The organism is Pseudomonas sp. AC255, assembly GCF_979258175.1.
Genome location: NZ_OZ409841.1, coordinates 2,507,140 through 2,737,825 on the forward strand (window position 1 = coordinate 2,507,140; position 230,686 = coordinate 2,737,825).

General features: G+C 60.1%; 183 protein-coding genes, 3 tRNA genes, 8 pseudogenes and 2 riboswitches (1 of these 196 cut by a window edge). Of the genes and pseudogenes, 99 read left to right on the forward strand and 95 right to left on the reverse strand.

The genetic code is table 11. The features are described from left to right. The 5 genes in view from ACZZ0K_RS11445 to ACZZ0K_RS11465 are tightly spaced (at most 11 nt apart) and all read left to right on the forward strand, a layout consistent with a single transcriptional unit that may run on beyond the window. A protein-coding gene (locus ACZZ0K_RS11445; protein WP_463559767.1) for a TenA family transcriptional regulator crosses the window boundary here: on the forward strand, window positions 1-147 show its final stretch. 510 nt of this gene lie to the left of the window's left edge; the window shows 147 of its 657 coding nt (coding positions 511-657); its start codon lies off the left edge, out of view; the stop codon is at window positions 145-147. After that, window positions 134-943 (forward strand): SDR family oxidoreductase, encoded by an 810-nt coding sequence (locus ACZZ0K_RS11450; protein ID WP_041478761.1) that lies wholly within the window; start codon window positions 134-136, stop codon window positions 941-943. Before ACZZ0K_RS11445 ends, ACZZ0K_RS11450 begins: the two co-directional genes overlap by 14 nt. Then, window positions 940-1,584 (forward strand): tetratricopeptide repeat protein, encoded by a 645-nt coding sequence (locus ACZZ0K_RS11455; protein WP_041478760.1) that lies wholly within the window; start codon window positions 940-942, stop codon window positions 1,582-1,584. Before ACZZ0K_RS11450 ends, ACZZ0K_RS11455 begins: the two co-directional genes overlap by 4 nt. A gap of 11 nt (window positions 1,585-1,595) precedes the next feature. Continuing rightward, entirely contained in the window at window positions 1,596-2,258 is a 663-nt protein-coding gene (locus ACZZ0K_RS11460) for a response regulator (protein WP_024012790.1), read from the forward strand. Beyond that, window positions 2,255-3,625, forward strand: a complete 1,371-nt coding sequence (locus ACZZ0K_RS11465) for an ATP-binding protein (RefSeq protein WP_258708084.1) — start codon at window positions 2,255-2,257, stop codon at window positions 3,623-3,625. The genes ACZZ0K_RS11460 and ACZZ0K_RS11465 overlap by 4 nt, the downstream gene beginning before the upstream one ends. Before the next feature lie 99 nt (window positions 3,626-3,724). Here the strand turns inward: ACZZ0K_RS11465 and ACZZ0K_RS11470 are convergent. Beyond that, window positions 3,725-3,811, reverse strand: a tRNA-Leu gene (locus ACZZ0K_RS11470). A gap of 491 nt (window positions 3,812-4,302) precedes the next feature. On the opposite strand from ACZZ0K_RS11470, the gene ACZZ0K_RS11475 reads away from it, so the two are divergent. Continuing rightward, window positions 4,303-4,836: a GAF domain-containing protein gene (locus ACZZ0K_RS11475; RefSeq protein WP_164488345.1), complete on the forward strand. Its 534-nt coding sequence runs from the start codon at window positions 4,303-4,305 to the stop codon at window positions 4,834-4,836. 86 nt (window positions 4,837-4,922) lie between these two features. On the opposite strand, the gene ACZZ0K_RS11480 is transcribed toward ACZZ0K_RS11475, so the two are convergent. The 6 genes and pseudogenes from ACZZ0K_RS11480 to ACZZ0K_RS11505 form a co-directional block, all read right to left on the reverse strand. After that, a tRNA-Cys gene (locus ACZZ0K_RS11480) sits at window positions 4,923-4,996 on the reverse strand. A 46-nt stretch (window positions 4,997-5,042) separates the two neighbouring features. Further along, window positions 5,043-5,118 (reverse strand) — tRNA-Gly (locus ACZZ0K_RS11485). A gap of 60 nt (window positions 5,119-5,178) precedes the next feature. Further along, on the reverse strand, window positions 5,179-5,739 hold the full coding sequence (gene pgsA, locus ACZZ0K_RS11490; protein WP_041478738.1) for a CDP-diacylglycerol--glycerol-3-phosphate 3-phosphatidyltransferase: 561 nt from the start codon (window positions 5,737-5,739) through the stop codon (window positions 5,179-5,181). A gap of 32 nt (window positions 5,740-5,771) precedes the next feature. After that, window positions 5,772-7,594 (reverse strand): annotated as a pseudogene (uvrC, locus tag ACZZ0K_RS11495) (excinuclease ABC subunit UvrC). 2 nt (window positions 7,595-7,596) lie between these two features. Then, window positions 7,597-8,238 (reverse strand): response regulator transcription factor GacA, encoded by a 642-nt coding sequence (gene gacA / locus ACZZ0K_RS11500; protein WP_024012761.1) that lies wholly within the window; start codon window positions 8,236-8,238, stop codon window positions 7,597-7,599. A gap of 127 nt (window positions 8,239-8,365) precedes the next feature. Continuing rightward, a complete protein-coding gene (locus ACZZ0K_RS11505; protein WP_252883719.1) occupies window positions 8,366-8,809 on the reverse strand; it encodes a GNAT family N-acetyltransferase in 444 nt (147 codons plus the stop codon). 605 nt (window positions 8,810-9,414) lie between these two features. Here ACZZ0K_RS11505 and ACZZ0K_RS11510 point away from each other — a divergent pair. Further along, window positions 9,415-10,488: a 3-deoxy-7-phosphoheptulonate synthase gene (locus ACZZ0K_RS11510; RefSeq protein WP_258708083.1), complete on the forward strand. Its 1,074-nt coding sequence runs from the start codon at window positions 9,415-9,417 to the stop codon at window positions 10,486-10,488. 54 nt (window positions 10,489-10,542) lie between these two features. On the opposite strand, the gene ACZZ0K_RS11515 is transcribed toward ACZZ0K_RS11510, so the two are convergent. Beyond that, a complete protein-coding gene (locus tag ACZZ0K_RS11515) occupies window positions 10,543-11,622 on the reverse strand; it encodes a hypothetical protein (protein WP_258708082.1) in 1,080 nt (359 codons plus the stop codon). A 334-nt stretch (window positions 11,623-11,956) separates the two neighbouring features. Between ACZZ0K_RS11515 and ACZZ0K_RS11520 the strand changes: the two genes are divergently transcribed. The 10 genes from ACZZ0K_RS11520 to ACZZ0K_RS11565 all read left to right on the forward strand — a co-directional run bounded on the left by ACZZ0K_RS11520 (window position 11,957) and on the right by ACZZ0K_RS11565 (window position 24,934). Beyond that, window positions 11,957-12,826, forward strand: coding sequence for an esterase/lipase family protein (locus tag ACZZ0K_RS11520; RefSeq protein ID WP_252883884.1), 870 nt, complete (start codon window positions 11,957-11,959; stop codon window positions 12,824-12,826). A gap of 95 nt (window positions 12,827-12,921) precedes the next feature. Continuing rightward, window positions 12,922-13,203 carry a peptidylprolyl isomerase gene (locus ACZZ0K_RS11525; protein ID WP_236168984.1) on the forward strand — a complete coding sequence of 94 codons (282 nt, stop codon included), beginning with the start codon at window positions 12,922-12,924 and terminating at the stop codon, window positions 13,201-13,203. 131 nt (window positions 13,204-13,334) lie between these two features. Next, on the forward strand, window positions 13,335-15,203 hold the full coding sequence (locus ACZZ0K_RS11530; protein ID WP_258708081.1) for an extracellular solute-binding protein: 1,869 nt from the start codon (window positions 13,335-13,337) through the stop codon (window positions 15,201-15,203). Then, entirely contained in the window at window positions 15,203-16,264 is a 1,062-nt protein-coding gene (locus ACZZ0K_RS11535; RefSeq protein ID WP_039758569.1) for a microcin C ABC transporter permease YejB, read from the forward strand. Before ACZZ0K_RS11530 ends, ACZZ0K_RS11535 begins: the two co-directional genes overlap by 1 nt. Then, a complete protein-coding gene (locus ACZZ0K_RS11540) occupies window positions 16,264-17,286 on the forward strand; it encodes an ABC transporter permease (protein WP_041478730.1) in 1,023 nt (340 codons plus the stop codon). Before ACZZ0K_RS11535 ends, ACZZ0K_RS11540 begins: the two co-directional genes overlap by 1 nt. A gap of 9 nt (window positions 17,287-17,295) precedes the next feature. Then, complete coding sequence (locus ACZZ0K_RS11545; RefSeq protein WP_258708080.1) at window positions 17,296-18,870, forward strand: ABC transporter ATP-binding protein; 1,575 nt, start codon at window positions 17,296-17,298, stop codon at window positions 18,868-18,870. Window positions 18,871-19,000: 130 nt separating this feature from the next. Next, complete coding sequence (locus tag ACZZ0K_RS11550; RefSeq protein ID WP_258708079.1) at window positions 19,001-20,416, forward strand: sigma-54 interaction domain-containing protein; 1,416 nt, start codon at window positions 19,001-19,003, stop codon at window positions 20,414-20,416. A 221-nt stretch (window positions 20,417-20,637) separates the two neighbouring features. After that, the gene (locus ACZZ0K_RS11555) at window positions 20,638-22,029 is read left to right on the forward strand and encodes a GntP family permease (RefSeq protein ID WP_016774505.1); all 1,392 of its coding nucleotides are present in this window, start codon (window positions 20,638-20,640) and stop codon (window positions 22,027-22,029) included. Between the two features lie 7 nt (window positions 22,030-22,036). After that, complete coding sequence (gene hbdH / locus ACZZ0K_RS11560; RefSeq protein WP_071172267.1) at window positions 22,037-22,810, forward strand: 3-hydroxybutyrate dehydrogenase; 774 nt, start codon at window positions 22,037-22,039, stop codon at window positions 22,808-22,810. Window positions 22,811-22,960: 150 nt separating this feature from the next. After that, on the forward strand, window positions 22,961-24,934 hold the full coding sequence (locus tag ACZZ0K_RS11565) for an acetoacetate--CoA ligase (protein ID WP_258708078.1): 1,974 nt from the start codon (window positions 22,961-22,963) through the stop codon (window positions 24,932-24,934). Window positions 24,935-24,952: 18 nt separating this feature from the next. On the opposite strand, the gene ACZZ0K_RS11570 is transcribed toward ACZZ0K_RS11565, so the two are convergent. Next, complete coding sequence (locus ACZZ0K_RS11570; protein ID WP_463559109.1) at window positions 24,953-28,642, reverse strand: hypothetical protein; 3,690 nt, start codon at window positions 28,640-28,642, stop codon at window positions 24,953-24,955. A gap of 142 nt (window positions 28,643-28,784) precedes the next feature. Then, window positions 28,785-29,894, reverse strand: coding sequence for a PilT/PilU family type 4a pilus ATPase (locus ACZZ0K_RS11575; protein ID WP_056785248.1), 1,110 nt, complete (start codon window positions 29,892-29,894; stop codon window positions 28,785-28,787). Between the two features lie 109 nt (window positions 29,895-30,003). Between ACZZ0K_RS11575 and ACZZ0K_RS11580 the strand changes: the two genes are divergently transcribed. Together ACZZ0K_RS11580 and ACZZ0K_RS11585 are read left to right on the forward strand one after the other, a co-directional pair. Beyond that, window positions 30,004-32,541: a PAS domain-containing hybrid sensor histidine kinase/response regulator gene (locus tag ACZZ0K_RS11580; protein ID WP_252885911.1), complete on the forward strand. Its 2,538-nt coding sequence runs from the start codon at window positions 30,004-30,006 to the stop codon at window positions 32,539-32,541. Window positions 32,542-32,593: 52 nt separating this feature from the next. Beyond that, complete coding sequence (locus tag ACZZ0K_RS11585; RefSeq protein ID WP_007912322.1) at window positions 32,594-32,869, forward strand: peptidylprolyl isomerase; 276 nt, start codon at window positions 32,594-32,596, stop codon at window positions 32,867-32,869. A gap of 115 nt (window positions 32,870-32,984) precedes the next feature. Here ACZZ0K_RS11585 and kdgK read toward each other — a convergent pair whose 3' ends face one another. The 8 genes from kdgK to ACZZ0K_RS11625 all read right to left on the reverse strand — a co-directional run bounded on the left by kdgK (window position 32,985) and on the right by ACZZ0K_RS11625 (window position 39,683). Continuing rightward, window positions 32,985-33,920 carry a 2-dehydro-3-deoxygluconokinase gene (gene kdgK, locus ACZZ0K_RS11590; RefSeq protein ID WP_252883712.1) on the reverse strand — a complete coding sequence of 312 codons (936 nt, stop codon included), beginning with the start codon at window positions 33,918-33,920 and terminating at the stop codon, window positions 32,985-32,987. Window positions 33,921-34,074: 154 nt separating this feature from the next. After that, complete coding sequence (locus ACZZ0K_RS11595) at window positions 34,075-35,289, reverse strand: amino acid deaminase (RefSeq protein WP_252887813.1); 1,215 nt, start codon at window positions 35,287-35,289, stop codon at window positions 34,075-34,077. A gap of 38 nt (window positions 35,290-35,327) precedes the next feature. Then, window positions 35,328-36,092 (reverse strand): IclR family transcriptional regulator, encoded by a 765-nt coding sequence (locus ACZZ0K_RS11600; protein ID WP_041478714.1) that lies wholly within the window; start codon window positions 36,090-36,092, stop codon window positions 35,328-35,330. Between the two features lie 147 nt (window positions 36,093-36,239). After that, window positions 36,240-36,629 (reverse strand): RidA family protein, encoded by a 390-nt coding sequence (locus ACZZ0K_RS11605; RefSeq protein ID WP_016774497.1) that lies wholly within the window; start codon window positions 36,627-36,629, stop codon window positions 36,240-36,242. A 31-nt stretch (window positions 36,630-36,660) separates the two neighbouring features. Further along, complete coding sequence (locus tag ACZZ0K_RS11610; RefSeq protein WP_130911292.1) at window positions 36,661-37,452, reverse strand: amino acid ABC transporter ATP-binding protein; 792 nt, start codon at window positions 37,450-37,452, stop codon at window positions 36,661-36,663. After that, complete coding sequence (locus tag ACZZ0K_RS11615) at window positions 37,449-38,111, reverse strand: amino acid ABC transporter permease (protein ID WP_041478712.1); 663 nt, start codon at window positions 38,109-38,111, stop codon at window positions 37,449-37,451. The genes ACZZ0K_RS11610 and ACZZ0K_RS11615 overlap by 4 nt, the downstream gene beginning before the upstream one ends. A gap of 9 nt (window positions 38,112-38,120) precedes the next feature. Then, window positions 38,121-38,783, reverse strand: a complete 663-nt coding sequence (locus tag ACZZ0K_RS11620) for an amino acid ABC transporter permease (RefSeq protein ID WP_258708075.1) — start codon at window positions 38,781-38,783, stop codon at window positions 38,121-38,123. Between the two features lie 51 nt (window positions 38,784-38,834). After that, window positions 38,835-39,683, reverse strand: a complete 849-nt coding sequence (locus ACZZ0K_RS11625) for a transporter substrate-binding domain-containing protein (RefSeq protein WP_258708074.1) — start codon at window positions 39,681-39,683, stop codon at window positions 38,835-38,837. 458 nt (window positions 39,684-40,141) lie between these two features. On the opposite strand from ACZZ0K_RS11625, the gene ACZZ0K_RS11630 reads away from it, so the two are divergent. Beyond that, entirely contained in the window at window positions 40,142-40,573 is a 432-nt protein-coding gene (locus ACZZ0K_RS11630) for a thioredoxin family protein (protein ID WP_236168992.1), read from the forward strand. A gap of 132 nt (window positions 40,574-40,705) precedes the next feature. Here the strand turns inward: ACZZ0K_RS11630 and ACZZ0K_RS11635 are convergent, their stop codons facing one another. The 5 genes from ACZZ0K_RS11635 to cobW all read right to left on the reverse strand — a co-directional run bounded on the left by ACZZ0K_RS11635 (window position 40,706) and on the right by cobW (window position 49,430). Continuing rightward, complete coding sequence (locus ACZZ0K_RS11635) at window positions 40,706-42,265, reverse strand: TerC family protein (RefSeq protein ID WP_041478708.1); 1,560 nt, start codon at window positions 42,263-42,265, stop codon at window positions 40,706-40,708. 356 nt (window positions 42,266-42,621) lie between these two features. After that, window positions 42,622-43,314 carry a vWA domain-containing protein gene (locus ACZZ0K_RS11640; RefSeq protein WP_236169036.1) on the reverse strand — a complete coding sequence of 231 codons (693 nt, stop codon included), beginning with the start codon at window positions 43,312-43,314 and terminating at the stop codon, window positions 42,622-42,624. Next, window positions 43,287-44,297, reverse strand: coding sequence for an ATP-binding protein (locus ACZZ0K_RS11645; RefSeq protein WP_258708073.1), 1,011 nt, complete (start codon window positions 44,295-44,297; stop codon window positions 43,287-43,289). The genes ACZZ0K_RS11640 and ACZZ0K_RS11645 overlap by 28 nt, the downstream gene beginning before the upstream one ends. A gap of 216 nt (window positions 44,298-44,513) precedes the next feature. Continuing rightward, window positions 44,514-48,362 carry a cobaltochelatase subunit CobN gene (gene cobN, locus ACZZ0K_RS11650; protein WP_258708072.1) on the reverse strand — a complete coding sequence of 1,283 codons (3,849 nt, stop codon included), beginning with the start codon at window positions 48,360-48,362 and terminating at the stop codon, window positions 44,514-44,516. Window positions 48,363-48,365: 3 nt separating this feature from the next. Further along, window positions 48,366-49,430 (reverse strand): cobalamin biosynthesis protein CobW, encoded by a 1,065-nt coding sequence (cobW, locus tag ACZZ0K_RS11655; RefSeq protein WP_258708071.1) that lies wholly within the window; start codon window positions 49,428-49,430, stop codon window positions 48,366-48,368. 99 nt (window positions 49,431-49,529) lie between these two features. Then, window positions 49,530-49,741, reverse strand: a riboswitch (cobalamin riboswitch). An 895-nt stretch (window positions 49,742-50,636) separates the two neighbouring features. After that, window positions 50,637-50,855: riboswitch (cobalamin riboswitch) on the forward strand. A gap of 123 nt (window positions 50,856-50,978) precedes the next feature. Here cobW and ACZZ0K_RS11660 point away from each other — a divergent pair. The 4 genes from ACZZ0K_RS11660 (at window position 50,979) to cobM (ending at window position 53,124) form a co-directional block, all read left to right on the forward strand. Beyond that, window positions 50,979-51,176 carry a CbtB domain-containing protein gene (locus tag ACZZ0K_RS11660; RefSeq protein WP_150742002.1) on the forward strand — a complete coding sequence of 66 codons (198 nt, stop codon included), beginning with the start codon at window positions 50,979-50,981 and terminating at the stop codon, window positions 51,174-51,176. Between the two features lie 11 nt (window positions 51,177-51,187). Further along, window positions 51,188-51,889 (forward strand): CbtA family protein, encoded by a 702-nt coding sequence (locus ACZZ0K_RS11665; protein WP_217850313.1) that lies wholly within the window; start codon window positions 51,188-51,190, stop codon window positions 51,887-51,889. Beyond that, window positions 51,886-52,299, forward strand: a complete 414-nt coding sequence (locus tag ACZZ0K_RS11670; RefSeq protein WP_122507089.1) for a cobalamin biosynthesis protein — start codon at window positions 51,886-51,888, stop codon at window positions 52,297-52,299. Before ACZZ0K_RS11665 ends, ACZZ0K_RS11670 begins: the two co-directional genes overlap by 4 nt. A gap of 78 nt (window positions 52,300-52,377) precedes the next feature. Next, complete coding sequence (cobM, locus tag ACZZ0K_RS11675) at window positions 52,378-53,124, forward strand: precorrin-4 C(11)-methyltransferase (protein ID WP_252869345.1); 747 nt, start codon at window positions 52,378-52,380, stop codon at window positions 53,122-53,124. 144 nt (window positions 53,125-53,268) lie between these two features. Here the strand turns inward: cobM and nfuA are convergent, their stop codons facing one another. Next, window positions 53,269-53,853 (reverse strand): Fe-S biogenesis protein NfuA, encoded by a 585-nt coding sequence (nfuA, locus tag ACZZ0K_RS11680; RefSeq protein WP_003225494.1) that lies wholly within the window; start codon window positions 53,851-53,853, stop codon window positions 53,269-53,271. A gap of 103 nt (window positions 53,854-53,956) precedes the next feature. Beyond that, window positions 53,957-56,251, reverse strand: a complete 2,295-nt coding sequence (locus ACZZ0K_RS11685; protein WP_258708070.1) for a fatty acid cis/trans isomerase — start codon at window positions 56,249-56,251, stop codon at window positions 53,957-53,959. A 155-nt stretch (window positions 56,252-56,406) separates the two neighbouring features. Between ACZZ0K_RS11685 and metH the strand changes: the two genes are divergently transcribed. After that, complete coding sequence (gene metH, locus ACZZ0K_RS11690; protein ID WP_150741997.1) at window positions 56,407-60,117, forward strand: methionine synthase; 3,711 nt, start codon at window positions 56,407-56,409, stop codon at window positions 60,115-60,117. Window positions 60,118-60,171: 54 nt separating this feature from the next. On the opposite strand, the gene ACZZ0K_RS11695 is transcribed toward metH, so the two are convergent. From ACZZ0K_RS11695 to ACZZ0K_RS11705, 3 genes are read right to left on the reverse strand one after another with little or no spacing between them, the layout of a single operon-like run. Then, window positions 60,172-62,595 (reverse strand): NEL-type E3 ubiquitin ligase domain-containing protein, encoded by a 2,424-nt coding sequence (locus ACZZ0K_RS11695; protein ID WP_463559110.1) that lies wholly within the window; start codon window positions 62,593-62,595, stop codon window positions 60,172-60,174. 2 nt (window positions 62,596-62,597) lie between these two features. Further along, complete coding sequence (locus ACZZ0K_RS11700) at window positions 62,598-66,635, reverse strand: hypothetical protein (protein ID WP_463559111.1); 4,038 nt, start codon at window positions 66,633-66,635, stop codon at window positions 62,598-62,600. Further along, window positions 66,578-67,462, reverse strand: coding sequence for a dermonecrotic toxin domain-containing protein (locus tag ACZZ0K_RS11705; protein WP_463559112.1), 885 nt, complete (start codon window positions 67,460-67,462; stop codon window positions 66,578-66,580). The genes ACZZ0K_RS11700 and ACZZ0K_RS11705 overlap by 58 nt, the downstream gene beginning before the upstream one ends. Before the next feature lie 181 nt (window positions 67,463-67,643). On the opposite strand from ACZZ0K_RS11705, the gene ACZZ0K_RS11710 reads away from it, so the two are divergent. The 3 genes from ACZZ0K_RS11710 to ACZZ0K_RS11720 all read left to right on the forward strand — a co-directional run bounded on the left by ACZZ0K_RS11710 (window position 67,644) and on the right by ACZZ0K_RS11720 (window position 70,471). Further along, entirely contained in the window at window positions 67,644-67,862 is a 219-nt protein-coding gene (locus ACZZ0K_RS11710) for a DUF2970 domain-containing protein (RefSeq protein WP_041478699.1), read from the forward strand. 472 nt (window positions 67,863-68,334) lie between these two features. Continuing rightward, window positions 68,335-69,993 (forward strand): nitrite/sulfite reductase, encoded by a 1,659-nt coding sequence (locus tag ACZZ0K_RS11715; protein WP_056785207.1) that lies wholly within the window; start codon window positions 68,335-68,337, stop codon window positions 69,991-69,993. Continuing rightward, window positions 69,977-70,471, forward strand: a complete 495-nt coding sequence (locus ACZZ0K_RS11720; RefSeq protein ID WP_041478697.1) for a DUF934 domain-containing protein — start codon at window positions 69,977-69,979, stop codon at window positions 70,469-70,471. Before ACZZ0K_RS11715 ends, ACZZ0K_RS11720 begins: the two co-directional genes overlap by 17 nt. A gap of 65 nt (window positions 70,472-70,536) precedes the next feature. Here the strand turns inward: ACZZ0K_RS11720 and sohB are convergent, their stop codons facing one another. Then, window positions 70,537-71,568: a protease SohB gene (gene sohB / locus ACZZ0K_RS11725; protein ID WP_016774479.1), complete on the reverse strand. Its 1,032-nt coding sequence runs from the start codon at window positions 71,566-71,568 to the stop codon at window positions 70,537-70,539. A 204-nt stretch (window positions 71,569-71,772) separates the two neighbouring features. Between sohB and ACZZ0K_RS11730 the strand changes: the two genes are divergently transcribed. Continuing rightward, window positions 71,773-72,483, forward strand: coding sequence for a histidine phosphatase family protein (locus ACZZ0K_RS11730; protein ID WP_016774478.1), 711 nt, complete (start codon window positions 71,773-71,775; stop codon window positions 72,481-72,483). A 63-nt stretch (window positions 72,484-72,546) separates the two neighbouring features. Further along, entirely contained in the window at window positions 72,547-72,864 is a 318-nt protein-coding gene (locus tag ACZZ0K_RS11735; protein WP_252877992.1) for an SCP2 sterol-binding domain-containing protein, read from the forward strand. Between the two features lie 105 nt (window positions 72,865-72,969). Here ACZZ0K_RS11735 and ACZZ0K_RS11740 read toward each other — a convergent pair whose 3' ends face one another. Together ACZZ0K_RS11740 and ACZZ0K_RS11745 are read right to left on the reverse strand one after the other, a co-directional pair. After that, window positions 72,970-73,464, reverse strand: a complete 495-nt coding sequence (locus ACZZ0K_RS11740) for an RES family NAD+ phosphorylase (RefSeq protein ID WP_039758650.1) — start codon at window positions 73,462-73,464, stop codon at window positions 72,970-72,972. After that, complete coding sequence (locus ACZZ0K_RS11745) at window positions 73,461-73,937, reverse strand: MbcA/ParS/Xre antitoxin family protein (RefSeq protein WP_256809887.1); 477 nt, start codon at window positions 73,935-73,937, stop codon at window positions 73,461-73,463. The genes ACZZ0K_RS11740 and ACZZ0K_RS11745 overlap by 4 nt, the downstream gene beginning before the upstream one ends. Before the next feature lie 350 nt (window positions 73,938-74,287). On the opposite strand from ACZZ0K_RS11745, the gene ACZZ0K_RS11750 reads away from it, so the two are divergent. From ACZZ0K_RS11750 to ACZZ0K_RS11760, 3 genes are all read left to right on the forward strand, one after another. After that, the gene (locus ACZZ0K_RS11750; RefSeq protein ID WP_056785192.1) at window positions 74,288-75,151 is read left to right on the forward strand and encodes a LysR family transcriptional regulator; all 864 of its coding nucleotides are present in this window, start codon (window positions 74,288-74,290) and stop codon (window positions 75,149-75,151) included. Window positions 75,152-75,262: 111 nt separating this feature from the next. Next, window positions 75,263-76,408, forward strand: coding sequence for a sterol desaturase/SRPBCC family protein (locus tag ACZZ0K_RS11755; protein WP_258708068.1), 1,146 nt, complete (start codon window positions 75,263-75,265; stop codon window positions 76,406-76,408). Beyond that, a complete protein-coding gene (locus ACZZ0K_RS11760; RefSeq protein WP_258708067.1) occupies window positions 76,405-77,481 on the forward strand; it encodes an SMP-30/gluconolactonase/LRE family protein in 1,077 nt (358 codons plus the stop codon). The genes ACZZ0K_RS11755 and ACZZ0K_RS11760 overlap by 4 nt, the downstream gene beginning before the upstream one ends. Window positions 77,482-77,612: 131 nt before the next feature. On the opposite strand, the gene ACZZ0K_RS11765 is transcribed toward ACZZ0K_RS11760, so the two are convergent. Both ACZZ0K_RS11765 and ACZZ0K_RS11770 read right to left on the reverse strand, forming a co-directional pair. Beyond that, window positions 77,613-77,777, reverse strand: coding sequence for a hypothetical protein (locus ACZZ0K_RS11765; protein WP_167351301.1), 165 nt, complete (start codon window positions 77,775-77,777; stop codon window positions 77,613-77,615). 99 nt (window positions 77,778-77,876) lie between these two features. Beyond that, a complete protein-coding gene (locus ACZZ0K_RS11770; RefSeq protein WP_041478686.1) occupies window positions 77,877-78,131 on the reverse strand; it encodes a DUF465 domain-containing protein in 255 nt (84 codons plus the stop codon). A gap of 204 nt (window positions 78,132-78,335) precedes the next feature. On the opposite strand from ACZZ0K_RS11770, the gene ACZZ0K_RS11775 reads away from it, so the two are divergent. Next, the gene (locus ACZZ0K_RS11775) at window positions 78,336-78,857 is read left to right on the forward strand and encodes a DUF4142 domain-containing protein (RefSeq protein ID WP_056785185.1); all 522 of its coding nucleotides are present in this window, start codon (window positions 78,336-78,338) and stop codon (window positions 78,855-78,857) included. 56 nt (window positions 78,858-78,913) lie between these two features. Here ACZZ0K_RS11775 and ACZZ0K_RS11780 read toward each other — a convergent pair whose 3' ends face one another. Beyond that, window positions 78,914-79,177, reverse strand: coding sequence for a hypothetical protein (locus ACZZ0K_RS11780; RefSeq protein ID WP_110647015.1), 264 nt, complete (start codon window positions 79,175-79,177; stop codon window positions 78,914-78,916). 260 nt (window positions 79,178-79,437) lie between these two features. On the opposite strand from ACZZ0K_RS11780, the gene ACZZ0K_RS11785 reads away from it, so the two are divergent. From ACZZ0K_RS11785 to ACZZ0K_RS11810, 6 genes are read left to right on the forward strand one after another with little or no spacing between them, the layout of a single operon-like run. Continuing rightward, complete coding sequence (locus ACZZ0K_RS11785) at window positions 79,438-80,289, forward strand: STAS domain-containing protein (protein WP_150741992.1); 852 nt, start codon at window positions 79,438-79,440, stop codon at window positions 80,287-80,289. Window positions 80,290-80,291: 2 nt separating this feature from the next. Then, window positions 80,292-80,654, forward strand: a complete 363-nt coding sequence (locus ACZZ0K_RS11790; RefSeq protein WP_056785183.1) for an STAS domain-containing protein — start codon at window positions 80,292-80,294, stop codon at window positions 80,652-80,654. After that, window positions 80,651-81,055 carry an anti-sigma regulatory factor gene (locus ACZZ0K_RS11795; RefSeq protein ID WP_016774465.1) on the forward strand — a complete coding sequence of 135 codons (405 nt, stop codon included), beginning with the start codon at window positions 80,651-80,653 and terminating at the stop codon, window positions 81,053-81,055. The genes ACZZ0K_RS11790 and ACZZ0K_RS11795 overlap by 4 nt, the downstream gene beginning before the upstream one ends. Next, the gene (locus ACZZ0K_RS11800; protein WP_258708066.1) at window positions 81,052-82,065 is read left to right on the forward strand and encodes an ATP-binding protein; all 1,014 of its coding nucleotides are present in this window, start codon (window positions 81,052-81,054) and stop codon (window positions 82,063-82,065) included. The genes ACZZ0K_RS11795 and ACZZ0K_RS11800 overlap by 4 nt, the downstream gene beginning before the upstream one ends. Then, window positions 82,058-82,933 carry a sensor histidine kinase gene (locus ACZZ0K_RS11805; RefSeq protein ID WP_252869336.1) on the forward strand — a complete coding sequence of 292 codons (876 nt, stop codon included), beginning with the start codon at window positions 82,058-82,060 and terminating at the stop codon, window positions 82,931-82,933. Before ACZZ0K_RS11800 ends, ACZZ0K_RS11805 begins: the two co-directional genes overlap by 8 nt. Further along, window positions 82,923-84,866, forward strand: a complete 1,944-nt coding sequence (locus ACZZ0K_RS11810) for a response regulator (protein WP_258708065.1) — start codon at window positions 82,923-82,925, stop codon at window positions 84,864-84,866. The genes ACZZ0K_RS11805 and ACZZ0K_RS11810 overlap by 11 nt, the downstream gene beginning before the upstream one ends. A 123-nt stretch (window positions 84,867-84,989) precedes the next feature. Here the strand turns inward: ACZZ0K_RS11810 and ACZZ0K_RS11815 are convergent, their stop codons facing one another. From ACZZ0K_RS11815 to ACZZ0K_RS11910, 20 genes and pseudogenes are all read right to left on the reverse strand, one after another. Next, window positions 84,990-87,623 carry an excinuclease ABC subunit UvrA gene (locus ACZZ0K_RS11815; RefSeq protein ID WP_258708204.1) on the reverse strand — a complete coding sequence of 878 codons (2,634 nt, stop codon included), beginning with the start codon at window positions 87,621-87,623 and terminating at the stop codon, window positions 84,990-84,992. Between the two features lie 38 nt (window positions 87,624-87,661). Further along, the gene (locus ACZZ0K_RS11820) at window positions 87,662-89,773 is read right to left on the reverse strand and encodes an ATP-binding protein (RefSeq protein WP_252879998.1); all 2,112 of its coding nucleotides are present in this window, start codon (window positions 89,771-89,773) and stop codon (window positions 87,662-87,664) included. A gap of 135 nt (window positions 89,774-89,908) precedes the next feature. After that, window positions 89,909-90,598, reverse strand: coding sequence for a GntR family transcriptional regulator (locus tag ACZZ0K_RS11825; RefSeq protein WP_016774461.1), 690 nt, complete (start codon window positions 90,596-90,598; stop codon window positions 89,909-89,911). Window positions 90,599-91,116: 518 nt separating this feature from the next. After that, window positions 91,117-94,194 (reverse strand): error-prone DNA polymerase, encoded by a 3,078-nt coding sequence (locus tag ACZZ0K_RS11830; protein ID WP_258708064.1) that lies wholly within the window; start codon window positions 94,192-94,194, stop codon window positions 91,117-91,119. Continuing rightward, window positions 94,191-95,606, reverse strand: coding sequence for a Y-family DNA polymerase (locus tag ACZZ0K_RS11835; RefSeq protein WP_095179720.1), 1,416 nt, complete (start codon window positions 95,604-95,606; stop codon window positions 94,191-94,193). Before ACZZ0K_RS11835 ends, ACZZ0K_RS11830 begins: the two co-directional genes overlap by 4 nt. 5 nt (window positions 95,607-95,611) lie before the next feature. Further along, on the reverse strand, window positions 95,612-96,229 hold the full coding sequence (imuA, locus tag ACZZ0K_RS11840) for a translesion DNA synthesis-associated protein ImuA (RefSeq protein ID WP_258708063.1): 618 nt from the start codon (window positions 96,227-96,229) through the stop codon (window positions 95,612-95,614). Next, the gene (gene lexA / locus ACZZ0K_RS11845) at window positions 96,229-96,846 is read right to left on the reverse strand and encodes a transcriptional repressor LexA (RefSeq protein WP_041478675.1); all 618 of its coding nucleotides are present in this window, start codon (window positions 96,844-96,846) and stop codon (window positions 96,229-96,231) included. Before lexA ends, imuA begins: the two co-directional genes overlap by 1 nt. Window positions 96,847-97,039: 193 nt before the next feature. After that, window positions 97,040-97,318, reverse strand: coding sequence for a DUF971 domain-containing protein (locus tag ACZZ0K_RS11850; RefSeq protein WP_095179719.1), 279 nt, complete (start codon window positions 97,316-97,318; stop codon window positions 97,040-97,042). Beyond that, on the reverse strand, window positions 97,315-98,277 hold the full coding sequence (locus ACZZ0K_RS11855; RefSeq protein WP_258708062.1) for a HEAT repeat domain-containing protein: 963 nt from the start codon (window positions 98,275-98,277) through the stop codon (window positions 97,315-97,317). Before ACZZ0K_RS11855 ends, ACZZ0K_RS11850 begins: the two co-directional genes overlap by 4 nt. Then, window positions 98,274-99,122 (reverse strand): ABC transporter ATP-binding protein, encoded by an 849-nt coding sequence (locus tag ACZZ0K_RS11860; RefSeq protein WP_258708061.1) that lies wholly within the window; start codon window positions 99,120-99,122, stop codon window positions 98,274-98,276. Before ACZZ0K_RS11860 ends, ACZZ0K_RS11855 begins: the two co-directional genes overlap by 4 nt. Beyond that, a complete protein-coding gene (locus ACZZ0K_RS11865) occupies window positions 99,122-99,901 on the reverse strand; it encodes an ABC transporter permease (protein WP_186569798.1) in 780 nt (259 codons plus the stop codon). The genes ACZZ0K_RS11860 and ACZZ0K_RS11865 overlap by 1 nt, the downstream gene beginning before the upstream one ends. A 240-nt stretch (window positions 99,902-100,141) precedes the next feature. Then, entirely contained in the window at window positions 100,142-101,284 is a 1,143-nt protein-coding gene (locus ACZZ0K_RS11870; protein ID WP_122740574.1) for an IS481 family transposase, read from the reverse strand. A gap of 122 nt (window positions 101,285-101,406) precedes the next feature. After that, the gene (locus ACZZ0K_RS11875; RefSeq protein WP_258708060.1) at window positions 101,407-102,831 is read right to left on the reverse strand and encodes an ABC transporter substrate-binding protein; all 1,425 of its coding nucleotides are present in this window, start codon (window positions 102,829-102,831) and stop codon (window positions 101,407-101,409) included. A 211-nt stretch (window positions 102,832-103,042) separates the two neighbouring features. Then, entirely contained in the window at window positions 103,043-103,288 is a 246-nt protein-coding gene (locus tag ACZZ0K_RS11880; RefSeq protein WP_003225615.1) for a 4Fe-4S dicluster domain-containing protein, read from the reverse strand. Between the two features lie 27 nt (window positions 103,289-103,315). Continuing rightward, window positions 103,316-105,046, reverse strand: a complete 1,731-nt coding sequence (locus ACZZ0K_RS11885) for a fumarate reductase/succinate dehydrogenase flavoprotein subunit (protein WP_258708059.1) — start codon at window positions 105,044-105,046, stop codon at window positions 103,316-103,318. Continuing rightward, entirely contained in the window at window positions 105,043-105,795 is a 753-nt protein-coding gene (locus ACZZ0K_RS11890; protein ID WP_252885886.1) for a GntR family transcriptional regulator, read from the reverse strand. The genes ACZZ0K_RS11885 and ACZZ0K_RS11890 overlap by 4 nt, the downstream gene beginning before the upstream one ends. 214 nt (window positions 105,796-106,009) lie before the next feature. Further along, a complete protein-coding gene (locus ACZZ0K_RS11895) occupies window positions 106,010-106,975 on the reverse strand; it encodes a Gfo/Idh/MocA family protein (RefSeq protein ID WP_258708058.1) in 966 nt (321 codons plus the stop codon). Window positions 106,976-106,984: 9 nt separating this feature from the next. Next, a pseudogene (locus tag ACZZ0K_RS11900) lies at window positions 106,985-107,871 on the reverse strand (Dyp-type peroxidase). Between the two features lie 74 nt (window positions 107,872-107,945). After that, window positions 107,946-108,683: a DUF72 domain-containing protein gene (locus ACZZ0K_RS11905; RefSeq protein WP_258708056.1), complete on the reverse strand. Its 738-nt coding sequence runs from the start codon at window positions 108,681-108,683 to the stop codon at window positions 107,946-107,948. 10 nt (window positions 108,684-108,693) lie between these two features. After that, window positions 108,694-110,481, reverse strand: coding sequence for a thiamine pyrophosphate-requiring protein (locus ACZZ0K_RS11910; protein ID WP_258708055.1), 1,788 nt, complete (start codon window positions 110,479-110,481; stop codon window positions 108,694-108,696). Between the two features lie 180 nt (window positions 110,482-110,661). Between ACZZ0K_RS11910 and ACZZ0K_RS11915 the strand changes: the two genes are divergently transcribed. The 4 genes from ACZZ0K_RS11915 to ACZZ0K_RS11930 all read left to right on the forward strand — a co-directional run bounded on the left by ACZZ0K_RS11915 (window position 110,662) and on the right by ACZZ0K_RS11930 (window position 115,992). Beyond that, on the forward strand, window positions 110,662-111,165 hold the full coding sequence (locus ACZZ0K_RS11915) for a cupin (protein ID WP_258708054.1): 504 nt from the start codon (window positions 110,662-110,664) through the stop codon (window positions 111,163-111,165). Between the two features lie 232 nt (window positions 111,166-111,397). Further along, window positions 111,398-112,237, forward strand: coding sequence for a glutathione-dependent disulfide-bond oxidoreductase (yghU, locus tag ACZZ0K_RS11920; RefSeq protein WP_258708053.1), 840 nt, complete (start codon window positions 111,398-111,400; stop codon window positions 112,235-112,237). 266 nt (window positions 112,238-112,503) lie between these two features. Beyond that, window positions 112,504-114,672, forward strand: coding sequence for a TonB-dependent siderophore receptor (locus ACZZ0K_RS11925; RefSeq protein WP_258708052.1), 2,169 nt, complete (start codon window positions 112,504-112,506; stop codon window positions 114,670-114,672). 126 nt (window positions 114,673-114,798) lie between these two features. Further along, entirely contained in the window at window positions 114,799-115,992 is a 1,194-nt protein-coding gene (locus ACZZ0K_RS11930; RefSeq protein WP_150742601.1) for a GAF domain-containing sensor histidine kinase, read from the forward strand. An 8-nt stretch (window positions 115,993-116,000) separates the two neighbouring features. Here the strand turns inward: ACZZ0K_RS11930 and ACZZ0K_RS11935 are convergent, their stop codons facing one another. Continuing rightward, window positions 116,001-116,933 (reverse strand): helix-turn-helix transcriptional regulator, encoded by a 933-nt coding sequence (locus ACZZ0K_RS11935; RefSeq protein ID WP_258708051.1) that lies wholly within the window; start codon window positions 116,931-116,933, stop codon window positions 116,001-116,003. Between the two features lie 541 nt (window positions 116,934-117,474). On the opposite strand from ACZZ0K_RS11935, the gene ACZZ0K_RS11940 reads away from it, so the two are divergent. The 4 genes from ACZZ0K_RS11940 to ACZZ0K_RS11955 all read left to right on the forward strand — a co-directional run bounded on the left by ACZZ0K_RS11940 (window position 117,475) and on the right by ACZZ0K_RS11955 (window position 121,395). Continuing rightward, on the forward strand, window positions 117,475-118,824 hold the full coding sequence (locus tag ACZZ0K_RS11940) for an MFS transporter (RefSeq protein WP_056785134.1): 1,350 nt from the start codon (window positions 117,475-117,477) through the stop codon (window positions 118,822-118,824). 99 nt (window positions 118,825-118,923) lie between these two features. Next, window positions 118,924-119,616, forward strand: a complete 693-nt coding sequence (locus ACZZ0K_RS11945) for a fumarylacetoacetate hydrolase family protein (RefSeq protein ID WP_236169023.1) — start codon at window positions 118,924-118,926, stop codon at window positions 119,614-119,616. Window positions 119,617-119,648: 32 nt separating this feature from the next. Beyond that, window positions 119,649-120,407 (forward strand): SDR family oxidoreductase, encoded by a 759-nt coding sequence (locus ACZZ0K_RS11950; RefSeq protein ID WP_258708050.1) that lies wholly within the window; start codon window positions 119,649-119,651, stop codon window positions 120,405-120,407. 31 nt (window positions 120,408-120,438) lie between these two features. After that, window positions 120,439-121,395 (forward strand): 2-hydroxyacid dehydrogenase, encoded by a 957-nt coding sequence (locus ACZZ0K_RS11955; RefSeq protein ID WP_258708049.1) that lies wholly within the window; start codon window positions 120,439-120,441, stop codon window positions 121,393-121,395. A gap of 862 nt (window positions 121,396-122,257) precedes the next feature. Here ACZZ0K_RS11955 and ACZZ0K_RS11960 read toward each other — a convergent pair. Together ACZZ0K_RS11960 and ACZZ0K_RS11965 are read right to left on the reverse strand one after the other, a co-directional pair. Next, window positions 122,258-122,599, reverse strand: a complete 342-nt coding sequence (locus ACZZ0K_RS11960; RefSeq protein ID WP_150742604.1) for a YajG family lipoprotein — start codon at window positions 122,597-122,599, stop codon at window positions 122,258-122,260. Between the two features lie 85 nt (window positions 122,600-122,684). Then, on the reverse strand, window positions 122,685-123,326 hold the full coding sequence (locus ACZZ0K_RS11965; protein ID WP_258708048.1) for a class II glutamine amidotransferase: 642 nt from the start codon (window positions 123,324-123,326) through the stop codon (window positions 122,685-122,687). A 167-nt stretch (window positions 123,327-123,493) separates the two neighbouring features. On the opposite strand from ACZZ0K_RS11965, the gene ACZZ0K_RS11970 reads away from it, so the two are divergent. The 3 genes from ACZZ0K_RS11970 (at window position 123,494) to ACZZ0K_RS11980 (ending at window position 125,529) form a co-directional block, all read left to right on the forward strand. Further along, window positions 123,494-123,742, forward strand: coding sequence for a hypothetical protein (locus tag ACZZ0K_RS11970; protein ID WP_041480432.1), 249 nt, complete (start codon window positions 123,494-123,496; stop codon window positions 123,740-123,742). A 105-nt stretch (window positions 123,743-123,847) separates the two neighbouring features. After that, complete coding sequence (locus ACZZ0K_RS11975) at window positions 123,848-125,005, forward strand: GGDEF domain-containing protein (RefSeq protein WP_130901283.1); 1,158 nt, start codon at window positions 123,848-123,850, stop codon at window positions 125,003-125,005. An 8-nt stretch (window positions 125,006-125,013) separates the two neighbouring features. Then, window positions 125,014-125,529, forward strand: coding sequence for a PaaI family thioesterase (locus ACZZ0K_RS11980; protein WP_258708046.1), 516 nt, complete (start codon window positions 125,014-125,016; stop codon window positions 125,527-125,529). 399 nt (window positions 125,530-125,928) lie between these two features. Here ACZZ0K_RS11980 and ACZZ0K_RS11985 read toward each other — a convergent pair whose 3' ends face one another. Beyond that, window positions 125,929-128,133 carry an OsmC domain/YcaO domain-containing protein gene (locus ACZZ0K_RS11985; protein WP_258708045.1) on the reverse strand — a complete coding sequence of 735 codons (2,205 nt, stop codon included), beginning with the start codon at window positions 128,131-128,133 and terminating at the stop codon, window positions 125,929-125,931. A gap of 220 nt (window positions 128,134-128,353) precedes the next feature. Between ACZZ0K_RS11985 and ACZZ0K_RS11990 the strand changes: the two genes are divergently transcribed. After that, complete coding sequence (locus ACZZ0K_RS11990) at window positions 128,354-130,963, forward strand: bifunctional diguanylate cyclase/phosphodiesterase (RefSeq protein ID WP_258708044.1); 2,610 nt, start codon at window positions 128,354-128,356, stop codon at window positions 130,961-130,963. Window positions 130,964-130,966: 3 nt separating this feature from the next. Here the strand turns inward: ACZZ0K_RS11990 and cydB are convergent, their stop codons facing one another. From cydB to ppk2, 5 genes are all read right to left on the reverse strand, one after another. After that, entirely contained in the window at window positions 130,967-131,968 is a 1,002-nt protein-coding gene (gene cydB / locus ACZZ0K_RS11995) for a cytochrome d ubiquinol oxidase subunit II (RefSeq protein WP_258708043.1), read from the reverse strand. A 12-nt stretch (window positions 131,969-131,980) separates the two neighbouring features. Then, window positions 131,981-133,330 carry a cytochrome ubiquinol oxidase subunit I gene (locus ACZZ0K_RS12000; RefSeq protein WP_258708042.1) on the reverse strand — a complete coding sequence of 450 codons (1,350 nt, stop codon included), beginning with the start codon at window positions 133,328-133,330 and terminating at the stop codon, window positions 131,981-131,983. Window positions 133,331-133,357: 27 nt separating this feature from the next. After that, entirely contained in the window at window positions 133,358-133,747 is a 390-nt protein-coding gene (locus tag ACZZ0K_RS12005; RefSeq protein WP_463559113.1) for a VOC family protein, read from the reverse strand. A 23-nt stretch (window positions 133,748-133,770) separates the two neighbouring features. Beyond that, the gene (locus tag ACZZ0K_RS12010; protein WP_016774424.1) at window positions 133,771-133,986 is read right to left on the reverse strand and encodes a hypothetical protein; all 216 of its coding nucleotides are present in this window, start codon (window positions 133,984-133,986) and stop codon (window positions 133,771-133,773) included. Window positions 133,987-134,696: 710 nt separating this feature from the next. Beyond that, window positions 134,697-135,512, reverse strand: a complete 816-nt coding sequence (gene ppk2 / locus ACZZ0K_RS12015) for a polyphosphate kinase 2 (protein ID WP_056785103.1) — start codon at window positions 135,510-135,512, stop codon at window positions 134,697-134,699. A gap of 189 nt (window positions 135,513-135,701) precedes the next feature. Here ppk2 and ACZZ0K_RS12020 point away from each other — a divergent pair, with 189 nt between their 5' ends. The 3 genes from ACZZ0K_RS12020 (at window position 135,702) to msrA (ending at window position 139,505) form a co-directional block, all read left to right on the forward strand. Continuing rightward, complete coding sequence (locus ACZZ0K_RS12020; protein WP_258708040.1) at window positions 135,702-137,828, forward strand: TonB-dependent receptor family protein; 2,127 nt, start codon at window positions 135,702-135,704, stop codon at window positions 137,826-137,828. A gap of 238 nt (window positions 137,829-138,066) precedes the next feature. Beyond that, window positions 138,067-138,852, forward strand: coding sequence for an enhanced serine sensitivity protein SseB (sseB, locus tag ACZZ0K_RS12025; protein WP_252885869.1), 786 nt, complete (start codon window positions 138,067-138,069; stop codon window positions 138,850-138,852). A 146-nt stretch (window positions 138,853-138,998) separates the two neighbouring features. After that, window positions 138,999-139,505: a peptide-methionine (S)-S-oxide reductase MsrA gene (msrA, locus tag ACZZ0K_RS12030; protein ID WP_016774420.1), complete on the forward strand. Its 507-nt coding sequence runs from the start codon at window positions 138,999-139,001 to the stop codon at window positions 139,503-139,505. Between the two features lie 18 nt (window positions 139,506-139,523). Here the strand turns inward: msrA and ACZZ0K_RS12035 are convergent. Next, window positions 139,524-140,740: pseudogene (locus ACZZ0K_RS12035) on the reverse strand (MFS transporter). Between the two features lie 130 nt (window positions 140,741-140,870). Here ACZZ0K_RS12035 and ACZZ0K_RS12040 point away from each other — a divergent pair. Further along, a complete protein-coding gene (locus tag ACZZ0K_RS12040; protein ID WP_217850231.1) occupies window positions 140,871-141,494 on the forward strand; it encodes a TetR/AcrR family transcriptional regulator in 624 nt (207 codons plus the stop codon). Window positions 141,495-141,499: 5 nt separating this feature from the next. On the opposite strand, the gene ACZZ0K_RS12045 is transcribed toward ACZZ0K_RS12040, so the two are convergent. Then, the gene (locus tag ACZZ0K_RS12045) at window positions 141,500-142,726 is read right to left on the reverse strand and encodes an MFS transporter (protein WP_258708038.1); all 1,227 of its coding nucleotides are present in this window, start codon (window positions 142,724-142,726) and stop codon (window positions 141,500-141,502) included. Window positions 142,727-142,785: 59 nt separating this feature from the next. On the opposite strand from ACZZ0K_RS12045, the gene ACZZ0K_RS12050 reads away from it, so the two are divergent. Next, entirely contained in the window at window positions 142,786-143,787 is a 1,002-nt protein-coding gene (locus ACZZ0K_RS12050) for an AraC family transcriptional regulator (protein WP_371857501.1), read from the forward strand. Between the two features lie 39 nt (window positions 143,788-143,826). Here ACZZ0K_RS12050 and ACZZ0K_RS12055 read toward each other — a convergent pair whose 3' ends face one another. From ACZZ0K_RS12055 to ACZZ0K_RS12065, 3 genes and pseudogenes are all read right to left on the reverse strand, one after another. After that, window positions 143,827-144,591, reverse strand: coding sequence for a carboxymuconolactone decarboxylase family protein (locus ACZZ0K_RS12055; protein ID WP_374046341.1), 765 nt, complete (start codon window positions 144,589-144,591; stop codon window positions 143,827-143,829). A gap of 9 nt (window positions 144,592-144,600) precedes the next feature. Beyond that, on the reverse strand, window positions 144,601-145,035 hold the full coding sequence (locus ACZZ0K_RS12060) for a cyclophilin-like fold protein (protein ID WP_258708036.1): 435 nt from the start codon (window positions 145,033-145,035) through the stop codon (window positions 144,601-144,603). Window positions 145,036-145,059: 24 nt separating this feature from the next. Next, window positions 145,060-146,087: pseudogene (locus ACZZ0K_RS12065) on the reverse strand (alpha/beta hydrolase). 134 nt (window positions 146,088-146,221) lie between these two features. Between ACZZ0K_RS12065 and ACZZ0K_RS12070 the strand changes: the two are divergent. Beyond that, a complete protein-coding gene (locus ACZZ0K_RS12070; RefSeq protein ID WP_463559114.1) occupies window positions 146,222-147,130 on the forward strand; it encodes a LysR family transcriptional regulator in 909 nt (302 codons plus the stop codon). 200 nt (window positions 147,131-147,330) lie between these two features. On the opposite strand, the gene ACZZ0K_RS12075 is transcribed toward ACZZ0K_RS12070, so the two are convergent. Both ACZZ0K_RS12075 and ACZZ0K_RS12080 read right to left on the reverse strand, forming a co-directional pair. Further along, a complete protein-coding gene (locus ACZZ0K_RS12075) occupies window positions 147,331-147,573 on the reverse strand; it encodes a hypothetical protein (protein WP_041480449.1) in 243 nt (80 codons plus the stop codon). A 223-nt stretch (window positions 147,574-147,796) separates the two neighbouring features. Beyond that, the gene (locus tag ACZZ0K_RS12080) at window positions 147,797-148,714 is read right to left on the reverse strand and encodes a LysR substrate-binding domain-containing protein (RefSeq protein WP_258708033.1); all 918 of its coding nucleotides are present in this window, start codon (window positions 148,712-148,714) and stop codon (window positions 147,797-147,799) included. A 193-nt stretch (window positions 148,715-148,907) separates the two neighbouring features. On the opposite strand from ACZZ0K_RS12080, the gene ACZZ0K_RS12085 reads away from it, so the two are divergent. The 9 genes from ACZZ0K_RS12085 to ACZZ0K_RS12125 all read left to right on the forward strand — a co-directional run bounded on the left by ACZZ0K_RS12085 (window position 148,908) and on the right by ACZZ0K_RS12125 (window position 170,935). Beyond that, on the forward strand, window positions 148,908-149,657 hold the full coding sequence (locus ACZZ0K_RS12085; RefSeq protein WP_252883659.1) for an SDR family NAD(P)-dependent oxidoreductase: 750 nt from the start codon (window positions 148,908-148,910) through the stop codon (window positions 149,655-149,657). Window positions 149,658-149,757: 100 nt separating this feature from the next. Next, a complete protein-coding gene (locus tag ACZZ0K_RS12090) occupies window positions 149,758-151,056 on the forward strand; it encodes an MFS transporter (protein WP_041480451.1) in 1,299 nt (432 codons plus the stop codon). Between the two features lie 17 nt (window positions 151,057-151,073). After that, window positions 151,074-151,922 carry a transketolase gene (locus ACZZ0K_RS12095; RefSeq protein ID WP_463559115.1) on the forward strand — a complete coding sequence of 283 codons (849 nt, stop codon included), beginning with the start codon at window positions 151,074-151,076 and terminating at the stop codon, window positions 151,920-151,922. Beyond that, window positions 151,919-152,947 carry a transketolase family protein gene (locus ACZZ0K_RS12100; RefSeq protein ID WP_258708031.1) on the forward strand — a complete coding sequence of 343 codons (1,029 nt, stop codon included), beginning with the start codon at window positions 151,919-151,921 and terminating at the stop codon, window positions 152,945-152,947. Before ACZZ0K_RS12095 ends, ACZZ0K_RS12100 begins: the two co-directional genes overlap by 4 nt. A gap of 61 nt (window positions 152,948-153,008) precedes the next feature. Further along, window positions 153,009-153,968, forward strand: coding sequence for an alpha/beta hydrolase (locus ACZZ0K_RS12105; RefSeq protein ID WP_258708030.1), 960 nt, complete (start codon window positions 153,009-153,011; stop codon window positions 153,966-153,968). 405 nt (window positions 153,969-154,373) lie between these two features. Next, window positions 154,374-166,103: a BapA/Bap/LapF family large adhesin gene (locus ACZZ0K_RS12110; RefSeq protein ID WP_258708029.1), complete on the forward strand. Its 11,730-nt coding sequence runs from the start codon at window positions 154,374-154,376 to the stop codon at window positions 166,101-166,103. Window positions 166,104-166,146: 43 nt separating this feature from the next. After that, window positions 166,147-167,583, forward strand: a complete 1,437-nt coding sequence (locus tag ACZZ0K_RS12115; protein ID WP_258708028.1) for a TolC family outer membrane protein — start codon at window positions 166,147-166,149, stop codon at window positions 167,581-167,583. Further along, window positions 167,580-169,742, forward strand: coding sequence for a type I secretion system permease/ATPase (locus ACZZ0K_RS12120; protein ID WP_122507026.1), 2,163 nt, complete (start codon window positions 167,580-167,582; stop codon window positions 169,740-169,742). Before ACZZ0K_RS12115 ends, ACZZ0K_RS12120 begins: the two co-directional genes overlap by 4 nt. A 5-nt stretch (window positions 169,743-169,747) precedes the next feature. Further along, on the forward strand, window positions 169,748-170,935 hold the full coding sequence (locus ACZZ0K_RS12125) for an HlyD family type I secretion periplasmic adaptor subunit (protein WP_374046352.1): 1,188 nt from the start codon (window positions 169,748-169,750) through the stop codon (window positions 170,933-170,935). Here the strand turns inward: ACZZ0K_RS12125 and ACZZ0K_RS12130 are convergent, their stop codons facing one another. Then, window positions 170,936-171,589, reverse strand: a complete 654-nt coding sequence (locus ACZZ0K_RS12130) for a trypsin-like peptidase domain-containing protein (protein WP_463559116.1) — start codon at window positions 171,587-171,589, stop codon at window positions 170,936-170,938. It lies immediately after the preceding gene. Window positions 171,590-171,770: 181 nt separating this feature from the next. Next, a pseudogene (locus tag ACZZ0K_RS12135) lies at window positions 171,771-173,659 on the reverse strand (sigma-54-dependent Fis family transcriptional regulator). Between the two features lie 246 nt (window positions 173,660-173,905). Here ACZZ0K_RS12135 and ACZZ0K_RS12140 point away from each other — a divergent pair. From ACZZ0K_RS12140 to ACZZ0K_RS12160, 5 genes and pseudogenes are all read left to right on the forward strand, one after another. Beyond that, window positions 173,906-175,729, forward strand: a complete 1,824-nt coding sequence (locus ACZZ0K_RS12140; protein ID WP_122601619.1) for an NAD(P)/FAD-dependent oxidoreductase — start codon at window positions 173,906-173,908, stop codon at window positions 175,727-175,729. A 114-nt stretch (window positions 175,730-175,843) separates the two neighbouring features. After that, entirely contained in the window at window positions 175,844-176,848 is a 1,005-nt protein-coding gene (locus ACZZ0K_RS12145) for an NAD(P)-dependent oxidoreductase (RefSeq protein ID WP_252879962.1), read from the forward strand. An 86-nt stretch (window positions 176,849-176,934) separates the two neighbouring features. Next, window positions 176,935-177,501, forward strand: a complete 567-nt coding sequence (locus tag ACZZ0K_RS12150) for a GNAT family N-acetyltransferase (RefSeq protein ID WP_258708025.1) — start codon at window positions 176,935-176,937, stop codon at window positions 177,499-177,501. Window positions 177,502-177,585: 84 nt separating this feature from the next. After that, window positions 177,586-178,490 (forward strand): annotated as a pseudogene (locus ACZZ0K_RS12155) (LysR family transcriptional regulator). 137 nt (window positions 178,491-178,627) lie between these two features. After that, the gene (locus tag ACZZ0K_RS12160; protein ID WP_463559117.1) at window positions 178,628-179,185 is read left to right on the forward strand and encodes a flavin reductase family protein; all 558 of its coding nucleotides are present in this window, start codon (window positions 178,628-178,630) and stop codon (window positions 179,183-179,185) included. Window positions 179,186-179,230: 45 nt separating this feature from the next. On the opposite strand, the gene ACZZ0K_RS12165 is transcribed toward ACZZ0K_RS12160, so the two are convergent. Further along, window positions 179,231-179,446, reverse strand: a complete 216-nt coding sequence (locus ACZZ0K_RS12165) for an Atu4866 domain-containing protein (RefSeq protein ID WP_056786820.1) — start codon at window positions 179,444-179,446, stop codon at window positions 179,231-179,233. Between the two features lie 235 nt (window positions 179,447-179,681). Beyond that, window positions 179,682-180,251, reverse strand: coding sequence for an NAD(P)H-dependent oxidoreductase (locus tag ACZZ0K_RS12170; RefSeq protein WP_016774391.1), 570 nt, complete (start codon window positions 180,249-180,251; stop codon window positions 179,682-179,684). 204 nt (window positions 180,252-180,455) lie between these two features. Between ACZZ0K_RS12170 and ACZZ0K_RS12175 the strand changes: the two genes are divergently transcribed. After that, window positions 180,456-181,364, forward strand: coding sequence for a LysR family transcriptional regulator (locus tag ACZZ0K_RS12175; RefSeq protein WP_258708024.1), 909 nt, complete (start codon window positions 180,456-180,458; stop codon window positions 181,362-181,364). Here the strand turns inward: ACZZ0K_RS12175 and ACZZ0K_RS12180 are convergent. After that, the gene (locus ACZZ0K_RS12180) at window positions 181,358-182,548 is read right to left on the reverse strand and encodes an MFS transporter (protein ID WP_056785053.1); all 1,191 of its coding nucleotides are present in this window, start codon (window positions 182,546-182,548) and stop codon (window positions 181,358-181,360) included. The two genes, ACZZ0K_RS12175 and ACZZ0K_RS12180, sit on opposite strands and share 7 nt — an antisense overlap. 150 nt (window positions 182,549-182,698) lie before the next feature. Then, window positions 182,699-183,532 carry an oxidoreductase gene (locus ACZZ0K_RS12185; protein WP_056785051.1) on the reverse strand — a complete coding sequence of 278 codons (834 nt, stop codon included), beginning with the start codon at window positions 183,530-183,532 and terminating at the stop codon, window positions 182,699-182,701. Window positions 183,533-183,827: 295 nt separating this feature from the next. Between ACZZ0K_RS12185 and ACZZ0K_RS12190 the strand changes: the two genes are divergently transcribed. Both ACZZ0K_RS12190 and ACZZ0K_RS12195 read left to right on the forward strand, forming a co-directional pair. Further along, window positions 183,828-184,259, forward strand: a complete 432-nt coding sequence (locus tag ACZZ0K_RS12190) for a DoxX family protein (RefSeq protein ID WP_082228565.1) — start codon at window positions 183,828-183,830, stop codon at window positions 184,257-184,259. A gap of 60 nt (window positions 184,260-184,319) precedes the next feature. After that, window positions 184,320-185,255, forward strand: a complete 936-nt coding sequence (locus tag ACZZ0K_RS12195; RefSeq protein WP_056785049.1) for an NADP-dependent oxidoreductase — start codon at window positions 184,320-184,322, stop codon at window positions 185,253-185,255. Here the strand turns inward: ACZZ0K_RS12195 and ACZZ0K_RS12200 are convergent. The 4 genes from ACZZ0K_RS12200 to ACZZ0K_RS12215 form a co-directional block, all read right to left on the reverse strand. Beyond that, on the reverse strand, window positions 185,233-188,292 hold the full coding sequence (locus ACZZ0K_RS12200) for an efflux RND transporter permease subunit (RefSeq protein WP_258708022.1): 3,060 nt from the start codon (window positions 188,290-188,292) through the stop codon (window positions 185,233-185,235). The two genes, ACZZ0K_RS12195 and ACZZ0K_RS12200, sit on opposite strands and share 23 nt — an antisense overlap. Beyond that, window positions 188,289-189,398, reverse strand: coding sequence for an efflux RND transporter periplasmic adaptor subunit (locus tag ACZZ0K_RS12205; protein ID WP_258708021.1), 1,110 nt, complete (start codon window positions 189,396-189,398; stop codon window positions 188,289-188,291). The genes ACZZ0K_RS12200 and ACZZ0K_RS12205 overlap by 4 nt, the downstream gene beginning before the upstream one ends. A gap of 324 nt (window positions 189,399-189,722) precedes the next feature. Beyond that, a complete protein-coding gene (locus ACZZ0K_RS12210; RefSeq protein ID WP_016774383.1) occupies window positions 189,723-190,349 on the reverse strand; it encodes a TetR/AcrR family transcriptional regulator in 627 nt (208 codons plus the stop codon). Window positions 190,350-190,484: 135 nt separating this feature from the next. Beyond that, entirely contained in the window at window positions 190,485-191,807 is a 1,323-nt protein-coding gene (locus ACZZ0K_RS12215; RefSeq protein ID WP_258708020.1) for an APC family permease, read from the reverse strand. A gap of 550 nt (window positions 191,808-192,357) precedes the next feature. Here ACZZ0K_RS12215 and ACZZ0K_RS12220 point away from each other — a divergent pair. Next, window positions 192,358-192,719: pseudogene (locus ACZZ0K_RS12220) on the forward strand (DUF6124 family protein). 168 nt (window positions 192,720-192,887) lie between these two features. Here the strand turns inward: ACZZ0K_RS12220 and ACZZ0K_RS12225 are convergent. The 3 genes from ACZZ0K_RS12225 to ACZZ0K_RS12235 all read right to left on the reverse strand — a co-directional run bounded on the left by ACZZ0K_RS12225 (window position 192,888) and on the right by ACZZ0K_RS12235 (window position 195,597). Then, entirely contained in the window at window positions 192,888-194,024 is a 1,137-nt protein-coding gene (locus ACZZ0K_RS12225) for a nickel/cobalt efflux protein RcnA (RefSeq protein ID WP_150742637.1), read from the reverse strand. Between the two features lie 7 nt (window positions 194,025-194,031). Next, window positions 194,032-194,331: a metal-sensing transcriptional repressor gene (locus ACZZ0K_RS12230; protein WP_016774379.1), complete on the reverse strand. Its 300-nt coding sequence runs from the start codon at window positions 194,329-194,331 to the stop codon at window positions 194,032-194,034. Between the two features lie 372 nt (window positions 194,332-194,703). Continuing rightward, window positions 194,704-195,597, reverse strand: coding sequence for an AraC family transcriptional regulator (locus ACZZ0K_RS12235; protein ID WP_258708018.1), 894 nt, complete (start codon window positions 195,595-195,597; stop codon window positions 194,704-194,706). 272 nt (window positions 195,598-195,869) lie between these two features. Between ACZZ0K_RS12235 and ACZZ0K_RS12240 the strand changes: the two genes are divergently transcribed. From ACZZ0K_RS12240 to ACZZ0K_RS12250, 3 genes are all read left to right on the forward strand, one after another. After that, window positions 195,870-196,382, forward strand: a complete 513-nt coding sequence (locus ACZZ0K_RS12240; RefSeq protein ID WP_463559118.1) for a nuclear transport factor 2 family protein — start codon at window positions 195,870-195,872, stop codon at window positions 196,380-196,382. A gap of 355 nt (window positions 196,383-196,737) precedes the next feature. Continuing rightward, entirely contained in the window at window positions 196,738-198,033 is a 1,296-nt protein-coding gene (locus ACZZ0K_RS12245; RefSeq protein ID WP_236169225.1) for a beta/alpha barrel domain-containing protein, read from the forward strand. Between the two features lie 252 nt (window positions 198,034-198,285). After that, entirely contained in the window at window positions 198,286-198,900 is a 615-nt protein-coding gene (locus ACZZ0K_RS12250) for a hypothetical protein (RefSeq protein ID WP_236169224.1), read from the forward strand. 128 nt (window positions 198,901-199,028) lie between these two features. Here ACZZ0K_RS12250 and ACZZ0K_RS12255 read toward each other — a convergent pair whose 3' ends face one another. Together ACZZ0K_RS12255 and ACZZ0K_RS12260 are read right to left on the reverse strand one after the other, a co-directional pair. Further along, the gene (locus ACZZ0K_RS12255; protein WP_258708016.1) at window positions 199,029-199,625 is read right to left on the reverse strand and encodes a hypothetical protein; all 597 of its coding nucleotides are present in this window, start codon (window positions 199,623-199,625) and stop codon (window positions 199,029-199,031) included. A 129-nt stretch (window positions 199,626-199,754) separates the two neighbouring features. Continuing rightward, window positions 199,755-200,671: pseudogene (locus tag ACZZ0K_RS12260) on the reverse strand (LysR family transcriptional regulator). 145 nt (window positions 200,672-200,816) lie between these two features. Here ACZZ0K_RS12260 and ACZZ0K_RS12265 point away from each other — a divergent pair. From ACZZ0K_RS12265 to ACZZ0K_RS12280, 4 genes are all read left to right on the forward strand, one after another. Further along, window positions 200,817-201,863 carry an SDR family oxidoreductase gene (locus ACZZ0K_RS12265; RefSeq protein ID WP_258708014.1) on the forward strand — a complete coding sequence of 349 codons (1,047 nt, stop codon included), beginning with the start codon at window positions 200,817-200,819 and terminating at the stop codon, window positions 201,861-201,863. Window positions 201,864-201,921: 58 nt separating this feature from the next. Further along, on the forward strand, window positions 201,922-203,232 hold the full coding sequence (locus tag ACZZ0K_RS12270; protein WP_258708013.1) for an NTP/NDP exchange transporter: 1,311 nt from the start codon (window positions 201,922-201,924) through the stop codon (window positions 203,230-203,232). 84 nt (window positions 203,233-203,316) lie between these two features. Continuing rightward, entirely contained in the window at window positions 203,317-203,859 is a 543-nt protein-coding gene (locus ACZZ0K_RS12275; protein WP_258708012.1) for an AAA family ATPase, read from the forward strand. Between the two features lie 88 nt (window positions 203,860-203,947). After that, window positions 203,948-204,850: a bestrophin family protein gene (locus ACZZ0K_RS12280; protein ID WP_056784990.1), complete on the forward strand. Its 903-nt coding sequence runs from the start codon at window positions 203,948-203,950 to the stop codon at window positions 204,848-204,850. Window positions 204,851-204,893: 43 nt separating this feature from the next. On the opposite strand, the gene ACZZ0K_RS12285 is transcribed toward ACZZ0K_RS12280, so the two are convergent. Then, on the reverse strand, window positions 204,894-205,193 hold the full coding sequence (locus ACZZ0K_RS12285; protein WP_258708011.1) for a hypothetical protein: 300 nt from the start codon (window positions 205,191-205,193) through the stop codon (window positions 204,894-204,896). A 104-nt stretch (window positions 205,194-205,297) separates the two neighbouring features. On the opposite strand from ACZZ0K_RS12285, the gene ACZZ0K_RS12290 reads away from it, so the two are divergent. From ACZZ0K_RS12290 to ACZZ0K_RS12300, 3 genes are all read left to right on the forward strand, one after another. Next, window positions 205,298-205,909: an LbetaH domain-containing protein gene (locus ACZZ0K_RS12290; protein ID WP_258708010.1), complete on the forward strand. Its 612-nt coding sequence runs from the start codon at window positions 205,298-205,300 to the stop codon at window positions 205,907-205,909. A 230-nt stretch (window positions 205,910-206,139) separates the two neighbouring features. After that, window positions 206,140-207,123 (forward strand): helix-turn-helix transcriptional regulator, encoded by a 984-nt coding sequence (locus tag ACZZ0K_RS12295; protein ID WP_258708009.1) that lies wholly within the window; start codon window positions 206,140-206,142, stop codon window positions 207,121-207,123. Window positions 207,124-207,288: 165 nt separating this feature from the next. Beyond that, window positions 207,289-208,416: a mechanosensitive ion channel family protein gene (locus ACZZ0K_RS12300; RefSeq protein WP_150742647.1), complete on the forward strand. Its 1,128-nt coding sequence runs from the start codon at window positions 207,289-207,291 to the stop codon at window positions 208,414-208,416. An 88-nt stretch (window positions 208,417-208,504) separates the two neighbouring features. Here ACZZ0K_RS12300 and ACZZ0K_RS12305 read toward each other — a convergent pair whose 3' ends face one another. The 3 genes from ACZZ0K_RS12305 to ACZZ0K_RS12315 all read right to left on the reverse strand — a co-directional run bounded on the left by ACZZ0K_RS12305 (window position 208,505) and on the right by ACZZ0K_RS12315 (window position 212,502). Then, window positions 208,505-208,894: a hypothetical protein gene (locus ACZZ0K_RS12305; RefSeq protein ID WP_224789930.1), complete on the reverse strand. Its 390-nt coding sequence runs from the start codon at window positions 208,892-208,894 to the stop codon at window positions 208,505-208,507. 191 nt (window positions 208,895-209,085) lie between these two features. Further along, window positions 209,086-210,369 carry an AAA family ATPase gene (locus ACZZ0K_RS12310; RefSeq protein WP_150742649.1) on the reverse strand — a complete coding sequence of 428 codons (1,284 nt, stop codon included), beginning with the start codon at window positions 210,367-210,369 and terminating at the stop codon, window positions 209,086-209,088. A gap of 213 nt (window positions 210,370-210,582) precedes the next feature. Next, window positions 210,583-212,502: a tyrosine-protein phosphatase gene (locus ACZZ0K_RS12315; protein ID WP_258708008.1), complete on the reverse strand. Its 1,920-nt coding sequence runs from the start codon at window positions 212,500-212,502 to the stop codon at window positions 210,583-210,585. A gap of 337 nt (window positions 212,503-212,839) precedes the next feature. Here ACZZ0K_RS12315 and ACZZ0K_RS12320 point away from each other — a divergent pair, with 337 nt between their 5' ends. The 3 genes from ACZZ0K_RS12320 to ACZZ0K_RS12330 all read left to right on the forward strand — a co-directional run bounded on the left by ACZZ0K_RS12320 (window position 212,840) and on the right by ACZZ0K_RS12330 (window position 215,804). Beyond that, complete coding sequence (locus ACZZ0K_RS12320; RefSeq protein ID WP_071171962.1) at window positions 212,840-214,378, forward strand: class I SAM-dependent methyltransferase; 1,539 nt, start codon at window positions 212,840-212,842, stop codon at window positions 214,376-214,378. Between the two features lie 280 nt (window positions 214,379-214,658). After that, window positions 214,659-215,540 (forward strand): manganese catalase family protein, encoded by an 882-nt coding sequence (locus tag ACZZ0K_RS12325; protein ID WP_041480494.1) that lies wholly within the window; start codon window positions 214,659-214,661, stop codon window positions 215,538-215,540. 51 nt (window positions 215,541-215,591) lie between these two features. Continuing rightward, window positions 215,592-215,804 carry a hypothetical protein gene (locus tag ACZZ0K_RS12330; RefSeq protein WP_095179668.1) on the forward strand — a complete coding sequence of 71 codons (213 nt, stop codon included), beginning with the start codon at window positions 215,592-215,594 and terminating at the stop codon, window positions 215,802-215,804. Between the two features lie 73 nt (window positions 215,805-215,877). On the opposite strand, the gene ACZZ0K_RS12335 is transcribed toward ACZZ0K_RS12330, so the two are convergent. Then, window positions 215,878-216,309, reverse strand: a complete 432-nt coding sequence (locus tag ACZZ0K_RS12335; protein ID WP_258708007.1) for an HhH-GDP family DNA glycosylase — start codon at window positions 216,307-216,309, stop codon at window positions 215,878-215,880. Between the two features lie 160 nt (window positions 216,310-216,469). Between ACZZ0K_RS12335 and ACZZ0K_RS12340 the strand changes: the two genes are divergently transcribed. After that, window positions 216,470-218,041, forward strand: coding sequence for a sensor domain-containing diguanylate cyclase (locus tag ACZZ0K_RS12340; RefSeq protein ID WP_258708006.1), 1,572 nt, complete (start codon window positions 216,470-216,472; stop codon window positions 218,039-218,041). Between the two features lie 9 nt (window positions 218,042-218,050). On the opposite strand, the gene ACZZ0K_RS12345 is transcribed toward ACZZ0K_RS12340, so the two are convergent. Continuing rightward, complete coding sequence (locus ACZZ0K_RS12345; RefSeq protein WP_252879931.1) at window positions 218,051-219,145, reverse strand: GNAT family N-acetyltransferase/peptidase C39 family protein; 1,095 nt, start codon at window positions 219,143-219,145, stop codon at window positions 218,051-218,053. A gap of 94 nt (window positions 219,146-219,239) precedes the next feature. Here ACZZ0K_RS12345 and ACZZ0K_RS12350 point away from each other — a divergent pair, with 94 nt between their 5' ends. Then, a complete protein-coding gene (locus tag ACZZ0K_RS12350; protein ID WP_056784954.1) occupies window positions 219,240-220,820 on the forward strand; it encodes a RimK family protein in 1,581 nt (526 codons plus the stop codon). Window positions 220,821-220,823: 3 nt separating this feature from the next. Then, window positions 220,824-221,735, forward strand: coding sequence for a magnesium transporter CorA family protein (locus ACZZ0K_RS12355; RefSeq protein ID WP_258708005.1), 912 nt, complete (start codon window positions 220,824-220,826; stop codon window positions 221,733-221,735). Window positions 221,736-221,777: 42 nt separating this feature from the next. Here ACZZ0K_RS12355 and ACZZ0K_RS12360 read toward each other — a convergent pair whose 3' ends face one another. Further along, window positions 221,778-222,044, reverse strand: coding sequence for a hypothetical protein (locus ACZZ0K_RS12360; RefSeq protein WP_041480507.1), 267 nt, complete (start codon window positions 222,042-222,044; stop codon window positions 221,778-221,780). 133 nt (window positions 222,045-222,177) lie between these two features. On the opposite strand from ACZZ0K_RS12360, the gene tspO reads away from it, so the two are divergent. The 3 genes from tspO (at window position 222,178) to ACZZ0K_RS12375 (ending at window position 224,074) form a co-directional block, all read left to right on the forward strand. Further along, on the forward strand, window positions 222,178-222,621 hold the full coding sequence (tspO, locus tag ACZZ0K_RS12365) for a tryptophan-rich sensory protein TspO (protein WP_039758892.1): 444 nt from the start codon (window positions 222,178-222,180) through the stop codon (window positions 222,619-222,621). Continuing rightward, entirely contained in the window at window positions 222,618-223,601 is a 984-nt protein-coding gene (locus ACZZ0K_RS12370; protein ID WP_258708004.1) for an alpha/beta hydrolase, read from the forward strand. Before tspO ends, ACZZ0K_RS12370 begins: the two co-directional genes overlap by 4 nt. Window positions 223,602-223,822: 221 nt before the next feature. Then, on the forward strand, window positions 223,823-224,074 hold the full coding sequence (locus ACZZ0K_RS12375; RefSeq protein WP_016774351.1) for a DUF2790 domain-containing protein: 252 nt from the start codon (window positions 223,823-223,825) through the stop codon (window positions 224,072-224,074). A gap of 70 nt (window positions 224,075-224,144) precedes the next feature. On the opposite strand, the gene ACZZ0K_RS12380 is transcribed toward ACZZ0K_RS12375, so the two are convergent. Beyond that, window positions 224,145-225,071, reverse strand: coding sequence for a LysR family transcriptional regulator (locus ACZZ0K_RS12380; protein ID WP_256821765.1), 927 nt, complete (start codon window positions 225,069-225,071; stop codon window positions 224,145-224,147). A gap of 211 nt (window positions 225,072-225,282) precedes the next feature. On the opposite strand from ACZZ0K_RS12380, the gene ACZZ0K_RS12385 reads away from it, so the two are divergent. From ACZZ0K_RS12385 to ACZZ0K_RS12395, 3 genes are read left to right on the forward strand one after another with little or no spacing between them, the layout of a single operon-like run. Beyond that, window positions 225,283-226,719 carry an NAD-dependent succinate-semialdehyde dehydrogenase gene (locus tag ACZZ0K_RS12385; protein WP_258708003.1) on the forward strand — a complete coding sequence of 479 codons (1,437 nt, stop codon included), beginning with the start codon at window positions 225,283-225,285 and terminating at the stop codon, window positions 226,717-226,719. Between the two features lie 10 nt (window positions 226,720-226,729). Beyond that, entirely contained in the window at window positions 226,730-227,062 is a 333-nt protein-coding gene (locus ACZZ0K_RS12390) for a carboxymuconolactone decarboxylase family protein (protein ID WP_110599182.1), read from the forward strand. Window position 227,063: 1 nt separating this feature from the next. Continuing rightward, entirely contained in the window at window positions 227,064-228,065 is a 1,002-nt protein-coding gene (locus ACZZ0K_RS12395) for an NAD(P)H-quinone oxidoreductase (RefSeq protein ID WP_258708002.1), read from the forward strand. Window positions 228,066-228,131: 66 nt separating this feature from the next. Here the strand turns inward: ACZZ0K_RS12395 and ACZZ0K_RS12400 are convergent, their stop codons facing one another. Next, window positions 228,132-229,142 carry a zinc-dependent alcohol dehydrogenase family protein gene (locus ACZZ0K_RS12400; protein ID WP_236169206.1) on the reverse strand — a complete coding sequence of 337 codons (1,011 nt, stop codon included), beginning with the start codon at window positions 229,140-229,142 and terminating at the stop codon, window positions 228,132-228,134. Between the two features lie 157 nt (window positions 229,143-229,299). On the opposite strand from ACZZ0K_RS12400, the gene ACZZ0K_RS12405 reads away from it, so the two are divergent. Then, the gene (locus ACZZ0K_RS12405) at window positions 229,300-230,214 is read left to right on the forward strand and encodes a LysR family transcriptional regulator (RefSeq protein ID WP_056784938.1); all 915 of its coding nucleotides are present in this window, start codon (window positions 229,300-229,302) and stop codon (window positions 230,212-230,214) included. Between the two features lie 37 nt (window positions 230,215-230,251). On the opposite strand, the gene ACZZ0K_RS12410 is transcribed toward ACZZ0K_RS12405, so the two are convergent. After that, window positions 230,252-230,644: a carboxymuconolactone decarboxylase family protein gene (locus ACZZ0K_RS12410; protein WP_370593534.1), complete on the reverse strand. Its 393-nt coding sequence runs from the start codon at window positions 230,642-230,644 to the stop codon at window positions 230,252-230,254. Window positions 230,645-230,686: the final 42 nt, after the last annotated feature.

Consider the following 230,686-nt stretch of genomic DNA (forward strand, 5'->3'; position numbering starts at 1 on the left):
CAGACCTATCGGCGGTTGATGAATCAGCTGGAAGACCCTGACGATCAAGCGGCGGTCATTCATGCTTCGAAAGTCGTCTATCGGCTCTACACCGACATGTTCCGTGATCTGCCGCGCGACGCTGAGGCCCAACATGCAGCTGCATGAAGCCCGCGTGGTCCTGACAGGTGCCAGTGGCGGCATCGGCCTGGCCATCGCCAGTGCCTTGTGCGCCGCCGGTGCCAGGGTATTGGCCGTGGCGCGGCATCAGGAGGCGCTGTTGCCGCTGCTTGAGCGGTATCCGCAGAACCTGTGCTGGGTCGCCGCCGACCTGACCTTCCTCAGCGATCGCCGCAAAGTGTTGGCCGCCGCCGACGCCATCGGCGGCATCAACCTGCTGATCAACGCCGCCGGGGTCAATCACTTCGCCATGCTCGAACAGCTCGATGACAGTGACATCAACGCGATGCTGGCGGTGAATATCAGCGCGCCAATCTGCCTGACCAAAATGCTGTTGCCGCAGCTCAAGCAGGCTGACAGCGCGATGGTGGTCAACGTCGGCTCGACCTATGGCTCGATCGGCTACCCAGGTTACGCCAGTTATTGCGCGAGCAAATTCGCCCTGCGCGGATTCTCCGAGGCGTTGCGCCGCGAGCTGGCCGACACGCGGGTCAGCGTGTTGTATGTAGCGCCCCGGGCCACCCGCACCTCGATGAACAGCGCCGCTGCACAAGCCTTGAACGATGCCCTCAAGGCCAGCGTTGACGATCCGCAGACCGTAGCGTCGGCAGTGATGCATGCGATTGCCGGCGACCGTCGTGATCTGTACCTAGGCTGGCCGGAGCGATTTTTCGTCCGTTTGAACAGCTTACTTCCGCATCTGGTGGATCGCGGTCTGCGCAAGCAATTGCCACTGATCCGCCGTCTCAGTGAAAAACCTGACAACGAGGCTTCAAAGCCATGAAAAAACTTTCCACTTGCCTGCTGTTTGCCGCCCTCAGTCAAAGTGTCTGGGCGCTTGAGCCGGCTGATCAGCAACGTCTCACCGGCATCCAGCAGAACTGGGCGCACATTCAATACGAGGTCGCGGAAAAGCAGCGCGCCGCGGCGTTCGAGCAATTGGCCAGCGAAGCCAACGCGTTCACCACGCAACGTCCGAATGTGGCCGAAGCCTGGATCTGGAAAGGCATCGTCACCAGCAGTTGGGCCGGTGCCGAGGGCGGGCTCGGTGCCCTGGGCAAAGCCAAGGACGCCAAAGCGGACCTGGAAAAATCCCTTACGCTTGACCCTAAAGCCCTGCAAGGCTCGGCATACACCAGCCTCGCTGCATTGTACGATCGGGTACCGGGCTGGCCGATCGGCTTCGGCGACAGCGACAAGGCCGAGCAATTGCTCAAACAAGCCCTGCAGCTCAACCCCGATGGCATCGACAGTCTGTACTTCTGGGGCGACCATCTCTACCGTCAGAAGCGCTACGCTGAAGCCAAGGCAGCGCTGATCAAGGCCAGACAAGCCGCACCCCGTGCGGGCCGCGAAAGTGCCGACGCCGGGCGTCGTAAAGAGATCGACGCCTTGCTGGTGGACGTGAACAAGAAACTCGACTGAAAGGAGTGCGCGTGCGTTTATTACTGATCGAGGATGACGTGGCGCTGGGTGAAGGCATCTATCAGGCGCTGGGCCGCGAGGGGTACACGGTCGACTGGCTCAAGGACGGCAGCAGCGCCTTGCATGCCCTGCTCAGCGAAACGTTTGATGTCGCCGTGCTGGACCTCGGCCTGCCACGCATGGATGGCCTCGAAGTGCTGCGCCGTCTGCGTGACAGCGGTTCGAACCTGCCGGTGTTGATTCTTACCGCGCGCGATGCCACTGAAGACCGCATTGCCGGACTCGACGCCGGTGCCGACGATTACCTGATCAAGCCGTTCGACCTCGCCGAACTCAAAGCCCGTCTGCGCGCCTTGTTGCGCCGCAGTGCCGGGCGCGCTCAGGCGCTGATCGAACACGCCGGCATCAGCCTCAACCCCGGCACCCAGCAGGTCAGTTATCAAGGCCAACCGGTCGCGCTCACCCCCAAGGAATATCAGTTGCTGCACGAACTGCTGTCGCCGCCGGGGCGGGTGATGACTCGCGATCAATTGATCCAGTTGCTCTACGGCTGGAACGAAGAAGCGGAAAGCAACACCCTGGAAGTGCACATTCATCACCTGCGCAAAAAGTTCTCCACCGACCTGATCCGCACCATCCGCGGCGTGGGTTATCTGGTGGAGGAGCGTCGATGACCTCGATCCGCCGGCGCACGCTGACCCTGATCATCGGCCTGTTACTGGCCGGTCTGGCGATACTCAGCACCTTCAATGTGCATGACAGCAACCACGAAATCGCCGAGGTTTACGACGCGCAATTGGCGCAGAACGCACGCCTGTTGCAGGGCGTAATGCGTATGCCGATGGCGAGTACCGAGCACGCGCAGTTGTATCAGGCGTTCAATCAGGCTCTCGGGGAAGCCAAGCCACGGGTTGACGGACATCCTTACGAAAGCAAAATCGCCTTCCAGGTGTGGAACCCGCAAGGCGAGGTGCTGGTACATACCGCCAGTGCGCCCTCCTTCACTGCGCCGCCGACGAGAACGGGGTTCAGCGACGTGGTCGACCTGAAAGGTCGGCAATGGCGAGCGTTCATGCTGGAAGACAAGCAGAACGGCCTGCGCATCTGGGTCGGCGAGCGCGACGATGTGCGCACCGACCTGGTCGACCGCATCGTACGCCACACGCTGTGGCCGAACATGCTTGGCAGCCTGATCCTCGCCGCGATGATCTGGCTGGCCATAGGCTGGGGGCTCAAGCCGCTGGCAGACATGGCGGCGACTCTGCGCGCCCGTCACAGTGGTTCACTTGAGCCGCTGCAACTGACGCCCCTGCCCAGTGAGCTGGAGCCCATGCAGGCAGCGCTAAATCGCATGCTCGCGCAGATTCAGGAAGTGCTCGGCCGGGAGCGTCGCTTTATCGCCGATGCCGCGCATGAAATGCGCACGCCGCTGGCGGTGCTGCGGGTGCATGCGCAAAATCTGCAGGAGGCCGGTACCGAAGACGAGCGTCGTGAGTCACTTGAGTTTCTGATCTCCGGAGTCGACCGCACGAGCCGACTGGTCAACCAGCTGCTGACCATGGCGCGTCTTGAACCCAAACCCAACCCGCCGCCACTGCAACGCATTGATCTCAGCGAAACCGTACGCAACAGCCTGGTGCAATTGACACCATGGTTGCTGAGCAAACACCTTGAATTGATCTTTGAGGTCAGCGACCAACCGTTTCATGTCCTCGCCGACCCCGCCGCCATCGACATCGCGCTGAATAACCTGATCACCAACGCGGCGAATTTCTCCCCCGAACACGGTGCGATCACCGTGCACCTGAGCAAGTCCGATGGCGTCTGTCATTTGACGGTCGACGATCAAGGGCCGGGAATTGATGAATCAGGCAGAGAGCGATTGTTCGAGCGTTTTTACAGCCGTGGCACGGCGCATGGCGCCGGATTGGGGTTGACCATTGTCAACACCATCGCGATGCAGCTGAACGGTCAGATAGAACTGGCGAACCGGGCAGAGGGCGGATTGAGGGCGACGTTATCGATTCCAGCCCGGGAATAGTCGCCACGACAGCGGCGCTCAATTCATCTAGCTTCAAAATGCGAACCGTAAACGCACAAGGGCCTGCGTAGCTTTCGCTCGCAGGCCCTTGTTGAAAGATGGTGCCCGAAGCCGGAATCGAACCGGCACGCCCTTACGAGCGGGGGATTTTAAGTCCCATGCGTCTACCAGTTTCGCCATTCGGGCGGTAGCGCGGTGTCGCTTTGTTCAGCCTTGCGGTTGCGATCCTGACAGGATGACCGCTTGAAAAGCCGAGCGGGGAATATATACATCACGTCCCGGTGAAGCAAGTTTGGAGTGCGCGATTTGAGAACTAAATATCGCTGACCGCGGAAAAACAAAAAGCTCAAGAAATCAGTGAGCTACGAAGCTTGCTTGAAGTAGAGGCCGAGGTTAGTGGTAAATCGCAGCAACCCGACTGGAAATTGGGACGATAAACTCAAAAGATTCAGAGACTCACTATCACCTTAGCTGTACGGATGACAGATGATTCATCGATTGAGATTATGAGCAGGCAACCCAAGTCTGGACGGGATGTCTACGCTAAAGGTTAACGCCGAAATCAATAATCAAAGGGTAATTAGCACGCCCCCTTCAACAACGATCACGCCTCACAGAACGTCACCAGAGCAGAGCTCAGGGATGTACAAGCAATCAGGAGATTTGATTCCATGCAAATGAGTGACACCGTTCTAAAAGCGTCTTTAAGCCAAGAGGAGCGCTCGGCGATCGCCGAGATCGAAGCGACCACCAATATCCTGCAGCTTGTCACCCGTCTGACCGGTACACGCTTTGCCGGAATCGCAAAATTCACGGAAACGGAATGGATCGTCTGTTCGGCATACGATCCGATTGAACTGGGAATAAACGTAGGCGATACGCTGGATCTGGAAACTACGCTCTGCAGTGAGTTTCGACGAAATCCTCAAGCCCTCTTCCTTCCCCAAATCAGCAAGGATGGACGACTTTCGTCACGTCCTGTGGTGAAGCAGTATTCAATTGAAAGCTACGCAGGCGCGCCTGTTTTCCTGCCGGACGGAAGACTCTGGGGTGCCCTCTGTGCTCTGGATTCAAGGGCCGTTCTGTTTGATAACCCGGATCTTGCGGACACACTGACGTTATTCGCACGCCTTATTGGCTGCATCTTTTTCTCGAATCTGACGGTGGAAGGTGCCAGCCATATCAAGACCGGGGCGTGTCTGACTGAGTGACCCTCCATAAACGATGCGGAACACTACACTTTTTCCACAAGCAACAAAAAACCCCGTAGATCATTGATCTACGGGGTTTTTGATAGTGGAGGCCGAGGTCGGAATCGAACCGGCGTAGGTGGATTTGCAATCCACTGCATAACCATTTTGCTACTCGGCCTCAAAGTATTTGCTGTCAGTAGCGCAACAACAAACACTGTACAAATTGGAGCGGGAAACGAGGCTCGAACTCGCGACCCCGACCTTGGCAAGGTCGTGCTCTACCAACTGAGCTATTCCCGCTTGGTGTGGCGCATTCTATAGAATTAAGAAGCCCCGTCAACCCCTTGATTCAAAAAACTTTTATTTCTTTTCTACATCAGTCTTCAGGTGCGGCCAGGCGGCGCGAAGGTATTGAACCATCGACCACAGGGTCAGCCCTGCCGATACAATCAGCAGCGTATAACCGAGCACGACCCAGAAGCTCAATGCCTTTGGATGAGCCAGCAGAATTACCAGCGCGAGCATCTGCGCAGCGGTTTTCCATTTGCCGAGATTGGAAACCGCTACCTGCGCTCGGGCGCCGAGTTCGGCCATCCATTCGCGCAGCGCCGAAATCACGATCTCGCGACCGATGATGACTGCTGCGGGCAGCGTGAGCCAGAGATTGCCGTGTTCCTGCACCAGCAAGACCAGGGCAACAGCGACCATCAGCTTGTCGGCGACCGGATCGAGAAACGCCCCGAACGGTGTGCTTTGCTCCAATCGGCGCGCCAGATAACCATCGAGCCAGTCGGTTGCAGCCGCAAAGGCAAAAACCGAAGCGGAGGCCATGTAACTCCATTGGTAAGGCAGATAGAACAGCAATATGAAGATCGGGATGAGCAGGACGCGTAGAACGGTAATCAGATTAGGGATATTCATCGGCACAACTGGCTACGAGGTGAAGGGGCATTCTACTCACTATGCAGGTTCGCATAAATCGACTCAGCGAGCTTTTTACTGATCCCCGGGGCTTTGGCGATCTCTTCGATGCTTGCACGAGACAGCTCCTGCAATCCACCAAAATGTTTCAACAGGTCACGGCGGCGCGTCGGCCCTACCCCTGCGACACCCTCAAGCGTCGAGGTTCGGCGGGTCTTGCCGCGACGGGCGCGATGGCCCGTGATTGCGAAGCGGTGCGCCTCATCGCGGATCTGCTGAATCAGGTGCAACGCGGGCGAATCGCCGCGCAAGGTGAACTCGTGCGCTGCATCATTCAGATACAACGTTTCGAAACCGGCCTTGCGCGTGGCCCCCTTGGCTACGCCCAACAGGATCAGATCCGGTACGGCCAGTTCGTTGAGCACATCGCGGGCCATCGACAATTGGCCCTTGCCACCGTCGACCAGCAGGATGTCCGGCAACTTGCCCTCGCCGTCCTTGAGTTTGCTGAACCGGCGGGTCAGCGCCTGGTGCATGGCCGCATAATCGTCGCCGGCGGTGACGCCTTCGATGTTGTAGCGGCGGTAATCCGACTTGATCGCACCTTCCGGCCCGAACACCACGCAGGAGGCAACCGTCGCTTCGCCGCTGGAATGACTGATGTCGTAGCATTCCAAACGTTGCGGCGGCTCATCCAGATTCAGCACTTCGGCCAGCGCGTCGAATCGCGCGGCGGTGTGCTGACGGTTGGCCAGACGCGCGCCCAACGCTTGCTCAGCGTTGGTCACGGCCAGTTGCTGCCAGCGCGCACGGGTACCGCGCACCCGATGGCTGATGGCCAATTCGCGGCCGCGCAAGGTATGAATCCCTTCGATCAGCGCTGGAAAATCTTCGTGAACCACATTCACGATCAACTCGCTCGGCAAATCCCGCTCGGGGCTGCTGATGTAGTACTGGCCGAGAAACGCCGCCATGACTTCGGAAACGTTTTCCTCGATGCCGACCTGCGGGAAAAATTCTTGCTGCCCAGCACTCGCCCGCCGCGCACGCTGATCAGGTGAACACAGGCGCCGCCGGGGTTGACGAATGCGGCAATAACGTCGATATCGCCGGTTCCGCCTTCCATGCTCTGCTGGTCCTGTACCCGGCGCAGCAACCCGATCTGGTCGCGCAATTCGGCCGCGCGCTCGAACTCGAGATTGATCGCTGCCTCTTCCATCGCCGTGGACAGCTCGTTGGTCAGCGCATGGCTGCGACCTTCGAGGAACATCACCGAGTGGCGCACGTCTTCGGCGTAGACGTCAGGCTCGACCAACCCCACGCACGGCGCCTTGCAGCGTTTGATCTGGTATTGCAGGCACGGACGGGTGCGGTTCCTGTAATAGCTGTCTTCGCACTGGCGAACGAAAAAGGTTTTTTGCAGGATGCTCAGGCTTTCGCGTATGGCACCGGCACTCGGATATGGGCCGAAATACTTGCCCTTGGCCTTTTTTGCCCCGCGATGAATGCTCAAACGCGGAAACTGCCCGTCGGAGAGAAACACGTACGGATAGGATTTATCGTCGCGCAGCAGGATGTTGTACGGCGGGCGCCACTCCTTGATCAGCGTTTGCTCAAGCAACAACGCTTCGGTTTCGTTGGCGGTGATGGTCGTCTCGACCTGAGCGATACGGCCGACCAGTGCGGCCGTCTTCGGCGCCAGCCCGGTCTTGCGAAAGTAGCTCGCCAGACGTTTCTTCAGGTTTTTCGCTTTGCCGACATAGAGCAGGCGCGCTTCGCTGTCGAACATGCGATAGACGCCGGGCCGACCGCTGACGGTCGACAGGAAAGCACTGGAATCAAATGTCTCGGTCATGGTCAGGCGCTGGCATCCACCATGCCGTGACGCACCGCGAGCAGTGTCAACTCGACGTCGCTGCTGATCGAAAGCTTCTCGAAAATGCGGTAGCGGTAGGTATTCACGGTTTTCGGCGACAGGCACAACTTGTCGGAAATGATCTGGACCTTCTGGCAACCGACAATCATCAACGCAATCTGGATTTCCCGCTCGGACAACGCATCGAACGGCGAATCATTGGTGGGCTGGAATGATTTGATTGCCAACTGCTGAGCGATCTGCGGACTGATGTAACGCTGCCCGGCGAAAACCAGCCGAATGGCCTGAACCATTTCCGGCAGACCCGCGCCCTTGGTCAGGTAACCAGCCGCCCCGGCCTGCAGCAAACGCGTCGGGAAAGGGTCTTCCTCGCACACCGTAACGGCAACCACCTTGATGTCCGGGTGGCTGCGCAGCAGCTTCCGCGTGGCTTCGAGGCCGCCAATGCCGGGCATCTTGACGTCCATGAGCACTACGTCAGGCTTCAATTCACGGGCTTTGATCAGGGACTCTTCACCTGACTCGGCCTGACCCACCACTTGCAGGCCGTCGATATCGGCCAGCATCCGTGTAATGCCTGTGCGAACGAGATCATGGTCGTCGACCACTAGCACCCTAATCAAGCAGACACCTCGCGATATGGTCTTATTGGGATGCCGGACACCTTAGCAAAAAGTGCCAGACAGACCTAGCGGAAAGCCGCATTTAAAAAGTTTCAATTCATCATTCAGGGCTTGCCGGCTGTGGGTTTCAGAGCACAGCTGTACTCAAATCAAGCTGCATCCTGAGGAAACACTCATCCCTGCCCACGATGCGCAGTCCTTTGCGTGCATACAGTTCTTGCGCCCGGTTATTGTCAAACACTGTCAGTCGCAGTGCCGGTCGTCTTGCCTGACGAGCCATTTCGGTAACTTGACCAATGGCCCAGGAACCGGCGCCCTGCCCTTGCCAGGGATGATCAATCTGCAATTCGCGTATGTACAGCGCTCGCGCATCCTCGCTCAGACTGAAAAAACCGATCGCCAGTTCATCCTGGAGGATCATCCAGTTGTCACGATACTGCCAGCCTGCGTCGAACGCCTCGTCCTGCCACAACAGGTCGTGGTCAATGTAATAGCGCAGCATGTTGCGACAGGTCAGATCCCGCGCAAAAGCAAGATCATCACGGGTGGCATGCCGGATTCGATAACTCATTCAGCTTTCTCCATGACTGCAAAGTTGCCCTTCACCCGCATGGTTTGCCAGTGATAGGCGTTTTGAGCGGCGGGCAATAGCATTTTCTGATTGCTGATGCGTATCAGCGTCGAGTAAGCTCGGCGCATTCAACGGAGACAGCACATGTTCAACACCCTTCCACAGTCTTGCACCAACAGCGCCCTGCGCTCGGTTGCGGCTGCCCGGGTGAATCACACTTGCGCTCCTGACAACTTTTATTTTGGGTATTGGTTTAGCCACTGGCGCGCCTGATACCCAAACGGCGCCCATGATAACGGGTCGCCTACCAGAGATTTCTCAACCCCCGGTCGGCCTCCCGACCGGGGGTTTTGTTTTTTCAGGCCCATCACTTTCAGCGACACACCACATTTCGAGGATTACACCATGAACTACGCCACTTATTACCGTTACGACAGCTTTAGCGCCTGGCGATTTACCAGCCTCCGCTCGGGACAGCCTGCCGCCTCCGATCGGTCACCCACAGGTGGCAAACACACATGCCTAGCCAGTACGGCCATTTGTCGAACACCCCAGTAGGGCCGATTGCGCGGGAAAGACCCGCCATCCGCCCAGGAAGACCGAACATGAACTCTTCAGTTTCCGCTTTGCCGCTGTCCACAATCGATTCTGCCAACGAAACGCTGACCCTGCGTCTGCCCAGCTCGTTGCAGCTCAAACAGCAATTGCCGCTCAGCCATTCCCTGCATCAACAGGTCAACACTCATCGCCAGGCGGTGCGCGCCATCCTTGACGGTGAAGACCCACGCCTGCTGGTCATCGTTGGCCCCTGCTCTATCCATGACCCGCAATCAGCGATTGAGTACGCCAGCAAACTCGCTCGTCTGGCCGAAGATGTCAGCAGTGAAATGCTGCTGGTCATACGCGCCTACGTCGAAAAGCCGCGTACGACGGTCGGCTGGAAAGGGCTAGCCTACGATCCGCATCTGGACGGCACTGACGATATGGCTGCCGGTCTGACGCTGTCGCGCGAACTGATGCTGGAAATGATCCGGCTCGGACTACCGGTCGCTACCGAACTCCTGCAACCCATGGCTGCCAGCTACTTTGATGACCTGCTGAGCTGGGTGGCCATTGGTGCCCGCACCACCGAATCGCAAATCCACCGCGAAATGGCCAGCGGCCTGAACATGCCGGTGGGCTTCAAGAACGGCACCGACGGCGGCGCCGCCGTTGCTGTCGACGCCATGCGCTCGGCAGGCCATCCGCATCGGCACTTCGGCGTGGACAGCCAAGGGCATCCAGCGATCGTGCAGACAGCCGGCAACGCTGACACCCACATTGTGCTGCGCGGTGGCCATCAAGGGCCGAACTACGATGCAACCAGCGTAGCCAACATCAGCGCCGAGCTCAGCCGACTGAAGATCCCCAGCCGGATCATGGTCGATTGCAGCCATGCCAACAGCGGCAAGGATCCCCTGCGCCAGCCAGCCGTCTTCAACGAGGTGCTTGAACAACGCCTGCGTGGCAACCACTCGCTGATCGGCATGATGCTCGAATCTCATCTGTTCGAAGGCTGCCAGCCGCTGAGCACCTCTCTACGCTACGGCGTATCGATCACTGATGGCTGCCTCGGCTTTGACGCAACGGAACATTTGCTGACCGACGCCGCACGGCGCCTCGCTAACGCCAGGGCCTGATCGCAGATCGCCCTCCCGTTCCATACGAAGCGCGGAGGGCCGACCTTCCCCAGGTTATGCCACTATGCTGATCCGCCTCACGGCAGATTGCTGACTGGTATCGTCCAGACGTTCGATGGTGTAGGCAATTTCCACCGTCGTGCCGTGGTGCTCGCGCCAGAACCGATGGGGAACAATGAAACTCACCGGTTGCCCGGCCGTCTCCCGAGTGATTTCAAGATCATCGCGATGACTGAAAAAATCACCATCGCACTTGAGATAGACCAACTCGTCTTCCTGCACCAGCGGGTCTTCAATCAGAATGGAAACCCCCTCTATCGAGTCCTTCACCGACAGCACATCATCGATCGTCCCAACAATATCCGGCGCGGCCAGTTCAGCACGCACTGCCGGCCCAATGAAAACCGTCGCAGGCTCCGAGGTTCGGATGGCTCCACAGCGTTGTTCAACACGGTAGGCGACCACCACCTCGCCACCACGATGCGCTTCGACGTAGCTGGCCGGCACCCAGAAGGACAGGCTTTGCGCGACGGCGCAGGCCTCGACCTTCAACGAGTCGGTGAATATTTCAGGCGAAGCATCTCCATGCCACGACAGCATGATCCGGTCGCCCGCTGACATCCGAGCGTAAGGCTGCAGGGTCACCAGGGTGCCTTCCACCACTCGCGACGGCTCCAGCGCTCCGTTTACCGAGCCTTCTATTTGCGGCGCCAACAGATGCGGTCCAACGTCCCCGACAGACAGTTGCAGGCGAGCAGATTCCACTGCCTTGGGCGCGGACGCACTTTGAAGTGCCCAGTAAACCTCAAGCGAGCCCCCGTCCAGCGCAGCGACATGCATCGCCTTGATGACGAAGATGACGTCTTTGCCAACCTGGACCTGGCTGATGAATCGAACACTCTCGTATTGATAGGCAAAGCCTTCGATATCCAGCCCCTCCCAAGACAGCACGATCTGATCGCCGCAGCTCATGTTGGCATAAGGGGAAATGCGAACGATGGCCTTGGCCAGCGAAGGATCCAACACGCTCCCTTGGAGCCCGTCAATCGTTGGCGCGACCAGAGGTTCGATAGACACTTCGGCAACCATCGGCTGGCGCATCCGCCAGCAAAACTCGATTTCATGGCTATTCATTTTCGCTTCCACTCCCTGGAAAACGTGCCGCCCCGAATGACGACACTGACATCTACATTGAGGACCTATTTGAACGTTCCGGATGTCAGCCGAATCCACCGCGACAACGGCGTAACCGCTACTCGCAAAGTAGGCAACAGCAGAGGTCACGCGGTTATGCCGACAAACGACCCACTGAACTTCCGATTCGGATTTCACAGCTCTCCGAAATTTCGTACGCCTCGTAGTCCATTTTCAAACGCAATGTGAAGCCTCTTCGTACTTCTTCAACGGGATGAGTGTTTTAGAGTGGCCCGGTGATTTCCCGATGAACTTCTACGAAAAAGGTAAGAACATGCAACGGAATGCTACAACTCGTTATCCCATCCTGTTGGTCCACGGTCTGTTCGGGTTCGAGCGTATCGGTCATTGCGAGCTGTTCCATGACGTCAAGTCCGTGCTGAAAACGGCCGGCTGTCGATTGTTTGTTCCACACCTTTCGGCCACCCAAGACAATGAAAAGCGGGGCGAGCAATTGCTGTCACAGATTGCTTGCGTGCTGCGAGGCACAGGCGCGAAGAAAGTCAACCTCATAGGACACAGTCAAGGCGCACTCGCTGCACGCTATGCGGCGGCGCTTGCACCAGACGTCGTCGCTTCGGTCACCTCCGTCAGTGGCCCGAACCATGGCTCGGAGCTCGCCGACTTCCTGCGCAGGGCACTGATTCCAGGCAAGCTTCCCGAAGCCGTCGCACAGAACGTGGCGACACAATTTGCCGACTTGCTGTCACTACTGAGCGGCAGCGTGACATTGCCGCAGAATGCGTTAGCCGCACTCAACGCATTGACCACGGTCGGCGTCGGTCAATTCAATGACAAATTTCCCCAGGGACTGCCGCAAACCTGGGGCGGGCATGGTCCTGAGCAAGTCAACGGCGTGCGCTACTACTCGTGGAGCGGGGTTGTTGCGCAATCCACGTTGCCAGTGCTGGATCCGGTTCAAGCAACCTGCCGGGTCCTGTCGCAATATTTCACCACCGAACCCCAGCAGAATGATGGTTTCGTCGGACGCTTCAGTAGCCATCTCGGCCAAGTGATCCGCTCCGATTACCCAATGGATCATTTGGCCAGCCTGCGGCGGAGCGCGGGCACAAAAGCGCCCTCGCCGGATCCGATCGACCTGTACGTCGAACATGCCCAGCGTCTGCAAGCGGCGGATCTATGAATCGGGCAAGGAACGCAGAATGGAACTTTGCCGAGAATTCGCCGACTGATTCCGGTACGCTCCACCTTTTATTGAAACAGTTCGGAGAATTCCCCATGGCCAAAGCCACTGCCCGCCACATCCTGGTTTCCAGCGAAGACAAGTGCAACGAACTCAAGGCTCAGATCGAAGCCGGCGCCGATTTCGCTGAAGTCGCCAAAGCCAACTCCACCTGCCCGTCCAGCCGTCAGGGCGGCGATCTGGGCTCGTTCGGTCCAGGCCAGATGGTCAAGGAATTCGACACCGTGGTATTCAGCGCGCCAATCAACGCCGTGCAAGGCCCGGTGAAGACCCAGTTCGGTTATCACCTGTTGGAAGTCACCAGCCGTCAGGACTGATTCGTCGTCCGATTGCTGACAACGGCCCGCCTTCTGGTGGGCCGTTGTGTTTCAGTTACATATACGGCTGGCGAGTGGCGCGCGGCTCGCGTACAACTTGCGCTTATCGATTTTGCGTTCCAAGGCTGACGATGCGACTGGTTTTTCCCACACTGATGCTCACCGCCCTCGCCTTTCTCATTGGCGCCGCTGGCGTGAACGCTGCCCCGCAACACGCACTGACCGTTTACGGCGAACCGGCCAAATACCCCGCCGGTTTCAGCCATTTCGACTACACCAATCCGCAAGCGCCGAAGGGCGGGACGATGCGGCGCTCGGCCATCGAGATCGGCCACTTCGACCATTTGCTGCCTTATATAGACAAAGGCATCGGCGTGACGCAGATCGACGGCCTGCTGTACTCGCCGCTGGCCCAACGCTCGCTGGACGAGCCTTACACCGTCTATGGTCTGGTTGCGCAGAAGATGGAACGTTCGGACGACGGTCTTTCGCTACGTTTCTTCATCAACCCGAAGGCGCGCTTTGCCGATGGCAAACCGATCACTGCCGAAGACGTTCGCTACACCTACAACCTGCTGATGACCCAAGGCAGCCTGCGTTATCGCACCCAGTTTGCCGACGTCAAAGGCGTCGAAATCGAGGCACCGCTGACCGTGCGCTTCGACTTCAAAAGTAACGAAAACCGCACCCTGCCCCTGGATATCGCGACCCTGCCTGTGTTCCCCGAACACTGGTGGAAGAGCCGCGATTTCGCCAGCGGCGGTGGTTATGAACCGCCGCTGGGCAGCGGGCCGTACCGGGTTGGCAAGGTCGACTCCGGGCGCAGTATCACGTTCGAACGCAATGGCGACTGGTGGGGCAAGGACCTGCCGGTCAGCCGCGGCCTGTACAACTTCGACCATTTCAGCATCGAGTACTTCGGCGACACCGATGTCGCCCGCCAGGTGCTGCGTGGTGGCGCCTATGACTACAACCGCGAGTTTTCCGCGACCGGCTATTCGATCGGCTACGACAGCCCTGCCCTCAGCGATGGCCGTTTGCAGAAGGCCCACCTCGCCACTGAAGCGCCGCAATCGGCCCAGGGTTTCGTGTTCAACCTGCAAAAGCCGATGTTCCAGGACCGCCGCGTGCGCCAGGCACTGGCGATGCTCTGGGATTTCGAATGGAGCAACCGGCAGATGATGCGTAACGTCTATATCCGCCAGCAGAGTTACTTCTCCAACACCGACCTCGCCGCCCGACAGTTGCCCGACGCACAGGAACTGAAAATCCTTGAACCACTGCGCGATCAGATTCCCGAAGAAGTGTTCACTGAAGTCTTCGAAGCGCCGAAGACCGATGGCAGCGGCATCATCCGTGACAAGCAGTTGCAAGCCCTGCAACTGCTCGAGCAGGCCGGCTGGAAACCGGATGGCGACCAGTTGGTCAATAGCGCCGGCGAACCGCTGAGCTTCACTTTTCTGGTCAGCCAGAATGGCATGGATCGCCTGCTGTTGCCTTACAAGCGCACGCTGAAACAGATCGGCATCGAGCTCAATATCCGCCGCATCGACGCCTCGCAATACGTCAATCGCCTGATGAGCCGCGACTACGACATGATCGTCACCGGCTATCCCGTTACCACTTCTCCGGGTGGGGAATTGCTCAACTACTTCGGCTCGGCAGCGGCCAACGATCCGGGCGCAAACAACTACATGGTGCTGAAAAATCCGGCAGTCGACACTTTGATCAACGGCCTGATTCGCGCCTCGACCCAATCGGACATGCTGCATTACGCCCATGCGCTGGACCGGGTGCTGCAATGGAACTACTACTGGATTCCCAACTATTACCCGCCGGGCACCTCGACCGTGTGGTGGAACCGCTTCGGCATTCCCACGGTGCAGGCGAGCAATGACGAAGCCATCGAGAGCTGGTGGGAAATCAGCCGCACGCCGCTGACCAATCAGCAAATGACCGCTGAGAAAATCAGTCGCAGCAGACCCGGAGGGCCGCACTGATGTGGGGTTACATACTGCGGCGCCTGCTGCTGATCATTCCGACGCTGGTGATCATCCTGCTGGTCAATTTCGTCATCATTCAGGCCGCGCCCGGCGGACCGGTCGAACAAGCCATCGCCCATCTGCAAGGCATCGGCGGCGCCAGTGTCGGCGGCGGTGCCAGCGAGACATCGAGCAACGCTTCGCGCGCCAGCCGCGGCCTCGACCCGCAACTGATCAAGGACATCGAAAAGCAGTACGGCTTCGACAAACCGGCCCACGAGCGTCTGTGGCTGATGCTGAAGAATTACGCGCAACTGGACTTCGGCAAGAGCTTCTTCCGTGGCGCGACAGTCACCGACCTGATTCTGGAAAAGATGCCGGTGACCATTTCGCTCGGGCTGTGGGCGACGCTGATCACCTATCTGGTGTCGATCCCGCTGGGCATCCGCAAGGCTGTGCACCACGGCAGCCATTTCGATATCTGGAGCAGCACGGCGATCATCATTGGTTACGCCATGCCGGCGTTTCTGTTCGCGATGTTCCTGATCGTCGTATTCGCCGGCGGCACTTCGCTCAACTGGTTTCCGGTGCGCGGGCTGGTGTCGGACAACTTCGAATCGCTGTCGACACTGGGCAAGATCGCCGATTACTTCTGGCATCTGGTGCTCCCGGTCACGGCGCTGGTGATCGGTGGATTCGCGACGCTGACGATCCTTACAAAAAACTCGTTCCTCAATGAAATCACCCGACAGTACGTAGTAACGGCCCGCGCCAAAGGCTTGAGCGAACGCCGCGTGCTGTACGGACACGTGTTTCGCAACGCCATGCTGTTGGTGGTCTCGGGGATACCTCAGGCGTTCATCAGTGTGTTCTTCGCCGGCTCACTGCTGATCGAAGTGATCTTCTCCCTCGATGGCCTTGGGCGCATGAGTTACGAAGCAGCGGTATCGCGGGATTATCCAGTGGTGTTCGGTTCACTGTTCATCTTCACCCTGTTCGGCCTGCTGATAAAACTGATCGGCGACCTGTGCTACACCCTGGTCGACCCGCGTATCGACTTCGCCGCGAGGAATGCCTGATGTTCAAGCTCTCGCCTTTGGGTCGTCGCCGTTTCGAACGTTTCAAGAAAAACCGTCGTGGCTGGTGGTCGCTGTGGCTGTTCATCGGCCTGTTCATCCTGACGCTGGGTGGCGAGTTGATCGCCAACGACAAACCGTTGATGGTCAGTTATCAGGGCCAGTGGTACTTCCCGGTGTTCAAGCGCCATACCGAACAGGAGTTCGGCGGGCAACTGCCGTTTCAGGCCGATTATCGCAGCGAGTACGTGCAGAATCTGATACGCAAGGACGGTGGCTGGTTGCTGTTCCCGCCGATCCCGTTCAGCGACGACACCCCCAACTATGATCTGAACAAACCGGCGCCAAGTCCGCCGACTTCAGTGAACTGGCTGGGCACCGACGATCAGGCGCGCGATGTGCTGGCGCGGGTCATCTTTGGCGCTCGGGTGTCGATTCTGTTTGCCTTGATGCTGACATTTGTCAGTGCGCTGATCGGTATCGCCGCCGGCGCATTGCAGGGGTATTACGGTGGCTGGGTCGACCTGCTCGGACAACGCGTGCTGGAGGTATGGTCGGGGCTGCCGGTGCTGTATCTGCTGATCATCCTCTCCGGTTTCGTCGAGCCGAATTTCTGGTGGCTGCTGGGGATCATGGCGCTGTTTTCCTGGTTGGCGCTGGTGGACGTGGTGCGCGCCGAGTTCCTGCGCGGGCGCAATCTGGAATACGTCAAAGCCGCACGTGCCCTGGGCCTGACTGACCGCAAGGTGATCTTCCGGCACATTCTGCCCAACGCAATGAACGCGACGCTGAGTTACCTGCCGTTCATTCTGACCGGAGCGATTTCGACGCTGACCGCGCTGGATTTCCTCGGCTTCGGCATGCCGGCCGGCAGCGCTTCGCTGGGTGAACTGATCGGTCAGGGCAAGCAGAACCTGCAAGCACCGTGGCTCGGGTTGACCGCGTTCTTTACCCTGGCGCTGATCCTCTCCTTGTTGGTATTCATCGGCGAAGCGTTACGTGACGCTTTTGACCCTCGATCCTGAAGCGTGACCATGACTGAAAACCTGATTGAAATCCGCAACCTCAATGTCGCCTTCCATGGTCAGACTGTGGTGCGTGACCTGTGCCTGGATATCCGCCCCGGTGAGTGCCTGGCTCTGGTCGGCGAATCGGGCTCGGGGAAATCGGTGACCGCGCATTCGATCCTGCAACTGCTGCCTGAGAGCGAGGCGCAAACCCGTGGCAGCATCCGCTATCGCGGGCAGGAGTTGCTCGGTGCTGATCCGAAGGTCTTGCGCGAGCTGCGCGGCAATCGCATCGCCATGATCTTTCAGGAGCCAATGACCTCGCTCAATCCATTGCACACCATTGAAAAGCAGATCGGCGAAACCCTGTTGCTGCACCGCGGCCTCGGCGGCAAGCAAGCGCAGCAGCGCATTCTCGAATTGCTCGGACTGGTCGGCATTCAAAAGCCCAAGGAACGGTTGAAAGCCTATCCGCATCAACTCTCTGGCGGGCAACGGCAACGGGTGATGATTGCCATGGCCCTGGCCTGCGAACCGGAGTTGTTGATTGCCGACGAGCCGACAACGGCACTGGATGTCACCGTGCAGCGCAAGATTCTCTTGCTGCTCAAGTCCCTGCAACAGCGGCTCGGCATGTCGCTGCTGCTGATCAGTCACGATCTCAATCTGGTGCGCAGCATCGCGCAGCGGGTGTGTGTGATGAAGGCTGGCGAGATCGTCGAGCAGGCACCCTGCGAAACCCTGTTCACCGAACCCAAACACCCTTACAGCTGCGTGCTGTTGAACGCTGAGCCGGAAGGTGAAGCCCTGCCCCGTGACGAACGTGAAAATGTACTGGAAGTCGCTGACCTGCGCGTCGATTTCCAGGTCGGCGGCGGGCTGTTCAGGCGCAAGCAGTATCTGCGCGCAGTCGATGGCATCAGTCTGAATATCCAGCGCGGCAAGACCTTGGGCATTGTTGGCGAGTCCGGTTCGGGCAAGTCGACGCTGGGTCAGGCGATCCTGCGCTTGCTGGATTCCGAGGGCAGCATTCGCTTTCAGGGAGAAGCGCTGGACGGCCTCAATCAAAAGCAGCTGCGGCCGTGGCGGCGGCAGATGCAGGTGGTGTTTCAGGACCCGTTTGGCAGCCTGAGCCCGCGCATGTCGGTGGCACAGATCATCAGCGAAGGCCTCGAAGTGCATTTCGAGTCGACGGCCAATGAGTGCGATGAGCAAGTGATTCGCGTGCTCAGGGAAGTTGGCCTCGACCCCGAGAGCCGCCATCGCTATCCGCATGAATTTTCCGGCGGCCAGCGCCAGCGCATCGCCATTGCCCGGGCGTTGGTGCTCAAACCCGCGCTGATTTTGCTTGACGAACCGACCTCTGCGCTCGACCGCACCGTGCAGAAACAAGTGGTCGCCCTGCTCCGTGATTTGCAGGAAAAATACGGTTTGACCTACCTGTTCATCAGCCATGATCTGGCGGTGGTACGCGCGTTGGCGCATGACATGATCGTGATCAAGGACGGTCAGGTGGTCGAGCGTGGTGCCAGTCACGACGTGTTTGACAACCCGCAGCATCCCTACACCAAAGAGCTGTTGGCGGCGGCGCATCCGGGGTAGGTTTTTTCTGCTAATTCGCGGCGCGGCATTCGCGAGCAGGCTCGCTCCCACATTGGAATGCAGTCCCCTGTGGGAGCGAGCCTGCTCGCGAAGGGCCGGTACCGGCAACAAACAATCAGGACCAGCCTCCATGAACACCACCGAAAGCCTCAAGGACTACCAACGAGTCCGCACCCTGGCGATCCGTTCGCTGTTCGAGATCATCGAGCAATCCAGCGAAGGCACGGTGATTGTTGACCGCGATGCGAATATCGTCTGGATGAACGAACGCTACGCCCGGCGCTTTGGTCTCGATTCAGCGGCAGGCGCTATCGGCAAACCCTGCGAAAGCGTGATCCCCGGCAGCCTGCTGCGCGAGGTGGTGCGCACCGGTCGGCCGATTCTGCTGGACATGCAGGACACGCCAAAGGAGCCGCTGGTGGTGATGCGCCTGCCGATCCACGACGATGCCGGCAGCGTGATCGGCGCCATCGGTTTTGCCCTGTTCGACGAGTTGCGCACGCTGTCGCCGATGCTCAAGCGCTACCTGAGCATGCAGGAGGAACTGGCCTCGACCCGCTCGCTACTGCGTGCGCGGCAGACCAAATACAACTTCGCCCACTTCATCGGTACCAGCGCTGCCAGCCTCGAAGTCAAACGACGTGCGCGACGAAGCGCCAGCGCTGATTCGCCCGTGTTGCTGCTGGGAGAAACCGGCACTGGCAAAGAGTTACTCGCACAAGCCATTCACAGCGCTTCGCCGCGCGCACACAAAGCCTTCGTCAGTATCAACAGCGCGGCAATTCCAGAGGCGCTGCTGGAAGCCGAATTTTTCGGCACGGCACCCGGCGCCTTCACCGGCGCTGACCGCAAGGGCCGCACCGGTAAATTACAAATCGCTCAGGGTGGCACACTGTTTCTCGACGAGATCGGCGATATGCCGCTGCCGCTGCAAAGCAAACTGCTGCGCGTGTTGCAGGAAAAGGAGTTCGAGCCGGTCGGATCCAATGAAGTGATTCAGAGCGATGTGCGCGTAATCGCCGCGACGTCGACGGATTTGCAGGCGGCGATCAAGCGCGGCGAATTTCGCGCCGATTTGTACTACCGCCTCAATGTGCTGCCGATCCAGGTGCCGCCGCTGCGTGAACGTCTCGACGATTTGCCGGCGCTGAGCGAGGCGATTCTCGAAGAGCTGCGCAGCCAGCATGAACTGCACCGCGATGCGCTGGCGTTGCTCGGCCAGCATGCCTGGCCAGGCAACATCCGTGAGTTGCGTAATGTGCTGGAGCGGGCGGCGTTGCTCAGTGATGATCTGATGCTGACCGAGCAGGATATTCGCGGCGCGATTGGCACGCTTACTCCGGTTGAGCGAACGTCCGAGCAAAGCACGCACGCGCCCGCTGGGGAGACATTTGCACAGGCGCGGACGCGGTTTGATCGGCAGTTGATCGAATCGACCCTGGCGCAATGCGCGGGGAAAGTACCGGAGGCTGCGGTTCGGCTGGGTCTGGGGCGGTCGACGCTCTACAAGAAAATGGCTGCGCTGGGGATTGCCGAGTCTACATAAAGAGATATCGAATCTCTGTATGAAGACAAAACAAAAGCTTCGCGAGCAGGCTCCGGCCCATTCAAAGAAAATCTCAACTAAGAGACAAAAACAGCTTCGAGAACTCGACCGAGATCTAATTTCCTTATATTTCAAACAGTTAGAAGATTGGCACAAATCTCGCTAACCCACTCTCCACACCCGTTTCACCCACAAAAATAACAATCCTGGAGAGACACACCATGAGTGTGATCATTGCCTTGGCAGCCCTGACGCTGCTGATGCTCGCCGCTTACCGTGGCTACAGCGTCATCCTCTTCGCCCCGATCGCCGCCCTCGGCGCGGTGCTGCTCACCGATCCGTCCGCCGTTGCCCCCGCGTTCACCGGGGTGTTCATGGACAAGATGGTCGGTTTCATCAAGCTCTATTTCCCGGTATTCCTGCTCGGCGCGGTGTTCGGCAAGCTCATCGAACTGTCGGGTTTCTCACGCTCGATCGTCGCCGCTGCGATTCGCCTGCTCGGCACGAAACAAGCAATGCTGGTGATCGTGCTGGTGTGCGCCCTGCTCACTTATGGCGGCGTGTCGTTGTTCGTCGTAGTCTTCGCCGTGTATCCGTTTGCAGCGGAGATGTTCCGCCAGAGCAATATCCCCAAACGTCTGATCCCGGCGACCATTGCCCTCGGTGCATTCTCGTTCACCATGGACGCCCTGCCCGGCACGCCGCAGATCCAGAACATCATTCCCAGCACCTTCTTCAACACCACCGCATGGGCGGCGCCGTGGCTGGGGGTGATCGGCACGATTTTCGTGTTCTGCGCCGGCATGCTGTTTCTGCAGCGCCAACGCAACAAGGCGCAACGTGCCGGCGAAGGCTACGGCACTGAACTGCGCAACGAACCGGAAACTGCCGAAGACCTGAAACTGCCCAACCCGTGGATTGCCCTGTCGCCATTGCTGGCCGTGGGCATCATGAACCTGCTGTTCACCCAATGGATTCCGCAGTGGTACGGCAAGACCCACAGCCTCGCACTGCCGGGCATGGCCGCGCCGGTCACTACCGAAATCGCCAAGCTCACGGCGATCTGGGCGGTGCAGGCGGCGTTGCTGGTCGGCATCCTCATGGTGCTGGCGTTCGGCTTTAAGGCGATTAAAAGCAAGCTCGCCGAAGGCAGCAAAAGTGCGGTCAGCGGTGCGTTGCTCGCGGCCATGAACACCGCGTCTGAATACGGCTTTGGTGCGGTAATCGCTTCGCTGCCGGGCTTTTTGGTGCTGGCCGACTGGCTCAAGCAGATTCCCAATCCGTTGGTCAACGAAGCGATCACCGTGACGCTGCTCGCCGGCATCACCGGTTCGGCCTCGGGCGGCATGAGCATTGCGCTGGCGGCGATGTCCGAGCAGTTCATCAGCGCGGCGCACGCGGCGAATATCCCGCTGGAAGTGCTGCACCGCGTGGCCGCGATGGCCAGTGGCGGCATGGATACCCTGCCGCACAACGGCGCGGTGATCACCCTGCTGGCGGTGACCGGATTGACCCACCGCGAAGCCTACAAAGACATTTTCTGTATTACGCTGATCAAGACCCTCGCGGTTTTCGTGGTGATCGGCACTTTCTACGCCACTGGTATTGTGTGAGGTATTCATGACCACTCTTTCCGGCAAGACAGCTTTGGTGACCGGCTCCACCAGCGGCATCGGCCTGGGCATCGCGCTGACCCTCGCAAAGGCTGGCGCCAACCTGATTCTCAATGGCTTCGGCGATGCTTCGAAGGTGATCGCCGAAGTCGCTCAGTTCGGCGGCAAGGTCGGCCATCATCCCGCCGATGTCAGCGACCCGGCGCAGATTGCCGACATGGTCGCCTACGCCGAGCGCGAGTTTGGCGGCGTCGACATTCTGGTCAACAACGCTGGCATTCAGCACGTTGCGGCGGTAGAAGAGTTTCCGGTTGAGCGCTGGGATTCGATCATTGCGATCAACCTGTCATCGGTGTTCCACAGCACCCGTTTGAGTCTGCCGGGCATGCGCCGCAAGAACTGGGGGCGCATTATCAATATCGCCTCGGTGCATGGCCAGGTCGGCTCCACCGGCAAAGCCGCGTACGTTGCCGCCAAGCATGGCGTGATCGGCCTGACCAAAGTGGTCGGGCTGGAAACCGCGACCAGCAATGTCACCTGCAATGCGATCTGTCCGGGCTGGGTGTTGACGCCGCTGGTGCAGAAGCAGATCGACGATCGCGCGGCCAAGGGGGTCGATCCGCAGCAGGCGCAGCATGATCTGCTGGCGGAAAAACAGCCGTCGCTGGAGTTCGTCACACCGCAGCATCTGGGTGAGTTGGTGCTGTTCTTGTGCAGCGAAGCCGGCAGCCAGGTGCGCGGCGCGGCGTGGAATATTGATGGTGGCTGGCTGGCGCAATAAACACCTGGCCATTGTGGGAGCGAGCCTGCTCGCGAATGCGGTTTATCAGACACAGTTCGGGATACTGAGACAACGCTTTCGCGAGCAGGCTCGCTCCCACAGGGAATGATCTCCCTGGCCTGTACGAATCCGATAAGAAGAGGCAAGCCCATGTCCGACATCCTCTGGCAACCCGACACCCAGCGTATCACCGGTTCGCGTATGGATGCCTTCCGGCGCGATATCAATCAGCGGCATTCGCTCAAGCTCGACGGCTACCCTGCCCTGCACCAATGGAGCATCGATCAGCGCCCGGCGTTCTGGCAGGCGATCGTCGATTTCTTCGACATCCGCTTCCACACTCAGCCCGACGCCGTCTTGCGTGAAGGTGCAGAAATGCCCAGCGCCGAGTGGTTCCCCGGCGCGACCCTGAACTTCGCTGAACACCTGTTGCGCCGACGCGACGATGCCGTGGCCGTGATCGCAGTTGCAGAGAATGGTCAGCGCGAACAACTGACCTGGGCCGAGCTGGCCGAACAGGTCGCCGGGTTTCAGGCGAGCCTGCGCGCGGCGGGCGTTGGCCGGGGTGATCGCGTGGCGGCGTGCATGCCCAACACCTGGCAAACCCTGGTGGCGATGCTGGCCACTACCAGCCTCGGCGCGATCTGGTCCTGCTCGTCGCCCGATTTCGGCACCCACGGCGTGATCGATCGCTTTGGCCAGATCGAACCGAAAGTGCTGCTCACCTGTGCCGGCTATCAATACGCCGGAAAAACCCTGGATCAGACCGCCAAGCTCAACGAAATCCTTGCACAACTGCCGTCACTGCAGCAGTTGATCATCGTCCCGTACGCTCGCCCGCAAGCTCGCATCGAGGATTACCGAACCCTAGCCGATGTCTGCTTCTGGGAAGATTTTTATCAACCCGGTGGTGAACCGGATTTCACCCCGGTGCCGTTCAATCATCCGCTCTACGTGCTGTACTCCAGCGGCACCACTGGCGTGCCGAAATGCATCGTCCACAGCACCGGCGGCGTGCTGCTGCAACACGTCAAGGAACATGGTTTGCACTGCGACCTCGGTCCCGGTGATCGCTTGTTCTACTACACGACCTGCGGCTGGATGATGTGGAACTGGCTGGTCTCGGCACTCGCAGTGGGCAGCGCCGTGGTGCTCTACGACGGCTCGCCGTTCCACCCGGATCACCAGCGCCTGCTCGACCTGATCGACGATGAACGCATCAGCGTGTTTGGCACCAGTCCGAAATTCCTCGCGACGCTGGAAAGCAGCGGCGCCAGGCCACGGGAAAGCCATGATTTGAGCAGTTTGAAAACCCTGCTGTGCACAGGCTCGGCTTTGTCACCGCAAAGCTACGATTTCGTTTATCGCGACTTCAAAACCGAGGTGTGTCTGGCCTCGATGTCCGGTGGCACCGACATCGTTTCGTGCTTCGTCAATGGCAACCCGCTGTCAGCGGTACGTCGCGGAGAAATCATGGGCAAGAGCCTGGGCATGGCCGTCGAGGTGTGGAACGACGCTGGCCAGCCGGTGATCGGTGAGAAAGGTGAACTGGTCTGCACGCGGCACTTCCCGGCGATGCCGATCGGCTTGTGGAATGACCCCGACGGCACAAAACTGCACCAGTCTTATTTCAGCCAGTTTCCCGGCGTCTGGGCACAGGGTGATTACGCCGAGCAAATGCGCGATGGAGCGATGATGATCCATGGCCGTTCGGATGCGGTGTTGAATCCGGGCGGCGTGCGCATCGGCACGGCGGAGATTTATCGGCAGGTCGAGAAAATCAGTGAAGTGCTGGACAGCGTCGCCATCGGTCAGCAATGGCAGGAGGATGTGCGCGTCGTGTTGTTCGTGCGTTTGCGCGACGGCGTCGAGCTGGATGAAGGGCTTGAACAGCGAATCCGCGAAGTGATCCGCGCCAATACCACACCCAGGCATGTTCCCGCACGCATCGTCGCAGTAACCGATATACCGCGCACCATCAGCGGCAAAATCGTAGAGCTGGCGGTGCGCGATGTCGTGCATGGGAGGCCAGTGAAAAATACCGATGCACTGGCCAATCCCGAAGCGCTGGAGCAGTTTCGGGATCGGCGCGAACTGGCCATGACCGAAGTTATTCAACACTGAATTTCGTCTGGCGCAGCCTCAATTCAGCTGTATTACAACTTCACCGGTGAGGGGCTGATCTCCACTGGCTTCGATCGCTGCGCGCATGATGCTGAGATTCAGCGAAAACAACGCTTCGTTTGTTTTCAACAAACTGAGCAAGGCAATGACGAGCATCAGCGAGTCTGCATTGAGGAGCGCTTGAGCACTTTCGTGAAAACTGCCAGTGATAGGCTCAGACCGGGGCAAGCGTCCCTTTGCCAAGTTTAGTAAAGGCGCCACATCCAAACCGACCTTACCATCTCGGGTCGCCCCCTCGGCAGTGATCAGACTGGTCTTGGCGGGGTTGACCCGAATCATTTCGTGGATGAGATCATCAGCGATTTCGCCGTAACCTGTCAGGCTGAATCGCTGGTTGAAGTTACGTGTATTGACCGTCATGTACTGAACACGCTTTTTATCTGTAGCTCCTGCGCTCTTCCATTTGCTGTAATCGAATGGATTTACCTCAATGACGCCATCATCTAGTTTCAGGCTATCCAACAGGAAATTACTGGCGGACGTTCCGCCGAAATCCAGCCTGATGGCGCTTAGCAGATTGGACAATTCGTCACGCGCCGCCGCGGTACTGCCAAAAAACAATCCAATCGTGGGGTCGGTTTTGAAATTCAGCGCCGGCGCGCCCAGCACTTCAATTGCGCTGTCTATTTTGAAACGGGCCAGTGGCAGACTGCGCTCGAGAATGTGAGCTGTAAAAACACCCGGAACCGGTTTCTGCAGTAATGGCAGACTAAACTTCTCTTGCAGGTCGAAATTGACGAGTCGTTTTCCCCACGGCTTACCTAGCCGATTGGCCGCGTACCACTCACTGCTTTTCTTGATGGCACAGACATTGAAAGAAGACGCGGTGCTTCCAAGCGGGCGCCACCTCCCGAAACCAACATCGGTAGCATTCGCCAGCTTGTGAAATTCCCGCGCCGTACCGGTCAGTCTGCTCATCTGGACAACGGCAGATTCCACGACTTTTGCGCCCGACGCGCCCAAATGCATGACGCTTTTGAACAATGCTTTCGACGCTTGGTATCCAGCAGTTGGCAATCCATCAATCGGATTGAAAGTCGAGACTGTCAGAGAAATGCCAAACCTGACGAGGCTGCCGATTTTTGCCGTCAACGAAACTGTTTTGGCTGCGATATGCAGAATTTTAGCCGGGGCACCCAGTACAGTGAAGAAAATACCGATAGCATCCATCGTGCACGCGTAAATTCCGTCAACCACCTGATTTCTATTTCCGGAAGCCAAGTCTTCGATACATTTCTTGAACGGGACACACAGGTCAATAATATACGTCAGCACCTCGTTATAAGTGTTCTCCACACGCTCTTTATCAGTGTATTCGGTGAAGACTTCCCTGAAATCCTGGAGGCTGCCCAATGGTCTGTTCTTCACAACAAATTGGGCAATATTTTCGATATGCTCATTTACGAAAAACTGATAATGATTACGAACGACCCGCGACGCAGAAGTCGGAGCGATAACAGTGCCAAGTTTCTCTATAACCATAATCCCAGAAGCATTCGGCGACGGCTTTTTTCCGACAATGTAGCTATCGAAATCAGTTGGAACGTTATGCGTGGGGGGCAAAGGGAAAAATGCATCATCGGGCTTCCCTGTATATTCAACCCTTCCAGGCATGTTCATTTTTTGGGTATAAATAATCAATTTGCCTAGCTCATCGTTTCTTCTGCACTCTCCCAGCAAGGTAAACATTTCATAGCATAAAGTCTGATTATTCCCGAAGGAAGCTATCATAATTACACCGAACCGCCCCACCGCCTGGTCTTTCTTGAGCTGAACTTCGATATTTTTGGGCGGCTGATTACCCGCGCCGACCAAGTTATAATTAGCCGATGACGGATAGTAAATCTCTGCAACCGAAGGACGTACAGTAAAAAACGTGATCTTGCTTGAGGCAAAGATATCTCGATCGGCTCGAGGCATTCCTGCTATCGCCAGCTTTATGTTTGAAGCCATCGCCTTATGAATATTGCAGTGATAGCTAACGAGCTCAGCTTCGAATGCTGGTTTGATGGCAGGCAAGGCCAAAAGCTGCGGATACTTATCGAAAATGCCGGGCTCTTTATTCCAATCCCATGTTCCGGACGCCAGCAACCCTTCGATATGAAGATCAAGCATCGACACTCTCATTGCAGAATAAGTCTCAGGACGCAAAAGAGGTTGTTCAATAACATCAAAATCAGCAACCGCCTGCTTCAATGCAGTCATCGCCAGTCGTTTCCGATTGGGCGGAGCCGCCCCAAATGCCTTGATTCCCAAAACAATATCATCCACGTGCGTTTTATACGCATTCAAAGCGTCTTGAGCTGCTGTAAGAGCAGACGTGCTCAGTTGCTCATGAGTGATGACTTCATTCATCAATGCCCAGTCAATGATAGGGTCGATCGCAGTAATACCTTGTAGCTCCCCCAGTACCGGGCTGACCGTTTCCATGCTTGCAAATTTCATGACTTGTTCATATGTCATGAAGCGAGAGACGCCTCGACAATTGATCTCGATAAAGCTCACCGCCTGGCAAAACGTCACCCAGCCGATCGAGCCAGCGTAAAGCTCTTGGGGCAGATTTTTAACCAGGAGACAAGGCGCTACATGAGCCAGGAGCAGGTGGGAAGCGAGAGGAATAATCGAGTGCGAATGGCCCTTTGCTACAAGGTAAGCCTCAAAATTTTCACGTATGGCATATAACGGCCTATCAGCCATGGTGCTCGAATCGTATATATCAAAGGTTCCGATGCAGTTGCGCTTACCAGTAACGCCTATGGATGAATCCAACTGCAAAATTATTGCGGTGAGCAATACCTGAGCTAGATCGTCACCACTGATTTCCTCGGAATCCTTCGCCCCCCACCAGTCCAGTGCAATGACGTATTCCTTGGCAATTTTCTGCGACGCTGGATGACGAACCAGCATTGCAACGACCTCGTTAGCGCTGTCCCAATTAACGGTAGTAACGTTATACGGTCTGACGCTTCTGAAGATTGTGTTAAGTAGATTCTCATTCGCAGGGAAAAGTTTACTCGTCACCGCGCGAATCTCTGCACACTGCTGTGGTGTCAAGGTGATCGACGTATCATTTAGCCCAGTTATCTGCCCCCAGTAATTACCAAAATCATCTCCTTCAGGCCACTTCCACTCCAAAAAGCCAATCAAGCTTTCCAGTTTTTCTCTGTCATCCGGCACGTTGAACCCGTGAAAACGCAACCACTGCGACAACAGCACTGCGTTATCAAGGTGAACGAATCCACCAAGACCTGCTGCAATAGCAACTAACTTCTCGAACTTCTCATTCGCGTCGGGATTACTCTTGACGTTATCCGATACATCCATCCACCCTTCATGAGTAACGTATATGTGAATTTCACCCGAAGACGTAACTCTACTGTAGGTGCCAGAACCGAGTAAGCTCATCAGATCCTGAAGCATCTCGCTGGCCGGTTTCTGTAAACGTCCAAAAGAGGATTCAGGCGAGAGCCAGATGATCTTTTGGTCGTCGTTTGAAATATCCCGCGCAACGTCTTCCGGAGCTTCAACAAGAAATCTTTTCAACTGACCTAGAAGTGCCATTCGTTCTAATTCATCTGCGGCAGAACAACGCACATTATCGGCAGCGCTCAATTTGGAAAGAGCACCTGCACCACATCGATTTTTCATTTTATTGACCTGTTTATTTACATGGACTTGCTATCGAGATCGCAAATCTAATAAAAACAGGCGAAACCACAACTAACCAAGTATTAGTCTAGATTTCAAACATCTATCACCTGACCGCTCAGCCGCCTACAGACACGACAACTTACTCCACCAACCCCCAATCCCCTGTCGATGCTTTTTCGTTGATTGGAGAATCAAGTTTAAGCTTGATGCCTAACCGTAAGTTGTTTGTCGAATCCGCGTTTTTCAAAGCTTCTTCTACTGTAATAACACGCGCAAGGACTAACTGTAACAGTGCAGCATCGAATGTCTGCATGCCTGAGTCTTCGGATTTCTCCATGATACTTTTCAACTCAGCCAACTCATTGCGACGGAGCGCATCAGCGACAGTCGGCGTACCTAATAACACTTCCACGGCCGCCCTGCGCTGGCCGTCGACAGTGCGTACCAAGCGCTGCGAGACAAATGCTTTCAGGTTGTTGCCCAATGTCTGCAACAGCTGCTCGCGCTTCTCCTCGGGAAACATATTGATGATGCGATCCAGCGCCTGATTGGCGTTGGTCGCATGTAATGTCGACAACACCAGATGCCCTGTATCGGCAAACGAGAGCGCGTGCTCCATGGTTTCGCGGTCACGGATCTCACCAATCAGGACGACGTCCGGTGCCTGGCGTAAAGTGTTCTTCAGTGCAGCATGAAAGCTGCGCGTATCGACGCCAACCTCACGCTGATTGATGATCGAGCGCTTGTGCCGATGGATATATTCGATCGGGTCTTCGATGGTAACAATGTGTCCGGCACTGTGACGGTTGCGATGATCGATGAGCGCCGCCAGGGAGGTCGACTTGCCCGAACTGGTAGCGCCGACAAAAAGAATCAGGCCACGTTTGAGCATCACCGTTTCCAGCAACACCGGCGGCAGTTTCAAGTCTTCGAACCGTGGGATGTCGAGCTTGACGTTGCGGATAACGATCGAAACGTCATTGCGCTGCTTGAAAATGTTCACCCGGAACCGGCCGACGCCCGTTCGGGAGATTGCCAGGTTCATTTCAAGATCCCGGTCGAACTCACGGCGCTGCTCGGCGTCCATCAGGGAGGTGGCGATGGCCGCGGTTTCGCCAGGTTTGAATGGCTGATCGCTGAGCGCCGTCAGCACACCATCAATGCGAGCGCTCGGTGGTGCGCCGGTGGAAAGGAAGAGATCCGAACCGTTTTTTTGCGACAATGTTGACAACAGTGCATCGATTTCCATGGCTGAAAGCACCCGCGAAGCATTGAATGAGCAGATTTGGCCTACGCTTGGCGCGGCTCCTGCAACAATGATAGACCCCGTCTCACCGAACCACGCTCAGGATTGAAACATGAATGCTGTACCCACCACCGATGACGCCCAGGCCCTGATCGCCCGCACCGACTGGAGCCGCAGTCCGCTGGGCGCCGCCGGCACCTGGCCGCAGAGCCTGCGCACGGCGGTGGACATCGTGATTCATTCGCCGATGCCGATGCTGCTGTTGTGGGGGCCGCAACTCACGCAGATCTACAACAATGGCTTTGCCCTGCTCGCCGGCAGCAAGCATCCCGAAGCCTTCGGCCAGCCAACGCATGAGATCTGGCCGGAAGTGCGGGATTTTGCCGAGCCGATCTACCAAGCGGTGCTGCAGGGCCAGGTGCGCAGCTTCAGCGAGCAGCGGTTCAGCGTGCAGCGGGACGGCAAAAAAACCGATTTCTGGCTGGATCTGACCTACAGCCCGATTCGCGATGAAACCGCACAGGTCGCCGGCATTCTGATCACTGCCATTGAGACCAACGAACGCCGCCGCATTGCCCTGGAATTGCAGCGCCGTTCCGAGGAAAGCCTCAAGGCTCAGCGCCAGTCCGAAGAGCGTCTGCAACTGGCCCTCGCCGCCGCCGACGCCGTCGGTACGTGGGACTGGGACATTGGCGAAGACCGATTCATTGCCGATGCGCATTTTGCCGAACTGCATGGCGTTGATCCGAGCAAGGCCGGGCAGTTGCCGATCAGCGAATATATGCACGGGGTGCACCCCGAAGACCGCGCAATGGTTGCGCGCGGCATCAAGCACTGCATCACCCACGGCACCGAGTACGCTGAGGAATATCGCTTGTTGCAGGCCGATGGCACGCTGCGCTGGGTGTTCGCGCGGGGGCGTTGCTACAAGGATCATCATGGTCGGCCGATGCGCTTTCTCGGCGCGGCGCTGGACCTGACCGAACGCAAACACACCGAACAAGCGCTGCGTCAGAGCCAGACCGAATTGCAGTTGATCATCAACGCCATGCCGATCCTGATCAGCTATGTCGACGCCGAAGAACGTTTTCGCTTGAACAACGCAGCGTATCTCGACTGGTACGGCCTCACACCGCAAGAGTTGTACGGGCGCAAGATTCGCGAAGTCATCGGCGAAGAGGCGTATTTCCTGCGTGCACCGTACATCGCCGAAGCGCTGGCCGGACGCGCCTGTTCCTTCAGTTTCTATACCCCCCACCGCGACGGCAGCACCCGTCACGCCCTCATGAATTATCTGCCGCGACATGGTGCGGACGGTGCAGTGAACGGCTTCTACATCTTTGTCATCGATGAGACCGAGCGCAAGAAAACCGAAGAAGCCCTGCGTAATCTCAACGAGACCCTCGAAGAGCGGGTCAGCGCGCGCACCGAGCAACTGGCTCAGGCCAACGAGCGTTTGCATAGCGAGATGTTCGAACGCGAGCGCGCCGAAGATGCCTTGCGCCATGCGCAGAAGATGGAAGCCGTCGGCCAGCTCACGGGGGGCATCGCCCACGACTTCAACAACATGCTCACCGGCATTATCGGCAGTCTGGACTTGATGCAGCGCTACATCGCCAATGGTCGTGCCGACGAGATCGGCCGTTTTACCGAAGCGGCCGTGTCATCGGCCAATCGCGCGGCGGCGCTCACGCATCGATTGCTGGCGTTCTCGCGGCGCCAGTCGCTGGACCGCAAGCAACTGAACGTCAATGAGCTGGTGCACTCGCTGGAAGATCTGATCCGCCGCACCAAAGGCGATCCGATCGACCTGCAACTGCGCCTGCCCGAAGACGTTTGGCCGGTGAGCACCGACGTCAGCCAGCTGGAAAATGCCTTGCTCAATCTGGTGATCAACGCCCGCGACGCGATGCCCGAAGGCGGCACGTTGCTGATCCAGACTGCCAACGTCTACCTCGACAGCAGCGACATCACCATTCTCGAACCGGTCAAGGCCGGGGAATATGTGATGCTCGCGGTCAGCGATAACGGCACCGGCATGACTCCGTCAATTCGCTCCAAAGCGTTCGATCCGTTCTTCACCACCAAGCCGATCGGCCAGGGCACCGGGCTCGGGCTGTCGATGATCTACGGTTTCGCCCAGCAATCCGGTGGTCACGTCAGCCTCGACAGCGTGCCGGGGCAAGGTACTTGCGTGCGCCTGTACTTGCCGCGCTTGCTTGAGCCGGCGCCGGAAACCTCATCTGTGAAGAAAGCCGAACCGATTGCTGCTTCATCTTCTGGCGAAACCGCAATCGTGGTCGAGGATGACGCGGCGGTGCGCATGCTGGTGCTCGATCTGCTGAGGGAGCTGGGCTACAAAACCTTCGAAGCGGCAAACGCCAAGATCGCCCTGCCCTTGTTCGAGTCCGCGCAACGTGTCGATCTGCTGGTCACCGATGTCGGGCTGCCCGGCATGAACGGTCGCCAGTTGGCGGAAATTGCGCGCCAGCATCGTCCCGGCCTTAAAGTGCTGTTCATGACCGGTTACGCGCAGATTGCTGCCGAGCGCCAGGGCTTTCTTGAAGAGGGCATGGACATGGTCGCCAAGCCTTTTGTCCTGGAAGTGTTGGCGAGCAAGATTCGCAAGTTGAGCAAACCGACCCCGTGACTTGAGGCATAATCGCGCGCCCCGCTGTCCCCCCGTTATCAGGTATTGCACGATGAAAGCCCAAGCCCGCCACATTCTGGTGAAAACCGCCGAAGAGGCCGAACAACTCAAACAGCGCATCGCCAAGGGCGAAGCATTCGATGTGCTGGCGAAGAAGTTTTCCACCTGCCCGTCCGGCAAACGCGGCGGTGATTTGGGCGAAGTACGCCCAGGACAGATGGTCGGCGCGATTGATGCGGTGATTTTCAAGAAACCACTGCGCACCGTGCATGGGCCGATCAAGAGCAAGTTTGGTTATCACCTGGTGCAGGTGTTTTATCGGGATTGATCGCTGCTCGCTGTAGGAGCTGACGAGTGCAACGAGGCTGCGATCTTTTGATCTTGCTTTTGCGGATCCAGATCAAAAGATCGCAGCCTTCGGCGGCTCCTACAGGTATTGCATTTCAAGTTCGGGGGATCAGCGCCCCTGGCACCTGTATCACCTGACTGGCCAATTCATGTCCCGCTTGGGCCGCCTCTGCCGGGCTGCCGCCGAGCAAGCGCCGGGCCAGATATGCCGCACTGAACGAATCCCCCGCCGCCGTGGTGTCGACAACCTTGTCGACCTTTTGCGCCGGCACCTCAAACGCCTCCCCCTGACAACGAATCAGGCACGCCTCGGCGCCACGCTTGAGCACCACTTCTGGCGTGCCAATCTGCGCATACGTCGCAAACACCTCAGCGCAATCGGCAAACCCGAACAACGCCTGTTCGTCATCCACGGTGAGCAACGCCAGATCGACATAGGGCAAGACGCTGCGATATGCCGCGCGGGCCTCTTCCACAGAAGCCCACAAGCGTGGGCGGTAGTTGTTGTCGAAAACGATGCGCGCATCGCGCTGCCGGGCTTCGCTCAACGTCTTGATCAGGCGGGCACGGCCTTGCATGCCAAGTACGGCGAGGGTGATCCCGCTGAAATACAGCACGTCGTAGTCCGGCAAGGCCGCGAGAATCGGCTCGGCCGCAGGGGTAGTGAAGCAATCGCGTACCGCCGCTTCGTTGCGCCAGTACAGAAAGCGCCGCTCGCCGTTGGCGTCGGTCTGTATGCAATACAAACCGGGAAGCCGACCGGGCAAGCGCTGCACCAGATCGAGGCCGATGCCTTCGCTGCGCCAGATCTGGCACATTGCGTCACTGAAACTGTCATCGCCCAGCGCGGTAACGTAATCGACTTGCGCCTTGTCGCCCAGGGCGCGGGACAGGTACACGGCCGTATTGAGGGTATCGCCACCGAAGCTTTGCTGCAGACTGCCGTCGGCACGTTGTTGCAGTTCGATCATGCATTCGCCGATCAGGGCGATGCGCGGGGTGTAGGGCCCCAGAGGGCTGAGCGTGGTCATCTGGTAAGGTCTCTGGTCGTTCGGTGGTGGCTGTTGGGGCGTCATCGCTGGCAAGCCAGCTCCCACAAAGTCAAGGTGAACATAAATTGGGTAATCACCTCCGGCCCTGTGGGAGCTGGCTTGCCAGCGATTGGCCGCGCCTCGGTCTCAAGCCTTAGAAACAAGTCTCCATGGTCTCGATGACCGCCAACTGCTCATCCACCAGCAACCCAACACGCCATTTGTCAAACGTCAGGCACGGATGCGAAGTACCAAAGGAAATGATGTCGCCAACCCGCAGTTCTACACCCGGCGCCACGGTCATGAACGCATGCTGATCCATCACCGCCGTGACCTTGCACGCACCGATATCATCACCTGTCGCCGGCACCACACCGGCCTTGTAGCGCAACAACGGCACCGGCAAACCGGCGTCGAATGCGACGTCGCGCTTGCCCAGGGCGATCACCGCGAAACCCGGTTCCGGCAGCGACTGCACATGAGCCCAGACTTCCAGCGCCGGGCGCAGGCCTTCGTGCAGATCGCTGCGACGGTCGAGCACGCAGCACTGCGCCTCTTTGTAGATACCATGGTCGTGGGCCACGTAACTGCCCGGGCGCAACACACTGAGGAAGCGGCCAGCGGCGTTCTGGGTTTCGAAGGATTCGGCGATCAGGTCATACCAGGCTGAACCCGATGCGGTGATGATCGGTTTGGCAATGGCGAAAGCGCCGCTGTCCTGCAGCTGCACCGCCAGGCGCACCAGCGACGCGGCGAACTGGCGAATGCCACTGACCGCATGATCGCCATGAATCACGCCTTCGTAACCTTCAATGCCGGTCAGCGCCAGCGCCGGTTGCGCATCGATGGCCTTGGCCAGCTCGATGACTTCCTGCTCGCTGCGGCACCCGCAGCGCCCGCCGACCACGCCATATTCGATCATCACGTTGAGCTTGACCCCACGGGAAGCGAAGTAAGCCCCGAGGTCGGCAACGTTGTCCGGGTGATCGACCATGCAATAGAAATCGAACGTCGGATCGGCGAGCAGATCGGCAATCAACGCCATGTTAGGCGTGCCGACCAATTGATTGGCCATCAGCACCCGCCGCACGCCGTGGGCATAAGCCGCGCGGGTCTGGGTAGCGCTGGCGAGGGTGATGCCCCAGGCGCCGGCGTCGAGCTGTCGCTTGAACAGTGCCGGGGTCATGCTGGTTTTGCCGTGGGGCGCGAGTTCGGCGCCGCTGTCGCTGACAAATTTCTGCATCCAGCGAATGTTGTGCTCGAGCGCCTCGCGGTGCAGCACCAGCGCCGGCAGGCTGACATCGCGGGTCAGTTGCGCGCCGAGGGTGGCGTCGCCTTTTTCTACGGCAGAGTTGATGGCAGTGGTCATGGTCCAGTCCTCACAGTCGCGGCCGCAGGCAGCCGCGGTTATTCGTTGATACGCCGGGCGAGGCTGTTGGCGCTCTCGATCAGCACCCGGCGATAGTCGTTGTAATTGTTTTTTGCATCGGCCCGTGGGGCGACGATGCACAACGTGCAAATGGCCACGCCTTGCGGGTCTTTCACCGGCGCGGCGAAGCAATGGGTGAAGGTGTCGGCGACGCTGTCGAAGGAGAAGAAGCCATCGATACCGGCCTGACGAATCTCCGCCAGAAAGCGTTCCAGTGGCAGACGTTCGCCGTCGGGCAGGATGTAGTCGTCCTCGTCGATCAGGTCGATGATCTGCTGATCGCTCAAATGCGCGAGCAGCAAGCGCCCGGAGGCGGTCCACGGGATCGGCGCGTTTTCGCCGATATCCGATGAGATGCGGAAATGCCGCTCGCCCTCCTTCATCAACGCCACCGTGTATTTGCGCCCATTGAGCAGGCACATCTGCGCAGTTTCGCGGGTCTGGCTGACGATCTCCTGCAAGGCGTGATCGGCCTCGCGGCTGAGGTCGAAATGGCGCAGATGCGCTTGGCCGAGGAAGTACAACTGGCGGCCGAGATAGACGTGGCCGTCCTTGCCCACCGGTTCCAGAATCCGCCGCTCCAGCAAGGATGCGACCAGCTCGTAGACCGTGGATTTCGGGCCGCCGATGCCGTTGGCGATGTCGTTGGGGCGCAAGGGCTGGCCGATTTCCTTGAGAAAATCGAGGATATCGAACGCCCGGTCCAGACCACGTGCCCGGCGCTTGATGGTGTCTTCGGTCATGTCAGTGGTTTCCATTCAAAGTCGCCGGGAGTTTACCGAGAGTCCAGTGTCGCCTGTTACATCGCTTTCGCGAGCAGGCTCGCTCCCACAGGAAAACGCATTCCAAATGTGGGAGCGAGCCTGCTCGCGAAGAGGGCTGCACTTGTTTCAGGCCTTCTTCTTGTAGGCAATGCAGTCGATCTCAACCTTGCAATCAACCATCATGCTCGCCTGCACACAGGCCCGCGCCGGGGCGTGTTCGGGTTTGAAATACTCGGCGAAGACTTTGTTGAAGCTGCTGAAATCCCGTGGATCGTCCAGCCAGACGCCGGCGCGAACCACGTCCTCAAGGCCATAACCAGCCTCTTCGAGAATGGCGATCAGGTTCTTCATGGTCTGGTGGGTCTGTTCGACAATGCCACCAACGATGATCTCGCCATCCACCGCCGGTACCTGGCCGGACACATGCAGCCAACCATCCGCTTCAACAGCGCGGGCGAATGGACGAGGCTGGCCGCCGGCGGCGGTGCTGCCGGTGCCGTAACGCGTAATGCTCATGGGTGTTTCTCCTGATTGCAAAAGTGCAGATTCAAAACCGCGTGCTTTTGAGAAATTCTGCCAGACGCGGCGATTGCGGGCGTTCGAACAGTTCCTTGGGAGGCCCCTGCTCTTCGATTCGCCCTTGATTCATGAAAACGATCTTGTCCGAGACCTCGAAAGCGAAACGCATTTCGTGGGTCACCAGCAACATGGTCATGCCGTCCTCGGCCAGCCCCTTGATCACGTTGAGCACCTCGCCAACCAGTTCCGGGTCGAGGGCCGAGGTGACTTCGTCAAAGAGCATCAGGCTCGGGTTCATCGCAATGGCCCGGGCGATGGCTACGCGCTGTTGTTGACCACCGGACAACTGACCGGGAAAGTGATTGCGCCGCTCCAGCAGGCCGACACGCTCCAACCATTTTTCGGCAAGCACCACGGCTTCGTCCTTGTGCATCTTCTTCACCTTGAGCAGGCCCAAGGTGACGTTCTGCAACGCGGTCAGGTGCGGGAAGAGGTTGAATTGCTGGAAGGCCATGCCGGTCATCGCACGATGACGGGCAATGACCTTTTCCGCATGGCGCACACGTTTACCGTTGACCTCGTCATAGCCAATGGATTCGCCGTCGAGCAGAATCTGCCCGCCCTGAAACTCTTCGAGCATGTTCACGCAACGCAGCAGCGTGGTCTTGCCCGAGCCACTGGAGCCGATCAGCGTAACGACGTTGCCGCGCTGCATGCTCAGGTCGACACCCTTGAGCACTTCCACCGCGCCGTACTGTTTGTGCAGGCCGCGAATGTCCAGCAGCGCCTGATTCTGTGAAGCAACTTGAGCTTGAGTCATGGCAAGGCCACCCGCTTTTCAATGTGCCGGCCGAGTAACTCGATGCCGTAGTTGATGACAAAGAACAGAAAACCGGCGAACAGGTAGAACTCCAGGGTCATGAAGTTTCGGGCGATGATCTGTTGCGTGCTGAGCAGCAATTCGGCGACGCCGATCACCGAGAGCAAGGTCGAAGCCTTGACGATTTCGGTGGACGAGTTGACCCAGGTCGGCAAAATCTGCCGCAGCGCCTGAGGCAACAGTACGTAGCCGAGGGATTGGTAGAACGTCAGGCCGATGGCTTTCCCCGCCTCCATCTGCCCGCGCGGCAAGGCTTGCAGCGCGCCACGAACGATTTCGGCGACGTGCGAGCCGCAGAACAGCGTCAGGCCCAGGGCTCCGGCCTGAAACGCGCTGATCTGCCAACCGAGCGCCGGCGCCATATAAAAGCAGGCCAGCACCAGCACAAACACTGGCGTGCCGCGAATCAGATCGACGTAAAGCCGAAACGGCGCGCGCATCCAGAATCTGCCGTAAGTCAGGACCAGGCCGGCAACCACGCCGAGCATGGTGCCCAAGACGATGGCCAGCGCCGAGACCTGCACACTGGTCAGAAAGCCCTGCCACAACGGCTCGCGGGCGAGCCACAATTCATGCAACCAACTGGGAGATTGGTACATCGCAGCCTCCTATCGGCGGATCGCCAGACGCTGCTCGAGGTAACGCAGCAGCATGGCAATGAGGTAACAGGCCGCGACATACAACGCCGTGGTCACCAGCCAGGTTTCGATCACCCGGTAGGTCTCGACGTTGATCTTGCGCGCGTAGTAGGTCAGCTCCGGCACCGCAATCGCAGCCGCCAGCGAAGTGTCCTTGAACAGCGAAATGAAGTTGTTCGACAGCGCCGGCAGCACATTGCGCAGCATCACCGGCACGGTGACGTAAGCCTTGACCTGCCATTCACCGAGACCGATTGCCAGCCCGGCTTCGCGCTGGCCTGTGGGAATGCTCAACAAGCCGCCACGGAAGACTTCGGTCAGGTACGCGCCGGCATACAGCGACAGCGTGATGATGAACGAAGGAATCTTGTCCAGACGAATGCCAAGGCTGGGCAGTGCGAAGTAGATCAACAGAATCAACACCAGGATTGGCGTGTTGCGCACCACCGTGACGTACACCGAGGCCAGCACCCGCAAGGCGCGATGTTTGGAGAGCAAGGCAAACGCCATCAGCAGGCCGATAACGCAGCCGATGGCGATCGACACCAGCGCCAGCTGCAAGCCCAGCCCGAGCCCTGCCAGCAAGGTGTCGAAATCGCGCCACACGGCGGCAAAGTTCAACTGATAATTCATGGTCAGCAGTACCTTGAGCGGGGCGACTGAAATCGCCCCACTCTCACGGGATCATTTGAATTCGACTGGGAAACCGATCGCGGGCGACGGCAGATCGACACCGAACCATTGCTTGAAGGAGGCGGCGTAGGTCGAGAACTCAACCCCGGTCATGGCCTCATGCAGCGCGGTGTTTACGAAGTTCAGCCAGTCCTGATCGCCACGTTTGACTGCGCAGGCGTAAGTCTGCGGGCTCCAGGCATAGCTCGGGCTGCGGTAGCGGCCAGGGTTCTGCACCATCAGGTATTTGACCGACGACTGATCGGTTGCGGCGGCATCGGCACGGCCAGAGTTCACTGCCTGATACATCAGGTCGACGCTGTCGTACTGATCGACCTTGGCCTTGGGCAATGCCTGATGCACCAATTCTTCGGCGTATACGTTTTGCAGCACCGCAACGGTAACGTCATCGCCCGCCGCCTGCAGGTCTTCGATTTCCTTGTACTTGCTGTTATTCGGCAACAGCAGGCCGACGCCTTCGCGGTAGTACGGCAGAGTGAATGCCACTTGCTGGGCACGGCTGGCGGTGACGGTGATGAACTGGCAGCTCATGTCGACCTTGTCGGTCAGCAGATTGGGAATCCGCGCATCGGACGACTGCACCACGAACTCGACTTTACTCGGGTCGTTGAACAGTCCCTTGGCCACCATCCTGGCGATGTCGATATCAAAACCCTGCAACTTGCCGTCCGCGCCCTGAAAGTGCCACGGCGCGTTGGTGCTGCCGGTGCCCACGATCAACTTGCCACGGGCGAGAACACTGTCGAGCTTGCTGTCGGCCGCCTGGGCCAGACCCATGACCGAGGAAGAAGCCGCAAGGACAAAAACACACGCTTTGAACAACGAAGGATGGCGACGCATGGCAAGCACTCCACAATAGTGTTTATTCCGCTATACCGGAACACGGTTTGTTACTACGGAATAGACAGCAGAAAGTGTGCCACAGGAATCTCGTGAAATCTGTAACTGCGTTGAACGCTTTTGGAATCAACAAGATATGGTTCCTGGACCAAAGGGTTTGGCCCAACCAGGAGCGAAGGAAACACCTGACAAAGCCAGGAAAGGGGTAATGCGTTCCCAACTTGGGTCAGATCGCGCCGTTGTGGTGCGAATCAGGGTGACAGTTGAGCAAAACCCGGTATCAGCGCTTTAGCGCCTGCCTGTAGACATCACCACCCTGCCGTTTCGCGACGGCTATCACCGTGACGACAGCACTTCTCGTGGTTACGCAGTCCACCTGTAATTTCTGACAGTAGACCCCGACATGCCTACTCCTTTAACGTCAAGCAACCTATCCGCTCGTTGAAAAGGACCCTTCGATGAACGTCACCAACACATCTTCCGCGCTGGCCCCGGTTTACCGCAAAGCCCTGAAAACCTGGCGTCCGGTCATTATTTATTTCGCCAATGAACATTGCCCCGCCTGCGAATGGGCCGGGCCGATCTTTCGGCAGATTGCCGAGCCTTACCGACTGCGCGCCAACATCTATATGCTCAACACCAGCCAATCGCCCAAGCACCCGAATGTCACGGGCACGCCAACAGTGCTGTTCTATAAAAACGGCAGGCTGCTGAAAAAGCTCAAAGGTATCGGCACTGAAGAAACCCTCGCACGGGATTTCGCCGTGCACATCGGCAAGACCAAAGCCCCCTTTGCCGCGCGTAAACGGAAGCATGATCTGCCTTGGCTGCGTCAGACACTTCGTACTTTGCGTACCGTTCCACGTGGACGCCTACGCCGGATGTTCTGAACGAGCCCAGAGCTGTGAAGTGCCTGCCAAATTGCCTTCGCGAGCAGGCTAGCTGCCACATTGAACCGCGTTGCAATGTGGCAGCTAGCCCGCTCGCAAAAAGGCCGGCACAGCTTTTAGAAAACGCAAGTATTACGCGGCAGCGCGCTCCAGCAACACCCGCGTCACCCGCCGCTCTTCCACCGCTTTGACAGTCAGTTGCCAGCCCTCGTATTCCAGTTGATCGCCGGTCATCGGCAAGCGATCCAGCAGACTCATCACCAACCCGGCCATGGTCTGATAGTCCTCCGTCGGCTCGGCATCGAAGCCGGTACGCTGGCGAACGCGAGCCAAGGGCAGCGCGCCGCTGACCAGAAACCCGCCGCGCTCCTCGACTACGTCCGGGCCTTCGATTTCGCTGGCATCGGGTAGTTCGCCAGCGATCGATTCGAGGATGTCGGTCATGGTCAATACGCCGACGAAATCGCCAAACTCGTTGACCACGAAAGCGATGTGGGTCGAGGCCGCGCGCATCTGCTCCAGGGCATTGAGGATTGAGTAACTGTCGAGCAGATTGACGGTCTTGCGAGCCAGATGCTCCAGGTTCGGCTCGTTGCCCGCCAGATATTCCTTGAGCAGTTCCTTCTTGTGTACGAAGCCCAGCGGCTCGTCCACCGCGCCATCGCGAATCAACGGCAAGCGCGAGTAGGACGAATGCATCAACTTCGTGCGAATGGTTTCGGCGTCATCCGCAAGATCAATCAGGTCAACGTCGGCGCGCACCGTCATCAGGTTGCGAATCGGCCGCTCCGCCAATTGCAGCACACCGCTGATCATCACCCGCTCACGACGGTCGAACAGCTCGGCCACCGGCGCTTCACCGTTGTCCAGCAGGTCGGAGATTTCCTCGCCAACCTCCTCCGCCGCCAGTTTGCGCCCGCCGAGCAGACGCATCACTGCATGTGCCGTGCGCTCACGCATCGGCCGCACGCCCTGCATCGAACGTTTGCGCCGAGCCCGGGCGATCTGGTTGAACACCTCAATCAGGATCGAGAAACCGATGGCCGCGTACAGGTAACCTTTCGGGATATGGAAGCCCAGACCTTCGGCGGTCAGGGCAAAACCGATCATCATCAGGAAGCCCAGGCACAGCATGATCACGGTCGGATGTGCGTTGACGAAGCGGGTCAGCGGCTTGCTGGCGACGATCATCAGGCCGATGGAAATGATCACGGCGATCATCATCACCGCCAGTTCATCGACCATGCCCACGGCGGTAATCACCGCGTCGAGCGAGAACACGGCGTCGAGCACCACGATCTGCGCCACGATCGGCCAGAACAGCGCGTAGGTCGTGTTGGTCGAGCGCTCGCCGACATGGCCTTCGAGGCGCTCATGCAACTCCATTGTCGCCTTGAACAGCAGGAACACGCCACCGAACAGCATGATCAGGTCGCGGCCGGAGAAGCTCTTGTCGAACACCTCGAACAACGGCTGCGTGAGCGTAACCAGCCAGGAAATGCTCGCCAACAGGCCCAGACGCATGATCAACGCCAGCGACAAGCCGATGATGCGCGCACGATCACGCTGATGCGGCGGCAGTTTGTCGGCAAGAATTGCGATGAACACCAGGTTGTCGATACCCAGCACCAGTTCCAGCACGATCAGAGTCAACAGGCCTAACCAGGCCGTGGGATCCGCTAACCATTCCATAAAACGTCTCGATCTCTCTTCAGTGAATTCAGGCAGCCGGACACGGCGAAGTGCAACGCGAAGGCTCAAGGGCCGCGTTATCAACCATAGTCGGGAGTCGGAAGACGGGATGCTGCGAATGGATCAAGACCGCGCAATATTGCGCTGGAGAATGCTGACTGGGAGGCTCCGAGAGGGTGTTCATGTAGATCCTGAATGAAAAATGGCCTTCGAGCGTACAGGTTTGACCGGCCTGCTCCACAGCGGGAAATCATTTCAAAATCTGTATGAATGACCTTGATCGGAGATTTTCAGCGTTGCCGAAAAAGCCTTCGCGAGCAGGCTCGCTCCCACAGGGTGCGAGCGGTGCGGCGGATTCAGCGTAGACCCAGCTCATCGATATGCTGATACTGCGCTTGCAGCGCGGTCGCCAGATCCTTCGCCCGGCCCAGTCGGATCGGCCCGCGTTCGATGTCGATCAGCAATCCCGGGCACGCCAGCACCGGCAACCCCGACAGCTCTTTCAAGCGACCATCGGTCACGATCAGACAGCGTTGCTGTTCGGCGGGAAAGCGCTTGCGTCTAACCGTCAGCCATTGCTGCGCCTGTTCCAGCGCCGCGAGCAACGGCGTGCCGCCACCAGCGCCCAGGCCGGCGAGCCAGGTGCTCAGGCCGCTTGAGGCCTTCAAGCCTTGCACCTGCCATTTCGGCGCAGAACCACTGGCGGTCAGCAACGCCAGCCGCGCCCGCTGGCGGTAAGCATCGTCGAACAACTGCGCGAGCAGGCCCTTGGCATCGCTCAAGGCCTGATGGCGACGGGTCGAAGCCGACGCGTCGACGATCACCAGCCAGACTTCATGGGGCGAACGGGTACGCTGTTGAAACAGCAAATCGGCGCGGCGCTGAGGGAGGCCATTGAGCAGCGTGCCCGGCCAGTTCACCGAACCGCTGCTGGCGCTCTGGCGTTGGCCCTGACGACCGTTATCGAGTTGTCCGGCACGGGGTCTGGCATTCGCCCCCGCGTCGGATCGGGGGCGAATGCCTAGGGCTTTTTTGCCTGTGGCGGCCAGCTCGGAACTTCGCGGCGGGCACCGGTGGCTTGCGCCGTTGCCGGCATCTCGCCCCACTGGCCCTGGCCTTCGCCGGATTTGCTGTCTGTGCCTGACGGAGATTGCGCTTGTGATTGGGCGCTGGATGAAGTTTGTTCGCGACGGCGATGGCGCAGGGCAAATTCGGCCACCGCGTCGATATCCTCTTCAGCAATCGCATCGGCCCCACGCCATGCCGCATGGGCGCGAGCCGCGCGCAACCAGACCAGATCAGCGCGCAAGCCATCGACGCCGGCGGCGAAACAACGCTCGGTAATCAACGCCAATGCCGCATCATCCAGAGGGATGGCCGCCAAGCGCTCGCGGGCGCTTTCACAGCGCGAACGCAGGATGTGTTGCTCGCTCGCCCACTGCGCGCAGAACCCTTGCGGATTGCTGTCGAAATCCAGCCGCCGGCGAATGATCTGCCCGCGTTCGGCGGGCGCAGTGTGGCCACTGAGGGCAACGTTCAAGCCGAAGCGGTCAAGCAGTTGCGGCCGCAGCTCGCCCTCTTCCGGGTTCATGGTGCCGATCAGAACGAATTTCGCCGAATGCCGATGGGAGATGCCGTCACGTTCGATCAGGTTGGTACCGCTGGCGGCGACATCGAGCAGCAGGTCGACCAGATGATCGGGCAGCAGATTGACTTCATCGACGTACAGCACGCCACCGTCAGCCTTGGCCAGGACACCGGGCGAAAACTGCGCGCGACCGTCGCTCAGGGCAGCGTCGAGATCGAGGGTGCCGACCAGGCGCTCTTCCGTGGCGCCCAGCGGCAAGGTGACGAACTGGCCGCTGGCGAGCAGGTCCGCCAGGCCCCGGGCCAGGGTCGACTTGGCCATGCCGCGCGGACCTTCGATGAGTACGCCGCCGATTTTCGGGTCGATGGCGGTCAGGCACAGGGCGAGCTTCAAGTCATCGGCGCCGACCACGGCGGAGAGCGGGAAATGCGGGGTGTCGGTCATGGGTTTCTCTTTCGTGGTCGTGGATGGTCGTGACGTTGTGGTGTGTCAGTTGTTGCCCTCGCCCTAGCCCTCTCCCAGAGGGAGAGGGAACAGACCGTGATGGCCTCTCGAGTTCTGTCGACGTGATGCATCGGGTCGACGCAAACTTCGACAGCGCTAAAGATCGGCCCCCTCTCCCTCCGGGAGAGGGCTGGGGTGAGGGTAGCTTTTTAGCGGCTACATATCTTCCTCGATATCCAACAGCAAATTCTCCAGCGCTTCTTTATAAGCCCCCGGCTCCTGCCACATCCCGCGCTGCTGCGCTTCGAGCATGCGTTCGGTCATGTCGCGCAGCGCATGGGGATTATGCTCACGAACAAAATCCCGGGTCGCCGGATCGAGCAAATATGCCTCCGCCAGCAACGCATATTGATGGTCGTCGATCAATTGCGTAGTCGCATCGAAGGCGAACAGATTATCAACCGTCGCCGCCAGTTCGAACGCGCCTTTGTAGCCGTGACGCTTGACCCCGTCGATCCACTTCGGATTCGCCGCGCGCGAGCGCAGCACGCGGTTCAATTCTTCCTTTAAGGTACGAATCTTCGGCAGATCCGGTTGGCTGTGATCGCCGTGATAGCTGGCCGCCGCTTCGCCGCGCAGCGTCTCCACCGCCGCGAGCATGCCGCCCTGGAACTGGTAGTAATCGTTGGAATCGAGCAAGTCATGCTCGCGGTTGTCCTGGTTTTGCAGCACCGCTTGCACCTGGCTCAGGCGCTGGCTGAATTGCGCGCGGGCGGCCGTGCCCTCGTCGGCACCGCCGTAAGCATAGGCGCCCCAGTTCAGGTAGACCTCGGCGAGGTCTTCGCGCGACTGCCACAGACGTCCGTCGATAGCGCCTTGCACCCCGGCGCCATACGCCCCCGGTTTCGCGCCGAAGATGCGCCAACCGGCCTGACGCCGCGCGGTATCCTCATCGACGCCCGATTGCAATAACGCCTCGCGTTCGGCACGCACCTTGGCGGCGAGTGGGTTCAAGTCATCCGGCTCATCCAGTGCGGCCACCGCTTGCACGGCGGCGTCGAACAGGCGGATGAGATTGGCAAACGCATCACGGAAAAACCCCGAAACCCGCAGCGTCACATCGACTCGCGGACGATCGAGCAGACTCAGCGGCAGAATCTCGAAATCATCCACGCGCTGACTGCCCGTGGCCCAGACCGGACGCACGCCCATCAAAGCCATGGCCTGAGCGATGTCGTCGCCGCCGGTGCGCATGGTTGCGGTGCCCCACACGGACAAGCCGAGGTGGCGCAAGTGATCGCCGTGATCCTGCAGGTGTCGTTCGAGAATCAGCGTGGCGGACTGGAAACCTATGCGCCACGCTGTAGTTGTTGGCAGATTGCGCACGTCGACTGAATAAAAATTACGCCCGGTGGGCAACACGTCGAGGCGGCCACGGCTGGGCGCACCGCTGGGGCCGGCCGGGACGAAACGACCGCTGAGGGCGTCGAGCAGACCGCGCATTTCGGCGGGACCGCAAGCGTCGAGGCGCGGGGCGACGACTTCGCGCAGATGGTCGAGTATCGAATCAACCTCAGCCCACCACGACCCTTGTAGGAGCGAGCCTGCTCGCGAACTCTGTGTGTCATTCAACAATGATTTACCTGACTCACCGCTTTCGCGAGCAGGCACGCTCCCACAGGGGACATTCAGTGCTTGGGAGATCAAGTCTGCGGCAAATAACTCGAGGCGTTCGCGGGTGTCGCCGGCGGTGCGCCAGACTTCTTCGCTGAGGGTCTGCAACTCGGTCGGACGCGGGCCGCTCCACGGCTCGGCCAACGCGCAATCCAGCGGATCAAAACCGAGATCAAACGCTTTGGCCAATGCTCGCAGCAGACTCGACTGCGCTCCCTTGCCGTCACCGCGCGGGATGCGCAGCAATGCCAGCAACGTGTCGATACGCAAACGCCCGCTCGGCGACTCGCCAAAGATGTGCAACCCATCACGAATCTGCGATTCCTTCAGATCGCACAGATAAGTGTCCAGACGCGGCAACCAGATCGCCGCATCGGCATCGCTGTCCAGCGCGGCATCCAGTTGCAATTCGCGGTCGATTTGCGTGTCCCGCACCAATTGCAGAATGTCGCGCTGCAACTCGCGGGCACGGCGCGGATCGAGCAGTTGCGCCTCGTAATATTCGTCGGCCAGCAACTCCAGATTGCGTAGCGGCCCATAGGTTTCGGCGCGGGTCAGCGGTGGCATCAGGTGGTCGATGATCACCGCCTGCGTGCGCCGCTTGGCCTGGGCGCCCTCGCCCGGATCGTTGACGATAAACGGATAGATATTTGGCAGCGGGCCGAGCAACGCATCCGGCCAGCAGTTTTCCGACAGCCCAACCCCTTTGCCCGGCAACCATTCGAGATTGCCGTGCTTGCCGACGTGGATCACGCCGTGGGCGCCGTAGGTGTTGCGCAACCAGAAATAGAACGCCAGATAGCCGTGCGGCGGGACCAGATCCGGGTCGTGATACACCGCGCTCGGATCGACCTGATAACCCCGGGCCGGCTGAATGCCGACAAAGGTCAGACCGAAACGCAGACCGGCGATCATCAAGCGACCGTCGCGGCACATCGGATCATTGTGTGGCGATCCCCAACGCTCGACTACCGCCGCGCGATTCGCCTGCGGCAGTGCATTGAACATTGCCAGGTAATCGTCCATCGCCAGGCTCTGCTGGCACGGGCGCAGGTCGAGACTGTCGAGGTCGTTGCTGACACCACCGAGCAATTGCTGGATCAGCTCGGTGCCACTATCGGGCAACTCGGCCGTGACCGGATAACCCTCTTCGCGCAAAGCGCGCAGGATGTTCAGCGCCGCCGCTGGCGTATCGAGGCCGACACCGTTGCCAATGCGGCCGTCGCGGGTCGGGTAGTTGGCAAGGATCAGCGCGATGCGTTTTTCGCCATTGGGCACCCGCCCCAGAGCAATCCAGCGCCGCGCCAGTTCGGCGACGAAATCCATGCGTTCAGGTTGGGCGCGATAACAGACCACATCGGACTGGCTGCGCTCGCTGCGCCAGGCCAGATCCTTGAAGCTGATCGGTCGGCTGATGATGCGCCCGTCGAGTTCCGGCAAAGCAATGTGCATCGCCAGATCGCGCGGCCCGAGGCCCTGTTCACTGTCGCGCCAGCCGGGCTCATTGTCCTGGGCGCAGATCGCTTGAATCACCGGGATGTTGCGGCGAAACGGGCGCAGATGCGGCGCCTCGGGACTCGATTGGGCAAAACCGGTGGTGTTGAGAACCACCCCCGCCTCGACTTCATCCAGCCAGTCCTCGACCACCGAAAGGCAGCCGGGCTCCTTCAGACTCGCCACCGCGATCGGCAGCGGATTGAGTCCGGCTGCCTGCAAACGCTGACAGAACACATCGATGAACGCCGTGTTCGCCGCCTGCAAATGCGAGCGATAAAACAACAGCGCCGCCACCGGTTGACCGGGCAGCCATTCGGCTTGCCAGTCACTCAGGGCAGCGCTGTTTTTCTGTGGGTGATAAATCGCCGTGCGCGGCAGGGTTTGCGGCTCGCCCCACGAATAATCCCGGGCAAACCACTGGTCGCCCAGGCAACGGAAGAAATCCAGCGCATTGCCCATGCCGCCCTGACGCAGGAATTGCCAGAGTCGATCGCGCACTTCGGCGCTGACCGTGCTCAAGTCACTGAGCTCGGGGTCCGGGCGGTCATCGCCAGGCACCAGAATCAGTTGCACGCCGCGTTCGGACAACTCGACCAGCCGCTCGACACCGTAGCGCCAATAGGCAATGCCGCCATGCAGGGAGATCAGAATGACCTTGGCGTGGCGCAGCACTTCGTCGACATACAGATCGACCGAGGCATGATTCTGCACCTGCATCGGGTTGGCCAGACGCAGGCTCGGATAATCATCGGGCAGTTGCTGCGCAGCCTCCGCGAGCAGCGCCAGGCTGGAATCGCCGCTGCACAGGATCACCAACTCGGCGGGGGTTTGTCCGAGATCGGCAATGTTGTCATCCGAGACGAATCCGCCGGGCTGGGTCCTGAGCAGGTGCATGACTTAAACGCTGAGCGCAGCGCGCAACTGCGCTTCGAGTTGTGCCGCATCAAGCTCCTGACCGATCAGCACCAGACGCGTGACGCGCGCTTCTTCGGCGCCCCACTGACGGTCGAAATGCTTATCGAAACGCGTGCCCACGCCCTGGATCAACAGGCGCATCGGCTTGTTCGGAATCGCCGCGAAGCCTTTGACCCGCAGGATGCCGTGCTGCACCACCAGTTGCGTCAGCGCGTCGAGCAGCAGGCTTTCGTCGGCTTGCGGCAATTCGATGGAGATCGAATCGAAGGCGTCATGATCGTGATCGTCGTCATCACCGTCGTGGTGATGATCGTGGTGGCTGTGGCGGCTGTCGATATGCTCTTCAGAGCCGGCACCGAGGCCGATCAACACGTCGAGCGGCAGGCGGCCGTTGCTGGCTTCGATGATTTTCACTGCTGGCGGCAGCTCTTCGGCGACTTCAGCGCGTACGCGAGCCAGGTCTTGCGGGCTGGTCTGGTCGGCTTTGTTGAGGATCACCAGGTCAGCGCTGGCCAGTTGATCGGCGAACAATTCGTGCAGCGGCGACTCGTGATCAAGGTTCGGATCGAGTTTGCGCTGGGCATCGACCTGATCCGGGAACGCAGCGAAGGTGCCAGCAGCGACGGCCGGGCTGTCGACCACGGTGATGACTGCATCGACGGTGCAGGCACTGCGAATTTCCGGCCACTGGAAGGCTTGCACCAACGGCTTGGGCAGGGCCAGGCCGGAGGTTTCGATGAGAATGTGATCAAGGTCACCGCGACGGGCGACCAGTTCGCGCATCACCGGGAAGAATTCTTCCTGCACCGTGCAGCACAGGCAGCCGTTGGCCAGCTCATAAACGCGGCCGCTGGCCTCTTCTTCGGTGCAGCCGATGGTGCATTGCTTGAGGATTTCACCGTCGATGCCCAACTCGCCAAACTCATTGACGATCACCGCAATGCGCCGGCCCTGAGCGTTGTCGAGCATGTGCCGCAGCAGCGTGGTTTTGCCCGAACCGAGGAAACCGGTGACGATGGTGACGGGGAGTTTGGCCAGTGTTTTCATCGGTATGCCCTTTGGCAAGCGGCGGGCATACGGGACGAGAACCGGCAGCGCGCGTGCACGCCGGAAGCATTCGCCACCGGATCACCCCGCCCGGTTGTAGTGAGAATCTGTGACGAGGCAGGTCTCCTGGCTGACGGCGTTCAGGCGTTGGGCCTGGCGTCCATTGCGCCTTCCCGCTGGCTCATCGGTTGAGCTGGCAGTGGCGTGGCAACGAACATCACCGTTCACAGTTGCGGGGGCAGCCGCGGCTTTGACCGCGTTCCCTTCTTAGCTTCGGCAAGTGCCGAAGAACCTCGAAAGCGCAAGGCTACGCATGGGTCCGTCGTGGGTCAATGGTCGGTGAGTCTGAAACTGGGGGTATATCCGTTGCTGCGGTAACGGCTTCTTATGGTTTCGCTCTTACAGCGAGTCCCTTTTTCAAACGCCGGAGTGCCGGCCCAGCAAAAAGGAACCAAAAGGCTTTGCCCCGGCGTACGGCCCGCTCGCTGGGGCTCGGGGTACCTTCGTTACGGGACCGATCCGGGCGCAGCGGCTACGGTTTGCTTCGCTGCACCTCCTTCCGCTGTGTACGACTGCGTCGTACGGTCGCTGCGCTCCCCCCGGATCGATCCCGTAACGAAGCCTGCCGAAGGGGCGAAAGATCAAAAGCCAGAGCAAAAGCAAAGGCAAAAGCAAAAGATCGCAGCCTTCGGCAGCTCCTACAGTTGGATCGCGCACCAGCTCAAGAACAGGTTGGCTGTCAGGCCGCCTTCGCGAGCAGGCTCGCTCCCACAAAAGCAAAAGCAAAGCAGCGCAGCTGCCCGCGGCGAAGCCGCACCACTCAACAATGAGCGCAAGCTCGAGTGCTTTTGATCTTGATCCACCGGCGACGTCGGAAGGGTGAGTGGAGGGATTGATCCGGGCGTGGGAGCGCAGCGACCGTACGACGCAGTCGTACACAGCGAGTGTAGGTGCAGCGAAGCAAACCGGAGCCGCTGCGCCCGGATCAGTCCCGGAGCGAAGGAACCCGAGCCTGCGAGGGCCGAACGTAGGAGCAAGTCTTTTGGGTGCTTTTTCGGCGTTTGGAAAAAGTGCCTCGCCGTAAGGGCGAAACCGTAATCAGCAACACCCGCAGCAACGGATATACACACAAAAACATCAGAAAAATGCCCACACCGCAGTACCGGAAACTCCCGGAAATTGACTAAAAACCCAAACCCATGTTCTCCTGCACACCTTGTTACGGGTGCCCTTCACAGGGTGAAACGGGAAACCGGTGAATCATGTGCTTTACTCAAAGCCATGTCAGTCCGGTGCTGCCCCCGCAACGGTAAGCGAGCGAAGCGTCAGATCCACTGTGCCCCGGCATGGGAAGGTGATGCTTGCAGGTCGGCGACCAGCCAACCCCTCGCGAGCCCGGAGACCGGCCCGCAACACCCAGCACGCGCAAGCGCCGCTGAACACAAACAAACCCGCGGTGGGCGGGCGCTGTTCGAAATCCCTGCGTGCCCGGCCCGCAGGGATTTTCATGCGCTCTGTTTACCCGCTGACATTTCAGAGGGAAGCGCTATGTCGATCATCAGTAACACCGTCAGCCACACTGACCACATTTCCAGCAGCACCACACTCGGCCAACGCGTCGTCGCCGCCCTCTTCGCCTCGATCCTCGGTGCCAGCCTGGTCTGGTTCGCCGGTTTCTCGCACATCGAAGCGGTGCACAACGCCGCCCACGATACCCGCCACAGCGCCGCGTTCCCGTGCCACTGAGGCTTGCCGAAATGATCAAGCGTATCGCGCAAACCGCAGGCTTCACCGGCTTGCTGGCCGCCCTGCTCCTGACCTTGCTACAGAGTTTCTGGGTATCGCCACTGATTCTGCAGGCCGAAACCTTCGAGAAGTCCGAACCGGTCGCGCAAGTCCACGAACACGCCGTCGGCACCGCCGCCCACAGCCATGATGGCGAAGCCTGGGAGCCGGAAGACGGCTGGCAGCGCGTGGTCTCGACCACTGGCGGTAATCTGGTGGTGGCGGTGGGTTTCGCCCTGATGCTCGCCGGCCTGTACACCTTGCGCGCGCCGACCAAGACCTCGCAAGGGCTGCTCTGGGGTCTGGCCGGTTACGCCACGTTCGTTCTCGCGCCGACCTTGGGCCTGCCACCTGAGTTGCCGGGCACAGCCGCCGCCGATCTGGCTTCGCGGCAGATCTGGTGGATCGGCACTGCCGCTTCGACCGCTGTCGGCCTGGCACTGATCGCTTTCAGCCGTCACTGGCTGATGAAGCTTCTTGGTGTAGCGATTCTCGCCGTGCCGCATGTGATCGGCGCGCCGCAACCGCAGGTGCATTCGATGCTCGCTCCAGAGGCACTGGAAACCCAGTTCAAAATCGCTTCGCAGCTGACCAACGTCGCGTTCTGGCTGGCCTTGGGCCTGATCAGTGCATGGTTGTTCCGCCGCAAAAGCGCAGGCCCATATCAGGCATGACCGATGACCGCGCAGCGCCGACCCTCGTGGTCGGTCTCGGCTGCCAGCGGGGCTGCCCGGCCAGTACGTTGCGTGCGTTACTCGACCAGGCTTTGCAGGCACACCGCATCGAACTGCGAGCGGTCAAGGCTCTGGCGAGTATCGATCTCAAGCGCGACGAACCGGGGTTGCTGGAACTGGCCACACAGTTGAACCTGCCGCTGCAGTATTTCAACAGTGCCGAACTGGCGCCCTATCAGCAGCGCCTCAGCCATCAATCGCAGATCGCCTTTGAGCGCACCGGCTGCTACGGCGTGGCGGAAAGCGCCGCGCTGGCGCTCGCCGAGCAACTGATTCAGGCGCCGGCGAAACTGCTGATCCACCGGCAGAAATATGCGCAGGCCACGCTGGCATTGGCCGGCGCTGCATAAAATCCCGATAATCCCCGCCATCGATCATGAGCACGCTTCATCTGCAGTGTGCCTGCGCCTCTTCACAAGGATTCAACGATGACCGTCTACTTCATCGGCGCCGGCCCCGGCGACCCGGAACTCATCACCGTCAAAGGCCAACGGCTGATTCGCAGCTGCCCGGTGATTATCTACGCCGGTTCGCTGGTACCCGCAGCGGTGCTGGAAGGTCATCAGGCCGAAATCGTGGCCAATAGCGCTGAACTGCATCTGGAACAGATCATCGATCTGATCAGGACTGCCCATGCCCAAGGCCAGGATGTGGCCCGTGTGCATTCCGGAGACCCAAGTCTGTACGGCGCGATTGGTGAGCAGATCCGCTACTTGCGTGAGCTGAACATTCCTTTCGAGATCATTCCGGGCGTAACCGCGACGGCGGCATGCGCAGCGCTGCTGGGCGCCGAGTTGACCCTGCCGGACATTTCGCAAAGCGTGATCCTGACCCGTTACGCCGACAAGACCGCGATGCCCGCCGGCGAAGAACTGGCGAGCCTGGCGCAGCACGGCGCGACCATGGCCATTCATCTGGGGGTCAATCATCTGGAAAAGATACTGGTTGAACTGCTGCCGCATTACGGCGCGGACTGCCCGATTGCCGTTATTCACCGCGCGACATGGCCGGATCAGGACTGGGTGGTAGGTACATTGGCGGACATTGCCGCAAAGGTCGAGGCCAAAGGCTTTCGGCGTACGGCGCTGATCTTGGTTGGCAGGGTGCTGGGCAGCGAGGTGTTCAGCGAGTCTTCGTTGTATCGGGCCGGGCATGCGCATCTTTATCGCCCTTGAAGACGCTTTCGCGAGCGGGCTCGCTCCCACAGGTGATTGCATTTCAATGTGGGAGCGAGCCTGCTCGCGAATGGGGGCGGCAAAAGTTACCCATAAAAAAACGGCGCTCACGGGGCGCCGTTTTTCATGATCGCAGCGAACACCTTAGTAGTAGGCGTTTTCTTTCTGCGTGTGGTCGGTCACGTCGCGAACGCCCTTGAGCTCCGGAATGCGCTCGAGCAAGGTGCGCTCAATGCCTTCTTTCAAGGTTACGTCAGCCTGGCCGCAGCCCTGGCAACCGCCGCCGAACTGCAACACGGCAATGCCGTCCTCGACAACATCGATCAGGCTGACCTGACCGCCGTGACTGGCCAGCCCCGGGTTGATCTCGGTTTGCAGGTAATAGTTGATGCGCTCGTTGACCGGGCTGTCGGCGTTGACCATCGGCACCTTGGCGTTTGGCGCCTTGATGGTCAGCTGGCCGCCCATGCGGTCGGTGGCGTAATCAACGACCGCGTCATCAAGAAACGCTTCGCTGAAGGAATCGATGTAGGCGGTGAAGCTTTTCAGCCCCAGCGCGGTGTCTTCAGGCTTCTCTTCGCCCGGCTTGCAGTAGGCAATGCAGGTTTCGGCGTACTGGGTACCAGGCTGGGTAATGAAAACGCGGATGCCGATGCCCGGGGTGTTCTGCTTGGAGAGCAGATCGGCCAGGTAATCATGGGCGGCGTCAGTAATGGTAATAGCGGTCATAAAAACTCCTCGCAGGCGTGGGCGCAGTTTACGCCAATCGGCGCGGCTGACAAAGTCCTAGTATTTTTGTCGGGAAAGAATCTCGTAACACGCCTGCGAATCATCAAAGGTTCTCGTACCGATTCATATCCAGCACGCCCTCTTCCACCGGGTCGGTTTCGTGGATGTATTGGCTCAGATCGTGGAAATACAGCCAGAACTGCGGGTGACTGCGCCGAATGCCCCAGCGTTCGACGATCTTTTCGAACCGATTGGCATCCTTGGCATTCTCCATCGCATCGACAAACGCCGGCACCTGCTCGGCCGGGACGTTGAACATGAAATTCGGGTAACTGGTGAGTACGCCCGGATAGACAGTCAACGTGTCGAGCCCCGGCTGATAGCGCAGCGACTCACCGAGCAAAAACGCCACGTTGCTGTGGGCGCGGTTGCGCAGCACGCTGTAGACCTCGCGCTTGCCACTGGCGGTTTCAACGCGCAGCAAGGTCGCTTCGGGCAACTGGTCGATGACTTTCAACCCTGCGGCCGGTCGCGAGGCCAGACGGCTCAGGGCCTGCTCGGCGTTCTGCAACGCCGGATCGATATTCGGTCGCGAGCAATAAGCGCCGTCGCAGCGATTGATCGGGTCCGGCCGTGCATTCAGATCGCCGTAGCGCGCCAGCAACTGCATGGCGAAATCGTGTTTCGGGTCTTTTTCGTCGAGTTTCAGCGCGGTCGGTTTGTCGTCATCGATCGCCTCGTAATCGAGCCACATCTTGAACTGACCGCCATCCTGATACCAATCGTTGAGGTAATCCTCGCGCGAGTCGGCGGGCATCAGGCGCAGGAAGTTCTGCTCGGCGCCGTTACGGATCAGGTCGAAATACAGGCGAGTCTGCGCTTGATGGGAGACGTTGCCGAACACGTCGAAGTTAACCGCGAGCTGATAATAGGTGCGCTCCAGCAGCGGATAGTCGAACAGCCACATGGTTTGCGGCACCTCACCGATAAGCCCCTTGGTCACCGAAGCACTGTCGAAGTGGCGGAAAATGCTCAGCAAGGCGTTGTCGTTGCCGGCCCACAGCGTCGACCAGCTCGGCGCCGGCAGATCGGCATAGCTGTCACGGCGCAGTGCCTCGTATTCGTTGCGCTTGTCGCGGTAGTTGCGCCACAGACTCAGCACGCTGCCGACATCGTCGTTCTGCCCCGGCATCGCCAGCAGCGGCGTGGCCTGGCCGCGGTAGTTCGGGTCGGTGATATAGAGATCATGTTCCGGCGCCTGGAACAGCGCCCAGAAGTTGTCGCGGATCACGTCGGTCGCGATCTGCCCACGGCACACCGGGCCGCGAATGAAGGTGCGGACGAAGTATTCAGCGTTATCGAGCATGAATTGATAGCGCGCCTGCGCCGGAATCGCCTCGAAGGTGGCAAACGGATTGGCGCGGCTTTGCGGCCCGTAACCCGGTAACGCGTTGACCTGCCAGTTGCCGCTGTAGAACAGGCTCTTGATCCGGGCCATTTTCGCCGCGCTCAGCGGATAAGTGATGTGCGTCTTGTGCACGATCACCCCTTGCACCGGCCACAAGCGGTAATACACCTGCGTGCCCGGGTCGTCGTTGGGGCGGCGAGTGGCGATCAGATCAATCGGCTGGCCGCTCGGCGTGCGCGAACGCACCCACTGGAAATAATGCCCCGGCTCGCCGTCCTTGAAATAGATGTGCGCCAGATACCAGTGCTCGAACAACCAGCGCCCGACCAGACTTTGCCGAGCACCGGGAGCATTGAGCAGGTTCTCCCACTGCAGGATCTGCATGGCCTCTTTGGCACTCGGCGCCAGGCTCTGTTCGTCGATCGGCGCGCCAGACGCCAGCCAGCGCTGCAAGGTCTGGTATTGCTGGTCGGTCAGGCCAGTGACCGCCAGCGGCATGCCCTCTTTCGGGTGCGCGCCGGCATATCCGTCGAACTCCGCAGGCATTGCGCATAGATTGTTGCGATTGAGCCCAAGAACAATCTCTTCTGGCAGTTTGGCGTTCGGCGTCAGCGGCGTCTTGTGGCCGAGTTCAAGCATCCGTGCCATCAGCGCGGCCTGACTGCCCTGGGCGTCGAGCACCGAATAGAAGTCTTTCTGTTGCCAGCCGCGCTTGCCGAAGGCGTCGTAAAACAAGCGCGTGGTCGGTGCCGCCTGGGTGCGTTCGCCGTCATATACCGGCATCTTGCTCGCGCCACGGGCGGCGCCTTCGCCACTGCCGAGATTGAGCTGACAGGCCGAGTCATAGCAGGCATGGCAGGCTACGCAATTCTCGGTAAAGATCGGTTGGATATCGCGGGTGTAGGAGATGGAAGAAGAGATGGCAGGATCTTGCGCCGCAACGCTCCCGCTCAGGACCAGCAACCATAAACTGATGAAGCGGTGCGGCATGCTGCTGATCTCGATGATAAAAAAAGGCTGCGATTCTACCGTTATGACGCTCGCACCAACATGAGCGATATTCATGCAAAAGCTGCACATGCTCCAAAAGCGCACAGGTTTGCTATGATCGCGCTCCTTCGTAATGGTCTTTCCGAGTAGTCCACATGTCCGATCGCAGCGTCCGCCTTCAAGCTCTCAAGCAAGCCCTCAAAGAGCGCATCCTGATTCTCGACGGCGGGATGGGCACGATGATCCAGAGCTACAAGCTCGAAGAACAGGATTATCGCGGCAAGCGCTTCGCGGACTGGCCGAGCGACGTCAAGGGCAACAACGACCTGCTGGTGATCACCCGTCCGGACGTGATCGGCGGTATCGAAAAAGCCTATCTGGACGCCGGCGCCGACATTCTCGAAACCAATACCTTCAACGCCACGCGCATTTCCATGGCCGATTACGGTATGGAAGAGCTGGCGTACGAGTTAAACGTAGAAGGCGCACGTCTGGCGCGCAAGATTGCCGACGCCAAGACCGCCGAAAACCCGGCCAAGCCGCGCTTCGTGGCCGGCGTGCTTGGCCCGACCAGCCGCACCTGCTCACTGTCGCCCGACGTCAACAACCCCGGCTACCGCAACGTCACCTTCGATGAGCTGGTGGAAAACTACACCGAAGCCACCAAAGGCCTGATCGAGGGCGGCGCCGACCTGATCCTGATCGAAACCATTTTCGACACCCTCAACGCCAAAGCGGCGATCTTTGCCGTGCAAGGTGTGTTCGAAGAGCTGCACGTCGAATTGCCGATCATGATTTCCGGGACCATCACCGACGCCTCCGGCCGTACGTTGTCGGGCCAGACCACCGAGGCGTTCTGGAACTCGGTAGCGCACGCCAAGCCGATTTCCGTAGGCCTGAACTGTGCCCTCGGCGCCAGCGAACTGCGCCCGTACCTGGAAGAGCTGTCGAACAAGGCCAGCACCCACGTATCCGCGCACCCGAACGCCGGCCTGCCGAATGAATTCGGCGAGTACGACGAACTGCCCTCGCAAACCGCGAAAGTCATCGAAGAGTTCGCCCAGAGCGGTTTCCTCAACATCGTCGGCGGCTGCTGCGGCACCACCCCGGGGCACATCGAAGCGATTGCCAAAGCTGTGGCCGGTTATGCGCCGCGGCAGATTCCGGACATCCCCAAGGCCTGCCGCCTTTCGGGTCTGGAGCCGTTCACCATTGATCGCAGCTCGCTGTTCGTCAACGTCGGCGAGCGCACCAACATCACCGGCTCGGCAAAATTCGCCCGCCTGATCCGTGAAGACAACTACACCGAAGCCCTCGAAGTCGCGCTGCAGCAGGTCGAGGCCGGCGCGCAGATCATCGACATCAACATGGACGAGGGCATGCTCGATTCGAAGAAGGCCATGGTCACCTTCCTCAATCTGATCGCCGGCGAACCGGATATCTCGCGCGTGCCGATCATGATCGACTCGTCGAAATGGGAAGTCATCGAAGCCGGCCTCAAGTGCATCCAGGGCAAGGGCATCGTCAACTCGATCAGCATGAAAGAAGGCGTCGAGCAGTTCATCCATCACGCCAAGCTGTGCAAGCGCTACGGCGCTGCGGTGGTGGTGATGGCCTTCGACGAAGCCGGCCAGGCCGACACCGAAGCGCGCAAGAAAGAGATCTGCAAACGCTCCTACGACATTCTGGTCAACGAAGTCGGCTTCCCGCCGGAAGACATCATCTTCGACCCGAACATCTTCGCCGTCGCCACCGGCATCGAAGAACACAACAACTACGCCGTCGACTTCATCAATGCCTGCGCCTACATCCGCGACGAACTGCCGTATGCGTTGAGCTCCGGCGGCGTGTCCAACGTGTCGTTCTCGTTCCGTGGCAACAACCCGGTGCGTGAGGCGATTCACTCGGTGTTCCTGCTCTACGCGATCCGCGCCGGGCTGACCATGGGCATCGTCAACGCCGGTCAACTGGAGATCTACGATCAGATCCCGGTGGAGCTGCGCGACGCGGTCGAAGACGTGATCCTCAATCGCACCCCGGACGGCACCGACGCCCTCCTCGCCATCGCTGACAAGTACAAGGGCGACGGCAGCGTCAAGGAAGCCGAGACCGAAGAATGGCGCAACTGGGACGTCAACAAACGTCTGGAGCACGCGCTGGTCAAGGGCATCACCACGCACATCGTTGAAGACACCGAAGAATCCCGCCAGTCGTTTGCGCGGCCGATCGAAGTGATCGAAGGCCCGTTGATGTCCGGCATGAACATCGTCGGCGACCTGTTCGGCGCCGGCAAAATGTTCCTCCCGCAAGTGGTGAAATCCGCGCGCGTGATGAAGCAGGCCGTGGCGCACTTGATCCCGTTCATCGAACTGGAGAAAGGCGACAAGCCGGAAGCCAAGGGCAAGATCCTCATGGCCACGGTCAAGGGCGACGTGCACGACATCGGCAAGAACATCGTTGGCGTGGTGCTTGGTTGCAACGGCTACGACATCGTCGACCTCGGCGTGATGGTCCCGGCCGAGAAGATCCTGCAGGTCGCCAAAGAAGAAAAATGCGACATCATCGGCCTTTCCGGCCTGATCACGCCGTCGCTGGACGAGATGGTCCACGTTGCCCGCGAAATGCAGCGTCAGGACTTCCATCTGCCACTGATGATCGGTGGCGCGACCACCTCCAAGGCGCACACTGCGGTGAAGATCGAGCCGAAGTACAGCAACGATGCCGTGGTCTACGTGACCGACGCCTCGCGCGCCGTCGGCGTGGCGACACAGTTGTTGTCCAAGGAGCTCAAGGCCGGTTTCGTCGAGAAGACCCGCCTGGAATACATCGACGTGCGCGAGCGCACTTCCAATCGCAGCGCACGCACCGAACGCCTGAGCTATGCCGCCGCCATCGCCAAGAAGCCGCAATTCGACTGGGCCAATTATCAGCCAGTGGTACCGACCTTCACCGGCAGCAAGGTGCTCGACAATATCGATTTGAACGTGCTGGCCGAGTACATCGACTGGACGCCTTTCTTCATTTCCTGGGACCTGGCCGGCAAGTTCCCGCGCATCCTCGAAGATGAAGTGGTCGGTGAAGCCGCCACTGCGCTGTACAAGGACGCCCGGGAAATGCTCACCAAGCTGATCGACGAAAAGCTGATCAGCGCCCGTGCGGTGTTCGGTTTCTGGCCGGCCAATCAGGTCAACGAAGACGACATCGAGCTGTACGACGATAACGGCAAGCCATTGGCCAAGCTGCATCACTTGCGCCAGCAGATCATCAAGACCGACGGCAAGCCGAACTTCTGCCTCGCCGACTTCGTTGCGCCCAAAGACAGCGAAGTCACCGACTACGTCGGCGGCTTCATTACCACCGCCGGCATCGGCGCCGAAGAAGTGGCCAAGGCTTATCAGGACGCTGGCGACGACTACAACTCGATCATGGTCAAGGCCCTCGCCGACCGCTTGGCCGAGGCCTGCGCTGAATGGCTGCACCAGCAAGTGCGTAAAGAACATTGGGGTTACGCCAAGGATGAAACCCTCGACAACGATGCACTGATCAAAGAGCAATACCGTGGCATCCGCCCCGCTCCCGGCTACCCGGCCTGCCCGGATCACACCGAGAAAGCGGCACTGTTCACCCTGCTCGATCCAGAGGCTGCGGAAATGCGCGCCGGGCGCAGTGGCGTGTTCCTCACCGAACACTACGCAATGTTCCCCGCCGCTGCGGTCAGCGGCTGGTACTTCGCCCATCCGCAAGCGCAATACTTTGCGGTGGGCAAGATCGACAAGGATCAGGTGCAAAGCTACACCGCACGCAAGGGACAGGATCTGAGCGTGACCGAGCGTTGGCTGGCGCCGAATCTGGGTTACGACAGCTGAGGCTTGTTGCAAAGCCGATCCGGGAGTTTGCGATTCCCGGATCGGGTCAGCTCCTCAGTCCCGACGCGAGGATGGCCCCGGTTGCGGTGACGCCGGGCGTGTCTGCGAATCCCCTGCAGCGACCCGCGCAAGGTTTTCCAGTTCCTGGCGAGACAGCTCCTTGAGTTTGTCGGTGCGTGCCTGCGCCAGCTCGATTTCCAACTGGCTCATCGCTTCCACGTACAGTCTTCGCGAGTCCTCGTCGTTCCACTTGTCTGGATGCGCATCCTCGACTTCTTCCTGACGATGTGTGGCGCTGCGTTCAAGCTCATCGAAGATGGCGGCGTGTCGGTCGCGCATGTAGCGAATCCAGTAATCGCGGGCAATCAGGTCCTCGAGGAACAGGCCTGACGCTTCGTCGGCCAGCACAGAAGCGCGTGCCTCGCTCAGCAGTTGTCCCTCGATCGGTGTCCTGTACAACATGTGATCCGGTTGCGCAGGCAGCTCTAACCCGTCGGGCCAGCCGCGCGTCATGCCGATTCGGTACTGCAGACGGATTTCGGCCCGGTCCTGGAACCTGCCAGCTGCTTCCGCCAGCCTGTCGACCCTTTCCAGTCGGAACAGGCGCCGCGTCAGCTCGACCAACGCCATGCCGCGCTGATCAGGCAGATGGCGTGGGATGTCGCGCAATGCGGTGTATTCATAGACCCGCGTTTCCAGCTCACTGAACGACAGTATTCGGCCATCGGGGCAGGTGCCGTGAGTCGCGGAGTTGAAGAAGAGCAACTCGCGCAACTCCGTGTTTTCGCTTGCCGCTTCTATCACCCGCCATACCCGTTGCGTCAGATCAGCGCCCGACACACTGAAATCGGCAGTGTCGTGCAACATCGACAGCAGGTGAAAGAACGCCTCATGGTTGGGTTCGCGCGCCAATTGCAGCCATAGCGCTTGCCGCGTTTCGCGCGTCTGGGTCCGGGTGTAATTGAGCCAGGTGTTCATTGCCTGCTCATCTACGTCTTGCTGCGGATTGGCGATGATTTCGTCTGCTTCTACGGCTTCATGCCTGTCCACGCGTCCGGCACCGCCGGCATTACTGTCATCGCTATCGCTACTGTCGGAATCAAAAGGCGTATCGGGCTCGCTTTCGGACGTCGCTTCATACTCGGTAATTGCGCGCTCGAGAGATGCAAACGAATACCCCATGACGCCACGGTTCGCGTTAGCCGCACTGTAGTCCCTGAGCTGTTCCAGACTGTCGAGAGGCAGTCGGTTTCCGCGCAGGTCGGTGCCTGCCACCAGTCGCTCATGGTTGCCATCCAGCAGCGTGTCGGGAAATAGGGAAATACGGTTGCCAAGAAGATTGAGAGTTTGCAAATGCTCCAGTGCCTGTACCCCATCAGGCCAGTGGCTTATCGAATTGAGAGACAGATTCAGGCGCTCGATCCGGGTGAGTGCGCTGGCGTTGAATTGGCTCAGTTGGTTATGACTCAGATCCAGCGAACGCAGGCGATTGGCCATTTGCTGCAAAACGCCAGGCGCTTCAGCAAAATGGTTAATGCGTAGCTCCAGATGCTCCAGCCTCTGCAATGTACCGACAGCCTCCGGTAGCCCCTCCAGATTGTTGGAGTTAAGCACCAGCGTGGTCAGTTCAGGGAAAGCGCTGCAAAAATCATTCAGGCTCTGCAAGGAAAACCCTACCGAAGTCAGGTCGAGCGTTCGTACTTGCGTAAACGCGTTCGACAGAGGCGGCAACTCAACAATGTGCAAGCCGCTGAGGTCGAGCTTGCGACCCGCTTCTTCGGTATGACGGGTCAGTCCATCGACCCAGCAATCACGGATTCTCATCGCCGTGAAGACTCTGTCTTGCGTCGAAACCCTCGCGGCCGCCGGCTTGAAGATCCAACCGTTCAACTGACGCGTCAGCGCCTCGTCACTCTCTCGCCAGTCCTTGATCCGGGCATCAATCTGCGCTTCATCCAACCCTGCGCCGCTCAACCGCGCCATACAGTGCTGGGCCTGTTCCTGGGAAAGGTCCGGACTCAATTCCCGCAACCGCCTGACCAGACCTGCGCTACCTTCAGCCGCAGATGACGCAGTACGCAGTGGTAACAGAAACTCGTGGATCCGGGAAAACGCGGTGCCTGGCACCGAGGTGTTCGCAGCGACCAGGTAGCCGGCCGGCTGACTTTCATAGCTTTTCAATGCACCTCGAGGCAAACCGTTGCTCGCCTCGATACGCCCGCGCGCCGTCGTCAGAGCTGCCTCTGCCTCAGCGCTGAACGGGTTCCCGGTCAGATGGCTCTTGAGCAATACGCTGTCGATGGCAAGAACGCGCTCGGGCAGCGAATCGAGGCTGTTGTCTCGCAGATCCAGCCACTTCAACCCGGACAGATTTTCCGCCCCCGCTGGCCACGTTTGAAGGCTATTGCCACTCAAATCCAGCACTTCGAGCTTCGGCATGGCCGTCACGTCCAGCGCCGTCAAACGGTTGCGCCGCAAGTTCAGAAACTCAAGCGCCTTGAGCTCGGCGAACTGGCTTTGAATTTCCCCGTAGAGGTGATCTGGTTGCTGGACAGGTCCAGCCGCGTCAGCTGCGCAAAATCCGCCGGTTTCACCGGCAACTCGGTCAATCCGCAGCCAGTGATTTGCAGTGTCCGCACGCCGCTGAACGCTTGCAGAAAAGCCTGAATCTGTCCAGCCGGCACGTTCAACCGATCCAGACGTAAGGTCTGCACATGGGAAAATGTACCGGCCGGCAATGGCACAAGCTCGCTGATGGCCGCGCCATGGTTCAAACCGTCTGTGTCAGACAGCTCGAATACCAGAGAATCGTCCCCCAGGTCGAGCAGGCGATAGCGTTTGCGTACGCTCGCGCGCCAGTTTTCCTCAAGCTCACGCACCACCGCGCTGTTCGGCGGCGACTGCCAGCGCGGCTCGCGTGCAGCGCCACGCAGGCCATCGGACGTCGTCGGTTGATAAAACCGACGGAAGATCCCGGCGTGTTCCAGGCGCAGCAGTTCGATCGCTTTCAACCGGGTTTCCGGGGTATTCCAGACAGTCATGATGTGCTCAGGCAACGGATCGAGAAAGCGGCCTTCACCCGTGAGGAATTTCAGTTCACCGAGGCAGTACTGGCGGACCATCAAGTTCAGGTCCATCAGATGCCCCATGGACCCCGAATAATTTTTGACGTACTCGAATGCAGGTTTGAATGCCTCATGGGAGAAGTTCGACCAATTCAGTGACAGGCCCGCCCACAGTTTTTCATGGCCGGTATAGAGCGCTGGAGGAATGGAAGCGATTGACGTCCGAAACAGATCCAGCCTCTGCAGCTCGGGAAGCGCTTGTACAGATGCTGGCCATTGCGTCATGCCGGGTGCTTCGATCTTGAGTCGTTTCAGGTGTTTGAGCGCGGCCAGTTCCAGTGCCGGCGGGTTCTCGTCAATGAATCCTTGAAAATCGAGTTCAAGGGCTTCGAGCGAGGTCAACATTTTCACCCGCTGAGGGAAATCTGTGGCCATTGCCGGGGCCGAGGTCCTCAGCTTGAGCGTTTTCAATGCAGGCATCCTGGCTAAGCTTGCGGGCAGAGAGGACAGCGACTGCTGGTGCATACCCAAATCAAAATAACTCTCGCGCTCACCCAGCGAGAGTTTTTCCAGGCCGGGAAACCGGGCAAGAAAAGCGTCGGCATTGCCATCAGTAATGCCATCTCCGCGAAGGGACAATTTACGCACGTGGGAAAAGTCTGCTGTCAGCGCGGGCAAAGCATCGTAAGTCACCAGGCGCAGTTGATCCGCATTGGGCACTTCATCGACCAAAAGGGCATTGCGCCAACTGGTTTTAAGCGCTTGCGCGACCAGCAGATTCTGAACAGTACCGGAAGGTTCCCAGGGAGCCATCGCGTTGGTCCCCGCCCACTCGTCCAGTGTTGCCTCAAGTTGTTGCCACTCTTCGCGTCGCGACTGCAACCACCGAAAAATCTCCCGGTTGTTTCTGCCCGCACGCACCTGCTCAAGGATCAATCCACTGGCCTGCTGATCGGTGAGGCCCGGGTAGAGGTCGCGCAGGTCGGCAACCAGATTGCGCTCCAGCCAACCCGCTCTTCCGCTGGCGAGATAGCCGATCAACGCTTCGTTTACCCGTACAGGCGGTCTCATCCACTGCGCTGGCTGTTCCAGCAATGCGGCCGCCATGCCGTGGTGCTGGTCAGCGTGGGCGATGATTTTCTTTTGCAGTTCGGCCGACTGACTGACCTCGGGCACCCCCAGGGCGTGCCGCGCGTGATCCGGCAGAGCGTGCATGAGAGAGGCATAAAAGTTGTCGCCGTGGCGTGGCAGGCTGTTGAGCGTTTCGCCTCGGTCGTTGAATGCCTGAAATTGCTGGCCGCTTTTGATCAGGTACTTTCTCTCGAAGGCCGTCTGGCTGCCAATGCTCTCAAGCAACGGACCGCTGTCGCTGCCCTCGCGTATTTCAAGGCGCAAGTTGTCCGGCCAGCCGGGCAACCGCTCAAGCGTGTGCAACGCCAGGCGTCGACTGTCCGCCGAGGCAATATTCTCGCTGCGCAGCCCCGCATATGCCCGCACCTGCCGGCTGCGGCGCGCATACCAGCGAGCTTCCTCCAGCATGCGCAGCGGTATGGGACGAGTTGAGCCGAGCCGTTGCAGTTCATCCGGCCGCGCCTGCGCCAGCACTTGCTGTGCAGCTGACTCACTGAGTCCCGGACAGGCGTTCTGCAATTGCCTGACCTGATCGGCGACAGGCTCGGTGCCCTGATAAATACTGTCGTAAATGGCCGATTGGCGGGTTTGGGCATAGGCCGCAATTTGCTTGGCGAGTTCTGCAGGTCTCGCTTCTCGAACCCGCGCACCTTCACCTCCGAGCAGGTGGACGATTTCCGATTCATCCAGTCCGCCCAGAACAAGCTGCGGCAGGTCGCCGCTGAGGACGTCCGCCCGGGAAATCCGGATCGGTGCCTTGCCCCCGACACCCCGCACCCGATATCCGCCGCCATACTTGACGGATCTGCCGGTCAGTTGCGTCCCCTCAAAGACTTCCAGTACGCGATTGGCCGGCCAGCGCGGCATGTCAGTGACCAGTGGCAGGGCATACAGATACTTGTCATCGACCGGCGCCCCACCCTCCAGTTGCTCAATGACTTGCGCGGCTTGTGCATCGGTTTTCAACAAGCGCATGGCCTGAATCAGCTCCGGTGGCGGCACCCCATGGTCGAGGTGCATCTTGCGCAACATATCGTCGCTGACGCCGCTGATATCCATCGCTTTGAGCAGCTCCGTATCGGATAGCGGCTCGCAGATGTGGCCCATGCGCCGCAACAGCGTCAGACGATCCCATTCCAGAGGACGTTCCAGGGTATGGCGCCACGCTCCATGGCCATTACTTTGCAGAACAGGTTGATAGGCTGCAGGATCGGTCGGGTGCTTGATGCGCCACTGGTTGATCGAGTCGTCGAAGACCTGCTCATACACCTTGTTGTCCTGACGGATCCAGGTTTTGCCATCCACCGCATACTGCCCGGAAGGATTCGGGGTCAGGTGTGCGTCAAGGACAACAGCGGCCTCGTAGCCGCTGAGATCAGGTTTCCACAGGCGGGTTTCGCCATTGGGTAACGTGACCGGACTCAACTGTTCGATGACCGGTACAGCCCTGGCGGCCGAGAACTTCCTTACACCTGCTCCAACACCCGCCATCACGGCAACCTGAGCGAGATTTTCGGCCACGTCGACCAGGTGATCCCTGGCGGCCCTGCGATCACCTTCACTCCACTCGATAGCGCCTTCAAGGGTTTCATACAGCAGTTGTCCCGCCATCACGATCATCATTGTTTCGCCCAGCACAGGCACGAACATCGACACCAGATTCAAGCCCAGCATGCCGATCTGCATCAGATGGGCCAGTTTGGCATCTCGTGCGTTCGCATCGACATCGGCAGTGGGTACCGCGTGGCTTCGCGCGTCGGCCAACACCTTGGCGCGATTCTGCGCATAAAGGTATTGCCACAAGTCCTCGTTGGGCGCCCAAAGCCCCCTGCCCTTGCGTTCGACTGTCGAAGGCGCGATGTACGGATCAACCGCCGGCTCCCACTTGACCGTGCGTTCGGGCGGAACCTGTTCGATGGTGGTGAATGTAGAACCACTGGTAAAACCCTGTACGAAGGCCAGCCAAGGGGAACGCAGAACGTCCCAGGCATCGCCAGGTGAGTCGGCTGCCTTTTGCCTGAACTGGCTGAAATAGTACGGGCGCTGATCATAGGGCAGGAACTGACTTAAAAAACGCTGGTATGCGGTGGGCTCTGCGCTGGTCTGTTGCGACGCATCACGTGCGGTGAGCAAGCGCTTGAGCTCTTCGCGCATTTGCTCGAACGTGTAGCGCTTGAGCGGATGTTCCGGGTCGTTGGGGATGTAAAGGATCAGTTCATCGGTGTAACGGTATTTTTCGCAGATGACGAAAGCCACGCACCCGGTCAGCCTTTTTTCATCAGGCCGAGGTCCTGGAACCAGACTTGCTTGCGCCCCATCCACGGGTGCATTTCGCCGTCGATGACCGAGAGGATCATCGCGTGATCTGCCGCCTCGATGTCATTGCGCAATAGCGCCTGTTCGGCTGCGGCGCGCATCGCTGCCTTCTGGCTGGCGATGAAGCGTTCGCTGAGCACCGCCTCTGCCACCGCGTCCCCCGGATGGAAAAATCCCTGCAGGTATGTCTGGTATTGCTGGCCTATATCCAGATTGCGGCAAAGGTGCAAAAACTGGCTGACCGTGAGGCCTGTGTCGACGTGCTTGAATGTGTCCGCAGCAGGCGTCGCCACAACAAAACCGGAGCTCGAATGATAAGTATCTTCACATTCGTCAGCTTCGAAGTTGTGCAGCGAGGCTTCCAGCAGCGTGATCTTGAGAACCTCGAACGAGGCCAATACGGTTCTCTGAATACCCATTTCGACCGGGCGCCGCAGACATAACAGGGTTTTGTCTACATCGATTTCCAGCGCGTATTGGTCCTTCAAGGCTTTGATCAATAACGGCCTGGCGAATGATTCGACATCGACGAATTTCGCCATGCTTTTGTCGAGACTGTTCTGGGCAATGACGCTGGCCTTGAAAGTCTCGTCGAGGGTTTTGCGCTGGGCCGGCGTCGCATGCTGATACCAGGACGGTAACGCGGTCGGAACCGCCTTGAGCGCCTCGCGCCGATGCGGCAAAGCGCTGGTCAACCATTGCGGGATCGATGTCTCGAGAAACTCGCCGTGCAGACTTTGCGTTGCAATGAGCTTTACTGACCGACCGGGGTCTGCCGGCTGAGCGGTCGACGCAGGCAGCGCCGACACTGGTTTGGGCGGGATAACGTTCATGGTCACTCCTTTTTCATGGAGCGGACAGCAAACCATGTCGCGTTAGTGCTTCTGCGTTATCCGGGTATCGCTCAGAGCAGACGGCCGGGTGTCGCTCAGAGTTGTCCGGGCCGCTTCGATGGCATCCCGGACCCAGCGGATTGGCTATGCTTCAGGAGGATGACTTTTCGCAGAGGGATTTATGGACGATCCAATCGACAACAAACCGCCGAGTTTCTGGCAGATGCTGCACAGCGTCATGGCGGCGGCGTTCGGGGTGCAGAGCGGCAAGAACCGGGAAAGGGATTTTACCCACGGCAAACCCAGTCACTTTGTGATTCTGGGAGTTTTGTTCACGGCGGTGTTCGGCCTGACGCTGTTTGCCATCGTCAAGCTGGTGCTGTATCTGGCCGGGGTGTGATGGCACTGAACAGGTATCTGCCACAGGTTATCCGGGCCTTGGGAGAACGGCCCGGAAGCGCGGATGTTACTGGTGACTCACCCAGAAGACCGCTGTTCCTACTACGAGAATGATCAGGAACAAAATGGCCCACGCGTCGACACTGCTGTCGCTTTTTCTGGCTTTGGTCGGGTTGCTCATTGCATCGCCTCTTGTCGGTTTTATCGGTGATTGCACAAAGACTCGATCACAGTTAAGACGATGATTGTCCGCACGACAAATGTGGATTAGATGACCGGCATTCGCGTTAGGCGATTTGGTTCTTTACATATACTCAAACATCACTTTTGCGCATAACTGCAAACGGGTATATTGCCCCGGCTCCGTGACGGAGTGCGCGGCCGTGCGCGCAGAATTGCAGAGGCAACATCGGACTCCAGCAAGCGAAAACGCAGCGTTTTCCGAGAAGCCCAAGCCTGAGAACAGGACTTATATGTACGTATACGACGAGTACGATCAGCGGATCATCGAGGACCGCGTCAAGCAGTTCCGTGATCAGACCCGACGCTATCTGGCAGGTGAGCTGAGCGAAGAAGAATTCCGCCCCCTGCGCCTGCAAAATGGCCTGTATATCCAGCGTTTCGCGCCGATGTTGCGCGTGGCCGTGCCTTACGGCCAGCTGACTTCGCGTCAGGTGCGCATGATGGCGAAGATCGCCCGCGACTACGACAAGGGCTATGCCCACATCAGTACGCGGCAGAACGTGCAGTTCAACTGGCCGGCGGTTGAAGACATCCCGGACATCCTCGCTGAACTCGCGACCGTGCAGATGCACGCCATTCAGACCAGCGGCAACTGCCTGCGCAACGTCACCACCGACCAGTTTGCCGGCGTCGCCGCCGATGAAGTGATCGACCCGCGTCCATGGTGCGAAATCGTCCGTCAGTGGACCACGTTCCACCCGGAGTTCGCCTACCTGCCGCGCAAATTCAAGATCGCCGTCAACGGTTCGACCAGTGACCGCGCTGCCATTGAAGTCCACGATATCGGTCTGGAACCTGTCTATAACGCTGCTGGCGAGCTGGGCTTCCGAGTGTTGGTCGGCGGTGGCCTCGGTCGTACGCCGGTGGTTGGCGCATTTATCAATGAATTCCTGCCGTGGCAAGACCTGCTGAGCTATCTCGACGCCATCCTGCGGGTGTACAACCGCTACGGCCGTCGCGACAACAAATACAAGGCGCGGATCAAGATCCTCGTCAAGGCGCTCACGCCTGAGGTGTTCGCGCAGAAAGTCGACGCGGAAATGGAGCACCTGCGCGGTGGCCAGACCACGCTGACCGAGGCTGAACTGCATCGCGTCGCCAAGCACTTCGTCGATCCGGACTACAAGACCCTCGACAACCAGACCGCGCAACTGGCCGATCTGGACAAAGAGCATCCGGGTTTCGCCCGCTGGCGTAGCCGCAACACCCTGGCGCACAAAAAACCGGGCTATGTCGCTGTGACGCTGTCGTTGAAGCCGACCGGCGTTGCCCCGGGCGACATTACCGACAAGCAGCTCGACGCCGTCGCCGATCTGGCCGAGCGCTACAGCTTCGGTCAACTGCGCACCTCCCACGAGCAGAACATCATTCTCGCCGATGTCGAGCAGAGCCAGTTGTTCACCCTGTGGGGTGAGTTGCGTGAAAGCGGTTTCGCCACGCCGAACATCGGCCTGCTGACTGACATCATCTGCTGCCCCGGTGGTGACTTCTGCTCGCTGGCCAACGCCAAATCGATTCCGATTGCCGAATCGATCCAGCGCCGTTTCGATGACCTGGATTACCTGTTCGACATTGGCGAACTGGACCTGAACATCTCCGGCTGCATGAACGCCTGCGGTCACCACCACGTTGGCCACATCGGCATCCTCGGTGTGGACAAGAAAGGCGAAGAGTTCTACCAGGTTTCCCTCGGCGGCAGCGCCAGCCGTGATGCGAGCCTGGGCAAGATCCTCGGCCCGTCCTTCGCACAGGAAGCCATGCCTGACGTGATCTCGAAGCTGATCGACGTGTACGTTGAACAACGTACCGAAGACGAGCGCTTCATCGACACTTATCAGCGTATTGGCATCGACCTCTTCAAGGAACGCGTCTATGCAGCGAATCATTAAGAACAACGAAGTCGTCGACGAAACCTGGCACCTGTTGCCGAAGGATTTCAACATCGATGAGATCAGCAACTGCGACGATCTGATCGTTCCTCTGCAGTTGTGGCGCGAGCACAGCCGCATGCTCAAGGCCCGCGACGGCGGTCTGGGCGTGTGGCTGGATGCTGACGAGGAAGCCGAAGAAATCGGTGAAGACGTCGGTGAGTTCCAGGTAATCGCGCTGAATTTCCCGGCGTTCACCGATGGCCGCAGTTACTCCAATGCCCGTCTGCTGCGTGACCGTTATGGTTTCAAAGGCGAGCTGCGCGCGATTGGCGACGTGCTGCGGGACCAGCTGTTCTACATGCACCGCTGTGGCTTCGACGCCTTTGCCATTCGCGCGGATAAAGACCCGTACGAAGCACTGGAAGGTCTCAAGGACTTCTCGGTGACCTACCAGGCCGCCAGTGACGAACCGCTGCCGCTGTTCCGTCGGCGCTAAGCCAGCGGGTTTATTGCGGACACAAAAACGCCGGTCATTGACCGGCGTTTTTTTATGCCTGGTGTTTACCAGAAACGTTGCTGAGTAAGACGACTCCACCAGCTCAACAGCACGCGGTCTACCGAACCGCTGGCGGCCATGCCGATGCGTTCCTGCAGGCTTTTACGCTCGGCGTAGTGCAGGTGATAAACCTCAGCCTGTTTGGCTTTCTGCGCCAGGTATTCATCGCTGGTCTTGAGCTCGTCCACCAGTTGGTTTTCCAGCGCAGCGATACCGAGCCACACTTCACCGGTCGCCACCTCATCGATCGCCAGTTGCGGGCGGTACCGCGCCACGAAGTTTTTGAACAACCGATGAGTGATGTCGAGGTCTTCCTGGAACTTCTCGCGGCCCTTTTCGGTGTTTTCGCCAAACACGGTCAGGGTGCGTTTGTATTCACCTGCGGTCAGCACTTCAAAGTCGATGTCATGCTTCTTCAAAAGGCGATTGACGTTAGGCAATTGCGCGACCACGCCGATCGAACCGAGGATGGCGAACGGTGCACTGATGATCTTGTCGCCGATGCAGGCCATCATGTAACCGCCACTGGCTGCGACCTTGTCGATACAAACGGTCAGTGGCACGCCCGCATCACGGATTCGCGCCAGTTGAGACGACGCCAGACCGTAGCTGTGCACCATGCCGCCGCCACTTTCCAGACGCAGGACTACTTCGTCCTTCGGCGTGGCCAGGGTCAGCAGTGCGGTGATCTCGTGGCGCAGGCTCTCGGTGGCGGAAGCCTTGATATCGCCGTCGAAGTCGAGCACGAACACCCGGGATTTGGTCTCAGGCTTGTTCTTCTGCTTTTTCGCGCTTTTTTCCGTTTTTGCCTCGCCCTTGCGCAATGCCTTGAGCTGATCCTTGTCGAGCAAGGTCTGCTCCAGGCGTTCACGCAGCCCCTTGTAGAAATCGTTGAGCTTGCTGACCTGCAACTGCCCTGCCGATTTGCGCCGGCCTTTGCTGCGCAACGCGGCGAAACTGGCGAGCACCACCAGAATGGCGATCACCAGTGTGACGGTCTTGGCCAGGAAGCTGGCGTATTCGGTGAAAAAATCCACAGAGACTCCTCAAAGCAATGCGTGACGGTGTATCACACGCGGAATGGCTCCAGCATACCCATGCGTCGGCTCGTCGGCCAGCCGTGAAACCTCTGGCAACGCGCCTGTAACGGGCATTTCAAACAAGCGTATGTTTTTTCATTGACAGCCTTACGCCATCCTCATAACCTCGCCTGACCTTCAACGTACCGGGACGACGCGGACGTGGGCAGCATCTACTTGATACGACATGGCCAGGCCTCCTTTGGTGCAGACGATTACGATGTCCTGTCGCCGACCGGTGTGCGTCAGGCAGAAATTCTCGGCCAGCACCTCGCCGACCTTGGTATCAGCTTCGATCGTTGCCTTGCCGGTGACCTGCGTCGCCAACAGCACACGGCCACCAGTGCACTGGAGCAATTCAGCGCCAGAGGCCTGCCGGTTCCAGTCCTCGAAACCGATTCCGCCTTCAACGAATTTGACGCCGACGCGGTGATCCGCGCCCTGCTCCCGGCCATGCTGCCGGAAGAGCCGGAAGCCCTCGACATCCTGCGCAACGCCGCGCAGAACCGCGGTGAATTCCAGCGCATCTTCGCCCTGATCGTCGAGCGCTGGCTTGCCGGCACCTACGACACACCCGGACTGGAAAGCTGGCTGGGTTTCGTCGAACGGGTTCAGGCCGGGCTGCACCGCATCCTCGATCTGGCAGAAAAGAACCAGAAAATCGCCGTGTTTACCTCCGGCGGCACCATCACTGCCCTGCTCCACCTGATTACGCAAATGCCTGCCAGACAGGCCTTTGAATTGAACTGGCAAATCGTCAACACCTCGCTCAACCAACTGAAGTTTCGTGGTCGCGAGGTGGCTCTGGCTTCCTTCAACAGTCACGCACACCTGCAACTGCTGAAGGCCCCGGAACTCATCACTTTTCGCTGAGTCCGGCTTACTGTGACCCTGGCTGTAACCACCCAGCTCCCATGACCAAGAAAGGATCGAACCATGACCTCCGTAGCTGATGCCGTAAAAGCAATGCAAGCCAAGTTCAACCCAGCCGCCGCTGCCGGTCTGGATCTGGTCTTCGGTTTCAAAATCACCGACGAAGACAAGCAATACGCACTGATCGTCAAAGACGGCACCTGCAACATTCAGGAAGGCGAAAACCCGGACGCCAACTGCACGCTGGTGCTGGATAGCGAAACCCTGAAAGGTATCGTCAGCGGCGAGACCGACGGCATGCAGGCCTTCATGAGCGGCAAGCTGCGCGTTGAAGGCGACATGATGCTGTCGATGAAACTGTCCGAGCTGTTCCCTGCGTAAGAAGCAGCCTGGTTCAAACAAATCCCGCCCTTTTGGCGGGATTTGTCGTTCATGCAAGGGGATCAGCGCAGGCCTCGGCTTCGCTCTCCGTTCGCGTAGCTACGATCAACCCTCCTGCAACAACCGCGTATCCAGCCCAAACCGCTCTTGCGAAACCATCCTGAACTGACCTTCCGCCAGATCGCAACTCACCAGCAAATTCCACGAGTGTCGGGTGGCCACCGAAGGCACCAGAATAAATGGATGTTCAGCCAGCAGTGCGTCGGCAAACTTTCGCTGGTTGGGCGAGGTTTTTATCGGGGTGAGCCAATGCGGATTGGGCACGTCTTCCGGTTGCACGATTCTGACGCTGGCGTCGTGGGTGATTTCAAAACAGGTCAATACATAGGGCTCCTGATCAAGTGCATCGAAGCTGCCATGGGCGGCCACCTCCAGTATCGCCGTGGAGGGGTCGACCGACGCATAAACGACTCTGCGGCCGGGCGTATTCCAGCGACCGCCGTCCCGTTTCGACCCCAGGCCGCTGTCCCAGGTCTCGCTGTACACCTCGCGATCCAGCCGCCACGCGTACCAGCGATCATCCCAGGGCAAGGGATTCATTGATAAACCCCGTATTTGATCTGGTTCAGATACTCCTCCACCATCCTGAAGCCCAACGCATTTCCAACCAGATCGAGCGGCACATAACCGTAGAAGTAAGTGGCGCGTTGCTCCAGCCATGATTCGGCCTTGGCCTGTCGCCCGAACACCTCGATGGCCAGCTCCAGCGCTGCCGCATATTGGTAGGCGATGATGCTCTGCGGCGTGTCGAGGCGCACCGACGCGCCTTCCTTGAGCAGACGTCGCACGGTTCTCACAGATTTGCCGGTGATACGTTTGACCATCTCTCCCTGTTGGTACAGTTCGGAGGTTGCGATCATGTTCACCACATCGTGCAGCTCAAATCCTTCGGCTGTGCAGCGCAGAATGAGCATCGGATCGTCGCCGGTGTCCTGCCCTCGCAACAGCAATTCCAGAGGTTTGCCCTCAAGCTTCTTCAAGCCCGTGAGCCGGGGCATTTTGGCGCTCGGCATGGCAACGTCCTCCGAGGGGCATCTCGCGCGGTCGTCGCGCCAGTAATGGCGAGGCGAGTAAGCAGGCGTATGGCTTTCAATCAGTGGGATTCGCATAGTCCATCCTTTGTCCAGGTCCAGAGCGATCTGTGCGCTCGATGACTTCAATGTCAGGACTGATCCTATAGATCCGGCGTCCGACGACCAACCTGAAAAAGTCGTCAGAAATATCCCCTCATCTGATCAAAACGCTCCTGTTTCCGTAGGACTGAAACGCAATTTTCAGCGGTTCAGTCCATTGCTGCTTTCAAGTTGGGGAGAGGGACTTTTGACTTACAATGCGCCCCACCTTCAGATATCGGCCCCGCCCCATGGACATCGACCTCGCCCGCACTTTCCTCGAAATCGTCCGCCACGGCAGTCTTGCCGCCGCCGCGCAGAAGCTGTTCGTCACACAAACGGCGATCACCGCACGGGTGCAGAAACTCGAGGGCCAGCTGGGCAGCACGCTGTTCGTGCGCAATCGCGCCGGGGCGAAGTTGACGGCCAATGGCGAAGCGTTCGTGGTCTACGCCAATCAACTGGTGCAGACCTGGGAAGCCGCGCGCCGCGACTTGCCGCTGCCCGAGGGTTATCACAACGTTCTGCACATCGGTGGCGAGGTCAGCCTGTGCAACCCGCTGATGCTCAGTTGGGCGGCGGAACTGCGCGAGAAAATCCCCGGCCACGCACTGCGCATGGAAATTCGCGACGGCGAAAATCTTTTGCGTCAGCTCGAACTCGGTGTGCTCGATGCGGCGCTGGTTTATCAACCGGAATACTGGCCGGGATTGCAGGTCGAGCAAGTGCTGGAGGAAAAACTGATTCTGGTGCGCGCGCCCGAGCGTCCGGAGCCTTACGTCTACATCGATTGGGGACCGGACTTTCGTCGTCAGCACGACGCCGCCCTGCCGGAAAAAGCCAAAGCCGCGCTGAGCTTCAACCTTGGCCCGCTGGCCCTGCAATACATCCTCGAACATGGCGGCAGCGGTTATTTCCGTACCCGGGTCGTGCGCACTTATCTGGAGACCGGCGCGCTGGAAGCCGTCACCAAAGCCCCGGAATTCGGTTATCCGACCTATTTGGTGTATTCCCGCGATCGCGACTCGGCAGTGTTGCAACAGGCCTTCGATCTGTTGCGCGAGGTGATCCGCACCGATGACGACTGGTCGCAGCGCTGGAACCCGTTGAGCTGACGGGCAGCTTCAGTCCAGAGCATGGCGCTTGTGGCCTCAAGGTTCGCCCTGCACAAGTCAGCGGATCGGCTAATCTGCCGGGTATAACAACAATACCCGCAGGTGAAAGCGTTGAGGCAGACCACCGAGGCATTCCGCAGCCGCTACCGTGCGGCCATTCATCCTTTATACAACCCGTGGTTGCATGGCGCGTTCGTGTTGCTGTTCGGCATTTTCGCCGTCGCTGCGTTCTGGCGCACGGTGCATTCAGTGAGCTGGCTGGAATGGCTGACCGTGCCGCTGAGCCTGTTGTTGTTCAACTTCGGCGTGTACATGGTCCATCGTCATCTGGGCCATCACAAAAAAGCTTTCGCAAAGATGTTCTACGCACGACATGCCGGCGACCATCACAGCTTTTTCACCCCCGGCCATATGACCTACGACAGCGCGCGGGACTGGCGAGTGATTCTGTTTCCAGCCTGGCTGATCGTCATTCATACGCTATTGATCACCCTGCCCCTCTGGTGGCTGCTCGCGCAGGTCAACGCCAATGTCGCCGGTCTGTTTGCCGGGTGCATGGTGCTCGGTTATCTGCTCTATGAGGTGTTCCATGCCTGTGAGCATCTGCCGCCGCAGAATCCGTTGACTCGTTTGCCGTGGATTCGCCAGATGCGCCGTCTGCACGAACTGCATCACCGCCGCGAGCGCATGCAGGAGCGCAATTTCAACATCGTTCTGCCCTTGATGGACTACCTGTTCGGCACGCTGTACCGCGAGCCGGAACCCGCCCCTTTGAGTTATTCGAAAATGCCCATGACGCGCATGCAGCACCAGATCGATATCGCCGGCGAACCGGTCGCCGTGCTGGCTTATGCCGCCAGCGTCAGTCACTGGCCGGACTGGCATCCCTCCTCATTGAAGATTGACGGTCCGCGAGGTCCACTGCATGCCGGTGCACGTTTCGAAGAGGACATCCATGCCGGCGGACGTGCCGGTCACTTGCGCTGGGAGGTAACTGAATATCTGCCGGGCCGGCGCTGGTGCGCACGCGCGCAAAGTGATCAGGGCTTGTCCCTGCGGTTGACTTACGAGTGCTCAGCGGAGGCTGGCGGCACACGTTTCGTGCGCACGCTGGAATATCGCTTTGACGGTTTGCTCATGCGTCTTGCCAATCGCCTGCTGCTCAAGCGGCGCATCGAGCGCGAATCTGCCGCATCCATGCTCGCCCTGCGCGACAAGGCTGCGCAGTTTATCGGCGCGGCGAGGGCCAGCGCGTGAAATTACGTTATGTGTTGTGCCTGCTGATCGCTCTCGTCATCGCCTTCTTGTTGTTGCTGCCGACCAAGGTCGAACCGGTCGCCTGGACGCCGCCACCGGCGCCGTCATTGGAAGACGGCATCTACGCGGACAACCAGCGCCTCAAAGCTGTGGCGAAGGTCGGGCCGAGCGACATCGAAGGGCCTGAGGCGTTGCTACTGGAAGACGAATTCCTCATCACCGGATTGCATGACGGCAGGCTCATCCGTAGCAGCCTCGACGGCACGCAGCGCAAGGTCCTGGCCGACACCGGTGGCCGTCCACTGGGCCTGGCCCGTCATCCGAACGGCATGCTGGTAGTTGCCGATGCGGTCAAAGGCTTGCTGTCGCTGGATGCGCAGGGCCGCGTGATTCCGTTGACCACCGAGGCCAACGGCGTGCCATTTGGATTTACCGATGATGTAGCGGTCGACAAGTCAGGCCACTACGCCTACTTCAGCGATGCCTCGAGCCGTTGGGGCTATGGTCATGACGGCGAGGCGATCATTGAGCACGGCGCCGACGGACGTCTGCTGCGCTACGACTTTCAAACCGGCAAGGCCAGCGTCTTGCTCGACAAGTTGCAGTTTGCCAATGGCGTCACTCTTGGTCCGGACGAGGCCTATGTGCTGGTCAACGAGACCGGTGCTTACCGCATCAGTCGCTACTGGCTGAGCGGGCCGAAGGCCGGTACCCATGATGTGTTCATCGACAACTTGCCGGGGCTTCCGGACAACCTCTCGTTCAATGGCAGCAATCGCTTTTGGGTAGCGCTGTATGCGCCGCGCAATGCCTTGCTCGATGGCACCGCTGAACACCCGTTCGTGCGCAAGATGATCGTGCGGGCTTTGACGGTTTTACCCAAGCCTGTCGAAAAGCGTGGGTTTGTGCTGGGACTGGATCTGGACGGCAAGGTGATTGCCAATCTGCAGGACGCGAGCGAAGGCAATTATTCGCCGATTACCACGGTGCGCGAGTATGGGCAGTGGTTGTATTTCGGCTCGTTGAAGGCCATGCATATGGGGCGAATGGGGTTGGATGCGGCGCTTAAGTAAAACAGAAAAATTTTCACCGTATGGACCGACGATATCGCTGGCAAGCCAGCTCCCACAGTGTCCGTGTGAACTCCAAATATGTGTTCACCAGATGAACCTGTGGGAGCTGGCTTGCCAGCGATAGCGGTCTGTCAGTTGCCGGACCGGTCGAACTTGTCCGGATCTTCATCCTCCGGCAGTTCCTTCACGGTTTTTTCCGGATGCGCTGTGGTATGCGCCGGGCTGTTCGGTTCAGGACGGGTAGGAATCGGGTCGAAACCACCCTGCTCTTCACTGGGGAATTTGGGGTCGTTCATAAGGCACCTCGCAACGAGTCGATGGTTTGCAGACTCTGCACATTGGAGGTGCCATTGGCCGTAGCCGTTCCCTTCAGAAAATGACCACGGGTCGGGGGACTACTGTCCCGTCAGCGGCTGCCCGGCGAGTTGAGCAACGATCTGTTCCTTGACGATCACGCGCTTCTCTTTGAGCTTTTTCAATTCGTCGTCAGTGGGGGCGTCTGACTGGGCGTTCTCGGCTTCGACCACGGCTTTATCGACGTCGAAGTACTTGTTGAGCAGCGAATCCAGCTTCGGATCCTCGGAGCGTTTTTGCTCGATCTCTTCCTTCTTGCAGCCCAGGTCCTGATACAGATCATGTGAAACCGGCATGAAACACCTCCATCAATTTGATCGACAACCAGCGCGACCGATGCGCTGACTCATTATCAGCATGGCCTTGCCCGATGACTTCTGTCGACTCCCTGTCAGACCAGCGGTTGCCGTTCGTCGCCCTGTCGTAAATGCGATAAAACCTTTGGCGTCTGCGCTCGCTCCATTGGATAACGCTCACAAAAACCTGCGTGGAGATACCCAATGGACGGATTCAACCTGCGTCATCTCGCTCTGGCTGTTGCACTGTCTGCCGGCATGGGCAGCGCCTTTGCCGCGACCGACAACGACTTTGTCGACAATGCCGCCGCTGGTGGCATCGCCGAAATCGAAACCAGCAAGCTGGCACTGGAAAAAAGCCAGTCAGCCGACATCAAAGCCTTCGCTAACCAAATGATCGCTGATCACACCAAGGCCAATGAAGAGCTGAAGAAGATCGCGACCACCAATGACATCGAAGTCCCTGACGACACCACCCTGGTCAAACAAGCCAAGGAAAAAATTCTCGACATGCGCGATGAATCCTTCGATGCGGCCTACGCCAACAACCAGGTCAAGGCTCACGAAGAGACCATCGAGCTGTTCAAGAAGCAGGCGAACACCGTGACCGATGACAAGGCCAAGGGCGCTACTGAGCTGAAAGCGTTCGCGCAGAAGATGCTGCCAGCGCTGGAAAAACACCTGGCCCACGCCAAAGAGCTGCAAGCCAAACATCCGAGCAAGTAACCGGCCGGCAATAAAAAGGCCGCATCCTTCGATGCGGCCTTTTTGCGTCTCAGCGATCAACCACCATCCGTGTCGATATCGGCGTCAGTGCTTTCGCCCGGTTCAGGACGGTCCGGGTCAGGCTTGAAGCCGGGGCTGAAGTCGTTGCTGTTGTCGTTGTGATGCTGCTTCTGATCGACCTCGGCAGCCGCGCTGTCCGCCTGCCCTTCTTCAACCGGCGCGGGAGTATTTTGCCCCGGCGTTTGCGGGTCGATGGCCGGGTCGTTGCGGTTAATTGACTCTGAGGACTGATTTTGCTGTTGCGGCGCTTGCTCGTTCATATCCACCTCATTCATAGTCCTGCCTCCTTCTTCCAGCACGACTGGAAAACGTCGGGCATGCAGATTCGAAGCCTGACGCCGTAGATTCGTTCAAAAGATCGTTGCCTGCCGCCACGCCGACTAGAGTTACCGGGGCGTTCGACGCGGCAGGCAGAAAAATTCATCGCTAGCTGAACAACTATTTCAAGCGGTAAATGTCAGTCAAATCGCGCCGGTCATTTCGCCGAGCCGGCCCATATACGTAACGGAGCGACACGCACATGGCAGCACTGCAGAACAGCACAGTTGAAGCAATCAAGAACAACCAGACTCAGCTGTTGAGCGAGTGGACCAAACGCCTCGAAGCCAGCGGCGCCACACGCAACCTCAAGGAACACGACCTCGCTCAGCAAACCCGCGACTTGCTGGGCCTGCTCCTGGCGGGTCTGGAAAACGGCAACGGCAGCAAGATTGCCGCTGCGGGTTGGGAGGATACCCGTCAGTTCCTTGAAAAGCTGTCGCAGAGCCGCGCCCTGCTCGGCCAGGATTCCCAGCAAACCGCCAATTTCATCTTTGCCCTGAAAGGCCCGTTGTTCGCCCTGCTGCAAAACCATTATCAGGACCAGCCAGCACTGCTTGCCGAGCAATTGCTGGAAATCTCCGAATTGCTCGACACCGTCGGTATGCACACCATCGGCACCTTCCAGAAATCCCGTGAAGCGGTGATCAAGCGTCAGCAGGAAGAGCTGCTGGAACTGTCGACTCCGGTGGTCAAGCTGTGGGATGGCGTCCTCGCCCTGCCAATGATCGGCACCCTCGATTCGCAGCGCACCCAAGTGGTAATGGAATCGCTGCTGCAACGTATCGTCGACACCGGTTCGGAAATCGCCATCATCGACATCACCGGCGTGCCGACCGTTGACACCCTGGTCGCCCAGCACCTGCTGAAAACCGTGACCGCAATCCGCCTGATGGGCGCTGACTGCATCATCAGCGGCGTGCGTCCGCAGATTGCGCAAACCATCGTGCACCTGGGTCTGGATCTGCAAGGCGTAGTGACCAAGGCCAATCTGGCCGACGCATTGAAACTGGCCCTGACCCGCTTGGGTGTCAGCCTCGTCAAGACGGCTTGACCATGGAACGTATTCCGATTCTTCAAATGGGCGATATCTTGCTGGTGACCATTCAGGTCGACATGCATGACCAACTCGCCCTGACCCTGCAGGACGATCTGTCCGAGCGCATCAGCCGGACATCCGCCCGGGGCGTGCTGATCGACATCACGGCGCTGGACATGGTCGATTCGTTCATCGGGCGCATGATCGGCGACATTTCCGGGCTGTCGAAAATCATGGACGCCAAAACCGTGCTGGTCGGCATGCAGCCGGCAGTGGCGATCACGCTCGTTGAGCTGGGCATGACTTTGCCAGACGTGAGCACCGCCCTGAACGTCGAACGCGGGATGAAACTGCTGCGGGAACGAGTACTTGCACAATGACCGTGCGCAGTAGCGGTACGCAACCCATTCTCATTGAACAGGACGTAGTGCTGGCCCGCCAGACCACGCGCAAGCTCGCCACCGAATGTGGCATGCGCCTGATCGACCTGACCAAACTGGTGACCGCTGTCAGTGAGCTGGCGCGTAACACCATGGTCTATGGCGGCGGCGGCGACATGGACTGGCAGATTCTCGAGGAAAACGGCCGGGTCGGTTTGCGTATCACCTTCCGCGACGAAGGCCCTGGCATCCCCGACATCAAACTGGCGATGACCGACGGCTGGACCTCCGGCAGCGGGTTGGGCCTTGGCCTGACTGGCGCCAAGCGCCTGGTCAATGAATTCGAACTCGACACTGAGCCCGGCAAAGGCACGCGCATTACGATCACACGATGGACATGAATATCACCGGGTCGTTGACCCAGGTTCTGCCGATCGAGGACAGCAGCCAGATCGGCCACGCGCGGCGCACCGCGCAGAAACTCGCCGAGCAGCATGGCTTCGACGAAAACGATGCCGGCCGCGTGGCACTGGTCGCGACCGAACTGGCCAGCAACGTACTCAAGCACGCCCAGCGTGGTGAATTTCACCTGCGTGTACTGGCTCGGCCGGATAACGGCTTCGGCATCGAAATGCAGACCGTGGATCGGGCGCAGGGTTTTGACCTGGATGCCTGTCTGGCCGATGGCTTTTCCACTGGCGGCACACAAGGCATCGGCCTCGGCGCCGTATCGCGGCAGACCAATGTCTTCGATGTCTACGCCGATCACCGTGGCGCGGTGTTGCTGGCGCGGATCTTTGCGCGCAGCGACCGTCAAGCTGATATCCGCTTCGGAGCCAGCCAGCATTCGCTGCATGCCGACCCAGCCTGCGGTGATGTCTGGCATCTGGCGTATGAAGGTTCACGGATCAGCGCGCTGGTGGTCGATGGCCTCGGCCATGGCGAAGACGCCGAACGTGCCGGCCTGGCCGGTGCCCGGGCATTCGCCCGGGCACCGTTTGCCGATCCTGTGGTATTGATGGAAGACCTGCATCAGGAAATGCTCGGCACGCGCGGTGGCGCCGTCGCTTTCGCGCAGTTTGACAGCCAGCGCGACGGCCTGACGTTCGCCGGTGTCGGTAACATCGGCGCCAGTCTGCTGGAGCCTGGCAAATCCCGCGGTCTGGCCTCACACCCCGGTATCGTTGGTGGCCAGTACCGTAAAGCCAAACCCTTTGACTATGCTCACGTGAACGGACATTTATTGATCATGTACAGCGACGGCCTACAGTCCCGTTGGAATCTTGCAGACTACCCCGGCCTGGTGCATCGCCATCCTGCCGTGATAGCCAGCGTCCTGCACCGCGACTTTTGTCGTGGCCGCGATGACGTGACGGTGCTGGTCGTGGCTCTGGAGGCCGCCCATGGCTGAATCGACAACCCTGAGCCCTGCTGAACAGGCGGCGCTCATCGCTCAGTTGCAGCGCGAAACCACTGCCCTGCGCGAAGAACTCGATGAAACCAACCAGGGTGTTCTGGCGCTGTACGCCGAGCTCGACAATCAGGCCGAAGAACTGCGTCAGGCATCGGATCTCAAGAGCCGTTTCCTGTCGTACATGAGCCATGAATTCCGCACGCCGCTGGGCTCGATACTGAGCATCAACAGTCTGCTCGCTGACGAACTCGACGGTCCGCTCAGCCCTGAACAGCACAAGCAGGTAGCCTTCGTCAGCACCGCTGCCCGCGAGCTCAGCGACATGGTTGATGACCTGCTCGATCTGGCGAAGATCGAAGCCGGGCGCATCAGCATTTCCCCGGCCTGGTTCGACATGTTCGACCTGTTCTCCGCCCTGCGCGGGATGTTCCGGCCAATCGTCGACGCCTCGGCGGTGGATCTGATCTTCGAAGAGCCACTGGGCCTGCCGCGCCTGTATACCGATGACAAGAAGCTCGGGCAGATCCTGCGCAACTTCATTTCCAACTCGTTGAAATTCACCACCCGTGGCGAAGTGCGGGTATCGGCGCGAATGGAAGGTGAAGACAAAGTGCGCTTTGCCGTCAGCGACACCGGCATCGGCATCGCGGCCGAACTGCATGACACGCTGTTCGAAGACTTCTCCCAAGTCGATTCGCCATTGCAGAAACGTCTGCGCGGCACAGGTCTGGGTCTGTCACTGTGCAAGCGTTTCGCCGCCCTGCTCGGCGGTGAAGTCGGGGTAGACAGTACGCCGGGCGTCGGCTCGACGTTCTTTGTCATCATCCCGCTGGCGATCGCTCTGGAGAACGTCGATGAATCGTGACATCCGCCTGTTGATCGTCGATGACAACGTCGCCACCCGTTACGCCCTGCGCCGGCGCTTGGAGCGCCATGGCTACACGGTGCTCGAAGCCGGGACCGGCAGCGACGGACTGGCCCTGATCGAGAGCGAAGCCCTCGATGCGTTGATCCTCGACGTCAACCTGCCGGACATGAGCGGTTTCGACATCGTCCGCCTGCTGCGCGCCGACCCGGGCACCGCGCTGCTGCCAGTGATTCATGTGTCAGCGGCGTCGATCCAGACCGGCGATATCATCACTGGTCTCAACGCGGGTGCTGATGCTTATCTGATTCACCCGGTCGACCCCGATGTGCTCTTGGCGACCCTGCGTACCCTGCTGCGGGTGCGCGACACGGAAAATGCCCTGCGCGAAAGCGAGGCGCGTTTCCGCGAGATTTTCGCCAACGTCTCGGCACCGATCGCCGTGCTCGATGCCAATCTCAAAGTGCATGAATGCAACCACGCCTTTGCCCAGTTGATCGTCGACAACCGCGACGCGCAGGCGCTGCGTGAATGCTTTGCCGAAGATCAATGCTCGATCCTCGATGAACTGCGTCTGCGTCTGGTCGACGGCGAGCGCTGGAAAGGCACGCTGAACATGCGCGTGCAGGGCGAGATTCGCGAGACGCAATGGCAGATTTCGCCATATCGCACGCCAGAGCTGAGCCTGGTGTTTGTTGAAGACGTCACCGAGCACCGCCATCGCGAGCGCTCGCATCTGGCGCGGCTGGATGACACCACCACGCAGCTGGCCAAGGAAGTCGCCGAGCGGGTGCACGCCGAAGCGCAATTGCTGCAAGTACAGAAAATGGATGCACTGGGCAAGCTCACCGGCGGTATCGCCCACGACTTCAACAACCTGCTGACCGGGATCATCACCAGTCTGGAACTGATCCAGAAACGCGTGGCCGATGAGCGTCTGGACAAGGTGCAGTTCTATACCGAAGCAGCGCTGAACTCAGCCATGAGCGCGGCCTCATTGACCCATCGTCTGCTGGCATTTGCCCGCCAGCAGCCGCTCGATACACGGCCGGTGGACATCAACGAGCATGTCCGCTCGCTGGAAGAATTGCTGGTGCGCACCATCGGCGAGCGCATCACCCTCAAGCTGGAACTGACCAACAAACCGGCGATTGCGCTGGTCGACCCGGTGCAGCTGGAAAGCGCGGTGCTCAACCTGGTGATCAACGCCCGCGATGCCCTGCCCTCGGGCGGCAATATCTGGGTCAATACTTACGCCGCTTATTCCCATGGCGATCCGAATCTGGCCGATGGCGCGTACGTGGCGCTGTCGGTACGCGACGACGGCACCGGCATTGAACACAACGTGATCGACAAGGTGTTCGAACCGTTTTTCACCACCAAGCCTTTAGGCCAGGGCACCGGGCTCGGGCTGTCGACGATTTACGGTTTTGCCCGTCAGTCGGGCGGTGACGCGCACATTCGCAGCGTCGCCCGACGTGGCACCGAAGTGACCATCATGCTGCCCGGCACCAACGACCCGACCGGGGCCGATGCGCCTGTGCCCGTGCCTGACGCGAAAGGCAGTGGCGAGCATGTGCTGATCGTCGAGGACATGGCCACGGTGCGCTTGTTCGTCACCGAAGTGCTGGAGGATGCCGGCTATCGCTGCACGCAAGCGGCGGATATCGAATCGGCGCTGGAGCGCTTGCAGAACGACCCGTCGATCGACCTGCTGCTGACCGACGTCGGCCTGCCGCGCATGAGCGGCCGTGAACTGGCGGATGTTGCCCGTGGCTGGCACGAAGGGCTGCCGATCCTGTTCATGACCGGCTACGCCGAAACCGCGCTCAACCGCCAGGTCTTCCTCGGCACCGGCATGGACATGCTGGTCAAACCGTTCCAGATCAGTGAACTGCTCGACAAGGTCCGCCGTACGCTGGATGGCGCCTGAACTGGCGCCATCGCTGGCAAGCCAGCTCCCACAGGGGGCATCAGTGTGCGCAGATTTTCGGCAACAACTTGAATTTCTGTGGGAGCTGGCTTGCCAGCGATGGCGGCCAGCAAGGCGCTGCAGTTATCGGCTTAAAGCACGGGCAAGAAACGGCGCGGTCTTGCTCTTCTTGCTGGCGGCGACTTTCTGCGGTGTGCCGGCGGCGACGATCCTGCCGCCCTGATCGCCGGCCCCGGGGCCGATGTCGATCACCCAGTCACTCTGCGCGACGACGCGCATTTCGTGTTCGACGACGATCACCGTGTGCCCCGCCGTTACCAGCGTATCGAGTTGTTCCAGCAACCGATCGACATCTCTCGGGTGCAATCCCGTGGTCGGTTCATCCAGTACATACAAGGTCGCACCACGCTGGCTGCGCTGCAACTCGGTCGCCAGTTTGATCCGCTGCGCTTCACCACCGGACAGTTCCGTGGCCGGTTGCCCCAGGCGCAGATAACCCAGGCCGATATCGCGCAGCACTTCCAGCGAACGACGAATCCCCGCCTGCTCGGCAAACACCGCCACCGCCTCATCGACGGTCAGTTGCAGCACCTGGGCGATGCTCAAGCCCTGCCAGAGAATCGCCAATGTCTGCGGGTTATACCGCGCTCCGTGGCAGGTCGGGCACGGCGCATACACGCTGGGCATGAACAGCAATTCCACACTGACAAAACCTTCGCCCTCACACGTGGCGCAACGGCCCTTGGCGACGTTGAAAGAAAACTGCCCGGCATCATAGCCCGCCGCTTGTGCCTCAGGTGTCGCGGCGAACAGCTTGCGCACGTTGTCGAACAAGCCGGTGTAAGTCGCCAGATTGGAGCGCGGCGTGCGTCCGATGGGTTTCTGATCAACCTGCACCAGCCGTTTGATCGACTCCAGGCCGGCGCTGATCTGCCCGGTGCTGGGCGGCGGCGTGTCATCTTCCAGGCTCGGTTCTTCTGACTCGGCTTCGGCCACCGGACGGCCCAACTGCGCGCCGACCAGTTCCAGCAAGGCCTGACTGACCAGACTCGATTTGCCAGATCCCGATACGCCGGTCACCGAGGTGAAACAGCCCAAAGGGAATTCGGCGCTAAGATTATTCAGGTTATTGCGCGTCACGCCGTCGAGCTTCAGCCAGCCGCTCGGCTTGCGCGCGGCGCGCTCAGGGCGTTGATTTTCGGCAAACAGATAAGCGCGGGTCTGCGAATCTGCAATATCAGCAAGTCCCGCAGGCGGACCGCTGTACAGCACGCGCCCGCCCTTCTCGCCCGCAGCCGGGCCGACGTCGATCAGCCAGTCGGCACGGCGCATGGTTTCGACATCGTGTTCGACCACAAACAGCGTGTTGCCGTCCGCCTTCAAGCGCTGCAATGCCTCGAACAACGCCTCGCCATCCGCCGGATGCAGACCGGCAGACGGTTCGTCCAGGACATAAATCACCCCGAACAGCTGCGAACCCAATTGCGTGGCCAGGCGCAAACGCTGCAACTCGCCAGACGACAAGGTCGGCGTACTGCGTTCCAGCGCCAGATAACCCAGGCCGAGATCGGTCAGGGTGCTGACCCGCTCCAGCAAATCCTCAGCGATGCGCTGCGCCGCCAAGCGTTTCTCCAGCGACAGATTCGGCGTGTGGCGCACGTCCGGTGCGCTGGCATGCCCGCTGGCGCCATGGGCGACCCGCTGCTGACGAGCCTCGCGGGTTTGCGCATGGCTGAGGGTGTCGCCGCTCTCCTCGGCCTGTTCCAGATAATTTGAAGCTGCTACAGGCCGCAGCACTTCGGCCACTTGCAGCAACGGCATCTGCGACAACTCGCCAATGTCGTAGCCGGCAAAGGTCACCGACAACGCCTCGCGCTTGAGCCGTTTGCCCTCGCACAATGGGCACGGGCTACCGCGCATGAACTGTGAAACACGCTTCTTCATCAGCGCACTTTGCGAGTGAGTGAAGGTGTGCAGGATGTAGCGCCGAGCGCCGGTGAAGGTGCCCTGATAACTCGGTTCCATCTTGCGCTTGAGGGCTACGCGGGTTTCCTCCGGGGTCAACCCGGCGTACACCGGCACCGTCGGCGTTTCTTCAGTGAAGAGAATCCAGTCGCGCTGCTTTTTCGGCAGTTTCTTCCAGGGAATATCGACATCAATGCCCATGGTCACGAGGATGTCGCGCAGGTTCTGCCCTTGCCAGGCCAAGGGCCAGGACGCCACTGCACGCTGACGGATGGTCAGGTTCGGGTCCGGCACCATCAGCGCTTCGGTGACTTCATAGACGCGACCAAGTCCATGACACTCCGGACAGGCGCCCTGCGGCGTGTTCGGTGAAAAATCCTCGGCATACAGCATAGGCTGCCCCGGCGGGTAACTCCCGGCGCGGGAATAGAGCATGCGGATCAGGCTCGACAGCGTCGTCACACTGCCCACCGAAGAACGCGCGCTTGGCGTGCCGCGCTGTTGTTGCAGAGCGACGGCAGGCGGCAGTCCTTCGATGGAATCGACATCCGGCACGCCGACCTGATCGATCAGCCGCCGCGCGTACGGCGCCACCGATTCGAAATACCGCCGCTGGGCCTCGGCGTAAAGCGTGGAAAACGCCAGCGACGACTTGCCCGAACCCGAGACGCCGGTGAACACCACCAGCGCATCACGCGGAATATCGACGTCAACATTCTTCAGGTTATGTTCGCGGGCGCCGCGCACACGAACCATACCGGCGGGTGCTTTGGAATTGCGCTTGGAAATCATCGGCCTGCCTTGATTGAAAAACTGGGCAGCGCTCGGCATCAGGTGCCGAGCACCTCGCAAATCATCTGCAGTAAAGCTTGCGGGCTGTAGGGTTTGCCGAGCAGATGCGTATCGGGGCTGAGCTGGTGGTCGCGGGAAATGATGTCGCGGGTATGCCCGGAAGTGAACAGCACCGGCACTGGCGGCGTCTGCACCTTGGCCCAGGCAGCTAGATCGGAACTCTTGATCAGGCCGGGCATGACCACGTCGGTGAAAATCAGATCGATCTCGATGCCTTCCAGCAACATCTGCATGGCCACGTCGCCATTGCCGGCGGTCATCACCCGATAGCCTTCTTCGCGCAGCAACTCGACCGCCGAAGCGCGCACCGCGTCATTGTCTTCCACCACCAGAATGGTTTCGTGGCCGCCGCTCTTGCGCTCGCCGACACTGGCGGTCTCTTCACGAACCGGACGCCGACTGCGCGGGAAATACAACTGCACCCGCGTGCCTTCGCCGAGCTTGCTGTCGATCTCGACGTGGCCGCCACTCTGTTTGACGAAGCCGAAGACCATGCTCAGACCGAGACCAGTGCCCTGCCCGTCGGCCTTGGTGGTGAAAAACGGTTCGAAAACCTGTTCCAGCATTTGTGGGGCAATGCCCACGCCGGTGTCGGTGACCGCCACGCGCACATACTCACCGGACGCGATGCCCTTGCCGACGCAGTATTCGCTGTCCAGACAGACATTGGCGGCGCTGAGGCCGATAACGCCCTCGCCTTTCATCGCGTCGCGGGCGTTGATGGCCAGATTGAGAATCGCGTTTTCCAGTTGGTTGCGGTCGACGTTGATGTGCCAGGGCTGCGGCGGCAGTTGCACGTCGATCTGAATGGTTTCGCCCAATGCACGTTGGAGCAATTCGCCCACGCCTTCGAAAATCTGCTCAGGGTTGCACACGGCCGGTGACAGCGGTTGCCGCCGGGCAAATGCGAGCAATTGCGAAGACAGTTTGGCACCGCGTTCGACCGCCGCCAGCGAAGCCACGACCCGGCGTTGTACGTTGGCATTGTTGGGCTCATGCCGGGCGAGCAGATGCAGGTTGCCGGCGATGACTTGCAGCAGATTGTTGAAGTCGTGGGCAACGCCACCGGTCAGGCCGCCGATGGCTTCGAGCTTCTGCGATTGGCGAAGTTGTTCCTCGGCTGCCAGCCGCGCATTCACTTCGGCGGCCACTCGCTGTTCGAGATTACGGGTGAATTTGAGCAGTGATTCTTCGGCGTTTTTGCGCTCATGGATGTCGATCAGCACACCGGGAAAGCGAAACGGTTTGCCTTGCTCATCGAACTCGCAGGCACCACTGGCCAACACCCACAGGTACTGGCCGTCGGCGCGCTGCACGCGGTATTCAGCGTTGTACGGCTCGCCAGTGCGCACGCTATGGGCAACTCGCTCCTGCACCCACCGATGATCTTCGGGATGAATGCGCGATTCAGCGATCTCTTGTTGCAGATCGCTCAAGTCCTGATCCGGCGGATAGGAAAAGGTGCGGGCGAAACGTTCGTCAGCAGAGAAGCGATTGTTCTTGATGTCCCAGACAAACGAGCCAAGCAGTGCGCCGGCATTCAGCGCCAGACGCACGCGCTCGTTGTCGGCGCGGTACGCATCTTCCGCCGCCTGGCGCAGACGCTCGGAATGCACCAGCTCGGTGGTCTCGACCACCATCGCCATGACGCCACCCGGCACGCCTTCATCGTTTGCCACCGGGCTGTAATACAAGTCCATCCAGACGTCTTCGGGCACGCCGTCGCGCAGCAATACCAGCTCTTTGTTGCGATAGGACAAGGTGCCGCCGGCCAGGCAAGTGTCAACGACGTGGCGGTTGAATTCGGCGACTTCCGGCCAGCCCAGCTCTACCGGCACGCCAAGCAGATAGGGATGGCGGCCACCGGCGAATTCGGAGTAGGCGTCGTTGTAGATCATGTAGCCGGCATGGCCCCAGAGCATCACCATCGGCAGCGGCGAAGCCAGCATCAGCTGCACGGTGTTACACAGGCTGGCCGGCCAGTCGGCGAGCGGACCCAGTTCGGTGAGGCTCCAGTCGAACGCACGGATGCGTCCGGCCATTTCGCCTTTCCAGCCCTCACAGCCGTGGCTTTCGGATAAAAACTGCATCGCCTGACTCAGTGTCCTTTTTTGCGGTTTTCCGATCTATCGCAACCCTACAACGACGCGACGCCCGTGTGTTTCGAGGCCCTGAAAACGCATTGGTTTCATTGGAGGTATAGCCGATTTGCGACACAGGGCCATTCAGACGCCAATCAAGTGTTTGAGTGGGTGATAGCCGGTTTTCATTTTTGCAGCAACGTCGAGAATCGCCTTCTCGATTCCGTTGAGGTGCGTGCAGGTCAGCTCGATCGCGGCGCTCTGATTACCGGCCTCGATGTACTCAAGCAAACGCAGGTGTTCATCGTCGCGGCAAGCTTGATGACTGTCATCATCGAGCGCGGCGGCATACAGCGAAGCGCGCGAGATCAGCTTCTGGAACCAGTCGAGCAGCACCGGATTGTTCAGGCTGCGCGCCAGTTTGAGGTGGAATTCGCCGAGCAGATGGATCAGCCGTTCATGGTCGCCGGCCGCATGGGCGGCATCCTCCAGCAACAAGTGCTCACGCAGATCCTGCATGGCAACGCTGTCTTTGCGCCGGCAAAGTTCGGTGACGATGCCGATTTCGATCAGCCGCCGGGTTTCGAACAGCGAACGCAGCTCTGCGTCACTGGGCAGCGACACCGATGCACCTTTGTTGGGCTCAGTGGTGACCAGACCATCGGCTTCCAATTGCTTGAGCGCAGCACGAACCGACGTGCGGCTGACATTGAACAGCTCGGCCAGCGACGCCTCACCCAGCTTCATGCCCGGGCGCAACGAACGCTTGCTGATCGCCGCGTAAACCCCTTGGTAGACGCGATCGACCGTGGTTTCCAGTTTCTTTTCGCTCATTCGAACACTCCTTTGGCGTCGGGCAATTCATCCTGGCAGTGGCTGGCCATGGAGATTGATCGGGCTCCCGTACCGGTGTGAAGCGCAGAATATCTGCCTTCGGCCCAAAGGTGCAGCCTTTTGATTTATCTCGATTTTGGATAAACAGCCAAAACCTGTGGGAGCGAGCCTGCTCGCGAAGGCGGCGGCACGTTCGACATCGTCATTGCCTGACACTGCGCTTTCGCGAGCAGGCTCGCTCCCACACTGATACGGGGTAAATCCACCATCTTCATCGCAACCAAATTCCCTGTGGGAGCGAGCCTGCTCGCGAAGGCGGCGGCACAGTCAACATCGTCATTGCCTCAGACTGCGCTTTCGCGAGCAGGCTCGTTCCCACACTCATACGGGGTAAATCCACCATCTTCATCGCAACCAAATTCCCTGTGGGAGCGAGCCTGCTCGCGAAGGCGGCGGCACAGTCAACATCGTCATTGCCTCAGACTGCGCTTTCGCGAGCAGGCTCGTTCCCACAAAGGTCAGTGGAAATCCCGGCTCTGCACGTGAATGCCGTTGAGCAGCGGGCTAAGGTCGCTCATGCGCCCGGCGATAAGGTGGCTCACATCGCCTTCGCGCTCCCAGCGGCCGTCGACCTTGAGCAATTGCGAACCCACCAGCACTTGGCGCTGACGCTCGGCCAGGTCACGCCAGACCACTACGTTGACGTTGCCGAACTCGTCTTCCAGGGTCACGAACGTTACCCCACTGGCCGTACCTGGGCGCTGTCGGCCGGTGACCAGACCGGCCACGCTGACCGGCCGGCCATGTTCAATATCCATCAATTCCCGCGAGCTGCGGCAGCGCCGGGCCTGCAACTCGCCACGCAGCAATGCCAACGGGTGCGGCCCCAGCGTCGTCCCCACCGTGGCGTAATCAGCATGCAGGTCTTCGCCAACGCTGGGTTTGGGCAGGACGATTTTGACTTCTTCTTCGTTGGGCAGGCCGGCGAACAGGCCGAGCTGTTTCTGCACCCCGGCCACTTCCCAACGCGCACGATGACGGTGCCCGGCCAGACCGCGCAAAGCGCCGGAGTCTGCCAGCAAGGCCTGCGCACGACTGTCGAGGGCGGCGCGCTCACCCAGGTCAGCGACATCGGCAAACGCCCCGTGTCGGCGCGCGGCTTCGATGCGCCGTGCGTCCTCTTCGCGAAAACCCTTGATCATGCGCAGGCCCATGCGAATCGCCGGTTGCCCGGCACTCAACGGTTCGAGGCTGCAATCCCAGTCGCTGGCGCGCACGTCCACCGGACGGATCTGCAATTGGTGCCGCCGCGCGTCCTGCAGAATCTGGTCCGGGCTGTAAAAGCCCATCGGCCAACTGTTGATCAATGCACAGGCGAACGCCGCCGGCTCGTGGCATTTCAGCCAGCAACTGGCGTAGGTCAGCAAGGCGAAACTGGCGGCGTGGGATTCGGGGAAGCCATAACTGCCGAAGCCTTTGATCTGCTCGAAGATCTGCGCGGCGAATTCCGGTGTGTAGCCGTTCTTTTTCATCCCGGCGGCGAGACGCTCCTTATGCGGCTCCAGTCCGCCATGGCGCTTCCACGCGGCCATGGAACGACGCAGTTGATCGGCCTCGCCGGGGCTGTAGTCGGCAGCGACGATGGCGATCTGCATGACCTGCTCCTGAAACAGCGGCACGCCCAGGGTTCTTTTGAGTACGACCTCGAGCGCTGGCGACGGATAGGTTTCCGCCTCTTCCTTGTTACGTCGGCGCAGATAGGGATGAACCATGCCGCCCTGAATCGGCCCCGGGCGGACGATCGCCACTTCAATCACCAGATCGTAGAACGTCTGCGGTTTCAGGCGCGGCAGCATCGACATCTGCGCCCGCGACTCGATCTGAAACACACCGACGGTATCGGCGCGGCTGATCATTGCGTAGGTCGGTTTGTCTTCGGCGGGGATCGTCGCGAGCGTCAGGTTCAGATCACGATGCCGGCGCAGCAGATCGAAGCAGCGGCGAATCGCACTGAGCATACCCAAGGCGAGAATATCCACCTTGAGCAGGCCGACCGCATCGAGGTCGTCCTTGTCCCATTGGATGATGGTGCGGTCGGCCATTGCCGCGTTTTCTACCGGCACCAAGGTGTCCAGCGGTTGCTCGGAAATCACGAAACCGCCGGGATGCTGCGACAGGTGCCGGGGGAAGCCGATCAGTTGCCCGGTCAGGCTCAGCACCCGGCGCAGCACCGGACTGTCCGGGTCGAAGCCGCCTTCACGCAAACGTTCCAGCGGCGGCGTTTCATCGCTCCAGCGCCCGCAGCAATCGGCCAGCGCGTTGATCTGATCCGGTGGCAGGCCGAGGGCCTTGGCCACATCACGCACGGCACCGGTGGCGTGATAGGTGCTGACCACCGCAGTCAGCGCCGCACGCCGCCGGCCATAACGGTTGAACACGTATTGCAGGACTTCCTCGCGGCGCTCGTGCTCGAAATCGACATCGATGTCCGGCGGCTCGTTGCGCTCTTTGGACATGAAGCGTTCGAACAGCAGCGTAGTACGATCCGGATCGATCTCGGTGATGCCCAGGGCAAAACACACCGCCGAGTTGGCGGCCGAACCACGGCCCTGACAGAGGATGTTCTGCGTGCGGGCAAAGCGCACCACGTCGTGCACGGTGAGGAAGTAGCTTTCGTAGCCGAGTTCAGCGATCAATTGCAGCTCGTCATCGATCTGCTTGAGCACCTTGGCCTGAGGCCCTTTAGGCCAGCGCCAGGCAATGCCCTCCTCGGTCAAATGACGCAACCAGGAACTGGCATTGTGGCCCTCGGGCACCAGCTCTTTCGGATATTGATAGCGCAGCTCGCTCAGATCGAAGGTGCAGCGTCTGGCCAGTTTTAGCGACGCTTCAAGCAAGTCCGGCGGATACAGTGCGCGCAGCTCATCGAGGCAACGCAAATGCCGCTCGCCATTGGGATGCAGGCGCAGACCCGCTTCGGCCACGGGGACGTGATGACGGATCGCGGTCATGGTGTCCTGCAAGGCACGGCGCCCCCGGGCATGCATGTGCACATCGCCGCTGGCCACGGCTGGAGTCTGCAGCTCAGCCGCCAGAGCCAACAATGCCGCGAGCCGCTGCTGATCGTTCTGCCCGCGATGCAGTTGCACCGTGAGCCACAGGCGGTCGCCGAAGGTTTGTTTCAGCCAGCGCCCTTCTTCGCGGTCATCCACTGAATCCGGCACCCACAACACCAGCAAACCCGGCAGTGCTTCGTCGAAGTCTTCGCGCAGCAGCTGATACTGGCCTTTCTGCGTACGCCGCCGGGCCTGGGTGATCAAGCCGCACAGGGCCTGATAACCAGCAAGGTTTTCCACCAGCAGTACCAGTTTCGGGCCGTTTTCGATGCGCACCTCGCTGCCGATGATCAGCGGCAACTCCACGGACTTCGCCGCTTGCCATGCACGAACGATCCCGGCGAGGGTGCACTCGTCGGTGATCGCCAGTGCCTGATAGCCGTGCTTTTTCGCCCGCTGAAACAGCTCCAGCGCGCTGGAGGCACCGCGCTGGAAACTGAAATTCGACAGGCAATGCAGTTCGGCGTAATCGGCACTCATGCGAACCAGCCTTGCAGCCACAGCGGGCCGCCCTCACCCACAGCGCGCCAGGCCCAGCCCTGCTGACCGGCGCGGTTCTGGATCAGGTAGTAATCACGCCGCACGTCGCCACCGTCCCACCAACCGGATTCGATGCGCTCCGGCCCCATGAGAATCCGCGCCGAACCTTCCGGCACGCTCTGCGGTTCGTTGAGCAGCCAGCCCGGGCGCTGGACGCTGGGCAAACCTGTGCAAGGCTGTTTGTCGACGCCATTCTGCCACGCGCACTCGGGACGATGATCGGCCTGAAAGCGCAAGCCCTGCACCGCGTCATCACCCAGCCGTGCGCGCAGACGTTCGCGCAATTGCTCCCAGGGCAAGGTCTGCTGCGGGCGGTCGTCGAACAGTTCCTGATACTGCGGAACGAAACTCGGCAGGTCTTCGGCGCGCAAGCGAAAACCACGCACCGGCGCCTCGACCTGGACTTGCTCCAGCCGGCCACGGGCCAGTTCAAACAGCATCGCCGCGTCACGCTCGGCACTGAGCAGGCCGACCTTGATCACCGTGTCCGGCAGCCCTGCGTGTTCCAGATGCAGGTCAAAACGCTGCACGCCACTGTCGCGCCCACAGAGGAACGCCGACAGGTCGCCGGTCAAGCGCCGTAACGGGAACAGCAAGGCTTGATGGGATTGCACGTCGAAATTCAGTTCGATGCGGATATCGAAACGGTCTGGCGGCAGATAGAACGCCAGCGCCAGCGGGCGTGCGCCGAACAGCGTGTCGAGGTGCTTGAGCATCTGCGCTTCGAAACGCCGGGCCAGTGCCTGGCGTGGCAGGCTTTGCACCTGACTGAGATTGCGCAGGCCCATGCGCGACAACGCCGTGGCGACATTCGGCTCCAGCCCCACACGATCAACCGGCAATTGCCCGAGATGATGCTGCAAGGCTTCGCTGTCCGGCACCACCAGGCCATCGTAGGCATTGGCCAGCACTCGTGCCGCCACCGGGTTCGGCGCGGCGACGATGCGATGGCGAAAGCCCAGATCTTTCAATTCCTGGCGCAGGCGAGCTTCAAATTGCGGCCAGGTACCGAACAGTCCGAGGCTGGATTCGATCTCGAACACCACGGTACGCGGGTAATGCACGCTGACCTGCGCGCTGAAGCGATAGGCCCACGCGGCGAGAAACTGCTGCCAGTGCTCGACCTCGGCCACCTCGTAATCGGCGGTGGCAAAGCCTTTGCTCATGGCTTGCGCGGCGGTCATCGACATGCCGGGGCGCAGGCCGAGTTTGCGCGCCGCCGGATTTACCGCTTGCAGCACTCGGCGTTGGGCCGGACCGCTGAGCAGCACCAACGGCTCTTCAGGGTCGGGCCGCTGACGCAGCACAGCGTCGAGGGCCAGTTGCGGAAAGAGAATACATACCCAGCGCATGACGATCAGTGCCCCACGGCAAAGGCAATCGGCGCCGCACGCGCCAGCCCGCCACGGCATTTGAGTACGCGGAGTTGCGCCGGTTTGGCATCGATGGCTATGCGCAACGCTGCCGGTGACGGGTTGACCGCCTCGCTCAACGGGCGCCAGGCAAAGGCCAGGGTCTGGCCGGTTTCCGCCGCTACCTGCAAACGCCGCAAGGCTCGGTCGTCGGCCTTGTTCGGCCAGCACAGCACCGCGCCGCAACTGCCCGAGCGCAGACACTGCTCCGCCGCCCACAAGGCATCGCGTTCGCTGGCCTGAATCACCGACAACTGGCGCAAATCGACCCCGGCATTGGCCCAGGCCTGCGGGTACGGCACGAACGGCGGCGCCACCAGCACGATGCGCTCACCGGCCGCGGACAATCGCGCCAGGGTTGGCCAGACCAGTTGCAGCTCGCCGACACCAGGGCCGGCGAGAAGGATTTCGCTCAGCGCCGCTTCCGGCCAGCCGCCGCTGGGCAGAGCTGCGTCCAGTCCCGCATGCCCGGTCGGCTGCGGACTCGCCGCCGGTGGCGCAGGCCTGCCGCGCCAGACCTGGCCGCCATTGAACAGCGCATCCAACGCAACGACGACGCCCATCAGCCTTGCCTCACCAGACCACAGAACACGCCTTCAATGGCCAGATCCTGATCATCACGCACGACAATCGGCTTGTACGCCGGGTTGCGCGGCAGCAGGCGCACTTCATCCCCGACCCGTTCGAAGCGTTTGATGGTGACTTCACCGTCCAGACGCGCAACGACGATCTGGCCGTTCAGCGCCTCGGGATTGCGCCGCACACCGACCAGATCGCCATCGAGAATGCCGTCTTCGATCATCGAGTCGCCCTGCACCCGCAGCATGTAATCCGGGGTGCGGGAGAACAGCGCCGGGTCGAGCAGCAAACGGTTATGGATATCGGCATCGGCGCCAATCGGCGCGCCGGCGGCCACACGACCGAGTACGGGGATCTCCAGCAGCTCCGGACGCGATGGCTGGCCGAGCAAACGAATGCCCCGGGCCTGATGCGGATTGACCTCGATGAAACCGGCTTCGGTGAGCGCCAGCACATGCTTGCGCGCCACGCTGCGCGAGGCAAAACCAAAAGCCTCGCTGATTTCAGCGAGGCTTGGGGGCTGACCGTGCTCAGCGATGCGATCGCGGATAAAGGTCAGAATGGCGGTACGGCGGGGAGTCAGATTGGTCATGGAGTACATTTGTACTCCTGTGGGAATTTCCTGACAAGAACCGCCAGTCGGCGCATGCCGACGCAGGGAGCTGCCGAAGGCTGCGATCTGATCGTTCCCACGCTCTGCGTGGGAATGCCTCAAGGGACGCTCCGCGTCCAGTGACGCGGAGCGTCACGGGCTGCATTCCCACGCGGAGCATGGGAACGATCATCGGATACGGTCAGGAAGCCAGTTGCGCCAGGTACTCCCACGGATAAATCCCGCGTTGATGCCCGTCGCTGAACACCAGTTGCACACCATAACCCTGCGGGTTGAGTTCGATCAGGCGCACGCGATCATCAACCAGCGGCGTGACACCGCGCAGGCGAAATGCGCGGCATTGCGAGCAAGGGCATTGCCGGCGCAGATCGGCATGCTTGAGCAGCGATTCGCGCCCGTCCGGCCAGCTCAGGTGTAACGTGCGCTCACTCTGCGAGTTGCCCACCGACAGCGGATTCATTGCAGCTGACTCAACGCGATGCGCACGGCTTTGCGCACTTCCGGGTCGCCGTCGTCCTGCGCTGCCTGCAACGCGGCCACGGCGCCGCGATCCTTCAATTCACCGAGGGCCAGCGCGGCTTCCTTGCGCAGATTGCTGATGCGGTGGCCAAGGGTGTCGACCAGCGCGTCCAGCGCCGGGACGAAACGCAGACGACCGAGGCTGCGAGCGGCGCGCAGGCGCACTTGCCAGTAATCATCGCTCAGCGCTTCGACCAAGGCCGGGCCGGCGTCGCTGTGGCCAACCTTGCCCAGCGTGGTCGCAGCTTCTTCGCGCACTTGCCAGGCGGGGTCGTGCAAGGCCTGGCTCAGCGCCGGCAACACTTCGGCGCCACTGGCCAGACCCAGCGCACCCGTCGCGGCGCGACGCACTTCGGTGTCCGGGTCGTCGCTGGCCAATCGCGCCAGGGCTGGCAGCGCGTCGAGCTGTTTGAGCCAGCCGAGCACGCCAACCGCTTCGCGCCGAACATGAGCATCGGCATCCTCCAATGCCGCGACGGCAGCCGGCGCGGCCTCGGCAAAGCGCAATTCTCGCAACGCCCGAAATGCGGCGATGCGCACACTGACATCGGCATGTTCGGTCCACGGCAGAATCACGCGCCCCGCCGCTGCAGTCTTGAGCAGGCTCAGGCTTTGCGCCGCTGCCGATTGCACAGCGGGCGACGGATCCGTCAGCGCTTCGCACAAGGCTTGCACGACCGCATCGTCCTCCCACGCTTCAAGCAATCGCGCAGCTTCAGCGCGAACATCCTCGGCAGGATCCTGACGAAGTCGATCAACCAGCCAGAGCAAGCCATCCGGTTCTTCGAGATCGGCCAGATCGATCAGGGCAATGCGCCGCACGCCGGCGTCTTCAGCCGTCAGGCGCGGATGCAGGGCGAGGATGTCTTCGTTGTCGGTCACAGCAAAAATAGAGGTCATAAGGCAAATCGCGGCAAAGGGTTTTCAGGAGGCAGGCCGAGCGGATTGAGGCGCGGCAGCGGTCGGTCGTTGTCGTGGCGCAGCAGGTCGAGGCAGTGGCGCTTGAGGCGAGCGAATTCCGGGCTGGTGACCAGTTCGCTGGTGCGCGGACGCGCAAAGTCCAGAGGCAAGTCTTCGATGATTCGCCCCGGTCGCGCGCTCATTACCAGCAAGCGGTCGGCGAGAAACAACGCCTCGTCGATGTCGTGAGTGACGAAAACCACCGTGGTGCGGATGCGCGTCCAGATGTCCAGCAGCAGTTCCTGCATGTTCAGACGGGACAGCGCATCCAGCGCGCCGAACGGTTCGTCCATCAGCAACAGTCGCGGGCGATTGACCAGCACCCGGGCGATTTCTACCCGTTGCTGCATGCCCCCGGATAGCTGATCGGGCCAGCGCTCGGCGAAGCCTTCGAGGCCGACCAGTTTGAGGATGTCGTCAGCGGCTCGATGCCGCTCAGCCTTGCCGACCCCGCGCATTTTCAAGCCGAAGGCGACGTTGTCGCGCACCGTGCGCCACGGGAACAGCGTGTGATGCTGGAACACCATGCCGCGCTGCGGCGACGGGCCGGTCACCGCGCTGCCGTCGACTTTCAAGCTGCCGGTACTGGCATTCAAGTGTCCGGCCAGGGCGCCGAGCAAGGTCGACTTGCCGCAACCGGAGGGGCCGAGAATGCACACGAACTGGCCGGGTTCAATCTGGCAATCGAGGCCCTGCACCGCTTCGAAGGCTTCGCGGCCCTGGCCGAGGACGATGGACAATTGGCGGATGTCGATCCGCCCTTCCGGGGTTTGCATCACGCTCATCAGGCTTTGCCTCGCGGTCGATGCCAAGGCGTGAACAAGCCGCCCAGGCGTTTGATCAGCCAACTGCTGCCCATGCCCAACACGCCGATCAGGAGCATGCCGACGACAATGTCGGCGTAGTTCTGAATGGTGTAGGACTCCCAGGTGTAGTAACCGATGCCGAACTGCCCGGAGATCATTTCCGCCGTCACCAGACAGAACCACGACGTGCCCATGCCGATCGCCAGGCCAGTGATGATGCTCGGCGCAGCGCCCGGCAGGATTACTTCCAGCAGAATCGCCCGACGCCCTGCCCCGAGGCTTTTTGCCGAGGCGATCAGGCGTGGATCAACGCCTTCGACGCCGTGCACGGTGTTGAGCAGGATCGGGAACAGCGCGCCAGTGAAGGTGATGAAAACCATCGACAACTCCGAGGACGGAAACATCAGGATCGCCAGCGGAATCCACGCCACGGCGGGGATCGGGCGCAGGACTTCCAGCGGTGGCAGCAAAATGTCTTCAGCCCATTTCGACCGGCCGATGGCCAGGCCCAGGGCGATGCCGATGATCAGCGCCGCCAGATAGCCGGCGAAGACGCGGCCGAGGCTGCTGCTCAAGTGCTGCCAGAGTTTGCCCGAGTCGCCCAGGCCCAGTGCGGCTTCGATCACCGCCAGTGGCGTCGGCACGTTGGCAAAGGTGACCAGGCCGAGGTTCCAGTGATGGCTGGCGGCTAGTTGCCAGAAGAGCAGGCAGAGCAGCAGTGAGGCGGCTCTTGATGTCCAGCGCAACGGTGTTTTCATAGTCCGGTTTCCAGTTCGGGTTCTGTGTGATGGCTGAGATTTACCCCCTCACCCCAGCCCTCTCCCCCAGGGGGGCGAGGGGGAAAGGGAGCCGATTTGCGTGCTTTTCACGACCTGAGTTCGACTCGGTACTTCACGTCGGCGTATCTCTCACCAACAACTCGGTCAGTCCCCTCTCCCTCCGGGAGTGTATGTACCGGGGACATGGTGGACACATGTTCGGAGACATGGTGGACGGTTTTAGATCTTCTTACCTGCCGTCACGATCTGCAAGTTCAAGTCGATTCGAGCGACACGATGTCTACTCCAGTAGACATCGTGGATGCCGTCCTCCGTCGTCTCCCTGATCGCTATGCACCTGCCATAAAAAGCCTTTCCGATCTTGTATTCCCGATTCCTCCAGAAGATTTCGCCTCCCACCTGTACCTTCCTGACCACATCTGCGTCGTTGTACTCCGGCTCCGCCGGTTGCTCCTGATATTCCCGTGGGCTGCCACTGTAACGAGTCGCCGGCACCGCCATGCCCAGCGCCTGATGAGGGCGTTTCTGGTTGTAGATGTCGCGCCAGGTATCAAACGCCCGTTGTGCGTCGTCGAGATCGGTGAAAAACCGGCCTTGCAGGACTTCATTTTTCAGGCTGCGGTGGAAGCGCTCCAGTTTTCCCTGAGTCTGCGGGTGATAAGGCCGGGAGTGGCCGACCTTGATGCCCTGGCTCATCAGCCAGACTTCCAGCGCGGTGTAAACGCCTGTCTGATCGCCCCATGGCGAGCCGTTGTCCATCGTCATGCGCAACGGCAGGCCGTAGCGTCGAAACGACCGGATTAGATGGTCCTGTACCGTTTGGCGCTGTTCATTGGCACATGCGGCAATGCACAGCGAAAAGCGTGAGTGATCATCCAGGGCTGTGAATGGATGACAACGTCCGTGGCTCAGACTGAAATGTCCCTTGAAGTCGATCTGCCATAGATCGTTAGGCGCTTCGTGCTCAAAGCGGATAAATGGTTTGATCTCGGCAGCCTTTGGATCAACACGCGAATGACGCTGCAAAACCGCATGCACCGTGCTGACGGAGGGCATCACAGCGCCTTCATCTTCCAGCACGCGCTTGAGCTTGCGGGCGCCCCAAGCCTCGTATTGCTGACTCATGGTCAAAATTTGCTGCTCAACCTCATCAGCACAACGTTTGGGTGATGTTTTTGGTCGCCGGGACTGATCGTGCAAACCCTCTGCACCCGAGGTTTCAAACCTGTTGAGCCATTTGTAGGCAGTACTTGGGCTGATATTGAATCGACGGCAAAGCTGCCGAATATTCACCCCTTCTTGCCGAGCCAAATGCACAAACTCTGTACGAAGTTGCATGGTGGATGCCTCTTGCCAGGACACAGGTCATTTCCTTGATGATGAGCAATGTGCCTATTAAAAAGTGTCCACCATGTCTCCGAACACCTGTCCACCATGTGTCCGGTACATACAGGGAGAGGGTTAGGGTGAGGGGCTTTTGATCTTCAGCGCCCAGCAACAACCTGCGCAGTGGCATCGCTAAAGTCGAACACCTTGCCACCCTGCGCCGCAGCGTATTGCTGGGCCTGGCCCTTGAGCAGAAATGCGCTGAGGCGACCCTTGGCGTCGCTGGCAAACCACGCTTGTTCGGCGAACAACTTGATCCCGCTGTCACTGGCCTGCGCATACACCGCACGAATGTTCTTGCCCTCCTGCTTCAACCCCGCCAGCGCGGTGAACGCCGTTTCAGCCGAGCCATAACGACGGACTTTTTCCTCGCCACGCACCCAGATTTCCGCGACATGGCTGACGTCGGTGATGGCTCTGCCCGTCGCCGCATCCACGCCCGGCAATGGCGTCTGCGCGTAGTTGGCCAGTTGCGCGGTGTAATCGAGGTTCGCAGCCTTGAAGGCGGCGCGGATGTACTGGTCGTCGATGAAGCTGTTCAGGTCGAGCCCGCGATCGGCTTTCTTCAGCAGCTTCAAGGTATCGATGGCGGTACCGACAGCCTGGCGGTATTCAGGTTTCCAGCTCAGGTCGCGGGTCTGTACGCCGAGCGGGCCGTGAAACAGGTAGTTGACCTCGGCATCGACGCCGGTGACTTTGGCGATCAGTTCGCTGTACTTCTCGGGTTCGGCGGCAAGCAGTTGGTTGGCTTCGATGCTCGCGCGCAAATAGGCGACGACGATTTCCGGGTACTTCCTGGCGTAGGCCTGATCCACCAGTGCGCCATGGAAAGTCGGCGCGTTGGCCTGGGCGCCGTCGTAGATCTTGCGGGCGAAACCACGGCTCGGGAACAGCTCGGCGAAGGGCACGAAATCGGCGTGGGCGTCGATCTTCCCGGCCTGCAATGCCGAGCCGGCGACTTCCGGTGGCTGGGCGATGATGTTGACATCCTTAAGCGGGTCCCAGCCCTGCTCTGCCACGGCGCGAAGCAACATGCCGTGAGCCGTCGAGGCGAACGGCACCGAAATGGTCTTGCCCTTGAGTTCGCTGAGGCTCTGCACCGAAGAAGCGCTGGGCACGACGATGCCATTGCCGCTGCCCTTGATACTGCCCGACAGCACGCTGATGAACAGGCTGTGCTTGCCCGCCGTTTCGAACGCCACACCATTGAACGCACCGGGGAAATCGGCCATGGCGCCAAAGTCGAGTTTGCCGGCGACCATCTCGTTGGTCAGCGGCGCGCCACTGGTGAAATTCTTCCACTGCACGTCGTACTTCGCGTCTTTGTAGGCGCCATCGTGGGGCAGGTATTTTTCCAGCAGACCGAGTTCACGGATCAACAGGCCACCGGCGGCGCAGTTGATGGTGGTGTCCTGAGTGCCGATGGCGATGCGGATGGTTTCGGCCGAGGCCGACAAGGTGAATGAAGCCAGTACCAGACCGGCAAGTGCTGCACGCAACATGAGTGTTTCCCCTCGAATCATCTTTTTGAAGTTCGTCTCCGCCGCGATCGGGGCGCGGTGGGAAACGAGGGGTGTTTTGCATTCAGCGTCCGGGGTTCACCGGATGGCTATTGGATAATCACAATTGCAATGTGGGAGCGAGCCTGCTCGCGAAGGCGGCGGGTCAGTCACCATCATTGTTGAACGAACGATTGCTTTCGCGAGCAGGCTCGCTCCCACAATGGATTTGGGGTCAACGCAACAAATAGGGGATGTCGACCTTCACCGCCCCAGTCGGGCAATCCTTCTCGCACGGCATGCAGTACCAGCATTCATCGAACGCCATGTAGGCCTTTTGCGTGGCCGGGTTGATCGCCAGCAGGTCCATCGGGCAGACGTCGACGCACACGGTGCAGCCCTTTTCGGCGATGCATTTGTCCTCGTCCACGGTGACCGGGGCGTTGGAGCGGAAGAAGATTTCCTGAGCTTGATAAGCCATGGTTCGGACTCTCTTTCTAGTGATGCATCAAGCGGCGAAGGCGCCGACCCGCAGGCGGTCATAGGCCTGCATTTCCTCGGCATCGAGCGGAATGATGTAAGGCTCGACGGCTTTCTTGAAACTGGTCATCTGGCCGTCCTCGCCCTTCTTCAGATGGCAATGGCAGAACCACTCGGCGTCGTTGCGTTGCGGGTGATCGACGCGATAGTGGTACAAGCCCCAGCGGCTTTCGGCGCGGAACAACGACGCGCGGGCGGCCATTTCGGCGCAGTCGCGGATCACGCTGGTTTCCATGGCGCGCATCAATTCGTGAGCATTGCTGGCCTTCATCTGCTCAAGATCGTGCTCGATGTCGCTGAAACGCTGCAGGCCGATCTGCATCTTCTTGGTCACTTTCGGCGGTTGCAGGTAGTCGTTGACGAAGCGGCGCAGCTTGTATTCCACCTGCGCCGGTGGCAGGCCGTGTTCGCGGTCGAGCGGCGCGTAGACCCGGGCTTTCTCCTTGGCGATCTGCTCGCTGTCCAGTGCGGAAAACTCGCGACCGGCGACAAACTCCGCCGCGTTGTGCCCGGCGAACCAGCCATAAGTGAACGCGCCAAGCATGTAGTTGTGCGGCACTGCAGCCATGTCGCCCGCCGAGTACAAGCCTTTGACTGAAGTCTCGGCACGCTCATTGACCCACACGCCGGACGCCGAGTGGCCGCTGCAAAAGCCGATTTCCGAAATGTGCATTTCAACCATCTGCGTGCGGTAGTCGGTGCCACGGTTGGCGTGGAACTGGCCACGGCTCGGGCGCTCGTTGCTGTGCAGGATTTCCTCGATGTTCTGGATGGTTTCCTCGGCCAGGTGATCGAGTTTGAGGAACACCGGACCGTTGCCGCTCTCCAGTTCCTGGTGAAATTCCCACATCATCTGTCCGCTCCAGTAGTCGCACTCGATGAAGCGTTCGCCCTTGTTGTTTGCGGTGTAGCCCCCCAGCGGGCCGGTGACGTAGGCGCAAGCCGGGCCGTTGTAATCCTTGATCAAAGGGTTGATCTGGAAGCACTCGAGATTGGCCAGTTCGGCGCCGGCGTGATAGGCCATCGCGTAGCCGTCGCCCGCATTGGTCGGGTTTTCGTAGGTGCCCATCAGGTAGCCCGACGACGGCAGGCCGAGGCGCCCGGCCGCGCCGCAGGCGAGAATCACTGCTTTGGCCTTGATCACATGGAAGTCGGCGGTGCGGCAATCGAAGCCCATCACTCCGTTGACCGCGCCCTCCTCGTCGGTCAGCAAACGCGTGCAGACCAGGCGATTGGTGATGCTCACCCGCGCACGTTTCAACTGCCGATACAGGACTTTCTTGATGTCGTGCCCTTCCGGCATCGGCAGCACATAGGCGCCCATGTGGTGGACCTTTTTTACCGCGTAGTCACCGGTCTCGTCTTTCTCGAACTTCACGCCCCAGCGGTCGAGTTGTTCGATGGTTTCAAAACTGTGCGTCGCATAGGCGTAGACCGCCGCCTGATTGACGATGCCGTCGTTGGCGATGGTGATTTCCTTGGTGTACTGCTCTGGCGTCGAGTGGCCGGGGATGATCGCGTTGTTCAGGCCGTCCATGCCCATGCTGATCGCGCCGCTGCGCTTGACGTTGGCCTTGTCGACCAGCAAAACGCGCAAATCGCGGTTCTTCTCTTTGGCCTTGATCGCCGCCATCGGCCCGGCCGTACCGCCGCCAATCACGACGATGTCGTATTCCTGTTCTAGAACGTTGCGGGTCATGCCTGCTCCCCTTTTTGCCGGTCGATCCGCAGGCGGTACTGGAACGCATCGCCACGGTAATAAAGGTGTTCGAAGTCCAGCGGCTGGCCGTGGGCATCGTGGGTCAGGCGCTCGATGCGCATGATCGGCGAGCCCGCTTCGACGCTGAGTGCCTGGGTCAGGTCGCTGTCGGCCAGCACCGCATCGATGGCCAGATCGGCGTGGCCGAGGGCGATGCCGCAGTCGTTTTCCAGAATCAGAAAGATGTCGCGAGTGACCAGATCAGCCTTCTCCAGCCGTTCGCCGACGGCTTTGGGCAGGTAGGTAATTTCCAGCGAGATCGGCTCGCGGTTGATCAGGCGCACGCGTTTGATCTGCGCGACGATTTCACCCTCGGCGAGCTGCAGACGCTCGGCCACACGCTTGTCGGCCGGAATGAATTTGAAACTGCGCAGGCGGTTGATCACTTCATAACCGCGCCCGGTCATCGACTCGGCGAGGCCTTGCAGGCTGCTGACGTTCTGAAAGGTTTTCGGCTTGGCGACAAAGGTGCCCTTGCCGTGGATTTTGAAGATCAACCCTTCCTTTTGCAGATCACCCAGCGCCTGGCGCACGGTGATACGGCTGACTTTGAACAGCGCACCCAGCTCGCTTTCGGAAGGCATTTGACTGTCTTGCGGGTATTCACCGTCGAGAATCCGCGCACGCAGGACGTCGCGCAGTTGGGTGTGCAGCGGAACGCTACTGAGGGAGAGAACGTTATCGGTCATCGTGGAATCACTTGTCATAACGAGTTATGACGTGATGTTAGAGACGTGATGACGAGGTTGAGAAATACTGTTTGGGCATAACCTTAGATGCGTGTTGCGCCGGGACACCTGTGGGAGCGAGCCTGCTCGCGAAGGCGGTGTGTCAGTCACCAAAATACTGACTGACAGGATGCTTTCGCGAGCAGGCTCGCTCCCACAGGGGATCGTGAGCTATTCAGCGTTTGAGGATCTCGTCCATGACCCAGTCGGTCTTGACGGCTTGCTCGGCCACGGCGGGATGCTGTGAATCACCACGAATATGCGCATTCATCCCCAGCACGTGATGCCACTGGATATGCTCATGGTGGGCGATTTCCAGGCTGATCTGCTCATCGGCAAACAGCTGCACCGGATGCTCGTCAAACACCGAAAAACCGATCCGCCCTTTGCTGCCGATAATCTCGACGCGATCCTCACGGCGATCCGCAACAAAGTTCCAGCAGCCCGTGCCCAACGCCCCGGAGGCGAATCGCCAAGTGGCGCTGACCGCATCTTCAGCCGCGTACAAACCTGCCTGACGCGCGGTGAAACCGGCGACTTCAACGATGTCGCCAAGCAGATACTGGAACAGGTCCAGGCCATGGCTGGCCAGGTCGGCAAAGTAGCCGCCGCCAGCCACCGCAGGGTCGGTGCGCCAATTATCCCGACCCTCAAGATCAGCCGGTGACGGCGCTTTGGTCAGTGTCCAGCTCAGATGGCGGACATCGCCGATGCGCCCCTCCTCCAGCCATTGCCGCACCTGGGCAAAGCGCGGTAGCGAGCGGCGGTAATACGAGACGAACAAGTGCAGACCGGCAGCGGCAAACGCTTGCTGCATCTCGCGGCTTTGCCCGGCGTTGAGCGCCATGGGCTTTTCCACGCAGCAATGCTTGCCGGCAGCGGCGACTTTCAGGCTGTAGGCGTGGTGGCTGTCGGGCGGCGTGGCGATGTACACCGCGTCGACTTCGGGATCGTTGATCAGCGCGTCGACGTCGGTATAAACGCGGCTGATGCTGTGGCGCGCGGCGTAGTCGGTCACCGCTTCGAGGCGTCGGCCCATCACCGCGACCAGTGCCGAACCGGGCGCCTTGTAAAAGGCCGGCCCGCTCTTGCGTTCAGCGACGCTACCGCAACCGATCATGCCCCAGCGCACCACGTTCATCTTCAGTCCTCAGCCGATGCGCAACGCGCGCAGATCAAGGCGTCCGTCCTTGAGCGGCGGGCACCAGTAGTAGCCGCCGGTGATTGGTCGGCTGATCTGATACAAGCCATCGGCAATACCGTCCTCCAGACCGCTCATACGGCGCAGCTGTGCTTCGAAGGCATCCAGCGAAAAGCCGAAGGCGAGGAACATCAAACCGGCACGATCGCCTTCGATCCACGGCATCGAGCGGCGCACGACGAACGCTTCCGGCGCAAAGCTTTCCTGCGCGGTGCGTTTAACGTGGGCGGAGATCGGCGCGTCGTCGATTTCTTCGTTATCGCTCAAGCGCCGCCCCATGATGTCGTCCTTGGCCCCGGCAGACAGGCGATGAAAACCCTTGAGGTCGTGCTGCCATTGCTGGATCGCGGCGAAGCTGCCACCGACCAGCCCGTCCGCGCCGGAGCTCAGCAGCGCGGCAGCCACAGCGGCGTCATCGTGGGGGTTTTCCGTGCCGTCTTCGTAACCGGTGAGGTCATGGCCCTCCATGTGGCGGAAGGCTTCCTGCATCTCGACCAGACGCAAGGCCGGGGCCAGCGCGGCTTCGATAGCGTTGCAGCGGTTGAGCAGCTCACCACGGTCGACACCGTGCAACCAGATCCACAGGGCATGCTGGGTCGACGGGTTATTCACGCCAACTCCGGTCAGCGCCGGGAAGCTGCGCAGGCCAGCGATTTCGACATTCAGCGCCTTGGCCAACGACTCACCAAAGCCAACCACCGCCGACTTGCCATCCACCAGCATCAGCAGGTTGTCGATCGCTTGCGGCAAGGCTTCAACCGACGCCAGGGCGAAAAACAGATGACGTGCTTGCGCAGGAACAGGGTAGCGAGAATGCCCGGCTGGTAGTAACTCATGTGAACTCCTTGAAAAAGTGCGCGGAGTTTACCTGTAGCCGGATCTTTTGTGTGGGTGGCGAGAGCGTCGTCGTTCAGCGTTCAACGCCTTCGATCAACGCCTTCAAAGCCAGCGCATCGGCGGTGGCGGCACCGCTGGCGGTGTTATCGAAGATGCACCAGATGTGTTTGCCCTCGGGAATGGCGCGCAGCAGGTTCCGGGCAAGCTGTTGCAGATAAGCCGCTTCATAAGCGCTGTGATAAATCCGAGGCGAGCCGTGCAGGCGCCAATACTGCAGGCCTTGCCAGCCAGCCGGCGCGGTGTCGCTGCTGATCCGCGATGGATCGACCACTGCCTGGGCAATCTGCAAATCCACCAGCATTGCCTCTGCCTCAGTCCACGATTCGTGTCGTGGCTCAAGCACCACACTGCCTTTGTACCGCTCGCGCAGGGCACGAAAAAACGCCTCGGCCACCGGAGCATCGAAAGCAAGTTTCGGTGGCAGTTGCACCAGCAGGCAACCGAGTCGATCTCCCAAGCCCTGGCACTGTCCGAGAAACTCATCGAGCGCGGCCGCGCTGTCCGCCAGCCGCTGTTCATGGGTGATGAGCTTCGGCACTTTCACGGCGAAGCGAAAGTCCGGCGCCACCGAATCGGCCCAGCGCTCGTAGGTCTGGCGCCGATGCGGGCGGTAGAACGAGCTGTTGATCTCCACACAGTTGAAGCGCGCGGCGTAGCGTTGCAGGTGCGTGCCCTCGGCGGGGAATGCCGGCCAGTGCTCGCGGCCGAGACTCCAGCCGGCGCAACCGATAAAGATCGCTGGCTCGTTCAAGCGCCCACCGTCATTTCTTCCCGGGCAACACGGCGCCGAGCACCTGCTTGGCAGTCTGCACAATCACCCCGGCTTCATCCGGATCACCCTTGAGCAGGGTCGTGGCGAATTTCTTCGCTTGCTCAAGCTTGATGTGCGGCGGCAGCGGCGGCACGTTCGGGTCGGTCTTGAACTCGATCAGCACGGGCACTTCCGAGGCGAGTGCCTGTTCCCACGCAGCGGCGACCTCTTCTTCACGATCAACGAAAATGCCCTTGAGGCCAATGGAGATCGCGAACAGGTGATACGGCACATCGGGAATGCTCTGCGACGCTTCGAACTTCGGATCGCCCTCCATCACCCGCTGCTCCCAGGTGACCTGGTTGAGATCCTCGTTGTTGAACACCGCGCAGATCCATTTCGGGCTCTGCCATTGGCGCCAGTATTTGGCGACAGTGATCAGCTCGGCCATGTTGTTCATCTGCATCGCGCCATCGCCGACCAGGGCAATGACCGGGCGTTCCGGGTAAGCAAATTTCGCCGCGATCGCATAGGGCACCGCCGCGCCCATCGAGGCCAGGCCACCGGACAACGAGCATTTCATGCCGCGACGGATTTTCAGGTCACGGGCGAACCAGTTGGCGCAGGAGCCGGAGTCGCTGGTGATAATTGCCTGCTCGGGCAAGCGCGGTGACAACTCGTAGACCACTCGTTGCGGGTTGACCGGATCGGCTTTGGCCATGGCGCGTTTTTCCAGGGTTTTCTCCCAGCTGCTGCGCCAGCCTTCGATCTTCTTGCGCCATTTGTTCGAGGTTTTCTGTTCCAGCAATGGCAGCAACGCGGCAAGAGTTTCCGCTGAATCACCGACCAGATTGACCTCCATCGGATAGCGGAGGCTGAGCATGTCCGGCTGCAGATCGATTTGAACCCCGCGCGCCTGGCCTTCCTTGGGCAGAAACTCGGAATACGGGAAGCCCGAACCGATCATCAGCAAGGTGTCACACTCGCTCATCAGCTTGTAGCTGGGCTCGGTACCGAGCAGGCCGATGCTGCCGGTGACCCACTGCAAATCGTCTGGCAACGCTGCTTTGCCCAACAGCGCCTTGGCGACGCCCGCGCCAAGCTTTTCCGCCACGGCGATGACCAGATCGGTCGCCTCCAGCGCACCGGCACCGACCAGAATCGCGACTTTCTCGCCGCTATTCAGTACCTCGGCGGCGCGTTGCAGATCGGCTGCATAAGGAACGACTTTCGGCTTGCTGAAGCCGACGCCGGAATGCGCGGTGCCATGGGCGCGCGCCGGTTGTTCGTAAGGCAGGTCCTGCAAGTCATTGGGCAGAATCAGCGCGGTGACGCGGCGCTCGCCGACCGCAGTGCGCACCGCACGATCAAGCAAATGGCGCACTTGCGAAGGCGCCGAAGCCTGCTGCACAAAAGCCCCGGCGACGTCTTTGAACATCGACACCAGATCCAGCTCCTGCTGGTAGTGACTGCCCAGCGCCGTACGCGCCTGCTGACCGACGATGGCCAGCACCGGCATATGGTCCATCCGGGCATCGTAGAGCCCGGTGATCAGGTGCGAAGCGCCGGGACCCGAGGTGGCGATGCACACGCCCAGCTCGCCGGTGAACTTGGCGTGGGCCGAGGCCATGAACGCAGCCATTTCCTCGTGCCGTGCCTGAACGAATTCGATCTTGCCTTTGGCCCGGCTCATGGCGCCGAACACGCCATTGATGCCATCCCCCGGATAACCAAAAATTCGTGTGACGCCCCATTCGCTGAGCCGCTCAACCAGAAAATCACCAACTGTCATCGTCATCTTGACCCTCGCCATTTACCGCTGCATGGACATGTAAGGGTCTGGACAGCCCGCTGCGCGATGAAGTTTCGCTGGATTTTCCGGGCATCAACTTCGGCGCCGTGTTTGCGCGGCAATGATTTTTTGAGGCGTGCGCCCTGCTCTGTGGTCGATTGAGAAATGATCGAAGGAGGATGGGCCATGACTGAAGTACAAACCCTGCTGCTGCAACGCAATGACTGGGTGCCGAACAATCCGCGTCTGCCAGTGCTGATCTACCGCAGCGCGATTGCCGTTGAAGGCGACGATCCGGCGGCGCGCTTCGAGCAGACCTTCGGCGCCAATGGCTGGCCGGCGCAATGGCGCTACGGCATTTATGACTATCACCACTATCACACTGAAGGCCACGAAGTGCTTGGCGTGGCGGCCGGTCAGGCGCGGTTGATGTTGGGCGGGCCTGACGGCCAAGTCGTCGACGTCAGCGCCGGGGATGTGCTGTTGCTGCCGGCCGGAACCGGGCACTGCAATCTGGGATCGAGTGAGGATTTTCTGGTGGTGGGTGCTTATCCGCCGGGGCAGCAGGCGGACATTTGCCGGGCCGCGCCGAGTGATGCGCAGTTGGCGCAGATCGCGGGGCTGCCGTTTCCTGAGACAGATCCGGTGCAGGGAGTCGGGGGTGCAGTTGGGCGGTATTGGAGCCATTAGGCGCGGCGACCCTGCCGACGCTTTCGCGAGCAGGCTCGCTCCCACGGGAGATTTGTGCCTGACTCCGAACCTGTGGGAGCTGGCTTGCCAGCGATTGCGGTGGGTCAGCCAATATTGATGCTGGATGTGCCGCCGTCATCGCTGGCAAGCCAGCTCCCACAAGGTAGTGTTCTCAATCCTTTCGAGATACGGTGTCTACCTGTTCTCTCCCAGCATCGACGAGGTCCGTTTCATGAGCAATGCGTCTTACGTTCCGCCCAAGGTCTGGAAACACGAAGCCCCTTCCGGCGGCCACTTCGCCAGCATCAACCGGCCGATCGCCGGGCCGACCCACGACAAGCAACTGCCGGTGGGCAAGCATCCGTTGCAGCTGTATTCGCTGGCCACGCCCAACGGCGTCAAGGTCACCATCATGCTCGAAGAGTTGCTCGCACTCGGGCACAGCGAGGCCGAATACGATGCGTGGCTGATCCGCATTGGCGAAGGCGATCAGTTCTCCAGCGGCTTTGTCGAGGTCAACCCGAATTCGAAAATCCCGGCGCTGCTGGACCGCAGCGTCGAGCCACCGATCCGGGTGTTCGAGTCCGGTTCGATCCTGCTGTATCTCGCGGAAAAGTTCGGCGCCTTGCTGCCCAAGGATCCGGCCGGTCGCACCGAAACCCTCAACTGGCTGTTCTGGCAAATGGGCTCGGCGCCGTATCTGGGCGGCGGCTTCGGGCACTTCTACGCGTATGCGCCAGAGAAGCTCGAATACCCGATCAACCGCTTCACCATGGAAGCCAAACGGCAGCTGGATGTGCTCAACCGCCGTCTCGCCGACAACACCTATCTGGCCGGCGACGATTACACCATCGCCGACATTGCCGTGTGGCCCTGGTACGGGCAACTGGTGCGCAACAACGTTTACTCGGCGGCGGAATTTCTCGCCGCGCACGAGTACACCCATGTACAGCGCTGGGCGGAAGAAGTCGCCAAGCGGCCAGCGGTCATCCGTGGGCAGCGAGTGAATCGCACCTGGGGTGATGAAGACAGTCAGGTGCCGGAGCGGCATGAGGCGAAGGATCTGGACTGATAGCAAAAACCGCATACCCTGTGGGAGCGAGCCTGCTCGCGAAAGCGTCGTATCAGACAACGCATCTGTTGAATGACACACCGCCTTCGCGAGCAGGCCCGCTCCCACATTTGTTTGCGGAAGCCATCAAACCCAATTGTGAAAAAATCATTAACTAACTGACTCGTACGGGTTTATTCCCCGGAAACTTCCTACATACTAATGCGAATAATTCTTACATTCACTCGCATTAGTTTCGTTTGGGTAAATCTTGGGGAAGCAGATAGATGTCGTTTCACACCATTCACCGCCGCTCGAACCTTTCACCTAACCTCCTCGCAATCGCCATCGGCATGGCCAGCATCGCTCCTGCGTTGGCTGAAGAAACCGCAGCCACTGCGCCCGCCAATGGCCCGCTGGAACTGCAAGCAACCGAAATCGGCGCTACGCAGATGAGCAGCACCACCGAAGACACGCAGTCCTACACCACCGGCCCGATGCAGACCGCCACCAAGCTGTCGCTGACCATGCGCGAAACACCGCAGGCGGTGACAGTGATCACTCGCCAGCGCATGGACGATCAGAACATGACCAGCGTCAACGACGTGGTGCGCGGTACGCCGGGGCTGTTCCTCAGCGAGGCCAGCGGCCCGGGCCGGCAGACTTACAAGGCGCGTGGTTTCGACATCGACAACATCATGTACGACGGCCTGCCCAGCTCGTATTCGCCGTACACCCTGGCGGTGCAACCGAACCTGGCGATGTTCGACCGGGTGGAAATCGTTCGTGGCGCGACCGGCCTGGTCACCGGTGCCGGCAACCCGTCGGCGGCGATCAACATGGTGCGCAAGCGTCCAACCGCTGATCAGCGCGTAACCCTCACCGGCGCCGCCGGCAGCTGGGATGACTACCGTGGCGAAGTCGATGCCTCCAGCCCGCTGAACGAAAGCGGCACCCTGCGTGGCCGGGTGGTGACTTCGTATCAGGGCGCCGACAGTTTCCGTGACAAGGAAGAAAACGATCACGGCCTGTTTTACGCCATCGGTGAAGCCGATCTGAGCGACAGCACCACGGCGACCCTCGGTTTCTCCCGGCAGAACGACCAGACCAACTATTTCTGGGGCGGCCTGCCGATCGGCGAAAACGGCCACCACCTCGACCTGCCCCGCTCCACCTACCCGGGCACCGACTGGGAAAACCGCAAGTTGCAGGTCGACACCGTATTCGGTGAAGTCGAACACCGTTTCGCCAATGACTGGAAACTGCACCTCGGCGGCTCGACTTCGACAACCGAAGGCGAATTCTCCGGCACGTACCTGTCGCGCTACGACGGCCCGCTGGAAACCACCGCCTACCAATCGCACCACACCGACAAGCAACGCGCCTTCGACGGTTTCGCCAGCGGCCCGTTCGAAGCGTTCGGCCGTACCCACGAACTGGTAGTCGGCGCCAGCAACCGCGTGTACGACGCCACGACCAAGGAATACTCGCCCTACGACACAGGTCTGCCGATCGCCGCGCCCAAGCCTGACTTCGTCCGCAGTGGCAAGTCGCGTAACGTCACCACCCAGGACGCGGTTTACCTGACCACGCGCTTGAGCCTGGCCGACCCGCTGACGTTGATCCTCGGCAGCCGCCTGGACTGGTATGACTACGACGATCGCAGTGCCGACGGTGACTTCAAGGTCACGCGCAACCTGACCCGTTACGCCGGCCTGATCTACAAACTCGATGACCATCATTCGGTCTACGCCAGCTACACCGACATCTTTACCCCGCAAACCCAGAAAGATCTCGGCGGCAAAGTGCTCGAGCCGATCGTCGGTGAAAACTACGAAGTCGGTATCAAAGGCGAATATTTCGACGGTGCGCTGAACGGCAGCGTGGCGGTGTTCCAGATGGACCAGACCAACCGCGCCACCCAGGCGGCGACCCAGCTCGGCTGCCCGGAACTGACCTGCTACGAAACCTCCGGCAAGGTTCGCGCCCAAGGCGTGGACATGGAACTGCAAGGTGCGCTGACCGAGCAATGGCAAGTCGGCGCCGGCTACACCTACACCCGCGCCCACTACATCAAGGACGAAAACCCGGCCAACAATAACCAGAAATTCGACACTGACATGCCGGAGCACCTGTTCAAGGTGTCCACCGTGTACCGCTTCAAAGGCCCGCTGGAAAAACTGCGCGTGGGCGGCAACGTCTACTGGCAGAGCCGCATGTACAACGACATCGCTCTGGCCAACGGCGGCAGCTATCGCCTCGAACAGGGCGGCTACGCGGTCACCGACCTGATGGCCGGTTACGAGGTCAACAAGCACCTCGACCTGCAGGTCAACGCCAACAACATCTTTGACCGCAAGTACTATTCCTCCATCGGCACCGACGTGACCTGGGGCTCGACCGACAACTACGGCACCCCGCGCAGCTACATGATGACGGCCAAGTACAAGTTCTGAGGCGATAGCGCTCAGCATGCAAAAAAGGCGCCGGGAGTTTTTCCCGGCGCCCTTTTTTTGCACGTTCATTAGGCATGGCCGGCAATTATCGATAGTCTCTTGCGACACTTTCGCGAAGCGCCGGCCATGCCCCAGACAGATTTCTCCTCCGACCTCCAGGCCATCGGCAGCATTGACGCTGTGCCGGTGATCCTGAGCATGGTCAAGCATACGACCGGCATGCGCTTCGCCGCTGTAGCGCGGGTCACCGAGAGCAAGTGGATCGCTTGCGCCGTGGATGACTCGATAGACTTCGGCCTGTTGCCCGGCGGCGAACTGGTGCTCGAATCGACGATTTGTCATGAGATCCGTCAGCACCATCAGCCGGTGATCTTCGGCCATGCCAGCCAGCACCCGGTTTTCTCCACGCACCACACGCCGAAAACCTATGGTCTGGAAAGCTACATTTCGATTCCGATCATCAAGGCCAATGGCGAGTTTTTTGGCACACTCTGCGCCATTGATTCAGTTCCGGCGAACCTCGACGACCCGGCCATCGAAAAGACCCTCACCCTCTTCGCCCAGCTGATTGCGATGAGCCTGGATACCCAAGGCCATTTGCACGCGACCAAAACCGCGCTGGCCGATGCCAACGAATTGGGCCGCCTGCGCGAGCAGTTCATCGCCGTGCTGGGCCATGACTTGCGCACGCCACTCAGCGCCATTCGCATGAGTGCCGACCTGCTGCAAAGCAAAGCCGAAGACAAGCGCTCGCGTACGCTGCTATCGGCGATCCGTACCAGCTCGGTGCGCATGGGCGTGCTGATCGAAAACATCCTCGACTTCGCCCGGGGTCGGCTCGGCAGTGGCATCCCGGTGCAGCGCAAACTTGTCGATGACTTGCAGCAGACGCTGCGCCAGACCCTGGAAGAAATCCAGGTGGCGTACCCGCAGGCGAATTTTATTGATTCGCTTGAGGTGCCGACCGGGGTCTATTGCGACCCGTTGCGCATCAGCCAGTTGTTGTCGAATCTGCTGGGCAACGCCGTGACCCACGGTTCTACGGCCGAACCGATCGTGCTCAAGGCGTTTGCCGAGGGCGATGAGATGGTGATTTCGCTGACCAACCAGGGCGCGCCGATTCCACCCGCGCTGATGCCGCTGCTGTTTGAACCGTTCTCACGTTCCGAAGCCGGTCAGCGCAATGAAGGGCTGGGGCTGGGCTTGTACATTGCCGGGCAAATTGCCAATGCGCACAACGGCACCTTGACCGTGACGTCCGACAGCGAGGCAGGCACCTGTTTCGTGGCGCGCTTCCCTGCCCGCTTCAAATGGGTCTGAGCGCCGTTCTAAGTATTCAGTGGTGTCTGCGGCGTATCCGGATTGAGCTGGCGGCGACGAAACTGCCCCGGTGGCTGGCCATGAATCTGGCGAAAACGTCGAGAGAAATAGGCCTCATCAGCAAATCCACACAGCCGCGCGACCTCGCCCACCGAGCGCGTGCTGTTGAGCAGGAAATTGCGCGCCGCGTGCATGCGCCGCTCCAGCACCAGCTCGGTGAACGTCTTGCCGATCTCCTTGCGCAGCCAGTGCGTCAGGTAAGTCGGTGACAGATAGGTCGCAGCGGCGACTTTGATCAGGTTGAGATCAGGATCGGCGATGTTCTTCCGCAAGTATTCGAACATGCGGCTCAAGGCGTCGCGACGGCTGTTTTCGGCGGCGTTCTCTTCTGCCAAGCGCTTGAGCGGCTCGGCGTAAAGAAAACATACGCTGCCAATCATCTGCAGCAACAAGCCCTTGAGCATTTCCCGCGTGCCGAACTGACGGTTCTCATCAAGGCTGCGCATCTGCTCGATCAGGCCGCAGACCTGAGCGAAATCCTCATCGCCCAAAATGAAATCCAGATGCTCCTGAAAGCGGAACGGCGACAGTTCAGGCGCGAGCAGGATTGACACCTCTTCCAGATCCATCGGGTCGCACTGTAGATGCGGCAAGAGAAACGTCTGGGAAAAATTGATGACGATGAAATTGCTGTCCTCGGGATGCGGAATCACATGCACCCGATGAGGCAGGATGAACGCCAGAGTGTTGCGCGGGAACGGCCGCTGCACGCTGCCGATGTGCTGCACGGTGTCGCCACCGAGGTTGATCTGGATTTGAAAATACTCATGCCGGTGAGGCGCGGTTTCGGCGCGCCGACCCTTTCTGTCGCGAATGTAGAAATCGGTCAATTCGCTGCGTTGCTGCATGACGTAGGTCGGGATACGGCTGGGTGAAGACATGGGCGGGAGGTCCTCCGGGCAGTGAGGTGGCGCCCGTCATCTTGCAGGGTTGTGCGGTGGGCGGCAACGAGTCATACGATGACGTTGTCTTTTTTGAAAGAAGCCTCGCGATGAGCCTGTCCAAAAACCGCATTATCGTAAAAGTAGAGATAGTCGTTATTTTTCAGTTATTTATGCTTTAAACCTGATCTTTATTCTCAAGACAAATCGTATTTATCTTTTTGGACACGTTCGCCAAATCCACTTTTTTCAAGAAAAAACGTTCTAACCCATCGGTTGATTTAGAACCGTTGTACGACCACTTTAATGACCAACGCAGCCCAACCTCTTTCAAAAACAATCAAAGGTGCGCACGTCATGATCCTGCTATTTCCCCTCGCCGCCCCGCCCGACCTCCCCTTGAAATCAGTCGCACAAAGACGTTCCTGAACGTCTGAAAGCCGCGCTGCAACCCGTCCGATTGCCTTGCCCCACACGTTGCGGGCAACGGCATCGGCTGCTCGAAAAATCTCGACTCTTCTAACAATAACGAGGTCTCCGCATGTCCAACTCCCATTCTTCCAGTGCCACGGTGCCACCGGTGATCGCCGGTGCACGCGATGCCGTTTCGGCGCAGCGTCTGCCTACGCGGCGGCGCTGGTTCATGCTGTCGCTGCTGCTGATCGCGACGATCATCAATTACATCGACCGGGTGAATATCTCGATCGCCGCGCCGTTCATGGCCAAGGACCTGGGCCTGGACAAGATCGAGATGGGCCTGATCTTTTCCGCGTTCGCCTGGACCTATGCCTTGGCACTGGTGCCGGCCGGCTTCATCGCTGATCGGTTTGGCTCGCGCTTCACCTACGGCGTATCGCTGATCAGTTGGTCGACCGTCACCGTTTGCCAGGGTTTCGCCACGGGATTTGCCTCGCTGTTCGGCCTGCGCCTGGCGGTCGGCGCCATGGAAGCCCCGGCTTTTCCGGCCAACAGCCGCGCCGTGACGGTGTGGTTCCCGGCGCGGGAACGCGGGATGGCCAGCAGCATTTACGTGTGCGGTCAGTACCTCGGCACGGCGCTGTTCACCGGCGCGCTGCTGTGGCTGGCGACCACTTTTGACTGGCGCCACGTGTTCTACAGCACCGGCGCACTCGGCATCGTCTTCGGTGTGCTGTGGCTGTACCTGTATCGCGATCCGCTGAACTGCAAAAAAGTCAGCCAGGAAGAATTGAAGTACATCGAAACCGGCGGCGGCCTGGTCAAGAGCAGCCAGGAGCGCACCCGTTTCAACTGGCGGCAGATCGCCGAGCTGTTCAGCTATCGGCAGATCTGGGCGATCTGCATCGGCAAATTCGCCAGCACCTCGGCGCTGTACTTCTTCCTCACCTGGTTCCCGACCTACCTGATCGAAGAACGCAAACTGACCATGATCAAGGCCGGGATCTTTGCCGTGCTGCCGTTCGTGGGGGCGACGGTGGGGATTCTGCTGGCCGGCATCGTTTCCGACCTGCTGATACGTCGCGGCTACTCGATGTCGTTTGCGCGCAAGTTGCCGCTGGTGGTCGGTTCAATGCTGGGCATGTCGATCGTGCTGGTGAATTTCACCGATTCCAACCTGATCTGCATCGCCGTGCTGACCATCGCCTTCTTCGCCCAAGGCATCGCGTCCTCATCGTGGGCGGCGGTGTCGGAAGTGGCGCCGAAAGAGCTGATCGGCCTCACCGGCGGCATTACCAGCCTGGCGGCGAATATCGGCGGCATTGTCACACCGATCGTCATCGGCGCCATCGTTCACGCCACCGGCACCTTCGCCTATGCCTTCTGGTTTATTGGCGGCGTGGCGCTGATCGGCACCCTCTCCTATTCGTTGTTGCTCGGACGTCTGTACCGCATCGAGCTGAAGGTGCGCTGAGGCGAAAAGCCCGGATTTGTCCAAACGCAGGCGGCTTTCGTCCAACTTCACCGACGCCAGCCGCCGTACGCTGCCCTTTCAAACAGGATGACCCGCAGGATGAACATGACCGAATACGTCTTTACCCCGGATCTGCCCGTGACCTTGCCGGTCCTCGGCACCGAGCAGCGCTTCCCCGTTGGCCGGGTGTTCTGTGTCGGCCGTAACTACCCGTGGCCGGACTCTCAAGGCCAGTCGCGCCAGCCGCCGGTGTTTTTCATGAAACCGGCAAGTTGCGTGGTCGATGCCGTCGGCGACGTCGCCTTCCCCTCAGTGTGCGAGGACTTCGTTCACGAAATCGAACTGGTCGTGGCCATCGGTGAAGGCGGCGCCAATATCCCCGAGGATCAAGCGCTCGCCTACGTGTGGGGCTACGCCGCCGGCCTCGACCTGACCCGCCGCGATGTTCAACGCGCAGCCAAGAGCAACGGTTTGCCGTGGGAAGGCGCCAAGGTGTTCGACGGCGCCGCGCCGATGACTGCCGTGGTCCCGGTGAGCCGCTCTGGCCATCCCGAAGGCGAGTTGTGGCTGAACGTCAACGGCGAAGAACGCCAGCGCGACAACCTCGACAGCCAGATCTGGTCGGTCAGTGAAGTAATCGCGCGCATCTCGCAATCCGTGGCCCTGCGCGCCGGCGACCTGATCATGACCGGCAGCCCCGCCGGGGTTGACAGTCTGCAACCCGGCGATGTGATCAGCGCTGGCATCGACGGCATCGGCCACCTGGAAATGCGCGTCGGCCCACGGCCCTGATCCTGCGGATTAAGAAAAAGGAGAACAACAATATGACAACCTCTTTGAAAGTCGCGCTGGTGACCGGCGCCGGCAGTGGCATCGGCCGCGCCGTGGCACTCGGCCTGATGGCCGACGGCTTTACCCTTGTGCTCGCCGGACGCCGGCCCGAGCCCTTGCAAGCGCTGGTCGAACTGGCGCAGAGCCAGGGTCATCAAGCCTTGGCGGTGCCCACCGACGTGCGTGACCCGGCCAGTGTCGACGTGCTGTTCGCGACCATTGCCGAGGTCTACGGGCGCCTCGATGTGGTCTTCAACAACGCCGGCGTCAACGCCCCCGCCGTGCCGCTGGACGAGCTGACCTTCGAGCAGTGGCGCAACGTGATCGACACCAACCTCAACGGTGTCTTTCTCTGCGCTCGCGGCGCGTTCGGGCTGATGCGCAAACAACAGCCGCAGGGCGGACGAATCATCAACAACGGTTCGATTTCCGCACACACACCGCGCCCGTTCAGCAGCGCCTACACCGCGAGCAAACACGCCGTGCTCGGCCTGACCAAATCCCTGGCGCTGGACGGCCGTGAATTCAACATCGCCTGCAGCCAGATCGACATCGGCAATGCCCTGACGGAAATGTCGGTGCGCATGACCAAAGGCGTACGCCAGGCCAACGGCAGCATCGCCGTCGAGCCGATGGTCGACGTCAAACACGTCGCCGATGCAGTGTGCTACATCGCCGGCCTGCCGCTGTCAGCCAACGTCCTGAACATGACCGTCATGGCCAGCGCCATGCCGTTTGCCGGCCGCGGTTGAGCCGGCCTTTTTATTGCGTAACGAGGTAGCCATGAAGCCAGAAATCCTGCAACTGAGCCCGATCCTGATCCCTGAAATCAACGCGCGTCTGGACGAACTGTTCACCGTACGCCGCTACTTCCAGCAAACGGACAAACCCGCCTACATAAAGGAACACGGCGCCAACATTCGCGGCGTCATCACCGGCGGCCACACCGGCATCAGCCAGGCGCTGATGGCGCAACTGCCGAACCTGGAAGTCGTCGCGGTCAACGGCGTCGGCACCGATGCCGTCGATCTGGCCTACGCCCGCGACCGCGGCATCCGCGTCACCGCCACCATCGGCGCCCTCACCGAAGACGTCGCCGACCTCGCCATCGGCCTGCTCATCTCGGTCTGTCGTGGCCTGTGCACCAGCGACCGCTACGTCCGCTCCGGCCAATGGCCGCAAAGCCCAACCCCACTCGCCCCACTGCCCCTGGCCCGACAAGTCTCCGGCATGCGCATCGGCATCGTCGGCATGGGCCGCGTCGGCCGCGCCATCGCCACCCGCGCCGCCGCCTTCGGCTGCCCGATCAGCTACACCGACCTGCAACCAATGAGCGACGTCCCCCACACCTTCGTCGCCGACCTCAAACAACTCGCCCGCGACAGCGACACCCTGATCCTCGCCGCCGCGGCGGACAAGGGCGAAGCGATCATCGACGCGCAAGTGCTGCAAGCGCTGGGCAAGGACGGTTATCTGATCAACGTCGCCCGGGGCAAACTGGTGAATGAGGCGGATCTGGTTGCCGCGCTTGCGGCGGGAGAGATTGCCGGGGCTGGGCTGGATGTGTTTGTCGATGAACCGAATGTGCCGGAAGCGTTGTTTGCTAATGAACAGGTGGTGCTGCAACCTCATCGGGCCAGCGCAACATTGCAGACTCGCACGCGGATGGGGGAAATGGTGGTGGCGAGTCTGGTTGATACGTTTGCGGGGAAAGTGCCGGTTGGGTGTGTGACGGGGTGAATGGTTGTTTGGGATAGGCTGCAGATTGCGTTGAGTCAGTGAAACCCAGCCCCCTCACCCCAGCCCTCTCCCCCAGGGGGCGAGGGGGAAAGGGAGCCGATCTTCGTTGAATTCAAGAACGAGCTCGACGCAGAGTCTCAGGTCGGCGCATCTTCAACAAACACCTCGACCAAGTCCCCTCTCCCTCTGGGAGAGGGTTAGGGTGAGGGCCGTCCCTGGAGAAACCGGATCGCAAGACAAAACAACACTCCCCAATCATCATCGTGTTGCCTGATACACAGCCATCGCGAGCAGGCTCACTCCTACAGTTTTGATCGGATGCATTCAGTGAGAAAACGGTCGGCTGTCAGGCCGCCTTCGCGAGCAGGCTAGCTCACACAGAAAAGCAAAAGCAGACCCCATCGCTTTTCACCACTCAATACAATGAGCGCAAGCTCGAGTGGCTCTTGATCCTGGAGCCCGTCGGCAGGCTGAGCGGAGGGATTGATCCGGGCGTGGGAGCGCAGCGACCGTACGACGCAGTCGTACACAGCGGAAGGAGGTGCAGCGAAGCAAACCGGAGCCGCTGCGCCAGGATCGATCCCGCAGCGAAGGAACCCCGAGCCTCAGCGAGCGGGCCGAACGTCAGGGCGCAGCCTTTTGGTTACTTTTTGGCGTTTGAAAAAGTGACCCGCTGTAAGAGCGGAACCGTAATCAGCCACACCCGCAGAAACGGATATACACCCAAAACCCGAAGAGCATGGTCGGCCCAAAGGCCGCCAAGTCCAAAAAAACCCCACAACCGAAAACCAGTGTGGGGCGAAAAAATTGGTTGGTTGCGGCCAACCAAAGGAGCTCTGTCAAAACCCGTCAAGCGCTCAGATCAAATGCACTCCTGAGCCGCCCGCTCAAAACTCGAAGGCAACAAATTCGACGCCAGCAAATGCCGCTCATAAATGAACACCTTGCCGCCCTTCCCCGCCTTGTACGCCTCCAGCACGTTGTCCGCCGCGACCTTGCTCGGCACCACAATCCGATAACTGCGCTGACTCTGCGAAACCGTCGGATTCAACGCACTGCCCTGCAACTTCGGCACCACGCAATCGGCGTACTGCGCCGGCGTCTTGCTGGTCTGCAAGGTCAGGGTCGGATCGTTCGGCGCCGAAGCACAACCGCCGAGCAAAAGGGAAACAAAAGCCATGGCTGGCACGAATAAAGGACGCATCGGGGTAATCCTGAAAATAAAGGTTCGGTTCAACCGGCAACGGTTCGACTTCACGGCGCCGCCGTTGCCATTTATGTTTTAAGAATCAGCTCGACGCCACGAGGGCCTTGAGCGACACATCGAATTGCTTCAGCGCATTGAGTTGCAAGTCACGCTGCTGATTGATCTGCGCGGCGACTTGTGGCGCCGCCTGGTTGTGCACCCAGACCGAAGGCAACTCTTGCTCGATCGCCCCCTCGGCCTTGCCGATGTACTGCAAATCGGCGTCATAGAACCGTGCAGAGAAGCGCGCCTCGACCAGACTGTTGCGTCGAGTCAGCAAGCGGTTGAAGGTATCGAGCTTGACCACCACGTCCGGGTGAGCCTGAACCAGGTCATCCAGATTGTCGTAAACGGTCACCGAGACGAACTGTTGCTGCAGCGAACTCATCAGCCAGTCGAGGGCCAGTTCCGGGTCGGAACTGCCGACAAAGGCGTCGCGGATTCGCGAATCCAGTGCGTCTTTCGCACCGTTGAGCGCCATGTCGTGGTAACGCTCCAGATACTGCAGGTTCTGTAAGGTGTTTTCGCTCAACAACACACCCACGGTCTGCGTGTGCTGCAAGGCCGATGCGCTGGCGGCGATGGGTTGCAGGTGACACGACCGGGAGTCGTCTGCGTAAGCCGGTGCGGTAACTACCCCGCCCATCAGCAGGGCGATCATTGCCAGTCGAGTCAGAGTGTTCATCGCGCAATTTCCTTGAGCTGCGTCTTCGATGGAGGTGATTTTCCGCCGATCGCCGGCAAAGCAGAACTTGCGTTTCTTGATGGTCACTATTACTTCCAGCAATAGTTGCGCGTCGCGCAGACTGATGCACACTGAGCACATTCAAGAAAAATGATGAGGGTCTCGCCTTGAGAACGTTTGATCTGATCCGTGACGCCGTGCTGCCCGAATATCGCGACCGCGTAGCCGAATACCTGGTGCAGTACGAAAGCGTCCTGCTGGACAAAACCACCCGCGATGCGCAATTGATCCGCGATACCGCCCAGCAACTGCGCGGTTACCTGCGCGGGCTCAACACCACGCGGGTGCTGGGCATGGCCTATTGGGAAGAGCTCGATCGGCGCGTGGTAGACACCTGGCTAAGCCCGCAAGAGTGACCGCTGAAGCGCCAGTGGTCTGCCCGGCAACACGCCCCCTGCGAAAAACCTGACCAAACGCTTACAATCGCAGGCCTATTGCCATACAGACAGGCCTGCCCGGAAATGCCGCTCGACCCGCCAACGATGCTGACCATCACGATCGCCCTCGCAGCCGCTGCCGCGCTGTACCTGGCGGTCGAGTGGCGCAGCATCCGTGAGCCTTCGCTACTGTTCTGGAGCGCCGGTTTCGCCACCATCACCATCGGTTCCACCCTCGCGCTGCTGCGCAGCAGCGGTTTTCTGCTGCTGGGCATCTGGTTCGCCAACGGCCTGCTGGTGACCGCGCATTTCTTTTTCCTGCTCGGTGTGGCGCGCTTCACCCAGACCCGACTATCGCCGGCGTGGTACCTGATTTTCGCAACCTGGCTGATCATGTTGACGTTGCCGGACGGGCCGCTGTGGTCCAAGGCCATGCTGGTGGCCAACTCGCTGCTGGTGGCGATCCCGACGCTCAAGGCCAGTTCGCTGCTGCGCCCGCACGGCAAGTCGTTGAGCGTTGGCGCGGTGCAATTGCGTTATGTGCTGCTCGGCCACGGCATCTTTTATGTGGCCAAGGCCCTGACCGTGGTGATCCCCGGCACGCTGATCGATCTGGCGGCATTTCGCGGCGAGATCATTCAGATCTCGCTGGTCGAAGGCGCGATGGCGATCATGTTGATCGCCCTGTCGATGACCGGCACCGAGCGTTATCGCCGGGAAAAGCAGATCGCCCGCCTCGCCGAGCGCGATCCGCTCACGGCCCTCTACAACCGCCGCGCCCTGGAAAAGCGTACGCCACGCCTGCTGGCCGGCGTTTCCGCGCAAAAACCAGGGGCGCTGCTGTTGATCGATATCGACAACTTCAAACTGGTCAACGATCAGTATGGGCATATCGCCGGCGACCGCTTGCTGATTGCCTTGAGCGAAATGATCCGTGCCCAGCTTCCGGCCAATGCGTTGACGGCGCGGCTGGGTGGCGATGAGTTTTTGATGCTGCTCAACAACGCGTCAGCGGAAGCTATCCTTGAACTGGGCAACGCCTTGCGCGAACAGTTTCTGGCCCTGGCGTCGCACACCTATCCCACGTCCGCTGCGGTGACCTTGAGCATCGGCGCCACCCTGTTCGACAAACCGCCGGCCAGTCTCGCGGCGCTGATCGAACTTGGCGACGCCGCGCTCTACGAGTCCAAACGCGGCGGACGCAACCGCTTGCGCCTGTCCGGCCTCGCCACTCCAGGATGAAACCCGCCATGTCCAGCCACGACACCCCGCTGCAAGACCTCGCCGCCCCCGAAGGCGTTTGTTACGGCTGCGGCGGCCGCAATCCGCAAGGCCTGCACGTGAAAAGTCGTTGGGATGAGGACGGCAAACACGTTATCGCCGAGCATCTGCCCGAAGCTCAATATTGCGGCTGGCCGGATCTGGTTTACGGCGGGCTGATTGCCATGCTTGTCGACTGTCATTCGAACTGGACCGCCATGGCCTGGCACTACCGCACGGAGAACCGCGAAGCCGGCAGCCTGCCGCGCATCGACTGCGTGACTGGCAACCTCGGGATCAAATTCATCAAACCCACACCGATGGGCGTGCCGCTGCTCTTGCGCGCGCGAGTCGAAGGTGAAGTCGGGCGCAAGACCCGGGTGATTTGCGAGGTGTATGCCGGGGAAGTGCTGACGGCGGTGGGTGATTCGGTGTTTGTGCGGGTGGATACGGGGCAGTTGGCGGATGCAGCGCATGGCCGCGAAAGCCAAAGCCCCTCACCCTAGCCCTCTCCCAAAGGGAGAGGGAACTGACCGAGGTGCTTGGTGCAGATACGCCGACCTGGGAAACCGAGCCGAACTCAAATCTTGAAAAAACCCTCACCCTAGCCCTCTCCCAGAGGGAGAGGGAACTGACCGAGGTGTCTGGTGGAAATACGCCGACCTGGGAAACCGAGTCGAACTCAAATCTTGAAAAACCCTCACCCTAGCCCTCTCCCAGAGGGAGAGGGGATTGACCGAGGTGTCTGGTGGAAATAGGCCGACCTGGGAAACCGAGTCGAACACAAATTCTGAAAAGCTTGAAAATCGGCTCCCTCTCCCTCGGGAGAGGGCTGGGGTGAGGGGCTGCGGTTCAAGCCACGCAGCCACACTCAAGCCGAAAGCGAAACGTTCTGAGCCAGCTCTTCAACGCGACAAAGCCGCCACACCAGCCCGCGCCGCATGCAGCTTTTTATAGCTTTCGATCAAGCGCAAATGCCGATCCAGCCCTTCCAGCTTCATGCTCGTTGGCGTCAAACCGTAAAAACGCACACTGCCATTCACCGAACCAATCGCAGCATCCATACGCTCGTCACCAAACATCCGACGGAAGTTGGCCTCGTAGTCTTCCAGCTCGAGATCCTCGTCCAGCTCCATCTCCAGCACCACATTCACTGCCTGATAGAACAAGCCGCGCTCTACGGTGTTGTCGTTGTATTGCAGGAACGCCTCAACCAGATCCTTGGCCTCGTCAAACTTCTGCAGTGCGAGGTAGATCAGCAGGCGCAGTTCCAGAATCGTCAGCTTGCCCCACGGCGTGTTGTCGTCAAACTCGATGCCGATCAGCGTGGTGATATCGGTGTAGTCATCCTGCTCGCTGCGTTCCAGGCCTTGGACCAGATTGCGCAGGCCGACTTTGCTGAGGTTGTGCAGATTGAGGATGTCGGAACGGAATTGCAGGGCTTTGTTGGTGTTGTCCCAGATCAGGTCTTCGATCGGGTAGATCTCCGAGTAATCCGGCACGAGGATGCGGCAGGCCTTGGCGCCGATGTGCTCGTAGACCGCCATGTAGACTTCCTTGCCCATGTCTTCGAGGATGCCGAACAGGGTCGCGGCTTCTTCGGCGTTGGAGTTTTCGCCTTGGCCTGAGAAGTCCCATTCGACGAATTCGAAATCTGGCTTGGCACTGAAGAAGCGCCACGACACCACACCGCTGGAATCGATGAAGTGCTCGACAAAGTTGTTCGGTTCGGTCACTGCCTGCCCCGAGAACGTCGGCTGCGGCAAGTCATTGAGGCCTTCGAAGCTGCGGCCTTGGAGCAGTTCGGTCAGGCTGCGTTCCAGCGCGACTTCCAGGCTCGGGTGCGCGCCGAACGAGGCGAAGACGCCGCCAGTGCGCGGATTCATCAGGGTCACGCACATCACCGGGAATTCACCGCCCAGCGAGGCGTCCTTGACCAGCACCGGGAAGCCCTGCTCTTCAAGGCCTTTGATGCCGGCGAGGATGCTCGGGTATTTTTCCAGTACCTCTTGCGGTACATCCGGCAGGGCCATTTCGCCTTCGAGGATTTCGCGTTTCACCGCGCGCTCGAAAATTTCCGACAGGCACTGCACCTGCGCTTCGGCCAAGGTATTGCCGGCGCTCATGCCGTTGCTGAGGTAGAGGTTTTCGATCAGGTTCGACGGGAAGTACACCACTTCACCGTCCGACTGGCGCACGAACGGCAGCGAGCAGATGCCGCGCTGAGTGTTGCCGGAGTTGGTGTCGTACAGGTGCGAGCCGCGCAGTTCGCCGTCGCGGTTGTAAATGTCAAGGGTGTAGTCGTCGAGAATCTCGCTTGGCAATTCGTCTTTCGGACCCGGCTTGAACCACTTCTCGTCCGGATAATGGACGAATTCGGCATTGGCGATGTCTTCGCCCCAGAACTGGTCGTTATAGAAGAAGTTGCAATTGAGGCGCTCGATGAACTCGCCCAGCGCCGACGCCAGTGCGCCTTCCTTGGTCGCGCCCTTGCCGTTGGTGAAGCACATCGGCGAATGCGCATCGCGGATATGCAGCGACCAGACGTTGGGCACGATGTTGCGCCACGAGGCGATTTCGATCTTCATGCCGAGGTCGGCAAGGATCTTCGACATGTTGGCGATGGTCTGTTCCAGCGGCAGGTCCTTGCCGGCGATGTAGGTGCCCGCCTGGGAATCGGACTGCGGCATCAACAAGGCCTGGGCATCGGCGTCGAGGTTGTCGACTTCTTCGATGATGAACTCGGGGCCGGTCTGCACCACTTTCTTCACGGTGCAACGGTCGATGGAACGGAGGATGCCCTGGCGATCCTTGTCCGAAATATCGGCGGGCAATTCGACCTGGATCTTGAATATCTGGTTGTAGCGGTTTTCCGGGTCGACGATGTTGTTCTGCGACAGGCGAATGTTCTCTGTCGGGATGTTGCGCGTGTCGCAGTACAGCTTGACGAAGTAAGCCGCGCACAAGGCCGACGACGCCAGGAAGTAGTCGAACGGCCCCGGTGCCGAGCCGTCGCCCTTGTAGCGGATGGGCTGATCGGCGATCACCGTGAAGTCGTCGAACTTGGCTTCAAGTCGAAGGTTGTCGAGAAAGTTGACCTTGATTTCCATGCGGGATTACCAGAATACGGCTAAACGAATGGCGGCCATTATCCGGTTTTTGTGCGGGAAGTCTCGCCCTTTCGGGATTCGCCGCTGGCCGGCGCTGCTGGAAATTCCAACGGATTCGCTACACTTTGAAAAAATCCAGGCGATACCAATAACAACAATCTGAACATTGTGCGCTCGCCATTGTTCTAGATTCAGAAGACACCGGATCAAGGACGAGCACATGGCCGTTATTCTCCCTGCGCAGCCAATCCCCACCCCGCAACGCGCCGTGACCCGGCGCCTGGCCATCGCCGTTGGCGCACTGTTTGTTGCGGGTGTCATCGCCGCGATCAGCACCTTGCTTGGCATCGCCAATACCCTTGACGCGAAGGATCTGGAACAGAACCAGTTCTATTCCGTGCGCGCCGTGGAAAACCGCATCACCGCGTCGAAAAACTACATCACCAGTTATGCCTACTGGACCCGCGCCTATGAGGCCTTGAGCGGGCCGATCGACGTCAACTGGGCCTACACCGAACAGAACATGGGCAAGACCCTGTTCACCAGCGACGGCTACGACGGCGTGTTCGTCCTTGATCGCAATCGCACCAAGTACGCGGTGATTCGCGGGCAGATGGTTGAAACCGACGTATCCAGCGTACTGCAAGCGCCCGCCTCGGCGCTGGTCGAGCAGGTGCTGAGTCAGCCTGATCTGACCAAGCCGATCAGCAGTTATTCATTGTTCGAAGGCTGGCCGGCGCTGATCACCGCTGCCGCGATCATTCCCAACGATGAGCGCCCGCTGGACGAGCTGCGTAACACCTCGGTGCTGGTGTTCGTCGACAAGCTGACCCCGACCAAACTGCGCAAGATCGGCAGCGGTTATGGCCTGACGAACCTGACCCTGGTCCCGGATGAAACCATTGAGAAAGGCCATCCAAGCGTGCCCCTCGACAGCACCGGCTACAGTCTGGTCGCCGACCTGCAGCGACCCGGTCAGCAATTGCTGTGGACGCTGGTGCCGCCGCTCGGCGCGACGTTTCTGGTGCTGATGCTGCTCACCGCCTATTTTTTCCGCCATGCATTGCGCTCATCGCAATACGTCGACAACAGCATTCATGCCATGCAGGCCTCGAATCAGGCACTCGAGAAAGCCAATCATGCCCTCGAAGCCAGTGAAGAACGCTTTCGCGCCGTGGCCGAAGCGGCGTCGGACTGGATCTGGGAAGTTGATGATCAGTTGGCGCTGACCTATCTGTCGGCGCGCTTCAGCGAAGTCACCGGTTACCCGCAAGCTCTGTGGCTGGGCCAGGACATCGGCGAATTACTGACTTGCGACACCACACCACTGGAGCTGTGGCTGCGCAAACTCAGCGAGGAAAACAGCGCCAGCGATTTGCGCTGCACTTATCGCGATCACTCCGGGCAGCCGCGCCACTGCCGGCTCTCGGCGCGGCCGATTTTCGACAAGAACAGCGTCGTCGGCTATCGCGGCACTGCCAGCGACATCACCGACGAAGTCGCCGCCCATGCGCAGATCCAGCACCTGTCGATGCATGACGCCCTGACCGGCCTGCCCAACCGCAACAAACTGGCGCGTTATCTCGACGACGTCCTGGTATTGAAGGAACACGCGCCGCCGCTGTCGCTGCTGATGATCGATCTGGACAACTTCAAGCCGATCAACGATTCCCTCGGCCATCCTGCCGGTGACGCGGTTCTCCAGGAAGTCGCCACGCGCCTGCGCGAATGCACCCGCGAGCACGACATCGTCGCCCGTCTCGGTGGTGATGAATTCGTCGTGGTGCTCAACGGTATGGACAGCCATAACGAGATCGACAAATTCTGCACACGGCTGATCGGCAGCCTGCATCAACCGATCAATTACGAACAACATCCGCTGCACATCGGCGCCAGCATCGGCATCGCCCTGAGTCGTCGACACGGTTTTGCCGCCAGCGATCTGATCCGCTACGCCGACATCGCGCTATATCAGGCCAAATCCGACGGCAAGAACACCTGGTGCTTCTTCGAAGCGCACATGAGCGACCAGATCCAGACGCGCCGGCAAATGGAAGATGACCTGCGCCATGCGCTCAAGCACAACGAATTCGTCCTGCACTATCAGCCGCGCTACAAGGTTGATGGCAAGCACATCGTTTCGGTGGAGGCGCTGGTGCGCTGGCAGCATCCGACCCAGGGCCTGCTCGGGCCGGACGTGTTCATTCCGCTGGCCGAGCAGACCGACCTGATCGTACCGCTGGGCCGCTGGGTGCTGCGCGAAGCCTGCGAAACCGCGCTGGAATGGCCCCATGACATTCTGCTGTCGGTCAACCTCTCGCCTGCGCAGTTCGCCCTCAGCGATGTCGTCGAGGATGTTCGTGAAGTGCTGGTGGATACGCGTTTCCCCGCCAGCCGTCTGGAACTGGAGATCACCGAGAACGTGATGCTCAATGACACCGACGGCGCGCTGACCACCATGAATCAGCTCAAGGAGCTCGGCGTACGCCTTAATATGGACGACTTCGGCACCGGTTATTCGTCGCTCGGTTACCTACGCGCCTATCCATTCGACGGGATCAAGATCGACAAACGCTTTATCGCCTCGATCAGCAGCGGCGCCAACGACCGTGCCGTGGTGCAGGCGATCATCGGTCTGGGCAAAGCCATGGGGCTGACGGTGACCGCCGAAGGCGTCGAGACCGAGGAGCAACTGGCGATTCTCGGCAAGGATCAATGCAACGAGGTGCAGGGTTATTTCATGAGTCGGCCAATCGACAAGGCGGCTTTTGCTGATCTGCTACGGGCTTCGCGACTGTCGCTGGTGAGCAAAAAAGGTCGGGTGACGTGAATATCAGCCATCGCTGGCAATGCGCACTTTGCCGCTGAACACGCGGAAACCGAAGGTGTTGTAGGCTAGGGTTATCGGTATGAGTACGGCGAATCCGACCAGCATGAAGATCTGGCTGTTCGGGCTTGAGGCTGCTTCGCCCAAAGTCAGATCCGGCGGAATGATGAAGGGAAATAGCGCGACCAGCATCACCGCGAAAGCCAGGACGAAGATGCCCAATGCGGCGAACAACGGCACGCAGTCAAAGCGCCCGTGAAAACCTTTGCTGAACCCCCATCCTAGAGTGCTGAGGATCAGCCCTGCCGCCAGCCACAGCCGAATATCGGCAAGCCGCTGGGCGTATTGCGGCTGCAACGTCGCCGTCCATGCAATCAGCACCAGCAATAACGCCACGACGACCAGCGCCAAGACGCGGGCCTGGCGGGCCGAGTGCTGCTGCAATTCATCCAGAGTCCGCCAGTACAACCAGCACGTCCCCAGCCAGACGTAACCGAGCACTAGCACCAAACCACAGAACACAGGGAACGGATTCAGCCAGTCGCGGCCATCGCCAATGTACTGACCGCCCTGATGGGCGATGCCTTGCACGAGGGTACCGAGCACCATGCCCTGGACCAACCCGGTCAGCAGCGAAGCCAGGGCCAGCACGCCGTCGACGATGCGCTTGCGTCGCTCGTTCGGTGCGTAATCGCGAAACTCCAGCGCCATGGCCCGCGCGATCAAGGCGAGGAACATCACGATAAAAGGCACGTACAAGGCCGGCAGCAAGATCGCGTACGCCAGCGGAAACAACGCCAGCAGCCCGCCGCCGCCGAGCACCAGCCAGGTTTCGTTGGCGTCCCACACCGGCAGAATCGACACCGCCATGGCTCGTCGCTGGTGTTTGCAATCCGTGAGGCCCATGAGCATGCCGACGCCCAGATCGGTGCCGTCGAGCAACACGTAGTTCATCACCGAGAACGCCAATGCGGCAGCGCACAATAGAGTCAGCCAATCGATATCCATGTCTGCGACTCCTCAGTGCCCGGTTTCGTCGGCAAGGGTGGGCTGCGGCCCGGGTTGGTCCTGCTGCGGCGGCTCGCGCAACAGGCGCAGCAACACCCACAGACCGATGCCGAAGATCAGCAGATAAAACAGCAGAATCAGCCACGTCGACCCGACGACTTGAGCCCTGGACACCGACGACAGACTGTCCGCCGTGCGCATCAATCCGTAAACGGTGAACGGCTGTCGCCCCACTTCGGTGACGACCCAGCCGCTGAGCATCGCCAGAAACCCGGCCGGTGCCAGCAGCACGCACGCGCCCAGCCAGAGCCGCGCCGTGTACAGGCGATTACGTCGGCGCAGGATCAGGCTGACCACACCCTGCCCAAGCATCAACAGCCCCAACCCGACCATCAGCCGAAATGCGAAAAACACCGGCGCCACGGGCGGGATGTCCTCAGCCGGGAACTCATCAAGCGCAGCGATTGTGCTGGTCAGGTCATGCTGCAGGTAGAGGGAACCAATGCGCGGAATCGCCACCTCCCAGTGGTTGCGGCGCTCTTGCATATCCGGCCATGCGAACAGCCGCAGTGGCTCCCCTGCCCCTTGGGCCGGGCGCGTCCATGAGCCTTCGATGGCCGCCACTTTCTGCGGCTGGGCGTGCAAACTGTGCCGGCCATGCAGGTCCCCGACGACAATCTGCACCGGCATCAGCAGCGCAATCACCCATAGCCCCATGGAGAATTGCAGGCGAGCACGCGGGTTTTTCGGGGCCTTGCGCAATTGCCAGGCACTGATCCCGGCAATCAGCGTCGCGCTGCCGATGAACACGGCAAGCAGCATGTGCGCCAGGCGATAGGGAAACGAAGGGTTGAAGATGATTGCCCACCAGTCCTCGGCAAGGAACCGCCCGTCCGCGCCAATCGAATAGCCGGCCGGGGTTTGCATCCAGGAGTTGGCAGACAGAATCCAGAACGCGCTGATCAGCGAGCCCACCACCACAGCGCAGGTGGCAAAAAAGTGCAGACGCGGGCCGACTTTCTTCAAGCCGAAGAGCATGATGCCAAGGAAACCCGCTTCGATGAAAAACGCCGCCATCACTTCATAGAACATCAGCGGACCGAGGACATCACCGGCCTGCACCGACAGCCGCGACCAGTTGAGGCCGAACTGATACTCCAGAATCAATCCCGACGCCGTGCCCACCGCAACGTTGAGGGCAAATACCTTGAGCCAGTAACGATAAACATCCAGATAAACCTGGCGCCCGGACCTCAACCACAACGCCTCCAGCACCACGAGGAAATTCGCCAGACCGATGCTGAACGCCGCCAGCACGATGTGAAAGCTGATCGTGATTGCGAACTGAGCGCGGGCGGCCATCAGGGCCGAATCAACAGGCTCCATCCATCAGCCGCTGTAGAACACAGCAAGCTTGTTGCCTTCGGGGTCGCGCAGATAGGCCACGTAAAAGTCCGGCGTATAGGCTTCGCGCGTGCCCGGCGGTCCTTCATTGCTGCCGCCACTGTCGAGCCCGGCCTTGTGCACCTGATCGACCTTGTGCCGCGAGTCGGCGCGAAACGCCGGCATCATGCCGTTGCCGGGTGTCGCCGGCTCACCATTGAACGCTTGCGAGATGTGCACACTCCCGGGCCCGTTGGACTTGTCGGCGCAATCGGGCAAGTAGAAACAGTAGTGTTCTTCGCGATCATGCCGGTAGCCAAGCGGCGTCAGGATCGCCTTGTAAAAAGCCGCCGAACGCTCGACATCGTTGGCGCCGATAAACAGATAACTGAGCATGGGATGTCCTCCGATGGCAGCTGTCAGCGCTGTGGCTGTTCCTCATTCAGGGTAAAAACATTGCCGGCGTCACGCACCAACTGGCGCCATTCGGCACTGGTGATCAGGCCTTGCTCCTCCATCTGATCCGCAGCCTTGAGCAGCTCGTCATATTGCTGTTCCGGATCCAGATCGCCCTCGGCCTGCTCCGCCATCCTGCGCCATGCCGCCAGTGATGCCTTCTTTTGCTGATCGAACATACGGGTATCTCCTGAGGGACTTACCCGGTAGAAAAAACAGCGCGCCAGAGGTTCAGGGCAGACGACGGATGGACGGTTGATGCGGAATTCTTTTGTAGGAGTGAGCCTGCTCGCGATAGCGGTATATCTGTCAAATTAAATTTGAATGTTCCTCCGTCATCGCGAGCAGGCTCACTCCCACAGAAAAGCAAAATCAAAAGATCGCAGCCTTCGGCAGCTCCTACAGTTGGATCGCGTACCACCTCAAGAACAGGTCGGCTGTCAGGCCGCCTTCGCGAGCAGGCTCGCCTACAAAGCAAACGCAAAGCAGCGCAGCTGCCCGCGGCGAAGCCGCACCACTCAACAATGAGCGCAAGCTCGAGTACCGCTTTTGATCTTGATCCACCAGCGACGTCGGAAGGCTGAGTGGAGGGATTGATCCGGGCGTGGGAGCGCAGCGACCGTTCGACGAAGTCGAACACAGCGGAAGGAGGTGCAGCGAAGCAAACAGTAGCCGCTGCGCCAGGATCGATCCCGCAGCGAAGGAACCCGAGCCTGCGAGGGCCGAACGCAGGAGCAAGCCTTTTGGGTTACCTTTTTGGCGTCTGAAAAAGGTGACTCGCCGTAAGGGCGAAACCGCCAGCCGCAACACCCGAAAAAACGGATATACACCCAAAACCCCAAGAGCCTGGTCGGCCCAAAGGCCGCCACGCCCAAAAAACCCGCAAATGTCAAAACCGCTCCGCCACCCGCTTGTACGCATAATCCGGCTCCCGATACTTGCCCGGCTTCTGCCGTTTCGGCAACTCGACCTTGTCGCGCTTCACCTCTTCATAGGGGATGCGACTGAGCAGATCAGTGATGATGTTCAGCCGCGCACGACGTTTGTCATTCGAGTCGGCAACCCTCCACGGCGCCCAATCGGTGTCGGTGTGCTTGAACATCTCGTCCCGCGCCCGTGAGTAGTCATACCAGCGGCTGTAGGACTTCAGATCCATGGGTGTCAGTTTCCAGATCTTGCGCCCGTCATTGATTCGCGCTTCGAGCCGGCGGGTCTGTTCCTCCGGACTGACCTCAAGCCAGTACTTGAGCAGGATCACCCCCGAATCAACGATGGCGTTCTCCACCCAAGGAATCGACTTGAGAAACTTGTCGGCCTGCTCCTCCGTACAAAAACCCATGACCCGTTCGACACCGGCGCGGTTGTACCAACTGCGGTCGAAAATCACCACCTCGCCGCCCGCCGGCAGATGCGGCAGATAGCGCTGTACATGCATCTGACTTTTTTCTCGATCGGTTGGCGCCGGTAATGCCATCACGCGGAACACCCGTGGGCTGACGCGCTCCGTGATCGCCTTGATCACCCCGCCCTTGCCCGCACCGTCGCGCCCTTCGAAAACAATACAAACCTTGACACCTTTGGCGATGACCCACTCCTGCAGCTTGACCAGCTCAACGTGGAGCTTGCGCAGCTGTTCGAGATAGTCCTTGTTTTTCAAGCGCGGACGTTCGATTGCCTTTGCAGGTTTCTTCTTGTCTTTCGCCATGAACCTGTCCTCGCGCTTCAACAGCCCGCTGAATTTGTTTATTGACCCGAAGGGCCTGATCCGTGAGGTTAGTTCACGCCCGGTTGTTTGCCATTGCCGGGCAAAAAAGCCCTGTCGCCATGTGTTTCCTGAGATTGTTCCGACGTCGCACTGTTCATTGCCCGATCCCCTGTTTGCTGGAGTTTTTCGATGCCGTCGTCCAAATCATTGCCCACTGCCCTGCTCGGTTTGGCCCTGGCCTGCCCGGCGATGGCCGAGACCCAAGGTCTGGAGCTGGGGCAAGTGCTGATTTCGGCAGATGAGCGCAGTGGCAGCGATGCAGCGGTCGAAGAAGCGCGGGAACGCCTTGAGCAGATTCCCGGCGGCACCAACGTGGTCGACATGCGCCAGCCGTTGCAGGGCCGCGTTGCCAGCAATCAGGATGTGCTGGCCTATCAGCCGGGGGTGTATGCACAGTCGGCGGGCAACGAAGGCGTGAAGATTTCCATCCGTGGTTCAGGCATCAACCGCGCACCCGGCGCCCACGCCTCGGGGCTCTACACGATGCTGGATGGCTTGCCGCTGACCGGCCCCGGCGGCACACCTTATGAATTGCTCGAGCCGTTGTGGGTCGACCATGTCGAAGTGCTGCGCGGCGCCAACGGCTTCGATCGCGGCGCGCTGGCACTGGGCGGCGCTATCGATTACGTCAGCCACACCGGTTACACCGCGCCAAAGCTGCACGTGCGCTACGCCACCGGCAGCCATGGCTATCAGCAGCGCCAGGTCAGCTCCGGGCAAGTGCTGGGAGATTTCGATTACTACGTGTCCCTGACCGATGCCAACGCCGACGGCTATCAGGACCATACCGCCAGCGAGAGCAAAGGCCTGATCGCCAACTTCGGCTATCGCTTCAACCCGAATCTGGAAACCCGCTTCTACTTCCGCTATCGCGAAACCGACAACGACCTCGCCGGTCGCGTGACCAAGCATTCCATCGAACACAGCCCACGGGCAGCCAACCCGGCGTATGTGGCGCGCGATGACAGCCGCAAGCAGCCCGGCAGTACCTTCATCGGCAACAAGACCACGTTCTATCTCGACGACGATTCGAGCATCCAGACCGGCCTCGCCTACCACGACTACCCGATGGATTTGCGCGAAGGCCCGAACCGGCTGAAGGTGGCTTACACCGACGTTAGCGGCACCTTCGACTACAAGCGCCGCGACACTTTGTTCGGTATGGAAAGCCGCAGCAACGTCGGCCTGCGCGTGACCAAGCACCTGCCCAACGACGGCGCCAGCGAGTTCGTGCGCATCCCGAGTGGCAACACCGCCAGCTATGCCCCGGGCACGCGGATGCGCAACTTCACTTATCAGGGTTCAGATACCGTCCTGCATTTCGGCAATGACCTGGAAATTGCCGACGACCTCTGGCTGACCACCGGCCTTGCCGCGATCTACACCCGCCGCGAAAGCGCCGTGACCTATCCGCAGGGCGGCGGCAAGACCAGTCTCAGCGACTGGGACTATGCACCGCGCATCGGCCTGCGCTACCAGATCACCCCGGACGTGCAAGTGTTCGGCAACCTCAGCCGCTCCGTCGAAGCACCGCACCCGTGGTCGCTGATCTACAGCTCCAACGTGCGCTTCCCTGCCGGCAACGGCGCCGCCACCGGCACCCAGCGCGACCCGGTCGAACTGCAAAACCAGACCGCTACCACTCTGGAACTCGGCGGCCGTGGCGACAGCCATTTGGGCGAATGGAGCCTGGCCTGGTACTACGCGCAAGTTCGTCACGAACTGCTCTCGGTACTGCCGGACGCCAACGCCGTCACGCCCTACGAACTCAATGCCAGCCCGACCGTGCACCAGGGCATCGAGGCCAGCCTCAACAGCAAACTCTGGACCGCCGCCGACGGCCGCCAGTTGAGCTTGCGCCAGGCCTACACCTTCAGCGACTTCCACTACCGCGACGACGAACGCTTCGGCGACAACCGCTTGCCGGGCCTGCCGATGCATTATTACCAGGGCGAACTGCGTTACGACTGGCCGCAGGGCTTCTTCGCCGCCGTGAATACGCAACTGGTGTCCAAAGTTGCCGTGGACTACGCCAACAGCTACTACGCCGACCCTTACACCCTGTTCGGCGCCACCCTGGGCTACAACGCCCCGAAGGGCGACTGGCAAGGCTGGGTGGACATGCGCAACCTGACCGGCAAACGCTACGCGGCAACGGTCACGCCGGGGTATGACGACAAAGGTCTGGATGCTGCGCGGTCGACTCCGGGTGAAGGGATGGGGGTTTATGTTGGGGTTTCGTGGAGTTTGCTATAAGACCCAACGCGAAATTCAAATGTGGGAGCGAGCCTGCTCGCGAAAGCGGTGTATCAGCCGTGAGTTATTTCAACTGACACGACGCCTTCGCGAGCAGGCTCGCTCCCACAGTTGGCTTTGTGGTGTTGGTTAGAACGACGCAGGATTCGAATCTCTGGACGAGTATCATCGTGACAGCACGTCTCCTCGGACCGACCAGATAATCATCGCTCTCCATTGAAAATAACGGACTGACCTCATGGATACTTCCCAAGAAAACCCACTGGAAACATCACTGCGACTGGCCGCGGACGAACCCGCGCATCGCCCTGAGTTCTATCGAACCCTCCTGGACTCGACCGTCTACATCCTCGGTACCGCCGGTGCGGCGCAAGGCCATGTCAATCTCGAAGCCGGCAGCAACATCAGCATCGCTCATTGGCAGAAGCCCGATGGCACGCCGGTCATTCCGTTCTTCTCCTCGCTGCCAACGCTGCAACAATCCATCGACAGCGAGCAGAGCTATGTGGAGATACCCGCCCGATCATTGTTCGAAATCACGCTGGGCGCGCTGCTTTTTCTGAATCCGAAGTCGCCGTACGGCAAGGAATTTCTTCCGGCGGAAGTGCAACGCCTGCTCTCAGGCGAAATCGGCCGGCCCGCCACGCAGCGTACCGTGGAAAAAGAAACCAACGTCTTGCTTGGACAGCCTTCGGACTACCCATCGACGATGGTCCATTCGCTCTCGCAATTGCTGGCCAAACACGCCAATGTGAAACGCGCATTCCTGGCGCTGATGCACGACCCCTCGATTGATGAAAAACCGCACTTGATCGTCGGCATCGAAGCGGATGGCGATATCGAACAGGTCATGCGAGAAGCCGGCAATGTCGCCGGGGACACAGCCCCTGATGGCGGGCCAGTTGATTTTTGTCGCGTGCTGACGGGACAAGCCGGGCTGAGTGATTACTTCCTCAAGGAGACCAAACCGTTCTACGAGCGCAAGTCGCCAAGCAAGCTGCGTTCGTTCTTTGGCTTTGGTTGAATACGATCTGATGAAAATCGCAGTCGCCTGCATGTCGCTTGATCAGCAGGCCAGTGGTCGATTCTCATGAGCGTGACCTTGGATTCTCTCAACCCGCCCTCATAACAGTGGGTATCCCCCCATCGTCTCGAGAGGAAGCACACACCATGACCACTCAAACCGAAACTGCCATTCTCGCCGGCGGCTGCTTCTGGGGCATGCAGGATCTGTTGCGCCGCTATCCGGGTGTGCTGAAAACCCGCGTCGGCTATACCGGCGGCGATGTGCCGAATGCGACCTATCGCAACCACGGCAACCACGCCGAAGCCATCGAGATCGAGTTTGATCCGGCCGTGATCAGCTACCGGCAGATCCTTGAGTTCTTCTTCCAGATCCACGACCCGAGCACGCCTAACCGTCAGGGCAACGATCTTGGCCCGAGCTACCGCTCGGCGATCTACTACCTCAACGACGAGCAGCGTGCCGTCGCTGAAGACACCGCCGCCGATGTAGACGCATCGAAGTTGTGGCCGGGCCGAGTGGTTACGGAAATAGAACCGGCCGGCCCGTTCTGGGAAGCGGAACCCGAGCATCAGGATTACCTGGAGCGGATTCCGAACGGCTACACCTGCCATTTCATCCGGCCTAACTGGAAACTGCCGAAGCGCGGTTGAAGAAACTGCTGGCGGGGTTCAATGCCCCGCCACCACCGAAGCTTCTACAGAGCGCGGGCCCGACTTGAAACCGTGGGCCCGGGCACCCCAGGCAATGGCGAAGGCGATAGTGACCAGTGCCAGCATGGCCCACGGAAATGAGGTAACGCCCCACTGATCGAGCAGCACGCCGCCGACGACACCGCTGCCAGCGATCGCGCTGTTCCACGCCACTACGTTCAACGACAAGGCAACATCCGCTCCGTCGCCCGCCGCATCAGCCAGCGCCGTTTGCAACAGCGTCGCTGCGCCGCCAAAGGTCAAACCCCATGCCGCCACGCCGAGATAAATCACCTCTGGGTTGCCTCCGCCAAATCCCAGCGCCACGCAGACGGCGGCAAAGGTCGCCAAACTCAGCAGAACCGTCGAGCGCAGCAGCGGCTCGACCAGCTTCGCCGTCAGCCATATCCCGACCAGCGCGGCGATGCCGAAGCTCAACAACACCACATCCACCCGCTCGGCCATGCCCGCCGGCGCCACGAACGGAGCGATATAGGTGTAGAGAATGTTGTGCGCCAGCATCCAGCTGATCACCACTGCTAGCACAGGACGCACGCCCGGGGTAGTCAGGACTTTGCTCAGCGATAGGCGTTGATGGGCCGGCTGCGGCGGGTAGTCGGGCACTTTCACCAGTACCCAGACGATCAGTACCAAGGTCAGCGCCGACATCAGACCGAATGTAGTGCGCCAACCGACCAGCCCACCGAGCCACGTACCCAGAGGCACGCCCAGCGACAACGCAATCGGTGTGCCGACCATCGCCAGCGCCAACGCCTTGCCCTGCTGTTCGGGCTCAACCATGCGTCGCGCATAGCCGGCCAACAGACTCCATGCCAGACCCGCCGCAACCCCGGCGAAGAACCGCGCGACCAGCGTCACGCCGTAGTGCGACGACAGCGCGGTAATCGAATTGAACAGCAGGAAACCGACAATCGTCAGCAGCAGCACGTTGCGGCGCCGCCAGCCCCGGGTGGCGATGGTCATCGGGATCACCGCCAGTACGGAACCCAATGCGTACGCGGTAACCATTTGCCCGGCCATGGACGGCGAAATCGCCAGGCCTTCACTGATCAAAGGTAGCAGGCCCGCCGGCAGGGTTTCGGTGACGATGCAGATGAAGCCAGTCATGGCCAGCGCCAGCAAAGCGCCGATGGGCAGACCTTTGGCGTAGCCGTTAACGTGATTGAAGGTGTCACTGGAAGCTCCTCGAAAAAACCGACTCAGATTTAAATACCGATCGATCTAGATCCTGAGGGTGCATGCGCAGCGTTGTCAACAATTTCTGTATCGACTAGTCTTTATATTAAATCAATGAGGAGTCAGGTCATGGCGAGAACCGGTCGCCCCCGTCAGTTTGATCGCGACGACGCCGTCGATCAGGCTTTGCAACTGTTCTGGCAACACGGCTACGACGCGACATCGCTCGCCCAATTGAAGGCAGGCCTGGGTGGCGGTATCTCTGCGCCTAGCTTCTACGCCGCGTTCGGTTCCAAGGAAGCGTTGTTCGATGAATGCGTGCAGCGTTATTTAACCACCTACGCGCAAGTCACCGAGTGCCTGTGGGACGACAGCCTGCCACCACGCCAGGCGATCGAGACCGCTTTGCGCCAGTCGGCACGCATGCAGTGCGACGACACACACCCCAAGGGCTGCATGGTTACCCTCGGCGTCATGAGCGCACCGAGCCCGGAAACCGCCCATGTGGCGCAAGCCCTGACCCACTCAAGGCAGCGCACCCGTGCCGGCATTCAAGCCTGCGTCGAACGCGCTGTGAATGCCGACGAGCTGGCCAGCGGCACAAGTGCGGCGGCGATGGCGACGGTATTCGACAGTTTCCTGCAGGGCATATCCATCCTCGCCAGAGACAACACCGCGCTGGATAACATTGATGCTGCTATCACTCAGGTCATGCAAATCTGGGACATTGCCGCCACGCGTAAGGCGGATTGATCAAATCACAAATGCACCGGTGCCACCGGCGCCGAACCCGGCTCCGGCACATCGACATTGACCTTCAGTGCAATCAGCAGCGCGGCCAGCAACATCAGAATTCCAGCTGCTACAAACACGCCATTGATGCCGCTGAAACTGAACACCGAACCGCCGGCGGCGGCGCCTGCGGCAATCGCCGACTGCACCGATGCGACGACCATGCCGCCTGCGCTTTCGGCCTGATCGGGTATCGATCGCGCCACCCAGTTCGACCATGCCACCGGCACGCCACCGAAGGCCATCCCCCACAGAGCCAGAAGCAACGCCTGCCCGGTGAGCGACGCCGGTAACCCGACCAACGCCAGAGCAGCAACGCCCACCAACACCGGCATCAGCACCAGTGTTGCGCGTGGATTGCGCTGCAACAGCCAGCCAGCGAACAGCGTGCCGGCAAAGTTCGCCACGCCGAAACCGAGCAGCATCAGCGCCAGCGTCTGCGGGCCGACTCCGGTGGTGCTTTCCAGAAATGGCCTGATATAGGTGAACAACGCGAAGTGGCCGGTGTGCACCAATACACAGCCGAACATGCCAATGGCAATGCCCGGTCGCAGCAAAACCTCAAGCACCGTACGCAGGCGTGACGGTCGATGCGGCGCCAGACTCGGTAACGTGAACATTTGAAAGACCAGCGTCACCACGCCAACCGCCGCAGCTGCGAAAAACGCACTGCGCCAGCCAAACTGGCCGCCGAGATAGCTGCCCAATGGCACCGCGACCACGGTCCCCACGGCGATCCCGCTGAAGATAATCGACAGCGCCCGTGGCAGCAGCGCCGCCGGCACCAGGCGCATCGCCACGGCCGCCGCCATGCTCCAGAATCCGCCCAAAGCTATGCCCAAAAGGATGCGCATGATCAGCAACACTGCGAGGCTCGACGACAGCGCCACCAGCAGATTCGACGCGATCATCAGTACCGAGAAACCGAGCAAGACCAGCCGCCGATCAAGACTGCGCGTCAATCCAGGTACGAGCAATCCGGCAAAGAGCGCCACCACTGCGGTCACCGTCACTGCTTGCCCGGCCAGGGCTTCGCTGACGCCAAGGTCGAGCGCCATCGGCGTCAGCAGGCTGGCCGGCAGATATTCTGCGGTGAGTAAACCGAACACTCCCATCGCCAGTGAGAAAACCGCCATCCACGCAGGAACCATCGGCTCCACTTCAGCTCGCCCATCACCTACACGTTCATTCATTTCAAGACTCTCTCGGACATTTCAAGAGGGCAGTCTATTAGCGGCAAACCGGATGATCTATGATGCGCAGTCTTGAACTTTTGATCGAAACCCCGAACATGAGCAGCACTGATTCCTTTTCACTGTCATCAGACCTGATCACAGAATTGCTGCGCAGCATGCGTCTGCGTGGCGTGCAGTATCGGCGGATCCACGCCGGTCCGCCGTATGGTCTGGGTTTCAGCGACAAATCGGGCCATGCGTATTTCCACTTCGTTGCCGCTGGATCGACGGTGTTGCGACTGGAGGACGGCAGCCTTTACGAGTTGGCGGCGGGCAATGCGGTATTCATTGCCCATGGTGCCGCGCACCAGTTGCTGTCACACCCAAACGCCGAAGTGCAGGACATTGACAGCGCCGTCGCCGCGCCACTCGGCGATACGGTCTGCGCGGTGCAGGTCGGTCACAGCGCCGTTTCGCCCGATAGCGCCCTGCTCTTCAGTGGCTGTATGGAGTTCGAGCTCGGCAGCCTGCAGGGCCTCGGTCGGCTGATGCCGGGACTGATGCTGATCGACGCCGGCGGCCAGCGTTATCCGGGACTCATGCCGATTCTTGCGACCATGGAACGCGAAGTCAGCGCAGCGCGCATCGGCTTCGCCGGCATTCTCGCGCGCCTTGCCGACGTAGTGGCGGCAATGATTGTTCGTGGCTGGGTCGAATGCGCTTGCGGCAATGCCTCCGGTCTCGTCGCCGCCCTGCGCGACCCTCGTCTGTCGAAAGCTTTGCTGGCCCTGCACCAACAACCGGGGCGCGACTGGAGCGTCGCCGAGCTGGCAACGCTGTGCAACACCTCACGCTCGGTCTTCGCCGAACGCTTCCAGACCACCCTCGGCACCCCGCCGCTGCGCTACGCCACCGAACTGCGCATGCGCCTGGCCAGTCAGTGGCTGACACTGGAAAGACTGCCGATCGAAGAAGTGGCGCAGCGCTTGGGCTACACCTCCCAAGCGGCGTTCAGTCGTGCGTTCAAGCGGATAACGGGAAGCTCACCGGGAGCGAGTCGGCGCCAGCGCGCACTGTAGAAATTGCGTTAACAGGGCGGCAATGAATCCGAGCCGCCCTCACCGCTGGATTTTCCCCAGCCCCGCGCCCACCCGCTCAGCAGCCTGCAAATCCCCACGCGCCTCCAACTCCTGCGCCACTTGCCGCAACTGCTCAACAGTCAATCCCACATTCACACTGATCTTCAAATGCGACTCCAGCTGCGATTCCACCCCAGCCATTGCCGCCAGCGCGCCAACCGTCGCCAGTTCCCGATCCGTCCATGCCAGGTTGTCGCGGGCGAAGATGTCGCCGAACAAGTGCACTTTCAGGAACTGATCGATCGCCGGGGCGAATTCGAAGAGCGGGCCGGACACTGGCGCGCCGACCAGACGGGTCTGATTGTCGGTGCCGAGTTCGGTAAGTGCATACCCCGACGGAACCGGGCCGGGCTCTCGTCCGGGCGCGTCTTCAATGCCCCGCGCGGCGCGTTCCTGCACAACCTTCATCAGCAAGGACAAGGCGTTGAGGCTGCGTGGGAACCCGGCGTAGGCGTACAGCTGCACCAGAACTTCCTTGGTTTCGCTGATGCTCAACCCGGCATCGAGGCCGCGATTGAGTGCGTCGTGCAAACGCGGCATATCGCCGATTGCAACGTTGGCGGCAATCGGGGCGATCGCCAGTTGCTTAAGCGTCAGAGGCTGTTCTTGCATGATCGGTTTCTCCTGTGATCGGGAAGGATTGGCGCAGAGAGGATTCACGCAGGCTGCGCTGGCAAGGACCGCGCAGCCGAGGGCCACGATGCGCAGAAGACGCCCTTGCTTTAACGATCTCTGGTTCATCAATGAATCTCCTCACTCATCCAGCGTGAACGTCAACCGCACATCGCCACGCCCCAAGGTCTCGGCCAAGTCCTGCGGCCGGTCGATGCGACCAAGACGCGAATAGCGGTAAGACGAATCGAAGGTTTTGTAGAAGACCACCAACGTATCGTCGCCATACAAAAGGAAATCGCCGTTGTGGATCGTGCCCGGCCGATAGGGCTGCGTGGGCAAGGGCGGCTGCACGGTGGCGTATTTTTCGTTGCTGTGCAGGTCGACCATGTTCAGGCTCAGCGGCAATCGCGTGAGCAATTGCCGAGTGCTCGGGTTGTCCTCAAGAGCAATGGCAAAACGGTGTTCTCCGACGGTCATCCACATCGTGGTCTCCTCCGGGTTAGCAGCAGACAGAGCAAAGGGCAGCCATGCCATCAGTACGAATCCCTTCCAGCCGTTGGCAAAAATCCGCATCGCTTTGCTCCGTCGCGTTGAAAGTTACTTCAGGTTGCTCTTGAAGAACTGCGTCAGCTTGGCAAAAGGAATCAGCTCGGCCCGGTCGTACAGATCGACATGACCGGCATTCGGCACAATCACCAGTTCTTTCGGCTGCCCCGCCAACCGAAACGCCTCTTCGCTGAACTCACGGGAGTGCGCGTCGGCACCGGCAATAAACAACATCGGGCGCGGCGAGATGCTCTCGATATCGACGAAGGGATAGAAGTTCATGAACTTGGTGTTGCTGCTCAGCGTCGGACGCGTGGTCTGTTGCGGTGTCGAGTTGGCCGGGGTGAATTCGCCGCGCGGGGTGCGGTAGAAATCGAAGAATTCACGTTGGATCGGATGGGTGTCGGCCTTCAGCTCCAGCACCGTGCCGCCGGTGTATTCGACCTTGCCGCCGGTGAACTCGGCGTAACGCTGCTCGGCCGCTTGCGCAATGATCTGCTTGCGCTGCGCAAGGCTTTGCGAATGCTTTAGGCCGTCACGGTTGGCTGCGCCCATGTCGTACATGCTGACCGTGGCGATGGCTTTCATGCGCGGGTCGATTTTCGCCGCGCTGATCACGAAGCTGCCACTACCGCAAATGCCCAACACGCCGATGCGCTCGCGGTCGATGAATGGCCGTGTGCCGAGGTAATCGACGGCCGCGCTGAAGTCTTCGGCGTACATATCCGGCAGCACGGCATTGCGCGGCGCGCCCTCGCTTTCGCCCCAGAACGACAGATCCAGCGACAGGGTGACAAAGCCCTGCTCCGCCAGTTTCTGTGCGTACAGATTGGCGCTCTGCTCCTTTACCGCGCCCATCGGATGACCAACGATAATCGCCGCGCTGCGGGCTGCCGGGTCGAGTCCTTTAGGGACAAACAGGTTGCCGACCACGGTGAGTTGATATTGATTTTGAAGCTGACCTTCTGCGCGGTCACCTTGTCGCTTTTGAAGAAATTGTCGGCACCGTGGGACATGTCAGCTCCGAATGCAGTGAATGAACTCAGGAGAAACCCGAGCAGTATGAACAGTCGTTTCATGGGGGCGTCCTTGATCGAGAAGCCAGGCGTGGCCGGGATGAAGGTATTGTTGCGCACGCTCGAGACTTTGATTAGCTAATGAGTGCTTAATGCGGTTATAAACTCTGCTAATCAATAAACCCGAGCGCGCGCCCATGGCCAAACCCAATTTCAACGACCTGCTTGCCTTCGTCACGGTTGCCCGCAGCGGCAGCTTCACCCGCGCGGCGGTGCAACTGGGCGTGACGCAATCGGCGGTGAGCCAGGTAGTCTCGGCGCTGGAAGCGCGTCTGAAAATTCGCTTGCTGACCCGCACTACGCGCAGCGTGTCACTGACGGCGGCCGGCGAACGCCTGTTGCACACCGTCGGGCACCGTTTCGATGAAATTGAAGCCGAGCTGGACGCCCTGACCGAGCTGCGCGACAAGCCCGCCGGCACGGTGCGCATCACCTGCGGCGACAACATCATCAAGACCACCCTGCTGCCCAAGCTGACGCCACTATTGCTGCAATATCCGGACATCAAGCTCGAGTTCGATATCAACTACGGTTTCCGCGACATCGTGGCCGACCGCTTCGATGCCGGCGTGCGTTTCAGCGATACCGTCGCCCAGGACATGATCGCCGTACCGATCGGCCCGCCACTGCGCATGGCCGTGGTCGCTTCGCCCGGCTACTTCGCCCAGCACCCCGCCCCGCACCATCCGCGCGATCTGGCGGCGCACCGTTGCATCGACATCCGCTTTCCGACCTACGACGGTGTCGATGCGTGGGAATTCGAGCGCGAGGGCAAAAAGCTGAAAGTACGGGTCGACGGGCAACTGGTGTTCAACTCCACCGTGCACATCGCCGACGCGGCTGTGAACGGGTTAGGGATTGCCTACCTGCCTGAAGACGAGTTCGGTACGCATCTGGCTGAAGGGCGTTTGGTCAGAGTGCTGGAGGACTGGTGCGAACCGTTCGGTGGCTTCCACCTCTACTACCCCAGCCGCCGACAACCGTCGCCGGCGTTTTCACTGGTGGTGGATGCGTTGCGCGTGGTCAGAGACCCAGCCCCGGTGTAGGAGCGAGCCTGCTCCGATAGCGTCGGCACATCCAACAGAGTAAGTGCCTGACCCAGCGCTTTCGCGAGCAGGCTCGCTCCCACAGGGTTTTGCGTCAGATCCCGGAAATCAATCGATTCACAAATCCATTGTGGGAGCGAGCCTGCTCGCGAAGACGCCAGACCAGGCAAATCATCTCTGCATGCCACCCCGCGCGCGCCTCACAACTTCGACACATCCCCGGTAGCCTCGGCAATCGTCGCCAAGGTTTCCTCCATGCTGGCGATGTCTTCATGCAGCTTTTGAAACACCAGATCCAGCGACTCGGGAGCGTCCACGGTCTGATGGCCACGCAGCGACTCGACGCTACTGCTCTCTACGTGTTGAAGAATGTCCACGCTTTCTCGCAGTGCCAACAGCTGATCAAAGATCGCGGCAATCTGCGCCTGGCTGCGAGTGCTCATCGCTTCCCCGGCTTACAGATCAGTGATCCCCATCCCAGACATGTGATGACCATAAATCAGCCCCTTCTAAAGAAACGATGAACACAGAAAACAACAGCCTGCTCAGCCTTTGGTTTTTCGCGGATCGGCAGCGCGCGGTAAAGTGCGTTCTTGCGTGAATGATCAAGACCGATAATGGATTGACCTTGAGCGGTTCAGAGAGTTTGAAAGAATTAATCCCCACTCAATACGCGAACTCGTGCCCCAACTCGCTCTCCATCCACGCCAGAAAACGCCTGACCCGTGGAAAGCTCGAATGCGCCTTGGGGAATACCAAATGGTGCGCCGCCACCGCAGCACTCAGTGATTCAGGCGCGACTTCAACCAGCGTGCCCGCGGCCAGATACTTCTGCGCCAGCAATGTGCTTTCCAGCGCGAAACCCAAGCCATGACTCGCCGCTTCCAGCGACATGTAGGAACGATCGAAGCTCAATGCATAAGGCCGTTCCGGACGCGCCAAGCCGTGCTGGGCAAACCATTGCGGCCATTTGAGCAGGGTGGCTTCCGACAGAATCAGATCGCACTCCAGCAGATCCGCCGCGCCGCGTATCGGGCGTTGCGCGAGCAGTTTCGGTGAGGTCAGCACCGCGAACGTCTCGTTCCTGACCGTGCGCACCTCATAGCTTGGCCAGTTCGGCAGACCATGGCGGATATCGACGTCGATCTTGTCGCGACTGAAGTGCAGCGATTCATAGGAGCACGACAGGTTGATCTGAATGTCCGGATGACTCGCACGAAACGCTTCCAGGCGCGGCATCAGCCAGAGCAGGCCGAAGCTTGGCGACGAGTGCAAGCGCAGGCAATCGAGGCTGACATCGCTGGCAGCACGTTCGGTGGCAACGGCGAGACTGTGCAAAATCCCGGAAACTTCCTTGAGGTATTGCTCGCCGACCGGCGTCAGCGAGACGCCACGGGCAGCACGGACGAATAATTGCCGGCCGATCATCCCTTCCAGTTTCGCCAGTTGATGGCTGACTGCCGAGGGTGTCAGGTCCAGCACTTCCGCCGCTCTGGCGACGTTGCCGAAGCGCGCGGTTTGTTCGAAGGCCTGAATTGCTTTCAGCGGTGGCAGGTTGATCGATGCCTCAGTGTCTGAGCGCATGGTGACTCCGTGGTGATTTCTTGTGATGTACGGACCGGTTTCATTCAAGCATTTGCGAAACGGTCTGACGAGTGCTGAATTTTTTCAGCATTGAGTGACTTCCGCGTTATTGCTCACGCTCGCCCCGGAGGACAAGCTGAGTCATCGGTTACTTACACACCGACCCAATAAAAACAATTCGAGGGAATCCTCCATGCTTCTTCAAGGCAAAGTCGCAATCATTACCGGTGCCGCATCTGCCCGTGGCATTGGCCGCGCTACCGCCAGTACATTTGCGCAACACGGCGCTCGCGTGGTCATCCTCGATCTGGATGCATCCGCAGCACGTGACGCCGCCGCAGCACTGGGCGAAGGTCATCTGGGCCTGGCGGCCAACGTGGCCGACGAAGCGCAGGTTCAGCAAGCCGTCGCCGCCATCATCGAGCACTTCGGGCGCATCGATATCCTCGTCAACAACGCCGGCATTACCCAGCCACTGAAGACTCTGGATATTCGCCCTTCGGACTACGACAAGGTGCTGGACGTCAGCCTGCGCGGCACTTTGCTCATGTCTCAGGCGGTGATTCCGCTGATGCGCCAACAGTCTTCCGGCAGCATCGTCTGCATGTCGTCGGTGTCTGCCCAGCGCGGCGGCGGCATCTTCGGCGGCCCGCATTACAGCGCGGCCAAAGCCGGTGTGCTGGGGCTGGGCAAGGCCATGGCGCGGGAATTGGGGCCGGACAACATCCGCGTCAACTCCATCGCCCCGGGCCTGATTCACACCGACATCACCGGCGGTCTGATGCAGGATGAACGCCGCCACGCCATCATCGACGGCATTCCGCTAGGTCGCCTGGGTCAAGCGCAGGACGTCGCCAACGCCGCGCTGTTTCTGGCCAGCGACCTGTCCGCTTATCTGACCGGCATCACCCTCGATGTGAACGGCGGCATGCTGATTCACTGAGTAACTCTGGGCGGGCCTGCGTGGCCCGTGCGGTTCTGGATCGATGACGCAGCCGGGCCTGATGGCCTGGCGGTCAATAAAAACAAGAGATCAGACCATCATGACTACCCTGTCGCTCGAAGCGGTTTCGACCGTGCGCTCTTCTGCCTACCGCAAAACGGCCTGGCGGCTGATGCCGTTCCTGATGCTGTGCTACCTGTGCGCCTATCTGGACCGGGTCAACGTCGGTTTCGCCAAACTGCAAATGATGAACGATCTGGCCCTCAGCGAAACGGTCTACGGACTGGGCGCCGGGGTGTTTTTCATCGGCTATTTCCTTTGCGAAGTGCCCAGCAACATCATCCTGCACAAGGTCGGCGCGCGAGTGTGGATTGCGCGGATCATGATCACCTGGGGCATCGTCTCGGCGCTGTTCGCCTTCGTCGAAACCGCGTGGCAGTTCTATGCCCTGCGCTTTCTCCTCGGGATTGCCGAAGCCGGTCTGGCGCCGGGCCTGCTGCTCTACCTGACGTATTGGTTTCCGTCCTATCGGCGGGCGCGCATGACGGTGTTGTGGTTCATCGCCATTCCGCTGTCAGGCATGGTCGGTGGCCCGCTTTCGGGCTGGATCATGAACCACTTTGCCGGTGTGCACGGCTGGGCCGGCTGGCAGTGGATGTTCGTTTTGGAAGCGGTGCCCACCGTGCTCGTCGGCCTGCTGGTACTGAGTTATCTGAAAGACGGCGTGCATCAGGCGACCTGGCTCAATGACGAGGAAAAAGCGCTGATCACTCGCGAACTGGCCGAAGACGACCAGCAAAAGGTCACCCATGCCTCGGTCGGCGAGTTCATCCGCGACCGGCGCTTGTGGCTGCTGGCGGCGATCTACTTCTGTGTGGTGATGGGCCAATACGCGATCACCTTTTGGCTGCCGACACTGGTGCGTAACGCAGGGGTTTCCGACCCGCTGCACATCGGTTTCCTGACCAGCCTGCCTTACCTGTGCGCCATCGCCGCCATGCTCCTGGTCGGCCGCAGTGGCGACAAACATCGCGAGCGCCGCTGGCACCTGATCGTGCCGATGATCGCCGGTGCGATCGGCTTGAGCCTGGCAGCGATGATGGGCGGCAATCCGACCTTGTCGATCCTCAGCCTGTGCCTGGCCGCCTCCGGCATTCTATCCGCCACCTCGTTGTTCTGGATGCTGCCCACCACGCTGCTTGGCGGGGTGTCTGCGGCCGCCGGCATCGCGGCGGTCAACAGCTTCGCCAACCTCGCCGGGTTCTGCTCGCCCTATCTGATCGGCTGGATCACCACCCTGACCGGTTCCAGCGCCATCGGCATGTACCTCATCACCGGCGTGCTGTTCCTCGGCGCCAGCCTGGTCCTGCGTATTCCCGCCGCTTTGGTCAATCGTTGAGTCAACGGAGTTTCATCATGACGACTAATCTTGCACACGCTGCATCGCTGAGCCTCACCCAGCGCGCGCACAACATTCGCCGCCATGCACTGCGCATGGGCCAGGTTCAGGGGCAGGGCTATGTGGGCCAGGCCCTCGGCGCGGCTGACCTGCTGGCGGTGTCTTACTTTCATGCGATGAACCATCGCCCCCAGGATCCCGAGTGGGAGCAGCGCGATCGCTTCTATCTCTCCATCGGCCACTACGCCATCGCGCTGTACGCAGCGCTGATCGAAGCCGAGATCATTCCCCTCGACGAGCTGGAAACCTACGGTTCGGATGACAGCCGCCTGCCGATGTCGGGCATGGCCGCCTACACCCCGGGGATGGAAATCACCGGCGGTTCGCTGGGTCAGGGCCTGGGCATCGCAGTCGGCGCCTGCCTGGGCCTCAAGCGCAAAGGCTCGGCCTCGTTCGTCTACAACCTGCTGTCCGATGGCGAACTCAATGAAGGCTCGACCTGGGAAGCGGTGATGTCGGCGTCGCACTGGCAGCTCGACAACCTGATCGCCATCGTCGACGTCAACAACCAGCAGGCCGACGGTTACTCCAGCGAGATTCTCTCGTTCGAACCCATCGTCGATCGCTGGCAAGCCTTCGGCTGGTTTACCCAGCGCGTCGACGGCAATGACCTTGACGCCCTGGTCGCTGCCTTCGATGCCGCCCGCAATCACCCCGGCGGGCAACCGCGCGTGATCATCTGCGATACGAAAATGGGCAAGGGCGTGCCGTTTCTGGAGAACCGGGAAAAGAACCACTTCATTCGCGTCGAAGAGCACGAATGGGACCTGGCACTGAGCAACCTTGAAGAAGGAAAAGACCAATGAGCAACGCCGCCAACACTGCGCCTTCGACTGCTACTGGCGCGCCGGTGAAAAAGCGCCTGACCACCTCGGCGATGATTGCCTCGATTGCCTCCGAGGGCCAGGCGACCCGTTCGGCACCGTTCGGCCATGCGCTCGCAGCGCTGGCAGACCAGCGCGCGGACATCGTCGGTCTCTCGGCTGACCTGTCCAAGTACACCGACCTGCACATTTTCGCCAAGGCGCATCCGGAGCGTTTCTATCAAATGGGCATGGCCGAACAGTTGCTGATGAGCGCTGCGGCGGGCATGGCGCGTGAGGGTTTTGTGCCGTTTGCCACCACCTACGCGGTGTTCGCCTCGCGGCGTGCTTACGACTTCATCTGCATGGCCATCGCCGAGGAAAACCTTAACGTCAAAATCGTCTGCGGTTTGCCCGGCCTCACCACGGGTTACGGGCCGAGCCACCAGGCCACCGATGATCTGGCTATTTTCCGCGCCATGCCCAATCTGATGATTGTCGACCCGTGCGATGCACTGGAAATCGAACAGGCCGTGCCGGCCATCGCCGCTCACCAAGGCCCGGTCTACATGCGTTTGCTGCGCGGCAATGTGCCGTTGGTGCTGGACGAGTACGGTTATAAATTCGAGATCGGCAAGGCCAAGACCCTGCGCACGGGCAACGACGTGCTGATCATCTCCACCGGGCTGATGACCATGCGTTCGCTGGAAGCGGCCAAGCAATTGCAGGCCGACGGCATCGATGTGGCCGTGCTGCACGTGCCGACCATCAAGCCGCTGGATGAGCAAACCATTCTCACCGAAGCGCGTAAATCCGGGCGTCTGGTGGTCACAGCCGAGAACAGCTCGATCATCGGCGGTTTGGGTGAGGCGGTTGCCGGGTTGTTGTTGCGCAATGGCGTGACGCCCACCTTCAGACAGATCGCGTTGCCCGACGCCTTCCTCGACGCCGGTGCCCTACCGACGCTGCATGATCGCTACGGCATTTCGACGCCGGCTGTCTGCGCGCAGATCAAAGCCTGGCTGTAACTCCACCGTGGGCGGCGCTTCGATCAGAGGCGCTCGCTCATTCGAGAACAGGAGGCAGAACGTGAAAGCACATGAACTGCTGGATCCCGACTTCAAAAGCTTTTTAACCCCCGGCGCACAAGCCTGGACGTTGGAGACGCTGCCCGCGATCAGGGAGCGTGTCCATGCGACATTCAAATCCCTAGAACAAGCGCGCGGTGAAAGCCTATGGACCAAGGCCCACGACGGTGAGGATTTGCGCCTGTGTCTTTACCGGCCTGCCGCCGGGGCACCGGGCGGTAATTTTGCGGTGATCCTGTACATCCACGGTGGAGGTTTCGTCCTTGGTTGCCCCGAAATGGCCGATGACTATCTGGCTAACCTCGCCGAAGAACTTCAGGCGATCATCGTCGCTGTCGATTACCGTCTCGCGCCAGAGCACCCCTTCCCTATTCCCCTGGAAGATTGCTACACCGCCCTCGGCTGGGTTGTCGCCCACCGGCAAACGCTCAACATGGACGCCGACAACGTGATCGTCATGGGTCACAGTGCCGGTGCAGGTCTGGCAGCAGCGCTGGCAATTGTGGCGCGGGATCGCGGCGTATATTCCATCGCCAGCCAGGTGCTGGTGTATCCGATGCTCGATTACCGTTCGGGCAGCCCGGCCTCGCCTCACCAGAACAGCACGACCGGAGTGATTGGCTGGCCGGCGCAAGCCAACCAGTTCTGTTGGGATTGCCTGCGCGCTGACCAAGCGCTGGATGATCTGCCAATCGGCTGGTTTTCGCCGGCCCTGCAAGACGATCTGCGTGACTTGCCACCGACGTTTATGGCCGTCGGGGCGCTGGATCTGTTCCTGGAAGAGGACGTTGCATTTGCCCTGCGTCTGTCGCGCGCCGGGGTTGCCGTCGAAATGCATGTCTACCCTGGGGCGCCACATATGTTTGATCAGTGCCCCGGTAGCGTTAGCGATCAGTCTGCGCTGGATATCGCCCGATCACTTCGGCGATCGATAGCTAGCGCATTAACTGCTGAGGGATAGAAAGAACAGCTGAAACGGTACGACTGGATTTCTTATACAAAGCCTTCCCCCTCCCACGCTTATTGATTAATACCTTCGCAGACCGGCAGCTGCGGAGGTTGGCCTGCGCTTTGAGAAATTCAATATCGCTTAGCCATCGCTCTCCTCGATTCCGCCCGGATATTTTCCAGCGTCTCTTTGGATAATGTCGAAACCGACACATTTTGTTGCACCCAAAAACCCCTTGGATCCAACGTCCCGACAAACGGTAACGACCTGAATAGAACGAATTTTCAAAGAGATAAACGTGGGCAAATGGCCCATCCATACGCTCGTCAAAAATCAGGCAGCCCCATCTGACACTCCCTATCTATGGTTTTAAAACCATCCGTGGACGTCCGCCCCACCCATTTACAGGGAGTAGTAATGGACAACATCGTCATTGCCGACAAAGCCAATTCTCAGCTCACTGCCCAGAACTGGGGCAATGTTCAGCTCAGTCAGCCTTCAGTTGTACAAATGCCGGTTCGGCCCGATCAATTGGCGTCGACCAGTCGCAGCGGTCAGGATTTGATTGTCAATCTGAAGTCTGGCGAGCAAATCAAAATCTCCAATTTCTTTGTCACCAGCCCTGACGGCGTGCCCAATGACATTGTCTTTCAGGGTGACGACGCGACGCTGTGGCAGGCGCGCTACAGCGCCGAGCCGTTCAACGGCTTTACCTTTGACGAAATCAATTCGCTGGACGAGCTGATCGCTGGCGTCGGTGTGGTGGATGGCGCGACGCCGGCCTGGGCGATTGCCGGGCTGGGCCTGTTGGGCGCGGGTGGTGCGGCGGCCGCTGCGGGCGGAAGTGGTGGCGGTGGCGGCGGCGGTGGTGGCGGTGGCGGTGGAGACGCGACGCCTCCTGCGCCCGCGACCGGATTAACCTTGTCGGCCGATGGCCGGGTGCTGAGTGGTTTTGGCGAAGCTGGCAGTGTCGTTCAGGTACGCGATGCAGCCGGCAACATTTTGGGTTCCGGAACCGTTGGCGCCGATGGCAGTTTCCAGGTCGACCTGGGTACGCCGCAGAACAATGGCCAGCCGCTCGACGTCACGCTCACCGACCCTGCGGGCAACGTTTCGACGCCGGGTACGGTCACTGCGCCGGATACCACCGCGCCCACCGCGCCAGGCAATCTCAGCGTGAGCGCGGATGGCACGCAACTCGGCGGCACCGGTGAAGCCGGCTCGACCATCCAGGTGCGCGCCGCCGATGGCACGCTACTCGGTAGCGCTGTGGTGGCGGCGGATGGCACTTTCAGCGTCGCCCTCAGCCCCGCGCAAACCGGCGGCCAGCCGCTGACCGTGAATGCCACCGATGCGGCAGGCAATATCTCGACCGGCGCAACGGTCAGCGCGCCGGAGATCGTCGAACCGACGACGCCAGGCAATCTCGATTTGAGCAGCGACGGCAGTCAACTGACCGGCACCGCCCGAGCCGGCACCACGATTGAAGTCCGTGCCGCCAACGGAGAATTGCTCGGGCGTGCGGCGGTGGCTGCTGACGGCACTTTCCTGCTGACGCTGGTTCGTGCGCAGGCCAACGGTGAAACCTTCAGTATCGTGGCGGTCAACAGCGCCGGTGCGCAATCGCCGACCGTGACCTTCAATGCACCAGACATCACCGGCCCCGCCGCTGCAACGGATCTGGCCGTGAGCAGCGATGGCCTTTCGGTGACCGGCCGTGGCGAACCCGGCAGCACAGTCAGCGTCACCAATGCACAAGGCACGCTGCTCGGCACGGCTCTGGTCGCCTCCGATGGCTCGTTCACTGTGCAACTCAATGCCGCGCAAATCGATGGTGAGGCGCTGAGCGTGCTGGTCACCGACGCCGCCGGCAACCCTTCGCCAGCAGTGACTATCATCGCGGTTGACCTCGACGGGCTGACCCAACCAAGTGACATCGCAGTGAGCATCGATGGCACGCAGTTGAGTGGACGCGGCCAGGTCGGTTCGACCGTGACGGTGCGCGACGCCAACGGCAATGTGCTCGGTTCGGCCGTGGTGGCGGCGGACGGCACGTTCAGCCTGCAACTGAGCAGTCCGCAGAACAATGGCGAAACACTGCAGATCAGTGCCAGCGACGCCGCTGGCAACACTTCCGCACCACTGAACTACGTGACGCCTGACACCCAAGGGCCGACGGCCGTCTCCGATCTCGCGCTCGACGCTCAGGGGCAGACGCTCACCGGTAAGGGTGAGTTGGGTGCGTCGGTCACTGTGCGCGATCCGGCCGGCAACATCATCGGCACGGGCACGGTGGATGCCGATGGCAATTTTACCGTTCCACTTTCCACACCACAGACCGATGCGCAACAACTGCAAGTGATCCAGACCGACGCAGATGGCAATCCATCGGCGCCGGTCAACGTGATCGCACCCGATCTGACCACACCGGTAGCCGTGACCGATGTGAGCATTTCCGCCAATGGCGCCGTAGTCTCCGGCGCGGGTCAGATCGGCGCCACCGTTACTGTCACTGACACCAACGGGACCGTGCTGGGAACAGCTTTGGTCGGCAGCAACGGCCGGTTCGAAGTCACCCTGTCTTCACCACAAACCAATGGCCAGAACCTCAGCGTTGTGCAGACCGATGGCTCGCCCACTGGCTCCCCGGCAGTTCCAGTTGAAGCGCCGGATATCCAGGCCCCCACTGCCCCTTCCAATCTGGCGCTGAATGCAGGCGGCACTGAACTGAGCGGCACAGGCGAACCCGGTGCCACGGTGTCGGTCAAGGATTCGGCCGGCAATACCTTGGGCACCGCGATCGTCGACGGCACCGGCACCTTTACAGTGCCGCTGAACAGCCCGCAGATCGATGGCCAACAACTGCAAGTGAGCCAATCGGATGGCGTGAACGTCTCCCCCAACACGCCGCTGACCGCAGCGGACACCACCGCGCCGCTGGCGCCTGACAATCTCGTGCTGGCCAGCAACGGCGTGACGTTGACCGGCACAGGACAAGCCGGCAGCACCGTAACGGTCAGCGCACCGGACGGCACGGTAATCGGTACGACGGTGGTCGCCAGCGACGGCAGTTTCAGCGTCAACCTGAGCCCGGCTCAGCTCGACGGTCAGGTGTTGAGTGTGATCCAGACCGATGCGAGCGCCCTGCCCTCGCCCGCCACACCGGTCACCGCACCGGACATCACCGCCCCACCTGCACCGAGCGGTCTGCTCATCGATCCGGCGGGTGCCACGCTCACCGGCACCACGCAGCCCAATAACACGGTGCAGGTGCTGGATGCCGACGGCAACGTCATCGGCACCGCGACCGCTGACGGCACGGGCGCCTTCACGGTCAACCTCGATACTGCGCAGACCAATGGCGAAGCCTTGCAAGTCGTGGTGTCGGACGGCGCCAACAGTTCGCTTCCCGGCAGCGTCACTGCGCCGGACAGCACCCCGCCGGCGCCAGTCAGCGATCTCGCGCTCAATCCCGCCGGCACGCAGGTCTCTGGCCTTGCCGAACCGGGCACCACGGTCACCGTCAGCATTGCCGGCGGTGGCGCTGTGCTGGGCACCACGACGGCCGATGCGGACGGCCGCTTCGTCGTGACCCTCAGTCCACCGGCCGAGCCTGGCGGCAATCTGGAAGTCATCAGCACTGACGGCGGCGGCAATGATTCGCCCGTTGTGCCGCTGGCAGGACTGGACGGTACCCAGGTCGCGACCCCGACCGATCTGGCCTTGAGTGCCGATGGTTTCACCCTGACCGGCGCCGGAACGCCCGGTTGCACCGTGACGGTGACCAGCAGCAGCGGCGCTGTGCTCGGCTCCGGGCTGATCAACAGCTTCGGCCGGTTCACCCTGTTGCTCAGTAGCAAACAGATCAATGCGCAAGTCCTCCAGGTGACGGCCACCAGTCCCGACGGTGACGTGTCGATTCCGGGCACGGTGACGGCGATCGATGGCACGGCGCCGGACGCGGTGACCAATCTGGCGCTGAATGCCAACGGCACGACACTCACTGGACGCGGAGAGGCCGGGGCGACGGTCACTGTCACCGACGCCACAGGTACCGTGCTCGGCACTGCACTGGTCGCCAGCAATGGCACGTTCAGCCTGACGCTGACGCCGGCGCAGCTCAATGGCCAGGCGCTTACCGCGATCCAGAGCGACGCCGCCGGCAACCTGTCGCAACCCGCCGGCATCATCGCTACCGATCTGCAACCGCCAGCTGCCGCGACTGGCGTCAGCATCAATGACGTCGGCACCGTGGTCAAAGGCCAGGGCGAAGCCGGCAGCACCGTGACCGTGCGCGATGCCGCCGGCAATGTTCTGGCCACCGGCGTGGTCGATCAGAGCGGCAATTTCCAGGTCACCTTGCCCAATGCGCAGAACACCGGCGAAACCCTGCAGGTCACCCTGACCGACGCCAACGGCAACGCCTCGATTTCCACTGGCGTGGTCACCGTCGACGGCACCCCGCCGGCCGCCGTGCAGAATCCGCTGATCAGCGCCGATGGCAGCACCCTCAGCGGCACGGGTGAGGCTGGCGCAACAGTCAATGTCACCACCGCCAACGGCATCGTGCTAGGCAGCGCCGTAGTTGGCGCGGACGGCTCGTTCAGCGTGACCCTGGCGCCAGCGCCAACCAATGGTGAAGCGCTCGCGATCAGCCAGACCGACCCTGCCGGCAACGTCTCGCCATCGACCAGTGTCAACGCCCCCGACATCAGCCCGCCGGCGGCACTGACCCAGGTTGCGGTGAATGCTGACGGTGTCACCGTCACCGGCCACGGCGAGCCCGGCGCCACCGTGTCTGTGCGCAGCGCCGACGGCACCCTGCTTGGCACCGCGCAGGTCGGCAGCGGCGGCGCGTTCACTGTCACCCTCAACGCAGCACAACTGAATGCCGAAGTGCTGACCGTCACTCAGGAGGATCCGCCGGGCAACGTTTCGACTGCGGTTGAAGTCACCGCCGTGGATTTGACTGCGCCGGCGATTCCGAGCGCATTGACCCTCAACGCTGCCGGCGTGCAACTGTCGGGTAACGCCGAGGCCGGCAGCACGGTGACCGTGCGTGACAGCCAGGGCAACCTCCTCGGCACCACCACGGCGGCCGCAAACGGCACTTTCCAGATTACTCTCAACAGCCCGCAAACCAACGGCCAGTCGCTGAACGTGACGGCCACCGATGCGGCAGGCAATCCGTCAGCCCCGGCAATCGTCAATGCGGTCGATAGCACGGCGCCGTTGGTGGCGAGCGATCTGGCGGTGAGCGCCAGTGGTGCCACCCTGACCGGCATTGGTGAGGTCGGCGCCAGCGTGGAAGTTCGCGATGCCGGCGGTGTTTTGCTGGGTACCGCGACCGTTGCCAGCAACGGCAATTTCAGCGTCACGTTGTCCCCGGCTGCCGTGGCTGGATCGAATCTTTCCGTGGTGCAGATCGATGCAGCCGGCAACACCGGACCGGCGGCGCCGGTGACTGCACCGGGCAATCTGGCGGAAAGTGCACCGACCAATCTGGCCCTCAGCGCTGACGGCCTGACCCTGACCGGCTCGGCCACCGCCGGCAGCACCGTGAGCATTCGCAATGCCTCGGGCGTGTTGCTCGGCAGCGCGCTGGTGGCGGCCAATGGCACTTTCAGCGTCACCCTCAACGTCGCGCAACTCAACGGCGAACAGCTGTCTGCCGTGGCGACGTCGAGCACCGGTATCAATTCATCCCCGACCGACTACACCGCTGCCGATATCGCCGCGCCAACGCCGCTCAGCGAACTGAGCCTGGCACCGAACGGCACGGCCCTGACCGGGCGCGGTGAAGCCGGCGCCACGGTGACCGTGCTCGGCACCGGCGGAGTGGTTCTCGGCAGCGCCGTGGTGGCGGCCAATGGCACGTTCAGCGTCACCCTCAGCCCGGCACAGACCTCTGGTCAGACTTTGAGCCTGAGCCAGGCCGACACCGCCGGCAACGAATCCAACAGCGTCAACCTGATCGCCCCGGATCTAATCGCGCCCAATCCGCCGGCGGCGCTGGTGGCGAGCGCTGACGGCACCTTGCTGTCGGGCACCGGTGAGGCCGGCACCACGGTCAACGTGTACAACGCTGCCGGATCGCTGGTCGGGACCGGCACCGTGAGCATCGACGGCACCTTTGCGATCACCCTGACCACACCGCAAGCCAACGGCCAGGCGCTGACTGTGTCGCTGACGGATGCAGCGGGCAACGCCTCGGCAGCCACGCCGTTCACTTCGGTCGACAGCACACCGCCAGCGGCCGTTTCGCAACTGAGCATCGGCGGCGACGGCGCAAGCCTGACCGGGCGCGGCGAACCGGGCGCGCAGGTCCGCGTCATCGACAGTGACGGCAACGTGCTTGGCACCGCCGTGGTCAGCGCGACCGGTACCTTCACGCTGCCACTGAACCCGGCGTTGACCAATGCCGAAGTGATCACCGTGGTCCAGGCCGACGCAGCAGGCAACGACTCGCCGGCAGTGAACCTGACCACGCCGGACTTCACCCCACCTGATCCACTGGACAACGTCGATATCAACTCGTCCGGCGCGCTGGTCATCGGTACTGGCGAACCCGGCGCGACCGTGACCGTGCGCGATGCCAACGGCACTTTGCTCGGCACCAGTGTGGTACTCGGCGATGGCACCTTCAGCGTCACCCTCAATCCGCCGCAGATCAACGAACAGATCCTCAGCGTGCAGCAGGCTGATCCACCCGGCAACGTCAGCGCCCCGGTGACGGTCACCGCACCGGATCTGACCCCGCCAGCGACGCCGGCCGATCTGCAACTGAATGCCGATGGCGGCCTGCTCACCGGTACCGGCGAAGTCGGCGCCACTGTCCGTGTGACGTCGGCCGATGGCACCGAACTGGGCACAGGCACGGTGGGCAGCGATGGTCGTTTCCAGATCACCGTGACCCCGGTGCAGACCAATGGCCAAGCGCTGTTTGTGGTATTGGCGGATGCGGCCGGCAATGCCTCGCCTGCCGGCACCCTGACCGCGCCGGACAGCACGCCTCCTGCCGCGCTGACCGATGTCGATATCGACGCCAGCGGCAGCCTGATCACCGGCTCCGGTGCGGCTGGCTCGCAGGTGGTCGTCACCAATGCGCTGGGCACCATCGTCGGCACTGGCACGGTGCAGGCCGACGGCAGTTTCAGCGTGACGCTCGACCAGCCGCTGCTCAATGGTGAAGCCTTGTCGGTGATCCAGCGCGATGCGGCGGGCAACCCTTCGCCGATCGTGCCCGTCACTGCGCCGGACATCACCCTGCCCGCTGCGCCCACCGACCTCGTTCTCACGCCTGATGGCCTGACACTGACCGGCAGCGGTGAAGCCGGCGCCACGGTGCGCGTGCTCAGCGCGACTGGCACGGTACTGGGCTCGGCAACCGTGGCCGGCAATGGCTCGTTCAGCGTGACCCTCAATCCGCCGCAAGTGAACGGCGAGCTGTTGAGCGTCAATCAGACCGATCTGGCATCCAACACATCGCCGACAGCGCCCGTGCAAGCGGGCGATATCACCGATCCCCTGGAGGTGGCCGACCTCAATGTCAGCCAGGACGGCTTGACCGTCACCGGTACTGGCGAGCCCGGAGCGACCGTCACCGTGCGAGACGGCGCGGTGGTGCTCGGCACGGCGACGGTGGCCGCAGATGGCAGCTTCAGCGTCACCTTGTCTTCGGCGCAACTCGATGGCCGCGCGCTCTCGGTAGTGCAAGCCGACGCGCAAAACAACCAGTCCGAGCCCGTACTGGTCGACGCGCCGGACAGCACTGCACCGATCGCACCAACGGTGACATCGCTGACCGGCGCCGGCACCTTGCTCGCCGGAACCGCCGAAGCCGGCAGCACCGTGACTGTGCTGTCCGCCACCGGCACCGTGCTCGGCACGGCGGTGGCATTGGGCGACGGCACCTACACAGTCACGTTGAATCCGGCTCAGGCCAATGGTCAGTTGTTGTCAGTGATCGCGACGGATGAGGCGCAAAACGCATCGCCAGTGCTGCTCTACCCGGCGGCTGATACTACCGCTCCAGATGCCGTCACCGGTCTGACCATCAGCGGCGATCTGAGCCAGCTCGCCGGTCGTGGCGAAGCCGGCGCGAGTGTCGAAGTGACCGATGCGCTGGGCAATATCGTCGGCACCGGCACAGTGGCCGCCAACGGTACGTTCCTGATCGATCTGGCGCCGGGCATCACTGCCGGCCAGGTGCTGACGGTGAATCAGATCGACGTGGCGACTAACATTTCGGCAGATGCCAGCCTGATCGTTCCGGCCGTTCCGGCCCCGGATGCTCCAGCCAATCTGGCGCTCACGGCCGATGGTCTGACGCTGACCGGCACTGCGGCCATTGGCACGATCATCAATGTCTACGCGCCGGACAACAGTCTGATCGGCACCGGCGTCACCGGCGCGGATGGCACGTTCAGCGTCGTGCTGACGCCCGCGCAAACCAACGGCGAAAGCCTCGAAGTCACCGCCAACACTGCGTTGGGTGGCGCCTCGCTGCCGACTGAAATCACCGCAGGTGACACCTCGGCGCCGGCGCCACTCAGCGATCTGGCGGTCAACGCCAACGGCACTTTGGTTACCGGTCGCGGCGAAGTCGGCGCGTCAGTGACCATCACCGGCGCTGGCGGCGTGGTGCTGGGCAATGCGACGGTTGGCGCCAATGGCACTTTCAGCGCACAGCTCAATACGCCGCAGGTCAACGGTCAGGTGCTCAATGCGACACAGACCGATGCGGCCAACAACACCTCATCCGGTCTTAACGTAACGGCGCCCGATATCACTCTCCCGGCCGCTCCGACAGCACTGGTCCTCAGCGGTGCCGGACTGGTGCTCGGCGGGCTCGGTGAAGCCGGCGCCACCGTCACTGTTCGCGGTGCGGGTGGCGCGGTGCTGGGCACGGCGACGGTGGCGGGCAATGGCTCGTTCTCGGTGACCTTGTCCTCCGCGCAACTGAACGGCCAGCAGCTGAGCGTCACGCAGAGTGATGCGGCGGGCAACGTTTCGCCGGTTACCAACCTCAGCGTCGCCGATACCACCGCGCCGGCGCCGCTGAGCAATGTCAGCCTGAACGGTACTGGCCTGGCCGTCAGCGGCACGGGTGAGGCCGGCGCGACCGTCAGCGTGACCAACGCAGCCGGTACCGTCCTCGGCACCGCTGTGGTCAATGCTGGCGGCACCTTCACCGTGCAACTGTCCAGCGCGCAATTGAATGGCCAACAGCTCAACGTCCAACAGGCCGACCCGACGGGCAATCTGTCGCAGGTCTTCAATCTGACGGCCCCTGACGTGCAGGCGCCGATTGCAGCCAGCGGTCTGACGCTCGCTGCCAACGGTCTGACTTTGAGCGGTACGGGCGAAGCCGGTGCGACGGTCAACGTCTACGGCCCGGGCGGCGCGCTGATTGGCACTACCACCGTGGGCAGTGGCGGCACGTTCAGCTTCAACCTGAACACCGCACAACTCGACGGGCAGCTGTTGACCGTGCGTCTGGTCGACCCGGCCGGCAATCTGTCGCCCAGCGCCAGCCTGACAGCGCCGGACATTACCGCGCCCGGCGCGCCGACCGGCGTCAGCGTCAATGGCAGCGGCACCGTGCTCACTGGCGTCGGTGTGCCCGGTTCGACCATCAGCGTACGCGGCGTCGGCGGTGTGGTGCTCGGCACCGCGACCGTTGCCGCCAACGGCAGCTTTTCGGTAGTACTGGCATCGGCGCAGATCAACAGCCAGGTGCTCAGCGTCACCCAGGCCGATCCGAGCGGCAACGTATCGGCTGCGGCGAACGCGACGGCGCCAGACCTGACGCCTCCAGCGGCGGCCACCGCGCTGCTGGTCGGCGCCGACGGCCTGACCGTCACCGGTACCGGCGAAGCCGGCGCAACCGTGACCATCAAGTCGGCCAGCGGCACCGTCCTGGGCACCGCTACGGTCAACAACCTCGGCGTGTTTACCGTCACCCTGAGCAGTGCGCAGATCAACGGTGAAAACCTCACCGTCAACCTCAGCGACGCACGCGGCAACGTTTCGGTGGCCGCCAACGTCATTGCGCCGGACGTCGACGTCAACGCGCCAGTGATCGCCAGCGATAACCTCGCCGTCGGCACCGTCACGCTGGCCCCGGTCACCGCCTCGCAGACCTTCAACGACTCGTTCACCACGCTGCTGGCCGGATTCTCGAAAACCTTCACTTTCACCGTCGCCGGCGGCACGCGTCTTGATCCGACCCTGACGCTGACCACCAGTAGCCTGATTTCGCTGATCGATGGCGTGGTCTACACCCTGCAAGTCAAGGATGCCAGCGGCAACTGGGTCACTCTGGATGTCAACGGCAGCGGCGGCCTGCTCGACCTGATCGCGCTCGCCGGCCAAGGCGTGCGGGTCGACATCGGTAACCTGCTGTCAGGTGATTATCGACTGACGGTGTCGAGCACCGGCATCGGCGTGCTGACCACGGTCAATACCCAGCTGCAACTGGATGTCAGCAGCCTGACCCAGTTCAACGGCATTGCCGGGCCAGCGGTGACCGGCAACGTCATCACCAACGTCGGCGTCGATGGCACGGCCGATCAGACCGGCCCGGACAACGGCGCGCAGTTGCAGATCTTCAAGAACGGCGCCTGGGTCAGCGCCGGCGCCGGCACCACGGTGCAAGGGTTGTACGGCACGCTGACCATCGACGCCAACGGCAACTACAGCTACAAACCGAACGGCAGTGTCGGCAGCGTCGGCAAAGTCGACGTGTTCAACTACCAACTGGTGCACCCGAACGGTTTGAGCGACACCGCCAATCTGTACGTGCGCATCGACAGCCCGCAAGCCAGCGAAGTGTGGAACGATGCCAACCTTGGCAGCCCGGCGCTGGTGGTGGATGCCACGCCAGACGTCGCCTCGACTGACGTCACCCTGATCAACCGCGAAGTCACCACCAACTCTGCCCTCGGCACCTTCAATGTGCTGCTGGGCGGCGGCAGCGGTAACTACAACACCGTGGTCGCGGCCGATACCGTCAGTGACCTGACCGTGGTGGTCAACTCGAGCAACCTGCTGGCGCTGCTCGGTTCGATGACGGTGGGCCTGTACAAGCTCAACACCGCCACCAATCAGTACGTGCTGGTCAAGAGCTACGGCGGCAACGCCCTGGTCAATCTCGGCGGCGGCAACTACGGGATCAAGTTCGACGACCAGACCGCCGGCAGTTATCAGGTGCGGGTGGCAGTGGGCGGCCTCGGCCTGCTGACCAGCGTCAACACCAGCCTGATCAACGTCGCGACCTACAACAATCAGTTCGTGGTCGGCAGCTACACACCGGTATCGGGCAACCTGCTCACCGACACCGCTGGCGGCGGCGCCGATGTGTTGGGCTCGGTCTACACCTTGCTCAGCGTGCTGGTCGCCGGCAGTTACGTCGCGCCGGGTTACAACGGCGTCTCGCTGGTCGGCAATTACGGCACCCTGGTGGTCCAGGCCAACGGCAACTACACCTACACGCTCAAGGCCGGCCTGACCGATGCGGTGATCGGCCAGGAAGACACCTTCACCTACCAACTCACCCACCCCAACGGCACCGTGGATACCGCGACGCTGACCATCGACCTGAACAATGCCGGCGCATTCGCCAGCACCGCGTTCTCGGCACTGGCCAGCGATGACCTCGGTCTGGCCCATGTCGCTGGTAGCGAACTGATCCAGGGCACCGAAGGCAACGACACCCTCGACGGCTCGCACGGTGGCGCCGTCACGCTGCAAGGTGGCGGTGGCGACGACACGCTGATCATCGCCGATCAGCAGTTCACCTCGGTGGACGGCGGCAGCGGCACCGACACCCTGCTCTGGGCCGGTGGCGATGTGTCGATCAACCTCGGCGATCTGCAGAGCAAGATCCACAACGTCGAAATCCTCGACCTCAACCATTCCAGTGCGGTTGCGCTGACATTGAATCTCGGCGATCTGCTGGCGATTACCTCTTCGGACAACAACACCCTGCTGATCAAGGGTGACGACAGGGACAGCGTGCACATGACCGATGGCTGGGTCGCCGATGGCACGCAACAGGCCGACGGCATCGACTATGTTCAATACACGGCACAGGAGGATCCGAGCCACCACTTGTGGGTGCAGAACGGCATTCAAGTGGTTTGAAACAAGACATCAAACGTCGGTCTCTCAACAGTAAGGGAAGTCTGTGGAGTCAGTTTTTCGCCAGAAATGGCCGGTGGTCCTGTTGACCATCGGCCTCTACCCCGCTTTCACCGTCGGCGTTCGCGCCGACGAAAACCTCGTCAGCAGCTTGCGCAGCATCAGCCCGTCGCAACTGCAACAACCTGCAGGCAATGACAATCGTCAGCGCCCTGCCCCTGCTTCAAAAACGGCCGCCAACGCGGATACTTTTGGGCTGGAACAAGCGGTCAGGCTCGCCGTGGACTGGCACCCACGCATCGGCGAGGCCATCGGCACCCTGTTCCAGCAAGGCGAAGGGGTCAACGTCGCCGAGTCCGGCTATTACCCGCAGGTCACCGGAGGCATCAAGGGTGGTTACACCAGCGGTTACGGCAGCGATGCCGGCAGCCAGTCGGTGAACATTTCCCTCAAACAGATGCTGTACGACTTCGGCAAGGTTTCCAGTTCGGTCGACGCCGCCCGCGCCCGCGTGGCGCGCAGTCAGGCCGGGATTCTGCTGGCGATCGACGACATCGCCCGCGACACCGCCAGAGCCTACATCGAAGTGCAGCGTTATCAGCGTCTGCTCGAGGTTGCCCGTGAACAGATTCAGGGCATCGGCGGCATCGTTGATCTGGCCAAACAGCGCAGCGACATGGGCGCCAGCACCCGCTCCGATATGGTCCAGGCGCAGTCCCGCGCAGAAGGCGCGACGGCGACGTTGCAGGAATTCAAGGCGCAATACGCACGGTGGCAAGCGACCCTGACCAGTCTGCTCGGACGACGCACGCCGCCGGCAGTCAGCGACGCCGCCGCGCCGACATTGACTCAGGCCTGTGACGCGTCGCAGATTTCCGACACCCTGCCCGCCGTTCTCCAGGCAGCTGCGCAACGCACCCAGGCCCAGGCCGAGCTGGCCCAGGCCAAAGCCGAGGCCTACCCGACCCTGTCGCTGCAACCCTCGGTCAACCAATATCTGGATGACCACTACGACGATCAGAACTCGCGAGCCGATCGCACTCAGGTCGGGATCTTTCTCAATCTCGAAGTGCCGATCTATCAGGGCGGTGCGATCAGTGCGCGCAGCCGCGCCGCCGGGCATGCACTGACCGCAGCGGACTCGGCCGAAGACTTCGCCCGTCTGCAAGCGCGCCAGGGTCTGGCCGAAGCCCAGGCGCAAACCTCGGGCCTGAACCGGCGGCTGCGCTCGCTGGAATTTCGCCAGACCAGCATCACCGAGGCACGCATGTTGTATGGCCGCCAGTACCTGGAACTGGGCACGCGGCCGCTGCTGGACTTGCTCAACGCCGAGCAGGAAATCCATCAGTCGCGCTTCGATCTGGTCAACACCCAGGCCGAGCTGCAACGTCTGCAGATCGACTGCTTCTACAACAGCGGTGCGATTCGCCGGGTCTTCGGCATCGACCACAGCGCCATCCAGAATGTCGAGATCCTGCCATGACCGATGCCAGCATCACTGTTCCCGAACCCGCTGCTGCCGAAGCTCGCGAAGATTATTCGCCGTGGCTGGAAGCGGTGCTCAAGGTCGCCCGCCACTATCGCCTCGACGTCTCGCCGGAAAGCGTGCGCCTGGCTTCGGTGCACAGCGAAGGCCGCGTCGAAGAAGTGGTTCGGCACATGGCGCGGCAGGCCGGTTTGAGCGTGAAGTTCGCGGTTTTCGACAACAAGAGCCTGAGCCGCTGGCGCACGCCGCTGGTGGTGCAACTGCGCGATGGTCAGGTCGGCGTGCTCGAAAGCATCGGTGAGACCGGCGAGCTGGGCATCTGCTTCAGTGGCGATCAAGGTTTGCAGAGTCGCATGGAGGCTGGCGCGCTCGCCGAGCAGGCGCTGCGCACGGTGATTCTGCGTCCGACGCAACCGGTGGCGGACGTGCGCACCAACGATTACATCAAACCCTACGACGAGCACTGGTTCCGGCGCATCGTCCTCACCGATCTGCGGCCCTACAGCCAGGTGATGATCGCCTCGCTGGTCGCCAACCTGCTGGGCATGGCCGGGGTGCTGTTTTCCATGCAGGTGTACGACCGGGTGATTCCGGCCGAGTCGCTGCCGACCCTGTACGTGTTGTTCGGCGGGGTGATGCTGGCGCTGCTGTTCGATTTCGTCATGCGCATTCTGCGTCTGCGCATCACCGATGTGCTGGGCAAGCGCGCCGATTTGCGCGTCTCCGATCTGGTCTTTGGCCACGCCTTGCGTCTGCGCAATTCCGCGCGGCCGAAATCCACCGGTTCGTTCATATCGCAGTTGCGCGAGCTGGAGCAGATCCGCGATCTGATCACCTCCAGCACCGCCACGGCACTGGCGGACATGCCGTTTTTCCTGCTGTTCCTGCTGGTGTTCTATTTGATCGGCGGGCCACTGGTTTTGATTCCACTGGTGGCGTTGGTGTTCATGTTGCTCCCCGGGATCATCGCGCAACCGCGTCTGGCGCGACTCGCCAATGCGTCGATGCGTGAAGCGGCGCTGCGCAACGCCATGCTGGTGGAAAGCATTCAGGGCCTCGACGACATCAAGGCGCTGCAGGCCGAGCAGCGTTTCCAGCAACAGTGGAATCAGTACAACGCCGCCTCGGCGGACAGCAGCCTGCGCCTGCGCACCTTGACCAACAGCCTGGTGGCGTGGACGCAGAACGTACAAGGCGGAGTGTTCGCGGTGGTGATCGTGTTCGGCGCGCCAATGGTGATTGCCGGCGACCTGACCACCGGCAGTCTGGTCGCGGCGTCGATTCTGTCGTCGCGGATGATGGGGCCGATGGCGCAACTGACCCACGTGCTCACCCGATGGCAGCAGGCCAAGGTCGCGCTCGAAGGCTTGAACCGGATCATGCAGATGCCGGTGGATCATCCCGAAGGCAGCCAGCGCGTGCACTTGCCGGCGATCCGCGGCGACTACCGCCTGCGTCAGGCCAGTTTTCGCTACAGCGAAGAATCGTCCCCGGCGCTCAACAACATCGACCTGAGCATCCGGCCCGGCGAGCGCATCGCCCTGCTCGGCCGCAACGGCGCCGGCAAGTCGACGTTGCTGCAAGCGCTGGGCGGCGCGATGGATCTGAGCAGCGGTGAGACCACCCTGGACGGCATTGCCCTTGCGCATCTGGATCCGGCCGATCTGCGCCGCGATGTCGGCCTGCTCTCGCAACAGGCGCGACTGTTTCACGGCACCTTGCGCGACAACATCACCCTCGGCGCCGGTCAGGCCAGCGATCAGGAAATCATCGCCGCGTTGACTGTCACCGGTGCGCTGGACTTCGTTCGGCAGCTGCCCAAAGGCATGGATCATCTGGTACTCGAGGGCGGGTTGGGTTTGTCTGGAGGTCAGCGTCAAAGCCTGTTGCTGTCGCGCTTGTTGATCCGCCAGCCACAAGTGCTGCTGCTCGACGAACCGACAGCCGCGCTCGATGACGTCACCGAGCGGCTGCTGCTGGAAAAACTCGCGACCTGGACCCAGGGCCGAACGCTGGTGGTTGCCACGCATCGGGTCAGTGTGTTGCAACTGGTCGAGCGGATCATCGTCCTCGACAACGGCCGCATCGTCATTGACGACCATCGCGACGCGGCACTCGCGCGGCTGCGCGCACCGGGCAAAGGAGTGGCGGTATGAAGCCGATGATGACCGACGTGCCGGATCCGATGTCCTACCTCGATGGCCGCGATGAGCGCGCACTTGCCGGTGGCGCAAAGGTGATCTGGAGTTGCGCGCTGATGCTCGCCTGCTTCATTGCCTGGGCGGCTTGGTTCGAGATCGTCGAAGTCTCGACCGGCACCGGCAAAGTGGTGCCCAGCTCGCGCGAGCAAGTCATTCAGTCGATGGAGGGCGGCATTCTCGAGCAGCTCAATGTCAGCGAAGGCGCTTTGGTCGAGCGCGGGCAGATCCTCGCGCAACTGGACCCAGTGAAGAACCAGTCCAACGTCGGCGAAAGCGCGGCCAAGTACCGCGCGGCGCTGGCCAGCGTCAACCGCTTGCAGGCCGAGGTCAGCGAAAAGCCCCTGACGTTTGACGCCTCGCTGCAAGAGTTTCCTGATCTGATCCGCGCCGAAACCGAGCTCTACCAGACCCGGCGCAAAGGTCTGGCGGAAACCCTCGACGGCATTCAGAGCTCGCTGAAACTTGTACGTAGCGAACTGGCGATTACCGAGAATCTGGCGAAGATCGGCGCCTCGAGTCGGGTTGAAGTGCTGCGCCTGACCCGTCAGCGTTCGGAGCTGGAATTGAAGGCCACCGAAGCCCGCTCCGATTACATGGTCCGCGCCCGCGAAGACCTGGCCAAAGCCAACGCCGAGGCGCAGATGCTCGAAGCGGTGATTCGTGGGCGCACCGATTCACTGTCGCGCCTGACCCTGCGCTCGCCGGTGCGCGGCATCGTCAAGGACATCGAGGTCAGCACTATTGGCGGCGTCATTGCGCCCAACGGCCAGGTCATGCAGATCGTACCGCTCGATGAACAACTGCTGATCGAGACGCGTATCTCGCCGCGCGACATCGCCTTCATTCACCCAGGCCAGGCGGCGAAAGTGAAAATCACCGCCTATGACTATTCGATCTACGGCAGCCTCGACGGCGAGGTGGTGACGATCTCGCCGGACACGATTCAGGACGAAGCCAAGCCGGAGATCTTCTACTACCGCGTGTTCATCCGTACCGCTTCGGATGAACTGCGCAACAAGGCCGGCAAACGCTTCGCCATCGTCCCCGGGATGATCGCCACGGTGGACATTCGTACCGGCGAGAAAACCGTGCTCGACTACCTGATCAAACCACTCAACCGCGCCCGCGAAGCGTTGCGCGAACGCTGATCAGCGGCTGGCCAGTTTGGTCGCTGGTGGCGCTGTGGGGGTGATGCTGGCCTGATAGCGCGACCACTCGCGATTGATCTCCGCGTACGGCAAAAAGATGCTTACGCGCGGTTGATCGAGCAAGTCCTTGCGCTTGAGGCGGCTGACATCATCGCGGGTGAGAAACGCCACGTTGATGCCAACCACTTTGCCATCGGCGGAAAACACCGGCCCGCCGGACATGCCTTTGGCCAGCGCGCCATTATGGGTGCCGTAGAGCACGTTGCCCTCTTTGACGTCGAGGCGAACCATGGCCGGCAGCGCCTGGCCGGTGCCCTTGACCGACATGTACAGCGAATTGAACCCCACCGAAGTCAGCTCCTCGCCCGGCTTGTAGCCGCGCCACGCCGGCACGCTATTGGCCTTGTGGCGGAAGAACTGCACGTCTGCCTGCCCTTGGAAAACCGTGCCCGACAAGTAAGGAATGTGCTTCACCGTCACGGCGAAGTCTTCGTTCCATTGCACAGCCGAACCCATCAGCAGGTAAGGCAAAGGTGCGCCGGAGTGGACGACAAAGGCTTGGTCTAAAACAGGATCCTGAACATAAGCGACTGGCATTCCATTGCACCCGCTGAGCAGCAACGACGCTGCAACAAGTGACTTGAGGGGGCGCATTTTCGGTACATCTTGAAGTGAGGAAAGGTGCTGCAATATGTCATTGCGCCATCACTTTTAGCAATAGGCTCAGCCTACCGCTTGTCGGCGTGCGATATAGTGAGTTAATGATTGGATCCAAGCAATTTCCCGGCAATGCACGCAATCAACAGCGAATGAACGCAAATGATCGCGATTGTCTTCAACCAGGTCGAGTGATCCCATGCTGACGAAGCTTGCGGTACAGGGTATTGCGGCTAATCCCCAGACGACGGGCAACTCGCGCGATATGCCAGTGTTCAGCTTCAATCAAGCTCAGCAGAGTTTGCCGTTCGGATACGCCCAGTGGATCGTCAACAGGTTGGTCGTCACTTGCGGGCAGTAACTCATGCACGTCCTCCAGCGTGACCCGGCCTTCCACTGCCAACGCCACCAACGTACGCAAACAGGTGCGCAGTTGCCGGACGTTGCCCGGCCAGGGCTGCGCCAGCAAGCGCTCTCGAACTCCCGATTGCAGCCGCACAGTGGCGCCCGCCGCTTCTTCGCGCAGCAGGAGGTCGAGCAGACGGCCCTTGTCGGAACGCTCGCGCAGCGGCGGCAGTTCCACGGCGAAACCGCCAATGCGATAGAACAGGTCCTCGCGCAGGCGTCCGTCGGCCACGCAGGCTGGCAGATTCTGGTGACTGGCGCTGATCAGGCGTACATCAAGCGGTCGCGGCGTTGCGCTGCCCAGCGGCACAACCTGGCGCTCTTCGAGCACGCGCAGCAGACGGGTCTGTAGCGCGAGGGGCATGTCGCCGATTTCGTCGAGAAACAGAATGCCGCCATGGGCCTGCTCAAGCTTGCCGACCATGCCGTCCTTGCGCGCGCCGGTGAAGCTGCCGCCGCGATAGCCGAACAGCTCGCTTTCAATCAGCGTCTCGGGGATCGCCGCGCAGTTGATCGCAACAAACGGCTGGCCGGCGCGCGAGCTGGCGCGATGCAGCGCTGCCGCAAAGGCCTCCTTGCCGGTGCCGGTTTCACCCTGCAGAAACACCGGCACGTCACGCTCCAGTACACGCAACGCGCGAGCGAATCCGCGTTGCAGGCGCGGGTCTTCCAGGCACACGCGCTCATCCTTGATTGGCGGGACAGGCGCAAGGGTCAACGGCGCGGAGCGGATCGGTTCGCGCAACTGGCCGTAGAACAAGCGCCCGTCGGCCAGGCGCATCGGCCAGCAGACGTGCGCCTGAGCACTGGCCTGCTCGAGCAACTGCCCCATCGGCGTTTCCAGCAGCATCGTCAACGACTGCCCGACCATCTGCTCGCGGCTCAGGCCCAACAGATCGAGCGCCGCCGCATTCACCGAACAGATCCGCGCACTCTCATCGAAGCTGAGCAGGCCTTCACCCAGCAGCCCGACAAACCCGGCGTCGGGATGAAACCGCAGCAAATAGCGCTGCGGATCGTGGCCAAGGAAAAACAGCTCTCGATCAACCTGGCCGACAGATTGGTCAGGGCCATGGCCTTGAAGCGTTGCTCAAGGCTGCTTTCCTCGCGCACGGAGGACAGGTTGAGCACCGCGAGCAACTCACCGCTGGCGTCGAATATCGGGCTGGCCGAACAGGTCAGGCCGACGTGCTGGCCACGGAAATGCTCGTCGCGGCGAATGGTCACGTGCTGGCGCTCGACCAGGCAGGTGCCGACGCCGTTGGTGCCCTCGTGCTCCTCGCTCCAGACCGAGCCGAGCCACAGCCCGGAGCGCTGGAACTCGCCGCGTTCGGCTTCGTTGAACACGCTGTCGATCGCCACGCCGCGCGCATCGGTGAGCAGCACGACATGGCCGTCACGTCCCAGTTGCTGGTGCAGGCTGTTCATCTGCCAGTGCGCAACGGAAATGATGTGTTCCAGCGGCGCACGGTGTTCGCGCAAACGCGCCTGTTCGAGCACATCCGGCGCGCGGCGGCTGGCCGGATCGAGCTGGTATTGATCCAGGCAACGCCGCCACGAACGGGTGATCGCCAGGTCCGCCGCCGCGCTGTGGCTGGCAACAGAGCCCTGCACGGCTTGCAGTACCTGGCGCGCGTGGGCGTTGATCGAGGCCGGTTTCATTGTTGTTGTTCTCCGCTTCGGTGAAGACACGGGTGTGTCCGCAGCTTAGATGAAAAGCTCGTTGCGGGGGAATTTCGCGCCGAGTGACACAGTGTCATCCGCGATTCTCGAATTTGTGACATGTCGCCTGTGCCAAGCCTTGTCGGCCTTTGCATCAAACGCTCTGGCCCGCGCCTTTCAAGGAGATGGCCCAAGCCTTGCTCTGATGCCATGGCTTACCAAAACAACAAGATCGGGAGTGGCCCCATGAACATCGCTATTGAAACCTCTTTGCAATCGCCAACAGCGCAACTCGCCGCTTGGGTCGAACGCCTCGGCGGACGTCTGGCGCAACGAGATGTGGACGGCACGCTGGAGCTGTTTGCCGAAGAATGCCACTGGCGTGACTTGCTGCTGTTCAGTTGGAACCTCGTCACCCTGGAAGGCAAACCGGCGATTCGCGACATGCTCGAAACACGCCTTGAGCAGACCCGGCCCGAACGCTGGCAACTCGAAGGTGAAGCCACGCTTAGCGATGGCGTGCTTGAAGGCTGGATGAGCCTGGAAACCGACTCGGCGCGCGGCAAAGGCTACGTGCGCCTGAAAGACGGTTTGTGCTGGACGCTGCTGACCACCATGCGCGAACTCAAAGGCTTCGAAGAACCCAGCGGCCGCCGCCGGCCGATGGGCGCGAGCCACGGCCATGCCCACGCTGACAAGCGCAACTGGCTGGAGCGCCGCCGCGATGAAGAAGCGGCGCTGGGCATCACCACGCAACCGTACTGCCTGATCGTCGGCGGCGGTCAGGGCGGGCTCGGCCTCGGCGCAAGGCTCAAACGCATGGGCGTACCGACGCTGATCATCGACAAAGCCGAACGCCCCGGCGATCAATGGCGCGGCCGCTACAAGTCGCTGTGCCTGCACGACCCGGTCTGGTATGACCACATGCCCTACCTGCCCTTCCCCGACCACTGGCCGGTGTTCACCCCGAAAGACCAGATCGGCGACTGGCTGGAGATGTACACCAAGGTCATGGAACTCAACTACTGGCCGCGCACTGAATGCCTCGGCGCTACGTTTGACGAAGAGACTGGCCGTTGGACCGTGGAGGTCCTGCGCAACGGCGAGCCCGTCACCCTGCAACCGACGCAACTGATCCTCGCCACCGGCATGTCTGGCGTACCGAATGTGCCGGTGTATCCAGGCGCCGAAAACTTCCAGGGCCAGCAACATCACTCCAGCCGTCACCCCGGCGGCGATGCGTGGAAAGGCAAGCGCGCAGTGGTCATCGGCGCGAACAATTCAGCCCACGACATCTGCGCCGATCTGGTGGAAAACGGCACCGAGGTGACCATGGTGCAACGTTCGAGCACGCACATCGTGCGTTCGGACAGCCTGATGGAACTGGTTTTCGGCGGGCTTTATTCCGAAGAGGCGCTCGAGTCGGGGCTGACCACGGACAAGGCCGACCTGCTGTTCGCCTCGATTCCGTACAAGGTCATGCCACAGTTTCATCGGCCGATCTTCGACGCGATCAAGGAGCGCGACAAGGACTTCTATGAACGCCTGAGCCGGGCGGGTTTCATGCTCGATTTCGGCGATGACGAATCGGGTTTGTTCATGAAATACGTACGCCGTGGCTCGGGTTACTACATCGACGTCGGCGCCTCGGAACTGATCGCCAACGGCACGATCAAGCTCAAGAGCGCGCCGGGCCTCGGTGTCGAACGCATCGAAGCGGATGCGGTGGTGCTCACCGATGGCAGCCGCTTGCCGGCCGATCTCATCGTTTATGCGACAGGTTATGGCTCGATGAACGGCTGGGCCGCGAAGCTGATTTCCCAGCAAGTCGCCGACAAGGTCGGGCGCTGCTGGGGCCTGGGTTCCGGCACCACCAACGACCCCGGCCCGTATGAAGGTGAACTGCGCAACATGTGGAAGCCGACCCAGCAGCAAAACCTCTGGTTCCACGGCGGCAACCTGCATCAGTCACGGCACTATTCACTGTATCTGGCGTTGCAGTTGAAAGCCCGTTTCGAAGGCCTCGACACCGATGTTTATCGCCTTGCAGAGCGCCATCATCTGGGCTGATTCCTCAAGTGGTCGTTCGTCGGTGCGCAGACCAAGCGCACCGGCGAACTGGAAAGTGCGTGCTAGGGTGTCTAGCCCAAGCACGTTTCAATCCAGGAAAAATGAGGAGGATTCATGCCACTTCATCCCATTCTGTTCATGGGCGGCTCCGGCGCCATCGGCCATCAGACGGCCCGCGCATTGCGCGCGGCGCATCCCGACGTCCCCTTGCTGATCGGCGGACGCGACCTCGCCAAGGCTGAGCAAACCGCCGAGCAAATCGGCAATGCCCAGGGTGTGGTCATCGATGCTCGCGCAGATGATCTGGGGCTGGGTGATCGCCCGGTCAGCGCCATCGCCCTGTTCTACATGGACCACGCCCTCGCCGGGCTGCGCTTTGCGCAAAAGCGCAAGGTGCCGCACTTGAGCATCTCTTCCGGCGTGTTCGAAATCGCCCCGCAGATCGCCAGTTTCATGCACACGCCTGACGCGTCGCCCATTGTCCTCGGCTACGAATGGATGGTCGGTGCCACCACCGTGGCAACGCTGCACCTCGCCAAGGCATTCGCCCGCGTGCACGACATCCACATCCATGCACTGGTCGACGAACAGGACGGCGGCGGCCCGACCGTGGCCGTCGATTTCGAGCACCTGAACAAAATGCTGCCCGCCGCGCTGACCCGCCGTGACGGCGAATTCATCTGGCGTGAAGGCGACGATGCCAAGGTCAGCTTCCGCGCCGTCGACGGCACCACCCTGCAGGGCGCCGGCTTCTCCTCCATCGACGTGACAGGCCTCGCCGCCGCCACCGACGCCCCGAACGTCGAGTTCAACCTCGCCAGCGGCGTCAGCTCGACCCGGCGTCAGGGTCAGCCGATGTCGACGGAGATACTCATCGAACTTGAAGGCACGGATCACGATGGACAGCCATTGCGCACCCGCCACGCCGTGGTTCACCGCGCAGGCGCAGCGGCGTTGACCGGGCTCAGTGTGGCCATGTTACTGGAGCGGCTGGTTGGGCTGGATGGGCAAGCGCCGGTAAGGCCGGGGCTGTATTTTCCCTATCAGTTGCTGGAGGCACAGGTGTTTTTGCAGCGGTTGAGAGAGGACGGTGGGGAGTTGATCGAACTACTTGAGTGAGACGGCGCACAGGTCACTCGACACTTGAACTGCTCGTTTGAGAGAGTACCGGTGCTGCCCGCCACTGCTCGCAAGGATTGATTGCCATGGATTGCATCCCCACGCTTTACACCCGCCGCTTGATCCTCACGCCGCTGCAACTGAGTGATGCAGCGGCGGTGCAACAATTGTTTCCGCAATGGGAGGTCGTGCGCTATCTCGACAGCCGCGTTCCGTGGCCGTATCCGGACGACGGCGCGCTTGTTTACGTCCGCGATGTCGCGCTGCCCGCGATGGCTGCCGCAAAGGAATGGCACTGGATGATCCGCACCCGCGTTCAGCCCGAGAGCTGCATCGGCAGTATCAGCCTGTTTGATCAACCGGGTAACCATCGAGGCTTCTGGCTCGCCCCACAGTTTCAGGGCAACGGCTACATGCGCGAGGCCTGCAAGGTGATCAATGCCTACTGGTTCGATACGTTGATGCGCCCATTGATGCAGGTGCCCAAGGCCGCCGCCAACCGCGCTTCGCGCAAGATTTCCGAAGATGAAGGCATGCGGATGGTTGAAACGCGGGACGGCCAGTTTGTGTCGGGGCCGATGCCGGTGGAGGTGTGGGAGATCACGCGCAGCGAATGGCTTGCCGAAGAAACAAACCGGTCAATTGATTGTTAGAGCCGATCAAGTGCTCAATCTTGCGTATATGCTGCTGTCTGCAAAATCAGGACAAGTACTCCCCAAACGTTCGAGACAGTAGAAATGATCTCCGATCCAGGAACACCAACGCTTGATCAACTGAAAGTATTTCTGACGGTTGTAGAAGTGGGCAGTTTTGCCGCTGCGGCCAGAAAACTGCATCGCGCGACATCGGTGGTGAGTTACTCCATTTCCAATCTGGAGATGCAGCTCGGGGTTTCACTGTTTGACCGCAAAACCACGCGCAAACCGCAACTGACGGAGGCAGGTCGAACCGTCCTGGCTGAAGCACGCACTATTACCAACGGCGTAAATGGGCTGCGCGCAAAAGTCTCCGGTTTGCTGCATGGGCTTGAAGCAGAAGTTCACCTCGCGCTCGATGTAATGCTCCCTGCCGAGCGAGTAGTCGATGCGTTGAGGACCTTCAGGGAAGAATTTCCCACAGTCACTCTGCACTTGCACATGGAAGCCTTGGGGGCAGTGACCCAACTGGTGATGGAGAAGAAAGCTGGAGTCGGCATCAGCGGTCCGCTGGACATTGGCCTGGACGGCATCGAGCGCATCGGCGTGGGCAGTGTTCAATTGATACCGGTCGCCGCGCCTGCACACCCGCTTGCAACCGAGTGTTCCAAATCCCTGGCGCTGCCAGAGAGTTTGTTCAATTGGTGCTATCGGATCGTTCAACGCTTACGGGTGACAAGGACTTTGCCGTCGTGAGCACTCGCACTTGGCGACTGGCGGATCTGGGCGCCAAACACATGCTTCTCAAAGAGGGCATCGGATGGGGGAATATGCCGGTGCCCATGGTTCAGTCTGACCTGGACGAAGGACGCCTGGTCGAGCTTGATATGCCCGACTGTAAAGGCGGCACCTATGCCTTCGATGCGATTTATCGAACCGACTCGCCGCCCGGTCCGGCTGGGCAGTGGCTGATCAAGCGGTTCGGCGAACAGCTCTTGCCGACGTAAGCAATTCAGGGAAAAGAGCAAAAATCCGACAGCCTGAGCAAGGCTGCCGGAGAGATGCATGTCAAAAAGCAGGAAAGTTGAATTGTCGAAAGCGACTGACAACAACTGCTTATCCTCTTTTGATCCCCGGAGGCGCCATGACCGCATTTCGAAAATCCGACTTCCCTTTGAGCGAGGTTCGCCAGCATCTGGAAACCGGCCCCATCGTCCTGGTGACCTCCGCCTGGCAAGGTGAAACCAACATAATGACCATGGGTTGGCACATGATGATGCAGTTCTCCCCCGCCCTGTTTGGCTGCTACATCTGGAGTGCAAACCACAGCTACGAGCTGATCCACAACAGCCAGCAGTGCGTCATCAACGTGCCCACCGTCGAATTGGTGGACCAGGCTGTTGCCGTCGGCAACAGCAGCGGTGGCGCCATCGACAAGTTTGCCCAATTTGACCTCACAGCCGCCCCCGCAGAACGGGTAAAGGCCCCGTTGATCAAAGAGTGCTACGCCAATTTCGAGTGCAAGCTGTTCGACTCCAATCTTATCGGCGAGTACGGTCTGTTCGTGTGGGAAGTGGTCAAGGCGCATGTGGCTACGTCGGTGAAAAACCCCAAAACCCTGCATTACCGCGGACAGGGGAAATTTATGGTGGCGGGCGAAACCCTGGATTTGCGCGATCAATTCCGCCCACAGAATCTGTAATACGACACTAATAAAAAAGCCGGAATGTTCATTCCGGCTTATGCGTCAGCGCTCGGGATATAACACCATGCCCGCGTGGTACAGCACGTTATCTCGAAACTCTCCGTCTGCGGTAAAGCCAGTATCGTCCACATACTCGATGTGGTCGCCTTCCAGCCAGTAGCGCCCTTGATAAGCGCTTTTTTGCCGACCGCGAGCCTCGTCATATCGCCCTCCTGGCAGCAACTCATGGCGAATATGACCGTCGGCTGTCACCCACATGCCAACGTACTTGCCCTGATCGCCGGCTGGATTTGCCGTGGCGTTTTCTTGCGCATCAGGGGTTACGCGAATTTCGACATCGGACATTTTAGAACTCCTGTTTTCAGATCATAGTTTCCTGCCGTTCAGCAGGATTTGAAGCAAGAGTAAAAAGTCGCGGCGCGGTGCCGTTATGCAATTCCTGCGCAGGTTTTGCCCAATGCTCCAGGCGCTCGCAGAACGTCTAAGCGAAGGACTACGCGAACTTCTGCAAAGGAGAGAAGGCCCGCGCATCTTTCAGCGCCCGTGCCCACCAGGCCAGCTGGATCAACAACTGCGCCATCGAAACCCGTGCTTGCGCAAAGTGCTCCAGTCCGAGGCCTTGTTCGAGACGCTCGGCAATCTCAGCGAACTTCACATAGCCACCAACAGGCATGGCCTGCAGCTTCAACAACTCGCATCCAAGCTCGTCGACCTCATCCTCCCCGCCGGTCGTGGTGCCATAACCAACAAATGAACAAGGTCGTCCCTGGAGGTGTTCAGGCCAGCGCGCCATCAAGACTTTCAATCCATGCTGGTAACCAAGGTGACGTGCGGGCACCAAGACGATATAGGCATCTGCTGCCGCTAGCGCTCTCAAGCACACTCGACGACCGGGTTGTTCCGAAAAATCGTCTATAAATCTCAGGTCAAACGGCTCTACCACGCTCAACGCAAATTCGCTGCGGTCTTGCACCACGGCGGTAATCCATTGCACCAACGCCGTGTCTACGCCGTTGGACTGGTTGCTGTTATGGATCAGTACTAATTGCAGTGTGTGAGTCATTTCAGCCTCCGAGCAGCTATCAACTTGGCAATGTTCTACGGTTAGAGAAAACAACGTGACAGCAAGAGCGCGATGGTTGGAAGTGGCCACTTCTTTGCTTGCAAAGTCGGCAACCGTTCCATATCGCGTTGGCAAAATATTAGGCGCGCGAAATGGTAGATAAACAGCCCGTGCCCAGGCACACGATTTATGACGTGAGTTCACATGCGACGACTGGATATCAATTGCTTCGCCGAGATGAGCGTGTTCGTTGAAGTGGTGGAACGCGGAGGTTATTCAGCGGCCGCAAGAGCTTGCGCGATAACCCCCTCTGCCGTGAGCAAGCTCATGACGCGCCTGGAAAGCCGTCTTGGCGCACGTTTGCTGAACAGGTCCACGCGCAAGCAACTGCTGACGCCAGAAGGAATGGCTTTTTACGAACGCAGCGTTGCCATACTGGCCGATCTTGACGAAGCGGAACGCGAAGCATCTGCCAGTTCTGCACCGCAGGGAGTGGTCAGAATCAGCTCTAATGTGGGTATCGGCCGCCAGCTTTTTCTTCCCATCATCAACTTGTTCATGAATCAACATCCTGGGGTCAGCGTCGAACTTTTCCTCACCGATGAGGTGGTCGATCTCATCGAAGCACGTGCGGATATCGCCATACGCACCGGAGCGCTCAAGAACTCCAACCTTGTGGCGAAACGACTCGGGCAATCCAGAGGGCTGATCGTAGGATCTCCTGACTACCTGGCGGCCAAGGGCACTCCGCTGGTGCCTCAAGACCTTGCCGATCACAACTGTCTGGGTTTCACCTTTTCGCCTCCCGCCATGGAGTGGGCCTTGCTCGACGAGAGCGGCGAGCAACGTATGTACCCGGTAAAAGGCAATCTGCGCGTCAGCGATGGCGACGCCTTGCGTGAATTGACGGTGCTGGGCGCAGGGCTAGCCAGGCTGGGGTTCTGCCAGGTTGCAGATGACCTGGCTGCCGGAAGGTTGGTTTGCGTCCTGCAACCATTCGTGCCTGCAAGCGTCACGGAGATTCATGCGATTTACGTCGGCCAAGGCGGACATCTGCCCGCACGCGTAAGAGCCCTGATGGATTTCCTCGCCGCCCATTTGCATGTTCATTGAACCGCAACGCGGGCAAAGGGCCGTTCCTTCAATGCATAGGCCAGCACAAGAGCCGCGGGCAAAGCAGCGCCCAGTAGGCACAGCCCTTCCCAGCCGACATACCGAATACCGAAACTTGCAACTGCGGAGCCAATAGCGCCGCCAACAAAGTTGATACTGATAAACACCGCGGTAATCCGTGAGTTGGCTGCTGGGGCCAGTTTGTAGATGACCGATTGATGGGTGATCTGCAAGCCCATTACGCCAACGTTCAAGGCCATTGCGGCAGCGATAATTATCCAGAGCCCTGTCGCCGCAAAGCTCAGCACTGCCCAGGCCAGTATCATCAACGAGGCCAACCCGAATGCCAGCGCGTGCCGGTAGCCATGATCACAGAGCCGGCCAACCACACCGGGAATCAACGCGCCAGTCACTCCCGTGAGCCCGATCAGTCCGATGCTCGAAGTCGAAAAATTGAACGGCGGTTGCGACAACAGTATTGGTAATCCAGTCCACAACATGCTGAAGCTGGCCATTCCCAGCGCACCGTAAAGCGCCCGGCGAGCAAGCGCTGGGTACTCGAGGATGAGTTGCCACAACGAGCGCATCAACTGCTCATAACGCACGGGCTGGCCTCGGCGCTCGGGCTCGGTTGGCAAGGTGATTCTGAGCAGCATGAGCAGGATCAGCGCCGCGCACCCGGCGCTGGCGTACACCAAGCGCCAACCTGCCGCGTTGCCGATACCGCCGGAGACCAGCCACGACAGCGGTATCGCGAGCAAGGCCCCGGTCATCACCACGCCGATCACTTGACCGCGCCGATGCTCGGCTGCGATGGACGCTACATACGGCACAATCAACATGGCAGCGGATGCCGTGACTCCACTGATCAACACTGCGGCGCAGAACAGCAAGAAATTCGGGCTGGCCGCAGCCACAAGCAGCGCTAATGCGTTGATGGTAAACATCCGGCTCAGAAGCGCTCTTCTTTCGAGGACGTCACCGAGCGGGACGACCAGCACAATGCCCAGCGTGTAGCCAAGTTGAGCGCAACTCACCAGCAGGCCGGACGTGGCAAGCGGAATACCAAATGCCCCCGTTACCAACGACAGGATCGGCTGCAGATAATAGAGATTAGCGATCATGGCCCCCGCTGCGAATGCGCAGAGCCACATGAAAGGTCGGGACGGGGACGACGAATTCATACAAATACTCCTCGGTAAATGCCGTTCAAAATTGGGCGAGTCAACTCACTCGCCCAGTTTTTCCCGCACCGCGTCGTCCCCGTTAACTCACTCCTCTCAGGTGTTTGCCTGATTCTGTAGCGTCCATGCCATCAGTGCGGGCTTCGCCTGTCAGGCCGTCGGGAAGTCCGCGCCACGGGCGGTAGACTCCCATGCGCTGAACTCGCGGCCCATGGCGGCAAGCTTCGCCTGCGCTGCCTCATAGGCTTCATTGCCCAACAGCAGGCGCGCCGGCGGCGCTGCGCAGGTAACCGCGGCGTAGATCGCCGCTGCCGCCCTGTCTGGGTCGCCAGCTTGATTGCCAACAGATTGCTGGTACGCGCGCATCGCAGCGCCGGCGGTTGCCTGATAATCCTCGGCCACCGTTTGCGCAGCGCCCGAAGACCCCGCCCATTGGGTTCTGAAGGCGCTGGGCTGAACGGTCATCACGCCGATACCCAGTGGCGCAACTTCGGCGCGCAGACTTTCCGACAGGCCCTCAACGGCGAACTTCGTCGCGCAGTAGTGGCCGACCGCTTCGAACCCGACCAGACCGCCTACCGATGTGAGGTTGACGATCATGCCGGTGCGCCGCTTGCGCATGCCAGGCAGTACCGCGCGAATCATATGGGCCGTGCCGAAGTAGTTGACCTCGAACATCCGCCGAACAGCCCCATCGTCGCTGTCTTCTATCGATGAGAAATAGCCGACGCCGGCGTTATTGATCAGCACGTCCACTCGCCCGAAGCGATGCTCGGCCGCCTGTACGACCTGCATCGCCTGCGCCGGATCGGTCACGTCCAGAGGCAGAATCAAAGCGTCGCCGAGGGCGGCCAGATCCTCGATCTGCTGTGTGTTGCGCGCCGTGACCACCACACGCTCACCCTCATTCAGCAGCGCCGTGGCGATGTGGCGACCGAACCCGGTGGAACAGCCTGTAACCAACCAAACCTTAGTCTCGTTCATTGCAGTACTCCTCTAGATAGCGGCGGTTCAGGATTCGGCTGAACCGCGTTCGAGACCAACGTACCGAATCCGCCCCGCCACTGTTATCCGATTAATCCGCGACATTTGCCTGATCCTGCTCCCCAACACACGTCGCTGACCACAGTGGAAGGTCCACTTCGATTTCTGCTGCATTTCTAGTTTTTCGAACCTGATCATCGAAACTTGTCGGCTATTGCGCAAAGCCTCGCGATGACATCATCTGCTCCACAACGGCGCTTCATGGTGAAGCGCTGAAATCAGCGGAATCCACGTCATGTCCCACGCAGCCACAATTTCCAGCGTCACTGCTTCAACGTCTTCCAACCTCAACAGCACCGTTTCCTTGATCGGGCGGATTCTTCTGAGCGCGATCTTCATTCTTTCGGGCCTGTCGAAAATCGCGGCACCGGCCATGATGATTGGCTACATCGGCTCTGTCGGGTTGCCTTTTCCCGAACTGGCGTTGGGCGTGGCGATTGCTGTCGAGGTTCTCGGCGGCGTAGCGTTGATCGCCGGTTATCGCACACGTACCACCGCAGCGCTGTTGGCGATTTTCAGCGTACTGACCGCACTGATTTTCCATAACGCCCTGGCGGACCAGAATCAGTTCATTCACTTCTTCAAGAATATCGCCATGGCCGGTGGGCTCTTGCAGATCGTTTCTTTCGGCGCAGGGCGTTTCAGCCTCGACGCACGTCGCCACTAATCGAATCGCCGGCACGTCCATTCCTTCCGACGAGCCTTGACCATCACAACGGAGAGAATCATGAAAGCGATCCAAGTCGCGCAGTACGGCCAGGCAGAAGCGCTGGAGCTCAAAGAACTTGCGGATCTGAAACCCAATGACGATCAGGTGTTAATCAATGTTGCCGGTAGTGGGATCAATCCAATCGATTGGAAAATCCTCTCCGGTGCCATGCAGCAATTCATTCCTCTGCCACTGCCCTACACGCCTGGCGTGGAAGTCTCAGGCACAGTCGCCGCGGTGGGCAGGAATGTCAGAGATTTTGTCGTTGGCGACAAGGTGTTCGGGTTTATCGGGATTACCGGCGGATATGCGACCCAGGCCCTCTCAACGCCAGATCGTCTGGCCCACACGCCGACAACCCTGTCGTTGCAAGAGGCCGGCGGCGTGCCGGCGGCAGCACTGACTGCTTGGCAAGCTCTGCATGAACACGCCGGAATTCAGGCAGGTCAAAAAGTCCTCATTCACGGCGGCTCAGGTGGCGTGGGCAGCTTCGCAATCCAGCTCGCCCGCCTTGCCGGTGCTTATGTGATCGCGACCAGCTCTGCGAAGAACCACGACTATCTGCGTTCACTTGGCGCCGATGAGGTGATTGACTACACCACGGCTAAATTCGAAGACAGCGTTGCTGACCTCGATGCGGTCATTGATCTGGTCGGCGGCGAAACTCAGAACCGTTCATGGAGTGTGATCAAGCGCGGGGGCGTTCTGGTTTCCCCCGTAAGCGCACCCTCTGCACAGAAGGCAAGCGAGCACGGTGTGAGTGGCAAAAATTTCGCCACCCGCTCCGATGGCAGCCAATTGGCCGAGATTGCCGCGCTGTTCACATCCGGCAAGCTCAGCCTTGAGGCTCAAGTGGTACCGCTGACAGAAGTTGTCGACGCGGTTAAACAAAGCTGGGCCGGACACACCCGGGGAAAAATCGTGCTCGATGTCAGCGCTCAGGCCGAATCCTGAACCAGATCGCATACATCGCCGGCAGAAACACCAGCGTGATGATGGTGCCAACAAACGTGCCACCGATCAGCGTGTACGCGAGCGTGCCCCAGAACACCGAGTGGGTCAGCGGAATGAACGCGAGAATCGCCGCCAGCGCGGTCAACAACACCGGCCGCGCCCGTTGCACTGTCGCTTCGACCACGGCATGGAACGGCGCCAGCCCTTCCTGTTCGTTGTGATGGATCTGCCCGATCAGGATCAGCGTGTTGCGCATCAGAATCCCCGACAGCGCAATCAACCCGACCAGCGCATTGATGCCGAAAGGCTGGTTGAAGATCAGCAGCGTCGGCACCACACCGATCAAGCCTAACGGCGAGGTGAGGAAGACCATGATCATCGCCGAAATCGAGCGTACCTGAACGATGATGATGAGCAGCGTCATGGCGATCATGATCGGCAGCAACGGCAGAATCGCTTTGCCGGCCTTGCCGGATTCTTCGATGGCGCCCGCCTGTTCAATCCGGTAGCCGGAAGGCAGGTTTTCGATGATCGGCTGCAACTGCTGGATGATCGCGCCGGAAACGTCCGGTGGCTGCAAACCTTCGGAGATGTCGCCACGGACGGTGATGGTCGGCGTGCGATCGCGGCGGCGCAGGATCGGGTCTTCCATGCGCACTTCGACCTCGCCGATCTGCGACAACGGGATGCGCTGCCCCGCCGCACCAACCAGGGTGAAGCCTTCGATCTGCGCCGGGTCCAGGCGGATATTGCCCGCCGCACGACCGACGACCTGCACGGAACGGATGTCCTCGCGAACCGCCGTGATCGGCACGCCGCTGAGCAGAAATTGCAACTGCTGGGCGACTGCGCTGGACGTCAGCCCCACTGCCTGCAAGCGGTCCTGATCCAGGTTGAAATGCAGCGTCGGCGTCAGCGGCCCCCAGTCAGTGTTGACGGTTCTCATCATCGGGCTGTCCTGCATCACCGCCCTGACCTGCTCGGCGATGTCGCGCAGCTTTGCCGGATCCGGCCCCATCACCCGGTAGGCCACCGGGAATGGTGAATACGGACCGAAGACGATTTGCGTCGCACGCACACGGGCCTCCGGGGCAAGCCCTGCGGCGACCGCTTCGCGCAAACGCAACTTCAGAGTTTCACGGGCTTCCTGGCTCTCGGTCAGCACGACGATTTTGGCGAACGATGGATCCGGTAACTCCGGCGCCATCGCCAGGAAAAACCGAGGCGCACCCTGACCGATATAGGCGGTGACGATTTTGGCCTCTTCCTGCTTGTGCAGCCAGGCTTCGACTTTGGCCGCAGCGGCGCTGGTCTGCTCGATGGAAGTGCCGTAGGGCATCTGCACTTCGATCATCACTTCGGGGCGGTCCGAGGTTGGAAAGAACTGCTTCTTCACCAGCCCCATGCCTGGGATCGCAACAGCAAACAGCGCGACCACCGCACCGGCCACAAGCCATTTGCGCGTGATCACCCACGTCAGGATCCGCCGGAAGCGGTTGTAGCGCGGCGTGTCGTAGATCGCCGCGTGCCCGCCTTCGACTTTCTTGATGTCCGGCAACAGCTTTACGCCCAGGTACGGCGTGAAAGCCACGGCGACGACCCACGAAGCAATGAGCGCGATGCCGACAATCCAGAACATGTTGCTGGTGTATTCGCCCGCCGTTGATTGCGCGAATCCGTTGGGCAGAAAGCCAATCGCCGTGACCAGTGTGCCGGCCAGCATCGGCGCTGCCGTATGACTCCAGGCATAGGCCGAGGCCTTGATGCGGTCGTAGCCCTCCTCCATTTTCACCACCATCATTTCAATGGCGATGATCGCGTCATCGACCAGCAAGCCGAGCGCCAGAATCAGCGAACCCAAGGTGATCCGGTCAAAGTTCTTGCCGGTGGCCGCCATCACCACAAACACGATCGCCAAGGTCAAGGGCACCGCCGCTGCGACCACCACGCCGACACGCCAGCCCATGCTGAGAAAACACACCAGCATGACCACCAGCAGCGCGACAAAGAACTTGACCATGAACTCGCCGACCGCCGAGTCGATATTCACCGCCTGATCAGTGACTTTCGAGAGGGTCATGCCCAAGGGCATTTCTTCGTTGATCCTGACTGTCTCGGCATCCAACGCCTTGCCCAGATCGAGACCGTTCCAGCCCTCGCGCATGATCACGCCGAGCAATAACGCTTCTTCGCCGTTGTTGCGCACGAGGAAGGTCGCCGGGTCTTCGTAGCCGCGTTCGACCGTGGCCACGTCAGACAGTTTGAGTGTTCGTCCCTGCGCCACCACAGGCGTGTCACGGATTTTCTGCAGCGTGTCGAACGCGCCGTCGACGCGCAAAAATACCTCCGGCCCTTTGGTTTCGACCGATCCGGCGGGGGTCAGCACGTTCTGATTGTTCAGCGCGGCGAAGATGTCCTGTGGCGCCAAGCCCAGCGTCGCCAACCGATCATGGGAAAACGAGACGAATATCCGCTCGGCCTGCTCGCCGATGATGTTGACCTTTTTCACCCCCGCCACGTGCAACAGGCGCTGGCGTAACGTCTCCGCGTCGCGTACCAGCAAGCGCTGCGGCTCGCCCTTGGCTTTCAAGGCGAACAGCGCGAAGGTCACGTCGGAGAACTCGTCGTTGATCATCGGCCCGATGACGCCCGCCGGCAGTTTGACCGCTTCATCGTCGAGCTTCTTGCGTGCCTGGTAGAACTCTTCCTGCACCTGCGATGGCGGTGTGCTGTCGAGCAACGAGACCACGGTGAATGCCAGTCCCGGACGCGTGTAGGTTTCCGAGCGGTCGTACCACTTCAGTTCCTGCAAACGTTTTTCGAGGGGTTCGGCGACCTGATCCTGCATCTCTTGCGCGGTCGCTCCCGGCCACGCGGTGATGACGGTCAGCTGCTTGACCGTGAACGGCGGATCTTCCGCCCGGCCCAATTTGAAGAACGACAGGACGCCGGCCACGGCGATCAGAAAAATCAGAAACACCGTGATCGCACGTTGGCGCACGGCGATAGCGGAAAGGTTGAACCGGTCCTCGCTCATGGACGACTCCCGCCAATCTGGCCGTCGTCGCGGGCAAGCAGGCGCACTTCTTCGCCATCACGCAGCAGATGCGCGCCCAGCGCGACAATCGGTTCACCGACGTTGAGCTGGCCAGCGACACGGGCCGAGTCATCGCTCAAGCCCAGCACCTCGACCGGGCGCCAGCTCACTGTCGCCGGTGTGCCGGCGATGACCCACACGCCGGGGCCTTTGCCCGGGTCGTAGATCGCGGCGACGGGCACCTTGAGCGCCTGATCTGGCGAAGAACCCTGGGCAATTTCGACGGTGACCGTCGAGCCGATTGGCGCATTGGCCAAACTGCCTTCGAGCACATAGCGCGCCTCGAAGGTACGAGTTGTGCTGTCGGCCGAATCGGAAAGCAGACGCAGTTTTGCGCTCACGGCAGCCGACGTATCGCCATACAATTTTGCCTGAGCGGTCGAGCCCGGCGCGGGGCGCAAGGTCTCGGGCAGATGGACGATGGCCTCCCGCTGACCGGCCCGCGCCAGCCGCACCACCGGTTGTCCCGGGCTGACGACTTGCCCGGGCTCGGCGAGGGTTTCCACCACCACGCCATCAGCGTCCGCCAGCAAAACCGCGTAACCCGAGGCGTTGCGCGCTACGTCCGCTTGCGCCACAGCGGCATTGAGTTGCGCCCTGGCGGTGTCGGCTGCGGCTTTGAACTGATCGTAGGCCGATGCCGAAATAGCGCCGGCGGCGACGAGTTTGCGATTGCGCGCTTCGTCACCGGCAGTCTGTATGGCTCGGGCGCGAGCGGCGCTCACCGCTTCTTGCTGGGCTCGCGCCTGCAGGCCGAGGTCGATCGGGTCGAGGCGCATCAGTGGCTGGCCGCGCTTGACCGTCTGCCCGGTATCGACCAGACGCTCGAGCACCTTGCCCGAAACGCGAAAGCCCAGATCGCCCTGCACTCGCGCCGCCACGACACCGGTGAACGATCGGGAGCCGTCTTCTGCAGGCTGCACCGCCGCCGACCTGACAAAGGGCGCCAAGGTACGCGGATCCTGCGCGGTGGAAGAATCCCCGCACGCCGTCAGGGCCAAGGGCAACAAACATACCGCGAGGGGGAAAGGTCGGAGCCGGCGCATGGAATTCCTTCACTGAAAATAGGATGATCATCATATTCTCAGTCTTGTGACCAATATCGTCAACAGTCACAGAGTCACCGGCCCGATGTTCAGCGCTGAATCAGAAGCGATAGCTGACAGAAGTACCGAGCCCGCTGGCGCTGTTCTTGTATTTCGCGCTGTACGAACCCCGGTACGCAGCACTGAAATAACCAAACTGCGGCGGCCATGTTGCCCTAGTGACCATGCCAGTCAACAGTCACGATCAGAACAGCGGAAATGTCGTTGCGTCAGGAACAGGATGGGGTTGGGGCGACTGATCCGAGTATTCGGATCAGCAGAGGGTCAAGGCATCAAGCTGCGCAAAATGAGGTTCGAAGTCAGCGTCGGCGCCACTTCGATAAAGTCGAGGTTGTGTTGCAGCATCAGTGGATTGACGAAGGGCCGCAACGCCAGGTGGATCGATTCGACCGTCTCGTCCAGCGGCGTCCTGCGCTCGAACTCACCGGCCTCGCGCCCTTCACGGACAATGTCGGTGATGAAACGCTTGATCTGCGCATCGTAACGCTGCGCACTCGGCCAGTTCTCACCCGCTGCAAACGCAGCAATGTCGTAGAGCTTGCGGTCGTTGAAAAACAGGTTCACGCCCGTGGCGATCACGGTTTTCACCAAACGGCGGAAACGCTCGGTAGGCGTCAGGTCTTCCTCGTTGATTGCCTGCTCGACCGCCGCAACGATTTGTCCCAGACAGTTAGCGCAGATGGCTTCGCCAATCGCCTGCTTGGAATCAAAGAATTTGTAGATGTACGCCTTGGAGAAACCGATGGCCTTGGCCAGATCGGACACCGTGGTCTTGGCGTAGCCGTACTGGCTGAAATGCTCGTTGGCAGCCGCGACAATCTGATCACGAATGTCGTGATCGACTGGCCCACGCGGGCCGGGGAAAGATGGGGAAACTGAGGACTGGTTCATGTCGGCAGCTTACTCACCCGCCCGCCGACTGACAACGTGTGACACATTCTGAATATCACCACCCATCCACTGTGGGAGCGAGCCTGCTCGCAATGACACCCGCCCAAACGACACCAATCCCCCCAAACCGGCGCACTACCCGGCCTTACTGATCGCGGAAAATCTGATGCGAGAACAGCCATGCAGCAACATCCCGACAATGATCAGCGCCCCCGCCCGCAACCACGTTTCCCACCCCTGCTGACTGAGCAGCACCAGACACGAAACGATCGCAAGCACCGGAACGAAGGTCGGCACGCGAAAGTGGTCCTCCTTTACCCTGTCGCGACGAAGAACCAGCACCGCCACATTGGTACTCAGAAAAACGAACAGCAACAGCAAAACCACCGTCTCTGCCAACGTTGCCAGCGTGCCTGTGAGTGTCAGGGCAATAGCGACCACGGTAGTTGCAACAATGGCAGCCCATGGAGTTTTTCGTTCAGGCAGCACCGCACCCAAAACACCCGGCAACAGCCCCAGATTCGCCATGCCATAGGTCAATCGGCTGGCCATGATCATGGTTAACAGCGCACCGTTGGCCACAGCAATCAGCGCAATGAAAGAGAACAGTGCCGGCGGGATTGCGAGGGTCGATGCGCGGACAACTTCGAGCAAAGGCGCCGACGTGGCCACCAACTTCTCGGTAGGCAACACCGAAGAAGCCGCCACACCCACCGCCATGTAAACCACGCCAGCGGTGAGCAAAGCGGCGAACAAGGCACGCGGGTAAACCTTGCGCACGTCTTTGATTTCCTCGGCCAGATTGGCCGAAGTTTCGAAACCGACGAAAGAATAGAACGCGAGCAACGCCGCCCCCAACACCGCCAGCATGGGACTGACGCCCGGTTTGAACGTGAGCGTCCGCCCCAGATCCGCCTCACCTGTGCGGAAATACCAGACCGCAGCCACGATCACCAGAATCAGCCCGGACAGTTCAATCACGGTCATCACCAGATTTGCCCCAAGCGACTCCTTGATCCCCCGCGCGTTGAGCAGGCCGATAGCCAGAAGAAACACCAGGGCTGCAATCTGCGGCGATACGTCGACGAAGGCGTTCAAGTAATCACCGGCAAACGCCAGCGACAAACCCGCTGCACTGGTGACCGCAGCCGCCAACATGCAAAAACCGACCAGGAAGGAAATGAGCGGTGACTTGAAGGCCTTTTCCGCGAACACCGAAGCCGCGCCGGCGTGGGGATATTTGGTCACCAGCTCCGCGTAGGAACCCGCCGTCAACATGGCGAAGAACAATGCGATCAGCAGCGGCACCCAAATCGCGCCGCCCACCTCCCCCGCGATCGTTCCGGCGAGTGCGTAAACGCCCGCCCCCAGAACATCGCCGAGAATAAACAGAAACAGCATCGGGAAAGTGATAGCCCGGCGCAGAGAAGTTTTATCAGTGGGAGCCGTCACGGTCATTCCTTGATTCAGGTGGGTAGGAGCTGGAGGGTTGTCACCTCAAACAATGGAAATGGCGCCGAAAGCAAAGTTCAAAATGTGTGACCGCCCGACTGGCACGACGCTGTAAACGTTGCCCACTCGACACCTGTGGGAGCGAGCCTGCTCGCGAAGACCCCAGCCCGATCAACACGAAACCTCAGCCAAAACCAATTCCCTAAACACCCCGTTTAAAACCGACATCCAGACTGTTCCAGCAAGCTACAACGCCTTGCGCCATTGCCTACGACTACGCCAGAATCCGCCGGCTTGTGCGCCTCGGGCCGTGGTTCTATCGTTGGCCGGTCACTGAAAACCAGTGATCGGGTTTGGTAGCCCGGGTATACGAGGTGCGCAATGACACCGTTTGGCGAAGTTTTCGCCTGGCTTCTATGGTGGCTATGCGCAGGGCGCTTTCGAGCGCGCCGGTTTTGCCTCGTGTCCCGGTCTACCAACCTGTGCATGGCCGCCACCCTTCGTTTGGTAGCGAACGGGTGATGGCTCCTTTTAAAGCGGCACGAGGAGAAAGATCATGTTCAAAGTCACGCCCAACCCGCCACAGTCAGACCCAACCTCCCCCTACGAATCCCTCGACTCAAAAAACTCCACGAAGCCGCCGACCGCGCCCTCGACCACTACCTCAAACCCAGCGACACCCTCAAAACCACGCCCTACCAGACCAGCAGCATGTTCCTCGCCAACCCGAAAACCGCCACTGAAGAACTGCTGGTCAACGCCAGCGAATCGCTGGGCTCGGCTTCGGTGATGTTGAGTGATGTGATCGGGATGGTTGAAGGATCTGCGCGCAAGACACTGCAAGGTATCGCGCAGGTCGTCATGCTCGGCGAGCTCGCGGTTAATCAGGCGTTGGATAACGTCGTGCCGGTCGAGTAATTCTGCGGATGCAGGCGTTCGCTAATGCCTCGCCCCCATCGCGCTCCTCGATAGCCCAGCCTTGCGCTGGGCTTTTTGCTCGTCAGTGGCAGTGGTAGTCGTTGTCGTTGGTTTTATGGTTGCGATGGCAACCCTTTGCATCAGTGCCACCGCTGTGCGCAAACGGCCTTATGCGCTCAGGCCAATCCAGCCATGAAAGCCGACATACAGGCCAACGCCAATGATCAGCACGCTGGACAGGTAAGGAGCGCGGCGCGCTACGGTTCCCAGCCACGGCCAGCGATTGGAAGCCTGTCTGGCACCAATGGCCGCAGCGGCACCGACAGTGACCAAAGTCAGCGCCAGGCCGATACTGAAACACAGGACGAGCATGCCGCCGAGCGCGACTTCTTTGACTTGGAGGCACAGCAACAGAACAGTGATGGCAGCCGGACAGGGAATCAGGCCGCCAGTCAGCCCGAACATGACGATCTGACCCGTGGTCACTTCGCGGTTGGTGAAGCGCTTACGGATGTCGTTGGCATGAGCACGTTCGTGCGCATCCTGATAGCCATCAATCGACAGCTCCAGGCCTTCGAGTTCGGAATGCGCATGCCCGTGATCATGCTCCTGGAACGTCAGGTCGTAATCATGCGAATGCCCGGCATGTCCAAGGCTCAAGCGAGCGCTGAACTCGTGCGGTTCCGGAATATCCACCGTCGACTGCAGAAAGCCTTCGCGCTCGACGAACGCGAACGATTGGCTGCTGCCGTCCGGACGCGTCGTGGTCAGGCGAACATCCGAGGCTGCCCAGGCGTGTCCGCTCAAGGTCTTCAGGCGCCAGTGCGGTGGCATGCCTTCCTCGAAGATCGACAGTTCAACACGGCCATGGCCGGTATCTATTCGGTGCGTTTCATCATGATGACCATGGTCGTGTTCGCCGTGATGGTGATCATCGCTTTGCTCGAACTTGAACATCTGCTCACCGCGCCAGGTACGCCACAGCATCCACAGGGCAATCGCGATGATCAGTGCAGAGGAAGCAAGCTGGAAATACGGCTCAGTGGTTTGAGCATCCAGGCCTTTGCCCAGGTACATGCCGCCGATGGCGACCAGCCACACCACGGCGGTGTGCGAAAGCGTTGCGGCCAACCCCAACAAAACAGCCTGTTTGACCGAGCCACGGATGGCCACGATGAAGGCCGCCATCATGGTTTTCGAATGACCTGGCTCCAGGCCATGCAAGGCGCCGAGCAGAATCGCGCTCGGGAAATACAGCCAGGCGTGAGCCCCGCCTTGCTGCAACAGTTCAGCGAAATCGGGCATGTCAGACCTAAAGGTACTTGGTGATTTGTTTGAAGGCTTCCAGCGGTGCGCGCTCGCCATTGCCTAGCGCTGAAACGGTATCTTCGAGGCAGTGGTCGATGTGATCCTGGATGAGCGTGCGTTTGGCCTGGCAGATCGCTTTCTCTACCGCATGAAGCTGCTGGGCGATATCCACACACTGGCGCCCTTCTTCGATCATGGTGATGATGCCGCGCAAATGCCCGTCCGCCCGCTTGAGGCGTTTGATGATCGCCTCATGGCTTTGGTGGGTGTGGGGATGGCTGTGGTCGTGTTCGTGTTCACTCATGAGTTGAGTCTCAGGGCTCGATGAATCGCTGGCATCCTATCCCCCCAGGGGGGATTAGGCAAATCGCTTGAACGCCCTGTCAACGTGTTGAAACCTTTAACGCCATGTTCAGCAAAACACTGACAACGACGGTAGTAATCGCGCTTGCTCTCGCCATGTTCATGGCCTGGGTCGGGCATACCTATTCGTTGTCAGTCACCTCGGGGCAGCCAGCCTGGGAGATCGCTCAGGACGTCCACCATTCTCACGGCGAAGAGTCGTCATCCAGCCACGACCGGCGATTACCTGAGCGTCAAACAGTAGTCCGGAACACATGGAAAACGAGGCCGCAAATGCGGCCTCGTTTTTTCTGCGCGAAGAAAAGTGCTGGATTCAAATTCCACAAATGTCCGTGCGCAGCCGCCAGGCGTCTTTCGCTGGTGGCATGCCGAACAGACGGGCGTAGTCTCGGCTGAACTGCGAGGGACTTTCATAACCGACTGCATATCCCGCCTCTGCGGCATCGACCGCTTCGATGACCATCAGCCGGCGTGCTTCCTGTAGCCGCAACTGGTTGCGAAACTCCAGCGGGCTCATCGAGGTGATCGCCTTGAAATGCGTATGAAAAGAAGAACGGCTCATGCCGGCGATTTCGACGAGCTCATCTATCCGACACGCTTCGTTGTAGTGGCTGCGCAGCCAGGCAATAGCCTTGGCGATCTGGTTCAAGCGGCTGTCTGCTTGTGCCATCTGCCTGATGATGCTGTTGCCGTTTTCGGTTAGAAGGCGATAAAGCATTTCGCGGATCACCAGCGGAGCGAGCGCTTCGATATCCCATGGCCTGTCGAGCAGCCCGGCCAGCCGAACCGCAGCATCCAGCAGTTCTGGAGTCGTATCGTTGAGCGTAATGCCTGCCGGCGGTGCACTGACGCTCTCTTCTCTTAGCGGATGGCGCAGCGCAAGGTCGCTCAACACAGTGGTATCGAGATCCAGCGCCAGGCACAGATAAGGGACACCCTCACTCGCCTCGATGACCGAGCCCATCACCGGAAGGTCTACCGATGCAATCAGGTACTTGGCCGGATCGTAAACATAGACGGTAGTACCCAGCATCGCTTGTTTACGTCCCTGAGCGACAAGGCAGAGTGTCGGCTCGTACACCACCGGCATAGGCATCGTGGGCGTAGCCGAGCGAATCAGACTGACACCCGGGATCGCGGTGCTGTGAATGCCGTCATCCCGGACGTGACGACCAACGATATCGACAAGCTTTGAAAGGGAATTCAAACACAACTCCATAACGTGGGGATGCGGCGGTTAGACATCTGGTATCGGATGATCAAGCAAGAAATCAGGACGATCCTGCAACAGCCCTCCTCCGCTCATAAGTCACACTTCAGATGAAGCCCAGAGGTACTGCCGGCCAAACCCGCGCCGATTCTTTGCCAAAGCCCCATATAGAGCAACGGCGCGGGAAAACGCAACTAGCGGCTTACAGATAACAACAACGGCCCATCCAACTCGACGGGGCTCATCGGACAGATTAAGGAGCACAGGAAATGACGCTTGTTCAACGCCTCTCTACAGCGCTAGCACTGGTCCTCACCACACTCATCGCAGGGCCGGCGCCCGCCGTGGCCAGCGAACCGACTACGGAACGCAATCGCCAATTCATTGCGCAAGCGTTCAACCAGTGGGCTCAAGGCGGCCGGACGTTCTTCACAGATGTCCTGGCTCCCGATGTGATCTGGACAATCAAGGGGACGAGCCCCTCGGCGGGTACTTATCGCGGCCGAGATGACTTCCTGAAACGCGCAGTCCAACCCTTCGCAAAACGGCTCGCCTCGCCCGTTCGCCCGACGGTGACGGATATCTGGGCTGAGGGCGATGACATCGTCGTGCACTGGGACGGCACCGCCACCGCAGCCGACGGCGCGCCTTATCGCAACAGCTACGTATGGATCATGCGCATGCGAAATCTGCAGGCAGTTGAAGTCATTGCCTTTCTCGATCTGGTGCCTTATGACGACGTAATCAGACGAATTCCGGTTAAAGCGGGCGATCTTGAATAGATAAGACCGCCAGGATCGACTGGAGGATCTGCTCGCGAGACGCTGCGAGATCTTACGTAGGTGGGCATGTCAGCGAATGTCTGCTTTCGGCCAGTAGCGGGCGTAAAGGTTCGGGGCTAATTGTGATCAGATACGGATTGTCGCAGCGAATACCATGCTTGATCGAGCTCACACTCGACGCTCCCTTGATCCAATCACTGCGCCTGACCTTCTGGACAATCGCAATTATTCATTCAACTCAAGCAGCAGGCTTGAGTACCACTTTTCCTTCTTTTCGCTCCAAGCCCTTGCCGCGAAATGAGATATTAATGCATGCTGAGCCTATAGGTATTACCTCGACAGAAGGCTCTTTCAAATGGAACAAGTACACACAACGGATGAAGTGTTCGGCATCACCAGGCAGCTTCCCCTCAATTATGTTGAGCGGGTAACGGTTGATGAAAAGCTTAGAGAAGAGCTTGATGCTGGGCACCACATAGTGATCTATGGCAGCTCAAAACAGGGGAAAACCTCTCTGCGTAAACACTGCCTGAATGAGGCTGATTACATTCTCGTGCAATGCTCAAACAAAAGCGATATGGCAGACCTTCATGCCAGCATTTTGAAACGAGCAGGATTCGAAATTACTCAGTCCTCAAAAAGAAGCAGCTCGGGTAAGAATAAAGTTATCGCGAGCGCCAAAGCAGGCGTAAAAGGCGGAATATTTGGTTGGTCTGCAAATGCGGAAGCAACGGCAGGCGCCGAGGGGGAGACGGCAAATACTGACGAGGTGACGACAGCTCCGCTTGAACTGGACATCGATGATGTTAACGACGTAATAGCTGCACTTGCGGCAGTTGAATTCAAGAAACAAATTGTTCTGGAAGACTTCCATTATCTTCCATACGAAATTCAAAGAGATTTTTCCGTCGAGCTCAAAGCTTTTCACGAATCGTCTGACATCACCTTCATCGTTGTTGGCGTGTGGCTAGAGGACAACCGTTTAATCGTTTATAACGGGGATCTGACCGGAAGAGTAATTTCGGTTAATGCCGATAGATGGAACGAAGGAGAACTAAGGGAGGTTGTCGCCACCGGAGGACACTTGCTTGGTGTTTCATTCGACGATAACTTTTCAGGCCAACTGATAGCTCTGGCTCGGGAGAGTGTATACGTCGTACAAGAGGCATGTCGCCGTGCGTGCGTTGAAAGCGGAATTAAATCCACCTCCGACGTTCACAAAATTGTCGGAGCGGGAATTGATGTCGAAGCATTGGTGAAGAACATCGTTGACCAACAGTCGGCCCGTTATGATGGCTTCCTTACTAACTTTGCAGACGGCTTCCAGGACACCGAACTGGAAATGCATAAATGGTTGCTTTACCCCATCTTGTCCGCACCAATTGAAGATCTGGAAAAAGGCTTAAAATACCGCGACATTAAAAATACTCTCTTTGAAAAACACCCACGCCTAGGTGATCTCAACCCTGGCAACATCACGCAGTCTTTACAGTCGAGCGCTTCACTTCAAGTGAAGAAAAACATCATGCCAATTATTGTTGACTACGATCAGTCGAGCAAAACACTTCACATCGTCGACAAGGGGTTCCTCATTTGGTTGCAGCATCAAGATGCAGCTGAACTACTTAGCGACGTCGGGCTACCAAGCTGAAATACACTCCGATTGTATTGGTGAATTAATGCAAAGAAGTCCTACAACCCCGGATTGCGAGGGATGTAGGGCTCATTTAAAAAGAGGGAATATCATCGCTTTGGCATTGGATGGCGTATGGTTTAATCCACTCCCCCTCCCACACACAACTTTCAATCTCCAGGATTCGCGCCGATAATAAATTGGGCCGACTTATCCTGACAACACACAACGCTATTGGAGCATAACGGTTTTGGGAAATGAGAAGATTTTATGACCCCGGAAGAACGGAAAGAGAAGTTTAAGTTGCAGACAGACAGCTTGTACGCTGGGCTTGGGCGTTTTGTAGTAAGTTTTGAGCAACTTATAGCGGCAATGCGTCAGATGATCAGTCTGCTAGTATCTCAGGTTCCTGCGCCCCATCATTTCAGGCAGCAGCAAGTTGCAAATATTTTCACTGCTGACTTAACTGCCGATCCTTTGGCGCGGACGTTTCGCTCAATCCTTCTGTGGGCGCTTGAGAACTACAAGCACCAAGAGCAACTCCCGGAAATTGAAAAGCTATTAGCCAACCTTTGCTCGCGGATCGACAGTATTAACAAAACACGCAATACGTTCCTCCACGGCACCTGGTACATTAATTATGCCAGCGAGGACCAGCAAGATTTCTCCCAAGCAAATGGAATCAAAGCTACCAATACAGCCAAAGGGTTACGACTTGATAAGTTGGAGCATACCGCAGAAAGCTTTTTGGAAGCTGCAGAAGAGTGTATGGTTCTTAAAGATTTACTTACAGGGTTTAGCACTTGCCTGCTCTTCCGTGACGACATATTAAAGAGTTATGGTTTCAAAGACAAAAAAATGGTGAGGCTCGCGGCTGATAATTAATTTAGCCCCAATTGAAGAGTCAAGACGAACGACCGCTATGGGTCGAAAGCGGTCAATCGCGACCGTCCGCTCCTGGCCGAAAGCAGCCATCCAACTATGCCCCACTTTCGGCCGAAGCAGGGCTATCGCTATTCAAGATCCAGAGTCGACTCCAAGCTCCTGATCCACTCCTCAGATGCGGAATATCTTGCGTAATAAGCGGTTCTTTCTGCTGGACTTAGCGATGAAAAAAACGGAAAGAAATGATTGTCGTTGTAAAAACGTTGTGTCCCCTGCATGTCACCTCCCCACCAAGACGCCTCGTATCCATCGAAGACCACCCACGGAGGAGGAGCCGCACTATTTGTTTCGCTCAACATGCTTAATAGCTCGGAGCTGTTGGTGATCAGCCGAATCGTAGCGCTATTGAATTCTTTGTATGAAATAGAAAATATAAGTCGTTCATCACTCAGTCGATGTTGAAAGCACGTTACAACCAATCCATTGAACAGTCTTTCATTGATAGGTGAGAACCGTTCGTTGATGAGGTTTTCAAGATCTGCTGTCTCAGCTTTGTCGACGACAAAGCTTGAGTAATAGGCTTGTATTCCCGCAGGAGTCAACGCTGAGAAAACAGGATAATTTCGAGGTCCTCCTACAGTCTCATTGATCCTGATTCCAAATATAGATTTCAACTCTACGAACGAATAACCAATGATTTGCTCCTCAGGGGTAGTCTTGAACACGTTCTTCATCCGGCCTAACCAGCTCATACAATTTCTCACTTTGCTTCGACGGCTGCATCTGGCCGATTGCTGCCCGTCGCCATGCGCGCCCTGCTGGCAGCCCATGCATTAGCCTCACGAAACAGAGCTTCAGACACCTGAGCCCTCTGCAATCCGCCCTTCGCCCCGTAAAAAATCCACAAACGCCCTCAGCGGCGAAGGCATGTGGCGGCGCCCGTGGTAGTAAAGAAACGGGCCGTCGAAGGCCTGCCACCAGTCCTCGAGAATCGGCACCAGTCGACCATCGGAGAGTGGCTCGCGCAGGAAGTCCTCGAAGGTATAGACGATGCCCAGCCCGTTGATGGCCGAGCGAATTTTCAGATCGTGCGACGACGTCAGCAGTTGCCCCTGAGGCGGGATACGCACGATACGGCCGTCTCGATGGAACTCGAATACGCCGACTTTGCCACTCTCGAAGCGATGGCCAAGCAGGTCATGGCCCGGCAGTTCTTCGGGGTGAGTGGGTGTTCCACGTTCAGCCAGATAGCGCGGGGCGGCGGCTGCAACGAAGCGTTGGCGACGCGGGCCGATGGGCACGGCGATCATGTCCTTGGCCAGGCTCTCTTCATAGCGCACGCCGGCGTCATACCCGCCCGCATTGACGTCGACAAAGGTGTTATCCATGACGACTTCGACACTGACCCCTGGATAAAGGCGCAGAAAACGCGCCAGCAGGTCGGGCAACAGAAAGCGTGCCACCGGCACTGGCACATTGAGTTTGAGCGTGCCGACCGGGCGCTGAGCGTCGTCGTCGAGATCGTTGAAAGCGGCGTCGATTTCCTGCAAGGCCGGGCGCAGGCGCTCGAGCAATCGTTCGCCTGCCGCCGTCGGCGTGACGCTGCGCGTGGTTCGATTGAGCAGGCGCACGCCCAGGTCGCTTTCCAGCCGGCGCATGCAGTCGCTCAACGACGAGGCGGACAGCCCGCGCTTTTGCGCGGCAGCACGAAATCCCCCGCCTCGACCACCGCAGCAATTATCGACACATCGGTAAGGTTTGGTTTACGCAAGAATGCTTCCTCCGCAGGCGCCTGACTGTACGCCATACCGTACGGGTCATCCACCAATGCCCGACTTATCCTCGCGCACTCGTACACCGATACTGCTCACTCGCCCCGCCAAGCGGGAACCTGTCACGCGAATGAGAATCCCCCGATGAGCCATTCACCCGCTACGCCGAGCAATACCGCGACCCAACGCCTTCTCAAGGCCACCCGAATGCTGTTCGCCATTTCCGCGATGGCCGGCACACTGGCTGCGCAGGCGACTTCCCGAACGGAGCCGAAGCCGGACTGGTCAACCCACGATATGCCCAGCCAGAAAGGCCGCATTGTGCTGGTGACCGGGGGAACCAGCGGCATGGGCTATGAAGACGCGCTGGCCCTGACACGCGCCGGTGCCGAGGTGATCATCGCCGCACGCAACGCCGAGCGCGGCCGCGAAGCGATCACGAAGATCAAGCAAGCCGTGCCCGAGGCGCGCGTGCAATTCGAAACGCTGGACCTTGCCAATCTGCAATCGGTGCGCGACCTCGCCAACCGTCTGCAAGGGCGCCTGCCGAGGCTCGACGTGCTGATTAACAATGCCGCGATCATGTCGCCGCCTGTTCGAGGCGTTTCGGCCGATGGCTACGAGATGCAATTGGCGACCAATTATCTGGGGCATTTCGCCCTGACCGGCCTGCTGATGCCGCTGCTACGCAAAAGCGACGATGGTCGGGTGGTCAGCCTGTCGAGCATTGCCGCCGGGCGCGCAACCGTTAATTTTGATGACCTGCAGGCTGAGCGCAGTTACGACCCTTTTGCCAGCTACAGCCAATCGAAACTGGCGGTTCTGAAGTGGAGCATTGAGCTGCAGCAGCGCAGCGATGCCGCCGGTTGGGGAATACGCAGCATCGCCGCTCACCCCGGCGTTGCCGTGACCGAACTGATCGCCCGTGGGCCTGGCCTGGACAGTGAATTCGGCAAACAATGGGCAGTAGAGCGGGACCTGTATCATTCCGCAGCGCAGGGCGCGCTGCCCACGCTGTATGCGGCGACGGCGCTGGAGGCGGTGGGCGGTGCCTACTACGGGCCTACCGGTGATAACGAGAAGCGCGGGCCGCTGGGCTTCGCCAAGATGCCGCCGGCCGCTGCCGATCGCTCGAATTCGGCCACACTGTGGCAACTCTCCGAGCGACTGACCGGCGTCACCTACCGCTGAGCCCGCTGGCACGGGCAGGCTCCGTGCCATTGCCCCGCCACTCCCACAGGAGCGCAACATGGATACGTCTCTTCTCGCCCACCGCGCCGGCGCCATCATCAATGCCGAGGCTCACGAGCTGCGCCCTGCGCTCAATGGCTTTCTGCTGTTCGTTTGCCTGTTCGCCGGCTATTTCATGCTCCGTCCGATCCGCGAATCGATGGGCATCACTGCCGGCGTCGAGAACTTGCAGTGGCTGTTCACCGCGACCTTCCTGGTCATGCTGGCGGCCGTTCCGCTGTTCGCCTGGCTCAGCGCACGCGTGCCGCGCCTGCATTTCGTGGACTGGGTGTACGGATTCTTCTGCACCAATCTGCTGTTGTTCGCCGCCTTGTTCCTGGGCGAGGAAAGCCCGTGGCTGGCGCGCGTGTTTTACGTGTGGATATCGGTCTACAACCTGTTTGTCGTATCGGTCGCCTGGAGCCTGATGGCCGATGTCTTCGACAGTGCCCAGGCCAAACGTCTGTTCGCGTTCATCGCGGCGGGCGCCAGCGTCGGCGGCCTGAGTGGCCCTGCGCTGAGCGCCTTGCTGATCGGTCCGCTGGGCGAGTCCGGCCTGATGCTGCTGGCCGCTGTTCTGCTGGCCGCTGCGATGTGGTTCAAGCGCCAGCTGATGCGCTGGCGTGAACGGGGTGGCGCAGGACGCCCCGATGCCGCGCCGAGCGAAAGCCCTCGCAGGCCGTTGCCGGGCAATCCGTTCAGCGGTATGACGGCCGTTGTGAAATCACCTTATCTGCTCGGCATCTGCGGTTTTGTGGTGCTGCTGGCAACAGTCTCCACCTTCCTTTACTTCGAGCAGGCACGCGTCGTCGCCGAACACTTCCCGGACCGCGAGGCGCAGGTGCGCGTGTTCGGCATCATCGACTTTGTCGTGCAGGCAGGCGCCCTGTTCTGTCAGCTGTTCATCACTGGACGCCTCGCGCAAAAACTAGGTGTCGGCGTGCTGTTGGCCATGGTGCCGCTGGTCATGTGCGCGGGGTTTATCGGACTGATCTTCGCGCCCAGTTTTGGCCTGATCGCCGCGCTGATGATCGTGCGCCGCATCGGTGAATACGCCTTCGTGCGCCCAGGCCGGGAGATGCTGTTCGCCCCGCTCGATGCCGAAAGCAAGTACAAGGCAAAGAACTTCATCGACACCGTGGTCTACCGCGCCGGCGACGCCATCAGTGCCTGGGCGAAAAGCGCGCTGGACGCCCTCAGCCAAGGTGCAGGCATGGCGGCATTGGTCGGCGCGTTGTGTGCACTGCTGTGGGGTCTGCTGGGATGGCGACTCGGCGAACGGGCGGACCGCCGAGCCAGTTTGTCGGCAGTCCGGCAAAACCCAGCGTAGCGCTCAAGAGTCATTGACTGAGACAGGCATTGCCGTAGAATCGCCCGCCCAAAAAATCAGCTTGCAGAGCGAGAAGGAGCTTCGATGCAACGGGTGATGATTGTTGGTCAGCCTGGGTCTGGCAAAAGTACGTTGGCGCGCAAGCTGGGTAAGCGCACGGGGTTGCCGGTCGTGCATATCGACACGATCCACTGGCAGCCAGGCTGGATCGAGCGAAGCCCGGATGAGAAGACCCGACTCTGCCTGGAGGTCGAGGCGCGTGATCGCTGGATATTCGAAGGTGGCCATTCGACCACTTGGGAAAATCGCGTCGCCCGTGCAGATCTGCTGATTTGGATCGATCGTTCGCCACCGCTTCGATTCTTGCGCGTCCTGCGTAGAACGCTGCTCAACCACGGTCAGTCTCGGCCTGACTTGCCGGAAAACTGCCCCGAACAGCTGGCGAATCTGCCGGAGTTTCTAAAGTTCATGTGGCGGACGAGAAAAACCTCGCGAGCCAAAATGCGCCAATTCGTGTTAACGGCGCCATCGGCTTGCCGGGTGGTTCATCTGCGATCCAATCGAGAGACGAGGATATTTCTTGAAAGCATTCGCCATGCACAGGGCCAGACTTTGCAGACTGACTGACGGCTGACCGCCCCACCAGGGAACTGCGGGTGCCTGGCATCGTCCGAGCTAAAGCGTTTAAGCAAACTGCTCGCCACGAGGTTTCCGTTTGAAAGCTGCCATCGTCAAAAAATACCGTCTGATCATCAAGACCCTGGGTTACGTGGGCTGGTCTTTGTTCTGGTTGCTGCTCTGGGACATCGCCGTCACCGTCGACTTCATGCTGTTTCTCAACGCCAAGCTGAACCTGCCGTTGATGCCGCTGACCTTGCTCGGTTCGGCGTTGATCGTGTTGATCAGTTTTCGCAACAGCAGTGCTTACAACCGCTGGTGGGAAGCGCGGACGCTGTGGGGATCGATGATCAACAATTCCCGCAGCTTCGCCCGGCAGGTGCTGACGCTGCTGGACGACGCTGGTGGCGAGGTGAATCCGGTCAAATCCACGCTGTTGCGCCGCCACGTCGCTTACGTAAATTGCCTCGCCGCGCACCTGCAAGGCCAGCCATGTCCCGACGAGGTGCGGGCATTTATTCCCGCCGAAGAATTCGCCCGCAGTGGCACAACCAATAACTTTGCCAACGATATCCTCACCGGCTCGGCGACTCTGCTCGCTCGCGAATACAAGGCCGGGCATCTGGACAGTATTCGCCTGGCGCGGCTCGAGTCGACCCTCGTGGATCTGTCCAACAGTCAGGGCGGCATGGAGCGGATCGCCAATACCCCGCTGCCCTACCCTTATGTGTATTTCCCACGGCTGTTCATTTCGCTGTTCTGCCTGATCGTCCCGATAGGACTTGTCGAATCCCTCGGCTGGTTCACGCCGCTGGCGTCGACCGTGGTGGGATTCATGCTGCTGGCCATCGAGCGCATTGGCACCGACCTGCAAAGCCCGTTCCGCCACAGCGAACACCAGATTCAGATGGAAGCGCTGTGCGAAACCATCGAAAAGAATTTGCAGTCGATGCAGCGTGATTCGTTGGGGGATGTACGCAGGGTTGAAGAGCACGCTTGAGGCGCTGCTTTAGCAGCAGCGCTTTTCATCAGCTGCAAAACAATTATTGATGAGTGTCCGCCTCCTCGGCCGGGTAAAACTCGCCCTGCTTGCCCATTTCTTCCAGTCGTTCGCGCGCTACCGCCTCAACACGGGCCACTGCGTCTCGATCGTCAGGGTCAACCAACTGCAAGCACAGGCGTCGAACATTTTGGTCATGGGTGCCCTCGCTGAGCATTTCGTGGGTGAAGACTTGCTCTCCACGCCACAGGCATAACTGGGTATGAGTCCCGCCGAGCCATATCTCGTTGATTGATTCAAAATCAGTGGTTGCCAGTTGATCCACGGTGATTGTCTTATCCATTGCGCCGTACCTTGAAAATGCTTGTACAGGTACGACTGGCAGGCATAGCGAGTCGTTCAAGTCGTCGACAGTCCACCCACGCCCCACTTATTCGGAAGACTCTTATGAAATCGCCAAAAATCGAAGATTACATCGCTCAATGGCCATTACTGGGCGTGGACTCCGCTGCCCCTTGGGCGGTGGTTCAGGATTGCGAGAGCCGGATTCTGGAATTGCTTGAAACGCTCGGCCCGGGATACCGGCGCCACGACTATTGTGCGATTCATGAAACCGCCATCGTTGAGCAAGGCGCCGTTCTCAAAGGCGCAATCATCATCGGCGCGGGCTGTTTCGTAGCAGCGGGCGCTTACCTCCGTGGAGGCGTTTACCTGGGCAGAAACTGCATCGTTGGCCCCAGCTGTGAGCTGAAAAGTACCTTCATGCTCGATGGCAGCAAGCTTGCCCACTTCAACTTCGTCGGCGACTCATTGATTGGCGAAGCGGTAAATATTGAAGCCGGTGCGATCATCGCCAACTACCGTAACGAACTGGACGGAGCCCATATCAAGATCCGCCACGAAAATCAGGTGATCGAAACAGGCGTCAGCAAATTCGGAGCGCTGGTGGGTGACGGTTGCAAGATTGGCGCAAACGCTGTGATTGCTCCTGGCGCTTTGTTGCGGCCCCACACACGTGTTCCTCGTCTGGGGTTGATTGATCAGTTTGCTTACGAATGACACCAGATATTCGAATCTATTTTTCGGCCAGAAGCTGCCGTTGGAATGTGTACCTTCCCGAGTATGTTCCGAGGTGGTGATCTGTCTGCCGGGAATATGCAAGTGCGATTAATTGGCTGTCTGCTCTTGCTTGAAAGCAGTCCATGGTTCCAGCCTTGTCACTGAACCGTCACACCCGCCTCCTACGCTCGACCGATCTCGACCGTCGCCCCAAGAGCCCGCATTCCAAAATGCCGCCCATCACCGCCACCTGCCCACCCCGCCAAAAGATCATCCTGCGCTCCGACAACCTCACCTCTTCCGACTTCGGCGCCCTGTTCTCCAGGCTCTTCGGCAACCGCTACGCCGATACTCCGCCGCCACCTTCCAACATCATCATCGGCGGGGTCTACGGGCGGCACGACGGGGTGAGTTTTCGGCGTATGCATTACCACGGCGACTTCAGCGTCGCCCTCCCCGATCCGCAGAACGAAATCACTTTCGTCATCCCCACCGCCGGCAAGATCGTTTTCAACCACGCCACTGAATCCATAGGCATGGCGCACATCGGTCTGGCAATCGACAAGGCGGATATCCGTTCGATGCGTTTTGTTGACGATCACGCGCATCACGGCATTTCGATCAATCGTCTGCAGCTCACCGAGCGGTTGTCGGCGCTGCTGGAGAAACCGGTCGTGCAGAAGATCGTGTTTGAGCCAAGCGTGGATCTGAATGCCCCGGCATTTCAGGGCCTCAAGGCATTGATCGATCTGGCAACGGGCACTGAGTTCGATGCCTTGATCAACAGCGGCACGTTGATGCCGTCACGGTTGCGCGAGATGTTGATCGATGCGGTGCTGGAGGCGTGGCCGCACAATTTCACCGAGGCATTACGGCGGCCGGCGCCGTGTGTGGCGCCACGACATGTGAAGGTGGCGATGGAGTTTATTCAGGCGCATCCGCAGCAGTTGGTCAGTGGCGTGGATCTGGCGCGGTTGAGCCATGTCAGCCAGCGCGCCTTGCAGGAAGGTTTTCGACGTTTTGTCGGGATGTCGATCGTGGCGTATCAGCGGCAGGTGCGTTTGCAGCGCGCCTATGAGGCGTTGGTGCGCGGGCATGCAGGCTCCGTGACGGAGGTGGCGTTGAGCTTTGGCTTCAGTAATGTCGGGCGCTTTTGTCAGTATTTTCAAAGCGCTTACGGCGTAAGCCCAGCGGAGCTGAAGGCCAGGCGTTGACCATTCGGTCCGGCGAAACCTGCATTTGATTGAACAGCAGGAATCTCAGGGCGACTAACCCAGACAGGTCGTTTGACGGCACCGCCGATTCAAGCGGCGTTTACCTGGCTGCGACCGACGGTGCGTTTCTGCGCGCGTCGGTGCAGGCTTCGCAAGGGGGTTTCAATGACTGAGGATTTCATCGGCTTTTTCACGACGCACACACTTCTGGGAATTTCACTGGCGAACTGGGTCTTGGCGTTGCTCGCCGCAACGCTCAGTTATCTGCTGACCACCACGGCGATCCGCTTCGTTTTCCGCAAGGTGCAGGCGCGGGCCACTGCCGGCAATGGGCATCTGACGTACATGGCCAGCGAAGTGCTGGCGGCGACCAGCACCACGTTGCTGTTGCTGGCATCGATCTTGGTCGGTATCGGTTTGCTGGATTTGCCGGAGCGCTGGCTCGGGCGGGTCAGCAGTTTATGGTTCGTGGTGGCGGCGTTGCAGGTCGGCCTGTGGACCAACCGCGCACTGGCGCTGGGGCTGCATCGCTATTTTTCGCGGCATAACGCGACCGGCTCCTTTCAAGCGAGCGCCCTGGCGACCCTGAGCCTGTGGGGCGTCAAGGTGTTGCTGTGGGCGGTGATTCTGCTGGCGATGCTGTCGAACCTGGGCGTCAACATCACTGCATTCGTCGCCAGCCTGGGTGTCGGCGGTATCGCGGTGGCGCTGGCGGTGCAGAACATTCTCGGCGACGTGTTCGCCTCGCTGTCGATTGCCGTCGACAAGCCGTTTGAGGTGGGCGATTTCATCGTCGTCGGCACGCTGGCCGGTACGGTCGAGCACGTCGGCCTGAAGACCACGCGCATCCGCAGTCTCGGCGGTGAGCAGATTGTCATGGCCAACGCCGACATGATCGGCAGCACCATTCAGAACTACAAACGCTTGCAGGAGCGTCGAGTGGTGTTCGAATTTCGTCTGACTTACGAGTGCACCAGCGAACAGATCCGCCAGATCACCCAACGCGTTGAAAGCATCATCAAGAACGAAAAACAGGCGCGCTTCGACCGCTGCCATTTCCGCAGTTTTGGTGAGAGCGCGCTGGAATTCGAGACGGTGTATATCGTTCTGGACGCCAGCTACAACGTCTACATGGACGTGCAGCAGCGCATCAATCTGGCAATCATGGAAGCGGTGGCCGAGCTGGACGCGACGTTCGCCTTCCCGGCGCGCACCGTGCATGTCGCCTCCCTGCCCGAACCTACCGCGCAACCGGCACGCACACAGCAACCTTCGCGTGCGCAGCATGCTTGAGCGCAAGAGCCCGGCAATTTGCCGGGCTCGCTGTGTTCAAAACGCGTAACTAGCCTTCAGCCCGTCTCTGAGCCGAGCGGGCTGTCAGTTAAACAACGTTCAGCGCTTGCTTCTTTTGGACCGCCGCAGCAATAAGAGGAGCCTTCTTTCTTAGCCCCTCAAGAGTAAGCTCGCCTTCCTCATACATTCGGTACCACTCCCTGCGAACTCGTAACATCCTCTCATCATCTCGGATGGGAAGGTTTTCCAATGTGCTCTCGGCCAGCGCTTTTAACTCTGCCGGTATCTGATCAGTAGCTACTAGCTGCATCGACGGGAGTAAAATCTCAAACCAACCCTCTTCAACCTGAAATGGATCTAATAGTAGGGAGGACGGCTTTTTATTTTTTGAAGAATTCACCCAACCTTCGACATATCTAAAATTCGCCCACTCATAAGCCAAGGAGTTATCTTCTTTCCAACTTACGAAATGATCCACTGTCCCACTCGGTATGTACATTGCCCCAAACGCGCAGCGATTTGAAAACCCGTCCGCCAGTTCTTGACGAAATAAGGTCCACTTGTCCAGTGGGCGTATGCACGCAGGGTTTTTTACTAGCCACGCTGCGCCCGCCTTTCGGCATCTAGCATCAAATTTTTTTGGTTCTTCAATCGGGTTAGGTATAGGAGTCACTTAGTGGACCCTTTGCGTTTATTATTTTCTGTCCAGACGACCCAGCGAGGCCAGAAGTGGTCTCCTCCAGGCAGGACTCGAACCAATTCATTATGAATTTTTCGTTCTGTATTTAAGCCGTTCGGTAGTTCTGCAGGCGCATGGCGCATCCATGCTTCGGCCGCCTCAATTGCACGCTCGGCTTCGACAGACCTTGCTTGCTGCATCCCGAAAGTTTCAGACACAAGCCAGTTAACTACATCGCCTTGCTTGGCCCAAATTTCCGGTTCTATCAATGCTTGGCCATTTTCCAAACGAATATGAAAAATAGAGTCTTTAGACTCGTCAAATTCCGGCTCTACTGATGCAAGCACCAAAGGAGAATGCGTAGCGATGATCAGCTGAACTAAAACCTTCTGTTGAGTCATAACATTCATGACATTCAATAGAGCCGGCACAATTCTACGCTGCCACTGCGGATGAAGATGGCACTCAACTTCATCAATGAGGAAAATAATTTCTTTCGCTGGCTTGATACCCTTGACCTTACATGCCCTTTGATGACCACTCCAAGTCCAGACAATTAAATAGGCCAGGGCAGCTATGCGGCGCATTCCTGCAGAAGCATGCGTTAACGGAACATCTTCACCGTAAGGCATCCTAAGTGTCGGATATAAGGTTTCATCAATAGCTCCGATATATCTGGGTGCGCCAGGCTGAAGTTTTTCCACTCCGGACGGAGACAGGGCATTAAGTGCCTCGCTCAACTCTTTAAAAGTTGTATCAGGAGCTATTTGTTGCCAGCGAACCCAATCAGCAATCAAACCATTGCAGATATTCGTACCTTTATCCGAGGTCGCCCCATTCCAGACTTGCTCAGGCGTGAAGTTGAATGCTCGAATTTTTTCTTCTTGCTCTTCTTCAGAGCTGCTCCAATAGTTTCTTGCAGGGTCCCAGGCCGAAAAGCTACCGTCCACCCCGGCATAAATAACAATACCAGGAATTGCAGGCCTTGCTTTCGGCTGTGGCCATTGCGCTTTTTTGTAAAAAATCTCTCCGCTTTTGTTTCCACTCGTAACTTTACTGTACTCGAATTTTATACTTGGCGTTTTGGAAGACTCCCGAGGAGTTGCCACAGAATCTCTAGCCCAAGTTCTCGTCAACACCCACCAAGCCGTATCCAAGATAAAGCTTTTTCCAAGGCCGTTATCGCCAGTAATAAAGTTGAGGCGATCCGAAAATTGAATAGGACCAAGCTCATTGGCCGGACCAACCCCTTTTAGGTGCAAGGATTTCAGCATGCGTCTGGTCTCGGAGTGAAAGAAGAGTGAGAGTCTAATGCGAAAAAATGTACTCATCTACAATAGATCTTAAACATCAACGATTCCATCGCCAAAAAGCGCTTGGAGACTATTAGGACCAGAGATCAGCCCTCAGCGCATAGCGAGCCCCTGCGAGGCGGCGAGTGCACTTGCGAAAGAGAGAGCCCCATTGACCGTTAATTTTTGCCTTTGTCAGAAGCGATAGCTCGCCTTCAGTCCGCCATTGAAACCATGGCTGTCACCGCCACCGTTGGCCCCGACCTCAGCGCCCACACTCAGGGCGCCGAGGTTGGCCATCAGATTAACGCCGCCGCTGAACTGGTCGCGATTGTCGAACGCCGCGCGCTGCTCGATATCCAGCCCCAGCAGGTGGCCTTCGCTGTCGACTTGCTGACCGCCGAGCGCACGTTCATAGCCCACGCGAACGCCCGGGACCAACTGCCACGCACCCATGGCCACTGGGGCGAATGACACGTCGAGATTGGCTACCGCGCTACGGCGGGTCTGCTCGATGCCATCGACGTCGAGCGCCAGCTCACTGCCCTTCTCTTTGAAACCTTGCAAGTCGAGATGACTGACGCGAAAGCCCAGGCTCGGTTCGAGAGTCACGCCGTTGAGCGGTGCGCGATAACCCAGCGCCAGGGTCGCGCCGGTGAGATTGCCGTGAGTGTCGCCCTTGGCAGTGCCGAGGCCACCGCCAAGCTCGCGTTTGCTGTCGTAGTCGACGTAACCGGCGCTGGCATTGGCATCGACAAACATGCCGCGCTCAAGGCTGGTGAGGCCGTAACGCGCACCGAGGTTGAGGAAGGTGAAGTCCGTATCGGCCTCGCCACCCGCGCCGCCCACGCTGCCCTTGCTGTAGCCAAAGCCGCCGCGTGCGCTGAGTTGTTCGCTGAAGCGCTGGGTGATGCCGAGCATCAGGCCCTGGCTGTGTTCGTTGCTGCTGTCGGCGTGGGCCGAGCCGTCCGTGCCGAGGTAGCCGGCAAGCGCGGTGCTCCACAGGCGGTATTGGCCGATCTTCAGATCGCTGCCGCTGGCGAACGGTGCGGCGGCTTGTTCGATCATCGCGTTCTGCCGCAGCAGGTAGCTGGCCGCATCAGCGTGGACCTGACCGCCGACTTGAGATTCGACACCGCCCAGACTGCCGGCGTCGATCGCCGATTGCAGGTAGTAGTTGTAGGCGCTGTAGGTGCCGGACAGCTCGCTATTCTGCAACTGCTGCAGCAGTTGAGCACCAGCGGCGGCATTGCCGATCAGCCCGGCCTGCCCCGGCAAGCTGTTGTACTCCACCAATTTTCCGCGCAGCACATAGATGGTTTCCTGGGACAGACCGAGGCCCTGCTTGAGGTAGTTGTCCATGCTGCCGTACTCGGCGGCGACCTGGTCGAGACCGGCCTGCAAATAACTGGCCTGGACCCCGAGCAGCGGCTCGTAGACAGCGGCCATGCTCGGCGGCAAGGCTTTCAAGGTCGCGGCAACTCGGGCGGCGGTGTAGTCGTTGGTCGCCAAGTAGTTGGCCATGATCGTCGCCTCATCGACGCCAGCGATGCTCTGCAACACGGCGGCGGTCCAGCCAGTGCGGTCCTTGCCGGCGGTGCAGTGAAACAACTGCGCAGCGTCGACACTGGCCAACTCATTGAACAACTGGCCGAACTGCCCGCGCATGCCGGCATCGCTGACGAAGGCGCGGTTGGTTTCCTCCATCATCGCAACGGCCTCGGCGGCGCTGTGGAAGGAGATATTGGTGATGTCCGCACCCGAGGTGGTACTGCCGATGATGTCGATATTGCGATAGGCCGCGCCCGTGATCATCGTGTCGGGCGTGGCGGCAATTTCGCTGGGCGTGCGCAAGTCGTAAATGGCTTTGATGCCGAGACCATTGAGTGTCGCCAGATCCGCCGCCGACGGCGTCAATGCGTTGGAGCGGTAGAACACGCCGCTCCGCATCACGCCGTCGTGGGCGGTGGAGTACGCGGTGGTGATGCCGGCGATGTCGCGAAAGTTGTCGATGCCGGACAAGCGCGGCGTGTCGAGGGTGACAGGCTCGGCCGCATGGGCAGCGGCGATGGAAAGGCTCAGAACGGACAGCGAACACAGAAGACGTTGGAACACAGTGCAGCCTCATGAAATCAGCGTTGGGCTGGTCACTATGGGCAGACGAGTGGGAGGGAATATGACAGTTTCGGCTGGCTACAAAATGCCTGCGCGAATGGGCCGTGGAGTGCGTGATCGGTCCATCAATCCTGCTTGGATGTGTTGAAGATCCCTGTGGCAGCGAGCCTGCTCATGAAAGCGGCGTGTCAGCCGATTATATTCAAACTGAAAAAAGCTTTCGCGAGCAGGCTCGCTCCCACAGGGTTTGGGGAAGTATCCGTTTTTTCAATTTGTCGCGCGCAGCGACAACCCCTTATAAGACTGCCATCACTTTCAAGAACAAGAGACCGCCCCCATGAGCAACGCCTGGAACGAAGGTTATTTCACCGACGAAGGCTACACCTACAGCTATAGCCGGGAGATCAATCCGGTATTCCTGCGTTACTGCCTGTTGTTGCGCGGTTTTGCCACGCTGGAAAGCAACGACGGCGTGCACTGCGAACTGGGCTTCGGTCAGGGCGTGTCGATCAACATCCACGCCACCGCCAACCCGGGTTCGTTTGTCGGTACGGACTTTCACCCGGGTATGGCGGCCCATGCCATCGAACTCGCGACTGCCGCCAACAACGGCGCCCGCCTGTATGACGACAGTTTCGAACAACTGCTCGCACGCAACGATCTGCCGCAGTTCGACAGCATCAGCCTGCATGGCATCTGGACCTGGGTCAGCCGCGACAATCAGAAATTGATCGTCGAATTCGCTCGCCGTCACCTGAAACCGGGCGGCATGCTTTACGTCAGCTACAACTGCTTCCCCGGCTGGTCGCCGTCGGCGCCGCTGCGCAATCTGTTCAGCCTGCACGATCGTTTCGCCAATGCCTCGTCGCGCTCCGACCAGCGCATCGACGCCGCACTGCAATTTTCCGAAGCATTGCTCGCGGCCAACCCGAAATACGCCGCTGCGGCACCGAGTCTCGGCGCGCGGCTGCAGAGCATCAAGGGTCAGGATCGTCACTACGTCGCCCACGAGTATTTCAACCGTGACTGGAATTGCATGTACTTCGCCGACATGGTCGACGCGCTGGCCCCGGCCAAGCTCGACTACGCCACCACGGCAGTGCCGCTGGATTCGGTCGCCCCGCTCAACCTGAGCGCTGAAGGCATGGACTTTCTGGAAACCATCGAACATCCGATCATGCGCGAGCAAGCGCGGGACTACTTCGTCAACCAGCACTTCCGCCGCGACCTGTACGTGCGTGGCGCGACGCGTCTGTCCGCTGCCGAACGCCGCGCGAGGATGCTGCACAGCCGTTTCGTGCTGCTGCAACCTTGGGAAACCGTGGCGGGCTCGGTCAGTGGTCCCGCCGGCGAAGCGACGCTGCAACCGGAGATTTACGGCCCGGTGCTCGATGCACTGGCGGCACAGAACTATGCGGCCAAATCGATGCGCCAATTGCTGTCCGAGGCTGCGCTGGCTTACGACGACCTCGAACAAGCCTTGGCCGTGCTGATCGGTATGGGCGCTGTCGCTCCGTGCCAGAGCGAGGCCGCCGAGTCGCAGGTCAGCGGTCGCTGCGCCGCGCTCAATCTGCAACTGTGCAAACGCTCGCTGTACGGCGCCAACATCCAGACCCTGGCCAGCCCGGTCACTGGCGGTGGCGTGACGGTCAGCCGCTTCCAGCAGCTGTTCCTGATCTCGATCAAGCAAGGCAAACAGCAGCCAGCCGAGTGGGCGCAACTGGCGTGGAGTGTGATCAGCGAACAAGGTGAAGTGCTGGTAGACAACGGCCAGCCGCTGCTCACTGCCGAAGCCAATATCGCCGCACTGACCGCACAGGCGCAGGTGTTCGCCGAGCAGACGCTGGTGGTGCTGAGGGCGTTGAAGATAGCTTGATTGCCAACGAACCATTGTGGGAGCGAGCCTGCTCGCGAAAGCGCTGGATCAGCCGCCAAATCGGTGACTGACGTACCGCATTTGCGAGCAGGCTCGCTCCCACATTGGTCGTGGAACAGGGTCAAGCCAACCGTCCTGTTTCCGGAACTTTCCGCCCTCTGCCGTCCGTCCAGCCGGCCTGCAATAAACGAAATTTCCGCTCCACCCACTCCTCACAACTATGCATGCGCTAACGCCCACCAGGGCAAAAGCGCGATAGCCTGGTCTGAGGAAAATTTGAATGTTCATACATAACAAGCGACTTCAGTACACCGTTCGAGTGGCCGAGCCCAACCCTGGTCTGGCCAATCTGCTGTTGGAACAATTCGGGGGCGCCAATGGCGAACTGGCCGCAGCAGCGCGCTATTTCACCCAAGCCTTGGCCGAGGAAGATCCGGGGCGCAAAGACCTTCTGCTGGACATTGCCACCGAAGAATTGAGCCATCTGGAGGTGGTCGGCTCGATCATCGTAATGCTCAACAGAGGTGCCAAGGGTCAACTTGCCGAGGGCGTTCAAGAGGAAGGCGAGCTGTACCGCGCGCTGAATGGCGCCGGTAATGACTCGCACATCACCAGCCTGCTTTACGGCGCAGGCGCGCCTCTGGTCAATTCCGCTGGAGTACCGTGGACAGCGGCGTATGTGGATTCGATCACCGAGCCTACTGCCGACTTCCGTTCGAACATCGCAGCCGAAGCGCGGGCGAAAATCCTCTACGAACGCTTGATCAACATTACCGATGATCCGGGCGTGAAAGAGGCGCTTGGCTTTTTGATGACGCGGGAAATCGCCCATCAACAGTCCTTCGAAAAAGCCCTGCATTCGATCCAGCCCAACTTTCCGCAGGGCAAGCTGCCGGGGATGCCGGAGTTCACCAACAAGTATTTCAACATGTCTGGCGAGCCTAATGTGCGCGGTCCGTGGAACGAGGGCGGTGCGTGGGAGTACGTGGAAAACCCAGAGCCTGCGGTCGACGGCGGCGACGGTCTGGCGACCGTCAGCCTTCCGGCTGAAGACGAACAGGTGCTGGAAGCGATGAAGACCCGTACAGCCTCTGACCCACTCAGCGAGCCGGTGACCGGTGCTGATCTGGGCTCCGGTTATGTGCAAGGCAAAGATGTCTGAACCCGTCCGGCGGCCCCGGACCGGGGTCGCCACTTGCTCAAGGAAAACCACATGAAAAGCAGCAAAGTCCTGGCACTGACCTCTGAACATTTTCAACGTTTGATGGAGCACGCATACGCCGGTTTTGAGCTGGACTGCAAACAGGCCTGTCGAGGATTGAAAGTCAGCATGGCGGTGAATGTATTCGGCTTGGGCACCCTTCTCCCGAATAATTTTGCCGATCAAGCCACAGTCCAGCAATCGGAGGTGGCAGCCATCCATTGACCGCGAACTGGCGGGAAGACTTGCTGCTCTGTGAGCCGAGTGTTGCCACCGTCTTCAATGCAGAACCGGGCGTTCAGAAAAGTACCGCCGCCGCTTCCCTCATGAAGATCTCGACGGTCTTCGGCCCTATTCCTTCAAACTCACACAGGCGCTTCTCCAGCGCCTTACGGTCCGCGCTCGCGGCCACGATGTTACTGACCTTACCGTCGTACTCGGTATTGAGCTTGTTGGCCAACGCGAGCAGTCGCGACGCCGTGCTTTCGTCGTAGCGCACGTAACGCGCCTGCCCCAGCATCGACACCAGTTGACGGTGCGTACACTGCGCGAGCTTTTGCGGGGTGTCTTGGTGATGCTGCTCTACTATGACTTGATACGCCTTGGCGGCGATGGCGCCCTGAATCCTCTTGCCCATTAGAAAACTCGCCAGCAGCCATTTGAACAGGCCGGTTTCGCTGGCATTGTGCAGGTCGATGTTCAAGTCACCGGCCGTGATGATTTCGCTCACAAGTCTCACCTCAAGGCGCGTTTCAATTACAGATGTTGACCCGGCACGGCTTTGAACGATCCAATCGCGACCGCCTGGCCAAGGCAGTAAATTGAATTCCAGGTGGAAAAGGATGGTCATCTTTCAAGAGATGAGAGATGACAAGCATAAGGACCCTCAAATGCTCGGTCGTAAGATGCCCAAAACCAAGGGGCATGACGCCGCAGAAACCGCTCCCATCAAAGCTGCCAGCGAGATAGCCGCTTTCCGCCTGACAGTCATCTTCATGCTGACGGTCATTCTGGCGTTTCTCGGCGTGGAGGGATGGCGAACCTGGCGTGACTATCATGCAGCCTTCTCGTCGGCGCGTGATTCGGTCACCAACCTCGCGCGGGCAACCGCGCAACATGCCGAAGACGCCATCCGCCAGGTCGATGTGCTGACCGCCGCCCTGGGCGAGCGCGTCGAAGGCGACGGTCTGCAGAACATCGACGTACCGCGCATCCACAACTTGCTGGTGCAGCAGGCCAAATTGATGCCGCAGTTGCATGGACTGTTTATCTACGGCCCGGACGGCAAATGGATCGTCACCGACAAGGAAATGATCCCGGACCCGGCGAACAATGCCGATCGCGACTACTTCCAGTATCACCGCGCCAACACCGATCGAAACGTGCGTATCGGTGATGTCGTCAAAAGCAAATCCACGGACGACCTGATCATTCCGATTTCCCGCCGATTGAATAACCCGGACGGCTCCTTCGCCGGCGTGCTGCTGGGGACGATCAAGGTCAGTTATTTCGTCGACTATTACGGCGATTTCAAAATCGACGACAAGGGTGCACTGGTGCTGGCGTTGCGCAATGGAACCATTCTCGTGCGTCGTCCTTTCATCGCTTCGGTAATCGGTCAGAGCCTCGCCGACAGTGAGGTGTTCAAGAACTACCTGCCGTTTTCCAATCAAGGGATCGCCGAGGTCCGAGCCGTCGTCGACGGCACCCAGCGTCTGTACGGTTACAGAGCTTTGAGCACCTATCCGCTGGTGGTCGAAACCGGACTGTCCCGCGAATCGATCATTGCGCCGTGGCGCTGGGATCTGATCAAAACCGGTTTCGTGTTGATGTCGGTGATTACTGCGTTCACGGTCTTCGGATTGATTGTGTTGAGGCAACTGCGCCAACGGATGGTGATGGAAAAGGATTTGCGCAAGGCACACCAGGCCATGAAGGACATGGCCTTGACCGACAGCCTGACCGGGCTGGCCAACCGTCGGCGACTGGACACTGCCTTGATTGACGAAATTCGCCTGGCCAGACGCCAGGGTTCGTCGATCTCACTGATCATGATCGATGTCGATCACTTCAAGCTCTACAACGACAGCTACGGGCACGCGGCGGGTGATGATTGCCTGAGCGCAGTCGGCCAGGCGATTGCGCAGGCGGTAAAGCGACCGGGTGATCTGGCTGTGCGCTATGGCGGCGAGGAGTTTTCCGTGTTGCTGCCCAACACGGATATTCGCGGGGCGGCGCTTGTGGCTGAGGAAATTCTTGAGGCCATTCGATCCTTGCGAATGGAGCACAGAGCCCATCCGCTGGGTCACGTCACCGCCAGTGCAGGTATTGCGGTTGGCAAACCGGCCGAACATGAAGTGAGCCCTGCCACTCTTATCGAGTCGGCTGACAAAATGCTTTATGCCGCGAAGCAGAAAGGCAGGGATCGCTACTGTATCGGCGAGGAAGTGCTGGGCGCCTAGCCACCCTCCTCAACGGGAGCGCAGCATCACGGCTGCGCGAACCCGCTGTACGCCAAACACCGTCATGCGCAGGAATTCCTGGTGACTGACCGGCAAGTGCTGGCAGTCCAGGCCGCGCTTGAGTTTGCTGTGGTCAACATCAGGATCATGCAAGTAGACGAAGTCCTCGTCACACCCGGTGATGATGACCCAATGCGGCGCTTTCAAGCGGGTGAATCGGTAGCTGCTGATCAGCACCAGCGGTTTGTATCCGGCCGCCAACGCAGCGCCGATCTGCAGATAATCACCCAGAACCTGCTCGACTTGCGTGGCAGCCAGTTCCTGGGCAAACCCGTCCTCGACCAGTTTCATGATCGACTTCTTCTCCGTGCTGCGTACGCCGTGAAGAAAAAGCGAGCCCGGGTGACTGACCTCAAGGCGCACATCGAAACCGCGCCGCCAGGCCGCCAGTGCGAGGCCCTGAGGACTGCAGCCACCGTGCCCCGCCGTCATGAAAATGGTGGTTGCCTCGCGCCACAACTGGATTTCCTCCGCTCGGGTCATGGCACGGGTCGGATCGATGGCAGACATCGCCATCAGCAGGCACGCGGCGCCGCAGGTGAACTCGGTGGTCTGCTGGTAATACGGCACTTGCCGGGCGGGCGCTGGTGTTTCGCGCAGGATGCGTTTCTCGTAGCGCAACGCCTCGCAGAGGTCTTCGTAGTAGTCCTCGACGCTGGCAAAGCGCTGATAGCCATTGGCTTCGTAGAGGCGGATGGCAGCGGTATTGTCAGCGCGCACCTCCAACCGCAGCCATGCGCAGTTGCGCGCCAATGCGCAGGCCTGGGCCTGTTCCAGCAGACGCTGGCCAAGCTCATGTCCGCGCCAGGCGGGGCTGACCGCAATCGAATACAGGCGTCCAAGTGAGGTGCCACGGTGAAAAAGCACCAGCGCGTAACCGCAAAGTGTTGCGCCCGAGGTGACGACAATCAGCGCAGCATTGGCTCGACTGAGCATCCAGCTGAAGTTGCGCTGGTTCAACCGGTCGAGGGTGAAACACACCCGCTCCAATTCGACCAGATCGTCGATATCGTCCATGGATGCAAAGCGAAAATCAAAAGACATGACCGCACCGTAAAGTTTGAGTAACGAACCGGGACAGACCGAAAGGCCCGTGATTTATTGAAGCGGCGTCTTCTTCAACAGGGATTCATTACTCATGTCAGCGGTGCAAGCCAACGTGAACGAAGTATTAGACAAAACCGAGCATTCGACAATCTCCCTCAGCGAGGAACCTCCCAGTATCAAGCCCTCGGGAAGTCGATTGCTCATACTGGTCGAACGCAAGGATGACTGGGCTGATTACCTGCCCAGCGAGAGCCTGATGCTGGCTCAGGATTACCTTGAACACAGCGATGATTTTCCTCATCGCACCCAGGTCATAAACCTCTGCCGCAATTACAAATACCTCGGTCAGGGCTATTACTGCTCATTGCTGGCCGAAGCGCGTGGACACAAGGTTTTTCCCTCGGTACGCACCGTCAGCGAGCTGGCGCGCAAAGCGCTTTACGGGGTCGGGCTGAATGATCTGGAGCGCACCCTGGAGCGGGCGCTGGCGAACCACCCGTACGGCGAAACCGAGGCTTTCACGCTGTCGTTGTACTTCGGCAAGGCCTCGATCGAGCCGCTGCAAGAGATCGGCCGTCAGCTGTTCGAGGCGTTCCCCTGCCCTATCCTGCTGGTGGAATTCCGCCGTGGTGAGAGCTGGCAGATCGCAGGCATCAAGGCCGGTGCACTGCACAAACTTCGCGATGAACAGCAGCATGTTTTCGCTGATGCACTTGACGCGTTCAATCGCAGAACGTGGCGTCAGCCCGCCTCCAAACGTGTGGCCCGCTACGACCTGGCCATCCTCCATGATCCTGACGAAGCCCTGCCGCCGTCCAACCCCGAGGCATTGCAGCGCTTCATCGCTGCGGGCGAGCAGTTGGGTATCGATGTCGAGCTGATCGAGAAAAAGGACTACGCGCGTCTCGCTGAATTCGACGCATTGTTCATCCGCGAAACCACGCGAGTGGATGATCACACCTATCGATTCGCGAAAAAGGCTGAAAGCGAAGGCCTTGTGGTGATTGACGATCCGTCGTCCATCCTGCGCTGCACCAACAAGGTTTATCTGGCCGATTTGCTGAAGCGTCGCGGGCTGGGCATGCCGGCAACGGAAATACTCTACAAGGATCGTCCGCAGGAGCTCGAAAACGCAGGGCGTCGCCTCGGTTTCCCGTTGGTACTGAAAATCCCCGATGGCTGTTTTTCACGGGGTGTGATCAAGGTCGCCGATGCACAAGCGCTGGCCACGGCCGCGCAAGAGTTATTCGAACACTCGGTGTTGCTGCTGGCGCAAGAGTATTGCTACACCGAATACGACTGGCGCGTCGGCGTGCTCAATGGCGAAGCGCTGTATGCCTGCCGATACTTCATGTCCAAGGGGCATTGGCAGATTTACAACCACAAGGCGCTGCCCGGCGAGATCAACGGAATGTGCGAGGCGGTGCCGGTCGAGCAAGCCCCGCCCGCAGTCGTGCAGCTCGCCGTACAGACGGCGCGGCTGATCGGCGACGGCCTCTACGGCGTCGACCTCAAGCAAGCGGGTGATCGGGTGCTGGTGATCGAAGTGAACGACAACCCCAACCTCGACGCCGGCATCGAAGATGCGGTGCTGGGCGACGAATTGTACCGGCGCGTATTACAGGCTTTTACCCAAAGGCTCGAGCTCAAACACCGTGGCCAAGCGTGGTGAGCAATGATTGAAGGCTATTGCATTGATTGCGGCGCCCTGCACAGGACATCGGAGGACCAGGCGACTGTCTGGCTGTGTGTCGCCCCGGACGCAGCCGAGCAACTGGATTTGCACAGACGCCTGGGCATTGGCGCACAAGCGATAGAGTCGTCGCTGGACCCTGATGAAGTCGCCCGTATCGAGGTCAAGCCAGATCATCTGTTCCTGATCTGGAAGCGTCCGGAAAGCTTCGACGGGCGCGCATTCAACGTTTCGTCCTTCGGAGTGGTGCTGAGCGAAAAACGTCTGGTGGTCATTTGCGCGAGCAACTCGCTGCTTTCGGGTCTTGAGCACGATGCGCAAATGACCGGGCCGCTGGACGTGCTGATGGCGTTACTCGCAGAAAGCGTTCACCACTATCTCGGGCATTTGCGCGTGGTCAAACAGATCGCTCGGGAGATCCAACAGCAGTTCACCCGGGCGATGGACAATCAGCAATTGGCGCAGATGTACAACCTGAGCGAAAGCCTCGTGTACTACGTCAACGCGATTCAAAGTAACGGAGCGGTGCTGACGCTGCTGCGCAACCACGGTCAGCGTCAGGGCTTCAGCGACGGTCAACTGGCTGCGCTGAACGATCTGATCGTGGAAAACGAACAAAGCTTCCAGCAGGCCAGAATTCACGCCAAGGTGTTCGCCAACCTCATCGAATCCCACGGCAATCTTGCCAACAACAGCATGAACCGGGCCCTGCGCAAGCTGACGCTGATCAATGTCGTATTCCTTCCCTTGAACCTGATCGCCAGCATCGGTGGCATGTCAGAGTTCAGCATGATGACGTCCAGCGTCCCATGGTGGATGTCCTTTCCCGTGCTGATTGCCTGCATGGGCCTCGTGGGCGCGGGGATGGTGCTGGTATTGCGGCGCATGGCCTGAATTCAGAGCACATTCTGCTAACGCCTGCGCCGCATGCGGGCGTCAATTGGTCCGGCTGACCACCCGGATATGCGTAATCCCTACCCGCTCGGCCTGCTCGAGAATCTGCTCTGGCGTCGAATCCGCCGTGGGCATGACCAGGCTGTTTTCGGCATCGCCCAGATGCAGTTCCAGCAGATGCATCGCCGCGTCGTGCTCGGCCAGTTGCGCTTCCTTGAGTTCGAGCAGATAAGTACGAGGCTCGCCGTTGAAACGGTATTCGATGTGATAGGTGTACATGTTGTCGTCCGCGTCGGTGGGAAAAGGCACTGTTTATCCTGACGCAGAGGTCAGCTTTTAGTTCAACCTGACTGCCAAATTGCATTTGCGAACAAACTTTTTGCGCAGCGAAGCGTCCTCTTCTTAACTCTCCACAACAGCTGATCACAGCTAAGGACTGGCAATGACCTTTTTCATCTTCCTCTTGGCCTGCGCGGCGGCGGCAACCACTGGCGTGATGTTCAAACCCGGCCCGTGGTACGAATCGCTGACCAAACCCTCCTTCACCCCGCCCAACTGGGCCTTTCCGGTAGCGTGGACGATCATCTACCTGCTGCTGGCCTGGGCCGGTTATCGCCTGAGCCTGATTCCCGGCAGCCAAACGGTGCTGGCCTTGTGGGCCGCGCAAATCGCCCTGAACACGCTGTGGACGCCGGTGTTCTTCGGCGCGCATCAGGTGCTGGCGGCGCTGGTGATTCTGGCGGTGCTGTGGGTGGTAGTCGCGGTGATGGTCGTGCTCGCCCTGCAACTGGACGTGGTCACCGGACTGATTCTGTTCCCGTATCTGGCGTGGCTGTGCGTTGCGCTGGCGCTGAACTGCTCGATCCTGATGAAGAATCGCCTGTGAGCGATTTTCCATGGCCGCAAGGCGAGCGTGAGCTGGCACAGGTTCGCGCGTTCAACAAAAAGCTCGCCTGGCTGCCGCGTTTCAAGATCCGCAATCGCCTCACCCCACGGCTGATTCAGGCGTTGCTGCGGGCGGGTCAGCTCGGCGGCGCTGGCAAGCTGCGCCAGCATGGGCTGAGCGCCGAACGGAAGATCATCGACACGGTGCCCGTGCGCATCATCCGCCCCAAGGGCAAAGCCAGAGGCGTGGTGCTGGATTTCCATGGTGGCGGCTGGGTGATCGGCAATGCGCAGATGAACGACAACTTCAACATCGCCATCGTCAACACCTGCGACGTGGCAGTGGTGTCGGTTGATTATCGGCTGGCGGTGTCGACGCCGATCGAGGGCTTGCTGGAAGACTGTCTGCGCGCCACTCGCGGCATCTTGAACGATGCTGAATTTGCCGGATTGCCCGTAGTCGTCGTCGGTGAATCGGCCGGCGGTCATCTGGCGGCGGCCACCCTGCTCGCCCTCAAATCTTCGCCGCAACTGCTGCAACGGATTTGCGGCGCGCTGCTGTATTACGGCGTCTACGACCTGACCGGCACGCCCAGCGTGCGCGCCGCGCCAGCCGATACCTTGGTGCTCGACGGCCCCGGCATGGTCGAAGCGTTGCGCCTGCTCACGCCGGATATCAGCGACGAACAACGACGCCAGCCACCGCTGTCACCGCTGTACGGCGATTTCAGCGGCCTGCCGCCAGCGCTGCTGTTTGCCGGCGACCTCGATCCGCTGCTGGATGACACGCGGCTCATCGCCGAGCGCTGGCAGCAAGCGGCGCCGGTGGACATGGATGTGCTGCCGGAGTGTCCGCATGGGTTTATTCACTTCCCGACCGCCACTGCTGACCATGTGCTGGCTTACAGCCGCAAGTGGATTTCGGCGCGAGTGGCAAGCTACTCAGCGAAATCCGCCGAAATCAGCCCGGCGTTTTCGTAGCTGCCGATTGCATGGCGAGCGGTAAAAAACGAGACAAACAAAAGGCGCCCTCACCGGCGCCTTTTTTTGTTTGCGCTGAACCCTGCGCGATCGTTCACCCCATGCCGATTGTGGCTCAAACCGTAAACAGTCTTTACCCGATCCGCGCCTGTTTCCCCCGCCAGCCGCCGCATAGAGTTTGTTCCAGCAGCACACTCAACTTCAGCAAAGGAACATCCTCCATGAAAGTCTCAATGCTCGTCCTCGCACTCTTCGGCTTCAGCTCGGTGGTCATGGCTCAGGAATCGACTACCACGCCACCCGTCGAGCAATACACCTACGCCAGTCACCTCGACGTCGCCAAAATCATCTCGGAAGATCCCGTGCCGGATGTCTGCGCCGTAGTGCCGGTGCACATGACTTATCAGGATTCCCAAGGCAAACAGCACATCCTGCAATACGAGGTCATGGGCAGCGGCTGCAGCAACGGTTGATCAGGCCAATACCTCGCACACCCATTGCGTCTCAGAGTTGGCTCGCTGAGACGCAAATGCCTTTACCGCTTCAATCGATAAGCGCCTGAGCAGTGCTCGCCAACTGCGCGCCGACCCGGGTTTTCAAGGTATCGATGAATCGCGTGATCTTCGCATCGACAAACTGGCGAGACGTGTAGACCGCGTAAACATTGCGCTCGTAGGTGTGGTAATCGGGCAGCACCCGCACCAGCCTGCCGGTACGCAAATCGTCGATCGCCGTGAAGCCTGCCAACAGACCAATCCCCGCCCCTTCGCGAATGGCCACGGCCATTGCGTCCATATCGTTCACGCTGAAACTCGGCCCGCTCGGGATGAACGTCGCGTCGCCCGCCTTGCTTTTGAGCTGCCATTCATCGCGCACGTAATCCACGGTACCGAGCAGCAGGCATTGATGATCGCAAAGCTGCTCCGGCGTTTCGGGTGCGCCATGCCGCGCCAGGTATTCCGGGGAGGCCACCAGTACACAGTGACTGACGCCGATCTTCTGGCTGACATACGCCGAATCCGGCAGCGTTCGCGCGATCAGAATGGACACGTCCAACTGATCCTCAAGCAGATTGGGCATGCGTTGGGAGAGCATCAAATCGACGGTCACTTCGGGAAACGCCTGGCGATACTCCAGCACCGCGCCGGTCACCAGTTGCCGGGCCAGTCCGGGCACGCAGTGCACCCGTAACGTCCCTCGTGGTTGCAAGGCGGCATTGCTCGCCTCGGCTTCGGCGCTTTCCAGGTCAGCGAGAATCTTCACACAGCGCTCATAAAACCGCCGGCCCGCGTCGGTCACCGAGAGACGCCGTGTGGAGCGCTGCAAAAGGCGGGTGTCGAGCACGTTTTCCAACGCCGAGACCGCACGCGATACGTTGCCAACGGTGGAGTCGAGATGGTTGGCCACGGCAGTGAAACTGCCCATCTCGACTACCTTGATGTACACCGACATGTTTGAAAGTTTGTCCATCCTGATCGTCCTGTAGACCTGCCACTCATTGCGGATAACGTCGGATCCTACACGCTCGCTCCCGGGCTCGATATTACCTTCTGGGACAACAATGATTCCCTCGTGGCCGGCTAAATCAAACGGCACGCCTTCCATAGACTGGATTCCACGGGACGCCTGAACCATTGCGTACAAGGCGCCGAATGAATCCTCAACCATGAAGGCGACATCCATGAACACTCCTTACGATCCGCTCTATCTCTTCATCGGTGGTCAATGGCTCACCGCCCAGGACCGCGCGACCGCCGCCGTGGTCAACCCGGCAACCGGCGAGGAAATCGGCCAGGTGCCACTCGCCACCGCCCAAGACCTGGATCACGCCCTCGAAGTGGCCCGACTGAGCTTCGACCAATGGCGCCAGACCGTGCCGGACCAGCGCGCAAAAATCCTCAAGCGCGCCGCCGACCTGATCCTCGAACGCGCCCCGCACATCGCTGCGCAAATGACGCTGGAAGAAGGCAAACCACTGCGCGAAAGCCTCGATGAAGTGACCCGTGCGGCGGAATATTTCGAGTGGTTCGCCGAAAGCGCACGACGCATCGACGGCCGTGTCGTACCGGCCAATCGTCCGGGTGTACTGCAACTGGTCAAACGCCAAGCCATCGGCCCCGTCGCAGCGTTCACACCGTGGAATTTCCCGGCCATCACCCCGGCGCGCAAGCTCTCGGCAGCGCTGGCTGCCGGTTGCAGTGTGGTGCTCAAGCCTGGCGAGGAAAGCCCCTCCACCGCGCTGGCCCTGGCCCGGGCGCTGGACGATGCCGGCTTGCCCAAAGGCGTGCTGCAAGTGGTGTTCGGTGTGCCGGATCAAGTGTCCAGCCATTTGATTGCCTCACCGATCATTCGCAAAGTGACCTTCACCGGTTCGGTGCCGATCGGTCGGCTGCTCTCGGCCCGCGCTGCCGAAGGCGTCAAGCCGATCACTCTGGAACTGGGCGGCCACGGCCCGGTGCTGGTGTTTGCCGACGCCGACATCGAAAAGGCAGCTGTGGAAGGCGTCGCCAATCGCTTTCGCGGCACCGGCCAGGTGTGCATTTCATCGACTCGTTTTCTTATCCAGCGTGAGGCCTACGCCGAGTTTGTCGAGCACTTCGTCGCGGCCACCCAGGCGTTGAAAATCGGCGATGGCATGGATCCGCAAACCCAGGTCGGCCCTCTGGCCAACCCACGGCAACTGGCGAAGATGGAGCACCTGATCGCCGACGCCGTGGAGAAAGGTGCACGGGTGCTGGCCGGCGGTGAAGCGTTGCCGGGCGCAGGCTTCTTCTTTCAGCCCACCGTATTGGCCGATGTGCCGATGAGTGCGCGAATCATGCACGAAGAACCCTTTGGCCCCATCGCGATACTGATGCCTTTCGATGAGTTGAGCGATGGCCTGCAAGAAGCCAACCGCCTGCCCTACGGCCTCTCGGCCTACGCGTTCACTTCCAATGCGCGCACCGCGATCGACGTCGCCGATGGCCTGGAAGCCGGAATGATCGGCATCAACCAGTACCGCATCGTCGCCACCGAACTGCCCTTCGGCGGCATGAAAGAAAGCGGCCACGGTTCTGAAGGTGGCATCGAAGGCATCGAGCACTATCTCACCAACAAATTCATCAGCCAGGTTTAAGGGGATTTCCATGTCGACTATCGATTTCAGCAGCCCACGCGAAGCCGCCCGCGCCTTCACCCCGAAACTAGCGCAATTCGTGGACTCAACGCTGTACCCGCAGATCTGGAGTGACCCCGCCTTGTCACCCCGCGAGCGCAGCCTGATCACTGTCGCCGCGCTGATTGCCGGCGGCCACTGCGAAGAGTTGCCCGCGCACCTGCGCCGCGCTGTCAGCAATGGTGTGAGCCATGAAGAGTTGTCGGCGGCGATCACTCACTTGGCCTTTTACGTCGGTTTTCCGGGCGCCATCACCGCCTCGGCCATCGCCAATGCCACCCTTGCCGACACGGAGCAACGCTGAGATGAAAGCCATCAACCTGAAAGCGTTCGGTCCGGCAGAAGTGCTGCAACTCGGCGAAGCGCCCAACCCTGAAGTGCGCCCGACCGACCTGCTGGTGCGTGTCTATGCGGCCGGCGTGAACCGTGCCGACCTGACTCACCGAACCGGCGGCTACGGCCATGCGAACTTCGGCGACTCGTTGATCATCGGTCTGGAGATTGCCGGGGAAGTGCTCGAGACCGGCAGCGAGGTCAGCGGATTCGCCGTCGGCGACCGGGTAATGGGCGTGGTCGGTGGCGGCGCCTACGCCGAACTGGCGCGCATCGACTACCGCATGGCCATGCCGATTCCGGCGCAGCTCGACTATGTGCACGCCGCGGCGATTCCCGAAGTGTTTGTCACCGCCCACGAAGCGATGCTGCACCTGGCCCGACTCAAGTCAGGCGACTCAGTGCTGATCCATGCCGCCGCCGGTGGCGTCGGTTCCGCTGCCGTGCAACTGGCCTACGCCACAGGCGCCACGGTGTACGCGACCACCGAAGGCAGCAAGCTGTCGCGCGTCGAACATCTGGGCGCCGACGTGGCCATCGACTACAAAAACGAGGATTTCGCCGCAGTCATCGCCGACAAAACCCAAGGGCGCGGCGTCGACGTGATAATCGACTTCATTGGCGCGCCCTACTTCGCCCGCAACATCGCCTCGCTGGCCCACGGTGGCCGCTTGGTGCAGGTCGGCATTCTTGGTGGCGGCGGCAAGGTCGACGTGGAGCTGGAGCACATCCTCTACCGGCACCTGCAAATCATCGGCACGGTGATGAAGTCGCGCACCCAGCCGGAGAAGCACGCGATGATCCAGCGCTTTCGCGACCACTGGCTGGAACGCTTCGCCGGCGCTGCGAGTCTGGAACCGGTGGTGGACAGCACCTTCCCGCTATCCCGCGCAGCCGATGCCCATCGGAGGATGGAGTCTTCGCAGAATGTCGGGAAGATTATTCTGACGATGCAGCCGGAGGATTTGCGCTAGGACAGACATAAAAAAAGGCCAGTCCGTTGAGCTGACTGGCCTTGGTTTGTCTGACGTTTTCGCTGATCAGCTCACCTTGATCACGACCTTGCCAAACGCCCCTTTCGCCAGATGCTCATAGGCCTCGCGCGCCTGTTCGAACGGATAGACATGGTCGATCACCGGGCGAATGTCGTGCTCGGCGAGGAACACGTTCATCCGGTCGAACGATGAACGCGGTGCCACCGCAATGCCGCGAATGGTGGTCTGGCGGAAGATCAGCGGCATCAGGTTCAGCTCGACGGTCTGCCCTGTCAGAAAGCCAATCTGCGCTATCCGCCCCGAGGCCTTGGTCGCTGCTACCGACTGATTGATGCCATTGCCTCCCGCCACATCGAGCAGCAGGTCCACACCCTTGCCCTCGGTGAGTTTCAGCACCTCGTCCGCCCAGTTCGGCGTGCTGCGGTAGTTGATACCGGCGACCGCGCCCAGACGTTTTACCGCGTGCAGGTTTTCATCGCTGCTTGAGGTAGCGATGACTTTGGCGCCCAGCGCGGTGGCGATCTGCACGGCGAAAATCGATACGCCGCCGGTGCCCTGCACCAACACAGTCTGGCCCGGTTGAATAGCGCCGAAATCCACCAGCGCATACCACGCAGTCAGTGCGGCGATCGGCAGTGTCGCCGCCTCTTCATCGCTCATGTTGGCCGGCGCGCCGACGGCGCTGTCCTGATGAATGATCATGTACTCGGCGAGGCCACCGGGCAGCGGCGAACCGAAGCAATAATCCGGCTCGCTCGGCCCCGGCTCGCCATCCAACCAGCGCGAGTACAGATGTGAATTGACGCGGTCGCCAACCTTGAAACGAGTAACACCGGCGCCGATTGCAACTACGGTACCGGCGGCATCGCTCACCGGAATCAGCGGTTTCGGCACCAGGTGCGGCTCGTAGATACCGTCAACGATGGCCTTGTCGCGAAAATTCAGCGAGACCGCGCCGACCTTGACCAGCAGCTCGCCAGCCTTGGGCTGCGGGGTTTGCGTCTCGCCCAGTTGCAGATTGTCGAGCCCGAAATCTTTCAGTAACCACGCTTTCATGATGTGTCTCCAAATGCATTATTGGCCGCAAACCCTCAGCGGGCTTGCCTTGGGGCCATGATTGGCTTTTACATCAGCGCAATAAATGCTTGGAAACAGACATGATTGTTCTATTCTCAGGCAACAAATCCAGATACTGAAGCTCACCGGAAAAGTCATGGAATTACTGCAATCGATGCGCCTGTTCGCCCGACTGGCGGAGCTGGGCAGTTTCACCAAAGCCGCTGAGTCGCTGGACATCGGCCGGCCGCAGGTCACTCGCTATATTCAGGAACTGGAAACATCGCTGGGCGTGCGCCTCTTCCAGCGCACTACGAGGAAAGTCGCACTCACCGCCGAGGGTGAACTTTTCTATCAGCGGGTCCAGGAAATTCTGGCCGAGATCACCGCCGCCACCACAATGTTCGATCGCACCGGAGCCACGCTGTCCGGCCGCCTGCGCATCGACATTCCCACGGCGTTCGCGCAGCTGGAATTCATCAAAAGCCTGCGCGAATTCACCGACACCTACCCCGGCATCGATATGGTGCTGGGCGTCACCGATCGTGCGGTTGATCTGGTCGGCGAAGGCATCGACTGCGCGCTGCGCATCGGCGAGCTGCCCGACTCAACCCTGATCGCCCGCCCTATCGCCTTGGCGACCATGGTCACCTGCGCCGCGCCCGAATACCTGCGCGAGCACGGCACACCGGAAACGCTTGGAGATCTGGCGAACCATCAAGGCGTAAACTTTCTCTCGGGCCAGAACAACCGCACCTTGCCCTGGCAGTTTTCAGTTGAGGGCAAACAGAAATCCTACGTCAGCCGCCAAGGTATTACCGTCACCGAGTCGAACGCCTACGTGCAGTGTGGCGTGTCGGGCTTCGGCATTATTCAGGCACCGGGTATCGCGGTGGCAGAGCATCTGGCTAACGGTGCTCTGGTGGAAATTCTGCAACCGCTGCGCCCGCTGCCTCGGCCAGTGACGCTTTTGTACCCGAGCCGCACGCATTTGCCGGCGCAGGTGCAGGTGTTTATCGAATGGCTGCAGGTGCGGTTTGTGCAGTTGCATGGGGGGTGGGTGGTAGGTTGAATCTGGCTTTATCCCGCAGTTTCTGCAGCGTGCGCACCTAGGATTTAACACTGATCCCGCGAGCAGCAAAGACTTCACGCGCAGCCGTTATACCGTTCAAGGCGCTGGGAAATCCTGCGTATACGGTCATTTGCAAGATCACATCGACCACCGCCTCCGGTGTGCACCCGACGTTCAGGGCGCCGCCGATATGCACTTTCAGTTGTGGCTGTGCATTGCCCAGTGCGGTCAGTGCCGCAACGGTTGCCAGCTCACGAGTGCAGTGATCGAGCCCGGGGCGGGCGAAGACATCGCCGTAGGCAAAACTCAGAATCCAGTCCGCAAGCTCTGGAGCAGTATCCTTCAATGAATCAACCACTGCCTGACCAGGTCCGCCAGTAATCTGCGTCAGAGCGGCTTCTCCGCGCGCTCGACGATCAGTCATGTCCACGGGCGCTGCCACACTGGTCACGCTTGCGCCAATCAATGTGGC

Bases quoted from the DNA above. Each gene is read 5' to 3' on its own strand.
- ACZZ0K_RS12385 (WP_258708003.1), top strand. From the start codon at position 225,283: ATGAACACTCCTTACGATCCGCTCTATCTCTTCATCGGTGGTCAATGG.
- ACZZ0K_RS11615 (WP_041478712.1), bottom strand. From the start codon at position 38,111: ATGTACCAATCTCCCAGTTGGTTGCATGAATTGTGGCTCGCCCGCGAG.
- ACZZ0K_RS12085 (WP_252883659.1), top strand. From the start codon at position 148,908: ATGCTTCTTCAAGGCAAAGTCGCAATCATTACCGGTGCCGCATCTGCC.
- ACZZ0K_RS12060 (WP_258708036.1), bottom strand. From the start codon at position 145,035: ATGCGGATTTTTGCCAACGGCTGGAAGGGATTCGTACTGATGGCATGG.
- ACZZ0K_RS11670 (WP_122507089.1), top strand. From the start codon at position 51,886: ATGACCGATGACCGCGCAGCGCCGACCCTCGTGGTCGGTCTCGGCTGC.
- ACZZ0K_RS11780 (WP_110647015.1), bottom strand. From the start codon at position 79,177: ATGAACGAGCAAGCGCCGCAACAGCAAAATCAGTCCTCAGAGTCAATT.
- ACZZ0K_RS11860 (WP_258708061.1), bottom strand. From the start codon at position 99,122: ATGAGCGTGATGCAAACCCCGGAAGGGCGGATCGACATCCGCCAATTG.
- ACZZ0K_RS11705 (WP_463559112.1), bottom strand. From the start codon at position 67,462: ATGAACGTTATCCCGCCCAAACCAGTGTCGGCGCTGCCTGCGTCGACC.
- ACZZ0K_RS12190 (WP_082228565.1), top strand. From the start codon at position 183,828: ATGTCCCACGCAGCCACAATTTCCAGCGTCACTGCTTCAACGTCTTCC.
- ACZZ0K_RS12270 (WP_258708013.1), top strand. From the start codon at position 201,922: ATGGATACGTCTCTTCTCGCCCACCGCGCCGGCGCCATCATCAATGCC.
- ACZZ0K_RS12205 (WP_258708021.1), bottom strand. From the start codon at position 189,398: ATGCGCCGGCTCCGACCTTTCCCCCTCGCGGTATGTTTGTTGCCCTTG.
- ACZZ0K_RS12185 (WP_056785051.1), bottom strand. From the start codon at position 183,532: ATGAACGAGACTAAGGTTTGGTTGGTTACAGGCTGTTCCACCGGGTTC.
- ACZZ0K_RS11575 (WP_056785248.1), bottom strand. From the start codon at position 29,894: ATGGAAATCGATGCACTGTTGTCAACATTGTCGCAAAAAAACGGTTCG.
- lexA (WP_041478675.1), bottom strand. From the start codon at position 96,846: ATGTACTCCATGACCAATCTGACTCCCCGCCGTACCGCCATTCTGACC.
- ACZZ0K_RS11885 (WP_258708059.1), bottom strand. From the start codon at position 105,046: ATGACCCGCAACGTTCTAGAACAGGAATACGACATCGTCGTGATTGGC.
- ACZZ0K_RS12405 (WP_056784938.1), top strand. From the start codon at position 229,300: ATGGAATTACTGCAATCGATGCGCCTGTTCGCCCGACTGGCGGAGCTG.
- cobW (WP_258708071.1), bottom strand. From the start codon at position 49,430: ATGAAAACACTGGCCAAACTCCCCGTCACCATCGTCACCGGTTTCCTC.
- ACZZ0K_RS11585 (WP_007912322.1), top strand. From the start codon at position 32,594: ATGAAAGCCCAAGCCCGCCACATTCTGGTGAAAACCGCCGAAGAGGCC.
- hbdH (WP_071172267.1), top strand. From the start codon at position 22,037: ATGACCACTCTTTCCGGCAAGACAGCTTTGGTGACCGGCTCCACCAGC.
- metH (WP_150741997.1), top strand. From the start codon at position 56,407: ATGTCCGATCGCAGCGTCCGCCTTCAAGCTCTCAAGCAAGCCCTCAAA.
- ACZZ0K_RS11830 (WP_258708064.1), bottom strand. From the start codon at position 94,194: ATGAGTGCCGATTACGCCGAACTGCATTGCCTGTCGAATTTCAGTTTC.
- ACZZ0K_RS12145 (WP_252879962.1), top strand. From the start codon at position 175,844: ATGCCACTTCATCCCATTCTGTTCATGGGCGGCTCCGGCGCCATCGGC.
- ACZZ0K_RS12380 (WP_256821765.1), bottom strand. From the start codon at position 225,071: ATGGACAAACTTTCAAACATGTCGGTGTACATCAAGGTAGTCGAGATG.
- kdgK (WP_252883712.1), bottom strand. From the start codon at position 33,920: ATGACCACGCTCAGCCCTCTGGGGCCCTACACCCCGCGCATCGCCCTG.
- ACZZ0K_RS11805 (WP_252869336.1), top strand. From the start codon at position 82,058: ATGGCTGAATCGACAACCCTGAGCCCTGCTGAACAGGCGGCGCTCATC.
- ACZZ0K_RS12140 (WP_122601619.1), top strand. From the start codon at position 173,906: ATGAACATCGCTATTGAAACCTCTTTGCAATCGCCAACAGCGCAACTC.
- ACZZ0K_RS12340 (WP_258708006.1), top strand. From the start codon at position 216,470: ATGCTCGGTCGTAAGATGCCCAAAACCAAGGGGCATGACGCCGCAGAA.
- ACZZ0K_RS11765 (WP_167351301.1), bottom strand. From the start codon at position 77,777: ATGAACGACCCCAAATTCCCCAGTGAAGAGCAGGGTGGTTTCGACCCG.
- ACZZ0K_RS12215 (WP_258708020.1), bottom strand. From the start codon at position 191,807: ATGACCGTGACGGCTCCCACTGATAAAACTTCTCTGCGCCGGGCTATC.
- ACZZ0K_RS11450 (WP_041478761.1), top strand. From the start codon at position 134: ATGCAGCTGCATGAAGCCCGCGTGGTCCTGACAGGTGCCAGTGGCGGC.
- ACZZ0K_RS11960 (WP_150742604.1), bottom strand. From the start codon at position 122,599: ATGCGTCCTTTATTCGTGCCAGCCATGGCTTTTGTTTCCCTTTTGCTC.
- ACZZ0K_RS11915 (WP_258708054.1), top strand. From the start codon at position 110,662: ATGACTGAAGTACAAACCCTGCTGCTGCAACGCAATGACTGGGTGCCG.
- ACZZ0K_RS11855 (WP_258708062.1), bottom strand. From the start codon at position 98,277: ATGACCTCTATTTTTGCTGTGACCGACAACGAAGACATCCTCGCCCTG.
- ACZZ0K_RS11530 (WP_258708081.1), top strand. From the start codon at position 13,335: ATGCGACTGGTTTTTCCCACACTGATGCTCACCGCCCTCGCCTTTCTC.
- ACZZ0K_RS12080 (WP_258708033.1), bottom strand. From the start codon at position 148,714: ATGCGCTCAGACACTGAGGCATCGATCAACCTGCCACCGCTGAAAGCA.
- ACZZ0K_RS12195 (WP_056785049.1), top strand. From the start codon at position 184,320: ATGAAAGCGATCCAAGTCGCGCAGTACGGCCAGGCAGAAGCGCTGGAG.
- ACZZ0K_RS11835 (WP_095179720.1), bottom strand. From the start codon at position 95,606: ATGCGCTGGGTATGTATTCTCTTTCCGCAACTGGCCCTCGACGCTGTG.
- ppk2 (WP_056785103.1), bottom strand. From the start codon at position 135,512: ATGGCGAAAGACAAGAAGAAACCTGCAAAGGCAATCGAACGTCCGCGC.
- ACZZ0K_RS11455 (WP_041478760.1), top strand. From the start codon at position 940: ATGAAAAAACTTTCCACTTGCCTGCTGTTTGCCGCCCTCAGTCAAAGT.
- ACZZ0K_RS12075 (WP_041480449.1), bottom strand. From the start codon at position 147,573: ATGAGCACTCGCAGCCAGGCGCAGATTGCCGCGATCTTTGATCAGCTG.
- ACZZ0K_RS12240 (WP_463559118.1), top strand. From the start codon at position 195,870: ATGACGCTTGTTCAACGCCTCTCTACAGCGCTAGCACTGGTCCTCACC.
- ACZZ0K_RS12200 (WP_258708022.1), bottom strand. From the start codon at position 188,292: ATGAGCGAGGACCGGTTCAACCTTTCCGCTATCGCCGTGCGCCAACGT.
- ACZZ0K_RS12290 (WP_258708010.1), top strand. From the start codon at position 205,298: ATGAAATCGCCAAAAATCGAAGATTACATCGCTCAATGGCCATTACTG.
- ACZZ0K_RS11510 (WP_258708083.1), top strand. From the start codon at position 9,415: ATGAACTCTTCAGTTTCCGCTTTGCCGCTGTCCACAATCGATTCTGCC.
- ACZZ0K_RS11520 (WP_252883884.1), top strand. From the start codon at position 11,957: ATGCAACGGAATGCTACAACTCGTTATCCCATCCTGTTGGTCCACGGT.
- ACZZ0K_RS12050 (WP_371857501.1), top strand. From the start codon at position 142,786: ATGATGCGCAGTCTTGAACTTTTGATCGAAACCCCGAACATGAGCAGC.
- ACZZ0K_RS12245 (WP_236169225.1), top strand. From the start codon at position 196,738: ATGGAACAAGTACACACAACGGATGAAGTGTTCGGCATCACCAGGCAG.
- ACZZ0K_RS11925 (WP_258708052.1), top strand. From the start codon at position 112,504: ATGTCGTTTCACACCATTCACCGCCGCTCGAACCTTTCACCTAACCTC.
- ACZZ0K_RS11875 (WP_258708060.1), bottom strand. From the start codon at position 102,831: ATGATTCGAGGGGAAACACTCATGTTGCGTGCAGCACTTGCCGGTCTG.
- ACZZ0K_RS12095 (WP_463559115.1), top strand. From the start codon at position 151,074: ATGACGACTAATCTTGCACACGCTGCATCGCTGAGCCTCACCCAGCGC.
- ACZZ0K_RS11475 (WP_164488345.1), top strand. From the start codon at position 4,303: ATGAGTGACACCGTTCTAAAAGCGTCTTTAAGCCAAGAGGAGCGCTCG.
- ACZZ0K_RS12310 (WP_150742649.1), bottom strand. From the start codon at position 210,369: ATGCTGAAATCCTTGCACCTAAAAGGGGTTGGTCCGGCCAATGAGCTT.
- ACZZ0K_RS12020 (WP_258708040.1), top strand. From the start codon at position 135,702: ATGCCGTCGTCCAAATCATTGCCCACTGCCCTGCTCGGTTTGGCCCTG.
- ACZZ0K_RS12390 (WP_110599182.1), top strand. From the start codon at position 226,730: ATGTCGACTATCGATTTCAGCAGCCCACGCGAAGCCGCCCGCGCCTTC.
- ACZZ0K_RS11715 (WP_056785207.1), top strand. From the start codon at position 68,335: ATGTACGTATACGACGAGTACGATCAGCGGATCATCGAGGACCGCGTC.
- ACZZ0K_RS11570 (WP_463559109.1), bottom strand. From the start codon at position 28,642: ATGAAAAATCGATGTGGTGCAGGTGCTCTTTCCAAATTGAGCGCTGCC.
- ACZZ0K_RS11645 (WP_258708073.1), bottom strand. From the start codon at position 44,297: ATGACCGACACCCCGCATTTCCCGCTCTCCGCCGTGGTCGGCGCCGAT.
- ACZZ0K_RS11980 (WP_258708046.1), top strand. From the start codon at position 125,014: ATGTCCAGCCACGACACCCCGCTGCAAGACCTCGCCGCCCCCGAAGGC.
- ACZZ0K_RS11990 (WP_258708044.1), top strand. From the start codon at position 128,354: ATGGCCGTTATTCTCCCTGCGCAGCCAATCCCCACCCCGCAACGCGCC.
- ACZZ0K_RS11720 (WP_041478697.1), top strand. From the start codon at position 69,977: ATGCAGCGAATCATTAAGAACAACGAAGTCGTCGACGAAACCTGGCAC.
- ACZZ0K_RS12170 (WP_016774391.1), bottom strand. From the start codon at position 180,251: ATGACTCACACACTGCAATTAGTACTGATCCATAACAGCAACCAGTCC.
- ACZZ0K_RS12250 (WP_236169224.1), top strand. From the start codon at position 198,286: ATGACCCCGGAAGAACGGAAAGAGAAGTTTAAGTTGCAGACAGACAGC.
- ACZZ0K_RS11540 (WP_041478730.1), top strand. From the start codon at position 16,264: ATGTTCAAGCTCTCGCCTTTGGGTCGTCGCCGTTTCGAACGTTTCAAG.
- ACZZ0K_RS11545 (WP_258708080.1), top strand. From the start codon at position 17,296: ATGACTGAAAACCTGATTGAAATCCGCAACCTCAATGTCGCCTTCCAT.
- ACZZ0K_RS11750 (WP_056785192.1), top strand. From the start codon at position 74,288: ATGGACATCGACCTCGCCCGCACTTTCCTCGAAATCGTCCGCCACGGC.
- ACZZ0K_RS11660 (WP_150742002.1), top strand. From the start codon at position 50,979: ATGTCGATCATCAGTAACACCGTCAGCCACACTGACCACATTTCCAGC.
- ACZZ0K_RS11685 (WP_258708070.1), bottom strand. From the start codon at position 56,251: ATGCCGCACCGCTTCATCAGTTTATGGTTGCTGGTCCTGAGCGGGAGC.
- ACZZ0K_RS11550 (WP_258708079.1), top strand. From the start codon at position 19,001: ATGAACACCACCGAAAGCCTCAAGGACTACCAACGAGTCCGCACCCTG.
- ACZZ0K_RS11880 (WP_003225615.1), bottom strand. From the start codon at position 103,288: ATGGCTTATCAAGCTCAGGAAATCTTCTTCCGCTCCAACGCCCCGGTC.
- ACZZ0K_RS11810 (WP_258708065.1), top strand. From the start codon at position 82,923: ATGAATCGTGACATCCGCCTGTTGATCGTCGATGACAACGTCGCCACC.
- ACZZ0K_RS11515 (WP_258708082.1), bottom strand. From the start codon at position 11,622: ATGAATAGCCATGAAATCGAGTTTTGCTGGCGGATGCGCCAGCCGATG.
- ACZZ0K_RS11740 (WP_039758650.1), bottom strand. From the start codon at position 73,464: ATGAATCCCTTGCCCTGGGATGATCGCTGGTACGCGTGGCGGCTGGAT.
- ACZZ0K_RS12175 (WP_258708024.1), top strand. From the start codon at position 180,456: ATGCGACGACTGGATATCAATTGCTTCGCCGAGATGAGCGTGTTCGTT.
- ACZZ0K_RS12010 (WP_016774424.1), bottom strand. From the start codon at position 133,986: ATGTTCGATCAGCAAAAGAAGGCATCACTGGCGGCATGGCGCAGGATG.
- ACZZ0K_RS11965 (WP_258708048.1), bottom strand. From the start codon at position 123,326: ATGAACACTCTGACTCGACTGGCAATGATCGCCCTGCTGATGGGCGGG.
- ACZZ0K_RS11665 (WP_217850313.1), top strand. From the start codon at position 51,188: ATGATCAAGCGTATCGCGCAAACCGCAGGCTTCACCGGCTTGCTGGCC.
- ACZZ0K_RS11795 (WP_016774465.1), top strand. From the start codon at position 80,651: ATGACCGTGCGCAGTAGCGGTACGCAACCCATTCTCATTGAACAGGAC.
- ACZZ0K_RS11890 (WP_252885886.1), bottom strand. From the start codon at position 105,795: ATGACCGATAACGTTCTCTCCCTCAGTAGCGTTCCGCTGCACACCCAA.
- ACZZ0K_RS12090 (WP_041480451.1), top strand. From the start codon at position 149,758: ATGACTACCCTGTCGCTCGAAGCGGTTTCGACCGTGCGCTCTTCTGCC.
- ACZZ0K_RS11565 (WP_258708078.1), top strand. From the start codon at position 22,961: ATGTCCGACATCCTCTGGCAACCCGACACCCAGCGTATCACCGGTTCG.
- ACZZ0K_RS11735 (WP_252877992.1), top strand. From the start codon at position 72,547: ATGACCTCCGTAGCTGATGCCGTAAAAGCAATGCAAGCCAAGTTCAAC.
- ACZZ0K_RS12350 (WP_056784954.1), top strand. From the start codon at position 219,240: ATGTCAGCGGTGCAAGCCAACGTGAACGAAGTATTAGACAAAACCGAG.
- ACZZ0K_RS12345 (WP_252879931.1), bottom strand. From the start codon at position 219,145: ATGTCTTTTGATTTTCGCTTTGCATCCATGGACGATATCGACGATCTG.
- ACZZ0K_RS11910 (WP_258708055.1), bottom strand. From the start codon at position 110,481: ATGACGATGACAGTTGGTGATTTTCTGGTTGAGCGGCTCAGCGAATGG.
- ACZZ0K_RS12275 (WP_258708012.1), top strand. From the start codon at position 203,317: ATGCAACGGGTGATGATTGTTGGTCAGCCTGGGTCTGGCAAAAGTACG.
- ACZZ0K_RS11785 (WP_150741992.1), top strand. From the start codon at position 79,438: ATGGCAGCACTGCAGAACAGCACAGTTGAAGCAATCAAGAACAACCAG.
- ACZZ0K_RS12070 (WP_463559114.1), top strand. From the start codon at position 146,222: ATGGCCAAACCCAATTTCAACGACCTGCTTGCCTTCGTCACGGTTGCC.
- ACZZ0K_RS11850 (WP_095179719.1), bottom strand. From the start codon at position 97,318: ATGAATCCGCTGTCGGTGGGCAACTCGCAGAGTGAGCGCACGTTACAC.
- ACZZ0K_RS12120 (WP_122507026.1), top strand. From the start codon at position 167,580: ATGACCGATGCCAGCATCACTGTTCCCGAACCCGCTGCTGCCGAAGCT.
- ACZZ0K_RS11465 (WP_258708084.1), top strand. From the start codon at position 2,255: ATGACCTCGATCCGCCGGCGCACGCTGACCCTGATCATCGGCCTGTTA.
- ACZZ0K_RS11555 (WP_016774505.1), top strand. From the start codon at position 20,638: ATGAGTGTGATCATTGCCTTGGCAGCCCTGACGCTGCTGATGCTCGCC.
- ACZZ0K_RS11940 (WP_056785134.1), top strand. From the start codon at position 117,475: ATGTCCAACTCCCATTCTTCCAGTGCCACGGTGCCACCGGTGATCGCC.
- ACZZ0K_RS11635 (WP_041478708.1), bottom strand. From the start codon at position 42,265: ATGGAATGGTTAGCGGATCCCACGGCCTGGTTAGGCCTGTTGACTCTG.
- ACZZ0K_RS12230 (WP_016774379.1), bottom strand. From the start codon at position 194,331: ATGAGTGAACACGAACACGACCACAGCCATCCCCACACCCACCAAAGC.
- ACZZ0K_RS12150 (WP_258708025.1), top strand. From the start codon at position 176,935: ATGGATTGCATCCCCACGCTTTACACCCGCCGCTTGATCCTCACGCCG.
- ACZZ0K_RS12160 (WP_463559117.1), top strand. From the start codon at position 178,628: ATGACCGCATTTCGAAAATCCGACTTCCCTTTGAGCGAGGTTCGCCAG.
- yghU (WP_258708053.1), top strand. From the start codon at position 111,398: ATGAGCAATGCGTCTTACGTTCCGCCCAAGGTCTGGAAACACGAAGCC.
- ACZZ0K_RS11620 (WP_258708075.1), bottom strand. From the start codon at position 38,783: ATGAATTATCAGTTGAACTTTGCCGCCGTGTGGCGCGATTTCGACACC.
- ACZZ0K_RS11770 (WP_041478686.1), bottom strand. From the start codon at position 78,131: ATGCCGGTTTCACATGATCTGTATCAGGACCTGGGCTGCAAGAAGGAA.
- sseB (WP_252885869.1), top strand. From the start codon at position 138,067: ATGGATACTTCCCAAGAAAACCCACTGGAAACATCACTGCGACTGGCC.
- ACZZ0K_RS12295 (WP_258708009.1), top strand. From the start codon at position 206,140: ATGCCGCCCATCACCGCCACCTGCCCACCCCGCCAAAAGATCATCCTG.
- ACZZ0K_RS12210 (WP_016774383.1), bottom strand. From the start codon at position 190,349: ATGAACCAGTCCTCAGTTTCCCCATCTTTCCCCGGCCCGCGTGGGCCA.
- ACZZ0K_RS12285 (WP_258708011.1), bottom strand. From the start codon at position 205,193: ATGGATAAGACAATCACCGTGGATCAACTGGCAACCACTGATTTTGAA.
- ACZZ0K_RS12045 (WP_258708038.1), bottom strand. From the start codon at position 142,726: ATGAATGAACGTGTAGGTGATGGGCGAGCTGAAGTGGAGCCGATGGTT.
- ACZZ0K_RS11535 (WP_039758569.1), top strand. From the start codon at position 15,203: ATGTGGGGTTACATACTGCGGCGCCTGCTGCTGATCATTCCGACGCTG.
- ACZZ0K_RS11895 (WP_258708058.1), bottom strand. From the start codon at position 106,975: ATGAACGTGGTGCGCTGGGGCATGATCGGTTGCGGTAGCGTCGCTGAA.
- ACZZ0K_RS11865 (WP_186569798.1), bottom strand. From the start codon at position 99,901: ATGAAAACACCGTTGCGCTGGACATCAAGAGCCGCCTCACTGCTGCTC.
- cobN (WP_258708072.1), bottom strand. From the start codon at position 48,362: ATGCACCTGCTCAGGACCCAGCCCGGCGGATTCGTCTCGGATGACAAC.
- ACZZ0K_RS12330 (WP_095179668.1), top strand. From the start codon at position 215,592: ATGAAAAGCAGCAAAGTCCTGGCACTGACCTCTGAACATTTTCAACGT.
- ACZZ0K_RS12325 (WP_041480494.1), top strand. From the start codon at position 214,659: ATGTTCATACATAACAAGCGACTTCAGTACACCGTTCGAGTGGCCGAG.
- ACZZ0K_RS11605 (WP_016774497.1), bottom strand. From the start codon at position 36,629: ATGAGCATTACGCGTTACGGCACCGGCAGCACCGCCGCCGGCGGCCAG.
- ACZZ0K_RS11625 (WP_258708074.1), bottom strand. From the start codon at position 39,683: ATGCGTCGCCATCCTTCGTTGTTCAAAGCGTGTGTTTTTGTCCTTGCG.
- pgsA (WP_041478738.1), bottom strand. From the start codon at position 5,739: ATGAATATCCCTAATCTGATTACCGTTCTACGCGTCCTGCTCATCCCG.
- ACZZ0K_RS12130 (WP_463559116.1), bottom strand. From the start codon at position 171,589: ATGCGCCCCCTCAAGTCACTTGTTGCAGCGTCGTTGCTGCTCAGCGGG.
- ACZZ0K_RS12395 (WP_258708002.1), top strand. From the start codon at position 227,064: ATGAAAGCCATCAACCTGAAAGCGTTCGGTCCGGCAGAAGTGCTGCAA.
- ACZZ0K_RS12375 (WP_016774351.1), top strand. From the start codon at position 223,823: ATGAAAGTCTCAATGCTCGTCCTCGCACTCTTCGGCTTCAGCTCGGTG.
- tspO (WP_039758892.1), top strand. From the start codon at position 222,178: ATGACCTTTTTCATCTTCCTCTTGGCCTGCGCGGCGGCGGCAACCACT.
- ACZZ0K_RS12225 (WP_150742637.1), bottom strand. From the start codon at position 194,024: ATGCCCGATTTCGCTGAACTGTTGCAGCAAGGCGGGGCTCACGCCTGG.
- ACZZ0K_RS11975 (WP_130901283.1), top strand. From the start codon at position 123,848: ATGCCGCTCGACCCGCCAACGATGCTGACCATCACGATCGCCCTCGCA.
- msrA (WP_016774420.1), top strand. From the start codon at position 138,999: ATGACCACTCAAACCGAAACTGCCATTCTCGCCGGCGGCTGCTTCTGG.
- ACZZ0K_RS11800 (WP_258708066.1), top strand. From the start codon at position 81,052: ATGAATATCACCGGGTCGTTGACCCAGGTTCTGCCGATCGAGGACAGC.
- ACZZ0K_RS11745 (WP_256809887.1), bottom strand. From the start codon at position 73,937: ATGCCGAGCGCCAAAATGCCCCGGCTCACGGGCTTGAAGAAGCTTGAG.
- nfuA (WP_003225494.1), bottom strand. From the start codon at position 53,853: ATGACCGCTATTACCATTACTGACGCCGCCCATGATTACCTGGCCGAT.
- ACZZ0K_RS12165 (WP_056786820.1), bottom strand. From the start codon at position 179,446: ATGTGGGTGACAGCCGACGGTCATATTCGCCATGAGTTGCTGCCAGGA.
- ACZZ0K_RS11525 (WP_236168984.1), top strand. From the start codon at position 12,922: ATGGCCAAAGCCACTGCCCGCCACATCCTGGTTTCCAGCGAAGACAAG.
- ACZZ0K_RS12110 (WP_258708029.1), top strand. From the start codon at position 154,374: ATGGACAACATCGTCATTGCCGACAAAGCCAATTCTCAGCTCACTGCC.
- ACZZ0K_RS11580 (WP_252885911.1), top strand. From the start codon at position 30,004: ATGAATGCTGTACCCACCACCGATGACGCCCAGGCCCTGATCGCCCGC.
- ACZZ0K_RS11820 (WP_252879998.1), bottom strand. From the start codon at position 89,773: ATGCAGTTTTTATCCGAAAGCCACGGCTGTGAGGGCTGGAAAGGCGAA.
- ACZZ0K_RS11775 (WP_056785185.1), top strand. From the start codon at position 78,336: ATGGACGGATTCAACCTGCGTCATCTCGCTCTGGCTGTTGCACTGTCT.
- ACZZ0K_RS11815 (WP_258708204.1), bottom strand. From the start codon at position 87,623: ATGATTTCCAAGCGCAATTCCAAAGCACCCGCCGGTATGGTTCGTGTG.
- ACZZ0K_RS11630 (WP_236168992.1), top strand. From the start codon at position 40,142: ATGAACGTCACCAACACATCTTCCGCGCTGGCCCCGGTTTACCGCAAA.
- ACZZ0K_RS12180 (WP_056785053.1), bottom strand. From the start codon at position 182,548: ATGAATTCGTCGTCCCCGTCCCGACCTTTCATGTGGCTCTGCGCATTC.
- cobM (WP_252869345.1), top strand. From the start codon at position 52,378: ATGACCGTCTACTTCATCGGCGCCGGCCCCGGCGACCCGGAACTCATC.
- ACZZ0K_RS12000 (WP_258708042.1), bottom strand. From the start codon at position 133,330: ATGGCCGCCCGCGCTCAGTTCGCAATCACGATCAGCTTTCACATCGTG.
- imuA (WP_258708063.1), bottom strand. From the start codon at position 96,229: ATGGGCGTCGTCGTTGCGTTGGATGCGCTGTTCAATGGCGGCCAGGTC.
- ACZZ0K_RS12400 (WP_236169206.1), bottom strand. From the start codon at position 229,142: ATGAAAGCGTGGTTACTGAAAGATTTCGGGCTCGACAATCTGCAACTG.
- ACZZ0K_RS12320 (WP_071171962.1), top strand. From the start codon at position 212,840: ATGAGCAACGCCTGGAACGAAGGTTATTTCACCGACGAAGGCTACACC.
- ACZZ0K_RS11600 (WP_041478714.1), bottom strand. From the start codon at position 36,092: ATGACCGAAGACACCATCAAGCGCCGGGCACGTGGTCTGGACCGGGCG.
- ACZZ0K_RS11825 (WP_016774461.1), bottom strand. From the start codon at position 90,598: ATGAGCGAAAAGAAACTGGAAACCACGGTCGATCGCGTCTACCAAGGG.
- ACZZ0K_RS11955 (WP_258708049.1), top strand. From the start codon at position 120,439: ATGAAGCCAGAAATCCTGCAACTGAGCCCGATCCTGATCCCTGAAATC.
- ACZZ0K_RS11945 (WP_236169023.1), top strand. From the start codon at position 118,924: ATGAACATGACCGAATACGTCTTTACCCCGGATCTGCCCGTGACCTTG.
- ACZZ0K_RS11610 (WP_130911292.1), bottom strand. From the start codon at position 37,452: ATGACTCAAGCTCAAGTTGCTTCACAGAATCAGGCGCTGCTGGACATT.
- ACZZ0K_RS11950 (WP_258708050.1), top strand. From the start codon at position 119,649: ATGACAACCTCTTTGAAAGTCGCGCTGGTGACCGGCGCCGGCAGTGGC.
- ACZZ0K_RS12125 (WP_374046352.1), top strand. From the start codon at position 169,748: ATGATGACCGACGTGCCGGATCCGATGTCCTACCTCGATGGCCGCGAT.
- ACZZ0K_RS11505 (WP_252883719.1), bottom strand. From the start codon at position 8,809: ATGAGTTATCGAATCCGGCATGCCACCCGTGATGATCTTGCTTTTGCG.
- ACZZ0K_RS11595 (WP_252887813.1), bottom strand. From the start codon at position 35,289: ATGACCACTGCCATCAACTCTGCCGTAGAAAAAGGCGACGCCACCCTC.
- cydB (WP_258708043.1), bottom strand. From the start codon at position 131,968: ATGGATATCGATTGGCTGACTCTATTGTGCGCTGCCGCATTGGCGTTC.
- ACZZ0K_RS12355 (WP_258708005.1), top strand. From the start codon at position 220,824: ATGATTGAAGGCTATTGCATTGATTGCGGCGCCCTGCACAGGACATCG.
- ACZZ0K_RS11710 (WP_041478699.1), top strand. From the start codon at position 67,644: ATGGACGATCCAATCGACAACAAACCGCCGAGTTTCTGGCAGATGCTG.
- ACZZ0K_RS11930 (WP_150742601.1), top strand. From the start codon at position 114,799: ATGCCCCAGACAGATTTCTCCTCCGACCTCCAGGCCATCGGCAGCATT.
- ACZZ0K_RS12300 (WP_150742647.1), top strand. From the start codon at position 207,289: ATGACTGAGGATTTCATCGGCTTTTTCACGACGCACACACTTCTGGGA.
- ACZZ0K_RS11790 (WP_056785183.1), top strand. From the start codon at position 80,292: ATGGAACGTATTCCGATTCTTCAAATGGGCGATATCTTGCTGGTGACC.
- ACZZ0K_RS12265 (WP_258708014.1), top strand. From the start codon at position 200,817: ATGAGCCATTCACCCGCTACGCCGAGCAATACCGCGACCCAACGCCTT.
- ACZZ0K_RS11935 (WP_258708051.1), bottom strand. From the start codon at position 116,933: ATGTCTTCACCCAGCCGTATCCCGACCTACGTCATGCAGCAACGCAGC.
- ACZZ0K_RS11985 (WP_258708045.1), bottom strand. From the start codon at position 128,133: ATGGAAATCAAGGTCAACTTTCTCGACAACCTTCGACTTGAAGCCAAG.
- ACZZ0K_RS12100 (WP_258708031.1), top strand. From the start codon at position 151,919: ATGAGCAACGCCGCCAACACTGCGCCTTCGACTGCTACTGGCGCGCCG.
- ACZZ0K_RS12040 (WP_217850231.1), top strand. From the start codon at position 140,871: ATGGCGAGAACCGGTCGCCCCCGTCAGTTTGATCGCGACGACGCCGTC.
- ACZZ0K_RS12005 (WP_463559113.1), bottom strand. From the start codon at position 133,747: ATGCTCAGTTATCTGTTTATCGGCGCCAACGATGTCGAGCGTTCGGCG.